This is a genomic window from Paenibacillus sp. J22P15 (assembly GCF_056269345.1).
The window spans coordinates 57,672-246,044 of sequence record NZ_JBWDNT010000007.1 but is presented as its reverse complement, the minus strand read 5'-3'; the positions used below and the strand labels follow the sequence as shown (position 1 = coordinate 246,044).

The window sequence follows — 188,373 nt, the reverse complement described above, 5'->3', positions numbered from 1 at the left end:
TTACTGCAAGATTGCTTTAGCTGTGATTGCAAGGTCTACAATATCCACCTTGCCGTCTTTATTTACATCCGCTTTCGCATTCCAGCCCGCCTGATCTTGTTGTTTGCCGTAAAGCGCTGCAACAATAGCCATGTCGCCAATAGAAATTTTTCCATCCCCATTGACATCCGCATTGATTTTCTTGGTGTCAAACACTTGGATTGCCGCTTCCAATGCAGCTTTCGCGCTATCCACCTGCTGCTGATCGGCGTTTGGATCGTTTACTGTCACAACTGCCGTATCGATAGCCGATTGCAATTGCGCTTTGGATCCATTCACGTACTGACCGTGCCCATTTCCTTCCACTGCTGCATCGTACTTAGCCTGAGCGCTTGCGATCAAAGCGGTCAAAAGTGACTTATCTACAGGTATACTAGGTACAGTTATTTGTAACTCGCGGGAGGCTCCGCCGACCTGCAGCTCATTCCCCTTTGCATTAGCTATTACAACATTGTCGACAGTTATTGCCGTTGTCTCAATTGCAGATTTGGCAGTAAAATTGAAAGTCAACAAATCGCCTTCGGCAAGTACTCCTTGGTTTGCTTCCACGCTGGCAGCAATAATTCGAATTTGACCCGGCGCTGTCTCCTTTTGTTCAATGACTTGGAATCCATCTTTCAGCGATGTAACCGAATCGAATTGCAAATTCGCTGGATTATAATGTAGCGTCAAATCTTGGGCATACATTTGCTGGTATACACTTTGCGTTACGCCGGTCAATCCCATCTTAAGATTGAAGGCTTCACCAGCGTTCACCTGCTGTAAACCTGTCAATGTAGACTGAGGATTTGGATTTGTTGAATTCAATAGTTTGAACCAGTTGATATTAAATCCGTCTGTATCTGCATGAAGCCTTATTGTATGCTTCCCGGCCGCCAGTGTAACCTCATCGGACACTGTTGACCAATTCGCCCACCCTCCTGTATTCGGTAATTTCGTTGTCTTCTGCGAAACTCCATCTACGATTAATGTGATGTCGGATCCTACCGACTTATTGACAGCCACCCTGTATTGCAGGGTATAAGTTCCTGACGTCGGAATATCGATGTTACTATATTCCATCCAAGAACCCGCACCAATATATCCAAGATGCTGTCCGCCGCCAATGTCACCCGAATCCTCTTTCTTTACATTATTCATAGAGGTATAGTTTTCCGCCTGAATAAAAGCTGCTGTATCAACAGTTACTCTAATACTTGTTGTCAAAGGTACGTTATTGGGGTTTGCCACACCAGTTGGCAAAGTTACCGTTCCTTTTACAGTGAAGGTCTGTGTAGTCTTTACAGCGGGATCATAGTTTGAAGCAACTATATCCCATGTCACATTGGCATTTCCCCAGCCTGCATCGGTAACCAAAGATACTGTCTCTGGCAATCCAAGGGCGTTCGCTGTCTTCGCCGTTCCGATTGTTAACCCTGTCATGTCAGCAGGCGCAGTGATGCTTTTTAAATTACCAGTATTAACATCAAGGTCAATGTCCATCGACGAACGGTTATACATGGAATCGTCGGCGAATACCCTGAGTATATATGGAGTAGTCGACGACAAACCAGTAAACTTATAATGTCTGTATTCATCGAATGGTTTGTCTAGCGGCAGTGAAAGGCTATTAAACGATTTGTCCACTTTCCCCGTGAGCTTGTTAATAAGCTGAATATTATATTCCAAGACGCGAACATTGTCATTTGCTTGTTTTATTGTAAAAGCAACTTCGTTGTTATTGTAGGAATCGACCTTAATTCCCTCTTCAAACTGCGGAGCTATAAGTTCTCTTATATCGCTCCTGCTATAGGTAAAGGCCTCTTTGCCTTCACCTACGACTTTTACAGAAGGTATGCCTACATATTCATCTGTAGCTAAATTATACTGTTTGATGATCATTTTTGAACCGTAAACCTCTATGAAATTCACGATGCGAGGTGTGGTTTTGTAGTTGATATACGAGCCTTCTATATATCCGCCGTACGGACCGCCATCAATATAACTGGAATATGAACTTGCACCGCTGTCGAGAAACGTTGCCGAACCTTGATAGTGAGAACGTTCGTCGGTCGGGTCGTATTGCGTATGACCTGACATATATACCACCTGCGAGAAGTTATTTTCGGCAATATATTTACCTACAGCATTACTTCCCGCGCTGCTCCATTGCCCTGACCACACGGTCCCGCTTATAGGGTAGTGAGAAGATACAAATATGGGTTTGGTTGGATCGTAATCCTCTTCATTTTTAATTTGGTTGAGGAAATTGGTCGCTTTTCCCACCGTTTTGTCGTTGTTATAATTTCCGTCAAAACCTACAAAATTATATCCTTTTACATTTACCCTATAAGAATCGTTAAAGAAATTGTTATCGTATGAATTCGTTGACTCGTTCCACGCGCCTGCCGAACCGATAGGTATAAATTGTTCGGCGCCGCCCATATCATGGTTGCCTCTTACCATATAAAACTTCGTATTTTTTAACAAACCCTCATTTGTAAGTTTAGTGTGTATGGCTGTCAGATTTTTCATCCACACATATTCATTGGCATTGTTACCGCCGGTAACATCGCCAGGAATAAAGAGTACGTCAGCCTGTGGGAATAGTCTCAGTTCTGTTCTGTAGCCTTTTTCAATTTGCGCTATTTTTGCAGGATCGCTACTAACTTCCGGGTCACTGTCCACAATCATATTTAAATCGGCGGGAGTTAATGTTTTATTGCTTTTCTGATAGATGAATAGGGCGCTGTTTAGTTCACGTTCGTAATAATTGATAGTTTCCTGTGTATATAATTTTACTTTTTGCGTTGTTGCAACCGCAGTTGCCGTATTCAAAACCTTTTTCAAAGACTCAAAATCGGTTTCGCTGAAGCCGTCGCCGAGACCGCCTTCTATTATTGTATTTGCTTCTGCTATTGTGTCGTTAAGTGCTTTCATATCTACTTTATTTACGCCGTAACTATTATAATTCGCTTGAACCATATCACTACTTAATGCGCCTTTCCAAACATTCAGATCAGCGATATCGAATGAATTACCGCCATTTTTGCCCAATCCGTCGCTGCCTATATTTAATGGGTTCGGTGTATCTAAAGTTCCTACCCCCAGCGAAGTTTCAGTCATTTTGTATCCATCGATATACAACGATCCGAGCATTTTATCTCTGTCTACAACAAATGTCACGTAACGCCAATTCGAAGCATCAAACGTGTCGCGCCCAAATTTTACTGATGCGGTCGGGAATCCTAAATTCATATTGACCGAATTGCCTGATGTATAAATCGCCCAGCCTTCGTTAGAGCTCTTAGTAAAATCCTTGTTGGATAATATGACCTGATCATTTTTAGTGTCGCCCTTATACCAGAAGGATGTGGTAAAACTGTCACTACCAAACTTCAAGCTATCCTTCGTTCCAACATAATTGTCATCTCCGCTTTCTAAGTGCAGAGCTTTGGTCCCGGGTAATACACCGTCTACATAACTATGATTTCCATTAGCTTTCAAATCTTTTTGATTTGCATCGTCTTTTAAATTATTATCGAATTTCATCGATGCAATAAGGGGGTTGGCATTGTCGATTTTGAATACGTCATTATCTGATGATACCGCGCTGACCGTATTCGATAACATACCGAATATCATCGTTAATAAGAGGGTAAAGGATAACATTCTTTTCACTACAGAAAACCTCCATATTTTAAGTATTTTCAGGTGCCGACTCACAACTCTCTGAGCAACTTCCACGCTTAGATTCCAAACCTTGTTATTTGTACAACTAGATTATACTAATCACTCATCAAACCAATGATTTAACGTCATTTACTCAGAGACAAGGCCATTTCAATCCGCAAGCACCACCCCCAAAAAATTCTCATCCCTACGGGAAAACAATTGCATATCGAAATCGATAGACTCTTCTAACGATTTGGATATGCCTTGCATTAGAGAAAACAGCGATTTCCGCATTAAATGGTCCTTCATCTGTGTTCAATATTTTTTTTATAAAATCTATTTTTCTAGTTCAATGACTAATTTTATACATCTATACAAAAATTATTGTACATTTAATCATTTATTAATAGGTTAATTACGTGTAAAACTCTAATGAAGATTTTGTAAAGACAGAACATCCCTGATTCAACCAAAACTAAGGAATGCCCTTGAATTTTTGCGATTTTCCTGTACTAAAAAAGCCATTGACCCCATTTAAAATGGAATCAATGGCTTCTTTAAACTGATTATTGCAAAATCGCTTTAGCTACGATCGCAAGATCTTCAATACTAATCTTACCGTCTTTATTGACATCCGCTTTCTCATTCCACCCCTCTTGACCTTGTTGTTTGCCGTAAGCCGCTGCAACAAATGCCAAGTCTCCAATCGTGATGCCGTCTCTTCCATTAACATCTGCGCTAATCTTCTTATTATCAAATGATTGAACTGCCGCTTCTAATGCAGATTTCGCACTATCCACCTGCTTCTGAGAAGCATTCGAATCGTTTGCAATAGCGCTGGCTGCATCAATCGCCGATTGCAATTGCGCTTTGGATCCATTCACGTACTGGCCGTGCCCATTGCCTTCTACTGCTGCATCGTACTTGGCCTGAGCGCTTGTTATCGTTGCGTTTAAGAGCGATTTATCTACAGGTATACTAATTTGAATTTCATGGGAAGCTCCGCCGACCTGCAGTTCATTCCCCTCTGCATTGGCAATCACAACATTGTCGACAGTAATTTTCGTTGCCTCCGTTGCAGATTTGGCTGTAAATTTGAAATTCAACAAATCGCCTTGGGCAAGTACCCCTTGGTTTGCTTCGACGCTGGAAGCAATAATCCGAATTTGACCCAGCGTTGTCTCCTCTTGGTCAATGACCTCGAATCCATCTTTCAGCGATGTAACTGAATCGAATTGCAAATTCGCTGGATTATAATGTAGAGTCAAATCTTGGGCATACATTTGCTGGTATACACTTTCTGTTACACTGGTCAGTCCCATCTTAAGATTGAAGGCTTCACCAGCGTTCACCTGCTGTACACCTGTCAATGTAGATTGAGGCGTTGCAGCCGGAAGCACCGGCGCGAAAATTGTCATTTCCGACAAACCGACATTTGGTCCGCTTCCACCGGATACCTGGAATTTGACCCATGTCACCGTCTTATCAGGGAAAGTTACAGAATAAGCGCTCCCGTCATTCGGGATTCCTGAAAACGTATAAGTGCTTCCGTCGCTAAAGGTAAGCGTTCCGCCGGGCGCCCAGTCCGATAAATTGGGGCGATCATTGAAGATAATCTTGTTGAACGTTTGATTCGTCGTCCAATTCAGCTGGATCCATGGATTCTGTTCTTCCTTGGAAGCCCATTCGCTACCCGCTTGCCCTATGATGCCATCGAACACTTTGTCGGGAGAATGAGCGCTATTGTAGTACGATGAAGCAGTAACTGTGGCGGTCCACGCTGGGATCTTATTAACAGTTACTCTAATGCTTGTTGTCAAAGGTACGTTATCGGGATTTGCCACCCCTGTTGGCAAAGCTACAGTTCCATTAACAGTGAATGTCTGTGCAGTCTTTACAGTGGGATCATAGTTTGATGCATCTACATTCCATGTCACCTTGGCATCCAGACTGTATTTATCGGTAACCATGGATACTGTCTTTGGCAATCCAAGGGCGTCCGCTGTCTTCGCCGTTCCGATTGGCATTCCTGTTATGTCAGCAGGCGCTTTGAAGCTCACGAGATTCAAAGGTACCCCAGCCGGAACAACCCACGAAAATTCCATTTCCGACAAACCCATATTCCCCTGACCGGATAACTGGAATTTGACCCAAGTCACCTTCCTGGTAGGGAAATGTACAGAATAACCGCTCCCGTCATTCGGGATTCCTGAAACCGTCTCAGTGCTTCCGTCGCTGAAGGTAAGTGTTCCGCCTTTCGTCCAGTCGGAGACGTTTGCCCGATCATAGAAGGTAATACTGTTGATCGTTTGATTCGTCGGCCAATTCACCTGGATCCATCGACCCTGATCTCCATCATTGCTCCCCGTCCATTCGCCAACACCCGGTTGCCCCCCTTTGATACCATCGATCACTTTTTTGGGATGATAATTCTCATTGTGATATGATGAAGCGGTAGCAGTAGCGGCAGCAGTCGACACTGATAACTTATTAACAAATACTCTAATACTTGTTGTCAGAGGCACGTTATTGAGATTTGTTACTATAGATGGAAGAATTACAGTTCCATTTACATTGAATGTCTGTGGAGTCGCTGCAGTGGGATCATAGTTTGAAGCATCTACATCCCATGTCACCTTGGCATCCACCATGATTGCTTCATCTGTAACCAAGGATACTGACTTTGGCAATCCAAGGGCGTCCGCTGTCTTCGCCGCTCCGAATGCGATATCTATTGCGTCAGCAGGCGCAGTGATGCTGTTTAAATTAATATTCTGAGCCAAAATGTCAATGTCCTGCGACGAACGGTTATACATGGAATCGTCGGCGAATACCCTGATTTTATATGGCGTATTCGCCGACAAACCTGTAACCTGATATTTCTTGGATACATCGTATGGTTTCTCCATCGGCATCGAAAGGCTGTTAAACGATTTGTCCACTTTCCCAGTGAGCTTGTTGATAAGCTCAATATTATATTCCAAAACACGCACGTTGTCTGTTGCTTGCTTTAATGTAAAACCAACTCCGTTGTTACTGAAGTCCAAGTAATCGACCTTAATAGAATCCTCATCAAGCTGCGGAGCTATGAGGTCTCTTGTATCGCTCCTGCTATAGGTAAAGGCATCTTTGCCTTCGCCAACGATTTTTACAGAAGGTACGCCTACATATTCATCTGTAGCTAAATTATACTGTTTGATGATCATTTTTGAACCGTAAACCTCTAAGAAATTCACGATCTTAGGTGTGGTAAGATAATTGATATACGAGCCTTCTAAATATCCGCCGTATGGACCGTCATCAATATAACTGGAATATGAACTCGCACCGCTGTCGAGATACGTAGCCGCACCTTGATAGTGAGAACGTTCGTCGGTAGGGTCGTATTGCGTATGACCTGACATATATACCACCTGCGAAAAGTTATTGTCGGCAATATATTTACCTACACTATTACTTGCCGCGCTGCTCCATCTCTCTGACCACACGGTTCCGCTTATAGGGAAGTGAGAAGATACAAATATCGGTTTTGTTGGATCGTAATCCTCTTCATTTTTAATTTGGTTGAGGAGATCGGTGGTTTTTCCCACCGTATTGCTGCTGTTAATATTTCCGTCAAAACCCACAAAATTATATCCTTTTACATTCACCCTATAAGCACTGTTATAGAAATGGTTTTCATATGAATTCGTTGACTCGTTCCACGCGCCCGCCGAACCGATAGGAATAAAATTTTGGGAACCGGCCCCATCATGGTTGCCTCTTACCATGTACCACTTCGTATTGTTTAACAAACCATCACTTTTAAGTTTATTTACTATTTTTGTCATACCTTTCATAGCCACGTCATTATCTTGGCCGGTAATGTCGCCAGGAATAAAGACTACGTCGGCCTGTGGGAACAAACTCAGTTCTTTTGTGTACATTTTTACTCTAGCATCAATTACTCCGGGATCATCACTAACTTCCGGGTCGCTGTCTATAATTACATTTAAACCAGCGGGAGTTAATGTTTTATTGCTTTTTTCATATATGAATATGGCGTTGCTTAGTTCACGTTTGTAATAATTGATGGTTTCCTGTGTATATAATTTTACATTTTGCGTTGTTGCCACCGTATTTGCCGTATTCATAACCTTCTGCAAATAATCAAAATCGGTTTGGCTGAAGCCGTTGCCAAGACCGCCTGCTATTAGTGTATTTGCTTTTGAAATTGTGTCGTTAAGTGCGTTCATGTCTACTTTGTTTACACCGTAACTAATAAAATTAGCTTTAACTACATCACCGCTTAATGCGCCTTTCCAAACCTTCAGTTCAGCGATATCGAATGAATTATTACCATTGCCGCCCACTCCGTCGCTGCCTATATTTAATGAGTTCGATGTATCTAAAGATCCGAGCCCCAGCGAAGTTTCAGCCATTTCGTAACCATCAATATACAACGATCCGAGCATCTTATCTCTGTCTACAACAAATGTCACGTGACGCCAAGTCGAAGCATTAAACGTGTCGCGCCCAAATTTTACTGATGTGGTCGGGAATCCTAAATTCATATTGACCGAATTGGCTGATGTATAAATCGCCCAGCCTTCGTTAGAGCTCTTAGTAAAATCCTTGTTGGATAATATGACCTGATCATTTCTAGTGTCGCCCTTATACCAGAAGGATACGGTGAAGCTATCCTCACCAAATTCCAAGCTGCTCTTGGTACCTACATAATTGCCGTTTCCGCTCTCTAAATGCAGAGCTTTGGTCCCGGGTAATACACCTTCTACATAACTATGATTTCCGTTCGATTCCAAATCCTCTTGATTGGTATCGTCCTTCAAATTATTATCGAATTTCATCGACGCCATAAGGGGGTTGGCATTGTCGATTTTGACTAAGTCATTATTTGATGTTACTGCGCTAACCGTATTCGATAACATAACGAACATCATCGTTAATACAAGGGTAAAGGATAACATTCTTTTCACTACAGAAAACCTCCATATTTTAAGTATTTTAAGATGCCGACTCACAACTCTCTGAGCAACTTCCGCGCTAAGATTCCAAACCTTGTTATTTGTACAACTAGATTATACTAATCACTCCTCAATCCGATGATCTGACGATACATGTGTATATGCTTTTTTTGTATATGACCATTAGTTCCCGATTAACGTCAATTACTCAGAAGCAAGGCCATTTCAATCCGTAAGCACCACCTCCAAAAAATTCTCATCCCTGCGGGAAAACAATTGCATATCGAAATCGATAGAATCTTCTAACGATTTGGGAATGTCGTGCTTAGACAAAAAAGCGATTTCCGCATTGAATTGGCCCTTCATTTGTGTTCAATTTTTTTTTTACAATATCAATAATTTTAGGATAATGGCTAATTTTCTATATACATACAAATTTCATTGTACACACCATCTTTTATTAATAGGTTAATTACGTGTAAAACTCTAATGAATATTTTGTAAAAACCGAACATCCTTGAAAGTAATTTACTTGAGTATTGCATATAAAAAGCCTTTGCTTAGCCGTAATATCATTCTAAAAGAGGTAAAGGAAATATGCTTTTTGGATTACAGGAAGAAAACTAAGAAATCGCAATTTCAGTTATTGCATCTTGATTGTTTTTTCTCTAAAAACATCAAAAAAACGCTCGGATGTCCGAGCGCTCGCTATTTATATATGGAATTATATATGGTGTAGCCTAGGAGAATCACCGAGAATCACCCTGACCTCATCGCTGCCAGAGATAGAGATGGTATCAACCAACGCTGTCAACTGAGTCTATAACGTCTCTGTACTGAGCGTAAATCCTTCGATTACGGCATCTTCGTCGATCTCAATCAGGATGCATCGTTTCCCTTGATAATTCACCTGTCTCACATACTTTAAATCCTGCGGGCTGACCGAAATCGAGGCTACCTTTGTATCGATCTTAATCGATTTTGAAGTGAATTTCGGCATAACGCTGCTTGCCTTCATTTCATAGTTCCTATCGTCGACGATCGTTTGAAACGCACGTTCCACTTCTTCCGTCGTCACGTTCTCTATGCCGCTTACTGTCAGCACACGTTCCACTTCTTTATAATCCAACTTCGGGGGTTCTTCCTCATCTTCGTTGGTTTCGATTACCTGGTGAATCTCCTCGTACACCTGTGCGAGAGTGGCTACGTCGAGTTGTTCGCCCACCACTTCCTTCACGATGTCTTCGAAAATAGCCCTCTCTTCCATTGCCGTCATGGATCTTTCGGCATTTAAGACCTGTCCGATGAAGTGCGGATCTGGATAATTTGATTTTGCCGTACAATACAGAATGCGGTTCACATCGGAATAGTTATCCGTCACGCTAGGGTAAAAGAACCCGTGCTCCGGCGAACTTAACTTGATAATCGGATCTACAATGACATTGTACTTAAATTCCCTCTCCACATAATCGAACAAGAGAGTTTTCTTTTGCTTCTCCGTGGAATTCACGCTACATAGAATGAACGGATGCGCGAACAGTTCGTCCTTCCCGCTCTCTTCGGCTTCTTCATTTCTGCCCTTGGTCGGCCGGAAATACTGTCCACGAACGAACGTGACTACTGTATCCTGTTCATACTTGGCATCCACCAACATTTTATCCACCAACAGCAGCATCAGGTCCTTCCATTCTTCAGGATCGCCTGTCGCCAAACCTTGGTGAAGTAGCACTCTCGTTGGATCCTCTGCTTCCTCCTGAAACTTCAACTCGAACAACTTCTGATCCAATTCTCCGGTCAGCAGTTTTTTGAAATTCCCCATATACAGCTCCTGCTTCTCTCTATCCACCAGAGCAAACGCCTGGCGCTCCCAATGATAGACCTCGTTGCTATCCTTCATAATATACACGTTGAGAATGTCGTTAATATTCATCATATCGTGATCCAGCTTAAATTGCTTGCGTATATGCGCGACTTCTTTCTTTATCATGATTCGCTAGACAACTCCTAAGAAGTAAATTGGTTTTATCAGTATAAACAATATAACAGCCCTTCGCTAGAAGGGCTGTTAATGTTACTTCTCTTCTCTTCAGTTCCGTTCCAAACCAACACCGCCACACACTCTACATGTGTGGGTTGTACATTTCGAAACAGACCACTTCAATGTCTGTGCAAAATTTACACCCTAAGTGAGCCGCGGAACCCTCTTGCGGCATAGTAGGATTCTGCTCCATTGTGGTACAAGAAGACAGTGTCGTAGCGACGATCGCAAAAGAGGGCCCCGCCGAGTTTTCTAATATTAGCGGGTGTTTTCACCCAGCTCGAAGTTTTCAAATCGAAGTTTCCAAGTTTCTGCAGCTCCCGGTATTGTTCTTCTGTTAAAAGCTCAATGCCCATGGCAGCTGCCATTTCTATCGCATCATTTTGTGGTTTATGTTCCTTCCTAGACTCCAACGCTTCACGGTCGTAACAAATACTTCTGCGACCTTTAGGACTTTCCGCTGAACAATCGTAAAAAATGTATTCGCCCGTATTATTATCATAATCAACAACATCCGGCTCGCCGCCAGTTCCCTCCATCTCATGAAGCGACCACAGTTTTTCAGAGTGAGCTTCAAGCTTTGCTTGTACGTTAGCCCACTCAAGGCCTTGATGGCGGTTCATATTTTTCTCAAAACGGGCTTTCAATGTTTTGAGTAGTCCCTCACGTTGTTCCGGCGATAACTCCTTATTATTACTGGTTTCACTGTTTGTCATGTTAATTTCTCCCTTCAAACATGCTACTTTCTAGTGAGCAACGCCACACTCTCCACATGAACTGTCCAAGGGAACATATCCACCGGCACCACCTCAACCGTCCGATACCCGCCGTCTTCGAGAACACGTAAATCCCTTGCCAATGTGGACGGATTGCAGCTGACATAAACAACTTTCTCCGGCTGCATCGCCAGAATGGTCTCCAGCAGTGCAGGATCGCAGCCTTTGCGCGGCGGATCAACGACGATTACATCTGCCGTTATCCCTTCCTGGCGCCAGCGTGGAATTACGACCTCCGCAGGTCCCGCCTCAAACGATGCATTGGCGATGCCGTTTAACGCCGCATTTCTAGCCGCATCCTCGATAGCTTCCGGAACGATCTCAACACCGTAAACGCGTCCTGCCTGACGAGCAAGGAACAGCGATATCGTACCGATGCCGCAGTAAGCGTCAATCACGGTTTCCGAGCCCGTTAATCCGGCATACTCAACCGCTTTGCGGTAAAGTGCTACCGTCTGCATCGGATTCACCTGATAGAATGATCTCGCCGAAATCGCGAAGCGAATGCCGTCGAGCTCATCATAGATGACCTCGCTGCCCCATAGTACCCGAGTCTCGTCGCCAAAAATAACATTCGTGTTTCGCTCGTTCACATTCTGAACGATGCTCTTCACGCCCGAAATCTCCTCACGAATACGCTCTACCCAGCGATCTGCTTGCGGCAGTCTCTTGCCATTCGTCACGAGTACGACCATAATCTCGCCAGTTACAACACCTGTCCGTACCATGACATGACGCAGTACGCCGCGCCCCGATTGTTCATCGTAAGGTGTCGCGCCGAGTTCCCGTCCGATGCGCTTCACGACACGAATGACCTCATCATTGTGCTCATGTTCAATCAGACAATCATCCATATCGATTATCCGGTGGCTTCCGCGAGCATAGAAACCAGCGATTAGTTGTCCATTATTAGAACTAACCCCGATAGGCACCGATGCCTTATTGCGATAACGCCAAGGCTCTTCCATACCAACCGTCTTGTGTACAACAATCCCCTTAGATGCACTCTCTCCATCCGAAGTTATACCTTCTCCAGCGACACTCAGCTTGCCGATCCGCATCAAGTTATCCACAACATGCTGCCGTTTCCACTCCAGCTGCGCCGGATAATCGAAATGCTGCAATTGGCAGCCGCCGCATTCCTTATAAATATCACAAGGCGGCTCGATGCGCGATGGACTCTTAAGCAGCAGCTCTTCAAGCCTCGCATAGCCGTACTGTTTCTTAACTTTCATGACCTTCGCACGAACACGTTCACCGGGAAGCGCACCTTGTATAAAAAGGGTATAACCGTCAGCACGGCCTACCCCTTCTCCATCATGTGTCAGACCGATAATATCGACGGTGACTTCTTCATTTTTTTGAAAAGGAGCATCTACTGGAGCCGCCGCTGCACCTGAATGAGCTGCACCGCGCGATCTCCCTTTGCCGCCTCTGCTTCTACCTTTATTCATAAACTCTCTCCGCTCTATCTTCAATGCTGTTACATTTTTGTTCCTATCTATCATTCCCTGATTCCTATATTCATCCGAGCTTACCGGTAAGTCGATTCCCCAGTTTCATCTGCAAAAATATGCAAATGCGACGGCAGCACCGAGAACGTACACGGCAGCACGCCGCCATATTCACCATCTAGGTTAATTTGTACATAATCCGGTGTCGTTACCTTCAACTCGTTCGTCCGAAAATGAATCACATGCGGATCATTTAAATGCTCGCCGCGCAGCGCAAGCGTCACCAGCTTAATAAACTCCGGCAAGTTGCACTTGCGGATAAGAAGAACATCCAAAAGTCCATCATCCAGCTTGGAGTCTGGAGCAAGCCGCTCGAAACCGCCGACCGAGTTGCTGTTACAAATAAGGAACATCATAAACTCATCATGAAACATACCTACACCTTCAGCCTGAAAAGTGAGTTCTGTTGGCCGAAGCCGGGTCATTTTCTCCATGCCCTTCATATAATAAGCCAGCTGCCCAATCATCGTCTTCAGCTTGCTCGGCACGTCATAGGTCAGTTCCGTTAAGGACCCGCCACCAGCAATGTTGATAAAATAACGATCATTCGCCTTACCGACATCAATCGGCCGGCTATATTGCTGAATAATGAGATCAACTGCGTATTCCCAGTGCTTCGGTATACCCATCGCCCGTGCAAAATCATTGGTCGTACCCACAGGCAATATGCCAAGTGGAGGTCGATTTTGCTTATTCGCTAGGCCATTTATAACTTCATAAAGCGTGCCATCACCACCAGCAGCTATGATCATATCGTAGCCGCGATCCGCGGCTTCGGCAGCTGCCAGCGTAGCATCTCCTTCACCAATCGTCGCATGACAGCTCGTTTCGATGCCGCCCTGCTCGAGCCGCTGAAGAATATCTGGCAACCGTTTCTTCATTTCTTCTCTTCCCGATGTCGGGTTATATATAAGTCTTGCACGTTTGATTGCCATCTCGGTTCACCCCTAACAATCATTCAACCTAACATTTATAGATTAAGCTTAGAATGCTGCTCATCATGCAAACGCTGCAGCCCGCCGAACATCTGAATCTCCAACCACTGTTCAATCGCTGCATGTGGGAGCATTGCTTTGCCGTTATACCGATACGTAAGACCGTTAAGACGAGTCGGAATGACATGGTTCGTAAAATAACCCTGGCTCAGGAACAGCGGCACTACAATGACCGCTTCGTCTGGATTCGCCGCTTGCATCGCTTTAAGTTTCTCTGCCGCTTGATCTGGCAGCAGCATAGCATACTCTGCTCGCTTATAGCCGCCGAGTGCTCGAAGCCGCTCGCCAAGCTTCAGCAGCCCTTCCTGCCAGCGCTCATGGAATACCTTTTCTTTGCTTCCATGACCAATGAGCAGCAAAGCTTCCTTCTGCGGATCTGTGGATAATGCTGCGATATTTGAATCGAGCAGTTCCGCAATTTGGGGATCATCGTCGATCGGGAGTCCATAAAGGACATTAACCTCGACACGGAACCTGCCGAGGTCACCTTCCAAATCCGTAACCGATGGTAAACCGAATGCTTGACCGATTTCATCCACATGTGTACTGCCAGAGGAAATGAACAGCGGCACTACGTACATGTCCGTTACACCCTGTCGCTCCAGCTCATCAATACCATCCTGAATAAGCCGTCCCTCCACAATCTCAAGAAAGGACGACACGATTGGAACACCTGATAAACGGGGCGAAGCCGCTGCTGCTGAAATAGCTTGATCGACTAACTGTACCCATGCAGCTTCTCTGGAGCCGTGGCTAATAACGAGAACGCCTGGCTTCATCGAATCATTCCTACCTTCCAAGACGTTCTAAAGCCATTTTATAACCATCATTTCCATAGTTCAAACAACGCTTCACTCGCGATATCGTTGCCGTGCTAGCACCTGTCTCAGCCTCGATTGCGTTGTAAGTGCTGCCTTTGCCAAGCATACGCGCTACTTCAAGTCTTTGCGATAATGACTGGATTTCATTCACCGTACACAAGTCATCAAAGAAAACATAACATTCCTCAACCGACTTCAATGTAAGTACCGCTTCGAATAATTGATCTATTGCTTTATCGTTCAGCTTTTTAAGCTGCATGCGTATTCACTCCTATTAAAACTAATGTTACTATTGTAACTTTTTTGCCCGTTTTTTTCAAACATTACCGTATTCACGCTTTACAGAATGGAAGGAACTCGGCGAGCATATTTGAAGCCTATAGACATACAAGCAACAGGCATTTAACTATAAAAAATTCAGGCAATCAGGGCATCCGTCCAATCCTTATGTTCGCCTACCCCATAAACTGTTATAAAAGAAGGGTTGTGATCCGTGTGAATTATCGCAATACCCCCGGCAGCAGCAGCCAGCAGTACGATTGGCATGGCGGTCAGCGTCTCGCGCAGGACCCGTCAAGCAAATCGTCGGGTGCAAAGTCGAGCGGCTTCAACTTTGGCGGAAATCTGCCAACGATGCCACCTGCAACACCACAAACGCAGGATATCCTGCCCACCGTTGTACCAGAGACAGCAGCTGAATTAATCGAAACGACCACCAGCACCAAAGCAAGCGGCTTCTCTCTTGCCAATCTAGGCGAAATCAAAGGATATATAGACCGTCTGGGCGGCATTGACGGTATTCTAACGACAGTTACAAAGGTCCAGAAGGTTATGTCGAGCGTTTCTCAAATGGCCCCGCTTGTCAAAGTTCTTATGGGTTCCTTCAGCAAGAAGTCATCTGACGATTCTGATGATGATGATAAAGAATGGAAGCCAAAACGCCGCAAACGTCGTAAGCCTAGTTCTGGTTCTGGTACCGGAAGCGGAGCAGCTCGCCCCCGCCGCAAGCCTAAGAAACGTTGATCCTTGGATTCAAGGTTCATTCTACACATATTTAAACATTATCGTTAAAAGTGAAGCACCCCAAATTGCCGCGACATGCGCAGCGATTGGGGTGTATTTATTATTAATTTATGCACATAATCACACACATAACAAACGGATTGTTCGACTGTGGATAACGCATTTCCTCCATATATCCACAGGATTTCCTGTTTATCAAGCCAAAACACTTCAGACATCTGTGTACAAGTTCAACCTTCGACAGGTTTCGTCAGCTTCCATCTCATTATCCATACACAGCTGTTATTACAATGTGTATATCTGCACTATTTAAAGCGAGGACAGATCAATTACACAAATAAATATTCACGAACAAAGCCGCAATAATTGAAGGATGTGTACAGATTTTCTGATAAGAAAACGAAAAGATGAACTCATACACAGCTGTTACTAACTATGTGCATAGATGCAATTTTCGCGAATATTCGATAAAGGTTGTCCACAGTCATTAATCATACTCATAAGCAGAGAACACAAAAAATAGTGAAGATAATCTCATCGCCCAAGAACCTAAGCTCATGGCGAGTGAGGTTTTCCTCACTATCTCATATCATTACTAATATCATTATACTCAAAGGTCATTCACTTATCATCATTTCTTATAGGAAAAAGAAATGAATAATCCAATAGAAGACCATAGCCATTACGATAGAGATCGGAATCGTAATAACCCATGCAATAACAATACGACCTGCAACTCCCCATTTTACAGCAGAAAAACGTTTTGCACTGCCAACACCAAGGATTGACGATGTAATAACATGTGTCGTGCTGACTGGAAGGTGAAGCATCGTTGCCGTTAGAATAACAGCTGCAGAACCCATATCGGCTGCAAAACCGTTAATCGGCTCGATTTTGAAAATTTTTGTTCCCATGGTCTTAATGATTTTCCATCCGCCGACTGAAGTACCGAGCGCCATTGCTGTTGCTGCGGATAGCTTAACCCATAGCGGAACGTCCATCGTATCTTGAATATCAGCAGCAACGAGTGCAAATACGATAATACCCATTGCCTTTTGAGCGTCATTTGTACCGTGTGAGAACGATTGGAATGCGGCAGTCAATATTTGACCAAATCGGAACCCTTTATTAACTTGATGAGGGCTTGACTTTGCAAATATTAGTTTGAGAATCCACATAATGATAAAACCAGCAGTGAATGCAAGTAAAGGTGAGATTAGCAACGCTTGTACGATTTTGATTACGCCGTCTGAGTTAATCGCGCCTGTGCCTGCTCCCGCGATAACTGCTCCTATGAGTGAGCCAATCAAAGCGTGTGAGGATGAGGACGGGATACCAAACCACCAAGTAACCAAATTCCATACAATAGCCGATATGAGAGCAGCAATGACAATTGGAACGCCATACTCCAGCTGTGCTGGGTCTGCAACTCCTTTACCAATTGTTGCTGCAACGCCTGTAAAAGTAACCGCACCGACAAAGTTCATAACTGCAGCTAATATTATTGCAACCCTAGGTTTTAACGCCCGAGTGGAAACAGCAGTTGCAATAGCATTGGCCGTGTCATGAAATCCATTTATAAAATCAAACGAAAGCGCTAGAAATACGACAATCCATAGAACGATTAAATCCATTGTGAAAGACTCCTACTCTCCAGATTAGCTATTACGCATAATAATTGATTCCAGCGTATTGGCAACGTCCTCACAGTAGTCGGTCGTTTGCTCCAGCATCTCATAAATCTCTTTGCGCTTCATTAGCTCAATTGGATCATTGACGTTCATGAACAAGCTCTTGATGCATACACGAAGCAGGTCGTCAGCTTGATTCTCCAGCTCGTTAAGAGCAATATTCGGCTCACGAATGGCAAGCAGCTTACGCTCTGTCAACAGGTAGATCGCTTTTTTGATTTGGTGCGATGAGCGAACGAGAATATCACCAAATAGAGTTATGTACTCGTCCTTTTCAAGAATGTTGTACATTTCGAATCGAGATGCACATGCTTCTATGCCATCAAGCACATCATCAAGTGAAGATGTAAGGGCCATAATATCTTCACGTTCAATCGGAGTAATGAACGTTTTGTTTAGCTCCTTCAAAATCGTGTGAACATGCTTGTCGCATTTGCTTTCGTATTCCTTCATTGTCTTAGCGAAAGCTGATACGTCCGATAGGTCTGACAGGCCTTTTGCAAAGTACTCAACAGCCTCGACAATTGCGTCAGCCATCTCTTCGAACGTCTTAAAGAAAATATCCTTTTTCTTGAACATCGTAATCCCCTTTACTCGACTTGATGTTTAGGCGTACTGCTATGAGCCCACAATATCTTAACATAGTTTACACTTAAATTGTTAAGAGAATGTAAAGGTTTCATGAAAAATTTTAGTTTTTCATAATAAAATTAAAAAAGACGCAATCCTGTAACAAGATTGCGTCCTCTTTATCCTCGGGAGCTCATCCGTTAACGTCTGTTAACAGTGTCTCCAACATGCTATTTTTATACCCAAATTATATGCCCTTCGAACGTCGGCTTGTTCGGTACGATGTGAAAGAAAGTTTTGCCAGGAACAAATGGCAGCTCTGTTCCGTTCTTTATGATTCTAATCATCCCGTCAGGAGCTCTTACCCATTCCGCTTCGATTACTTTTCCCTTCTGGAATAGCATTGCGGAGCCTCCTTTAGTCAAATCGACAGCCAGTCGGCCCTCATTATCCATCGTCTTGTGATCCGCTCCCAGCACAACAAGGTTCGTGCCGGAAAGCTGCTCATTATTGTTTAGATCAATATGAGGTTTGTCCCCAATTGACCGTTTATATAAGCCTGATACCGCATCATACTTGTATCCCACATTATAATTTTTGAGCATAAAATTGATCGTAATATCCACAGCTTGAATACCTGCTTCTGAAGAGCCCGCTTCCGCAAATGTGTACGGAGGAACCTGTTTGGCCATACTATATTTCTTCTTCTCAGCGCCCTCGCGCAGTTTCTCTAAGCTTGAATATAAATTATGCGGCGCCTTACGTTCCTTGCTTCTCCAGAAATAGCTGCCCGCATTCGAAATCTCATCTAAATAGGGCTTGCCTTGTCGTTGCAGCACCGCGTACCCATCATTACTTGCGCCTGCATGAGCTAGCACTGCTCCGTAGCTGTCGCCAATATCAATAAGGTAAGGCCTAATGCTGCGTATCGGTCCAATCGTATCCGTTAATGCAGTCGTGCTTTGAAAAACAGCGATTAAACGCGTAATGCCGCCTTCAGCTAAAACTTCCCATATGACATCAGCGTTTGTTAGCCCTGATTGTGGACGAGCCGCAGCGAAATTATTAATCATGACAACAATCGGTCTTGCTTCAGCAGCCTTCTCCAGCTTGATTCCGCTAAGAGGCGCATCAAATGGCAGCGGGGTCGGCTCCGCCGATGGCTCGTCCGTTCCATTAGTATCGCTGATATCACTTGTTTGCTGAGGTACTTCATTGCTGCTGTTCCCGCCGCTGCATGCTGTAATGAAAAGTATGAATGATAATAAGAGCAAAGCCGCCGATAATCGGATTCTTTTTCCCATACGTTAACCTGCCTTTTCCCGCTAAAACATAGCTTGTATTCGTTTTCACTTCACTTCCATTTAAACACAATTCATGACGGTTGTCTTGACAAAATAGTTGCTTTCTCGGTTAAAAAATTTATATATTGCACATAGTAATCCTATCTCCTGCCAGAAAGAGGGTATAGACATGAGCAGAAGGAGCGGTCTAATCAGCATATGGTTATCCTTTTCCATTCTCTTATTAAGCGTAGGCTTAGTGTCACATGTAATGTCTATTCCCTTGATCCTTGGAGTAGCTAAACGTGATTCCTGGCTGTCCGTCATTGTTGCGGCTCCATTTTTTTTACTATGGATTCTAATTTTGTTCAGCATATTGAAACGGTTGCACGGAGAACGTTTACCTGATTGGATAGAAAGAGAGTTTGGTATAGTTCCAGCTTGGCTGTTCCGATCATCAGCAATTGTTCTTCTATTCACATCTGGCTGCTATACACTATTCGACACATCGATGTGGACTACAGCTACCTATATGCGGCAGACGCCAATGGCTGTCATCATCGTCTTATCTCTCATCGTGTCTTTGCTTGCGGCTTACGGAGGGATTACTGTGATCGCTATGACATCGAGTATTTTGCTTCCTATTGTCATCTTACTTGGTTATTTTGTATCCATTGCAAACTCGAAATACAAAGATTACAGCCTGCTTTTTCCAGTACTGGAGAATGGTTGGCATCCTGTAATTAACGGCTCGTTTTATACGCTGGCCGGCCTAATGGAGTTGTGGGTCCTTCTGCTCTTTCAGCATAAGCTGCGGAGCAAGCTTCGCTGGTGGCATTTTATATTACTCGCCTTTTTTTTACTCGGTATGGCCATTGGACCCACAATCGGTGCTATATCCGAATTTGGAGCTTTCGAAGCAGCCAAGCAGCGTCATACTGCTTTCGAGCAATGGAAAATTGTCAGTATCGGCAAACTGCTGCAGCATATTGATTTTTTATCGATCTATCAATGGCTTTCCGGCTCCTTCGCCCGAATTACGCTCTCGCTTTATTTGATAACAGATTTACTAAATGTCCGAAAACCACATAAACGAATGATGACCTTAATCATTTGCGCTAGCGTGATGCTTATTGTCGTACTTCAGCCTTGGCGAGACGATCTGACATTGAACTACTTAGCTACAATTCATTTCCCGGTATCAGCCATCTATGTAACAAGCCTTACCATCTTTCTTGCATTCGCTGTGTTACTGCGCAGCAAACGAAAGGAGCCTGCATCCAATGAATGAATCAAATGCTGATCATGTGGATAAACCCATTTATTTAAATGAGCATACACTTCGCAATTGGTTTGCGTCTGCCAATGACGTTATTGTATTCACTCATATGTTCGGCGAGACATCAGCATCCGTTCAAGGCGTTTTCATTTATTGCACGGGCATGGCGAAGTCAGAAATGATTAATGAAATTATCATGCCTGAACTAAGTCATGTATTTGAAAATACACGTTTCCTCAGACGAGAGGACATCGAGCGCAGCGCTAGTCTGCAATGGCTTGTTCATGATCTATCTAATCAAACTATGAACCGCAAATTACTTGCCTCTTATATATATGATGGGCATCTTGCCTTTTGTCTTCCGTCGCTTCAGCTGTTATGGACGGTCGATATCGCTAACTTCCCTAACCGCGAACCCAGTGAATCATCTACTGAGGTATCCATTCGCGGACCAAAAGATGGATTTGTGGAGCAGTTAGGTGTTAACGTCGCACTCGTACGAAGACGCCTTCGCACAGATATGTTGGTCTGTCAATATTTCGTGATAGGCTCTCGGACGCTTACAAATACGGCCCTGCTATACATTGAGGACATCGCCGATCCGGAGACTATCGAGCAGATTGGACAGAAGTTATCCAGCATCGATGTGGAGAAGCTCGTTTCGATCGGCCAGCTTGAAGAGATACTCGATCATAAAGCGATTACATTATTTCCGTTTAATGATTACACGGGTCGGCCCGACTTTGCTGTGGAATGCTTGCTTAATGGTCGTTTTATCATTTTTGTAGATGGTAATCCAACCTGTATCATCGCTCCAGTTAATTTATTCCTGTTAATGAAATCGCCTGAGGATGGTTATTTCCCTCCTGTAGCTGTCAATATGGGACGTGTTCTCCGGCTTTTCGGACTACTGATGACCATCTTTCTACCAGGATTATATATCGCGCTTACAACCTTTCATACAGATCAAGTACCTTTCGCGCTTCTCGCTACCATATCCTCCGGAAGACATGGACTCCCGATGGAAGCACAGCTGGAAATGTTTTTTATTATGTGTCTAATGGAGTTGTTTCGTGAGGCAGGCGTTCGTCTGCCAAGCTCAATAGGACAAACCTTAACTGTCGTTGGCGGTTTAATTATTGGTGATGCTGCGATACGGGCAGGGATGATCTCTCCGCTCATGATCGTTGTTACGGCGATTACGGTTGTATCCGGCTCCACTCTCGTCAATCAAACGCTGATAAGCACGACCATTTTGCTGCGCTTCTTCTCTTTCTTTATGGCAGCCACGCTCGGTATGTACGGGTTTATTTTGTCGTTCATTTTATTTGTCATCTATTTAACATCCATAGAATCATACGGCATTCCGTATTTAGCCCCTGTGACTCCGCTGAATTTGAAGGAGCTTGCCATTTCACTGATCAAACTCCCATTTCTATGGAGCAAGCGCAGGCCGGAATATCTTCATACGCAGAAGTCGAGAAAGGATGGAAAAAAACCGTGAGCCGGATGTTTCGTGCCTTATCATTTTTGTGCGTATTAAGCGCCTGCTTAATACTTTCCGGCTGCTGGAGCGCATCGGAGGTACAGGATGTAAGCTATGTGAAAGCACTTGGTATCGACTATGAGGACAAACAATTCCTGGTCTACGTCCAGCTCCTTGATTTCTCTAATATCGCGAAGTCCGAGGCAGGAGGAAAGGCCAATCAGCGAGCAGTCGTATGGATTGGAAAAGGCAGGGGAGCTACATTAATAGCGGCCATATCCGATTTGTTGAAAACAGCACAATTCCAGCTCTCCTGGGATCACGTCTCATCCATTATCCTCTCGGAGCGTGTTCTCATCGAACATGGAAACAACATCATTGAAATGATTAACCGTTTTCCTGATATTCGGTATAACTGTTGGATTTATGGTACTCGCTCGCCTCTAGACAAGCTGCTGGCTACAACACCATTTTTCAAACTTTCACAGCTGGCTACCATCATGCATGATCCGCTGCGTAATTATAAGCAGTATTCTGTTTATCCACCTATCTTACTTTTCCAATATATTGCCAAATTGAACGAGTCTTCCGCAACGGCTTACTTGCCTTTTCTAGGTTTAAATGAAGCCCAGTGGGAGGAATCGTCTGTCAACATGCCTATGCTGATGATCAATGGGGCTTTTTTCAAATATGGTGAGCACGCAAAGGGTTTCATTCCCCGTACCAAGCTGGAAGGGTATCATTGGCTGCTTCCCAGTATGAAATCCTCGCCGCTTACGATCGAAAAAGACGGCAAACAATACGGACAGCTTACGATCATGCGCCCAAAAATCAAAATCAAGCCTATTATTCGAGGCTCAGAGGTACTATTTCACATAAAAGCCAGCTATGTGTGCGGGATGTATGAATATTTATCCCCTGTCTCCTATGAAGAAATGATCAAAATGACTGAGGAAACAATTATGAAGCAAATTATGGACACGTATAACGAAGGATTAAAAATCGGGGTCGATCCGTTTAATCTCGGATATGAGCTGCATCGCAAGAACCCTGAACTGTGGAAAAAGCTTTCGAATAACGGCAAGGAGCTTGTCATTCATTCGAAATCCATTGAAAAGCTCGATATTAAAGTAACCATTCCGTATAACGGCAAGTATAAGCGTCAGACCAAATAGAAGGAGCCCGCTCTTGATAAACAAGAACTGGCTCCTTCTTACCTCTGCTATTCAATTAATCAATTTAAATACTCCAGTGATGCCAATCCTCTTGCTGTTTATCAAGTCTGTTGAGCCAATCCGAGGTTACACGAATCGCATCCTCTTGATAACTGCGTGCGGAATACGTATGATTCGCTTGAAAAATAATTTCCTTGTCGCAAAGGCCTTCGCTGCGAGTCCAGAACACCTTCTGATAGAGGAAGCTGTAGTCAACAGGAATAAGCTCATCGCTTGTACCGTGAACCAAGAGCACTTCGCCTCCAAATTTAGTAGCTGCTTGGAAAGGCTGATGCTGGAGCAGCGAATCGAAAAAAACAGGCTGAAGTGTGTAGCCTAAATAATCGGAGCTGCCTCCTGTGACGGCATTGTCATAGCTGCTGCGTCCCACGATCCGTACAATATCATTGAAGGGATACGCAACCGGCGACCATAGCACAAGTCGTTTGGCACGCTTGTCTTTAACCGCTGTCATAATGGCAACCGCTCCGCCGAGACTATGCCCGAGTAATACTATTCTGAGTGGATCAACACATTCCATGCTTGCTAAGTAATCAATTGCGGTTCTTGTCTGATCAACCATCGAATCAAAGCCGAGCGCACCGTAATCTCCGCTGCTCTCGCCACAGCCTCCGTAATCAAAGCGAAGAACATAAGAGCCTTGCGCTGCCAGCGCACGAGCCGTCTTAACGAACAACCGATCAACGCCAACACGAGAGCCGATGAATCCATGGCATATTATGATTGCTTGTCGTTTGTCTGAATCACTCTTATTTCCATCTGCGGGGTAATGCAGCGTTGCCGCAAGCTCAAGCTCATTATGTCGCAGCGTCAAGTGCTTTTCCATCCCGAAAACCTCCTGATTGCCTATATGTAATAATTCCTACCCGTATACTATGAATTAATATTAAAACCATAATATCATCTCTGATCTGTACCTGTCAATCACACTTGAAAAAAATAAATACATTCCACTGTACGCCGCTGCAAGTCGGGACATACTATCCCTAAGTATAATTGATTCACATTTTTGGGAGGTGCATAAGCATGCCTTTATGGATTGCATGGATTAAGGACAATTGGCTATCCTTGCTGCTTATTTTAGGAATCGTAGTTGCTGTGTTATATGTAATTCGCAACCGTAAACTTCTATTTTACAAAGAATGACGATTGAAGCACCGCGATACGCAGAGGCAGCTTTCTATTCCTCCTGCATAATCGGCACTTTAATCGTCACAATTGTACCAGCTCCACGCTCACTGTCAATGATCAACTGACCGTCGTGGAGCTCAATAATCTCTTTGCAAATCGCGAGTCCTAGACCAGAACCGCCTTTCCCCGTTCTTGCCTTATAAAACTTTTCGGTGACATGCGGCAAATCCTCCGTTTCGATACCACATCCCGAATCCGATACGGTGAGCATTGCACTGTCCTGCTCGATGGTTGTAACAACACGTATCGTACCTCCGGCCGGCGTAAATTTGAGCGCATTGTCAATTAAATTGATGATCACCTGCTTAAGACGATTGGCATCCCCGCGAACGACAATAGGGCTTTTTCCATAGGCAGCTAGTATCCTTACCTGCGTATGCTCTTCTCGTACCGCCAGCTGATTGACTGTTTCTTTAACTGGACCATTGAAATCAAGCATTTCTCTGTGCAGCTCCATCGTTCGTGCCGACAGCTTTGAGAAGTCGAGCAGATCCTCAACAAGCCCCGATAAGCGCTCCGTTTCCTTGCTAATAATGGATAAACCGAGCTTTACTTCTTCACTGTCCTCCGTAGGTTCACTTTCCTTCAGAGTCTCACTCCAGCCCTTAATTGATGTAAGAGGCGTGCGAAGCTCATGCGATATAGACGAGATGAAATCGTCCTTGAGCTTCTCGCGATTGCTGAGCTCTAATACCATCGCATTAAACGTTTCTGCCAATTGTCCAATCTCATCGTCATTACGTTGAATCGCACGGTGCGTCCAATCACCATCAGCCATATAACGCGCCGCACGTGTAAGCTCACGAATTGGCTTCACTATACGCTGTGCGAGAAATAAGCTTAAGCCAAGAAACAGAAGCACAACGCCGATACCTACCGCAATGGCCATCCGTATAAGCAAGCTAACCATTGCATCCACTTGATTAAGCGAAGCAGAATACCGAAGCATGGACACGACGCGGGTTTCATTCCAAAGCGGAATAGTCACCGACATCACACGTTCGCCATAATAGGGGTCAACGCCCCTCCAGCTTCCTGTTGACCCTGCAATAGCTGACTTCACGTCAGTTGTCGTGTAACGAATATCCGGGGCAAACCCGTCGGAATCAATTCGAATTTGGCCGGTAGTATCGAGAAGCTGCAGGCGAATTCCGCTCTCCACCATATATTGCAAAATATAATCGCCCTGTTCTTTTACTGTAAGCGAAGAGAGGGAACGACTATGCAGTGTTAACGCTGATTCTGCTCGCTGCTTTACCGAGCTTTGCGCGCTTCCGTAATAGTAGTTCCACATTAATGCTGCAAACACGCCGCCAAGTACGCTGACGACAAGCACGATGAGCAGCAAATAGCTCCACACCATTCTCGTTTGGACGCTTTTCATACGTCGCCGCCCCGCTTCCACCGATAACCGTAGCCCCAGACCGTTTCAATAAAGTCTGGGTCAGAGGGGGTTTTCTCGATTTTTTGGCGGATTCTGCGAATGTTCACATCTACCACCTTAAGATCGCCGACGTAATATCTTCCCCATACCTCTGTCAAAATATGATCACGGCTGACACTCTCTCCTACCCGCTCCATCAGCAGCCTTACTAACGTCCATTCCGTTGGCGTCAAAATAATTTCCTTCTCCTGCTTCCACAGCTTCCGTTCTGCAACGGAAAGCCTAAACGGCTTCACCTGAAGCTCTTTATGGAAGCTGCCATATTGTACAGGCGGTTGTACATAAATTGCAGCTGCTAATTCCGCCACAGGTGCTGTCTCAAGCCTAAGAGCCTCTTCACTTGCGGCTGCCGCGTGCAGCTCTTGCGCTTGTTCAGGTGCCTCAGGTTTCATTCGACGATAGAGTGATTTAATCCGTGCAATAAGCTCGCCTGGGCTGAAGGGCTTCTGAACATAATCGTCCGCTCCAAGCTCCAGCCCGTGTATTTTATCCTCTTCCTGTGATTTCGCTGTGAGCATAATAATACCCATGCGCGGAAAACGGGATCTCAGCTGCTCACACACTTCAAAACCGCTGATTGTAGGCAGCATAACGTCCAGCAGCGCAATATCGATAGGCCCTTCCGTTTCTGCAAGAGCTAACGCCGCTTCTCCCGTTTCCGCTTCAATTACTTCCATATCGTTGCGCTTCAGGTTAATGCGGACGAAGCCCCGGATAGACTCCTCATCCTCCAACAATAATATACGCATAGCTTAAAGCACCCGCTTTTCTATCTTAATCGTTACGAATGGTCAGAGAAGTTGCTAACTCTGCTTCCACTTCCGCCATCTCGCTAAACGCCTGCCGATCCGCTGTGGGCCACTCTGCAGGAGCTTCCTCTACGAATGATACTGCAAATATATTTCCACTGTCGGTCATAAGCTGCCGATAATGCTTAGACTGCTGCTTCCAATCCGCCTCGACACTCGCCCACTGCTTTTGGGGCACGGCATATAAAGTTGCGAGCTTCGCTGTTAGATTCGACTTCGCATTCCAATAATCGATCGATACAACAGCATACGGCTCGTCCAAGCTATGCAGTGTATAACGCCCTATCCATTGCTCAGGGATACGAAGCTGAATGCCGTAGCTATAGTCAGAAAATTCCTCTGTAATTTTCACAAAATCAGACTTGCCATCCCACTGCATCCATTCATTCAACCATTTAGAATTGACGTATGCAATATCTTTATAACCCGGGGCTTCCTTCGCCCATGGCAGCTCCAAGATACCGTCGCCGTTAATATCCTTGCTCATCGTAGGCGTTCCGCTTATTCCTTCTTGTCCAATCGAGCTATTCGGATAAACCAGACGCAGCCTGTTTCTGTCCCACACGTACATCGTGGTGTAGGTGCTATGTGCTCCGGTGGACGCCTCCAAAATAATGCCTCGATGTCTCGGTGAAATTCGTCCAATTAGTAGACGATCATAATTATTCACTTCTTTATACAGGTTCTGTGTATAGAGCTCCCGCAAGCTGCCGTTCGTCCAATTGAAAATCGTCAAATGAAATTCGGGCAATGCCATCTCCTGTTTTGCACCGATTTCCGAGATAATCGCAAGTTCAAGCCGTCCGTCCTCATTAAGATCTCCCGTATCTCCGTAAGAATAGGGCAGCGTCTCCACAGGCTTTAGCATCAGCTTTCCATCCTCGTTGCGTATAGGCTTAGTTTTAAACGAATAAATCTCAAGCACATTGGGACTATCGAAAGCCCCGATCCAACCGATCATAATTTCCATTTGACCGTCGCTATCGAGATCCTCAATTTTCAGCCAATCGATTAATCTAGCCAGCGGCTGCTGAATAAGCACCCACGGTTTCCATAAAGAATTTGTATATGTAAACACCATTAATTCGGGTGAGCTATATTCATTGTAATAAGAAACAACGGCCTCTTCCGTGCCGTCTCCATCGACATCTATTAGGCGAATCGCTTCCATATGATCCTCTCTAAGAGGCAGCGTGAGCTTGCTGTAATCTGGCAAGTTTTTTTCTATCGCATGTACGATGGCCTGTTTCTCTGGCGATATGGCAGGCTTCTGCAGAAGATCTGCTGGTGCGGCTGTATAACGACAGCCTGTTGCCAAGAATAGGAGTGAAATGACACTAGCGAGCACTAGACTCGCTCTCATGATTTGCCCACGCCTATGCTTGGCATTCGAATCACTTACGTTACCCAACTTTACAGCCTCCTCATGCGTGTACTGCAGTTAAGCGACTTGATCGGCAGTTACTAATGTATAACCCATCTCTTCTAAAATATCAATAATTGCAGGTAAAGCTTGTACCGTGTTCTTAATATGCTTGCTTCCAAAAGAGTGCATTAATATCATACCATTTGGCCTTGCCTCATTCTTAATCATTTTGATCATATCAGCAACCGATGTCCCAGCCCAGTCCCGTGTGTCGATATTCCAACCGATTAATTCACGATCATTGTCTTTCACTACTTCCTTAACCTTATCCGACAGAGCCCCATATGGTGCACGTACCATAACAGGCGTAATGCCTATAGCTTCTTTAATTGCTGTATCCGCGGTCATAAATTGCTCAATAATTTGTCGTTTATCTAACTTGGATAAATCTTTATGATTGTTTGTATGATTGCCAATTGCATGTCCTTCATCTACGATACGCTGCAATACTTCAGGGTATTTACTTACTTGTTGTCCAACTACAAAAAAAGTAGCCTTTACTCCCTTTTCCTTCAGGATATCCAAAATAGCTGTCGTGTAACGCTTATCCGGACCATCATCGAAAGTAAGAGCGATAAGCTTCTCTTCTTTATTAGGCTTCTCTTCCGATACACTTTGATCTGGCTTATCCAGAATGTCGTCCGTTTCAGGAACTGTAGGCTTATCCTTGCCCTCGGCATCGCCATGGACGATATTACCATCTTCACTACCGGGGGTTCCGATTATAATGACATCTCCATCGCCATCTGTTCCACTCTCAGTTCCTGGCTCCTTCTCAGTGCTTCCTCCACTCACGACGGAGTCTTTCCCGCCTGACAAGGGGTTGGATACGTTTAATGACTCTTTTGCCCCACAACCGCTGAGCACCAACAATATCGCAGTCAAAATAACCGCAATAAGCAACTGATAACGCTGTTTTTCATTTTTCAAAGCTCTCACCTTCTATTCCTCGCTGATAGATTTATTGTAACGCTGTCATAGATACATAGAGTTACAAATTAGTAACACCATTCGAGTGTTTTTGACACATTTGACAGCATATTAGGCAAAACAAAAAAAGCCAACCAGAAATCTCCGGTTGGCCCATTACAAGGAATTGTACATATACGAGGCAGAACTAGACTAGATCAGCGCTTTAGCAGCAATATCTGTGCGATTTTGTTTGCCTTCGAAATCAATAACACTAACTGCTTCGTATGCACGAGCACGAGCTTCAGCAATGTCGCGACCGCGGCCAACGATACCAAGTACGCGGCCTCCGTTAGTTACGAATTGTCCATCCTTCTCAGCCGTCCCCGCGTGGAACACGAGTGCGCCTTGTGCTTCTGCTTCTGCAAGACCGCTAATTACGCGTCCTTTTGGATACGAAGCTGGATAACCCTCAGAAGCAACAACAACACAAACTGCAGCTTCATCGCTCCATTGAATATCGAGTTGATCTAGATTGCCATTTAGTGACGCAAGCACGATGTCAATCAGATCCGTTTGCAAACGCGGCAATACTACCTGAGTTTCCGGATCGCCCATGCGCGCATTAAATTCAATCGTTTTTGGACCGTCATTAGTAATCATAAGGCCGGCAAACAGAACACCGCGGAATGGGCGGCCTTCGCTGACCATTGCCTTTGCAGTAGGAATAATAATGTTCTGGATCGATTCCTCAATGATTGCTGGATCGATGTGAGGCAGCGGTGTATAAGTTCCCATACCGCCCGTATTCGGACCTTTGTCACCATCAAAGATCGGCTTATGATCCTGTGCAGGAACCATAGCGCGAACCGTCTCGCCGTCAACGAATGCAAGAATGGACATCTCTTGCCCAACAAGACATTCTTCAATTACGATTTGGCTGCCCGCTTGACCGAACACCTTATCCACCATCATGTCACGCAGCGCCTGCTCCGCCTCTTCAAGCGTAGCCGCAACTGTAACTCCTTTACCCGCTGCCAAACCGTCAGCTTTAATGACGATTGGAGCAGATTGCTCGCGGAGGTATGCAGAAGCTGACTCATAATCAGTGAAGGTTTCATATTTTGCTGTTGGAATATCGTATTTTTTCAGCAAATTTTTCATAAAAATTTTGCTTCCTTCGATCTCTGCTGCGTTTTTGCGTGGACCGTATGCTGCGATACCAGCTGCTTCGAACGCATCTACGATGCCATCCGCAAGAGGATCATCTGGACCTACAAAAACAAGATCAATTCCAGCATCCTTTGCGAATTGAATGAGCTCATCGAATTGGTTGACCGCAATCGGCACAATTTCTGCAAGCTGCGCGATACCCGCGTTGCCTGGCGCGCAAAAAATTTCTTTTACCTTCTCGCTTTTCTTAAGCGCCCAGACGATTGCATGCTCTCGTCCACCGCCGCCAACTACCAAAATACGCATAATCATTAACCTCCCAAATGACTAGTTGAAACAGATGCAGCCGCCGCCAGCGCCAGCTCTCTGTCGTTAACGTGCGGCTGCCTATTTGAATTGCTTCGTTCGATGTTAGTGTTTAAAGTGACGTACGCTTGTGAATACCATCGCGATGTTGTTCGCATTAGCTACAGCAATGGACTCAGCGTCCTTGATCGAGCCGCCTGGTTGAATGATAGCCGTGATGCCTGCTTTCGCAGCAAGCTCCACCGTGTCGCCCATCGGGAAGAATGCATCGGAAGCAAGAGCTGCTCCTTTTGCCGCTTCGCCAGCTTGCTCAATTGCAATACGAGCTGCGCCAACGCGGTTCATTTGACCTGCGCCTACGCCGATCGTCATATCGTCTTTCGCAAGCAAAATCGCATTGGATTTCACATGTTTAACAACTTTCCAACCGAATAGAAGCTGTTTAAGCTCCTCCGCAGTTGGCTTACGATCTGTTACGAACTGAAGATCGGCTTCAGTAACCGAGTGAACGTCGCTCTCTTGTACGAGCATGCCGCCGTCAACCGAAGTCACAAGCCATTCCGGTTTGCGCTCGATAGCTGCGGATAGCTCGCCTAGCTTCATCAAACGGATGTTTTTCTTTTTCGTCAAAATCTCTAGCGCTTCTGGCGTGAAGTCAGGCGCGATGATGATTTCTAGGAAAATGCCGCCAAGCAGCTCAGCTGTATCAGCGCCAATCGTGCGGTTAGCAGCTACGATACCGCCGAAGATCGAAGTTGGATCAGCCGCATAAGCTTTTTGATAAGCCTCATGAATAGTAGCGCCGATTCCTACGCCGCAAGGATTCATATGTTTTACAGCAACTACAGCTGGCTCGTCGAATTCTTTAAGAATCGCAAGAGAAGCGTTAGCGTCGCTGATGTTATTGTAGGATAACTCTTTGCCATGCAGCTGCTCAGCTGTTGTAATATTGCCAGCTGCTGCAAGCGGCTTGCTGTAGAAAGCAGCCTTCTGGTGCGGGTTCTCGCCGTAACGAAGATCCTGTACCTTCTCGTAAGTTACTGTGTAAGTCTCAGGAAGCGGCTCTCCCATTTGTTTGGAGAGGTAGTCCGAGATTAGAGAATCGTAAGCCGCTGTATGACGGAATACTTTTGCAGCTAGACGTTTACGCGTTTCAAGTGTCGTGTCGCCTTGCGCTTTCACTTCTTCAAGAATCGTGCCATAGTCGCCAGCATCAACAACAACCGTTACGAATGCGTGGTTTTTGGCAGCTGAACGAAGCATCGTTGGTCCGCCGATATCAATGTTTTCAATCGCGTCCTCATACGATACATCTGGTTTTGCGATTGTTTCTTTGAACGGATACAAGTTAACGATAACGAGGTCAATATAGTCAAGGCCAAGCTCTGTCATCGCCTTTTGATGCTCTTCGTCATCACGAACCGCTAGAAGCCCGCTATGTACCGCAGGGTGAAGCGTTTTTACACGTCCATCCAAAATTTCCGGAAAGCCCGTCACATCGGAAATACCGATTACCGGAACGCCTTCCTTTTGCAGCAGGTTGAACGTACCGCCCGTTGATATGATTTGCACACCTTGGCTTGCCAATTCTCTCGAAAACTCCACAATTCCCGACTTGTCGGAAACACTAATTAACGCTCTACGAATAGCCATGCAAATACCTCCTCATCTATTTGACCAAACCTTTGCTTATCCCAAAATAGAAACTTTTATCCGTCAGCCAACCCGCGTTTGAGCTTATTTCCGCCGCTTCCGCGAGCAATAGGTCTATTTTCTAGACCTATTTCACTAAAACGAGCCTTAGTTTGTGGAATAGATCTACTATGTAGATCTATTCCGTCAGCTAACCCGCGTTTGAGCTCATTTCCGCCGCTTCCGCGAGCAATAGGTCTATTTTCTAGACCTATTTCACTGAAACGAGCCTTAGTTTGTGGAATAGATCTACTATGTAGATCTATTCCGTCAGCCAACCCGCGCCTACCCACGTTGGAGCTCATTTCCGCCGCTTCCGCGAGTAATAGGTCTACTTTCTAGACCTATTTCACTGAAACGAGCCTTAGTTTGTGGAATAGATCTACTATGTAGATCTATTCCGTCAGCCAACCCGCGCCTACCCACGTTGGAGCTCATTTCCGCCGCTTCCGCGAGTAATAGGTCTACTTTCTAGACCTATTTCACTGAAACGAGCCTTAGTTTGTGGAATAGATCTACTATGTAGATCTATTCCGTCAGCCAACCCGCGCCTACCCACGTTGGAGCTCATTTCCGCCGTTTCCGCGAGCAATAGGTCTACTTTCTAGACCTATTTCACTGAAACAAGCCTTAGTTTGTGGAATAGATCTACTTTCTAGATCTATTCCATCAGCTAACCCACGTTGGAGCTCAATTCCGCCGTTTCCGAGAGCAATAGGTCTATTTTCTAGACCTATTTCACTGAAACGAGCCTTAGTTAGTGGAATAGATCTACTTTCTAGATCTATTCCGTCCACCAACCCACGTTTGAGCTCATTTCCGCCGCAGCAGCTTAGCTGCTCACTGTCACATGTCGGCCATCCAGCGATACGCGGCCTTGTGCAATTTGCTGAATGACTGCAGGCAGCAGCAATTGCTCAGCTGCATGTATACGCTCCGCAAGCGAGTCTTCCGTATCACCGTCAACCACTTCAACAGCATGCTGCGCGATAATCGGTCCGCTGTCCATGCCGCCGTCCACATAATGAACAGTAACACCGGTCAGCTTAACGCCGTACGCCAGTGCCTGTCCGATACCGTTAACACCTGGGAATGCCGGCAGCAGCGCCGGATGGATGTTAATCATTTTGCCGTAGAAAGGCTCAACGAGCACCGACGTAATAATGCGCATGTAGCCTGCGAGCACAATCAGCTCAACACCGCGGCGCGCCAGCTCGGCAATAATTTCAGTCTCATAAGCTTCGCGAGACGGATACTCCTTCGGCGTAAACAGGAACGTGTCCACGCCAGCCTTACGCGCACGCTCCACAACGGGAGCGGCAGGCTTATCACAAACAAGAAGCTCGATGGTTACATCGAGCTTCCCCTCCTGCACCGCATCCACAATCGCTTGGAAATTCGTACCTTGTCCAGAAGCGAAAACAGCGATGCGAAGTGATCCCATTATACATCCGCTCCCGTAAACGTTACGATGCGGCTTCCTTCCGTAACCGTTCCGATACGGTAAGCCTGCTCACCAAGCTCAGAAGCAATACGAAGAGCTTCATTTGCTTGATCAGCTGGAACAACAATAACTAGACCAATACCCATATTGAAAGTCGTGAACATATCACGATTCGTAATGCCGCCTTTATTTTGCATCAAATCGAAGATTGGCAAAATCGGCCAAGAGCCATATTCCACGTCAACATTCACGCCTTCCGGCAGTACCCGCGGAATGTTCTCGATAAAGCCGCCGCCTGTAATGTGCGCCATGCCTTTCACTTCTACTTGCTCAACCAGCTTAAGCGCTGATTTCACGTAGATACGAGTTGGCTCGATCAACACATCGCCTAGCTTAGCGCCGCCAAGCTCTTCAAGCTCTTGATCAAGCGAATAGCCCGCATCCTCAAGAAGCAAACGACGAACGAGTGAGAAACCGTTGCTGTGGATACCGCTCGAAGCAAAGCCGATAACTGCATCGCCAGCAGCGATTGTTGATCCGTCGATCATTTTTTTCTTATCCACAATACCTACTGTAAAACCAGCGATATCATATTCTCCGCCTTGATACATGCCCGGCATTTCAGCCGTTTCCCCGCCGATGAGCGAACAGCCAGCTTGAACGCAGCCTTCAGCGATCCCTTTTACGATTGCTTCGATTTTCTCAGGCACAACCTTGTCGCATGCCAAGTAATCAAGGAAGAATAACGGCTCCGCGCCTTGTACGATAATATCGTTCACGCACATCGCAACGGCATCAATGCCGATCGTGTCATGCTTGTCCATTGCAAAAGCAAGCTTCAGCTTCGTTCCAACGCCATCCGTTCCAGACACGAGCACAGGCTCATCATACTTGTCCTTGTTAAGGCTGAACAGACCGCCAAAGCCGCCAAGCTCTGCCAGTACCTCTGGACGGTAAGTCCGCTTTACGTGCTTCTTCATCCGTTCAACCGCTTCGTTGCCTGCCGCGATATCGACACCGGCTTTTTTGTACGCTTCTGACACTCTCGGTCAACTCCTTCACTCATATAGGAAAAGCAATCATTATATTTAAAAACTCATTATTTCTGCTATTAACAGCTGCAGCTTTTATCTGATTCTTCGTTAACTGGTGTAGGGTAGTCATTATCGAAGCAAGCTAGACACATGCCGCGATTATACGCTCCATCATTGCCGCCAACGGATTCAACAAAGCCTTCATTGCTTATAAAAGCTAAAGAATCTGCATTGATTTGCTTACGGATTTCCTCCACTGTCCTAGAAGCAGCAATAAGCTCTTTGCGGTCAGGAGTATCAATTCCGTAGTAGCATGGGTTTTTGAAAGGCGGCGATGTAATTCGCACATGCACCTCAGTCGCTCCCGCCTCACGAAGCAGGTTAACGATCCGCAGTGATGTTGTACCCCGCACGATTGAATCATCAATCATGACGACGCGTTTGCCTTCAACCACTTTACGAACTGCGGACAGCTTCATTTTTACACCCTTCTCGCGAAGCTCTTGAGAAGGCTGGATGAACGTCCGGCCAGTATATTTATTTTTGATCAGACCTAGCTCGTAAGGAATACCGGTTTGCTCTGCATAACCAATCGCTGCTGAAATACTCGAATCGGGAACTCCCGTTACGATATCCGCATCAACGAACGACTCCGAAGCAAGCTGACGTCCCATACGTTTGCGCGACATATGAATATTAATCCCATTAATATCACTATCCGGACGAGCAAAATAAATGTACTCCATCGCACAAGTTGCGCGGCGATCAACCTCCGCGTAACGTTCCTCGCGCATGCCGTCAGCATCCAAAATAAGCAATTCGCCTGGCTGTACATCACGCTCATAAACAGCACCGATCGTCTCGAACGCACATGATTCTGACGAGAATACATAACCCTCGCCAATACGACCCATAACGAGCGGACGAAGAGCATGCGGATCAGCTGCAACGAGCAGTTTGTCATTCGTCATAATCAAGAAAGCAAAACCGCCAACAATACGTTGCAATGCTTCCTTAGCAGCCGTCTCGAAATCCTTCGACGAGCGTGCGATAAGATGAGCGATAACTTCCGTGTCGCTGGATGTTTGGAAGATGGAACCCGACATCTCCAGCTCACGACGAATTTCTGGAGCATTCACGATATTACCGTTCGTAGCAACCGCAAGGTCACCATCGCGATAGCGGAAAATAAGAGGCTGTGCATTCGCAAGCTTACTTTCTCCCGCTGTCGAATAACGAACGTGACCGATGGAACGATCCCCTGCAAGCGTATCGAGATTATCCTTATTGAATACTTCCTTTACGAGACCCATACCGCGGTGATACGCAAACTTGTTTCCATTTTTCGTATCAACCGTACAGATTCCCGCACTTTCCTCACCGCGATGCTGAAGTGCATGAAGTCCATAATAAGATAGGTTGGACGCTTCGGGGAGGTTAAATACCCCGAAAACGCCGCATTCCTCACGCAATTTGTCAAACATATCGTCACGGCCAATGCCTTCGTTATAATGGTCTCCCGTCCATAACAAAGGCTCCTGCCTTATTTGCTCATCAGACATGGAATCGCATCCTTCCAGACCTTCTCCAGTTGTGTTACCGGCGCACTAATACCGGATTTTCCGTTTACGCTAATGGTCAGGCTGTTGCCTTTAACTGTACCAACTTGTGCATGAACAACGCCTTGCTCTGAAAGTAGAGCTTGCAATGCCGCTGCTTGCTCCGGCTTAGCCGAAAGCAGGATACGAGATTGCGATTCACTGAACAACAGGTGATCAGCGCGTAGTTCAGATGACAATGCAACTTCTGCGCCAAGACGACCGCTAATGCAAGATTCTGCAACCGCAACAGCGATACCGCCTTCGGACAAGTCATGCGCCGATGCAACAAGACCTTTTTGAATAGCGCCAAGCACAGCATCTAGAACCTTCTTCTCTGTTGCAAGATCAATTTCAGGAGGACGGCCAGCAGCAGCACCTTGCATAACGTACTGCAATTCACTTCCGCCTAGCTCCGCTTTTGTCTCGCCCACGAGAATAATAACGTCGCCTTCAGCTTTAAAACCTTGTGTCATAATGTGATCGATATCGTGTACAAGACCCACCATACCGATAACCGGTGTCGGGTAAATAGCACCCTTAGCGTTCTCATTGTACAAGCTTACGTTACCGCCGATTACCGGCGTGTTAAGCACGACGCAAGCTTCCGACATACCGTCTGCCGATTTCTCAAGCTGCCAGAACACTTCTGGCTTCTCTGGGTTACCGAAGTTAAGGTTGTCCGTTACAGCAAGCGGCTCAGCGCCTGAGCACACGATGTTGCGAGCTGCTTCTGCAACCGCAATGCGTCCGCCTACTTCTGGATCTAGATATACGTAACGTCCGTTACAATCCGTTGTCATCGCAAGCGCCTTACGTGTGCCGCGAATCGTCACGACTGCCGCATCAGAGCCTGGTTGAACAGCTGTCGATGTACGAACCATGTAGTCATATTGATTGTAAACCCACTCTTTGCTAGCAACAGTTGGGGAAGCAAGAACCTTCTCCAGTGCGCCAGTCAAATCAGTGATTTCTTCAAAAGCCGCTGTGTCTACTGCTGCATTTTCGCTGAAGTAAGCAGGCTCTTTCGATGGCTTGTCATATACAGGGCACTCGTCAACGAGCGCTTTAACCGGCATATCGGCAACCTCTTGGCCTTGGTGGAACAAACGGAGACGTCCATCGTCTGTTACTTTACCTACTTTGGCGCAAATAATGCCCCAACGATCAAAAATTTCCATAGCTTGCGCTTCATGCTGAGGCTCTACGACGAAGAGCATACGCTCTTGCGACTCGGAAAGCATCATTTCATAAGGTGTCATGCCTGTCTCACGCTGTGGAACCTCATCAAGGTAAAGCTCTAGACCGTTACCTGCTTTGGAAGCCATCTCAGCGCTGGAGCAAGTAAGACCCGCTGCGCCCATATCTTGAATACCAAGTACGATACCGGAATTAATTAGCTCAAGAGTTGCTTCCATAACCAGCTTCTCCATGAATGGATCGCCAACTTGAACAGCTGTACGATTCTCTTCTGATTCCTCAGAAAGCTCAACAGAAGCAAATGTAGCTCCGTGAATTCCATCGCGGCCAGTAGCAGGACCTACGTAAAATACCGGGTTGCCTACCCCTTTTGCGACACCGCGTTGAATTTTATCATGATCGATTAGACCAACGCACATTGCGTTAACGAGCGGATTACCCTCATAGCTCTCGTCGAACATAACTTCGCCCGCAACCGTCGGAATACCGATACAGTTACCGTAGCCAGCAATACCGCTAACAACATGCTCAAACAAATATTTTACGCGTTCATTTTCAAGACGGCCGAAACGCAAGCTGTTCAGCAATGCGATAGGACGTGCGCCCATGGAGAAAATGTCGCGGATAATGCCGCCTACACCCGTAGCAGCGCCTTGGTAAGGCTCAACCGCAGAGGGATGGTTATGCGATTCGATTTTGAATACAACCGCTTGATTGTCGCCGATATCAACGATACCCGCGCCTTCACCCGGTCCCATAAGAACGCGAGGTCCAGTGATCGGGAATTTTTTCAAAATAGGCTTGGAGTTTTTGTAAGAGCAGTGCTCTGACCACATGACGCTGAATACGCCGATCTCAGTGTAGTTAGGTTTACGGCCTAGAAAACCGCAAATCAATTCAAACTCATAATCGGATACGCCAAACTGGCTGTAAATCTTTTGCTCGGCAATTTGCTCCGCTGTCGGTTCCTTAGCTGTTAACTGCTGCGCCATGTTGTTCCCTCCATGCATTCAAAATCGATGTAAACATCCGTTTGCCGTCTTCCGAGCCGAGCACTTGATCAATCGCACGCTCTGGATGAGGCATCATACCTACAACGTTACCTGCTTTATTACTAACACCCGCAATGTTATCAACAGAACCGTTCGGGTTCGTATCGCCAGCATAGCGGAAAATAATTTGATCGTTCGCTTTAAGCTCAGCAAGCGTTGCGTCGTCGCAATAGTAGTTGCCTTCGCCGTGTGCGATTGGAATATTTATAATTTCACCTTGCGAATATTGGTTTGTAAAAGCTGTGCTGTTGTTTACCACTTCAAGCGGCGTTTGATGGCAGCGGAACTTCAGTCCGTTGTTGCGAATCAACGCGCCTGGCAGAAGGCCAGCTTCCGTCAAAATTTGGAAGCCATTGCAAATACCTAGAATATACTTGCCTGCTTCGGCTGCTTTTTGCACTTCACCCATAACAGCAGCGAATTGCGCGATTGCGCCGCAGCGCAGGTAGTCACCATAGGAGAAACCTCCAGGCACTAGTATTGCATCATAAGAAGACAAGTCTGTAGCCGTATGCCATACGTAGTCAACGGACTGGCCGATAGCATCCTCTACAGCTTTATAGCAGTCGATGTCACAGTTGGAGCCTGGAAATACGAGTACTGCAAACTTCATCGCCCTATCCCTCCAGCTCAAAACGGAAATCTTCTACAACCGTGTTCGCGAACAGCTTCTCGCACATTGCTTTAATGCGTACTTCCGCTTCTGCGCGGTCAGTCGTATCAAGCTCAAGCTCCAAATATTTGCCGATGCGTACTTTTTCAACTTCAGAGAAACCAAGTGTGTGAAGCGCTCCTTGTACAGCAGTTCCTTGTGGATCCAAAACGTTTTGCTTGATGGTGACGTAGACGGTTGCCTTCATAATAGCCTCCTGAAAATGTGGGTTTTTCTCGAAAGGGAGATTGTGTGTGCTGAGCGCGGGCGTGTGGGTTATTGTCTACGTCGCTTTCGAAGTCTGGAAATTTGATTACACCGCCTAGCGGTAATTTCCTGACTTCAAGAAGCGATCGCTGTCGCTCTACGACAACAACTCCCCACGCTTCGCGTGAGCACATGTCAATCAAACCTTTGCGAGTTTGGACGGTGAAGCGTTTGTTCTGCGGCCGCGCTGTCGCTGGCCGCTGATTTCTGTTTGACTGGCCTGTGCTTATGCTGCCTGTCAGTAATGCATTTGCAACCCTGCGCTTCCGCGCTCAGGCTAAAGTTTATGGGGTGCAGCAGCGCTCTCGCTGACTGCCTGCCTAAGCGGCATGCGCTTCAGCGCCCCTATGTCAGCGTCATTGCTCGCGCTCGACGTGTTTTTAATCTTTTTCTGCCGGGACTATCGGGCGTTAAATGCGTCTAATTCGGCGTCCTAGCTCGATTTGCTGCATTTAACGCCCGTGTCTCCCGTTAGTTCATTCAGCTAACTAGCTGCTAGCGACACTCTCCTACAACTCTACGCCAGTAAGACGGCGGTAGATGTCGCGGTAGCGCGACGTTGTTTCAGCTACTACAGAATCCGGCAGCGGTGCTGGCTTGCTGTCGCGGTCCCAATCGGAGCCTAGCAGATAGGTGCGAACCGGCTCCTTGTCCATGCTGTCGATTTCGATGTCTAGGGCATAGTTGCCTTCCGCCCAGAAACGGGAGGAGTCAGGCGTAAAGATTTCATCGATCAAGATGACTTTGCCGTCGATCAGTCCGAATTCGAATTTGCAATCAGCAAGGATGATACCATGCTCAGCACAATAGCTGTGCGCATATTCGTAAAGCTTGATGCTGCGGTCACGCAGCTCCTCAGCAAGCTCAGCTCCGACCATTTCAGCCATTTTTTCAAATGGGATGTCCTCGTCGTGACCAACGTCGTTTTTCGCTGCGGGTGTGAAGATAGGTGCAGCGAAACGTTCGTTTTTGCGCAAGCCAGCAGGAAGCTCAATGCCGTTGATCGCTGAAGTTTGCTGATACTGTCTCCAGCCGCCGCCTGTAATGTAGCCGCGAACGACACATTCAATATCAATGCGCTCCGCTTTACGGGTTACCATAATGCGGTTTTTGAGCAGCTCCGGCTCGGTTACAAGATCGCCAAGCTTCTCAACATCGGTATGAACGACATGGTTTACTTGAATATCAGCTGTTTGCTCGAACCAGTAGGCGGAAAGGCGGTTAAGCACATTGCCCTTATCCGGCACAGCTGGATCAAGCACGTAGTCGAACGCAGAGATGCGATCGGTTACGACAATGAGGAAATGCTCGCCCAAATCATAGAGCTCGCGAACCTTTCCTTTGTAAATAAGCGGAGCTTTAATATAATCGACAGCTGTCGATAGAGCTTGCGATGGTGCAGTCATCAGGCCAGCCTCCCTTAAATCAATCCCAAACGTGTAAAGATTGTATCAACATGCTTCAAATGCCAAGCCGGGTTGAAGCAATCATCGATTTCTTCCGTCGTCAGCACGCTTGTAATTTCCTCAGTTTCGCCAATGAGCTCGCGGAATTGACGTTTTGTTTCCCAAGCCTGCATCGCACGCGGTTGAACCGTGTCATAAGCTTTCTCACGGCTGAAGCCTTTGTCGATCAGCTTCGTCAACACGCGGCCAGAGAATGGCACGCCGTATGTCGCTTGCATGTTGCGCTGCATGTTTTCCGGGAACACGGTCAGGTTGTTGATGATGTTACCCAGACGGTTCAGCATGTAGTTAAGCAGCATCGTTGCATCCGGCAAAATAATACGTTCTACCGATGAGTGGCTGATATCGCGTTCGTGCCAAAGTGCAATGTTCTCGTAAGCTGTAACCATATGTCCGCGAATAACGCGGGACAAGCCGGAAATGTTCTCACAGCCGATAGGGTTGCGTTTGTGCGGCATTGCAGATGAGCCTTTTTGACCCTTAGCAAACGCCTCTTCAACTTCACGGAATTCACTCTTCTGCAACGCGCGAATTTCAGTTGCAAACTTATCAAGCGAAGATGCTACAAGAGCAAGAGTCGCCATATATTCAGCGTGACGGTCACGCTGCAATGTTTGTGTTGAGATTGGAGCTGCAGTAATGCCTAGCTTCTTACATACGAATTCTTCAACAAACGGATCGATATCTGCGAAAGTACCTACAGCACCGGACATTTTGCCGAATTGTACGTTGTTTGCCGCATGGTGGAAACGCTCCAAGTTACGCTTCATTTCCTCGTACCAAAGCGCCATTTTCAGACCAAATGTTGTTGGCTGTGCGTGTACGCCATGCGTACGGCCCATCATCGGTGTATCCTTGTATGCCAGCGCTTTGTTCTTAAGAATTTCAATAAAGCGTTCAATATCTTTAACTAGAATAGCATTTGCTTGAAGCAGCAGGTAACCAATCGCTGTATCTACAACGTCTGTAGATGTCAGTCCATAATGTACCCATTTGCCTTCAGGGCCTGCTTTCTCCGATACTGCGCGAGTGAACGCAATAACGTCATGGCGAGTTTCCTGCTCAATTTCATAAATCCGGTCGATATCAAAGTCAGCGGAAGCACGGAGCGCGACTACGTCTTCTTTCGGAATAATACCTAGCTCGGACCAAGCCTCGCATGCGCAAAGCTCAACCTCCAGCCATGCTCTAAATTTATTTTCTTCTGTCCAAATTTCTCTCATTTCAGGTCTGCTGTAACGAGTTAGCATAATTTCTTCACACCTTCCAAATAGTTGTTTCTTCAATCCAATCAAGCGCAGCGTCCGTGGTCTCAGCTAATACGTTGACATGACCCATCTTCCGCTGGTGAACAGCTTCCTTCTTCCCGTACAAATGAAGCTTCGGGCTCACCTTCAAACGCACAGCCGCTTCATCCGGTCTAGCTGTCAACTCCAATAGCGGCTCAACATGCTGACCAAGTACATTGACCATTACGACTGGACTCATAAGCGTCGTGTCTCCAAGCGGCAGGTTGCACACAGCGCGCACATGCTGCTCGAACTGCGACGTTCGGCAAGCCTCCATCGTGTAGTGACCGCTGTTGTGCGGACGAGGTGCAAGCTCGTTTACGAACAGCTCGCCTTCTGCCGTTACGAACAGCTCCACTGCGATAAGGCCTACGACGCTAAGTCCTTCAGCAATTCGTACCGCAAGCCGTTCAGCTTCCTGCTGCAATTCCTCGCTGATTCTTGCAGGTACGATAGACAAATGCAATATATTATCGACGTGTATGTTTTCCGCGACAGGGAAAGTTTTGATTTCGCCCTGCGGACTTCTCGCCGCTATAACCGATATTTCCTTCTCGAAACGAATGAACTGCTCAAGCACAAGTTGAACGCGCGCACGCGAGAGCGTCTCATATGCTTCCTCAATTTCATCCGCGCTGCGAATGACCCATTGCCCCTTGCCGTCATAACCGCCCATCGCGGTCTTCAATACACAAGGCGTTCCAAAAGCGGTCACTGCCTCGCGAAGCTCATCGACACTACTTATTTCACGATAAGGTGCAACTCGCACACCAGCCGCTTCAATCGCTCTCTTCTCACGGAGGCGATGCTGCGTCGTATACAGCAGTTCACTGCCCTGCGGCACATAAGACTCCGCCATCAGCATGGCTGCTACGTCTGCGTCAACATTCTCGAATTCGTAAGTGATAACATCCGAACGTTTAGCGAGCTCTCTTGCTGCCTCATGATTGTCATAAGCAGCAACAATTTGCTCGGCTACCTGACCAGTCGGCGCATCCGCTGTCGGATCAAGGGCAATGAAGCGATAACCCATCGCGCTGCCTGCATTCGCCATCATCCGTCCAAGCTGCCCGCCGCCAAGAATGCCGATCGTGCTGCCCGGCAGCAGCGTCTGTATAGGCTGCTTGTCCACTTCATGACTCATAGCGTCTCACTGCTTTCCAGCACTTCCTGCTTCACACGCTCGCGACGCGCTTCGACGCGTGCCTGCACCTCGGGGTCGAACGCTCCGAGCATTTGTGCAGCGAGTAGTCCTGCGTTCGTTCCGCCCGCATTACCAATGGCAACCGTAGCTACCGGAATACCGCCAGGCATTTGGACGATGGAGAGCAAAGAATCAAGTCCGCTCAAATTCGAGGATTTCACAGGAACGCCAATAACCGGCAAAATCGTCTTTGCAGCGACCATGCCGGGCAAATGCGCAGCTCCGCCGGCCCCAGCAATAATTACCTTAAGCCCGCGTTCTACAGCAGTTTCCGCATATTCGAACATTAAATCCGGCGTCCGATGCGCTGAAACAACTTTTTTCTCATAAGGAATTTGCAATTCTTCCAGTACGTCGCAAGCTAACTTCATTGTGTCCCAATCCGATTTGCTGCCCATGATGACGCCTACCTTCGCAGACATGCGATCAAACCCACTTTCATCTATAAGATTATAAATCATCAAACATTAATGACTCAAAGCAACAAAAAACAGAAAAAGCCCGTCAGCAACCATTTTGAATGGGGATGCCGCAGGACCGGAGCGGAAGCAAAGACCGGTATTCATGCGAATCCGTGGCCAATCAAGCTTCACTTCAATGAAGACGATACAAGTCGCACTGCAAGGCCCTGATAGACGACAGAAGGCTGCCCCGTTAGAGAGGCAACCAATGTCTTAATAAAGAGGCACCTGCATGCTGCGAATTTGCTATATGGCGATCCGAAACACACGTTTCGTTTCTCGCTTATCGTCTCATCTTGCTCGTAGTCCGAAAATTAAGGTTTCCGGGTAGAAACATTCAGGCCTTATCCCAAATATATACGAGTTGACTTTAAATGAAATAGTATGAAAACATTTGTAATCATCCTAAAATTTCAGTTCTAATTTTTCAAGTATGATTTTGTATCCTTAAACCAGAGAACAGACTGCATTTACACTTCAGCGGACAGCTCCGCCTCAAACCTATTCTAGTTTATCTAATCCCCAAACCACTGTCAATGAAATACGAACATTAAAAGAGAATGTTTTATAAAGGTTCGTTTTTTTGAATAAATTATTCGGAAAATGAGTGTAAAATACCCATATTTAGGTGTTTCACACTGCGTCTTTCGTTAATCATCGCTCATTTACACTTCTCTATAACGATCATTTGCTATGGCGGCGATCATCACTTTGTCCCCTTGCTTTTATAGCATTCCCCTAACTCGCCATTCATTAAGCCTTGCCGATGCGATTTTCCAATTCGAATGCAAGCTGTTTCGGTTGAATACATTTTATAGAAGAGACATTTCTTGGCTTATGTACGGACAGGCGGCGCAGCTGAGACGACAATCGCTTTTTCATTTGACAAAGGAGGTACATCGAAGGTGCAAATTCATGTCGTGCAAAAGGGAGATTCGATCTATAAGTTAGCTCAAGCCTACGATTTATCGATCAGCGACATTACGGACGCCAACGGACTTAGCAACCCTAATATACTCGTCATTGGTCAAGCTATAATCATTCCGACTGAAGCAAGCACGCATAAAGTGCAAGCAGGCGAGTCCTTGTGGCTCATTGCTAGGCGATACGGGGTAACACTTCAAGAGCTCGCAAACCTAAACAAAATCGCTAATCCCGCTCTCATTTACCCTGGTCATACCCTTGTTATACCGCAGACTGTACGGCCCGTAATTGAGGTTAGCGCCTATACGCAAAAATTAGACGAAGCCGGTATCCGCATTATTGAAGAGATTGGTCAATACTTAACTTACTTAAATCCGTTTAGCTACCGCGTTCAAACCGACGGGACATTTACGCTCTTGGATGATTCAGCCATTATTAAAGCGGCCTACAAGACACATACCGCCCCGATGATGGTGCTTACAAATTTTGAGAATGGCACCTTCAGCCCGGAAACTGCCCATGCTGTATTAGCTAATCCAATAATCCAAGAGAAACTAATTACAAACATTCTCGCAATGATGAAGTATAAAGGCTATCTAGCTCTTAATGTCGATTTCGAATACGTTCCTCCGGCTGACCGTGAGCTTTTTCAAGCATTTTTACAAAAGCTCGTCGACCATCTGCATCCGCATAACTATCTTGTATCCGTCTGTCTCGCACCCAAGCTGAGCGCCAATCAAGCAGGCACATTATATGAAGCTCATGATTACCGCGCTCTTGGACAAATCACGGATTTCGTTATTCTGATGACCTACGAATGGGGTTGGTCGGGCGGTCCCCCTCGTGCCGTAGCGCCGCTGAATGAGGTCAATAAAGTACTGCGATATGCCCTTAGTGTCATTCCTTCACAGAAAATCGTCATGGGCATGCCGCTTTATGGCTATGATTGGACGCTCCCTTATGTCCAAGGAGGCAAATGGGCACCAACCGTCAGCCCGCATGAAGCGGTAAATCAAGCTAATACTTATGGAGCAACCATTCAATACGACGACGAATCCCAATCGCCCTACTATAACTATTATGATAAGGACGGCCGCGAGCATGTCGTATGGTATGAGGATGCACGCAGCGTGCAAGCCAAATTCAATCTTGTCAAAGCATACAAACTTCGCGGAGTAGGCTACTGGGTGCTTGGCGTCCCATTTCCGCAAAACTGGTATATGCTGCAGGCAAACTTCATTACCAAAAAGCTTGTATAACATAGTCTGCCGTCCAGAAATAAAAAAAGGGGCTTCCCAAAAGTCATCAAAGATGACGATAGGATAGCCAGAAAAAATGTGGTTCCCAAATTCACTACGCAGTCGAATGTTCTTCCGATCGCTGTTGTTCGCGGATTCCTAGAATGAATTGGCCGAGGAAGGAATCCGCGAACAAAGGCGACCGCTGGCGCTTCTCCAGAATCATTCGACCTGCTCCGTTTGGTTGAACCTTGAAAATTTTAAAGGCAAAAGAAACCTGCCCTTGTTAGAATGGAAGTACCATCAACCATTTCTAAATAAAGAGAGGTTTCTTATGTACATAGAATAAAAAGTTTACCCTTTTTGAGTCTGCCTCTAGCTAATGCTTCTGCGACTAAACCAACCAAACCGTCTTTGCAGTAGCAGGTACACGCTGCGGCTCCGGAGCAATCATATCCGGGTAGCCCAAGTATATAAAACCAACGATTTGGTCTTTCTCATCAAGTCCGAACGTTTCTCTCATAAGCGGGTGATACATCGGTTCACCTGAACGCCAGATCGCTCCGAGTCCGTTCGCATGCGCTGCGAGAAGCAAGTTTTGCACTGCTGCTTGAGCGGCAGCCAGCTCTTCTGCCATAACCGCTCTTGGATCATCCGACGGTGAGCATACTGCCGCGATGACGACAGGCGCGCGGTAAGCTTTGGTGCGTTCCTTCGCCAAACGATCCTCAAGCGGCTGTCCGCTTAGCTCTGGAACCGCAGCTGCGGATACTCGCGCATAACCTTCAGCAAGCCGTCCTCTGCCTTCGCCTGTCATCACAATAAATGACCACGGTTGTGTATTATGATGGCTTGGTGCCCATACAGCAGCGTCGAGAAGTCGCTCAATTAGTGAGCGGTCTACAGCGTCCTTCTTCAATCTTCCTATCGTTCTTCTTGTGCGAATAGCCTCTTCTACGTTCATCCCGCTTCTCCTCCACCTATACGACTATTTTGAATTGCCTGAAGTTATACTACTCAAACAAATGTATATATTCGCCGTACCCTTCCTGCTCCAGCTCATCCTTGCCAATAAAACGCAGCGAGGCGGAATTAATGCAATACCGAAGTCCCGTCGGCTGCGGGCCATCGTCGAACACATGACCGAGATGAGAATCGCCCTCTTTGCTGCGAACCTCAATCCTCACCATATAATGTGAAGAGTCTGTATGCTCGGAAACGGCTGCAGCCTGCAGCGGCTTCGTGAAGCTCGGCCAGCCGCAGCCCGCATCGTATTTGTCGCGGGAGCTGAATAATGGCTCTCCTGAAACGATATCTACATAAATACCGTCTTCGGTGTTGTCCCAGTATTCGCCAGTGAATGGACGTTCCGTTCCGCTGTTTTGCGTCACTTCGTATTGGATCGGTGTCAAACGCTGCTTAAGGTCTGCCTTGTCCTTCTTAACCGTCCAATTCTGTGAAATAAATGCGTCGCGTCCTGAGCCTTTACGGTACATTTTGTATCGATAAGGATTAGTTTTGTGATAGCCCTGATGATAGTCCTCTGCTGGATAAAAAGTTTGTGCAGGCTCGATCTCCGTTACGATTGGACGATCAAAGCGACCGCTCGCTGCGAGCTCCTGCTTAGAACGCTCAGCCTGCTCCCGCTGCTCTTCATCATAATAATAAATCCCTGTCCGGTACGACTCGCCCCGATCATGGAACTGGCCGCCCGCATCCGTAGGATCGATTTGCTTCCAGAAAATATCCAGCAGCTTCTCATAAGGGAATATGCTCGGATCGTACGTTATTTGCACGGCCTCCGCGTGGCCCGTCGTTTCCGAACAAACCTCTTGATACGTTGGATTTACCGTATGTCCACCCGTATAACCCGATACGACCGAAATAATGCCGGGCATTTCCTCGAAGGGCGAGACCATACACCAGAAGCAGCCTCCTGCAAACATCGCTTTGGCTTCTTTTCGGCTTGCGCCGTTATTTGTAATTGGTTGATCCATGCTGATCATCCTCCTAGTTGGTTCAAATGATAATGAGTATCTCTATTATACATGACAAGGCGGGCTATCCACAAAAAAAGGAGGATACGCGCTCGTAGGCGACGTACCCTCCAACTATTAGTTATTTAAAATCTGATCCTGGAAAAAAAATAAATAATACCGGTAGTGAGCTTGCTCCCGGTGAGGAGTATTGAATCGTTACTTCCGGCGCAGGTTGCATACCAGCAGCTCCAGCCGGTTGATTTGGTTGCGTATAGATCAACGCCCCTTCGCCTACCTTAACATGTCCGCCAGAAGGGACGGATACCACTTTCCCATTCACCTTAACCGCACCTTGGAATATCCCAGCTCGCGGGTTGAGAACGATGCGAGTTCCCCAAGCGACTTTTTTGAGCTTCACGGTCGTTACAGCGCCATATTCTCCGCCGTTAAGCGTCATTCCGCCTGTCAAAGCATCTACTCCTGCCATAGCGGGACCACGTTGACCTAAGCGCAGTTTACTCTCCGTAACGCCAATTTTCTCATTTACTTCAATTACTTGATCCGTATCAAAAAATTTCCCGCGGTTGCCGACCTTCTCTAGCTCGGGAACCATGAACACTGCACTAAGCGGGTCTGTATACTCTTTTAGTGCTAAAGTGGAAAAAGTCAGTTCTCCGTCCATATCCACATCAAGCAAACCAGAAAAACCTTCATCCGGATTCATAACCATTTTCTCAAGCTCCGGCAGCAGCAGCGCGGATGTACCAGGCTCGATAATCAACTCGCGCGGCTGCGACTCCGCGAAATATCTAGTCACAGCAGCTGATCCGAATTGCATCGCACTTACGCTTGGTCCAGCAAGACCGCGATTGCCAATCTTCAGCTTCACGCTTTCACTTTCATTATTCGTAACTACTACAGCTAGCTTTAAGCGTTCTTCAGTACCGTTTCGGTGATGAAGGAATAAACGGCTCGGATCATTTAAAGTATCCTCATACAGCAAGCCTTCGCCTAAAAAACGCTCCGGTGCATTTGACATATACAAGGTACGTCCGCCTTTGGATTCAAAGGTGTCTACCTCTTTGAAGCTGTTCATCAGCTTCCCATCAACCACAAATTTGTCGCCGGGATTACCATAACGCATGTAGTACTCATAGGGTGTATACATCACCTCGTCCGTAACACGAATGTCTTGAGACACTACCTCGCTCGTTGCGCCATCGTTATCATAAACACTTTGAGTTACCGTATAGACGCCCGGCTCAAAATAGGTGCTTTTGCGGCCCGTCCAGTTCGTCTTTACGATTTTGCCATCTGGATCATAGCTTGTATCCTTATATTCGATAGGTTCCCCAAGCTTAACCTCAAATGGAGCTTGAAAGCCCGCTACTGGCGCCACGTTAGGCTCCGGTTGAATCGTAATGCTAATTTTCTTCAACTGTGCATTATACACATAACCAGCATTCCACAGCAGCTTGATTCCGGATAACGGTACGTGCATCGTGCCATTAATCAGCAATGCCTGATTAGGCATTACGATGTATTTGCCATTGCGATTTGCTCCGCGCATATTTAGATTTAATGTCACCTTATTGAAATAAGTATCGATATGAGTACCTTTGCTATCGTTATATACGCTGGCATTAACTGAAGTCGCTATCGTTCGAATGGGAATCATCGTAACTCCCTTTACAACCGGAAGCGGTGTCTTCATCTGCTGCTCCTTGCCGTTTACCGTCATTTTTTTGGAACCATGTACAAACTCTAGCTTTATCGGCTGACGCTCTGCTGCATCAACCTCTTCCTTCACTCCAAAACCTGTACTTACCAGTGAAACCAGTAAGCAGGCTACAATAACTCGCTTGGTCATACGCTTAATCCAATTATCTGTTTTCATCCTGTTCTCCTTCCAAATTACGGCATTGGCTGCCGCATCCCTTATGGTTAGACGTTGAAAGGGGGGAGAATGTTCCGGTCTGTTTTGAATTTGACATATAATTACCAAAATACGGTAATGAAATCTCTACTTCTGTTTGTTACAATAAGATGACATACGCAACTATTTCGCATCAATTGAAGTCTAAGCTATGTACCCCTGCTTGCAGTTCGTTCATCCGATCTTTCGTGCAAGTGAATAACAAGAGAGGTGAATGAATAGAATGAGTGATTTGATTTTGGAACAACGCACTGCCAGCCAATACGACAAAAAAACACGCAAAAAGAAAGGAAATCGTACTTTCCTCCTTTTCGTCTGTATATGGGTCATTATTACATGCTCCGGCATATTAGGCGGCAAATGGTATACCGATCGGATTCAACAGACGTTATCCGCTGATCTGGAGAGGCAAACTGCCGGCCAAATCGCAGCGATGCAGAACGCCTACGAGGATCGCATGCTGAAGCTTGAAACCGACTATACGGCGGATTTAGCTGAGTTGAAGACAAAGGTCGATGCACTGAATGAGCTGCTTACGTTTACGAAGGATAACGCCGCTTCCAAAACCGACAACAGCAACAAGCTGTATACACAATTGAACGAAGTAAAGAAACAGCTTAATGAGCTGCAAAAGAGCTTGGACGTGCTTAAATGAATATTACCGTCAAAACCTTGAATCGTACTGCACTGCTTGCCTGTGCGCCTTTTCTAGGCATTATGATTTGGCTGCTATTATCCGATATCGTTATTCAATTATCAACTGAAGCTTTCCCGAAGCCCATTACCGAGAAAGCTAGGCTTCCTGAAACAGACATTAAGCCAGCTGCTGCTGGTCTTGACCTCGCTCAAGAGACAGCATCGCAAACTCGAGAATCCATCCAAAGACAGCTGAAGATTTATAAACAAACGAACGCTGATATGGCTAAGATCTCATCTATGGCTGCATCACAAGCGATGAGACCTTTGGAAATTTACGACCGCAACATCACGAAGAAGCTCGGTAACGTATCCAGCACGATTGAGTCCGACAAGCTGAGAGCACAGCTCTTCTACATAAAAGCACAAAACTTCTCAGCCTATGCGCTGAAGGTGAAGCTGAAGAGTCCAAACGCGATGACGATGACACTCGGCGGCGACGAGCTCGGACAAGCCGAAACAACACTCGCGGCTGTCAACCGACATGGAGCGATTGCAGGTATCAATGGGGGCGGCTTTGCTGATGGGCGCGGCAAAAGATATCCGCTAAGTACAACGATCGTAGACGGAGATTATGTGACAAGCTTTGAACCGCCTCGTGCAGATTTGTTTTTTGTCGGCTTAAACGAGCATAACAAGCTGATCGGCGGGAAATTCGCCAGCAAGCAGCAGCTCGATGCCAAAAAACCGAAATTCGGCGCATCGTTTGTCCCTGTTCTGCTTCGTAACGGCGCTCCGCAGCCGATTCCAGCCAAATGGCAAACGAGTCCTAAGCGTGCTCCTCGAACCGTTATCGCCAACTACAAGGACGACCAATTGCTGTTTCTTGTCGCAGATGGTTACAACGAAGCTGGGAGTTCAGGGGCTACACTTGGCGAAATGCAGTTATTGCTGCAGCGCTATGGAGCCGTTGACGGCTACAACCTTGATGGCGGCGGCTCTTCCTCGCTTATTTTTAATGGACGAGTCATTAATAAACCGTCGGATGGGCAGCTGCGTAAGCTGCCTACGCACTTCTTGTTTTTTAAATAAATAGGCTCGCATAGCGCGATGATGATGATGATTCCTGAATATACTATTATCGAACTCCCCAATTCAGACTCCTACTACTTTTTCTCGGAAAGGAGCAGCACGAATGGGCATTGGATCGAAATGGTATCGCAAATCATTATTGACGATTACAGGCATGCCGCTAGTAGAGAAGCTCTCAACAAGCTATGGGAGAAAGCTCGCCAGTCGGTTTATTGCAGGCGAGACGCTTGAAGAAGCGTTGAAAGAGCTTGAGGAATTAGGCAAGCTGGGCATTATGGCAACGCTCGACCATCTTGGTGAAGGTATTCAGGACTTAAGTGAGGCGACCGCGTACAAAGAGCAATATTTGAGGCTAATCGAAGGCATTGCGGATCGAAAAGCAAACTCTCATGTCTCGTTAAAGCCGACCCAAATGGGACTCGCTCTAGATCAAGCGGCATGTTATGCGAATATCCGAGATATCGTGAAGCATGCAAGGCGCCATCGAAACTTCGTTCGCATTGACATGGAGAACACACCTTATACGCAGGCCACAATTGATATGGTTAAACGGCTTCATAAAGAAGGGCTAACCAATGTCGGAACCGTGCTGCAGGCCTACTTATTCCGAACGGAGCAGGATCTCTTAGATATGCTGCAAGCACGAATAAGTCTGCGCCTCGTTAAAGGTGCCTATAAAGAATCGGATGAGGTCGCTTTTCAGAATAAAACTGAGATCATGAATAGCTTCAAGAACATGATTAAGCTTCATTTGGACAAAGGCATTTATACTTCAATCGCCTCCCATGACGATGAAATCATCAGCTGGGTGAAAGCCTATGCGCGTACGCATCGCATTTCGAAAGGCGCCTTCGAGTTTCAAATGCTGTACGGTCTCCGAATGAATGAGCAAGCAAAGCTCGCCAAGGAGGGATACCGTATAAGGTGCTATGTTCCTTATGGCGCGATGTGGTATCCGTACTTTACCCGCCGGCTCGCTGAGAAGCCCGCTAATCTTATGCTTGTGCTCAGACACATGTCCTCTCTCAAACGCTGAAGCCGCCTTAGCGCGGCTTCAGCGTTTTTTTTCATAAACATTGTAACGAATCGTCCTTTGACAAGTCTTATAGGTGGAGGAGGTGAGAATGTGACGGGTTTTGAGAATATATACAATCAATACTTCAAGGATGTCTACAGGTTTGTCTTATCGCTTAGCAGAGATGCAACAATCGCTGAAGAGGTAACACAAGAAACTTTTTTTAAAGCATTGAACAGTATTGATAAATTTAAAGGCCAGTGTAAAATCAATGTCTGGCTTTGCCAAATTGCCAAAAATACATACTTCTCCTATTCAGAAAAGCAGAAGCGATTTACATCTCATGATAAAACTGAAGCAGCTAGTGAGCACAGTATCGAACAACTACTGCTAGACAAGGAAGAGGCTTTCCGAATTCATAAAGCTTTGCATGGTTTAGAGGAGCCTTATAAAGAAGTATTTACTTTAAGAGTGTTTGGAGAACTGTCATTCGCTCAGATTAGCCAAATATTTGAGAAAACAGAAAGCTGGTCAAGGGTTACATTCCACCGAGCCAAGCGAAAGGTACAAGACTTGCTGAAGGAGGATTAATGTGATGGGAAAAATATCGTGTGAGATTATTAAAGATTTGCTGCCATTATATTACGACGAGGTATGCAGCATTGAAAGCGTCAGCCTCGTAGAAGAGCATCTTGCAGAATGCCCGAGCTGCCGATTGGAGCTGGACAAAATCAAGGCGACGATCAGCTTGCCTAACGAGGTAGTCGCAAAAAATTATAGCGAAGGAGATGCAATAAAAGGGGTGGCTGCTCTATGGAAACGTTCCAAAGCAAAAGCGTTCGTCATAGGACTGCTCGGTGCCGCGCTACTATTTGGGGGTTATGTGGGATTATTTCAGTGGCAGATTGTGAAAATATCCGCTGATGCTGTTGAAATATCCGATTTGAGTAAATTATCGAATGGCATCATTGTTTACCAATCAAAAATAACAGATGGCTATGACTTAAATCGAATAAAATATGATATGGACGAGTACGGGAATTTCTATTTAACTCCTCTTCGGCCAATCATCAAAACAAAGACAAAACTCGAACATAGATTGCAAAATTCATATCAAACGTTTAGTCATGAAAGGCTGGTCTATAAAGGGAAATACGGCGATGATGCGGAGATCCAAGCGTTATATTTGAGAACGTCAGGAGAAGATATTTTAATTTGGAAAAAAGGAATGGAAGTGCCGGCTGCAATCGATGAAGTAGAAGCTAAATTTCGTAAAGAATAATGTTGAAGACCACTGGAGGATACCATATGAGAAGAATTGGCTGCTTTCACGCACATCATTCTAATATTGAACACGTTGACAACGCTCTGAATAATTTTGATGTCGAACTCATTCATTTTGTAGACCCAGGACTCGATCGTATTAAAATGGATGCTGATTTCTCCAACGGCATTGTTGAGAAAAAAGTAATCGAAATACTTGATTGGATTACAAACTGTCATGTTGACGCAATATTAATTACATGTACTTTTTTCACTTCAATATTTAATGAAGCGGTGCATCGTTATCCCATTCCGATTATAAAAATTGACGAGCCTTTGTTCGAAGCTATTTGCACTATGAATCCAATAAATCAGCCCATAGTCGTTACCTTTACCAATCCGAACACAGTTGCTGGAACGATGAATCAATTATTATCTTATTCCAGAAAGATGGGTAAAGAGCTCGATGTGGAGTCTTTCCTGCTCGAGAACACTTTTGATTTAATTATGCAAGGGAAGAAAAACGAGTACATACAATCTGTTTCCGATGGGTTGATCGCGATTATTGAACAAAATCCAAACAAAATGGTAGCAGCTGCCCAGCTCTCTATGGTACCAGCAGCACAGTTAGCCGAAAAACAAATCAACGCTTCGGTTCAGAATCATCTAGGGTCTCTATCGACTTATATGAAGAAAGCGTTAAACCTTGAGCCCAAGAAACATAGTTTGTAGAGCTAACGTGGATGATATTTGAAAAATAGCAGCGGCTTGGACTTTATTCTCACAGTCCAAGCCGCTGCTACTTTTAGTTGGCGCTATTGCGCATAGAACTTGAGCGTAATAGCCTCTTTGAGCACTCTCATATCTCGCTCACTCTCGAAATAAAGCTGCTCTGCTTCCTGCAGGCTTATCCGTTCAAATCGAAAGCGATCACCAGGCTTCAACTGGGCAAAAACAGAAATATCGACCGATGCGACCTGCGCCATTCGGGGATAACCGCCCGTTGTCTGTCGATCGGCTAGCAATACGATGGGGTTTCCGTCAGCAGGTACTTGAACGGTTCCATTCGCAACGGCCTCCGAAAGAAGCTCAAGCGGTGCAGCTAGCTTTAGTTTATGTTCGCCTGCAAGCCGATACCCCATTCGATCAGATTGGGCTGAGATTTGATACGTTTGGCCAAACAGTTCTGCCTGGCTTTCTAACGTAAACAGCTCAAAATGAGTACCAGCCATCGCACGAATTATGGGGTTCACTAAATTGCCAGCGACAGCGAAATGACTCGCGTGCCAAGTAGGCAATGCAAAGCTGTCGTACAATAGGCTTTGCAAATGCTGCTGAATCCTCTTCGACAGCAAGCTCTGAGCACTAGCGGATAGCCGATCCCCACTCCTTAATGTCCTTCCCTCAAAACCCCCGACACCCCCGCGCAAGTAGGTGCTTCTGCTGCCCATGACCTCTGGCACATCAAATCCGCCTGCCACAGCCAAATACGAGCGGCAGCCTGATCGACAGGCGCCGAATTTGATGTTAACTCCCGCGCGAAGGAGGACCGGTCTCCAAAGCGGGAGGAACTTGCCCGCTGCGGTAACAGACATATCTGCGCCGCATACCGCGAAAAGCATATCCTTTTCAATAAGCAGCTCCATTCCTGAAAGTGTGATTTCCAAAACGGCTTCATGCCCCTCATTGCCGACCAACATATTGGCAACTCTCGCTGCTCCAGTATCCATGGCCCCTCCAGGCATGACGCCAAACTTTTGAAATTGATGTCTGCCAAGGTCTTGAATAGCAGCGAGTAAGCCGGGCCGAACGACGGTTATACTCATAACTCACCTTCTATATAATGCAAATATTGCTGCTTCGTAATCGATTTGAACCGTACACGATCACCCGGTCTGAGCAAGCTTGGAATCTCATCCTGCGGGCGAAAGAGGGCAAGCGGCGTTCTGCCTATCAGCTGCCAGCCGCCCGGCGTTGCAATCGAATAAATGCCTGTCTGATTGCCTGCTATTCCGACACTACCTTCTGGTGTGATTGTCCTTGGCGTATGGTGTCTTGGCGCAGCTATGGTCTCAGACATCCCTCCCATATAAGGAAAACCCGGCGCAAAGCCCAGCATATACACCAAATAAGATCCCGCAGTATGAACCGCTATAACCTCATCCTCTGCAAGTCCATTATGCTTCGCTACAAAGCTTAAATCTGGACCGTATTCTCCGCCATAGCATACAGGGATTTCTATCGTTCTTGTTTGCTGATCTGCATCGCTCATCTGCTCCATACAAAGGTAAGGTTCCACCCGTGAGCACACAGTTTCAAAGAGCGTAACATGCTGATGCTCATTTAGGCTTCGACTATTTCTGACCTGCATTGGATCATAATGAACAGCCACCGATGCGAATGCCGGTACACATTCGATAAAACCGACAAATGGATGGCTCTCTATATAATCGCTAATGCTCCTTACGATTTGATTAGTCACTTCACTTATCATATTGCCCAAACGAATAATGATGGCGCTATCGCCAAGCGGAATCAACTCATACGGAATGCTCGTGTTTGTTACCTTATTTTGCATCCTCATTCCCCCGCTTTCATCACGGCGATGCCTTCTGCCTCCAGCACCTCTCGCAGCTGCTTCACATGTTCTAAAGCGCCTTGTGTATCTCCATGCACACATACCGAATCCGCTTTTAAACTAAATATATTTTGCTGCCTTGTACGTACCTCGCCGTCTCTTATCATCTTTATCGCTTGCTCTGCGGCACGAGCTGAGTCCACGATGACAGCACCTTCTGCCCCTCGCGGCGTAAGTGTTCCATCTAGCTCATAGGATCGATCTGCGAACACTTCATTAATTGTACGCAGCCCTGCAGCATCGCCAGCACGAATGAGCTCACTGCCCGCAAGGCCAAACAGCAGGAGACTGGGATCAACCTTATAAACGGCCTCCGCTATCGCTCTTGCTAGAGACGTGCTCTTGGCAGCCATATTATACAGTGCGCCATGCGGCTTCACATGTGCGACACTGCCTCCTTCTGATTTCGCAAAAGCATAGACCGCCCCAAGCTGATATACGGTCAGCTCATAGGCCTCCTCTGGCGTAATTTCCATCACCCGTCTGCCAAAGCCAGCCAAGTCAGGCAGCCCCGGATGCGCGCCAATCGCCACATTATTCTCAAGCGCCAGCTTCACTGTGCGCCGTATAGTCGCTGCGTCACCCGCATGAAATCCGCAGGCAATATTCGCTGAAGTAATATATTTCATAAGCTCACTGTCTGAGCTCTGTCTGTATACACCAAAACCTTCTCCCATATCGCAATTCAAATCTACGCGAAGCATTTGCTTTTCCTCCCATCTATTTAAGCTTCGATTCCAAAATTATATCAAATTCCAGCTTGAAAATGCGGTAGATGAAGTGAGTATGACGATGAAATAAATAATAAGTATAAAAAAAAGAAGCAGCGCCGGTCCAGCGCTGCTTCTTCAATAATAACAATATTCGTTTATTCCCCGCCCATGAACACGTAACGGCCGATGATGAGCACCGCTAGAATCCACATAAGCCAGTGAATCTTGTATTTGCCTTTGCCAGACACGTTAGCAACCGTTGCAAGCAAGACGTACGATACGATACCGAACGAAATACCGTTTGCAATGTTGTAAGTAAGCGGCATTAACGCGAGCGTCAAGAAGGATGGAATCGCATAAACCATATCTGTGAAGTCGATATCTTTCACGGATTGCATCATCAGTACGCCTACAATGATAAGTGCAGCTGCTGTAGCAGCACCTGGTACAAGTGCAACGATTGGGGACAAGAAGATCGCAAGCAGGAAGCAAATACCTGTCGTAACTGCTGTTAGCCCTGTACGTCCGCCTTGCGCAATACCTGCAGAGCTTTCAACGAAAGCAGTAACCGTACTCGTACCGAGCACCGCGCCGCCGCTGACGCCAATCGCATCTACGAACATCGCTTTACCAACGCGTTTCTTGCCCGTTTCTGGATCTTTCATATAACCCGCACGGTTAGCCGTACCTACGAGTGTGCCAAACGTATCAAACATCTCTACGAAGGTAAACGTTAGAATAACCGTAATTAGACCTACTTCAAACAGACCTGCAAAATCAAAATGCCAGAAGTTCATTTTGGAGAAATCAGGAACCCATGTTTGACCAGAGAATGTTGCTTTCACATCCACATGACCCATTAGAATAGCGATTACCGTTGTACCTAGAATACCGAACAATAGCGCTCCCGGTACACGCAGTACCATCAGCACGCCAATAAGAAGCAAAGCGATGACTGTTAGTACTACCGTTTCATTATGAAAGCTTCCCAGTTGAATAACGGTTTCGGAGCCGCTAACTGGTGTGAATTTTCCTGCTTCAATGTCTGTAAAGCTTGATATAGCGATCGTCATTATACCGCTGTTTTTCAAACCGATAATGGTAATGAACAAACCGATACCGACTGTAATCGCATGCTTCAAGCTGTCTGGTACAGCCGTTATGAGCATTTGACGAATTTGAGTCAGCGTTAGAATAATAAAGATAATACCCGAAATAAAGACCGCGGTCAGTCCCATTGCCGGTGAAATCGGAGTATCCGTAGATGCTGACGCAATAACGACGGATGCAAAATACGCATTTAAACCCATACCCGGAGCTAGTGCAACAGGGAAGTTAACGAACAAGCCCATCGCGATTGTGAAAATACCTGCTGCAAGTGCCGTTGCTAGAAATACGGCAGTCCAATCCAGGCCAGCTGGCGTAAGTATGATTGGATTGACGGCTAATATATAAGCCATCGTCATGAAAGTCGTCAGCCCCGCCATAATCTCAGTTCTGACATTTGTTCCGTGTTCCTTTAATCGAAAGAAACGTTCCATTTTGATTACAAACCTCCCAAAAATGTGGTGGAACAAACAAAGAAGCCTAGAAAAATGCAATAAATCACATTTCTCCTAGGCTCTGCAAAAAGGGGAAAAGTATACCCGCTGGACCGCTGCGAGCTTTTCCGCCAATTTCGTAGCCTGATCATTTACGGTGACCGAGTAGAGACTCTCAAGCCGATTCTTGAGATTATACGAAAAAATATGCTGTTGTTGTTTTCCGTTATCAATTTTAAAGAGAAATTGTCTATTTTGTCAATAACTTTTACGAACATTAATATAATTAATTAACTTTATCATTCGTTTCTAGCGAGAACAGCAATTTTACACCTTTTTCACGAGTGAACGATACATTAGAAACAGGAAGTAAGGTGCGCCAATCAGCATAATGATAAGCCCGGATGGAATTTCCTTAGGAGCCATAACTGTTCTTCCCAACGTATCTGCTGCTACAAGCAATAGCCCGCCTAAGAGCCCCGATAAAATGATCGAGCGCCTAGTATGATGTCCTACCATCATTCGAACGGCGTGCGGTGCCATTAATCCGAGAAAACCAATTGTACCGACACTTGCAACCGCGCCAGCTGCAAGCAATACGCCTATGATCATTGCCCAAAGCCGCGTTCCTCTTACCGGTAAGCCGAAGCCGGTCGAGCTATCATCACCGAATGCGAGCAAATCGAATTTTCTGCCCAAATAATAAGCAATAGGTACAAGAATAATAAGGAAGATAAAAATGCTGTAAAATTGATTCCACCCTCGGCCATAGGTTGTGCCGGTTAGCCATACGAATGCCGTACTGCTCCATAAGCTCGCTTTAACGATCATTGCTTGTATGCCTGCCGAACCGATAGCAGAAACCGCGATCCCAAGCAAAATAAGCACCGAGGGATTAAGCGATTTACGCCAAGCTAACGAAAACACGAATGCTGCAGCAATCACACCGCCTGCAATCGCTGCAATTGGAAGAGCAAAGATCGGCAGCGTAGGCCAAGCTACTAACACTACCAATGCTCCAAAACCAGCACCTGAGGTTACACCGATAATAGATGCATCCGCAAGCGGATTTCGAACTGCGCTTTGAATAAGTACACCACTAATGGCAAGAGCAATTCCTCCTCCTGCAGCAACCAGCGTACGAGGAAGTCGTAAATTTAGAAGCACGGAGTAAGAGGAATCTCCTGCCCCGAAGAGGCTTCCTATCAAATCAACGATTGGAATTTTGGTTCCGCCAAGCGATAAGCTGACAAGGATGATTGCGACTAATAATACAGTCATAAAAATAGCAGTCGGTGCAAATCGCATCCGCAGTGCTACTCCCCCAACGCTCATGGAGGACTGTCCCGAACCTGTGCCTGAAATATGCTTCATTTTTTTTAATACCAGCCAAATGAGCCAAGGTGCTCCGATGATTGCCATGACCGCGCCTACCGGCATTTCACCGAGACTGCTGCGAACCATACGCGCGAGTAAATCCGCTGCCGTAATAAGCAGCGCACCCCAAAGCGCACTCGCTGGAATAAGCAACCGATGCTTGCGAATACCGGCGAGCCTCACAAGATGTGGAGCTACAAGACCGACGAAGCCAATAGGTCCGACAACGCTTACTACGACAGCAGCCATAAATACGGACAAAGCAAGTCCGGCTGCGCGTGTTAATCCAACCCGCTGTCCGAGAGAGCGAGCGGTGGATTCATCTAGCTCAAGCGCATCGAATTGCCGCCCCGCGAATACGGCTATAGCCAGTAATACGGCTACGAAAGGCCAAGCATACTCAACTCCGCTCCAATCGAGTTGGATCAGTGTGCCAGCGCCCCACAAAAACAGTGACTGTGTCTCCGTTTCCTTAAAAATATGGATCGCCGATGTAAATGCGCCGAGCACCATAGAGACGATCATCCCAGACAAGGCGAGCCTTACTGGGGTTGCAGTCCGACCGCCGCCAAGAAAATAAGCGGCCAAGGCTGCGAGGAAACCTCCTGCTGCCGCCAATAAGAAAGGGAACTGATTTTGCAGCGCTGGAAATGCGACCATACCCAGTACGACCATAAAGTACGCACCGGCATTAATGCCCAGTGTGTCTGACGCTGCAAGCGGATTTCTCGTTATCGTTTGCAATAATGCGCCAGCTGCCGCGAGCGCTGCACCCGCGATAATACCAATTACAGTTCTCGGCATGCGGATGTCCCACAGCAAATTATGCTCCATCACGTCTTGGCGATGCCACAAGCCGTTAAATACAGTTGCTGCGGGAATGTTAGCCTCGCCAAAGCACAGGCTCAGTACAGAAAGAACGAAAAGGGCGGCAAGGCCGCCCCCGAATATACCGATCAATCGCCAAGTGATGAGCGAAGAGCCTTCTTTATTATTGTTTGTCATCAAGTTGCTCATTTCGTTAATGCATTTACGACTTGGTCAACAATCACTTTAGAGGAGATCGGACCGCCGAACACCCAAGTTGTGCCGTCTAACCCGAAGTAACGTTTTTCCTTCACAAAGCTTAGCCCGTTCCAAATGGAGTTATCCTTTAGAGTATTTGAAAAAATATCATCATTGCTTTGGACGATGTAGATGAGATTTGTATCCTGTACCGCTGGCAATGCTTCAACTGTCGAGGTTGTAAATCCGTAAAGCTCAAATTTTTCTGGTTTCCAATCGTTTTTCAATCCGATGCGATCCAAGGTTTGAACCGCCAAAGAATTGTCAGTGAACAAACGTAACGATGCTGCATTCTGATAACTGAATGCTTGCGTCAGTACATAGTTCAAGTCTTCCTTACCTGCCGCTGCCAGCTTCGCCTTCGCATCCGCATAGTGCTGATCCAAATCGGCAAGTACCTTCTCTGCTTCCGTCGTTTTACCTACGGCTGCTGCAATCGTGTTAAACATGTCTGTCATTTGGTTGTATTGCTCGCCTTGACCTTCGAGTGGATATAGATTAAATATGAGTGTTGGCGCAATGCCTTTCAACTGATCATAAATTGCTTCGTGGCTATCTGTATTGGCAATAATCAGATCCGGCTTCAGTGCTGCGATTGTCTCTAGATTCGGTTCATGACGGAAACCAACGTCCGTCACATCTGCGTCCAGAGGAGCCTCGGAGCTCACCCAAAGCTTATAGTTTTCATTGTCCGCGTTACCGATAGGCTGCATGCCGAGTGCAATAATATCCTCCGTAAATGTCCATTCCAGTACGACAACCTTTTGTGCTGGCTTATCCAGCTTCACTTCCCCTTTAGCATCCTTTAGCACGATTGGAGCGCTTGGCGCTTCTGTGCTTGCATTTGCCTCATTCTTATTGCTGTTTTTCTCGTTTCCTGCTGCTGAGTTTGTTGTACTATTTCCTCCGCATCCCGCCACTACCAACATTACCGCTATAATCACCAACATACTCATTACACGTTTATTCATTTCCTCATACCCCCTATTTTTATAGAACCTATGTATCTTTAAAATAAATGATAATCCTTCTCTGTTTATTGATAATGATTATCATAGTCAAGAACAAGGATTATCTTATATTCGTTTTGGGATATTGTCAATCTGTTTTTTTTAGAAAAGCTTTGTTCGATATGTGATGTGCATTTTTTATACAACAAAAATAGGACGGGCATATTGCTCCCGTCCTTCCTATTGGCTGCTATATATGCAGCGTGCTTTTATTCGTTTTTGAAGAAATGAGGTAAATAAGCTTTGTTCGCCTCAAGCATTTCTTCAAGCAGAGCTTTAGCAACAGCTACACTCGGAACGAGTGGATGATGCACAAGTGCTTGCAGCGCTATGCCTTTATCTCCGCTAATTGCAGCCTCGATTGTAAGCGACTCATAGGTTTTCACTGCATGCATAAGACCTTTAATCTGCTCTGGAACGCGTTGAAGAGGCAGCGGAATTGGGCCTTGAGCCGTAACGACACAGTTAACCTCGATGCTAGCATCCTTAGGCAGAAAATCAATGATGTTGCCGTTTCTAACGTTCAACGTCTGAATATCACGCTTGTCAGTATAAAGAGCATGCATCAAGTTAACGGCTGCTTCAGAATAATAAGCGCCGCCGCGCTGCTCAAGCTGCTTTGGCTTCTCGTTCAAGTTAACATCCTTGTACAGTTGGAATAATTCCGTTTCGACCCGGCTTACAACTTCCGCGCGCGTCCCGTTTTTCTCAAGTGAGTCCTTCATGTCTGCAAACATGGAATCCGTCATATAGAAATATCGAAGATAATACGTCGGGATCGCACCAAGCGAGCGAAGGAAATCCGCATCCCAGTCAAGAGCTGTTACATTCGTAGCCGCATAATCACGGCCGCTGCCGATCATCTCATGCAGCTTATCCTCACCATTTACGTAAGCAGCTGTAACCCAGTGAAGGTGATTGATGCCTACGAATTCAGGCATTACTTCCTGCTCGCTTACGCCGTATTCTTTCGCGAGAAACTTCTGAAAGTTAATCGGTGAATTACAAAGGCCAACCGTCTTTACTTTGCTGTATTTTTGAACCGCTTCAGTTACAATACCCGCTGGATTCGTGAAATTAAGCATCCATGCGTCCGGAGCCAGCTCCTCGATGTCTTTACAAATATCAAGAATGACAGGCACTGTACGCAATGCTTTAAACATACCGCCTGGTCCAGTCGTCTCTTGTCCGATTACACCGTGGGAAATCGGGATATGCTCATCGCGACGTCTAGCTTCCAGCAAACCTACCCGCATTTGTGTCGTTACAAAATCAGCACCTGCAATCGCCTCACGGCGATCAAGTGTTAATTTCACTTCGATTGGCAGGCCAGCCTTCTCGACCATCCGCTTTGCAAGCTCACCAACGATCGCCAGCTTATGGCGTCCTTCTTCAATATCAACGAGCCAAAGCTCACGAATGGGCATTTCATTGTATTTTTTAATAAAGCCTTCTACGATTTCGGGCGTGTATGAGGAACCGCCGCCAATGACGGCGACCTTTAGTGGTTTTTTGGACATGTGGAAGAGCCTCCCTTAAATGATCGCGATTTTTTTAAAATGTAATCTTTCTCAATGCTGCATCAACCGTATCGTCAATGGTAATGCCACTGTTATCCATAGCGCTCATCACGGCTCCAATAACCGGATCAACCGTAAGCCTTACTGTCCGAGCTTGCGGAGAAACCGCAGCAACGGCTTCATTGATTGCATCAACCATATGAGTAGAGCCGCCGCGAGATAAAACACTGCCCGTTAGTACAACATCGAACTTTTCCTGTTCCATACCCAAACGTTTGATAAGTGCATTAACCGAGTTCGCATGCTCACGACCAGCTTCCCGCAAAAGACGGATCGCCACAGCGTCGCCGAGTGCAGCAGCTTCAAACATCACTTTAGCAAGCTCATGCGATGGTCGTTTGCCGTTATCCAGTGCATCATCGTACATTTCTTGTATCGTATTATATCCAAGCCGCTGCGGGACAAGATCGCTAAGCAGAGTCGCTTGCTCTCTGCCCTCCCACGAACGAATGGCGCTGCGGAAGGCATGAATCGCTAAATCGGTACCCGAACCATGTCCGTCGCCGAATAAATAACCGAAGCCGCCATACTGAAGCTCATCACCTTGCGGGTTTCGAGCGGCTGCATTAAAACCAGTACCGCTAATAATGACCGCTCCGTATGATTTGTTGGTACCAGCACGCATACCAATCATTGTATCGCATGCAATCGCATGATTTTTATATTCAAGCGAAGCAATCATCGGCCGCAAAATCGCATAGTCAGGCTCACGATCTGCTCCAGCGAGTCCAAAATAGGCGAAAGTCACCTGCTCCTTCGTCACTCCTGCTTCCTGCAACGCCTGTTGACACGCATTATTAATGCTGTTCTTTGCTCCTTCGAATGCCGTTTGGTGATTTCCATTACCGCCGAGCCCTCTGCCAAGTACACGCCCCGTCTCATCGACGAGGAGAGCATGTGTCTTGGTGCCTCCTGCATCAATACCTAGGAAAATAATATTGCTCACGCTCCTTATTTGTACTTTCTTCTATTTTAAAATAAAAAACACCGCTCTTCTAATGAAAAAGAACGATGTTGTAATACTATCTTACTATCTTTTATGATCGCAGATCGGAGGGCAGCTTACCCACATGCTGCTTAAATAAACGGTTGAAATTAGATAAATTGCGAAATCCGCATTCGGCCGCTACTTGGATAATCTTTTTGTCTGTTGATTCCAGAAGATAGGCTGCCTGTGACAATCTCAGTTGAATTAAATAATCCATAGGCGAGGTTCCAACGACTTGGACGAATAGTGTACTGAAACGCGAGGGGCTTAAGTGCGCGGCCTCAGCCAGCTCACTAAGCGTCCACGGATAGGAGATATCGGCCTCGATATTATGAAGTACACCTCGTATCGTTTCCATTCCTCTTATATGCTGCGCTCCGTTAGCATTATTTTTCGCAAAATAACGATTGACGAATGCTAGCAGCTGAATCAGCTTAGCCCTTACCACCACTTCAAAATGCGGCTCCTTCAGCTCATACTCTGCTGACATGTCCTTAATTATGCTGCCGAGCTCACCGAGCTTTGGATGCTCTCGATCTAGCACATGGTCAAATCGCAGTCCAATATCCCGAAATGGAATAAGCAGCTCCGCATCGTAGCGCTGCTCCAAAGCGAGGTACGCTGAATCAAACATAATAACGCTCATGACCAGCTCCTCAGACTCAAACGCACGGTGCAAATCATTGGAGTGTATAAGGACAATATCACCTTGTTGGAAGTCATAGCGGCTCCCGTTGATTAGATAATAGCCATATCCCTGTTGAATATAGTTGATTTCGAGCGCCTTATGCCAATGCAGTCTTTGAAAGGTCGGAGAAACCCCCACAGATTGCGAAATAGTAATTGGAAAAGCTTGCGGCAGCTCAATACGATCTTCTCGGATGGAAGAGTGTAGGTTCATTTTATTCTCCTTCAAGTTTTGCGAATGCAAAACTACTTCGTAAGCATGGGCTTAGGTTTTCGTAGAAAACCTACTTCGTAAGCACAATCCTGAATATACCATTGTTGTTATCAAAGATTATAGCAGAAAGCAGTGTCTTGATAGCATATGTAAGTATCCAGTCAGGCATCTCATTTTAAGATCTTTTTTGTGTTGACAAAGTATTCCATAAAAGTTACATTAAATGTATCAAACGGATATATCAACTTGATACATTGAGGAGATCATTTATGATTGAGCTAGTTACTTTAGGAATGCTGATGCAAGGAAAAATGAGCGGCTATGATATCAAAAAAATAACGGAGCAATCGATCGGAATCTTTTACAAAATGAGCTATGGCAGCCTATACCCCGCACTCAAACGTCTTGTGGATCAAGCGTATGTAACCGAAGAAGAAACCAATGACAGCAAGAACAAAAAAATGTACAGTATTACGACTAAAGGACAGCAGCACTTTATGCAATGGCTGCGTGAGCACCTTCAAGCGAATAAACGCGAGTATCTTATCAAAATCTTTTTTTATGATTACTTGGATGAATCGACGAAAAAACAAAACTTAATCGCTTATCAGCAAACCGTCGCACGTAACATTTCACAGATGGAGGCTGTACAGTCCATTGTCTCCAAGGAGCTAGAGCAGCTCGAAGATAAAGACGCTTATTACTACCGCGTTTCCGTCATGCATCACGGTTTACATTTTTTTAAGATGGAAAATGAATGGCTAAACAAAATAATCGAAAAAGAGGAGTTCTAAATGAAAACATCGGACAGCTTTTCAGTGAAGAGACCTATCGTTGCCCTAATTCTTATTGAGTTGATGCTTATGATTTTTGTAGCCGGCGGCAGCGCCTACGTATCGATCGCTGAACTGACGCATCCTCTCGCTCCATTCTTTGGTTTTATTCCGATCGCTTTATTTCTGGTCATTTATATGACTGCCAATAAACGTTGGGGCACCTATTACTTCAGCAGTCTTTCCAAGCTAACAAAACAGCAATGGCTCGAATACCTTCCTCTGCTGCTCGTCCTAATCGTATTATTGATCGCCAATAAGGGCTTTCAAGCCGAATCGTTCTCATTTTTTGCTTATATGCTGCTGTCTCAATTGTTTTTAGTCGGATTTGTTGAGGAAACATTATTCCGGGGGATGATGCTGCGGATTCTTATGCCAAAAGGAAAAGCGATTGCGATCATTGTCTCCAGTGCATTGTTTGGCGTCACGCATGCTTTACAGGCGCTTAGCGGTCAATCGCTTGAGGATACTCTTTTACAAATTGTGTATGCGTTTATTCTAGGCTTTGTACTTACGATGCTGGTCGTGAGAAACCGTGCCATTCTGCTAACGATCCTCTTTCATGGCTTGCATAACTTCCTCAACTTTACTGGCAATGATCCTGGTACAAATCTATACAGCTATCTCGTTATCGGTATTCTTGTTATTCAATCGCTTTGGCTGATCTCTTCGTCCAAAAAAACGGCTGCTCCAACAAACAGTGTCTACTCCTAAAATAAAAAAAGACTGGGCCATTCCAAGAAGCTGTCATAACTTTTTCCTAATCTTTCTTGATGAAGGTCAATGGTAAGATAATCTCCATTGTTGTTCATGTTCCAATGTACCTCACTTTTTTGAAACACATTGTTCATTTATTTAGATGTCACAATTTTATCAAAACGACTAGATATTCCAATATATTCATTGCCCCAACCACTACTTATGGATATTTCTTGTAATGAGAGCCTGTTGGGGCAAAAGAAGCTCTAATTCAGAAACGACTAATTTTTCACGCTGATTAAGTCTTTTAATGTATGTATCCAATGCTGACAATACTTCTTCTACAGTTCTGTATTCTGACCAAGTAACATCAGTATTGGCCGAATCTATCCGTTTCCTAACTTCCCATAATAGGTCAACCAGCAGAGTATTGCTTGCCAAGTTATTCTGCTCCTTACCTTGTTCCATAAAACACTTTATATCAATTCCATATTTATCTTTCCACTGTGTCATCATATCCATAATAGAACGTCATTTCCCATAGGCAATGGGCAATAAAGCTTTCATTTGACATAGTATCTAATGACTTCTTGTCAATGTAGTAGCCTAGCCATTCATTAAATTTGCTTGATACTATAGAGTATCTAGTCCATTCGTCGTCCTTACCACTAACGTCAAAAAAGTGTCAATTTCAGTTTTTCATATAGCAGACTAAACTTTTCAAGTCTGTCCTTTTTATTTGAATAATGGACAATAAATTTTTGCCATACCTTTGAGAATTCTGTGTTGGCGATCAACTCCTTGAATGTCTTCATACTTCCTCCATCATCTAAAGGTTTCCAATCGAGTACGTACGTCCTCAAACAAGAAGCCACCCTTTATGAGTGGCTAATCTTTAAATATTCAATCTACTGCTATCTGCTTTACATCAACTTATAATTACAAAGCCACTCCTGAAAAATGAAGTTTTTCATGTTAACTACTCTTTATTTGCAATTAATCTTAACGATTACTTAACGTTCACAAGCAATCAAGTCTTCGTCCCTGTCGCTTTTTTTATTGGCGTCATAGAGTTCCTTAGAAACAAATGGCTTGAATTTCGTTTTCCCACCTTTATTTTTGACTGAGGAAGAACGAGCGACGCCACCTTTATACACCTTATTCAACTCCGTGCAGTTTTTATATGTAACTATCTTTGCTTTTGCTTCTGCTACGCCAGTTAAATTTGAAGTAACACTAAGAATAAGACCTAAAGATAATAAAATCACGAATACCTTTTTAATACTAACACTTCCTTTCATCCCTAATTATTGTAAATGTCACTATAACCTCTATATACTTTTTTTTCAAGGTTTAAAATCATCAATCAGTTCATTAATTTTGGTCATAAAAAAACTCCCTTCTATTTGCTAAACAACGCAGATAAAAGAGAGTAATTTTTTGCACTCTATTGTTGCAGGTGTACGTGGATTCAATGATGTCAACGCCGCAAACCCTTATGTATCAAGGGTTCCGAGCGATTGACGACATTAATTATTTCCAGCCTATTCCCACTCAATTGTAGCAGGCGGTTTCGAAGTTACGTCATAAACTATACGGTTTACGTTGTCTACTTCGTTTACGATACGAACTGAGATTTTTTCGAGCACATCCCAAGGAATACGTGCCCAGTCAGCTGTCATACCGTCGATTGATGTTACTGCGCGGATTCAGACGGCGTACTTTGGCCTCCATTACTTCCCTTTAAGCGTATTCGTAATTTTCGCCTTGGACTTTAGTTCCTCCAGCAATGCCGGGGTAAGTTCGGCAACCTTCTGGCTGATGAGTTGTTCCCGGATTTCAAATTTCTTCTCATCCAGCGTCGCTGCCTTCGATTCCTTATGGTCTGTTACTTTGATGATGTGATAACCATACTCCGACATGATCGGTCCACCCAGCTCGCCAACCTTAAGCGAGAACGCTGCCGCCTCAAACTCAGGGACCATTTCCCCCCTGCCGAAGAAACCAAGATCACCTCCTGCAACCTTACTGCCTAAGTCAGAAGATTTTTCTTTCGCCAGCTTCGCAAAATCCGCGCCACCTTTCAGCTGCTTCATAATTTCGTCAGCTTCTGCTTTCGTTGCGACCAAAATATGCGATGCTTTCACCTGCTCAGGCTGTTCGAACATGGCTCTATTTTCCTCAAAATATTGTTTCACTTGTTCGTCAGTCAATTTCACACGCGACTCTACGAGCTTGCGAATGCGAAGCTGCATCGGTGTTTGCTTCTTCAAATCTTCCAGCGTCATGCCCGCTTGCTGCAGAGCAGTTTGAAAATCAGATTCAGACGGGAACTGCTTCTTAATTTTCGCAATTTCCACTTCCACATCCTTGTCACTAATTACGATACCTTTCTTCTTCGCCTCTTGCTTAACAAGCTCTTCTTGAATCAGGTTGTCCAGCATTTGCTCTCCGCCAACTGCAGTCATCTTATCGTACAGCTGGTTCTTCGTAATAGATACGCCATTAACTGAACCGATTGCTTCATTACCACCATCGCCTAATGGAAACTTTTCGGGCTTGCTAGCAATAGTGACTGAATTCGAAGAGGCATTGTAGTTGACATTCGCACCGAGCATCTCAGCCGCGGCGCGGAGTGGGACGTAAGTAACACCCTTAATTGATACTGGTTCAACAGTTGATTTCTGACCATTTACAATCAAGGTCATTTTCGTTGCGGCATATGCTCCTGCACCTGCCGCGAGCGTAATACCCGCTACTACCAGTGCAGTTACTCCCACTCTACGAAATAGGATGCTGCCTTTGCTTTTACTCACAATATAACCTCCCGCTAGAATCATTTCCGAAGACACTTAATGGATTGCATAATAGGATTCTATCTCATTACTTTGGATAAATAAACCATTTTTATTCTTTCTTTAATTTGGGCATAAAAAAAATACTCCCTTCTATTCGCTAAATAACGCAAATAGAAGAGAGTATTTTTTAGTGCAGCTATTCCCACTCAATTGTAGCAGGCGGTTTCGAAGTTACGTCATAAACGATACGGTTTACGTTGTCTACTTCGTTTACGATACGAACAGAGATTTTTTCGAGCACATCCCAAGGAATACGTGCCCAGTCAGCTGTCATACCGTCGATTGATGTTACTGCGCGGATGCCGACAGTGTACGAGTACGTACGAGCATCGCCCATTACGCCTACGCTCTTCATGTTCGGAAGCGCAGTGAAGTATTGCCAAATTTCACGGTCAAGACCGGCTTTTGCAATTTCATCACGAAGGATCGCATCTGATTCACGAACGATCATAAGCTTGTCCTCTGTTACTTCGCCTAGGACACGAATCGCAAGACCCGGGCCTGGGAATGGCTGACGCCAAACGATAGCTTCAGGAAGACCGCACTCTTCGCCGACTTTACGAACCTCATCCTTGAATAGCGCTTTAAGAGGCTCAATAAGCTTGAACTTAATGTCCTCAGGTAAACCGCCAACGTTGTGGTGAGACTTGATCGTTTGAGCTGTAGCCGTACCGCTTTCCACGATGTCTGTGTAAAGTGTTCCTTGTGCCAAAAATTCAAAGTCATCCAGTTTGTCTGACTCTTCTTGGAATACATAGATAAACTCGTTACCGATGATTTTACGTTTTTGCTCTGGATCTTCTACGCCCTTCAGCTTGCCAAGGAAACGCTCTTGCGCATCGATTTTGAGTACTTTCATATCGAACTTGCCTACGAAAGTATCCATAACACCTTCTGCTTCGCCTTTGCGGAGCATACCGTGGTCGATAAACATACAAGTAAGCTGATCGCCGATCGCTTTATGAAGAAGAATAGCTACAACAGAGGAATCTACGCCGCCGGAAAGCGCACATAGTACCTTTTTGTCGCCAACTTCATTACGGATATCACGAATTGCATCTTCAATGAACGATTCCATCGTCCAAGTTCCGTCACAATCACAAACATTGTATAGAAAGTTGCGAATCATTTCATTACCAAATTCAGAGTGGCGTACTTCTGGGTGGAATTGAACCGCAAAGAATCCACGATCCGCATTGCTCATAGCCGCAACTGGAGCATGATCCGTGCTTGCGTCTACTTTAAAGCCTTCAGGCAGCTCGACAACATGGTCGCCGTGGCTCATCCATACCGTTTGAACCTTATCTAAACCAAAGCCGATTTGTGAACCTTCCACAAAATCTACCTCTGCTTTACCGTATTCACGTTTGCCCGCGCGCTCTACCTTACCTTTGAGCTGATGCGACATAAGCTGCATACCGTAGCAAATACCGAAAATTGGAATGTTCAAATCGTAAATTGCAGGATCAACCATTGGAGAATTTTCTTCATAAACGCTAGCCGGTCCTCCCGAGAATACGATACCCTTCGGTTGTAATTCACGGATCCGTTCTACCGACGTGTTATACGGCAATAGCTCGCTGTATACGCCCAAATCACGAATACGGCGTGCAATTAGTTGGTTATACTGTCCTCCAAAATCAAGAACAACGATGATTTCATTATGCTTAGTCATTACCGAGCCTCCCTCAAATTATGTAGTAATTATATATAAGGCAGTTTGAACGAGTCAAGGCACAGCAACGTGACAATTCGTAGAAGAAGGAACAAAGGTCCGTCTGCGCGTCGTTAAAACCGTTGAAATTGATCATTTTTTTGGGAATAGAAACCTTCCGTATCGTTCTAAATAAGAAGACTATTTGCGAGATTGAAGCTCGCGGGATGCGGCTCTGGCGGTGAGATTTGGGACAAAAGCCATTCAGAATAGACGATTAATTGATATGCGTCTGGAAGAGTCGAATAGATTTGAGACCGCAGCAATTTCTCCATATAAACTTTATCTTCTTTTTTGTTGTTTCCAATGGAATGATTAAGGTTTTTGATACATTTACAGGAAAAACTCAGCCTATGGAGTAATCAACAGCATTAGCTATAAGGTGGGTGGATCGCTTGCATTTTATACATGACAGAGTAAAATTTGACCTTATTGGTTTACTCGTACTGGCTTCAATGTATCTGTTCGAATGCAAAAGCAGCTGCTTCCAATCCCCTACTTTCGAGGATCGAAGCAACTGCAAAATGCGGCCCAAAAAACTTATTCTAGTATTAAAGGGTGTTAAGGAGATATCGCTTTGCCGAAGGTGTATTTGGGATAGTTACTCATCAATCATTCCCGAGTTTCTTGGGAGCTTTTTTGTTGCAACATCTCGTCTCTTCTGCTTCTCGGCGGAAGGCCCTTTCAATTTCTGAATGGGCTGCTTGTCCAGCACGCGCAAAACGGTTCGCAGCGCAGCAGGAGTAGGAGCGCCAGCCCAAGTCCCCGGTGCAGCAAAATGTGCTTCCTCAAGCCAGCTTGTGAGCTGGCGGAGTGCATCCTGCTGCTCCGCTGCGAGCACAGGCCCGGCTGCGCTTGCGTATTCACGCGCCGTTTGTCCAGGCGCGTGTGCGCCGAAACGGCGCTGAAGCAGCGGCGCTAACGCGCTGCTCACAGCAATGAAGCTCGCGCGGACTCGTTCCTCGGTGCCGCGCGGTGCTTTCATGCTGCGCGGCGCCATTTCGGCCGCGCCAGCATCGCTGTGGCGCAAGCGAGCTATCGCCGCTTGCGCTGCCCCCCTGTCCGTCACAGGTTCATGTGACGGATAGGGCGCGGCTGCGCCGGCGAGCTTCGCGACGCCGTCGGCGTAAGCCGCGCCATAACGGCGCAGCGCCAGCGAGAGGCGGAGCCGCTGGCGCTGTGCCGCAGCAATGGCCGCGACCGCAAGCGCTAGCGCGGCCGCGCCTGCGGCAGCTGCAGCGGCAGGCGATGCCGCCGCTGCGCCCTTGGCGGCGCTTTGCGCCGCATGCACGAGGGCGTCTGCCGCCGCCTCGACTGAAGCAGCGAGGCGCGCTAGGCTTCCCTCGCCGAGCCCTGAAGCTTCGCTGCCGACATTGCTCGCCTGATCAGCTCTCGCTGCACCCATCGCGGGAGCACCCTGCTCGCCAACCGTAGAACTGGCGGCTGCAACATTTTGTACGCCGCTGAATCCCGGCGTTGGATCGAAGGGCACCCAGCCTGCGCCTGGGAAATAAACCTCAACCCAAGCATGCGCATCAGAGCCTCTAACCTCATAATCAACAAGTGTGAGACTATTATTGGTTCCCTGCTTTAATTCCATCGTACTTCCAGCGCCTAGCGCATTGTTCTTCATACTTTCCGAACTAGTATTCACAGCACCCTGCGCACTGTTCTTCATACTTCCCGAACTAGTATTCACAGCACCCTGCGCACTGCTCTTCATACTTTCCGAACTAGTATTCACAGCACCCTGCGCACTGCTCTTCATACTTTCCGAGCTAGTATTAACAGCGTCCTGTGCACTGCTCTTCATTTCCGAACTAGTATTCACAGCACCCTGCGCACTGCTCTTCATACTTTCCGAGCTAGTATTAACAGAGCTCTCCTCCCCAGCTGTACTTTCCCCGACCGGGGTTCCAGGAGTAAAGCCTTTCACCCACCTAGCAGGTATCCCCTGTGTACGAAGCAGGATGACCATTGCCGTGGAGAAATGCACACAATAGCCTTGACGCTGCTCGAAGAGAAAGTGATCGACGAAGTCACTACCTTCCGGAGGAACGGCGCTGTCTTCCAACGTGTAGGTATAGCTTTTTTTCAAAAAATCCTCAATCGCCTTTACCTGATCATAACGACTCGTAACACCGCCGCCTGCCACCTCGGCAGCTAGTGCTGTCACTCGGCTTGGCAGACTTGAAGGCAATTGCAAATAAGGCTCTAACTGCGCTTCGCTTACTTTCTCAACCGCAGCTCCGCCGCTTCCGTTACCTGAAGCTTCAGCGCTCTCCGACTCGCTGCTCAGCGCCCGTAATTGCGATTCATCTGTCACTGTCAGGACACTCTCTACCGTATATTTCTCAATCTTTGCCGTATCCGTCTGTGCATATAACGAGCTTTTATCAGCGTTGTATACATAGCTTCCAAGCTTACGACGCGGATCAGCTGCAACAAGATCTGTCACTTGACCAAAGTGACCTGATGAGAACAGAGGCATCCCTGCAGTAGGCTCTGTCCAAACGACAGTTTGCCGTATAAGCGGACCCAGCTGCGTGTTCCCCTCTTCCATTGCTGCCTTACTTGAGGCCGCAACATCCGATCCCCGTACCGGCAGCAAAACAGAGCTGCCAGCTGTATCAATCCAGCCGCGCCCATCATACACTTGCTTTGATTCACCTCGCCAATATGCTTCAGCGGTAGAACTCCCCGTAAATATAACGGTATTGTCCTGCTTCAGAGAAGAACCGAGCTGACTATCATCAAAGCCATACCCAGTAAACGCGCTTCCAAATCGATCAAATCCCGGTTGACCCATGACTTGTACAGAGCTATGCTGGTTTCCCAGCGATTGAATCGTCTGCTCCAATCTGTCATTCAAAGAAGCTGTCCAGCTCGCGGGCGGCATCGTTGTTCCTCGTCCTCCAGCGAACAACATTCCGCAGCCAAGTATCGTCAGCACAACAAAAACTGAACTTGTAAGCCATCTTATATCAAGTCCCTTAAATTTGCCAACACCTGTATTAATCATTCGTTGAACACGCGGAACGGTGACGACTGCACCAAGCAGCAGCCCTTCTACAACGGTTCGCATCAAGCCTCCCATTACATCAAGACCCAGCCATACGTGAAGCACAATTAAATAGCCCGATGTAATGCAAGCTATACCAAGCGCTGTCTGACGCATCCATAATAAAGCTTGTAAAGCAGGAGCAAGCATCGCCCAGCCTATAAACAATAGGAGCGTTCGAAGCTCTCCCGACATCGCCCACAAACCATCTTCAATGATCAATACGATATGATCTTTCAACATAACAGGGAACGAAAACAGCCATTGCAGACTGCTCTGATCAGCACCCTTATAAATCCACATGAGCGTGACTACACACAGCAAGGAATTTATTGGCAAGGAAATAGAAATTGGTAAACGAAACAGTCCTGCCAGTAAAACCAATCCGATGACAAGAAGGAGCGGCTCTGGATTATAAATAACAGACCACTCGCCAGCATTCACCCAAGGCAGCAGCCATTCCGTAAGCAGCCCAAACAGCAGCAGAGTCGTAATAAACCGGTATCCTAATGATTCCTCCACAGCTTCTCCGTGCAATAGATTCCGGTCAACTTGCGGCTCTTTCACCGTTCTCCCAGCAATATCACTTTTATGCGAGCTCATAATCTTCGCCTCCTTCCTCAGCGTATGGGAGCGTACTCATACTTGCTGGGACGGGCAGCCACGTCACTTTAACGCCTCCGCTTTCCAGCCATTTCTGCTGCTCTCGCATAGCGAAGGTAGGCATATTATTGCGTGTAACGATAAATAACTCTAGCCTGCAGCCTTGCTCGCCCGCAAATCCAGCAAGCTCGCCCCAGCTCCGCCCGCCTCTCCAGTCAGCAGTAAACACAAGCATTGTACTGCCGTGTGAATGTTGATTTGACTCCTGAGCAAGAGTGCCCGCGAGAGAACCCTTTCCGTCCGCACGAAGCACAGCCATTTCATAAAGCATGCCAGACAAACCGGTCTGCGGCCTTCCATCAGTGGGCGACGACTGCAGCACTGTACCGCCTTGTCCAAGCAGCAGCGTCACAGCACTGCCTAGTGAAGACGCCTGTGTCAAAGCGAGTGCTGCCCAAGCAACGCAAGCATCGAACAACCGATCGTCCTGCTCGTAGGCCGATGCGAGGGTATCAAGGGCAATAAACGTTTTTGTTGGCTGCTCCAGCGGATAGATCTTGGTCTGCAAGCCTCGTCCCTTGGCTGCGCTTCGCCAATCCAAATGCCTTAATGAATCTCCCTCCCGATAAGGTCGACTATCCGGTCCAAGTCCCGCAGCTCTCACCGCTGCTTTGATTTCTTCACGAGCGGCATCACCGCGGTAGTCCTGAGCTCCATCAGCGACTAGGGAAGGTGCAGCATAAATTGCTGCCCCTCGCGCGATTTCCGCTTTATTTAAAGGCAATGCATGCGGCAACCCCGGCAGCACAACAAACTCCGCCTTTGCAGCTATTCGTTTATGAATAGCCGTAAGACCAAGCCAGTCCCCTATTGAAACCGATATATGCTCGTAGGAATGTCGTCCGCGCCGCAGCTTATGAAGTGTATAGCAGTAAGTCATCTCTTGATTAAACATCGGTGTCAATACTGCCCGAACCAATATTCTATGATCAGCAGGAGAACTGGCATTAATGGTTTCATCATAAACGGCTATCCATACGAAGGGAATGAGAATAGAGCGTTTAAACGTCAATTGAATCTCAATCTTCCCGCCTTCTCGTGTCTCTTCATGCGACAGCACCCGTACGGCACTTATGCCGCCTGCCGCCAGAATAGGCGCAAGCCCACTGACAACCATGATCATGCCTAGCACTGCTGTCATGAACCACTCAACCGCACCGCCTCTCAACAGTACAGCTGCCACACTGCTTGCAAAGCCCGCCATGATAATACACCAAACCATCCATCTCGTACGATAGCCTTGCGAAAGCTCCATTTGTTCTTCGTTCACTGGTTTAACTTCTTTTAAATGTCCCGGAGAAGCTTTTTGACCGCTGCTATCATGCTGCTCAGAACTAAGCTCGTCTTGAGCATAGATCTTCTCGGCAGCTTCTCCCTCCTCCGTTCTTCCTTTCAACAAACCATCCTGAAAAGGTGCATTCATCGGCGCTTCCCGCTTCCCACAGCCGCAGGCATAGGACATTCACGAATCGTTCGTTTAATGACAACAGCGGCATCCGCACCAGCAGCGACCGCATTAAATCGCAGCGATAGACGATGTGGAAGCACAGCGTCCGCCGTCGCCAGCAAGTCGTCAGGGATCGCAAAGCCACGTCCTTCCATGTATGCATTCGCCTGAGATGCCCGCAGCCAGTCACGAAGTGCGCGAGGACTTAAGCCAAGCACTACCTCTGGCGCACGGCGAGTGGCGTCAGCTACCTGCACCATATACTCAAGAAGGGCAGGATGCATATGGGTCTGCCTTGCCTCAGCCTGCATCTGCAGCCATTCCTCTGTTGCAATAACGGGGCGCAGCCGCTCGGGCTCAATTCGATTGCCATTTGCGTATTGCTCCAGCATCCGTTTCTCTTCAGCTGAGCCGGGATAACCAATCGTCAGCCGCATCATAAAACGATCCAATTGCGCTTCCGGCAGCGTATTTGTCCCCTCGAAGCTAAGCGGGTTTTGTGTCGCTATTAACATAAAAGGCACCGGCAGCTTGCGCGTTTTCCCTTCAACTGTGACCCGCCTCTCCTCCATAGCCTCAAGAAGTGCAGACTGTGTTCGCGGCGACGTCCGATTAATCTCATCAGCAAGCACTACGTTGCCCATAATTGGTCCTGGCCGGTATACAAGCTCATTCGAGCGAGCATCTAGCACTACTCCGCCAACGATATCAGCTGGTAGCATATCGGATGTAAACTGAATTCTTTTAAAATCTCCGCCCACCGCTCTCGCGAATGCTTGTGCCAGCAGCGTCTTGCCAACGCCTGGCACATCTTCTAGCAAGACGTGTCCGCCTGCTAGCAGCGCAGTCAATGTATTTCGAATCACCTGCTGCTTGCCTAGCAATACACTCTCTACCTTTACTAGCAATCGATGCAGCAGCACCTGTGGCGCTTCCGGCCAGTGACTATAACGATCCTCTTTGACATCATCAGAAAATTGGGGAGAAATCATCTTATAAATCGCCTCCTGAAAAATAAATCTATCTATTTTTCAGTGTCCCCAGCTTTTACTCTCTTTAGACCTGCTAGAAACCATTCTATTATTCCGTAATCCAGATTTCCCGCTGCGTTTCGTTATAAACATATTTAGTTATCAGAATTTCAAATTGCAGCAGCGTCGCACGCACTGGAACTAGGATTGGATCCTTATTCACTTCCAAATTCACGCTGCCGTCTAACCACTCTGTCAGCTTATGCAATGACACTTCAATAGCACCGTTGCTTATTCCGTATTCGCTTGATTCAAGCACCAGTTTTTCTTCACCGCGATGCAGAATAAGGCTCGGCACCTTTTTCTCCGCTTCGGTGAGCGTACTCTTCATACCAAGCTGCTCCGAGAATTTGGTAAGCTTAGCCACATCCTTCTGCGCGACCTGCTTTCTAGTCCACTTTAGCTTACTGGCGACTTTAAATTGTATAGGTTCGATTTGATCTGTCAGCTTCGCAAATGTGTAACCTTTACTTTTATAATATTTAATAATGTCGGGCAATGCCTTAACCGACTCTGCATGCCCTGCACTGTCATGAAGGAGTACATTCAGCTTATCCCCCATTTTGGAACCTTTAATTGTCTTCAAAATTTCAGCAGCAGGTACGCCCAGCCGCTTAGAATCTCCGCTGTCTACATTCCAGTCGTGCACCTGATAGCCTGCCGCAGCCAAGGCATCGAAATAGCCTTGATCGAAGTTGGTGTACGTTCCGCCTGGCGCTCGTACTAGCGTTGTTCTTACACCGCTAGCAGCATATATAACCTCATCGGTTTTCATTACCTGATCAGCAAACTCAGTGAAACTGCCGTATAGCTTCTCATATCTATGATCAAACGTATGATTGCCAAGCGCATGACCTTCTTTTACGATTCGCTTAATCATTTCCGGCTGTTTCAGTACATGCTCCCCTAATACAAAAAAAGTCGCCGAAATCCCTTCCCGTTTCAATATATCAAGCACCTGCCCAGTATTTTTACTAGGGCCATCGTCAAATGTTAAATACAATTGTTTCTGATCAGGTTCAATTGCCGACTTCCCTTGCTCCACCCGTTTCTCCGTATCGTAAGACGCCGGCACCGTTAGAAGCGGCATCGCATTATAATTAGGAACCGCAGCAGCACTTGCTAGGATGATCTCCCGATCACCTGTAGCCTCTCCCTGATACGTCCCATAACCATCAATTTCAAATAAGCCAAAACAAACGAATAGTATACAAATCGCCACCCGCCAAAAACGCTGCATTCACGCTGCCACCCTTCTCTACCTATGAATAAAAATCCTCAATCATTCTGATAGATTATATGAGTTCGCTCTCTCGTAAATGACTAAGCGATATAAATAAGAGACTGCGAGATGAATAATAGGCTGCGTTTAAAAAAGCAGTTAACAAAAAAAACAGCTGAGCGGCGATTACTCGCATGCTCAGCTGTTTTTGTAATATTAGATAACGATTCGCTTAAAACGCAGCAACAATCGCGCCTTTGTACTTTTCTTCAATAAATTTCTTAACCTCAGGTGAATGAAGTGCCGTCACAAGCTTCTGAATCGCTTCGGAATCCTTATTGTCCGGACGTGCAACAAGAATGTTTACGTAAGGCGAATCGGTTCCTTCAATGAACAGCGCGTCATCCGTTGGTACAAGGCCGGCTACTAGCGCATAATTCGTGTTGATCAAAGCTAAATCCACTTCACCTAAGATGCGTGGCAGCGTTGCCGCCTCTACTTCCTTGATATCTAGTTTTTTCGGGTTAGCTGTAATATCGGAGACCGTCCCGTTGACACCAACGCCTTCCTTCAGCGTCAGCAGACCGTTTGCAGCCATAAGAGCAAGCGCGCGTCCGCCATTCGATGGATCATTCGGAATAACGACTTTCGCGCCTTCCTTCAGCTCCTCGATTTTCTTGATTTTTTTGGAATACGCACCAAATGGCTCGATATGAACGCCAGCTACATTAACGAGATCGTAGCCCTTATCTTTGTTGAACTGATCTAAGTAAGGAGTATGCTGAAAGAAATTAGCATCAATTTGTTTTTCATTAAGCTGCGTATTCGGTTGAATATAATCATTGAACTCGATGACTTCAAGGTTTACCCCTTGCTTTTCAAGCATCGGCTTGACGAATGCTAGCAGCTCTGCATGCGGTACAGGAGACGCTCCGACCTTCAGCTTAACCATTGTTCCTTGACCTGCATTGGAGTCGTTCGAGCTTTCTTCTGCATTTTTGTTTTGACCACAAGCCGCTAATGTAAATACTAGCAGCAACGCTGCGATTAATAAGCTAATCTTTTTCATGTTCATTCCTCCATCGTTGTCATTTCATTCTATGTTGTAAGACCAATAGCTTATTTATTTTCTGCTGTAACGCCGTACTAAGGCATCTCCGACCGTTTGCAGTACTTGTACGAGCACAATGAGCAATGCAACTGTCACAAGCATCACGTCGGTTTGAAACCGCTGATAACCGTAGCGCAATGCGAGGTCACCGAGTCCGCCGCCGCCGATTACGCCTGACATCGCCGTATACGAAACAAGGGTAACTGCTGTTATCGTAACTGCAGCTATTAGGCTAGGGCTGGATTCTCGCAGCAGGACGCGGCGCACAATATCCCATTTTGATGCACCCATCGCCTGCGCCGCTTCAATGACGCCGCGATCCACCTCGCGCAGTGAAGTTTCTACAAGTCTTGCAAAGAAAGGTGTTGCAGCTACAACGAGCGGAGGAATGGATCCCTCCACGCCCAGCGTCGTTCCCGTAATTAGCTTCGTAATCGGCATAATTAGAATCATAAGAATAACGAATGGAACGGAACGCAGCACGTTTACGATAAAGGAAAGCACACCATAAACGACTGGTTGATGCAGCAGCTGCCTCTTAGAAGTTAGAAACAAGATGATACCTATTATTAATCCGAAAATAATCGTAAATACAAGAGAAGCCGTCATCATATAGAGCGTATCTCTCGTAGCATCCCATATTTCAGGTAAGCGAACGTTTTCGAAGCTCATCATATGGCATCCACCTCCAACCCTTCCTTACGCAAAACGCCAATCACCTGATCAATTTCCGTTTCGCTGCCGATCAACTCCACAATAAGCTGACCATATGGGGTATGCTTCATGCGCGATACGGTCCCTTGCAAAATCGCAAATTGTACAGACGTCGGCTTCACCGCATTGTACAAAATAGGCTCATATGTCAATTCTCCAATATAGGTCATGCGTAATAGACGACCCGTTCGTCCACGCAGCAACTGCCCGCCACCAGCACTATCCGCCACTTGATCAACAAAGTCGCGGGTAACCGGATGCTCCGGCTTTAGAAAGACATGCAGGACGTCACCCATCTCGACGATCTCGCCATTATCGATGACAGCTACACGATCACAAATCGAACGAATGACATTCATTTCATGTGTAATCAATAAAATGGTAATCCCCAGCTTCTCGTTAATATCCAGCAATAATGATAATATCGAATTCGTTGTTTGCGGGTCCAGCGCCGATGTTGCTTCGTCGCACAGCAATACGTCAGGATTATTCGCAAGTGCTCTCGCTATCCCTACACGCTGCTTCTGGCCGCCCGAGAGCTGAGAAGGATACTTATCCGCATGTCCTTCGAGCTGCACGAGCTTAAGCAGCTCGTCCACGCGCTTATTCACCTCAGCCTTTGAAAGCTTGGTCAGCACAAGCGGAAATGCGATATTATCTCTAACCGTGGACATCGACAAAAGATTGAAATGCTGAAAAATCATTCCTATTCGTCTGCGATGCGCCTGCAGCTGCCTCTCAGGCAAGCCGGTAAGCTCCACGTCGCCTACGTTTACCGTACCCGATGTTGGCTTCTCCAGCAGATTGACGCAGCGCAGCAGCGTACTCTTCCCTGCCCCGGAGTGACCGATAATACCGAAGATCTCACCTTTTTCGACTGTCAAACTAACGTCCCGAACCGCTTCAACCGAAATCGCCCCTACTCGGTACGATTTTTTGATGTTGTTTAGTCTAATCAGTTGCATAACCCCCCTATCAAACAAGCAAGATCATATTGTATAAATGTGACAGCAACTCGTCAACAGACAATATATCCCATATCCTATTTTCCCCTCAACTACAAACAAAATATGGATCATTGATTAGCTCCTTCTATTGTCTCCCCTGCCTCATTTTTTACTCTAGCGAGCTTGCTATGAACGAAAGAAACAGCATGTCCAGTTCATAATCCTGGAGACGCCGTTTTTTCTGTTCAAAGTCTAATTCACACGATCTGCCGCGGTGTACAGCTGCTTAACCGCTTCAAGCACCTGCTCCGCATGCCCCTTTACTTTCACTTTGCGCCATTCTTGGACAAGCCTGCCTGCTGCATCGATTAGAAATGTCGATCTTACGAGCCCCATATACTCTCTGCCGTAAAGCTTCTTTAATTGCCACACACCGTACAGTTTACATACTTCATGCTCCGTATCGGCTAGCAATAGAAAAGGAAGCTCCTTCTTCTCAATAAAACGTTGATGGGATTTAACCGTATCAAGACTGATTCCCAAAATAACCGTGTTCAACTCCAGCATTTCTGCATTTGCATCACGAAAATCACAGGATTCCTGTATACAAGCGGTCGTCATATCCTTTGGATAAAAATAGATGATTACATTTTGCCCGCGGTATTGGTTAAGTGATACGCTCTCTCCGTTTGACGCCGGCAATACGAAATCCGGCGCCATCTCTCCTGCTTGAAGCTGTGTCATCCTTTGTCCTCCGTTAACATTTCATCATTTTCACGTACTTCTAGAATGGAGTATCTATGAGCCTGCTCCACGATATCGCTTTACCCCATGGTTCCACAGTAATAGCCCTAACGTGAATACGATTATTCCCATAACAGGCGTCAGAAGCGCAAGTTGTGAGAGATCATCCGCTTTCTTTTCAAGAAAATAAGAAGCAGGAATGACGCCTACAAATGCAAAAGGCAGCAGCCATGTTAATACGAAACGAATCATTTTATTATAGATATTAACCGGATACCGGCCATAGTTTTGAATATTGTACATCAGCGGCACAATTCCTGTCGGTGCGTCCGAATAGAAGGAAATTGCACTGAGAGCTGTGTACAGTCCTGCATAAATCAGTACTGCTCCTAGTATGAAAAGCAACAGGACAAGTATATCAAGCACTTGGAAAGGTAAACCGAGTTGTGTCCAGCAGAGTGCCATAATAATGGCACCTACAAAGGAACCGATCAGTGAAGGCGGATCTACATTTTCGAGAAGCACCTGAAAAAGACTATGCGCTGGACGCGTAAGAACGCGGTCCATCTCGCCTTTCACAATGTAACGCTCACTGAAATTCCAAATGCTGAAGAAAGTGCTGAACACGCCGTAAGGGATCATGAAGAAACCATAAACGAATACAACCTCTGCCTCTGACCAGCCGCCTAGCGATGGCGTATGTTGGAACACAATTAGTATAAATATCAGATTCATCACTTGGAACAATAAGTCGGACAGCACCTCAACCCAGAAGTCTGCCCGGTAGGTAAGCCTTGTTTTTGCGTAATTTTTAATGTATTCCCAGAACAATGATGCGTATAACATGTTTTTTATCCCCCTTGCACGAACAGCCGCTTGCGAGCAGCGCGCCACGTCAGCCAAATTGGCAACAACAACCCAACAAACCATAACACTTGAATACCAAACACCTGCAGTACTTCACTGCTCGGCGTCCTCCCTGTAAATACGGAGCTTGGCAAATAAGTAATGGCTTGGAACGGCAGCCACTGCATAATAGCAGACAGCCATCCTGGGAAAAACGCAATCGGCACGACTACGCCTGAGAACAAATCAACCATTACTCGTTTCATCCGCATCATGCCTTCATTATTCTCAACGAAGAAGGCGAATAAGCCGGTCAAAATGTTAATTTGTGAATTGATAAGAAAACTAAAGAAGAGCATGACTAAATAGATAAGCCACGTCATTGGATCTGTCGGCAGTTGAACCGGGAATATAAGACATACGATGATCATACCTGGCACCATGAACAGCAGCATTCGGAAGAGACCCTCGCCGAAGCCCTGCATCATTTTTACGAGTAAATAGGAATAGGGTCTAATAAGCTGCACTGCTACGCTGCCATCCCTTATTTCATTCGCAATCTCGCGATCCAGATTGTTAAAGTAGAAGGCGCGCGCCATCCACGATACAGCAACGTAGGTTGTCATTTGAGTTACCGTAAAACCAGCCAACGTCTCCTGGTCTCCATAAATCGCTTGCCATAGAAAATAATAAGCACCAATGTTAATGGCATAAATAATGATACCGCTATAATAATTAACACGGTACGCAAGCATCATAATAAATCGGATTCGAATAAAATCGATATAAGCGCTCATCATGACTGAACCGTCTCCTTGGAGGTTGAAGCTGAGCCGGAAGAGTAGATGCTGCGAACGATATCATCAGTGTTTGTTTCGATGATTTTGATATCGCGAATTTCCACACCGCCAACAACACAGGATAGCGCATCCGAGACATTAACCGCATGAGGCAGCCACATTTTTGCGTTCAATTCATTTTCCATCGTCCACGATACATCAAGAGTGCTCGTTAACTGCTGCAGCTTGGCAAGCGGAGTATGGCCTGCAAATTGAAACTGAATTTCACGTCCTTTGCTCCAGCGGCTCTTCAAATCCTCCAATCCGCCATCGTAAATAATGCGTCCATCATCAAGCATAATTACGCGTGAGCATAACGCTTCTATATCTTGCAAGTCATGTGTCGTCAACAGGATTGTCGTCCCCTGCTCCTTGTTCATTTGCATGAGAAAATCACGAATTTCTGTCTTCACGACGATATCCAGACCAATCGTCGGCTCATCAAGAAATAGAATGGATGGATTGTGAAGCAGCGAAGCCACCAGCTCACAGCGCATCCGCTGTCCAAGGCTCAACTTCCGAACAGGACGATTAAGCAAATCGCCAAGCTGAAGCCGTTCAACAAGCTCATTTAGTCGTTTACGGAAATCCGTCTCCGATACCCGGTATACTTTGCGCAGCAGCTGAAATGACTCGATTACACCAATATCCCACCACAGCTGAGAGCGCTGTCCGAAGACCACGCCAATACCATTCACAAACTTTTCTCGATCCTTAAACGGAACATATCCGTTCACCTTGAGCTCACCTGAGGTAGGTACCAAAATACCCGTAAGCATTTTGATCGTTGTCGACTTTCCTGCCCCGTTCTCGCCGATATATCCGCATATTTCTCCTTGCGGAATTTGAAAGGAAATATCTTTAACCGCTGTTACCTCGTTGTACTCGCGTTTGAACAAGTCCTTGAGGGCGCCGGATAATCCTTCACGATTTTTTTGCACGCTAAATTGCTTTCGTAAATCCTTGACATCGATTGCTAACATCTAGTTGTTATAACCCCTTCCACTTCGACATTTCCTAGGAAATACCGATTTTTATTTACTTAAAACGATAAAACTTGCTTCTGCATGTCGTTCAGCTTTATAATTTTATGATATGTAATCATACATTAGTTCACGCCTAGCGTAAACGACTGTACCTGCCTCGTGCAGCGCAGGTTTTGTTCGATTATTATATATAAGGTGTAATTAAAGCTGATACGCAAACGTTCTTATGTTACTAATGTACAACGCTCCGCTAACCTTCATTATGGAAGCGGACCATTCGCCGTGCCTTCTTTACCATGCTTACATTGAAATTTACCCTCATTAATCCAAAACGATTCCGCAACATCTGAAAGGAGCTCGTCTAACGAAATGCCTAGAGAGACGAACAAAGAGACGAATAAAGAGATAAATAATGAGATGGATAAAGTGAGAATTAAGAAGAAAAGATGGAAGTGGATATATATAAGCCTCTCTGTCATTCTTGGTACAGCAGCAGCGTTTATCATTTATTGGAGCGTTGGCGTATACAGTGCGCTTGATAAATTCAGTGATCCAGAAGCAACAAAAACGCCTGTCGAGGGTGTTGAAGCAACACCGGTTCCTATTCCAGAATGGGAAGGCAAGGAACGTGTTAATATTTTGCTGCTTGGCGGTGACGCTCGCGGTGTAGATGAAGGTCAGATGGCTCGTTCAGACTCCATACTAGTCGCTTCCTTTGATCCCGTTACTAAGAAGGCGCATCTGTTCTCCGTACTTCGTGACACTTACGTTAAGATAGAGGGACATGGCAAAGGCAGAATTAATACAGCAATAACTTTAGGGGAATATCCGCTTGCTATGAAAACCGTTGGAGATCTGCTTGGTCTCGACATTCAATATTATGTATATACCGACTTTGAAGGCTTTAAGAGTCTGATTGATGCGATGGGCGGCATAAACTTTGAAGTCGAGAAAGATATGCACTACACCGATAATGCAGACGGCAATCGCTACGATATCGATCTGAAGAAGGGCTACCAGCTGCTTGACGGCGATAAAGCTCTTCAATACGTTCGTTTCCGTCACGATGCGATGAGCGATTTCACAAGAACTGAACGTCAGAGAAATTTCCTGCAGGCGGTATCCAAAGAGCTTCAGTCGACTTGGAACATTGTCCAAATGAAAAAAATTCTTGAGAGCGTTCAACCGTATGTGAAAACGAACATTAGCGTGCCGGATATGCTGAAGCTCGGTCAACTTGGCGTAAAAAGCCACGTAGCGAGCACAACGCAAGTGCCTCCGATGGATCTCATCGCAGAAGATCGCGTTGGCGGCGCATCCGTTATTGGAATTCGCGATGAAGACGAGCTGCGCTCCTTCGTGCAAACGACGCTGCAGGAAGACAACACGGTGCCAGAGCCTACTGAATCGCCAAGCAATGCGCCTAGCAGCAATACACCGTAGTAACTTACATGTACACGCAACGGCGCTTCAAGTTGCGTGTATTTTGTTTCTATTTCATTACAACTACGATTCCAATTGGAGGACGCTTACTATGACAAATCAACGACCAAATTCCGAAAGACTTTATGAAGAAGCGCTGCAGCATATTGTCGGCGGCGTCAACAGCCCCTCAAGATCCTACAAAGGAGTAGGCGGCGGTGCACCGGTGTTCATGAAACGCGGTGAAGGCGCTTATTTCTGGGATGTTGACGATAACCGCTACATCGACTACTTGGCTGCTTACGGTCCTATTATAACCGGACATGCTCATCCGCATATTACTGAAGCTATCATTCGCGCAGCACAAAACGGTGTGCTTTACGGAGCGCCTACGGAGCTTGAAATTAAGCTTGCTCGCATGCTCAAAGAAGCCATTCCTTCACTCGACAAGGTGCGCTTCGTCAATTCCGGCACCGAGGCAGTCATGACTACTATTCGTGTGGCACGCGCCTATACTAAGAAAACTAAGATCATTAAATTCGCTGGCTGCTATCATGGACATTCGGATCTTGTGCTCGTTGCAGCCGGCTCAGGACCATCCACGCTCGGCATTCCAGACAGCGCTGGCGTTCCTTCCAGTATCGCAAGCGAAGTCATTACCGTTCCATTTAACGATCTGCCTGCACTGAAAGAGGCCTTGGATCGCTGGGGCCACGAGACTGCCGCGGTTATGGTTGAGCCCATTGTCGGCAACTTTGGTATGGTTATGCCGCATGAAGGCTTCCTAGAAGGTCTCTGCAAGCTTACTCGCGACGCTGGGGCGCTTGTTATATACGATGAGGTTATCAGCGCTTTCCGCTTCCACTACGGAGCAGCTCAGACGTATGCTGCGTTCCCTGATCACCAAGCGATTGAACCAGACTTAACGGCGCTCGGCAAAATCATCGGCGGCGGCATGCCGATCGGCGCTTACGGCGGACGCCGCGAAATTATGGAGCAAGTTGCACCACTCGGACCTGCTTATCAAGCGGGTACGATGGCAGGCAATCCTGCCTCCATCTCAGCCGGCATCGCATGCCTCGAGCTGCTGCAGGAGCCAGGCATCTACGATCGAATGAACGCTCTTGCTACGAAGCTGGCAACAGGCTTGTATGCTGCTGCTAAGCAAAATGGCATCCCGCTCACGATCAACCAAATTCGCGGCTCGTTCTCTGCGCATTTCTGCGATCATAAGGTTACGAACTACGATGAAGCACAAGATACAGACGGCGAGCTGTTCGGCAGATTCTTCAAGCTTATGCTCGAGCAAGGCATCAACCTTGCACCATCCAAATATGAAGCTTGGTTCTTCACAACAGCTCATACAGAGGCTGACATTGATGAGACAATTAAAGCCATTAATAACGCATTCGCTAAGTTGTAAAGCGGAAGAATTCAACTCCTTTTAATAAAGAATGAGGGTGTCCTAGGTTGCCATTTGGCGATAGGGATACCCTCATTCTTTTGATTTAAATATATTTATATTTTCTATTTTCTTCAGCATTTTATTTTTGTTTTTTCAACAACAGCAAGCGGTCGTCAGTTTGTGACGGAGTACCGCGACCATCCGTATTGTTCGTGATAACATAAATACGTCCATCCTTTATTTTCACATCACGAAGCCGACCTTCGCCTTCAAATATGACAACCATCTCTTTCGTTGCTGGATCAAAACGATACAGCGCCCCGCCCATCAAGGTGGCAATCAGCATTCGATTGTGCTCATCAATCGTCGCTCCAGAGGGAGCGATGACTGCTTCTCCTGTATGATAAATAGGCGTTATCATACCATCGCTTTTTGCATCCCCATAGATTTTGGTCCAGCCGTAATTGCCGCCCGCTTCAATTCGATTAATCTCATCGTGTCCACCAGGGCTTCCGGATGGTCCATGCTCCGTATTGAACATCTGGCCTTCACTGTTCCATACAAGACCTTGCGGATTGCGATGTCCATACGAGTAAACATAGGAGCCGGGAAAAGGATTATCCTTAGGCACTTCGCCATCTAGCGTCATTCGTAATATTTTACCTGCTAAACTGTTAAGATCCTGAGCCAGCTCCCGCTGCTGAGCGTCGCCTGTTGTCACATAAAGCAGCTTGTCAGGCCCAAATGCCATCCGTCCGCCATCGTGGTTGGCAGCACCCGGAATGCCTTCGAGTAATACTCTCACCTCGTCCCATCTCTCGCCAGTTTGCTTAATAACAACCACCCTATTCATGGTGCTGCCGTTATCTTCGTAGGTATGATAAACATAAGCCTCTCTAGACTGAGCAAAATCTGGTGCTAACAAGAAGCCTAAGAAGCCTCCCTCTCCACGATCGTGTACACTTTTGAGCAGATGAACCGATTGACGAGTCATCGTACCGCCATCAACCTTCACTACATTTCCTTCGCGTTCACTAATATAAACAATATCTTCATCAAACGTAATAACCCATGGTACACGAAGCTCTTGTGCAAGAACCGTGTAGGCTTCATCGTCAACTTCTGGCGTCTCCGTAATTGTATCGCTCGTCTCTGTTTGTTTCGGTCTATCGGTCGATCTATCGGTCGCTGCATCAGTCGATGCCGGTCGCTCGGATGTTTCACTTGGCTCACATGCAGCCAGCATGCCTACGCATACTAGCGTCATAACCATTGCACTCATTCTCTTCCTTGCTAGCATTAGTCATTCACTCCTTCAAATGATTACGAGTGATTCGTTGTCATATCAAAAGAAAAGGACAGCCGGCATGCGAGCGTCGCAGTAAGCTGTCCTTCGAGTTTATTCGTTTGCTTCCGCTTCGGCAAGCGCCGCGATTAGCTCATCCTGAATGTATCCGTTCGACGCAACGACGTTGCGAACGCCCAGACTGTAAGGCTTGCCAAATGTATCACTTACAACACCGCCCGACTCCTGCACAAGCAGTGAGCCTGCCGCCAAATCCCAGCTGCTAAGCCCGATCTCCCAAAATCCGCTTAAGCGTCCGGCAGCGACATAAGCCATATGCATGGCAGCGGAGCCTGCAATACGCAGGTTGCGAACCTGCGGGGCTACAGCCTGAATGCCTTTCAGATTCAATGGAAGCGCATAATGATGATCCGCAGGAAGTCCCGTGGCAACCAAGCTGCCACGCAGAGTATCGTCCTTTGATACTTGCATCCGTTTACCATGGACGTAAGCTCCCTTGCCTTTTTCCGCGACAAACAGCTCATCCTTCATCGGATCATACACAACACCAACGATGACCTCGCCGTTATGTGCCAGTGCAATGGATACGCAGAAAAACGGAAACCCGTGTACGAAGTTTGTCGTTCCATCAATTGGATCAACGATCCATAAATATTCTGCATCACGAATGTTCTCAAGCGCGCGGGTTGAAGCTTCCGGCCCTGGCTCTACGCCCTCCTCACCCAAAAACGAATGATGAGGAAAATGTGTCATCACTAAATTTTTTATTAAACGCTCTGAGCCTTTATCTATTTCTGTAACAAGATCATGCGAGGAATACTTTATATCAAGGCTTGCGTAATTACCAAGCTTCGTCTTAATCCATTCTCCTGCTTTCGACGCACAGTTGATTGCGACTGCAGTAAAGCTTTTACCGCCAACGACGGAAGCATTGTTCTGATCACTCACGATTCATCACTCTTCCCTCTATGTAAATTCGCGTCCAATAAACCCATGTTATGGATTAATACGTATAAAACCATAATCAGGTTTCACATATGACTACTCCAACCATATCAAAATGAACGCAAGCCTTCAATGATTAATTGTCCCGCAAGCAGAAGTAAAGTTACTCTAAGCAGCCATAACAAGCCCTTGCCGCTCATTTTCACAGCAATCGCCGCCCCCGCCTTTCCGCCAATCCAGGCGCCAGGCACTAGAGCAAGCACCAGCAGCCAGTCTGTTTCACCCAAATAGACATGCATACCGCTTCCCAGTATCGAAGATAAAAATATTACGAACATAGAAGTTGCTGTCGCCATATGCGGAGGAAAACGAAATAACAGTACCATTAGCGGTACAAAAAGCGAACCGCCTCCGATTCCGAACAAACCCGACATTAGACCAACACCAAAACCGATTGCTAACGCCGGAACAATTCCATAGCTATATGTATGTACTTCACCTGATGAGTCAGTTAATGTCCTGACAATTGGCCATTGTTTAGTAAACGGTTTCATATGGTCTCGTGCAATCAATAACGCTGCCATCAGAAGCATGAAAATACCAAAAACAAGCTGGAACACACCCGCAGGAAGTTTGCCCGTCAGAGCGGAGCCAATCATAGCGGCAGGACCGCTCGTCACAAAAAATATCCAGCCGCTGCGAAAATCGACGATTTTGCGTTTGGCATAGCTAAGTGTGGAAGCAAGTGCCGTAACTACTAACACCGTTAACGATATGCCAACTGCTGTTGCATGTTCAATTGCTTCACCCGATAGTGTAGGACCTAAGAGCATGAGCATAGGTACGATAATAATTCCGCCGCCAAGCCCTACAATACTGCCGAACATCGCTGCAACAACACCAAGCAGTACAAGAAGTATCCATTCCATCACGAATCACCTTTTCAGTAAGCTATTGATGCGACTATATGAATGCCTCCAGCATATAATAACACCGCCAAGGCAAGCCTTGACGGTGTTATTATACTGCTACACAGGTTCAGCAGTTATTTCTATGCGGCCGCCATCTAACACCTTGACGCCTTCAACGCTTGTTTCCATATGCCTCAAGTCTTCAATAAGTTTCATTAAAGCCTCATCCTTGCTCTTAGCTTCGAGCATACAATCCAAGTACTCGGTGCATCTAGCGGCTTTGCGAAAAAACTGTACAAGCGGCTCCGCCTCCACAAAATCTGCATGACCACGCGGATCAGATTGACTTTTGGGGCTGGAAGCATGAATTTTGGGAGGAAGCTGGCTAGTATTAGGTAAACTCAGCCGCTCACGCTCCTTGTCCCAGGTTCGCACAATTCGCGGCCATAAGCTGTTATACAATTCATTATCATCAATATCACCAGTATTAACGGCATGATGATGGATATCAAGCACCATGGGTACCTCTACTTGCTCGGCTGCCTCGAGAGTCTCCCTAACATTAAACGTTTTATCGTCATTTTCGAGCGTAACTCGATGTTTTAAACGAGGAGACAAGGCGCCAAACTGGCGAACAAACCGTTCACCAGCTACGACCTTGTCACCGTATGCCCCGCCGATATGTATATTGCACTTCGCCGCCTCATCCAGCCCCATTGCCTCTAACATTCGGACATGATTAAGCAAATCCAGCTCAGATTTCGCGAGCACCTCAGGCCTTGGCGTACTGAATACACAGAAATGATCCGGATGAAAGGACACCCTTATCCCATGCTTCTGAACAAACTCGCCAACTTCTTGAAAGGCAGGAGCTAATGCTGAGAAGGGATCCCAATCTGAAAACTCCTCATGTGTAGCCAGTGGAATGAGCTTCGATGAGAATCGATACATTTGAATGTCGCTAGCTTTGCTATGCTTCAAAATACGCAGTGAGTTCTTCAGATTTTCTTCCGCTAATCTTTCCAGCTTCCGAATTCCCGCCTCACGATCACCCAGCTTCGAGAAATTCGCGAACGTCATCGTTTTCGAAGGTGATGCATTTGTTAGCTGCAAGCTCATTGCGACAAAGCCTAATCTAACGATCATCGACTAGGCCCTTTCTCCAAAAAACATTTCAAAAGCAAGCGCCGTTTGAACTCTAGATTCTTCCTCAGTTAGCTTTCTCACGAGCTCCATCTCCACTTGTGTCACTTCCTCGCCTTGAAAATTAATTTCAGCGATGGAAGCTAAGATGCGAACAATCGCAATCGCTTCATTGGCAGGAGTATATGCAATCACCTTCTGGCCAGTCGGAAATACGCGAAAGCCGCTCTTGACCATTTTGCCCCGACCATACTCCAACAATTCATAAAGCTCTTGTTCAGACTTAAATTTGCAGACAGAATTAAACTCAGTTGCAAAACCCATATTGTTTCCCTCCTTTCAGTGAAATTTCTACCTGGCCTTCAAAGGGATTTAATACCAAACCTTAAAGGAGTTTACTACCAAACCTTCAAAGGCTTTTAACACCAACCTTTAAGGCTTTTCGAACCCACCCAAACCCTCCCTTCCAAGGGAGGGCCCCAAGGGTTGCACCCTCTGGACTCCCGCAACTGGACTAACTTGGGAGATAATACGTTGTCTGCATGCTGCGTCTGCGGTGGATCGCTTTCGTCCCTGCGGGACACGCTTTACTTTTCAGACTTACTTACTTACTTACTTACTTACTTACTTACTTACTTAAACACTTTCGAACCCACCCAAACCCTCCCTTCCAAGGGAGGGCCCCAAGGGTTGCACCCTCTGGACTCCCGCAACTGGACTAACTTGAGAGATAATACGTTGTCTGCATGCTGCGTTTGCGGTGGATCGCTTTCGTCCCTGCGGGACACGCTTTACTTCTTAAGTGGGACTAGGGACTAGTTAGACTAGTTGCTTTAAGCTTGTCCAATAAAAGAAGGAAAAAAGATCTCTTATCAGCTTACTTTGGAAAAAACCAAAATAACTAATAAAAGAGCTTTTTCCCACGATTCATTTTATTTAAGTAGGTTGATTAGTTCGATTATGATGCGTCGCCAGTAAAGTCGATCCGTTGTTTCTCAGCGTGGCGCGAAAGAGCTAATGCGATTAATGTGTCTAATAATTCTTTATATGGAATGCCTGTTTCCTTCCACATCAGCGGATACATACTGAACGGTGTGAAACCAGGCAATGTGTTGACTTCGTTAATAAATAGCTGGTTATCGCTTTTGCGAAGGAAAAAATCTACGCGAGACAGACCCGATCCATCAATGGATTGGAATGCTCGAACCGCCATCTCACGAACGGACTCTGTGATTTCTGGCGACAAATGTGCGGGAATTTGCATCGTCGATTTTCCGTCAATGTACTTGGCTTTGTAGTCGTAGAACTCGTTAGACGGTGCGATTTCACCAGGTAAGGATGCTTTGGCATCATCATTGCCAAGTACGCTCACTTCGATCTCGCGTGCATCTACGAACTCTTCTACGATGACCTTACGGTCAAAACGGAATGCATAATTAACGGCAGCAATAAGCTCTTCACGATTTTTGGCTTTGGACACGCCTACACTGGAACCAAGGTTGGCTGGCTTGATAAAGCAAGGATAGCCGAGCGCGACCTCGCACTCCATAATGAAGTAGGATGCATCTCTCTCCCATTGCGTCCGGTTGAAGTAGCGGAATACGCATTGCGGCAAGCCTTCTTGGGCAAACACTTTTTTCATAAGAATCTTGTCCATCCCAACGGCAGAAGCGAGAACGCCCGCTCCAACGTAAGGAATGTTCGCCATTTCGAACAGCCCTTGAATGGTACCGTCCTCACCGAATGTTCCATGGAGCAAAGGAAAGATAACGTCAACACGCGACTCTTCGTCAGCATTATCCTCTCCTGCGTTCAAGCCTGCGAACAACGGAGCCAGTGCGAAGCCGGTTTGCTCAGCCCCGCCTGTTGCATGGCGCAGCTCTTCCACGCTGCTTGGACGACCATGCAGTACAGCTCCTGTTTTCCATTCGCCTTGTTTCGTAATATAGAAAGGTTTGATTTCATATTTGTTGTAGTCAAACTCCCCCATTACTGCGTAAGCGGTTTGCAGAGAGACCTCATGCTCTCCCGATTTCCCCCCGTATACTAAACCTACTTTAACCTTGCTCCCCATGGCATATCCTCCGGTACAATAATTTATAATTGATCTGCAATATGAAAAAAACGATATTTCGTTTGTTCCGTCCATGCATAGGAATCACGATAATCCCAATAACGATGCCTGCTGGAAACGGTATTCGCATTCACTAACGGCATACCGAACGAGTCAAAGGCAGTTACGATGGTGCTGTGTTGAAAACGATGATCACCATTCCAATCATACGTAATGACATCGCCAAGCTGCAGCTCTTCGGCAGATTGTACAATCTCTGCGCGCAAGCCCGAAGACTTGGAGCTGGTCAAATAATTGGTGATTGCATTGGATACCGCCCAGCTGTAGCTCCACCACTCGCTGCCCTTATTTCGGCCTTTATACCACCAGCCCGTTTCTCTCTTACCAGTATAGTTCATCGGGGCATTGCCTGCAAAGATGCACTGCGACACATAGTTGGTACAATTCACCTCAAATAGTTCATACGCTGGATTCCCTTCATTCCACCAACGATCCGCATATGCAGCAACCAAATCTCTCCTGTAACGAATACCCGATGGTCGGTGTTTGAATTGCTGTAATAGGTCATAATTTAAGTATGGTGTTGATGGCGACGATTGTCCGCCAAATGGCTCCGAATAGTCATCAACGGTCATCCAGTTGTCTACAGCTGTACCAAAGCGCGGTCTGCGCTCCGAAATAATCGGTTCGACTCGCATGACATTCCATGAATGGCCTGACAGACCTAGCCAAAGTCGCTCAAACTCTGATCTTTCTTCCATGTAAAATCGTCCCGACTGCTCCATCCTTCTTTTGATGTGGAGCCGTATAAGTACAGAAACTTCACTTGTCGACTCATTAACACGTATCAGCTCTGCTTTCGTTTCGCTCCCTGCTGGAAGCGCGCCTCTAAGCAAATCTCGCTCGCGAAGACGCTCCAGCCTGCACCTGAGACGGTCGCAATGATCGAGATCCGTTACGTAATCAGTCAACACGGAAGCATGCTGATTCGCTTCAGCTTGATTGTACAAGCTGATATAGCGATGAACTGCAGCTTTCCACCCTTGCAGCTTCTCTTGCTGCATATACGGATCGTAGTCAGAGGAACGGAGAAGTGAATTTAATTTTGAAGGCTGCTGTTTAACAGATTTCACTTCTACACTAGCCCTTTCCGTAGGATTCAGCATTTGATCGCCCGTCTCAGCATATCGCTCCGCTTGCAAACCGGAAGGCGACGGCTGCTTCTGGATAACATGTGTCGATGCTTTCTGTTGCGGCTTGCGCTGAGAAGCTATCGGTTTGGACGATGCTTGGTTACGCTTTTGACCCTGAGCGACCGGTCCCCGGTTACCTGTTCGCGGCATAGCAATCCCTCCTTGACCTTATCGTGAATGCAAGCTCTTTGCGAGATGAAATATAAGCCTATTGATAAGATTCATTCTTATCCGTACTTGTATTTCAAGCTAAACAGCCTTAACCTGCCGTAACGGCATGAGAACACCGCCAAGCTTTATCGATTTAAGATTAACGTTGATTAACTGCTTCATTATATGAGGCGATCTGCCGTTTCATGTAACATTCGTCGAGTTGGTTTTCAATGCCATTTACAAGCGTGTTCAGACATAATTGGACTTTACGTAAGGACTATTTTAACGATATACTATAGATATAGTAATTATGAAATTGTGTTTCATAGAATGAAACTCAGAGACTACAGTTAAAAGGAGAATGACGATGTCTACACAAAATCATTATTCAGTTCGTACAACGCTCGACGCTGGCGGCAAATCTTACGCTTATTACCGTCTAGGCGGACTTGAAGAGCAAGGTCTGGGCGATATTTCCAAGCTGCCTTTCTCCATCAAAGTATTGCTTGAGGCTGCTATTCGTCAATTTGACGGCCGCGCTATTACAACAGAACATGTAAAGCAGCTCGCTACATGGGCTGACGGACGCGAAGATAAAGAAATTCCTTTCATTCCTGCTCGTATCGTATTGCAGGATTTCACAGGCGTACCGGTTGTCGTTGACCTAGCTGCAATGCGCGACACTGTGAAAAAAGCAGGCGGAGACCCGAAAAAAATCAACCCGCTCGTACCAGTCGATCTTGTAATTGACCACTCGGTCATGGTTGACGCATTCGGTTCACCTGAAGCACTTGAATACAATACTAAAGTTGAATTTGAGCGTAACGAAGAGCGTTACCGTTTCCTTCGCTGGGCACAAACAGCATTCGATAACTTCCGCGCGGTTCCACCGGGTACAGGTATCGTTCACCAAGTTAACTTGGAGTACTTGGCATCCGTTGCAGCTACAAAAACAGTTGATGGCGAAACCGTCGTATTCCCTGATTCCCTCGTAGGTACGGATTCTCATACTACGATGATCAATGGTCTCGGCGTAGTTGGCTGGGGCGTTGGCGGTATCGAGGCTGAAGCGGGTATGCTTGGCCAACCGCTATACTTCGTAATGCCTGAAGTTATCGGCTTTAAATTGACAGGCAAGCTGGCAGAAGGCTCTACAGCGACTGACCTTGCGCTTACTGTTACTCAAATTTTGCGTAAAAAAGGCGTAGTTGGTAAGTTTGTTGAGTTCTTCGGCCCAGGCTTGTCGAACATCAGTCTTGCTGACCGTGCAACTGTTGCCAACATGGCACCGGAATACGGCGCAACAATCGGCTTCTTCCCTGTTGATACAGAAACACTTAGCTACCTTCGTCAAACTGGCCGCTCTGAAGACCTTATTGATCTTGTTGGCTCTTATTACAAAGCACAAGACATGTTCCGTACAGATGAGACTCCGGATCCTGTATTCACCGACGTAGTTGAGCTTGACCTTTCGACAATCGTTCCATCCCTTGCAGGTCCGAAGCGTCCACAGGATCGCGTAGAACTTACTGCAATGAAGGAATCCTTCAATAACATCATCCGTACGCCGATCGACAAAGGCGGTTACGGCCTGACCGATGAGAAGATCGAGCAATTCGTTACTGTTAATCACAATGACGGTCAAGTAAGCCAAATGGGCACTGGTGCAGTCGTGATTGCAGCTATTACTAGCTGTACGAACACTTCTAACCCAAGCGTAATGGTTGGCGCTGGACTTGTTGCTAAGAAAGCAGTAGCACTTGGACTTAAGAAGCCTGCTTACGTAAAAAGCTCCCTAACGCCGGGCTCGCTCGTCGTAACAGAATATTTGACAAAAGCAAACCTAATCGAGCCGCTTGAAGCGCTTGGCTTCCACGTTGCTGGTTATGGCTGCGCGACTTGTATCGGTAACTCCGGTCCGCTTCCAGAAGAAGTTAGCAAAGCAATCAGCGACAATGACATGACTGTTTCTGCAGTACTTTCTGGTAACCGTAACTTTGAAGGCCGTGTTCACGCACAAGTAAAAGCGAACTACTTGGCTTCACCGCCGCTTGTTATCGCTTATGCGCTTGCTGGAACGACTAACATCGATTTGACAACTGATCCAATTGGTTTCACTGAAGACAACAAGCCTGTATATCTGAAAGATATCTGGCCAACGTCGCAAGAAATCAACGACGCGATGACAGCTGCGCTTAACCCGCAAATGTTCCGTGACAAATACGAGAACGTATTTACACAAAATGAGCGTTGGAATGCGATTTCGGTACCTAAGGGCGAAAGCTACGAGTGGGATGCAAAATCAACTTACATCCAAAACCCGCCGTTCTTCGAAAACCTAAGCTCCGAGCTTTCCGATATTAAAGATATCCCTGCTGCAAGCGTACTAGCGCTTATGGGCGATTCCGTAACAACGGATCATATCTCTCCAGCTGGTAATATCACTGTTAACAGCCCAGGCGGTCAATACTTGATCGAAAACGGCGTAAAACGCGAAGACTTCAACTCATACGGCTCACGTCGTGGTAACCATGAAGTAATGATGCGCGGTACGTTTGCGAACATTCGTATTCGTAACCAAGTCGCTCCTGGCACAGAAGGCGGCGTAACGACTTACCTTCCAACAGACGAAGTAATGTCGATCTACGATGCATCGATGAAATATCAAAACGAAGGCAAAAACCTTGTTGTTCTTGCTGGTAAAGAATACGGTACTGGTAGCTCGCGTGACTGGGCTGCAAAAGGTACATTCCTACTAGGTGTTAAAGCAGTTATCGCTGAAAGCTTCGAGCGTATTCATCGCTCCAATCTGGTTGGTATGGGTGTATTGCCACTCCAATTCCCAGAAGGTCAAGGCTGGAAGACACTTAACATCACAGGCCGTGAAACATTTGACATCGTTGGCTTGTCTAACGACGTTACACCAGGTGCTCAAGTTACTGTTACAGCTACTCGCGAAGACGGTACGACATTTGATTTCCCTGCAATTGTGCGTCTTGACTCGGTAGTTGATGTTGATTACTATCGCAATGGCGGTATCCTTCAAACGGTACTTCGTCAAATGATCGCTAACATGTAATAAATGCGCTTCTTGCGCAGCATCAAAAAAGAGCTTTGCCGATCCGTCGGCAAAGCTCTTTTTTCATTTTTTGGTTAATGAACGAACCTACGGCTAATAGTGTGGAGACACGCCCCTCTCTGGAGAAGCAACCATGGATACCACATTCTATACAATCATCGTACCCATCCGTTTGGCCGACTCCATCATAACGGGTGCGTAATCCCTCATCGTTTCCATCGTCAACCTGCTCGCAGGGCCAGATACGGATAATGCAGCTGTCAGCTTCCCCGTCCTGTTAAAAATAGGCGCAGACAAAGCTGCCGCTCCCGTCTCTCGTTCCTCAAAGCTGGTTGCATATCCCTGCAAGCAGATCTCTTCCAGCTGCTGCTTGTATTGATCCAAGTCAACGGAATACAGCCATGCCGGATCTCCAAAAATGCTTTCCTGTACAATCGGATCTGAATAAGCAATAAGTACCTTGCTCGATGCTCCTGCATAAAGCGGCAGCCTAACGCCGACAGGCGCTACACGCCTAACCGGCTGATTGCTCTGCACAGCTTGCATCCGAATCCGCTCAGAGCCGTCTCTTACGTATATGCTAACGGTCTCGCCTAGCTGGTCGCGTAAACGCTCCATCTCAGGCAGCCATATTGTTGCTTGATCATCTGAACGTGATAAATTGGCCGACAGCTCCCACATTTTGAGTCCCAAGTGGTATCGGTCTGTCGAGCGGTCACGCTCAATGAAGCCTTTCTCTTCGAGTGTGGCGAGCATCCGGTGTACCGTGCTTTTGTGCAGACCAACCTGCTCGGCAATTTCTGTCATCGCCAAGTCCGTTTTTGAAATAAAGCAAAGCAATATATCAAGCGCTCGGTCCACTGCCCGAACCGTTGATTTCCCATCTTCCATGCAGCCACAGCTCCCTCTCAAAAAGTTTCATGCAATGAAACTAATTCTCATCTAGTATAACTCATCACTTCCATTAACGTAAAGAAAGTTTGATTACATTACAGTAATATTACAACTAATTAACATTACCTCGACATCAATTGACAGGCTTATAGGACCGGACTACGATGAAAGTACTATAAAATAAAAAGCGCTTACATCATCCGGATATATGAGTCTAATGGACGGTTACTAACAGAGGGAGGACAACGACATGAGCACGACTATAATGACACCATTGCCACTTGAAGGAAGATTTCCGCAAAACCTTCATCCCTTCCCACTGGGAGATTCTGATCAGCTTTCGCAGCAGCGCAAAACAAAAAGCCGCAGCAAGCATTTGCTTGTCGCTTCCATTGCTTCTCTTACAGCAATGTGCCTCATTGCTGTCATTATATTTCATGGCTATGTCGCTTGGATGCTGGCTTATCCTTATGTGGCTCCACTATCATCCAATCCGCAAGCGGCTATCGGCCTTGACTACGAGGATGTCATTTTCCCGAGTAAAAGCGGAAATACGACGGTTAGCGGCTGGTTCATCCCCGCAAATACCGATAAGAGCGAGCTGGCTCCTTCCACAAGAACTGTTGTTTTCAGCCATGGATATGGCGCTAATCGCGAGGAATCCTGGGTACCGATGTACGAGCTCTCCAAGCTGCTGCACGGTTTAAACTATAATATATTGTTGTTTGACTACGGCTATGCATCGAAGGAATATAAAGCTCCGGCCACAGGCGGCCTTGAGGAGTCGCAGCAGCTGCTTGCTGCAGTTGATTATGCTAAATCACGCGGGGCTGAGGATATCGTCGTCTGGGGCTTCTCAATGGGTGCAGGAACGGCACTACAAGCAGGACTTCAAACCGATGAAATTGATGCGATGATACTCGACAGCTTATTCATCCCAAGTCCTGAGGCGCTATTTGATAATTTAAATCAATTCGTTACATTGCCGCAATTCTCTTTGCCGCTTATTGAATCCATGATTCCACTTTGGACAGGCACAAGCTTCGGTTCTATTCCGGCAAGTGAGGTAATATCGAACGGTTACGATATCCCATTATTTATTATTCACGGTACTAACGACGTGAAAGCACCGCACCAGACAGCCGAAGCCATTGCTGAGCGGCAAGGAAATGTTCTCTCTCGTTCATGGATTGTTCAAGAGGGCAAGCATGAGCTGCTGTTTCAAGTCCATCCGAGTGAATATATTCAGAGAGCTGCTCTTTTCCTGAGCCAAGTCGATCAACAGCTCCAAGCAGAACGAGCATAATAAATAAGCACGACATAAGCCCGCATAGCAACGAATACATCTAACATAGATGCACTTGTTGCGGCAAAAGGAGGCGATGGTCGTGCTTTTTGTTTATGGAACGCTCATGCCCGTTCGCGTCATGGAATTAGTTAGACACTGGAAGCTGCAGGAGAAAGAGCATGCGGCTGTTATTTTGCAGGCAGCTCCTGAGATGGAACGCCAGTATGTTCAGCTTCTCCAAGCTTGGGAACCGGTTTTTTCAAATACCGCACAATATACGAATCAATGGCTGGATGAATGGCTTCCCTATCCGTCGCGTATACCTGCATACATGGAACAAACGATTGAAGCGGTTGTCGAGGCTTCACTCGTGCAATCGCGCACGTATGTTGATCAGCTCACACAGCTGATTGAGCGTACAGCTTCGATTTCTTCCGATGTGACCAAATCCGTCATTTCACATGCGATTCGTGAATCAAACTATTATATCGGCTTAATAAGCTCATATCGCCAATCCATGCCCAGTTCAGGCATTAGTCAGTATCGAGCGATAGTCCCGCAAGTACACCAAGTGCCAATCGGTGGACATACACTGCCTCCCCTGCCATATCCGTATGATGCTCTTGAACCCTATATCGATGAACAAACGATGCGAATCCACCATGATTTTCATCACCAATCCTACGTAGATGGTTTAAATAAAGCTGAAATGCAGTTAAAGAGCGCGCGCGAAACCAACCATTTCGATCTCGTTAAGCATTGGGAGCGAGAGCTCGCTTATAACGGTGCCGGCCACTATTTACATACACTGTTCTGGAGCATCATGTCGCCTTACGGAGGGGGGGAGGCGATCGGCTTCCTTAGCCATCAAATCCGAAGTGATTTTGGCAGCTTCACAGCGTTTATGAACCAATTCAGTGAAGCCGCCGCGAAGGTCGAGGGGAGCGGTTGGACGATTCTAGTTTGGAGTCCGCGCAGCCGTCGACTTGAAATATTAACTGCCGAGAAACATCAGAATCTATCGCAATGGGATGTTATTCCTCTACTTGTACTCGACGTATGGGAGCATGCCTATTATTTAAAGCACCAAAACAGGCGGCCTGAGTACGTTAAGGGGTGGTGGAATGTAGTCAATTGGCCCTTCGTTAATAAACGGTTCGAGGAAGCTCGTAAGCTCGTATGGGTGCCTTTCTAAAATAAGTATAAAAAAAGCCCGATAGGAGCTCTGCTCCAGTCGGACTTTCAATATACATCAACTATAATTTCAACAAAGTCAGAAACTCTGAGCGAAGTGCTGCATTGCTGCGGAAATCGCCTCTCACGGCAGAGGTAACTGTCATGCTGCCAGGCTTCTTCACGCCGCGTGAGCACATACACAAGTGCTCGCCTTCCACGACGACCATAACGCCATGCGGCTGCAGCTCTTCCGTAAGAATATCGGCAATTTGCGATGTAATTCGCTCCTGCACTTGCAGGCGGCGGGTAACTGCCTCTACGAGCCTAGCAAGCTTGCTGAGCCCTGCGATTTTGCCGCTAGGAATGTAGCCAATATGCGCTTTCCCGAAAAACGGAGCCATATGATGCTCACACTGACTGTAATAGACAATATCTTTTACGATGACAAGCTCTTCATGCTGCTCATCGAACGTAACACCCAATACTTCACGAGGATCAACCTCGTAACCGGCAAATATCTCTTCATACATCCGAGTTACACGAGCAGGCGTTTCTAGTAAACCTTCACGATCTACATCTTCACCAACAAGCTTCAATATTTCTCTTACGTGATGTTCAATTTGCTCCCGGTTGCTCGAAACACTCGAATTGACGTAATCTTTCTTTCCCGCCATTTCTGAACTCTCCTTCCGGTCCCCTCGCGCATTTGTTTATCTGCGAGGCATCTTTTGATTTTTCATCATGTGCTGCGCTTTTTGCATTTGTTGTTTATTCAGATTGTAGCCCATTTGCTTAGCCATCTTCTGAATCATTTCAGGATCATTTTGCATTTTTTCAAGCTGCTTCCGCAGATAGAATACGCCGACAAAAAAGCCCCCTACAGCTCCTGCTATTAAAGTAACGATTGGTACTACAATGTTAACCCAAGACATACCTTTCACCTGACCCTTTCTAAATCTCCAGCTGTGTATAATGTTCCCATGATAGCATGTTCACCTCGTGTTCGCAATGAACATACTAGCGCTCTGCAAAACCTTTTTGTTACATTTTTTCGTGCTGCTATTGGTGTCTCTTTTCTATGTCAAGCAGCGCTATTTTGATTGGCAGACCTCCGCCATAACCAACCATTTGACCATTCGCTCCAATAACGCGGTGACAAGGCACAATAATCGAGACTGGATTGCGATTGTTCGCTCCACCTACGGCACGCATGGCGCCAGGCTGATCCAGCATTACTGCGATATCCTTATAGGTACGTGTCTCTCCATAAGGTATTTGCTGTAACGCTGCCCATACTTTCTGCTGAAACGGTGTACCGTACATCTGAACTGGCAGATCGAATTGCTGAAGCTGTCCGGCAAAATAAAGCTCCAGCTGTCTGGCCGCTTCTTTTAGCTGCGGCTCGGAAGCCGCATCGACCTGCGTAATGTCCGCTCCATCTTGTCCAAAGTGGCGCACCGCCCATTTCTCTAGTCCCTCAGAAGCCAAATCATATTGTACAAAATCCAAGTGACAAATCCCTTTATCCGAAGCCGTTATTGTCAGCTTCCCAATAGGTGAATTGATTTCAGCTGCATAAAGACGTTCACTCACCTGCTCCACCTGCTTCCGAGTTCACTTCGGTTATAGCGTCTAATTGAGCTAGCGCATTCGCGATGGCTTGCAGCGCTTCCTCATCCGTTTCTTTCATGGATGCTCCAAGCAAAGCGGACTTTGCTTGTTCTCCGCCGATTCTAGCAAGCGACCATGCTGCCGTACCGCGCAGCACCGGCCTTGTATCTTGCTCCAGCACTCGAATCAAGTCCGGCACAGCGCTTGCCTCTTTGAAGTTGCCAAGTGCGATTACGGCATTACGCTGGATCGGTTTTTTGCCCCTCCAAGCGGAGGAGGTACGTCCATATCTCGCTTGAAATTCTTTGTTCCCTATCGTAAGAAGCGGCACTAGTAGCGGCTTTACTAATTCCATATCTGGCTGCAGCTCTATTTGGTGGGTCCAGTTTTTCCCGCGGTTAATCGGGCAAACGGTTTGGCAAGTGTCGCATCCATATAGGCGATTGCCGATTTTTCGCATGAATTCGTCTGTTAGCATTCCCTTAGTTTGTGTTACGAAGGATATACAACGGCTTGAATTCAATTGGCCCGGACCAACCAACGCATCCGTAGGGCAAGCATCAATACATTTGGTACAGCTGCCGCAGCTTTCCGTAATGGGTTCATCTGGTTCGAACGGTATATTAGTAATCATCTCTCCGAGGTACATCCATGAGCCAAGCTCCGGTGAAATAATGGAGCAGTTTTTTGCGCTCCAACCAATGCCTGCACGCTCAGCGACCGCTCGATCTGACAATGCCCCGGTATCAACCATACTTTCTACACGCAGATCGGGAATACGCTCCCTCAGCCATGCCTCCAGCTTAGCTAGTCGATCCCGTAAAACCCGGTGATAATCCTCACCCCACGCCGAGCGTGACATAATGCCGCGCCTTGCTCCCGGTTCCGATTTAGGAGGATCCTTCAGCTTGGAAGGATACGCAACTGCAATGGCTATAATCGACTGCGGATTCTCAAATAACAATGCTGGATTCGTTCTCTTCTCAATATCCGGCTCTTCAAAGCCAGATTCTCTTCCGAGCTCGCGATGCCTCAGTAAAATTTGCTTCAATGAAACGAACGGATCCGCTGACGCGATTCCTATCTTGTCGATGCCTAGGGTTGGTGCCGCTGCAAGCATCTCTTCTTTCAGCTTTGTCCATCTATCTTTCATCATCTATAACCTTCTAATTGCTGCACGAGCTAGCTCGTCACAGCGATTATTCCATTCGTTATCGCTATGGCCTTTTACCTTTACGTATTCTACTTTATGCCGCAGCATTAGCTCCCAAAGCATTTTCCACAGCTCTTGGTTCTCAACAGGCTCCTTCTTGCTGTTCTTCCACCCGTTACGCAGCCAGCCGTTGATCCAGCCCTTCTGGAAGCAATTCACCACGTAGGCAGAATCACTATATACCTTCACCTGACAGGGCTCCTTTAACAGCTTCAAGCCCTCGATCACCGCTTGAATTTCCATACGATTATTCGTTGTATGCTTCTCGCCGCCCGAAATCTCCTTCTGATGAACGCCAAAAAACAGCACCGCTCCCCAGCCGCCCGGACCCGGGTTGCCAGAGCATGCACCGTCTGTATAGATCATAACGTCCTTCATAAGAATCCCTCCTAAAAGTTTGCGTTAGCAAACTTACTTCGTAAGCATCTACCTAAGGTTTGCGTTAGCAAACCTTATTCGTAAGCATGAACCGTTTGATATGAGCAGCGATTAAAGTGCTCTCATCTCCTTGTAAGGCCATAAAATAAAATCAGCTCTGCCACGAATCAGCTCTTCCGGCACAGCCTGAAACGAACGGCTGTCGAGACTCGCCCTAGCGTGACGATTATCACCCATGACAAAATACTTTCCTTCACTAATGACTACAGGTCCGTAGCTCATATCTTCTATTACTGTGTCAGTATATGGCTCGTCCACCAGATTGCCGTTGCGGTACAGATGCTGATTGTGTATCTCGATGCGGTCGCCGGCAACGCCTACTATTCTTTTGACGAGAAACTTCTCATCAGCTTGACCCAGATCAGGCTCCTTCAAAATAACGACATCCCCAACCTTAGGCTTGCTGACCAGATAAACAAATTTATTTACAAATAACCACTCATGCTCGGTTAATGTCGGTTCCATGGAATGACCCTCTACCTTAGAGAGGTTAAATACGAAGAAATGCAGAAGTAACACAACCGCAAATGCAAATACTAATGTTTTTGACCAATCTAACAGCTCCGCGAGCCACCCGGAACCCTTACTTGCAGCAGTATGGGCAGATAAATCAGTCTCTACACTGGTTTCCGTCATTTCCTTGCCTTGCTTGAGATTATGCTCCTCGAGGCTCATCGCTCCACCTCTTCATTTCTATTCAGCCAATCCTCATAATACTTCATTACAAGCTCATCCTGAAAAGGCGACTGTCCTTGATCCAATCGCAGCATAAGCGCTTTGAGCCCCTCTTCTACCTTGTCATCGACCATTTTCGGATAATGATAAGCTGCTTTATGCATCTCATATTCATCTTGATCAACAATAGACCGCTCACCGGCTACTGTACGGATAACATCCAAATCATAATCGATATAAGTAAGCACATCACCTCGAAGATATGGCGGCGAGGCGATATTACAATAATAGCGGATGCCTCCATCCTCTAACAGAGCAACGACATTGAACCATTGTCCTGGTATAAAAAAGGAGACTGCTGGAACTCGGCTGATCCATATCTTACCGTCAGATTCTTGAATTGGCGTCTGTCGGTTAATGAGTACCTTAATAGATTCCTCTTTGTGCCAATCGGCAAGCAGTTCATCAGGCACAAGCCAATTCTGTTGCCATACACGGTGTATGTGGCCGTTATGTTTAAAGCTTTTGATGACACAGTGCCGATAAGGTTCCATCCCGTTCTCCTCATAAATGTATATAGTAATAAGAAAAGCATATCTGACCGCCAAAAGCAATGGCGATGCAGATATGCCCTGCGTACAACTTACATGCAGTAAAGTTCGCGTTAACCGGCTACGATGCTCAGTTTCTGAAATGATCTGATGAAATCATTGGCTACGTACCCCATAGACTCATACAGCGGCAAAACTGGCTCGTTATGCTCGTCCGCGGTAATTAGTATCTTTGTAACATGGCGCTGTTCGAAACGCTGGCGCAATGCCTTGATGAGCGTTTTACCGATTCCTTTCCGTTGATGGAGAGTAGATACAGCAATTCGATAGTAATAACCTTTGTTATTATCAATCGTACCGATAATCATGCCCACAATCTCGGAATTTTCGACAGCGACTAAAACTAAATCACTATCCCATGACAATTGGCGGGCAAAAGCTTCCATCGTTTGTTCGTAGCACTCTTCTGTTAGAACATCTTCAAGCAGTGCTGTAATTGGTCGGTAATCGGACAACTGGAAGGAACGAACATTCATTAAATTACACCTTCTATACCATGTCATATTATTGCATTTTAAATATATTACGACAAATTTTAACGAAATCCTGCTTCTATCTTTTATATTACATAAAAAAATTAAAGAAATCATCATTTTTCTCGTGAAAACGCTTAATATCAAGCGCTTACATCAATTATTTTCATTTATGATTACTCGTCAACAGTTCTCTCTTCCTATTTTGTATAAATTATCTAGTCACGTGTTATCCTATTTCAGGTTAAGTTTGATCAAATCCTCCACTCGACTTTTGAAACAATAATGTTGATTTATTCAATCGGATAAGGGATAATGGACTTGGATAACTACATATAATTAGGAGGCTGTAAAAAATGGCACATCAACTACCAGCTTTGCCTTACGCGCACAACGCACTTGAGCCGCATATCGATGCGACTACTATGGAAATTCACCACGGCCGTCACCATAACGCTTACGTGACTAACCTTAATGCTGCATTGGAGTCCGCTCCAGAATTGCAAAGCAAATCAATCGAAGAATTGATCTCCGATCTTGCTAGCGTTCCTGAAGCAATCCGTACTGCTGTTCGCAACAACGGCGGCGGACACGCTAACCACAGCTTGTTCTGGGAAACAATCGCTCCAAACGCTGGTGGAGCACCAACTGGCGCTCTTGCAGCAGCAATTGAAAGCGAGCTAGGCGGCTTTGAAGCTTTCAAAGCTGACTTCGCTAAAGCAGCAACAACTCGTTTCGGCAGCGGCTGGGCTTTCCTAGCAGTTGCAAACGGCAAATTGAAAGTATACAGCTTGCCTAACCAAGACAGCCCGATCATGGAAGGTGAAACGCCAGTCCTTGGTCTTGATGTATGGGAGCACGCTTACTACCTGAACTACCAAAACAAACGTCCTGATTACATCGCGGCGTTCTGGAACGTAGTTAACTGGGATGAAGTTAGCAAACGTTACGAAGCAGCTGTAAAATAGTATCTTTTCTACAAAACGGCGCTCGTCTCAATAATGAGGCGGCGCCGTTTTTTGTTGTGCTTTACGTCTAATGCAGCTTAGAGCTTTTATGCTGGATCCTACAATTGACCCTTCTCCAACTGGTCTTCCGTAAAAATTAATTCTCCATACGTCCAAAAGCCTCTTTGTACGCTCCCGTCCGCATAGGTTCTGGTGCCGAATCCGTGCTCCATATTGTCCTCCCATTTCCCATCAAACCTTGTGCCATCATACCATTTATAAACTCCGTCCCCGTGGAATAGTCCATCTTTCCATCCACCTTCATAACGGTCTCCATTCGCATACTCCTTTATCCCGAATCCATTTTCCGTATCCAGATGCCATTGACCTGTATATTTGGTTCCATCCGACCAACGGTATACACCATTACCCGACTTAGCCCCGCTGCTCATTTGCCCTTGATAACTCTCATTACCTTCTAACTCAATATGCTGCTCCCCCTCAATTCCGTCTTCCCAGATTGCTGTCACCATTTTATTATCAATATGAATATTGGATTTTCTTTCAGCGGCGCGGTTTTCGTCATTAAGTATGATCTTTAAAGCTGTGTCCTCGGGTTTAAGAAGCATTGGAGGCGGGATGAATCGATCATTAATGTAGGTTTTAAAATACCATGCAGTTAAATCATATATGCTAAAAAAAAGCTTCTGTATCGCATCTGACTTTATTAGCATGTCGCTCTCTCTTGTATCCAAATACTCGAGCTGTTTCAATGCAGTCTCAAATTGATCAGGTAGAATTTCAATTTTCATTAATTGTTCCAACTGAATTAACGGCTCGGTATGCTTATCGTTTAGCTGCTCATTCATGAGAATTTTATTAACCAGCAGCCGTCCAATTTCCTGCAAATGTCCTAAAGCAATGACATGGTCAAAATTCATGGCTCGTTCTGCATGAGCAGCTAAGTTGTAGACATCCGGCAGATCATTTTTAAAAGGTCTAAAGCTTATTTCGTTCTCCCCCTTCGGACTACCATAAATTCCAAAATATGATCATTATTTATATTCGCAACAAGTATGGTTTACCCTTTATTACGAACACACCTCCTAGGCGTTTGCCGCATACGATACAGAAGGATATAAGCCTAAACTGTTTCGAAAAGGAGACTGTGTGCTCGTATGGAATATACTTACGCTACTTTCGAGAATCCGCGGCAATCCGCTCCGGCAGCAAGAAACTGCGGCTGCGGCGGACCGCGCATGATCACACCTATGCCTCAGCCAGGCGGATTTGGTCCCGGCGGTCCCGGTGAGCCAGGCGGGTTTGGCCCCGGCGGTCCCGGCGGGTTTGGCCCCGGTGGTCCCGGCGGGTTTGGCCCCGGTGGTCCCGGCGGGTTTGGCCCCGGTGGTCCCGGCGGGTTTGGCCCCGGTGGTCCCGGCGGGTTTGGCCCCGGTGGGCCCGGCGGGTTTGGCCCCGGTGGTCCCGGCGGGTTTGGCCCCGGTGGTCCCGGCGGGTTTGGCCCCGGTGGGCCCGGCGGGTTTGGTCCCGGTGGTCCCGGCGGGTTTGGTCCCGGTGGTCCCGGCGGGTTTGGTCCCGGTGGTCCCGGCGGGTTTGGTCCCGGTGGTCCCGGCGGGTTTGGCCCCGGTGGTCCCGGCGGGTTTGGCCCCGGTGGTCCCGGCGGATTTGGCCCCGGTGGTCCCGGCGGATTTGGCCCCGGTGGTCCCGGCGGATTTGGCCCCGGTGGTCCCGGCGGATTTGGCCCCGGTGGTCCCGGCGGGTTTGGCCCCGGTGGTTTTTGGATCGGCGGACCATGGCTGTTCCCTATCGGTCCTCAAGCATCGGTAACCGTTGTTATAAATGGGGGAAGAGCGTTCCCGAATATTACTCAAGCGTATCGTGTGCCTTTCCGGCCAGGCATGACCATTTATCAAGCACTTGCGGAAACCGGTGTTGTACGCTTCAACTTTAATGGTCAAATTGTTTCCGTTAGCGGAGTTCCGATTGGCGGTAACATTAACTATCGGCTTCTGCTGAACGGACGTGTCATTCCCGCTTCGCTGCTCAGCTTCCCCGTTCAGCGTAATGATTCTGTAGCGCTAGAGCTCTTTTTCACTCCGATCTTACGTGAAGAAGAATTCGAAGCTGCAAATGTAGAAAGCTAACCTGCCCCATCCGCGACAAAAAAGCTAGAAAGAGTCGTCTCCCTGGACGACTTTTTCTAGCTTTTTCAACACATTTTCTCCTTAGGATGCTCGCTACTTAATCGCCTTCCCTTTGCCGCTCAGAAGCTTTAATTGATCATTCTCGTAGCCTACCTCATAGGTTACCTGATATTTCTTCAATACATATTTCCCGTCAACACGTTCATCTACCGAGATAACGGCGATAACAGTTGCTTTATTTTCCTTCTTCTCATTGACATGCATATTATCAATGACCACATTGAGCGTTCCCAAGTAACCTGCTCTAAATTCTTCGTAACTTGTGCCTTCCTTCCAATTGCCGCCAAGCAGTGAATAGGCATAGACGTAATCGGCGTTGTTTAGACTATCGTAAAAATGAGTAACAAGATAATCCGCGAATTCCTCTATCTTTTCGTCTTCCTCCAACGTTAGCTCCTTATCCGAAAGCTCTTGCTCGGGAAGCTCAGTCATCGGCTCTTTGGACCAGCCTTCTACGATATCAATTACGTTCGCAATCGGGATACTAAAGCCTATTGAGGCTTGCTCGTAGCCGGCAGAGTTAATCCCAAGCACTGCTCCCGTTTTCTGGTCAACGAGTGGTCCGCCGCTGTTGCCAGGAGCAATAGGCGCAGAGATTTGGTAGAGATCCGAATACAAGTACGGCTCGATTTTAAAGCTTCTTTCTAATCCGCTTATAATCCCCGTTGTGACCGTATTTTGAAAGCCCAGCGGACTGCCTACAGCCAGAACTTCATCACCTACCTCCGCTCTTTCCTCCCGTTCAACCTGCAGCGGCTCAGTTCCGGCGAGTTCCTTCACTCGCACAACAGCGATATCCGTCTCCGTGCTGATGCCGATCACTTCTCCGTCCAGCTCACGCGCATCCGCCGTTTTTATTTTTACTGAGTGAGAGCCTGCTACGACATGTGCATTCGTAATAAGATCCCCCTCTAAATTATAAAGGAAGCCTGATCCCTGATCTCCGTTTTCATTTTCTATCATGACGACCAGCTTTTGTGTTTCAAAAATAATATCTTTAAGAGACTTCTGCTTTGCCTCTTCAGCTATTGCCAGCAGCGGCTTTCCTGTCAGCCTGCTGGGCACCTCTGAATGAACCGCTAATGCAGCAGCGAAACCTCCACATACAATGAGAGTAGAAGCGATGATGCTAACCCAAGCTCGTTTTCTCATCTCATCTCCCCCTTAATCCAAATACCAAGTCGCATGATCAACGACTACGGTTGTATCCTCAACATAAACGCCGTACACCGTGCTGGTAAAGGTTATTTTCTCACCTGGCTCCACATAATCCGGCGTTGCCTCAGCCATACCTTTGCCTACCTCTTTGCCGGCAGAATCATAGACGATAAATTGAACACTAATCGTATAGATTGGCCGAGTAGCGGCATTTTTCAACTCGCCTGCAATACTTAAGTCGCCGAACTCATCGAGCGTTGATTCAATATGAACAACCTCAACAGCTGCTGTCTGGTTCTTGAGATCCTCTGCCGCCGCTTGCTGCATCGCTTGTTCTAAACGGCGCTGCTCCCGCTTCTCATAATCTGCCTGCGCTTTATTAATTCGCTCCGCCAGCTCCACCATTTTCTCATTATCCTTGGTCAAAACCAATGCTCGTTCCGTCAACTTCAAAGCATCCGAATAATTTTTTTTCTTAAGCAGCGCTTCCGCTTCCTTGAAGCTAATATCTATAATTTTGGCCACGATTTGCTCTCGTAATGCCAGTGCTTCTTCACCGTCTAATTGATTCGCCTCATTCAGCTTGGATTCAAGCTCATCCACTGTCTCCAAATCAGCCAATTCTCCCGTTAGCTTCATGACTCCGAGCTTCAAGTTGTAATCCGCCAGCTGCTGCTTAACCCTTATGTAGATCGGCTCCTTATGCCCCTTCAGTTCGTTGCTCAGCCGCTCAAGTGATAGTTCTGCTTCTTCTAGCTTCTGCTCTTCTAGTTGCTTGCCTGCAGCAGCAACCCCTTTCGCCAGCTCTGCGACGAGCGAAACGATCTCGATATCCTTCTGCAGTGCGTCAAAGCCTGGACGGCAATCAGAGGCCTGCTGCAGCAGTTCCTGCGCTTTATCATACTTCCCAGCTAAAGCCTCCGCCCTCGCGTCGACCTGCAGCTTAATAACTCTATCATTTATATTAGATTGATATATATAGTAACTAAATACAGAACCAGCCGTAACGAGAGCAACAACGACAGGCAGCAGCCATGTCCAAACAGGGCTCTTCGTTCTACGATGCCGCTTAGGTTTAGGTTTGCTTGACTGATGACTTTCTAAGTCTAGCTCTTCTGAAGCCACCCTCTCCGATAAATCGATAGTCCGCTCAGCACTTATAGTCGCTGCAGCCTCCTCGTCATCTGCAAGCAATCTGCCGCACTGGCTGCAATAGATAGCATCATCTGATTGCTTCTTCACACAATGATGGCAATACACTTCCCGTTCATCCCCCAGCCCATGATTCTCTCTAAACACACCTATCTATTCTATATCAAAAAGTAAATGATCTCCATTTTTTATTAGTGGGAAATGGAACCAGACAAAAAAAAGCAGCCTACCCTGCTCACATCGTGCTGTAAGCAAGGCAGACTGCTTCTATTTATATTCATTATTTCACATTATCATTAATGCTTTCGAGCCATCGATCTCTATGAAATTATATATAATTGCAGCCTATGCTTTCTCTTCTTTAATCGCCTTAAGACGCTTCATCACATCGTTTGCTCCGCGTCCATAATAGTCATGCAGCAAATTATATTCAGCATATAGCTTCTCGTAAACCGCTACATTGGCCGGAATAGGCTTGAACGTTTCTTCACGTACACGAGCCATCTTCTGAGCTGCATCAACAATACTATCGTAGCCGCCCTTAGCAGCACCAGCTGCTACCGCTCCAAACATTGCTGCACCGAGCGCCATCGTCTGATTGGATGCTGCAACCCTGATCTCACGATTCGTTACATCTGCATAGATCTGCATAAGCAGTGCGTTTTTCTGCGGCAACCCACCGCATGCGTACAACTCATTTACTTCTACACCATTGTTATGGAACGCATCGACGATTTTGCGAGTGCCAAATGCCGTTGCTTCTAGAAGCGCACGATAAATTTCCCAAGGCTTCGTGAGCAATGTCATCCCTAAAATCGTACCTGTCAAATCCGTATCAACCAGTACCGAACGGTTTCCGTTCCACCAATCTAATGCCAGTACGCCGGATTCACCAGCCTTCAGCTCACTTGCTTTACGAGTCAAATAAACATGTACATTCTCGCCCGCCTGCTCTGCTTCTTGCAGCACGTAAGCAGGAACCGATTCCTCTACGAACCATTCGAAAATATCGCCCACCGCTGATTGACCCGCTTCATAACCAAAGTAGCCCGGAATGATGCCATCTTCGACGACACCGCACATTCCTTCAACTTCCTTCTCCTCCGTTCCAAGCAGCATATGACAAATCGAAGTTCCCATTGCCATAACAAGCTTGCCTGGCGATACGACACCAACACCCGGCACAGCGGCGTGCGCGTCCACATTACCGACAGCGATTGCCGTTCCTGGCGCAAGTCCAATGCGAGCTGCAATATTAGGAAGCAATTCGCCAGCTTTCGAGCCCAGCGGCAAAACCTCGCCGCGCAGCTTCGTTTCTGTCAGGTTCTCTAGGCGCGGATCAAGCGCTTTGAAAAATTCCTTGCTTGGATAGCCGTCCTGTTTATGCCACATGCCTTTGTATCCCGCAGTACAGCTGTTGCGAACGATATTACCTGTCAATTGACCAACAACCCAGTCCGTTGCTTCAACAAATTTATCTGCTGTTTCATAGATCTCTGGCGCTTCGTCCAGGATCTGCCAAGCTTTCGCCATCATCCACTCCGACGATATTTTACCGCCGTAACGCGGCACCCATGTCTCACCGCGCTGCGCAGCCATTTCATTAATAAGGTTAGCCTCATCTTGGGCTGCATGATGCTTCCAAAGCTTCACCCAGCTATGCGGATTATCCTTGTAAGCATCTTTTACGCATAGCGGCTCTCCCTCTTGGTCGATAGGAAGCATCGTACATGCCGTAAAATCGATGCCTAGTCCAATAACATCAGCTGGATCGATACCTGATTCCTTCATTACAGCAGGGACAGACAACTCGAGCACTTCAATATAATCAAGCGGATGCTGAAGCGCCCAGTCAAGCTCAAGCTTAATTCCGGATACAGGGAGCAACTCATCGATAACATGGTGAGTATACGGCGTGACATGCTCCGCTACCTCGGCACCGTTAGATAGATCAACAAGAACCGCACGACCTGATTGCGTGCCGTAGTCTACACCAATTGCATATTTTTTGCTCATTTATCCGAATCCTCCTTATTTTTGGCCGTAGTAGGCGTTTGCTCCATGCTTGCGTAAATAATGACGGTCGAGTAAAGCTTGATCCATCGGCTGAACTTTCGGATTTAACTGGTACGTATGAAGCGCCATCTTGGCTACTTCCTCAAGAACAACTGCATTATGAACTGCATTGTGCGGGTCCTTGCCCCAGCAGAAAGGAGCATGGCTGTTCACCAGCACAGAAGGAACTTGGTTCGGATCAATATCGTATTTAGTAAAGGTTTCAACAATAACATTGCCTGTCTCCAGTTCGTAAGCGCCATTAATTTCTGCCTCAGTCATCGCGCGCGTGCAAGGAACCTCACCGTAGAAGTAATCACCATGCGTTGTGCCAAGCTCAGGAATCGAACGTCCCGCTTGTGCCCAGCTGGTCGCCCATGGTGAATGTGTATGGACAATACCGCCGATGTTAGGAAATGCTTTATACAGCAACACATGTGTTGCTGTGTCCGAAGATGGACGAATATTTCCTTCTATAACGTTGCCTTCCAAGTCCACGACAACCATTTGCTCTGCCTTCAATTCCTCGTAAGGAACGCCGCTCGGCTTAATGACTGCGTAACCAGAATCCCTATCCATGCCGCTTACATTACCCCATGTAAATGTAACTAATCCGTATTTCGGCAAATCCATGTTGGCTTCCCAAACTGCATGCTTCAACGCTTCTAACATGAGAATCTTTGCTCCCTTCCAGCTCGAATTTCCACGCTTGACCGTATTCACTTATACGGACCTATTCATAGATTTCCTTTGCTTTTATTATAAGTTGTACGTACAAGTGTGTCACGCGTTTTTTTCTCTCTCTCTATTCCTTAAGCCACACTCGATCTGAAGCCGCTTTAGCTTCTGGGAGGTTTCGTGGAATCGCGTATCACGAGTTCTGGATCATATACCTTGTCCATTGTTTGACGACGCTGCTGCTTCTCCACCATACTAAGCAGCATTTCTACAGCATCGGCTCCCATTTCGGATTTCGGATGCGCAACGGTGGTGAGCTTCACTTCTGTCGCCGTTGCCAAGTTCGCATCATCAAAGCCTACAATTGAAAGATCCTCCGGTACCGTTAAGCCAGCTTCCCTCACGATATCGAGCATTTTGACCGCAAGCTCATCGTTATAACAAATAATCGCTGTCGGCCGCTGTTCTGGCTCGCGCTGCAGCATCGCAAATAGCGCTTGCATCGGTTTTTCATGCTTCTCCTCTGTAGAGTAGCGCAGCAAGTAATCCGGTAGAACCGTAATCCCCTGCTCACGGTGTGCCCTTAGAAAGCCTCTCATCCGGTGTACGCCTTGAAAGTCATCTGTTTTGAAAAAACCTGCGATTCGCTTATGTCCCAGCGTAATTAAATGTTCTGCAGCACGATAGCCACCAAGCTCGTCGTCTACGCGCAAGCAAGGGGCATCCACATCACTGTAACGCTCATTCAGCAATATATATGGGATTTTGAGCGCATCAAGCGCCAAAAAATAATTAAAGTTCGGATTGCCCTCGGCGCTTTTCGTCGGCTCGATGATGAGACCGGTCAGAGGCTCGCGGAGCATTGATTCCAAGCTGTCCTTTTCTTTATTCTTTTCATTATCAGTACTAGCCAGCAGCAATCGCGCCCCTACCGCGCGCAAGCTGGATTCAACACCTCTGACGATGGTTGGAAAAATATAATCCGATATATGGGTCGTAATCATACCGATAGTCATCCCTTGCGATGAGCTTCTCCGCTCTGGCGCAGACTGGTCAGATACGAACGTTCCTTTCCCTTGGACGCGATACAGCCATCCCTCTTGCTCCAAATCACCCAGTGCCTGACGCACTGTTTGACGGCTCATTTCGAACTGCTTCCCGATCTCGTTCTCCGACGGCAGCTTCTCGTGGGGCTTGAACTGCGCCGTGACGATCCAGGATATGATTTGCTGCTTCAATTGCATATATTTTGGCGTTTGCTGTTCCTTCACTTCACACCTCAGCTCTGTTAGTTGTATGCCTGTAGTATAGCATATGCAAAACTTGTACGTACATGAACTTGTCCACGAACTCGCTATACTACAAAGAAAAGGATCGCCCATTGGCGACCCTCTCCAGCATATATCTTCTGACCTCATCGCTACGCACCAGAGTAAGCAACGGGAATACGAATGATGAAGCATGCGCCAGTAAGCTGATCCACACTTGGATCTAGCGTAATGCTCCCGCCGTGAATATGAATAATGGTTTGTGCAATCGATAGTCCTAGCCCGCTTCCCCCTTGGCTCCGATCTCTTGATGTATCCCCCTTATAAAATCGTTCAAAAATACGTTCCCGATCCTCCTCGTTGATACCAATTCCAGTATCGGAAATTCGAACGACAACGAAGCCCTCCTGCTCAGACAGTGAGAAAAATATTTGTCCATGCTCCGGCGTAAATTTTATGCTGTTCGCAAACAGATTCATCCACACCTGATTAAGCTGATCACGATCAGCGGTAATCATAGCTTCCTCCATCCGCAGCTCCACCGTTTGCTTTTTGGTCATCCACTGCGGTTCACAAGCAAGCACCACATCTCGCAGTTGACGATCCAATCGGTAAGGCTGCGGGTTAAAAGGATGCTGCTGGGAGTCAAGCGATGCCAAATTAAGCAGGTTTTCGCTCAAACGAGACAGCCGCAAGCTCTCTTGCTTAATGATGCTAATGTAACGCTCCCTTTCAGTTTCCGTAACCTCCTCGCTGCGCAGCGCTTCTGCAAAACCGCCAATTGAGGTAAGCGGTGACTGCATTTCGTGCGAAACGTTCGATACGAAATCCTGTCTCATCATTTCAAGCTGTGATAGACTAAGCGCCATTTTGTTCATGCTTTGAGCTAGTTCGCCAAGCTCATCGCCGCGCCTGGTCGGCAGGCGCACGCTAAAATCTCCCTGCGACATTTGCGTCGCTGCGTTCGTCATCATTTTTAAAGGCCTGACTAAGTAACGGGCTACGATTAGAATAAGTACGCTTCCGACGAGCAGCAGTGTTACGAGCAGCGTTACGGCCGTCCAGATAAAGTTGCTATTTTGCGGAAAACGATTCGGCTGAACGAACAGCGCCCACCTCTCATTACCGAACTGTACCTGTTTTCCCAGAGCAGGAGGTAATGGGGAGCCCCCTTCTTCCCTATTAAACACATCTACTCTGACCGTGATACCGCTGAATACTCTATTGAGCTGCTCAAAAGAAAGTCGTTCCATAATTAGCTCACTTCGCTCACCCGCCATCACAAAGCGGTTGGAGCTATGAATGGCGACGATCGATTGCCCTTGCAGCGTGGCAACTTCATCTAAGAATGCTTGCATTGAACTTGGCTTCGAAACGGCGTATAGCTGCTCTATTCGATTAATCGCCTTCTCCAATTGAATAGGAAGTTGTCCTCTAGCATCCCTCTTGAACATTTGGCTGGTGAACAAAAAAGCAACCCCGATACTAATAAGGACTATCACGAGAAAAGCAGCCGTTATTCGAAAATAGAGACTCCGAATCATGACCATTCCTCCAGTCGATAACCGAGCCCTCGTATCGTGACGATGCGGAAATGATATTGTTCTTCGGGAAAACGATCACGCAGCCTTTTGATATGAACATCAACGGTTCGCTCATCTCCCTCATAATCCATTCCCCATATTTGTTCGATAAGCTGCTCCCGTGCAAAGGTTTTGCCTGGGTAGCTCGCCAGCTTGAATAGCAGCTCAAACTCCTTTGGCGGTAACGTGAATTTCTCTCCGCTCGCAGACATGTGGAAATCAGTGCGATTCATCAACACATTACCGAATTCAACCGTTTGGGAGGCTGTAATTCGGTATCTTTTCAGCAGAGCCTTGACCCGTACTACTAGCTCTGGCGGATCAAACGGCTTAACCATATAATCATCTGCTCCAAGCTCAAAGCCCTTCACCTTCTGTGAGGTTTCTCCCTTTGCAGTCAGCATGAGCAGCGGAATATCATAGCTTGCCCTCAGCTCGGCGCAAAGCGCCCATCCGTCCATTCGAGGCATCATGACATCCATAATCGCAAGATCAGGGCGCACCGCTTCCAGCTTCTCTAATGCATCTATTCCATCTATTGCTTCAATAACCTGGCAGCCTTCTCTTTTTAAGAAAAGGGCAACCAGTTCACGGATGTTCGGATCGTCGTCCGCAACTACGATTTTTGGCATATTGTTCGTCCTCCACTAGGCTTAAGTAGTCATTGATTCAGCATACATGACCAACATGAACGTTACATGAACGATATTGACTTTATTGCTAGATTATAATAATTTTAAAGTAGGATTTATTATTTCACGGGAATATTGAATGGAGGATATCGATTATGTATAAAACGATAATTATTGGTACAGGTCCTGCTGGATTAACAGCTGCAATTTATTTGGCCCGCGCAAACATGGAGCCGCTCGTTATTGAAGGATGGCAGCCAGGCGGTCAGCTTACAACGACAACAGAAGTCGAGAACTTCCCTGGTTTCCCTGAAGGGATTTTGGGCAGCGAGCTAATGTCCAACATGCGTAAGCAAGCACAGCGCTTTGGAGCGAAATTTAAAACAGGCTCCGTAAAAAGCGTAGACTTCAGCAAACGCCCTTACACGCTCGACGTTGAAGGCATTGGCGAGCTGCAAGCCGAATCGATTATTATCTCTACAGGCGCTTCTGCCAAATACCTTGGCATACCGGGCGAGCAAGACAACATCGGACGCGGCGTAAGCACATGCGCGACTTGTGATGGCTTCTTTTTCCGCGGCAAAAAGATTATCGTAGTGGGCGGCGGCGACTCCGCAATGGAGGAAGCTGTGTTCCTTACTCGCTTTGCTTCCGAAGTAAGAGTAGTTAACCGTCGCAACGAACTTCGCGCTTCAAAAATTATGCAAGACCGCGCTCGCGCTAATGACAAAATCGTATGGAGCCTGAACCGCACACCGCTTGAAGTTGCTGCAACCGGCATGGGCTTGCAAGGGTTGAAGGTGCGCAATAATGAAACGGGTGAAGAAGAGCTGCTCGAAACAGACGGCGTATTTATTACGATTGGCCACACGCCTAATACCGGCTTCCTTGGCGGTCAGATCGATACCGATGAGCAAGGCTATATTATTGTGAAGCCAGGTACTTCGGAGACGAACATCCCAGGCGTATACGCTTGCGGCGACGTTCAAGACCGTAACTACCGTCAAGCGATTACCGCAGCTGGAAGCGGCTGTATGGCAGCTTTGGATTGCGAACGCTTCTTGGAATCACAAGCGCATGAAACCGTTAATGCATAATTTTTTTTTTCAAAATTGACTAGTACAATACATGCAAATTATGTATAATAAAACTGTTGAGATTTACAATAGAAAGGCAATGCTACCGCAACCATTTGTTCGCAATATGCTTCGCGTGAGCGGCGCCTGAACGTGTTATGGGAGAAGGTACAACCTCGGCTTATTTTGAGCAGAGGTTGTACCTTTTTCGCGTTTTCAGCCCCTTTTTCCCCATTATCCATAAGGAGTGATTATTATGTTATTAGAAGCTGTGTATCACAGACCGAAGCAAAACTGGGCTTATGCCTATGATGGAAAAACACTGCATCTCCGCCTCCGTACCAAAAAAGACGACGTTGCTGTAGTGGAAGCCATCGTCGGCGATAAGTACGCTTGGGACCAAACGATTACAACCGTCCCTATGCGTATTTTCACATCTGATGCACGATTCGATTATTGGGAGACGGCTGTTATTCCTCCTTTTCGCAGGCTGCGTTATGCTTTCCGCTTAAACAGCTGCGATGAAACCATTATTTTCTCGGATAAAGGCGTCGAGTTTACGCTGCCCGACAACTCAAATTCATTTTTCGACTTCCCATACATTAATCCCATTGACGTATTCGAGCCGCCAGCTTGGGTGAAGGATGCTGTCTTTTATCAAATATTTCCTGAGCGATTCGCCAAAGGCGATCCCTCTATTGATCCTGAAAACGTGCTGCCTTGGGGCGGCGAGCCGACACCAAACAACTTTTTTGGCGGTGACCTGCAGGGTGTAATTGATCACTTAGATCATATCTCTGCACTTGGTATTAATGCGGTATACTTCACGCCGCTGTTCGAAGCAACAACTAATCATAAATATGATACACAGGATTATATGAAGGTTGATCCGCATTTTGGGACAAATGAGAAGTTGAAGGAATTGGTTGATGCCTGCCATGCCCGCGGCATTCGTGTGTTGCTTGATGCAGTATTTAATCATTCCGGCAAAACGTTCCCTCCTTTCGTCGATGCTCAGAAGCATGGTCAGCAGTCGAAGTATGCGGATTGGTTCTATGTTCGGGAATGGCCGCTGCAGGTGGTGGACGGCCTTCCTACCTACGAGACATTTGGTTTTGAGCCGCTTATGCCGAAGTTGAACACGGAGCATCCAGAGGTAAAGGCGTATTTGTTCGAGGTCGCTCGTTACTGGATTGAAGAGATTGGGATCGATGGCTGGCGACTGGACGTTGCCAATGAGGTTGACCATCAATTTTGGCGCGAATTCCGGCAGACGGTAAAGGCGATTAATAAGGACGCCTATATTTTGGGCGAGATTTGGCATGATTCGATGATGTGGCTGCAGGGTGATCAATTCGATGCGGTTATGAACTATCCATTTACAAATGCGGTTCTTGATTTCTTCGCCTATCAAACGATGGATGCTGCTGATTTCTCAAATGCGATTGGCGCTCAGCTCGCGGCTTACCCGCAGCAGGTAACTGAAACAGGCTTCAACTTGCTCGATAGCCACGATACGCCGAGACTGCTTACGATCTGCGAAGATAATATCGATTCGATGAAGCTCTCATCGTTGTTCCAGCTAACCTTCCCCGGAACCCCATGTATTTATTATGGAGATGAGGTAGGCATAAATGGTGCTGGTGATCCTGGCTGCCGCAAATGTATGGTGTGGGATCCGACTGAGCAAAATCAGGAGCTGCTCAGGTTCTATACCGATGCGATTGGACTGCGCCACAGCTACAGTGCGCTTCGCAGCGCGGATATTCGCTTTGTGCATGTCGGTGAAGCTGACGGCACCTTGGTCTATGAACGCCGCGACGGCGACCAGCGGCTGCTTATCGCGATGAATGCGCGCGGCGAAGCTGCGGATCTCCGCTTTGTCATTGAGGCTGCTCCTGCAGAGAATGGCATGGTGCCGCATGCTGTTGCGTTTAGAGGGTTTACGAGCACTGCTGCAGCAAATAGCAGCGAAATAGACGCGGCAGCTAGCTTAGTTGATGCTGCTATTGCAAGCACTGATGCTGACGCTGAGGGTAGTGCGGTTGCAACAGCTGTTCTAACAAGCAGCGGTATCTCTGCTTGGTCAGTCTTACTGTCCAGCACTAGCAAATTTGCAGCAGGCGCAACGGTTACAAGCAGCATCGACGGTGAGCTTCAGCTCACGTTACCGGCTTACGGCTTCGTCATTTTGGTGCAGGAAGCTAACTAAACAGCACATTTTGTTAGGGCAGTCCAAACGGACTGCCCTATTTCCACATCTCTTTCACGCCGAATTTACTCTATAAGCACGTATGCGTGCTTACAGACCAGTAACTATGGTTACTTTGCTACTGTAAGAGCACATGCGTGCTTACAGCTACTTTTCTACTCGCCGCATACGCCGAATTTACTCAATAAGCACGCATGCGTGCTTACAGACCAGTAACTATGGTTACTTTTCTGCTGTAAGAGCACATGTGTGCTTACAGCTACTTTTCTACTCGCCGCATACGCCGAATTTACTCAATAAGCACGCATGCGTGCTTACAGACCAGTAACCATGGCTACTTTGCTGCTGTAAGAGCACATGTGTGCTTACAGACCAGTAATCATGGTTACTTTGCTGCTGTAAGAGCACATGTGTGCTTACAGCTACTTTTCCACTCGCCACACACGCCGAATTCACTCTATAAGCACGTATGCGCGCTTACAGACCAGTAACTATGGCTACTTTGCTGCTGTAAGAGCACATGTGTGCTTACAGGCACTTTTCCACTCGCCACACACGCCGAATTTACTCATTAAGCACGCATGCGTGCTTACAGACCAGTAACTATGGCTACTTTTCTGCTGTAAGAGCACATGTGCGCTTACAGCTACTTTTCTACTCGTCTCATACGCCGAATTTACTCTATAAGCACGCATGCGTGCTTACAGACCAGTAACCATGGCTACTTTGCTGCTGTAAGAGCACAGGTGTGCTTACAGCTACTTTTCTACTCGCCGCACACGCCGAATTTACTCTATAAGCACGCATGCGTGCTTACAGACCAGTAACCATGGTTACTTTGCTGCTGTAAGAACACTGGCGTGCTTACAGCTACTTTTCTACTCGCCTCATACGCCGAACTTACTCTATAAGCACGCATGCGTGCTTACAGACCAGTAACCATGGCTACTTTGCTGCTGTAAGAACACTGGCGTGCCTACAGCTACTTTTCCACTCGCCGCATACGCCGAATTTACTCTGTAAGCACGCATGCGTGCTTACAGACCAGTAACCATGGTTACTTTGCTGCTGTAAGAACACTGAGGTGCTTACAGCTACTTTTCTACTCGCCGCATACGCCGAATTTACTCAATAAGCACGCATGCGTGCTTACAGACCAGTAACCATGGTTACTTTGCTACTGTAAGAGCACAGGTGTGCTTACAGCTACTTTTCTACTCGCCGCATACGCCGAATTTACTCTGTAAGCACGCATGCGTGCTTACAGACCAGTAACCATGGCTACTTTGCTGCTGTAAGAGCACATGTGTGCTTACAGCTACTTTTCTACTCGCCGCACACGCCGAATTTACTCTATAAGAACGCATGCGTGCTTACAGACCAGTAACCATGGCTACTTTGCTGCTGTAAGAACACAGAGGTGCTTACAGCTACTTTTCTACTCCCCGCACACGCCGAACTTACTCTATAAGCACGCATGCGTGCTTACAGACCAGTAACTATGGTTACTTTGCTACTGTAAGAGCACAGATGTGCTTACAGCTACTTTTCTACTCGCCTCATACGCCGAATTTACTCAATAAGCACGCATGCGTGCTTACAGACCAGTAACTATGGTGACTTTGTTACTGTAAGAACACTGGCGTGCTTACAGCTACTTTTCCACTCGCCTCATACGCCGAATTCACTCTATAAGCACATATGCGTGCTTACAGACCAGTAACCATGGCTACTTTGCTGCTGTAAGAACACAGAGGTGCTTACAGCTACTTTTCTACTCCCCGCATACGCCGAATTTACTCAATAAGCACGCATGCGTGCTTACAGGCCAGTAACCTTGGTTATTTTGCTGCTGTAAAAGCACATGTGCGCTTACATATATTCATTAACCCAACATAAGTAGCTACAGCATCATTCGAGGAGAATGTTGGATAATTATCTCTAGACAACAGATTAAACTTCATGCAATAATTACTTAAACGATTAAGTTGTTGAGTTTGTCACTTGGCTGGCTAGCAATTATGCAACAATCGAAAAAGGAGCTGCATCCCCATTAAGAAAGCTACGCTTAAAGACATTGCTAAGGTTGCAGAGGTTTCCGTTGCTACGGTGAGCTATGTGCTTAACAATGTAGCTAATCAGTCGATACCTGAAGAAACAAAATGCCGTGTTCTTGATGCCGCCAAGCAATTGAATTACGTTCCAAATCTGGCCGCAAGATCGCTGGTAAAGCAAAAGTCAGGCTTAATTGGCATCCTGATCAATCGTGCGGAAACCGAAGGTTTTTGGAAGCAGCTCTGTTATGCTCAGTTTATCAATCGACTTGAGCGACTTCTATCGGATCACGGTTACCACGTCGTTCTATTTAGCTTGGATGCGTCGAATCCGAATCTTGATATTATTTCGGAGCGCAAGCTAGACGGTGTATTTGTTGTCGACGTTAAGGAAGAAAATTTCCATCTGATTTCAAGCCATTTTTCAGCCGGAGTTCCGCTAATCGTGGTGGATAGTATTATTGAGGATCAACTATTTTATAAGGTTAATTACGATTATAAGGATGCTTTCTCTAAAGCATTCGAAATTTCACAGCTTGAGCCACGCTACATGATTATCGACAGCTTCAACAACTCAAACCTCGTTAACCATATTTTCAACAGCTCCAGTATGAAGCGCGATCGAATCCATATCATGGAGGATGAGCATAAGTTAAAGAGCTTTCTTGAAAAGAACAAAGACAATAAAGGCATTATACTTAACGAGTTTGTTGCCATCTCAGCAGCAAAATATGTTGATCCCACACATTTAACCGTCATTTGTACAGCTGGCTGTCCAGAAATCCTTCCTCCTTCCACTACTCAGATAACTTTTGGTGATCGCAAACCGGAAGAAGCTTTCCAGCTCATGATGCATCTGTTAAAAAATGCGACAACCGGTCCCGAAAATAAATACATTAAAGTTCAAGCTATTAATAATTAACAGGATCAATTCAAACAGCAGAGTAGTCTCTGCCTTTTTTTACACTAACTTAAACGATTAAGTAATAGTGGTTGACACTAAGGTTGACACTACGTTTTATTCAACTTCAGCTTAGTTGATGTAACAACGTCTGAGCAGCAACTACTCGGCTGCAAGTGCTGCACGAGCCACATCAGCTCAGAAGACCTACTTCAGCTATATCAGTTTCAGTCAGCTACATCAGCTAGCTGCACTATATACATTCATCCGCTTACAGGAGGTAACAACCATGCTTGGATTAGCTAAAGAATCAAATGGTCATACACATGCGCTTCAACAGCAGGATCGTCAACTCACATCCATATGGAAAAACCGCAATTTCCTGGCTGTATTCGCAAGCTACAGCATGTCACTTCTCGGCAATACCTTTCACAGCATCGCCATAAATTTGTGGGTGCTTCAGACGACTGGAAGCGCTAAGCTCATGTCCGTCGTACTCATCACTCATCTCGTCATCAGTATGCTGTTCGGCTCCTTCGCAGGAACGCTCGCAGATCGCACCGACCGTCGCACTTTAATGTGGCTAACAGATATTATCCGTTTTGTACTCGTTGCCGCCATCGCTATCCTCGTCTATTTGCCGAATGTTCCGTTTATTTTCATTGTTATATTAACTGGCTTAGTCGCATTTGCTGGTGTGATTCGATCACCTGCCCTCCAAGCTTCACTCGTCGAAATTATCGATAAGGAACAGATAACCCAAGCCGTAGGAGCCGTCAATATTTCCGATAATATCATAAGGATATCCGGCTTTGCGCTTGGAGGTATTGCAGTCGCGGCATTCGGCGGAGCGTTTGCTATTGCAATCGACGCGGTCACCTTCCTGTTGTCAGCTATTTTGCTCCTATTGGCTGGCAAATTCCCTAATGCAGCGGTTCGGGACTCTGAAAAACCTAAAACCTCCTTTAAAGATGATCTTATGGCAGGCTTTCGTTATGTGTGGACTGATTCATTCGCGAGAGCTGCAGTTATTTTGCTGCCAATTGTCATGTTCTTCTTTCTCTCCACATTCATGCTCATTCAAGTAATGGCTGTAAAAGTATGGCTGGCCAAACCTTTCGTATTCGGGCTCATGGAAGCTTGTATTCCGTTAGGTTACGTAGTAGGTTCCATTCTAATTATGAGACTTGATAAACGGTTAAAAGGCAGAGGAAAATGGACCATTGGGAGTGTGATCCTCATTGGCCCATTATTCATCGCAATTTCGCAAATGCAATCGGCATTCGCAGCGCTTCCGTTTATCCTGCTTGTCGGCTTCCTCTTTTCATTCAGCTCGACGATCATCTTTATCGCACTGCGAGTAGCCATTGACCCTTCGATGCAGGGCAGAGTGTTTGGTCTCATCGGTGCTCTAACAAGTATTGCGCCGCCTATCGGGCTAGCCGTTTTTTCAACTCTATCCGATATTCACGGTCCTGCTATCATCATTGCTATAAGCGGCGCAGCTATGCTCATTATCGGGTGTTTCTCCTATATTAATATGAAGGAGATGCGCAATTTCAACTAAAAATGCTGCCTTAGCCAAAAAGACACGGTCTTAAACGGTCTTAAGATTGAATGACTGGAAACTCGGCAATCCGCAGCCGTGCACAGCCGTAAGGGATCAGCTTAATTTCTTCTTCCGGTTCCTTACTCACAACAGGACCCATCGGCGGCGTGCCAGCTGAGTTAAGCTCCATGGTCCACTGCGGCAGTCGACGACCAATCATTTTCAAGCGTATCGGAGCATTCTCTGCCGCAAAAGGCTGTCTGACAATAGGTTCTGTTTCGACCTGTATGGATTCCCCAGCATAATGCTCATTAAGTCTAACACCATAATTCCACGGCGATTCCGGGTAAAGCTCCCAGTCGTGGTAAGGCTCATAGGTGCGATGCTTCTGCCAGCGTTCTTTGACCGGGATGACGAACATAAGCGCACCGCGCTGCAGACCTACTGCGCTGTTAGCCCTGTTGATTGTACGCACCTCCATCGGAAGCTGTAGGGTAAGCACATCGCCATCGTTCCAAACCTGCTGCAGTATGGCAAACCCTTTTTCTATCTGTATCGCAGACTTTATTCCGTTAATTAATAACACAGGCGAAGTACACCATTCCGGTATTCGTAATTTGATTGGGAATTCCGAAGTTTGATTCAAATTTATGGTCATCGATATCGTATCTCTAAACGGATATTCAGTAGCGATGCGAATAGAAACATCGGTATCGGAGTCGATTGCAGTCCTCACTCTACAAGGAGCATATGCAATCGCCGCCAAACCGCCATCATCTGTAGCCATCCACAATCTCGCAGCATATTTTGGCCATCCCTGATGCATGTTAGCTGTGCAGCAGCCAAAATGCGGTTCAATACCGAATAAATTGGCTTCATTGTTGTTTTCAGTCCAATTACGTTTTGCATGTGTACACATAATTTGATTAGCCTGTTGATCATACTGATGCACTGACCAATCTGGACTGATCGCGGCCGGCAGCGCATTATAAGCTACTTTCTCCAATATATCGCCAAAGGAGCCATCACCGGTAATCCGGATAAGATGCTCCAAGGAATGCATATATTCCACCACCGAACAAAGCTCGGTCCCTTGGCTCGGATGAGTCCCTGCAAGCCATTCGTCACCGGAAAACATGCCGTTAACTTGTCCATGATAAGTCATAACACTTGAGATGCCTTTATAAACAGCTTCAAGTTGTTTCTTGTCCAAAGACTGAACATAACGAAGCGCTGGCTCTTTGAAAGACATCGCTACGTTAACGACATGAACCCGGTGATCGAATGCCTTCTGTAAGTTCCAATACGGATAATTGTCATATAGACCCGTCCAATCGATGGTTTGCTCCTGAATCAGTCGAGACAGCTCAAGTAGAAACGTCTCTCCGGTGCGGTTGTATAACCAATAAATGCTGATTAGATTTTCTCCGCCCCTAGCAGCAGCCCATTCCTTCAGTGGACGATTAGGCAGTTCAGCCAGCTGATACCTGAAATAGTTCGCGAGAAATGGCTCGACCCGCTCGTCACCGGTATACTCTGCGTGTTGAATCAGTACCTTTAGCATAATCATCCGGCTCCACCAATCGTCGTTCGCGGCAGGACCAAATTGCCCATCCTCGCGAGCGCTCGATAGCGTCCATTCGATCCACGGCTTCACCTTCGCTATCAATTTTTCGTCATTGAGAAGGTAAGCTAGCGGAAGCAGGCCGTCCAAGTAATAGGGTCCTCTTTCCCAGCTGTCACCGGTACCTCCCAGCCAGCCATTATTCGAATCGACATAGCTCCAGAATTCATCTAGATGTCCAGTCATCCCTTCTCCCTGAATTTCCAACTGGTCTCTTAACCAACCCTCAGGCTTGATCGCACCAAGCGGAAGCTCTTGAAACGGTGTCGAAGCAAGTGGAGCGCGATTTAAAAATATACCATTCAATTTATTTTCTCCCCCTAGCTTTAATGTTGTCGCCCCCCCCCCAGAAAGAGGGCGGGGCGTCCTATTTGCCATCCAACAACTCGAAACAAAAGAATAAGTTATTCTCCCTAAAGGAATACTAATTTGGAAAAAAAACGATTTTAAACTGGAGGGAATATGAATGAACAATGCATCTGATCAGAACCTTGAAACCTCAGCTCATCTCCGAGTAAAGGATAAAGTTGCGGTCATCACAGGAGCTGGTTCTGGCATTGGGCGTGCTGCTGCGATAAGACTGGCACAGCAAGGCGCAAAAATATGTCTTCTCGACCTCATCCACAACCGTACCGAAGAAGCAGAACAAGAGATACAAAAACTGGGTGGCGAAACGCTCTTCCTCGATACGGACGTATCCGATCCGAAACGAATGCAAGAAGCTATCGTAGCTGCTGCCAAACATTTTGGCCAAATCGATATCGTGTTTGCAAACGCTGGAATTAACGGGACGCTCGCACCTATTGAAGACCTATCGCCGGAGTCATGGGATGAAACGCTGACAACCAATCTAAAGGGCACCTTTCTCACCGTCAAATATGCAATCCCCCATATGAAAAAATCTGGCGGGAGCATTATTATAACGAGCTCCATTAACGGCAATCGGGATTTTTCCGGCGCTGGTATGGCTGCTTACAGCTCTTCTAAATCAGGTCAGGTCGCCTTTGCCAAGATGGCTGCACTGGAACTGGCCCGTTATAAAATCCGTGTAAACGTCATTTGCCCTGGCGCAATCCAAACGAATATTGGAGAAAACACGCACAGAACTAAGCAGGTAGATAAAATTACAATCCCAGTGAACTATCCCGAAGGCAGCCAGCCGCTCGAACATGGGCCTGGGCAGCCTGAGCAGGTCGCGGATTTAGTATTGTTTCTGGCATCACAGGAATCCAGCCATATCTCAGGAACCGAAATCTACATTGATGGTGCAGAAACATTATTATAGAAAAAGAGCATCTCTGCTCTTTTTCTCCTCTTCGCTGGGTACCCTAGGGGTTATCCTAAGGCGCCGCCTAAAAAACTAGTTATTTAATCTTTCTTTTTCTTATCCACAGCAAGATGTGCGTTGATTGTAACAAAGGCCGCTTGTTCTAATAGCTCGGTAGAGCGTCTAGGGTCAATTTCCAGCACATCCGTCTCCGGGTTGCGCAGCGTCTTCCACACCTCATCCGCATAGTCCTGTACATAATCCTTATACTTCGGTTTTTTGTTCATGTCATCCAGCATAAGCAAATTTTCGAAGAAGATTGAATTAAACACAATGGGCTGGGTATAAATGCGAGAGCTTCCATAGTATTTAACAGCAGCGTCAGCGATGCTCTCTGCCTTGTTCAAATAAGTCTTTTCACCTGTTGCCTTGTACAACAGCACACTAGCACCGATCATCGTACCTTGATTGTATGACCATTGTGTTTTATCAATATTTCCGTTTAAGTCAATGTGGTCCCAATAAAGACCATTAGGTGCCAGCATACAATCATTCACCCAGTTGTACATTTTCTTCGCCCAGTCTAAGTAATACGCATCCTTGGTAATTTCATATAAATACAACCCAATTTGAGCGGCTGGTGCATTCGATACTGTGTTTCGGTCTTTACTCCATGATGCCTGCGTCCAAAATACGCCGCCAGGGCAAGCATGGGAAGGATCAGTATCCCAACCGTATACTTGAAGCTCAAATAACTCCTTAGCTCTATCTAAAGCGCTTACAACACCTGTGATATGATAGATCTTAATAAGTTCAATTGCGATCCAATCATTATCATCGTAAAACTTGTCTCCCCCGCCGCCTAACGGTGCGCGCACGTAGGAGTCATAACCAAAAGGTGCTTTCGTGTCATTCCAATAAGCAGCAAGGCCGTCTAGACGATCTTGAATATCTGTTTTGTATTTTTCACCGATCTCAGGCATTTTCGCAAGAGCTACTGTGGACTGCATAGCAGCCCCATAAGGCCACACATATGAATACTTATTGTTGCCTGAATGAGGACTGCTTTCTTTGTAGAGTTTAGTATCCGGCTGGTAGAAGTATGTTTGCAGTGCCTGATAAGCCGCTTCAGCCCGCTCTGCATTTTGATTTTTATTCGGTTTTGCCCAGACACTTTGACTAGACGTAAATAATAAAATGGCAATCAACAATGCAACAAAACGGGTCGTCCTTAAGGATTTCGGTTTATTCATACTTATACCTCCCAAAGATATAATTAAGTTACTCTACAATAACCCTGACTTCTCCAAAGCCGCTGCCGTTTCGAGCAGAATAACACCGCTGAGCTGTGTGCTTAGCTCTATATCTGCTTCATTCGATTCATCCCATCGTCTGCTGAACAAGATCTCGCCGCGATTAGATGCGCTGTTCCATAAAGAGGATGCATTGGAGTACAATACATCAATCACTTCACGCCCATTGTCCATCACCTCAGCCAGCTCACCTGCATATCGAACAAAAATTCCTTTGAACAATCCTGCGTCGCCGCCGCCTTCTGCTGGAAGCAATGTTGTGAACTCAGCAATGGAAGCATTCCATGTCCGGATTGCGTCTTCGAGGTAACCGTTGTCACCTGTAATCCGGTAAAGTTCAACTGCCGCTCCGATGAACACGCCCTGACAGTATGTAAATTTCCAATCCTTGTCGATTGCCCCGTCGCTAAGACGGTTAGCACCATCCCAAACGAAGCCTGTTTCTGGATCGACGAGCACAGCTTTCAGCCAATTATAAATTTTCAGCGCCCACTCTAAATCTTCTTTTTTCCCAAACACCTGATATAGACGTGCTGCCAAGATAGCAGCAGGAGCATTCGCTGGCGTGTTTTTATAATCAAGCTGTGTTTTCTGCCAGGCAATTCCGCCGCCTACGTGATCATTCCATCCCGTCTTGATATCTTCCCACAGCAATTTCGCAGTCTCTGCGTATGTTTCATCCTTATCGATCATATAAGCGCGCAGCCAACCAATCGCCATCCATTCCATATCGTCGTATAGATTGTTCGGCCATTGTCCGCCGTTTCTCTCCAGAAGACCTTGGTGAAGCATAGCAAGCCGTTGCTTATAGATGGAATCACCCGTGCGGTTCCATCCATCTACCAGCGTTTCAACAGCATGGGCCATCCACCAATAATGGAAAATGGTGTTGCATGCCCCGTCAGGACAAGGAGTCTTGATGTCGTACATATTGATACTTGAGTTCCAAAACCGTGAGTCAAGCGTTCGTTGAGCCTGCTCCGCTCTCATTTCCCAGTTCGCAGTTTTCACTTCATTCGTCATCGTTATAATCCTCCATTTCAAAATCATTAAAAGAATACGCTTTCACATAATATACTATATTTAGCATATTAATATGTCAATATGTCATGTTAAACATTTCATAATATATTTATAACAAAAAAAGGCCCTCCCAACAGCCATCGTGATGGCTGAGGAATAGACCCTTTTTCATATTCTAATGTTAAATAGCAGGTGTTGAATTTCCTTGAACAATCTCGTGCTCCACAATATTATTTAATTCCGTAACCTCATTATTCCAAACCTTCAATAGTATTTCCACTGCTCTTCTACCTGTCTCCCGCTCATTCTGACGAACATGGGTAAACAAGTAATCACCAAACGGCTGGCTAGGAGAGTCAAAGCAGACAATCTGATAATCCTCTGGAATCCTTTTCTCCATCGACAAAAGCACTTCCCGCAAAATAAGCGCAAGGTTGTATTCAGAAACGACATACGCATTAAGATCCTTGTTCATATCTACAAAACGACGTACGGTTTCAATATCATACTGTACTTTAATCGTTTCAAATGACTGTGGCAAAGAGCTGTAAAGGTTCGTCATAATATGATCAGGTTTCGGTGAAATTCCTTCCTTCATGCATGCATCGTTAAACCCCATTAGCCGATCTTCAATCGTCGTCGTACTATCAGCAGGTGTAGATAAGAAGCCGACATTCCGCCTCTTTTGCTCGAGCAGCAAAGTGGTCAGGTCGTACGCCGCCTTCCTATTGTCTGTATATACTGCGCTTGCGGCAATCCCCTTCAAATATCTGTCTACCAGAACAATCGGGAAACCGTCTAATACAAGCCTAAGCACTTCAGAGTTGTAATGCTCGCCATGACCAGGGAATACGATAATCCCATCTACTCCGAGCTTTACAAATTCACGAATGGCCGACTCCTCTACCTCACGATTATCGTACGTCAGCTTCATCATCATGACACAGCCGCTTATCGAGCATTGTTCCTCTATCCCTCGTATAAGATCAGCACCGAAAGAATCGCCAAAATCGGGCAGTACGACACCAACAATGCGTACTTCCTCATTTTCCGGCTTCACTTCCACGTCTTCTGTCTGCTTCTGCAGCTTCGTTTCGTGCAAGTCCGGCAAGACCTCCGCAACAAAGGAGCCTTTCCCTTGTATTCGCTCAATTAGTTTATATTGCGATAGCATCTCTAACGCTTTTTTGGATGTAATACGGCTTACATTAAAGTGAGCAGCGAGTTCTTTCTCCGATGGAACACGTTCTCCCTTCTTCAACTCACCATCATTAATCTTTTGAAAAATGTAATTGAAAATTTGTTCATATAGAGGATTTTCCATCGGCTGACCTACCTTGTCATAGTATCTTGATATATCAACTATACATCTTTATTATCACGACATCAATATGTGAAAATACGAAAAGGAGCAACTGCGTTGCCGTCGCTCCTCTTCATTTATATCATTTATTTCGCATCTAATCTTTCTATTTTTGCAGCAGCCTCTATTAAGAACACTCCGCTTAATTGCACGGATATGTCCAGGGGCTCTTGATGAGGTTTATCCCAAGCCGTTCCAAACAAACCTACTTCCTTGGTACTGCCTTTCGAAAGCAAAGTATCCGCATTAAAATAGATCATTTCTTTAATGGCACTACTCTCGTTCACCTCATACAACTCGGTCAAATAGCGAATAAGTATGCCTTTGAATAAGCCTCCATCACCTGTGCCCTCATCTTTCATTATACCTGTTCCAGCATTCACATGGTATTTCATAGCCGCGGCAGCCGTCTTCTCCGCATCTGCCAAGTAGGTTTTGTCCTTTGTAATCTTATAAAGTTCCACTGCTGCCCCGATATAAGTGCCTTGATTGTAGGTGAAAATCCAATCTTTATTGACGTTAAGATCACCGTTATCCTCTAGCTTAAGACCATCATAAACAAGCCCGCTTTCGGGATCAACCAAATGTTCTTTTTGCCAATCATATATCTTTTTAGCCCACTCTAGATCCTCTTCATCGCCAAAGTGCTGATACAATCTTGCAGCCAAGATGGCTGCCGGCGCGTTGGAGCATGCATTTCGGCTGTATCGTTGGTCCTTTTTCCACGCTAGGCCGCCGAGCTCATCCGTCCACCACGCTGTCTTAATATCTTTCCACAGCTTCAACACATAGTTTTTGACCGTTTCATTTCCAGTTGCATCATAAAGCCTCAATGCTGATAGAGCAAGCCACTCCATATCATCGTAAAACTCATTAAACAATGATCCGTTTTTCTTGATGATGCTCTTCACAATATTTTCCGCCATATCCGTGTACGCAATATCGCCCGTTCGATCATATCCGTCCATCATGGCATCTACTGCGTGAGCCTTCCACCAATAGTTGAGGTTTCCCTCTCGCTCTTGATCATACGGATAAGCATTGTTCATGAGCTTTCCATTCTCATTCCAATAATGTTTGATGAACATTTCCTCTGCCCATTCAGCCTGGTTGTTGTAAATTTCCATACGCTCATCATTCCCGCTGCAGCCTGTCAAAAAAAAGCTTCCTACGAGCAGTATGCATATACTTTTGATGAATCCCACCTCATCCTTCCCTTCTGCTTGCCCCATTCAAATGGATTAACCGACAATTCCGCTATGCTCGATACCTTCAACGAGATACTTTTGTGCAAACAAATACAAAATAATTAACGGAATAATAATTAACAACGACATCGTGTTCGTCAAAGTAGAAGTCAACGGCTGCCCTGGTTTCAACCCTATGGTTGCCCCATCAAGCATTAAGCCTTGGAACCCTACAAGCAGAGAGTTCGATAACAGCTTGATTTGGCTAAAGAACATGGAGGAATAAAAGCTATCCGTCCACTGCCACGAAAAGGAGAATACGAAAACAGTAATCATCATGGATATCGAAAGCGGAAGGATAATCATGCTGTACGTCCGAAATAGGCCCGAACCGTCCACATAGGCTGCTTCCTCCAGCTCTTTCGGTATGTTCTTGAAATATTGCCGCATAATCAAAATATAAAGTCCATTTTTAAATCCAAAACCGATAATGGATAGAATCGCCATCGGCCACACTGAATCCATTAGCCTAACGGTCCCGCCTGTAACAGAAGACAATAAACCGAAAATATCAAAAAAGCTGAATTTCATATACAGCGAAATCATATAGGTTTGTGGCGGAATGAGAATGGTCAGCACCACCAAAGCAAATACGATGCCTCTGCCTTTAAAATTAAACCGCGCGAGCCCATACCCAACCATCGTACAAACAAGCATCTGAAGAACACCGCTCAGCAGGGAAATACCAAACGTATTCCACAACCCTTTAAAAAATGACGTATACTCAATTACCGTTTGGTAATTAAACCATGTAAACTGTCTGGGAATAAAACGTACCGTACCATCTATTAGATCCTGCGGGCTCATAAAGCTATTAGAAAGCTTTACGAGCAGCGGATACAGGATAAGGAACGCAAGCCCAATGAGAAGCAAATAGCGAATAACCGACCAGAACAAGCCATTTACTACATGCAGATTCAAGTATTTAGTCCGCATATCCATCACTCCCTATTCTGATAAAAAACAAATCTGCTGACGACAAAGCCTATGACAACAAGGAATAACGCTGCCACCAGGAAATAGATCCAAGCCATTGCTGAGGCTGTCCCATATTGACCAACCCTCATCGCATTTGTAATACTGCCCATGATCTGGTTCTTGCTCCCCGTAAAGGAATCAATAATCGAATAAATGATATTGACCAATATCAAGGGGCTAATCAAAGGGAATGTTATTTTCCAAAAGCACTCCCAAGCAGAACAACCCTCGATCTTTGCCGATTCATAAATGGAGGACGAGATCGCCTGCAAACCCGCTAAGAAAATGAGAATTTGAACACCTGAACTATTAATGACAGCAAATATATTTTCCGCAGCGCCCACCGTTATATTAACGAGTGCAGGGCTGAAATCGAGCATTTGGAACATATACTTTTTCAGTTCTAGATTGCTGAACATCCCGCCTGCCGATTCACTAACGATCGATGCGCCGGTATCGAGGCCTGGAATGCTCTGATACGCGTTCATAATGGAGTTGCTCAAATCTGCTTTATCAATAATACCTGTGGACAAAATAACGGGTACGAAGAAAATCGCTCTAAAGATTGCTCTACCCTTCATCTTCATATTTAACAAAACAGCAATAAATAAGCTGTACATCACGACAATCGGAATATCGAATAACATGTTCTGTACGGCATCATAAAGCTGCTTGTTGAAGACAGGATCCACTCTTAAAATTTTGTGATAATTATCCAAACCGATGAATTTCTCAGAATACCCGCCTTGCGTTAAGATATTCACTTCCATAAAGCTGAATCGGAAGGAATCAATGAATATACCGAGAAACAGCAGGAGAAATCCGAGTACGAAAGGACTGACAAAAACCCAGCCCATCAAGTCCCGCTTCTGCGTCACGTTTAGCCTAAACCTTTCTTTTTTGTTTATGGCTGCAGACACTTTGTTCATTGCCGGTGCTCCTCCTCGCTTGGTTTAAGGATTAATGACCGCGTAACCTAATCCGTCAACTGCGGTTCCCTCAACCTGAATCCCTTTATCGCTGTAGTTAACAATAATGGCCATACCATTTTCGTAAGTCGTTTTGTATACATCCTCTGCAAGCTGCTGATGGTTAACGATGGCCTGATCCTGAACACCCTTCAGCACTTCGTTTATTTCTGCATAGATGTTAACAACGCTTTCCTTCCAATCTTCATACTGTGAAGCGTACAAATCATCGAATAAGTAAGCATCTTTTAGCAGGCTGTTATCACCATAATTCAGCTTGAAATATACGCCGCTGCCGTATTCCAGAGCTCTCAGAATTGCCGGACGCAGATCACCTGACAAATTCAAAGCCTCACTCGCATACCCAATATAACCATGCAGCGCAATCTGTATAAAAGGTACCTGGTGGTCTGATATAGAGAAGGAGCTGTCTTGATCTGACAAGTTCAAAATATGAGTGACATAAGGAAAGGTGTACGCATTGCCTTTGTCTGTAATAATATCTTCATATTGTTCTTCCGCTTTCGCCATAACATTTGCCGTTATCGCTCTAGAGTCTTGGCGATTCATTTGATCGCGGTTTTTAAAGTTGGAATTTAAGCTTTCTCCCATAGTCGATAAGGATAGGGCGTTAATACCAAGCGAGTTATAATCCTTCGCAAACTTGTTGTAGTATCCCGTGATCTTCTCAGGATTAATTCCCCACACACTGCTCTCATACTCCAGCGTAGCTACATTAAATAGACCTTTGTAGCTTGTTTTCTGAAACAAGGAACGAATGCTATCCTTCTGAGGCTTAAATCCATCAAACGCTTTATTAGAAGAAACGTAGACCATATCTACATTCGGGATCACCCTAGCTCCCATCTTCTCTGCTTTATCCGAAAGTTTACGAAGACCCTTCGCACCGCCGAGTACGGACTCTACCTTCATTTTTGTAGGCGCGGTATAATTCATGCCCCCGTTATACCAGCCGGTGTAACGAAGCTTAATATTTTCGATCCCGCTTTGCGAGAGTTCATCCAGCATCAACCCCGCCTGATCAAAGGACGTAACGGCAACTTGGCTGAGAACAGGAATCCCTAGTTTTCTGACCATCTTATCGACAGCCCCCATCGTATCCAAGTAGAACGGTATATTTTCAGCCGCGCTAACCTTGTTCAAAATTCCTTTATCAATGAGATGCTGTTGATATGCCTTTGCCATTCCCACATAATTCGCATCATCACCCGTAAGGAAGAAGTATTTCATGACGATGTTGCCGCTGTAGGCGTTTTTCTCATAAATAATCCAAGGAGCCTGTTCGAAAGCGTCTTTGGCAATGAAGCTATCTTTGTTTCGGATCGTAAAGTTGGCATAGGCCGTATTCCATGAATGATTGATATTTCCCATGACCCCATTAATTTCCGCTACCGCATCTCCCTCTTCAATAACAGAGAACAATGCAGCTCCATCCTTCTTGATCCCAAACACAGGCGTCCGAAACTCTTGTTTGTAGCTGCCTCTTGGCGATTGGGTTAATGCATGATCAGGACCGTACATTTTACCAGTCGTTAATAACGTGTTCTTGCTGGCATCATTATTAAAGTTGATGAGCGTTCCCGAACCGTCAGGAAGGAATAAGTAGCCCTCCTCACCGGTTTGCCCGGCACCGAAATAATTCAGTACAGAAAGCTTAACAAGGTTGAACCGTGATTCATCGTATTCAATGTCCTTATTATAAAGAGTGACCTTTAGTCCTTGATCCTCAAGCACATAATCAAGACTCATCTTAAAATAAGGAAATACGGAATCATCTCCGTCGTATCCAACCTCCAAGTAGTCCTCTTCTTGCTTCTCGTAGGTGTAGCCTGCGTCTTGAACGTATTTCTCTAACACCCGTTTATCGCGCTCCTTGACGGAGCTTTTCAATATATAAATATCTTCCTTCTCCAAAACAGGATATTTACTAAGAAGCTCTTTCCCCTTACTTCCTTCCACATCCGTACGACCGTAGAGGATATAGTAGGCCAATAGCTTCTTCTTATCTCGATCCGCTTCGATATGGTCAAGCACGTTCCGCTCAAAGGTTGACTTTGTAATTTGACGAGGCAGCAGCATCCGTTGCTCCTCGCGGCCTACGACCATGTCTACTCGCAATCCATTTTCAAGTTTCCCCCAGCTCACTTGGTCCAGCTTCATGGCGTGGGTATAGCTATCCATCTCCAAGTCGCCTTCCTTGCCCTTGATATTGTAGACAAGCTTAACCTGCGACATCAGCTCATTCTTCATCACATCGCTAGCTTTCGCGTCTTCCAAAGCACCTGGAGGGTTCGAATAAAATTTGCTGCCGGAAGCTTTATCTTCAACAACCACTCCTCCCGAGAGATTATCGAAGTACAGCAGCAGTCGATCATTCTCTGCAGCAGCGACCAAGCCGCCATCCTTTACCGTTTTCATCTTCGGCGGGCTCGCTTCTGCTGTTTTTGTTGCTTCAACCGCTTCCGCTGGTATCCCATTTGTCGGCACCCATAGCGTAAGGGCAACCACTAAGACCAATAGCCTAGAGACAATCCCCTTGGCATTCATATAGCTGACCTCCTATCCAACATCTTGTTCTACAAACGAAAGGAAATTTCATTAATGATCGTTGTAAAAAAGGTATTCATATTTTGCAAAATATTAATGAACAGCACGGTAAGAAAAGCAATGAATCCCATTCCCACTATAGATATAGCAGAGGTATATAGATTCTTGAAAGGACTGTAATCATTGGTTACCAATACGCCAATAAATATGAGTCCCAGAGCCCAACCTAACGCTAGCGTTGTAAGGAAGGTAATAAACTGCTGCTCTTCGAGCACCACTACGTTACTAAATATCGTGACCGGAATTGAAATCAATACAATAGGTACGAGCGAGTAAGCAGATGCGATAAAAATATCTTTGAGGCTGCCTTCCCCATCCATCAACGTAGTAAGTCCCCAGTTCGCACAGCACCATAATCCAAAAGGAATGAGAATGCCAAGCAGCGTATCATAAAGCTCAATTGCCCGCCAGTCGGAAGGGTACAAAATATAGCCGCCCGCCAGCTGCTTAAAGATATCTACTGCCATAACAGCTGCAACGATGATGACAGCAGCACGAACACTGCCTCGTTTCTCATGCTTCAAATCCCAGAACCCGTCAAAAGGATGGAGCATCACATGGAAAGAATACAATAGCTCCTCCCACAGCGTTCGCTTACCCTTCTTTTTCCAGCCCGAAGCATTGACCTTCTTGGCATATTTGAAAAATCTGTACAACAGCCATATGATGGCTACTACAGCTATTGGAATGAGAAGAATAAATTTACTTACTAGTTCCTTGCGATATTCCGCAAATGCTTTGAAGTACTGATCCCAATCGTTTGCCAACTTGTAATTGTGCATAGCTTCCTTGTATTCTTCTTTGCGCATATTCGACTGCGCAACGCCGGAATACGCCATCTCAAACGTTGGATTCATCTTCAAAACCTTTTGCCATGCCGCGATCGATTCATCGTAATGGCGATTCTTTCTGTGATGGATCGCCGCTGCGATGTTATCGCCATATTCCGTTCGTTTGAAGATGGACAGCTTGCTTGAATCCTTGTCTAGCACGAGCAAATTATCGTTTTGGTAAGCGAGTGCAGAAGCACTTTGGAATACCCCATTCTGACTGCCGTAACCTCCAAATACATAAAGCAAATTACCATTATCATCATAGGTAAATATTTTATTTTGCGAAGAATCGAGCGTACTGTATGACCCGTCCTCTGCCAAAGCGACATCGATAAAGCGCGATACTTTATCCGTTGTTTGAATATCCCCTGCTGGAGGGAATGCTCCATTTCGTTTCAAAACATCGATACCTGTATTATTGAGTCGTTTAATCGGTGCATACTTGCTTGATTTATCTCTGTTCACGAGCGCGCTATATTGGTTTCTTGCATGAATCGCGCTGCTAGTGACATAGGCAAAACCCAGCTCATCGATCGTAATATTGTTATACTCCGTCGGTACGCTTTTGGCCGTCCGACTCTTTTGTGCATCGGTTGTTACCAGCTTCCAGAATAAATCCGACACTTTGGGCACGACCTTCTCAGCCCCTACAAAACCTTCAAATCCACCATCGGCATTCAACGAAATAACACCCATGTTCGTACTCTTCGAAATAACATAGACGAGACCCGAAGGGTCTACGCCAAGCGCGGACGGCTCGTAGATAAAGCCGGCTGGGAACACATCCGAGTCCGGAGCGTTCAATATCTTCTCTAAGCTTCCATCCTGATGAAGCACTACAATTCTAGCGTTTTTGGAGTCAGCAACGTATAGCAGCCCTTCCTCCGAGACGAATATGCCCATCGGAGTATTGAACTGATCCTTCGTCACGCCATCCTCATGGACAAATTCCTTGATTTCGCGCTTCATCCGATATTGTTCATCCAAAATCAGTATCCGGTTTGATCCAGTATCCGATATGTAAACTGAGTTATTATCGTCTACAAATAAATCCAACGGTTGATTCAACCCCGCATTCTCAATTCCCATATCCTTGGCGCTTAGCACCTGGTCAGGCACATAGGCGTCAGGAGAAACGAGATACTCCCCATCATAATCATAAAAATAGGTTTTATATGGAACCATGGCGGAAGCTGATTCAATTCCATTGCTGCACAACAATAATAGTGCGGCAAAAAACAAGATCCACTCTTTTCTAACCACCGCATTCTTCCCCTTCCATGCCTATTCTTTCATGCCTGATGCAGACATGGTCTCTATTATCTTCGACTGTGAAATGATAAATACGATGATAGGCACAATCATCATTAGCACCGCCGCAGCCGATCCCGTACCTGTACGGGCAATACCGCCAGCAAGAATTTGGGACAAAGCGTAATTCAACGTTTTTAGTTCTTCGCTTTGAATAAAGTGGTTCGCCCCAATTCCCCATAGACCTTGCATTGAAAAAATGATGAGAGTCAGCCAAGCAGGCTTGACCATCGGCATGACGATTGACCAGAAAATCTTCCATTCGCTGGACCCATCAATACGAGCCGACTCCAAGATCGCATCTGGAATCATCTGATCCATAAATTGTTTCATTAAATAGAGTCCGAGCGAGGATGCAAAGGCCGGAATAATAATCGCCTTGTACGAATCAATCCATCCTAAGGAAGAGATGATGATAAAGTTCGGTATTTGAGTTACAACACCACTAAACATAAGCGAGAGCACAACCGTGCTGAACATAATTCCTTTACCTGGAAACTTATGCTTGGATAGAACATAGGCACAGAGGGAAGCGATTACTACGTGGCCTGCCGTACCGACTGCCGTTATAAATACGGTATTAAATATATACCTGCTGAAAGGCACCCACGAGTCGCTCATTACTGCCATTAAATCTCTGAAGTTCTCTAATGTAGGGTTGTTAACTAAAAACCGAGGAGGAAAAAACCAAATTTCCTCCAGTGGTTTGATCGAGTTGGAAATCGCATAGACCAAAGGCAGCATCATAAAAATGCCAAACAATAGTAAGAACAAGTAAATACCGAAATCCGCAAAAATAGAACGTTTAATGCCGCTCTTACTTCTATGAAGCTTGATTTGAATCAACTCATTCACCTACCTTTGCCAGAAGCATTTGAACAATCTTATTCGCCCCTATCATGATGATAAACAATATGGTAGCTATAGCAGAGGCATAGCCCATCTCATAACGAATTGCACCATAATCCTCTAAATGGTTAACGACCGTATGCACTGCATAGCTGTTACTCGGCATGCCACACAATGCGGTGACAATCGCACCGACGCCGAAAGCTCCGGTAATACTCATGACTGCGCCGAACATAAGCTGCGGCTTCATCGACGGCAAGGTTACATACCATAGTTCCTGCCAACGATTTCTAACTCCATCCATAGCTGCTGCCTCATACAGCGTTCTGTCAATTCCCTGCAATCCGGCGATAAATGATAGGAAGCTGGTACCAACGCTGGTCCATAATGCAACGATAACCACGAGCGTCATCATATATTTCGGATTCTCGAACCAGAGAATTGGTGTAGAAATGATGTTATAGCGCATCAGAATAGCGTTCGCGTATCCATAAGCATCCTTGTTAAAGAAGATGCCCCATACTAAATAGATGTTTCCCGATATGGACGGCGCGTAAAAGATCAAGGTTAAGACCGTTCTCAGTGACTTTGGCAGCTCATTAATAAGCCATGCGAACACTAGGCACATGATATAGCCGATAGGTCCTACCATGACAGCGAGCAGGAACGTATTACCGATTGCCTTTATGAAAATATCGTCACCTAGAAACAGCCTTATATAATTATCCATGCCAACAAATATAGGCGCTTCCAACAGGTTAAAAGAGAAAAAACCTAAAAATAAAGAAATAATAACGGGTAGAGCTGTAAAGGCAAAAAACAAAATCATATACGGAGCAGCAAAAAGGTAGGAGACCTTGTTCTTTTTAATCGATTTCCAGAACTCCTCTAATTTTCGCCCGATATTGCTGCCTTGCCTCTTGGGATCAACAGTTCCTGTTATCACCAAATCTCTATTCATGAATGGGGTCCTCCTGAATCAGTAAAGTCGCAAGGCATGATCATTCCAACTTGAACTCCCGCCTCTTTCGCGTTATTTCAGTATTCGTTTCTTTCACATAATCCAGAAGCGACTCAGGATCCCCATTGTTATAAGCCGTCGCGGCGGCGAATCCAATACTCCGGGTCACATAATAACCTCCTGGCACCTCCGGTGTACCTGTAGAATAAGACCACTGCGTCATCAAATTGTCATACTCGTTTTTTGTCCAAGGCATGTTAACAAGGGCTTCCATGTTTGCTGTCGCTTGTTTGGCTGCCTTTCCGAGAATAGCTTCCATTTCCATTCCGAATCTGGACTGCGTCTCGGCACTTGTCCACCACTCCATAAAGCGCCATGCGTCATCCTTATTCTCAACACCCTTAAGCATCATGATCGCTGTACCCGTAGAAGGTGTCGCACGATTTAATCGTCCATCTTCCATGACCGTCCCTGGAAGCGGAGCAAACTCCCACAACCCTTTTATTTCAGGAGCAAACGCGATCAACTGGTTATAGGTCGTATAATCCGCGATGCCTATTGGCATTTCCCCTGTACGAAAACGGTTGCTGAAATCGTAATCCCTTGGAAACTTGTAGGTAGTAAACAATTCCGTCTGCTTCTGGAAAGCATCGATCGTCAAATCATCTTCGAGTGTTGAACGGCTTCGCTCCTTGTTGTAAAGCTCCCCGTTTTTTTGATACAAAAAGATTTGCAATCCCGTAATATCCGCAGGAAAACCGATTTGCATATTTTGTTTCTGAATTTCTGGGATCAACTTATAAAATTCATCCCATGTCTCAGGAGCCTTCAGCCCCATATCAAACAAAATATCTTTGCGGTAAAACATCATAGGGAATGATTGTGTTTCTGGCAAAGCGTATACTTTACTGTCTAACTCAAAAGGCACTAATGCACTAGGATGGAATCTAGAGACAATCTCATCATAGTTCGGCATCCCTTCAATGTTCTCTACCGCATTTCGGAGTGCATATTGGATCGGGTCAGCTGCAAGATTGCCCATCGCTACATCGGGGCCGGTTCCTGCCAGAACTGACGGCAAAAGCGTACCTTCCGGTACTAGCTTAAGCTTCACGTTAATGCCCGATTCCGGTGTAAACGTATCGTTTATCATCTCCCTGATGATTTGCGATTGATCTCGCCCGGACGTCAGCCATACTTCCAGCGTCTCTCCATTCGCATCCTCTTCTGAATTCAATGCGTTGTAATCCACAAAGAAGGACATCGTGAATGACTTCATTTCGAAAGCTAGCTTTTTGAAGAATGAGGCTTCTGCTTTCGGAAGCTTCGTGGATACAGGCATAACACTAAAGTAATCCATCGTTAACGGCTGTTCGCTCACCGTCAAAATCCAAGTTCCAAGAGCGCCTACATTTTCCTTAAACGGTGTAAATGTTTTGGCAATATTGGCCTCTGGATCTTTAACCATTTGCTCCAGCTGAAAGGCTACTTTGTCGAGCAGCACCATATTCTCGCCTTTTTGCCCGACCAGCAGCTCCATATCAGCGGATACCTGCCTAAGTATTGCGGCATGTTCCTTCATAACCTCTATCGCTTCAGGAATTAATTTCTTAAAGCCGTAATCACGATATAAATCCGGCTCAGCGCCGGTTATCATAAGAATTTGCCGGTATACGGCATTCAGTTGAAATAAACTGTCATCCACCCTGTTAAGCACATTTGCCAAATCTCCAAGGGTGACCTCCATCGTCAGTTCATGTTCGCCCGGTTCAAGGTAAAAAGAAAACGCCTCTTTGCCATCCCCTAACGCTTGTACCTGCCAATTGTTCCCAAACTTGAATTTCACAGCTTTGGCTTCTTCAAAGGGGACAACGCCATCGAGCAAAATTTTACGGTTAACATACATGCCGGCTAATTTATTTTGCTTAAACCTTGTCGCTATCTTGTATAAACCAGCTTCCTCCACCGTGAATCGGTAGCTAATCCATTGACCAGGCATCTTCCATTTGTCGCCGCCAATACTGTTTAAGCGAAGCTTGGATGGATCCTGCGGTTCGGTAATCGATGATGATCGATCTGATACGGGATATAAGGTATTGTCGGACTTTTCATAGCTATTTTGCGATTGAACCTTAATGGTCTTCGCATCTGCCTCCTTATAGCCTTGCGCTTCATAACCTGCTTTTACCTCTTCGTACGTTGGGAGTTTCTCCGCTTTATAAATACGAACCGTATTTAAAACCACCGATTCCCTCACCGATTCGAATCCAATGGTATGCTGACCTTTTTCTAAATAAAACATTAATGGATCATTATAATAACCAAGTAAATCATGTAAAAGCACCGTTCTCCATCTAGGCGCTTCCGTTTGCTTCGGTCTAATGTCATTTCCTTTACGGTCCTGACTTATTTCATTCATGTCCTTCCAAACACGGGATAAATTTATGTATTTTGCTTCGTTATACGGAACTTCGCCATCAATTGATATCATTCTTTCAATAGAATTGCCTTTTCCATCTATGGGATAGTAAAGCACTTCGATATTATACATACCGCTTTCTGGGACGTTAATTTCCCATTCGATCTTTCCGCTTTCGCCGGTTAGAACGGATTTGCCTTCCATCCCTTCAAAATCATCAAAGGTTTCCAAATCCCCCTCGACCTTCGTATACGAATCTGCCTTGATCGTAATTTCTGCACTGCCGGCATCCTTATCACCATGCTGTTCAAGGTATGTGCGGTAACTTTGCAGCTTCATTAAACCACTGTCGTTGCTCGCCAATGCTGCGTGCGGCCAGATCACTGCCAACAAACAAAACCCTATGGCTGCCACTAAAAACTTCGCTATTTTACTGTTCATAAGCGTTCAACTCGCACCGTCATATTTGTATCCTCCATATGGACAGAGATTCATTGTCTTCAGTGAAATAAAAGGCTCGCAGCTGTTTCTTTTTCAACAAAAAAAGACGGAAAAGGGGCTGTCATGCTAGTCGAAATAATCATTTGTCTAACAGCCCCTTATCCATTATGAGAAAGCTACTATTCTGCCTTTTTCTCTTCTTCAGGCTTTGGTTCAGGCTCTACGAATTCACCTTTCAGTCTAAGCGCAAGCTCTTCCAGACCAACATTTACAGCATCCTCAATTTCAGCCACCTTCGATGCAGGCTCTAGGTTCTGATCGTAGAAACCAACATCCGGGATCAATGCTAATCCGCTGTGTACGTTGCCTTGCATTTGCTGACCGATGAATGCAAGGTCAGAAACACCGTAGTTTTTCAGCTCCAAAAGCGTTTCAAGTGATTGCTCATCACGCAATTGCGTTAAAGCAACCTCATCTGTCCAAATCTTCTCTTCGCCTTGAGACTTCCAAGCTAACGCTTCCAAAATCAATCCTGTTTTATCAAGCTCTTTATTCGTAACCGGTACAGCGATTGATGGTGCATCATGGCTTACCCAAGTACGATAATTATCAGTATTGTTGCCCATCGGCAATGGGATAAAGCCGAAGTCACTTTCCATTTCATAAATTGGATCGATAACGCCTCTACCTCTAGAGTAAGCAAGGAACAACGACTTGCCTTCAGTGAAAGCCTTTACATAAGCGTCCATATCCTCGCCATCGTTTTTAGGGAAGAACGTATCTCCTTTTTTCGCCAGCTTTTTGATCATTTCAAGCGTCTCGTATGCTTTCGGCGTATTCACGGCATACGACATTTTGCCATCAGCAGCTGTTTCGATAATTTTATTGCCGGATGCTAGATATAGCGCGACAGAGATATCCCAGTCATGTCCTGTTGCAAGTCCATAACGGTCATTGCTGTCCATTACACCGTCACCATTTAAATCTCTTTTTGCCGCTTGCTCCATTTCGAGCATTTTTTCGAACGTCCATTGTTTGTTTTTAACTAACTCATATGGATCTTCGAGACCTAGCTCTTCAATAATGCTTTTATTGAATGCTAGAACCCATACTTCGTCACCTTGGTTAGCGAAAGGAGCCGCAGTTCCAAAAGTTCTATTGTCATAAGTAAGCAATGAGGACGTGTTGAATTCCGTCCAGTAAGCGGCTTTCATGTTAAGGTTAGGAATCGTATTCATGTCTACAATACGCTTGCCGTTAATATGTCTTCCCAGTTCCCAAGTAGGAGCAACGATGACATCAGCATATTTGTCGCCTGCTAATACCGCAGCGCCAAACTCTTCTTCCGAGTGTTTTCTCAGCTCGATTTTCACGTTATACGTTTCTTCAACCCACTTGATGCGATCAATAATAGCGTTGGCGTGATCAGAGCTTCCTTCTGCTGGAAACCATCTGTTTGCATTGTTATCAGCTACGATAAACTTATAGCCGCCTAGATCTTGTACAGGAGGGGCTCCATTATCTGCTGGAGCTTCTGGGCTCGGCGATGTTGTGTTTCCTGTGTTTTCTGACTTGTTTGTAGGCTCGGTAGTTTCTTTGTTTGTTCCTCCGCCATTATTACTTGAGCATGCACTCGCGATGATGGAAATAATGAGGACACATACTGCCAGCAAATACAATCTTTTTTGTTTCATTTTTTCTGCCCCTTTCAAATCTTATATTTGTCATGCGTGTCTAGCCAGCAATGAAGCTAGACCCGCTCTAACACAAAGGAATGAAAAACCGATTAAAAGAGATGCTGCTTCTTTTCTTCTACGAGCTTATAAATAAGTTCACCGAGTAAACTATTGGCCCATGCAAACCACGGTCGTGTGAATTCGTTAGGATTATCTACATTGAAGCCCTCATGCATAAAACCGGTTCCGCCATCGGATGTAATGATCATTCTAAGCAGTTCTTGTATTTCTGCATCGTTGTCTGAAGTTAATGCCTGCATGACCAGGCTGATATGCCATATATAATTCGGAGGTGTATGCGGACTGCCAATTCCTCTAGCAGCTGTACCTGAGTAATAGTAGGGATTTTGTTCACTCAAAATAAATCTTCTCGTATTTTGATAGATAGGATCTTCCTTGGCGGTATAACCAAGATAAGGAATCGACAATAAGCTAGGAACATTCGCGTCATCCATCAAGTTGTAATTTCCAAGTCCATCTGTTTCATAGGCGTATATTTCCCCGAATGTTTCGTGCTTGTATATACCGTAGGCTTTTATGCCCGCATCGATCTCGCCGCCTAGTTTTCTGGCAGCCAGTTCAAGCGCTTCATCCTTGTATATGTTCTGGGCGATCTCTTCTACGTACCGCAGAACAACGACAGCAAACATGTTGGCTGGAATTAAATAATGGTATTTGCAGGAGTCATCACTAGGCCTGAAGCCCGACCACGTCATGCCTGTAAACGCCGTCGGACTGCCTTGTCCCTCATAGCTTAACGTATCTGATTCTGGACAATTAAATCTTTGGAAGCTATAGCTTGATTGCTCCGTATGCTTCTGTTCCAACGTCCAGAGCTCGATGATTTTATTAACTGCTTTTTTAAAGGAGTCATCAAACATTTCCGTTCTTTGTGTTGCCTTCCAGTACAGATATGCCAGCTGGATCGGGTAACAAAGGGAGTCGATCTCATACTTCCTTTCCCATACCCACGGATTGCCTTCTGTTACATCTCCAGTGTGTCCGCTGCTATCCGGCGCTTTATTGAATGCGTTTGCATAAGGATCAACTTGGATATAATTCATTTGCCTTTTGATAAGACCTTCTATCATGTTCTGATAGTGGTTATCGGAAACCGCCAGCGGAATGTAATGCCGCACTTGAGCCGATGAATCCCGCAGCCACATGGCTGGTATATCACCTGTAAATACAAAAGTAGTTCCATCCTCAATCCATTCCGTTGTCGTCTCCAGCGTATTGTAAAAACAGTTTCTATAAAACTTAGCTATTTCAGGCCACTCTTCCAGAGAGGAAATCAATGCGTCGCTCTTCTTTTTATCCGTAATAGACAGATTCATTCGGAAACTTTCCCTCCTAAGTAGTGATGCTTCATCAACTCTATAGCGAATCGTGATAAGCGCTTACAAATAGTATATTATAAACAATATGTTAACATGTCAATATACCAACTAGAAATTACCTTAATTTTTTAGAAAAAAATAACACAAAAAAAGCTGAAATCGCATTGAAACGAAATAAAAAAAGAGGGAGCAGCGCCTAAGGCGCAATTCCCTCTTACGTATTATTTTAATATAACCGTGCTGTAAGCCGGCAGTGTGAGTTTACCATTAGCAAGCTTAGTATCAATGCCGAACGCGTGAACAATCTCCTTAAACTGCCCAAAGGTTTTGGATGACAGAAGGTCAGTTGTTTGCGGCTCACTGGATAGATTGTGTATAACAAGTACCCTCTCGTCAGTGAGCGCTCGAACATATGCACTTAACTTCTGATTAGCAGGCTCTAGCTTAAACTCAGCAATTCCTCCGTCACGCAGTGCAGGCAGCTCGTTCCGCCACTTGATCAGTTCGCGGTAATGATTCAACATCGACTGCTCATCTGCCAGCTGTGACTCAACAGAAATCTCATCTGCCTTATCATTATGGCGCGATTTCTCCCATGTGGTTTGCCCTTCGCCTCCATTTGCAGCGCTATACCAGAGCATAGGCTCACGAATATACTCATCCGGCTTAGCTCCCTTCATGCCAAGCTCTTCACCATAATAAAGGTAAGGTGTGCCCGGAAGCGTAAGCAGCATAGCGGCAGCCATCTTGGCGTGGTCGACATTTCCATTTAAGACCGTCATTACACGATTTTGATCATGATTGCTAAGGAATGGCGCGTCAACAAACGTGCCGCCGGAGGACTTCTCATAGACACCGTATGCGCGTCCTAGGGAAAAAGCTAGGTCTGCATCTTTCTCTGTATCCGCAGCGCTAAGCAAGTGACCGGCTAGATCAAAGTGGAACGCGGAGTTTAGTGCCTGATCAAAGTAAGGCGCAATGACTGTGAGTGAATCCCATACCTCGCCAACCAAATAAGCATCAGGCTTCACCTTGTTCATGCCAGCGCGAAACTCCTGCCACCACAACTTATTTTTCGCTTGAATCTCTGGCGTATTGGCTGTTGAAGCGAAATCTCCATAAATGTGCTTGGCCGCATCAAGGCGGAAGCCATCGAGCCCTTGTTCCAGCCAATACTGCCCGATCTTAATCATTTCCTCGCGAACCTTTGGCTCCTCGAAATTCAAATCCGGCATACCTTCCCAGAAAATACCTAAGTATTTAAGGCTGCCATAACTGTGCCATGGATCACCACCAACCGCGCCATCTGCTCTGACAGGCTCATCAGACTTAGAGAAGCTGTACCAGCTGCGGTATGGGCTGTTCTCATCTTTCAGCGCCTCCTTAAACCAAGGATGCTCCTTACTCGAATGATTAACTACGAGATCCATAATGACTTTAATATCACGTTTGTGCGCTTCTTGAAGCAGATTCTTGAGATCCTCCAGCGTACCGTACTCTGGATTAATCGCATAATAATCGGTTGTATCATAGCCATGGTAGCTAGGGGAGGCATTAATAGGCATAAGCCATATTCCTCCAATACCAAGCTCCTCTAAATAATCAAGCTTAGCGGTGACACCATTCAAATCCCCGATTCCATCACCATTCGTATCGTAGAAGGAACGGACGAATATTTCATAGTACACCTCGCCCGGCTGTTCATCTACCGTATAGGACGCAGCGGCGGTCTCTGTGTCAGCACCTTGCTCCTCTTCTCCCGCGGTAGGTGAAACCACAGCATTCTCGTTATTTGCCCCTTCATCTGAAGAACAAGCGGCGAACATGACAAGTATAAGCGAGTATAACAGAATCACTCCTGCAAAGCGCAAACGTTTGTGTATCATTCTATTATCCTTTCGAAGCGCCAGACATTAGTCCTTGCACAAGGAAACGCTGCAAGAAGACGAACAACAGCGTAATCGGAATGGAGATCAACACAGCGCCGGCAGCGAACAACGTAAAGTTACTGTTCTGATAATTGCTGACCAAATCCCACATACCGACAGCCAGCGTCCAGTTGTCTTTGCTGCGAAGCACCAATCTTGCAAAGATGAAGTCTACCCACGAGCCCGCGAAGGTAGTCAGCGCCACATAGGTCAACATCGGACGCGACAATGGGAGCATAATTTTCACAAACACCTGCATATGAGAGGCTCCGTCGATTCGAGCCGCCTCATCCAAACTCCGTGGAATCGTATCGTAAAAGCCTTTAACAACAAAACCGCCAAGCACTGCCCCCGCAGAATATACAATAATAAGAGCTGCGTGTGTATCAAGCAGGTTAAGCTGTAGCAAAAAGATAAAGATAGCGATCATGCTCATAAATCCAGGGAACATACCGAGTACAAGCATAATGGTTAATGTCGTTTGACGACCGCGGAAGCGGAAGCGCGATAATGCATACATGCTAAGCGTGACGAGAATGGTCGAGAAGATCATCGTCAACGTTGCAATTTTCAACGTGTTCAGGTACCAAATGCCATATCGAAAGCTCTGATTCGTAAACAGTTCCTTATAATGAGCGATCGTGAACTTATCCGGTATAAGACTATCGCTAAATAAAGCAGTCCCCGGGCGGAGCGAAGATAGCAGCACCCAAAGAGCAGGATAGATAGCACACACAGCAATCACGATTAGAACGATATAGCTGAGCGTTAGACGCACCATATTAGAGGTTTTTTGGCCCATTTTCATTGAATCATATCCTCCTCTTTAAATGACCGTGAACGGCGATAGTTATAAATAGAGAACGACGCTACGATCAAGAAAATGATGATGCCGATTGCCGATGCCATATTGAATTGACTGTTGTTAAGCGTCAGCTTATAAAGCCAAGTTACAAGCAAGTCCGTGCTGCCTGCATATTGGTAATCACCTTTAACCGGATCACCGTTCGTAAGCAGGTAAATAACGTTAAAGTTATTCATGTTGCCTGCGAACTGTGTAATAAGTATTGGCGCAGTCGAGAATAAAACAAACGGCATCGTAATAATACGGAATTTCTGAATGCCTGTTGCTCCGTCAACATCAGCCGCTTCGTACAGATCCTTAGGGATAGCTGTCAATACGCCTAGAATGAGTACCATCGATACGGGAATACCAATCCACATATTAACGATAATAACGGTAACCTTTGCCCAAAAAGGATCTGTCAGCCAAGGCAGCTTGCCCATGCCGAAATACTTTAAATATTGATTAATTGGACCAAACTGACCATTAAATAAGTTTCTCATAACGAGCAAGGAGATAAGTTGTGGAATGGCATAAGGAATGATGAACAATGTCCGCCATAGCTTCTTAAAGCGAATGCCCTTCTGCTCAATCAGCAGCGCTACAAACAAGCCACCGAAATAAGTCGTTACCGTTGCCGTAATTGCCCATATAATTGTCCAAGTAAATACGCCTACAAATGTGTGGCTCCATGTTTTCAACGTCAGCAGGTTGGCGAACGTTTGGAAACCTACCCAGTCAACCAGCTTAGCTGGCGGAATATGATCAGGCGACGCATAGTTAGTGAAAGCAAGCATGACCATGAAGATAATCGGCATGATCGTTAGAAACAATACGCCGAGCGCCGGCAGTGTCAGCAACAAGTGCGGAAAATTGCGATCCGTCACATGAGCTAATGTTTTCCGGAAGCTTGCAGGCACTACCCCTGCATCTCTTTGCTTGCCGTTCAGATAAGCATCGCGGATATTCATAACATAGATAAAGACAAAAAGCAGAAATAAAATGATTGTAATTAATCCGCCAATTAATAGAAAGATCGAATGATCTCCTTCTACTCGAACACTGATTTTGCCAATTTTCTCAAGACCTTGCGTCTTCTCTCCGAGCGTTACAACTCCCCAAATCGCTCTTCCTAAATTCGGTATAAAATACATGAGTGCTGCTGCTTCAACCACCAACATAATGAAGCCTTTAATAAATTGGCGGTTATACAATTGGCCAAGACCCATTACGAGTAACGACAATATAGCCGCGGTGCTGCGATGACGATTCATACCGCCTGGCTCCCTTCCTCTCATCTAAAAAAACATCAAGCTTATTCCAGCTTGGCATGTAATGACTTACAAACGTCGGTTCACCCGCCGAAGCCATTCGGCGGGTGACTCCAATTAAACGATATTATTTCGCTGCCGCTGCGCCATTGTTAGCATCTTTGATTTGTTGCACGGCATTGTCGAGTGCTTCTTTTGCATCCTTGCCCGAGTTCCATACGTCAGAGAACGCTGCTCCGATCGGAGTCCATACGTTACCCATCTCAGGGATCGAAGGCATTGGCGTTGATTGGTTGAATTGCTCTAGGAAACCTTTAACAATTTCATTTCCTTGCACAGTAGGGTCAGCCGCTGCATCATTATTCGCAGGGATAGCGCCTGTCAGTTCGAAGTTTTGCAGCTGCGCTTCTTTTGTTGATGCGTAGTACGAGAATAAACGTGCTGCATTCGGGTATTTCGAGAATGAGTTAACATACCAAGCTTTAATACCAGAGAAGGAAGAAGCCGGTTGACCGTTAATGCTTGGCAATGGAGCTACGCCGAAATCAATTCCTGCGTTTCTGTAATCGCCAATTGCCCATGGCCCGTTAATATCCATTGCCAGTGTGCCGCCAATGAACAAACCTTTTTTAATATCGTAGTTGATATCGCCGGAATTGAGTGGCAAGATGCTGTCTTTCAATGAACCGTAGTATTTCAAACCAGCGATTGCGCCTTCCGTGTTGAGACCGATATCATCTTTGTTTTGACCGTTCTCACCGTACACATAACCGCCAGTTGAGATAAACGGATAGCTGAAGTAGAAGTTACCCACATCCCACATTAGACCGTATTTATTGTTTTTCGTGTCGTTGAACGTTTTGGAGAAAGCAACTACCTCATCGAACGTTTTTGGAATTTCAGTGATAAGTGCTTTGTTATAAAACAGTGCGTAGGTTTCTACTGAACGCGGGTATCCGTAAAGTACCCCGTCATAGGAAACTGCATTTACTGCAAGCTCAGCATTTGCACTTCTCGATTGCTCTTCATAGTAATCGTTTGGCAAAATCAAACCAGCTGTAACTGCTTTACCAAGGTTATCATGCGGGAATAGTACAACATCTGCGCCGAGACCAGCAGGGCCGTCTGTCATCAGCTTATTCACTTGATCGCCTGCACCGATTTCCTCAAATTTAATCTCTATGCCGTATTTGGCAGTAAATTCCTTCGCAATTGCTTCAACGAATGGACGCTCCTCTTTACTTTCCCAAACAAGCAGTGTTGCGCCTTCTTCCGGAACAATCTCTTCTGATGCCTCTTCATTGTTGTTGGCTGGTGCATTATTCGTTGGTGCATTCGTTGCATTAGCAGGTTTTTCTGTGTTCGCTTCTTTATTTCCCCCACCACATGCGGAAACAATAAACAAAGCTGTGATTAATGACATTACAAACCACTTTTTCATGCTAGGTAATCCCCCTTCATAATGTGTTTCATGCCTTTTTTTGAATTACCGACATCCTAACAATTACTCATGCGCCTTCTGTTGGAAAGCTGCCTTTGCACAATGGCTATAACCAAGATTTTGAGTTGTTTATTCACGTTATGTGTCTATAGGCTTGGTTATGCGCAAACGTTTGTACAAATTACATTAAAAAATGCTTTGCGAGCGGAAATACTGCCTTTTCGCACCTTTTAATCTAATGAGATTGTTGTGAAAGCGTTCTATTCGTGGATTCATCATACAACAGAGCTTATAGTTTGTTAAAACGTTTGCACAGTTCAATTTCCCGATCAAATATTAGGTTATCTTCTATTTCCGTCATTTATCTCTTTCTGTTTCAGTTTTTCAATATTTGTGAAACGCTTACTTTAGATATATATTTACATTTAGGCAACAGTTGCATTAGGATGAAGCATATAAAGCAAGCACGTTTGCGCGGGTGGAGGTTCAACATAATATGATAACCATTAAAGATATTGCAAAAGCTGCGGGAGTCTCTCCTTCCACGGTATCCAGGGTCGTCTCTAATCACCCTAGAATTAGTAAGGCTACCTCGCTGAAGGTTAAACGGTATATGGAAGAAATGGGCTACCATCCAAATGTAATGGCCAAAAGTTTAGTCTCCAAAACAACCCAGACGTTAGCCATTATGCTGCCTCGACCAGCTGAAGAGCTGTTTCAGGACTTCTTCTTTGGCGAATTACTTCGCGGGATACTGACGCAATCCACACGAGCGGGATATGATATGCTGCTTACAGCAGCTACCTCGCCGAGTGATGAAACAGAAACGGTATCCAGGCTTGTGTTCGGACGCAGGGTTGACGGCGTAATTCTATTATCTTCACGGGTAAATGACCCCTTAATCGATCTATTAAACAAGCAAAAATTTCCTACTGTATTAATAGGTCGGACTGAGGATAGGCCAAACATTTTGTCCGTCGACAATAACAACGAGCTTGCAGCTTATGATGCTACTCAGCATTTAATCGTCCAAGGTCATGAGAGAATCGGCTTCGTTAGCGGCCCGCCTTCACTGACGGTTGCACATGACCGGATGCAAGGCTACCGCAGAGCTATGTCTGAGGCAGGCTTGCCCGTAAGATCCGAGTGGATCGTTGAAGGCGAGTTTCTTCAACAAAGCGGCTATCGTGCAATGTCATTCATGATGAGCCTGCCCGAGAGACCAAGCGGCTTAGTCGTTATTGACGATGTCGTCGGATTCGGCGTATTGCGCGGCTTAACTGAGCTTGGCTATAAAGTGCCGGATGACCTCAGTATCGTAAGCTTTAACAACATCGCGTTATCGGAGCTTGCCACACCGCCAATCAGCTCTATTGATATCGGAACCTATCAGCTCGGATATACTGCCTCACAAATGCTGATTCGTCTCATTCAAGAAGAAAGTGTGCACCAGAACAGAATGATTATTCCGCACAGGTTGATCGTACGCGAATCATCTATTCAAACCGTATCCAAAAGGAGTTGACAGCGTGTCAAATAAAAAGCCATTTTTAGTAGATGCTATCATCGGGAATTCCAAGTTTCTCGCATCACTTGGCCGCACAGGCAAAATGTATCGCCTGTGGTGGCCCAATATCGATCTGCCACAGCATGTAGACGCTATCCGCACAGGTATTCAATGGGAAAATCGTTCCGTTTCATGGTTTGATGAAGAAGCCGACGGCTTCTTTCATGAGGCGGAGTACATCCCAAAAACGAACATTTTACGAGTAAACGCTCACTCCACGCAGCAGCCTGTCCAAGTAAACAGCTTACATTTCGCTGTACCTGGACAGGATATTATCGTTCGAGAATATACTTTCACGAATAATAGCGATCAAGCTGTATCCTTCTCCTTTATCGTTCATTCTTCTTTCCTGGTAAGTGAGAATAAGCTATATAATACAACGATGTTTAATGCCGCTGAAGACTCCTTGGTTCATTTTCGCCATAAGTATTATTTTGCGCTTTCGAGTGCAAACGTATGCACTGGTTACCAATCAGGACTCGCTTGGGATATGGTTCAACAAGGCAAGCTAAATGGCAACAATATCGATATGCGACCAGACGGTGCTTTAAACTGGCGTATCGATCAGCTTGCAGCTGGTGAATCCGTGACGATTCCCGTCTATCTGACGGCAGGTCATGATGAAGAAAGCGTACTGCAACAAATGCGGACTGCAAAAAGCAAATCAAGCGCTGAATGGGTCGCAGAAACGACTGCTTATTGGCATCACTTTTTGGAAGCTGCAGCGCCATGCCCTATTCATGATGCTGAAATATCAGATCTATACGACCGCTCTTTGCTTATGTTTAAGCTTATGTCGGATGAGGAAACCGGAAGTATTATTGCAGCTCCCGAATTCGATGAAAATTTCTCACGCTGCGGCGGTTATTCATTCTGTTGGGGCCGGGATGCCGCATTCATTACGACCGCGCTTGATAAAGCAGGTCTCGGCTCGCTCTCTGACAGCTTCTACGCTTGGACGCTAACCGCACAATCACCCGATGGCTCATGGCAGCAGCGCCATTATCATGATGGCAGCCTAGCTCCATCATGGGGCCTGCAAATTGATGAAGGCTCGTCCATTCTGTGGGGAATGTGGCAGCATTATTTGGAGAACAAAAACATCGAGTTTGCGAAGCAGGTATGGCCTGCTGTCGAGAAAGGCGCATCCTTCTTGATGAGCTTCATCAACGCAGAAACCGGTTTGCCTAAACCGAGCATTGATCTATGGGAAGAGCGTGAAGCGTCGCATACGTACTCCTCTGCCGCTGTCTACGGCGGTTTGACAGCGGCTGCGAGCTTTGCGGATCTAGCTGGCAAGCAAGAGCTTGCAGCTGAATGGACAGCTGCTGCTGAGCGTATTTCAATAGCCATACAAGAGTTATGCTGGAATGAAGAAGGCGGTAGATTTTACCGCGGCGTTGATCTTACTGTGCATGCAGGCAAATATGAGCAAGCAGTCACTTCGGGCGCGACTGGTTATGTAACCGAAAGCAATAAAGGCTACAAAAAGCACGTCCTCAATCACGATGACATTATTGATATCAGCTTGCTCGGCATCGCCGTTCCGTTTGGCGCTGTAGCGGCTGATCACGAACACATGCGTCTCACTGCCGATGCTGTTGAAGCTGCATTGACCGTACCAGGCGTTGGCGGTATTAAGCGTTATGAGGATGACAACTATATCGGAGGGAATCCTTGGATTCTAACTACGTTATGGCTCGCACACTACCGTATCCAAACGGGCTGCATAGATGAAGCGAAGCAATTACTGAAGTGGGCTATGGATCACCGTACTGAGACAGGCCTCCTGCCTGAGCAAGTAGACAAAAATACCGGTGAAACCGCTTGGGTTGTTCCGCTAACCTGGTCGCATGCCATGTTTATATTAACGATCTTCATGCTCGCGGAAGCAGAGAACAAGTAAGCTGAAGCCTGCTGAGTACAACGAATAAATCTCATGATCAAAATCAAAAAAAAACCGACGGCAGATTTGAACCGTCGGTTTGTTTTGATTTGCACTCATGACCGCTTCAATTTTCTCAGTAGTTATTTAACTGCTTTGATGGACATGTTTCATTTCTCGCAAATTGGTGTATATCTATTGACGGACCTCTTTTAGTTTGTAATAATTATAAACAAGGAGTTAGTCTAAATTTTAAAAAAGTATGAATACCCAGCATTTACGTATTCAAAGACTGCAAATAGCGCAAACTACCATCAGAAAGGATGATTAATATGACAACACCAACAACTGTACAACAACACTTAAACCGCCAAATAGCCAACTGGAGCGTGCTTTACATTAAGCTTCACAATTATCATTGGTATGTGAAGGGCTCACAGTTTTTCACTTTGCATGAAAAGTTCCAAGAGTTTTATGAAGAAGCAGCTCTTCATGTTGATGAAATTGCAGAGCGTCTGCTTGCTGTGAAAGGAACGCCTATCGCCACAATGCAAGACTATTTGAAAACCTCAAGTATTGAAGAAGCTTCGAATAAAGAGGATGCTACGCAGATGGTTGAGCAGTTGATTAAAGATTTCACAACGATTAACGGTGAATTGAAAGAAGGTATGGAAGCAGCACAGAAGGCAGACGACGAAACGACGGCCGACATGCTTCTTGCTATTCATACGACACTTGAGAAGCATGTATGGATGCTCACCGCTTTTAATGGAAAATAATATGAAGAAGGAGCCACGACAGTTTAAACGCTGCTGAGGCTCCTTTACTTAGCCGCTCATCCTCGATCCATACGATTTTCATCAACTACTCACTCTCCCATGAGTAAATTGTTACATAAAAAGACAGTTCTTCCAAGTAGGGAAGAACTGTCTTTGCTTATACCTATTAACGAATATTCACTAAACGAGCTTAATGCTGCAATGACCTACGGACTTGTCAGCCCATAATGCTTGCAGCTGATCACCATCATGCAGAGCAGCTACACCAGCCGGCGTTCCAGTATAAATAATGTCTCCGGCTCCAAGGCCGTAATGCTCGCCAACGTATTGAATCAACTGCGATACGCTAAACATCATATCACTTGTTTTGCCGCGCTGCGCCTCTTCACCATTTCGCATGAGCACGAATTCGCTCTCTGTGAATGCCGCTGCGCCCGGATATGGCAGCCATTCACCGAGAGGTGCCGAGTTTTTAAATCCTTTAGCTGCAAGCCAAGGCTGGCCCTTTGCCTTCAGCTTCGACTGCACGTCGCGCAGTGTTAAATCGAGACCAAGCGCCATACCATCAATACATTGCTCTGGATCGATGCCCGGATCATAGGTACGACCGATGCGAAGCACGATTTCCAGTTCAAAATGCACCTCGCCCACATTCCCTGGAAGCTTTACAATATTTCCGGACATTGGAACGATGGCGTGAGACGGCTTCGTAAACACGAGCGGCTCCTCAGGCACCTCATTGCCAAGCTCCAAGGCGTGAAGTCTATAGTTTCGACCGATACAATAAATATTACGAATCTCATTGCTGCTCATGAATATTGCCGCCTTTCTATACATCTATTTCAATGGGGTCTAGTTATTTCTGAGCTGCGATTTGCTCTGCCAATTCGTTTAACTCTGCCCAGCGGTCCATCAGCTTCTCCAGCTTCTCTTCCAGCTGCTGCTGCTCTGCTGCCAGCTCCAGCAGTCGTGAAGAATCACTGCTTGCTGCTTCCATCTGTAAAGCAATATCACTAATTTCAGCTTCCGCAGCTGCAATCCAGCCATCTATTTGTTCAAAGTCCTTCTGATCCTTGTAGGACATTTTGAGTGGACTCGCTTTGCTTGGCGCTTTCGTCGTTGCTGCCGCGGTGCTCTTCTGAGCGGCTGCGATCGGTTTGGCAGCTGTTTCAGATGCTGATGCCGTTGCTGCTATGCCATACTTCTCGACATACTCCTGATAATCCGAGTAGTTGCCAGTATGATGCGTAATTACGCCGTTGCCCTCGAATGCAACAATTTTGTCTACTGTACGATCTAGGAAATAACGATCATGAGAGACGACGAACACGACACCCGGGAATTCATCGAGATAATCCTCAAGCACTGTAAGCGTGGAAATATCCAAATCATTCGTCGGCTCATCCAGCAGCAGCACATTTGGTGCGTTCATTAACACACGCAAAAGCTGCAAGCGACGCTTCTCACCGCCGGACAGCTTCGAAATAGGCGTCCACTGCATCGTAGGCGAGAATAGGAAACGCTCCAGCATTTGACCCGCCGATATCGTCGAGCCGTCTGCCGTCTTCACCTGCTCGGCTCCCTCGCGAATATATTCGATTACACGCAGCGATTGATCCATTTCCTCATGCTCTTGTGAGAACCAGCCCAGCTTAACGGTAGCACCGAGCTCAACTGTCCCTTCATCAGGCGTTAGTTGTCCCGTGATAAGCTTGAGCAGCGTGGACTTCCCGCTTCCGTTGCGTCCTACAATACCTACCCGATCCCCGGGAACCCCAATATAGCTAAAATCACGAATGAGCGTCCGGTCGCCGAAACCTTTCGTTACCTCTTCGATTTCAATGATTTTACGTCCCAGTCTAGTGGATGCAACCGATACTTCCATCTTCCCGCTCGCTTGCTTCGGAGCATCCTCCTTCAATGCTTCGAAGCGATCGATACGCGCCTTTTGCTTCGTCGATCTCGCCTTTGCACCGCGTCTAATCCAAGCGAGTTCATTGCGAAGCAGGTTCTTACGCTTCGCTTCTGTTGAAGCTTCTCTCTCCTCACGTTCCAGCTTCAGCTCAAGGAACCGGCTATAATTCGCTTGGTAGAAGTGTGCTTGACCTTTATCCAGCTCGATTACACGGTTACTCACACGGTCAAGGAAATAGCGATCATGCGTAATCATGAGCAGTGCGCCTCTGCGTTTTTGCAGCATGCCTTCAAGCCAAGCGACTGAATCATTATCAATATGGTTCGTAGGCTCATCCAGAATGAGCACATCAGAAGGAAGCAGAAGCGCAGCAGCCATAGCGACACGTTTGCGCTGACCACCCGACAGCGTCTCTACCTTCGCCTCAAAATCACTAATACCGAGCTTAGACAACGCCATCTTCGCATCGCTCTCAAGTGTCCACGCATCATACTCATCCATGAGCTGATTCGCCTGAATCAGCTTCTCCTGCATCGCTTCATTGTTAGGATTGAGCTCAATCGCTTCCATCGCAGCGGCAAAAGCTTGAACCGCTCTTAGCTGCGGTGAATCTCCGCCAAGGACGTGCTCCAGCGTCGTTTCGTTCTCGGCAAACACTGGGTCCTGTGCCAGCATCCTTACCGTTACTCGGTTGCCAATCGATACCGTACCTGAGTCGGCCTGTTCCAAACCGGCAATGACCTTAAGAAAGGTCGATTTACCCGTGCCGTTTACACCAATGATGCCGACTTTATCGCCATCCTCGATGCCGAACGTGACATCATCGAACAAAACCTTCTCGCCATAGCTTTTCGTTATATGTTCTACAGATAATAAATGCATAAGTTAAACCTACTTTTTTTGGAATAGTATTGCTGCAATTGCAGCCACTCGTATCATACCATAAAAAACCTGCATCTTCACTTTAAGGAAAATAACAAAAAGGACCAACCCCTATCTTCATCAGACAGGTGCTGGTCCTTTCTACTTTAGCTGTTAATTAGCGCTTTCCGATCATGTTCTCAGGACGAACAAACTCATCGAACTGCTCGGAAGTAAGCAAGCCGCTCGCGATAGCCGACTCCTTCAACGTAAGTCCTTTTTTGTGTGCATTTTTTGCAATAGCAGCTGCATTCTCATAACCAATATGCGGGTTAAGCGCTGTTACGAGCATAAGCGACTGATCCAAATTACGTTTAATTGCTTCTTCATTCGGCTCGATGCCAACCGCACAGTTGTCGTTGAATGAAACCATACCATCAGCTAGAAGAGCTACTGATTGCAGGAAGTTATAAATGATAACTGGTTTGAACACGTTAAGCTCGAAGTTACCTTGGCTCGCCGCCATCGAAATTGCTGTATCATTACCGATAACTTGGCATACCGCCATTGTCAAAGCTTCGCTTTGCGTCGGGTTAACTTTACCTGGCATGATTGAGCTGCCCGGCTCATTCTCAGGAATGGAGATTTCACCGATGCCGCAGCGAGGACCGCTTGCAAGCCATCTTACATCGTTCGCAATTTTCATCAAATCAGCTGCTAGTGCTTTTACTGCACCATGCGTGTACACGATTTGGTCGTGGCTTGTAAGCGAGTGGAATTTGTTCTCGGCTGTAATAAACGTTTTGCCAGTAAGTGTCGTTACTTCTTGTGCAACTGCAACGGCAAAGTCAGGGTGAGCGTTAAGCCCCGTGCCTACTGCTGTACCGCCAAGCGCTAGATCGCGCATCGTTTCTACACTTTGAACAAGCATTGCGCGCGTTCTATCCAGCATAGAGTACCAGCCGCTAATTTCTTGTCCAAGCGTAATTGGCGTAGCATCTTGAAGATGCGTGCGTCCGATTTTTACAATATCGTTAAACTTCTCCGCTTTCGCGCGAAGCGTGTCATTGAGCAAATCAAGTGATGGAAGCAAACGATCCTCCAGCGCGATTACGCCAGCGATGTGCATTGCTGCAGGGAATGTATCATTAGAGCTCTGTGAACGGTTAACGTCATCATTCGGGTGAATACGCAATTCGCTTCCACGCTCAGCAAGCAAGCCATTCGCACGATTAGCAATAACTTCATTCACGTTCATATTCGTTTGTGTGCCGCTGCCTGTTTGCCATACAACGAGCGGGAAGTGCTCATCCCATTTGCCAGCAACAATCTCGTCTACCGCCTCGCCGATAATTGCAGATTTAGCCGCATCTAGAACGCCAAGCTTTTCATTTGCTTGCGCTGCTGCTTTTTTGATATAAGCCATCGCGTAAACAACTTCGATCGGCATGCGCTCACCGCTAATTTTGAAGTTTTGCAAGCTTCGTTGCGTTTGTGCACCCCATAGCTTGTCCGCAGGAACCTGAATCTCGCCCATTGTGTCCTTCTCAATCCGATAATCCATTAATTGAACGACTCCTTTAATCAATTGTTTGTTCTCTTTATGACCCTGTTTCTGTTATAACGCTATTCCCGCCTAGAATCAAGCAAGGACACATAAATAGAGTAGTAGAAATTGTGTCTTGCTTTATATTTTTCTTTGCAGCGTCCCATTTTTCTCTTCTATTTCAATAAATACAGCTCTTTCATCCGGCTCATTATTTGACGAATGCATAGCTAACATCAGTTTACCTTCCAATGAGCGGAAAAGCATCCCATGTCCGCCATCCTGATCGAACAGCGTCTCCGCATCCTGCGTCCATGGACCTTCCATTTTCCCGCTGACTGATCGCGCGATGCCGATAGCATAACCATTTTTCGAACCGCTTGACCAAAGCATGAGCAACTCCCCAGCTTCGTTTCTATAGAGGTACGGTCCATCCGTAATATAGTTATTGTTATTATCTCCGAATGGAATAGCCCAAGGCGCTTCCGATGCTGAGAAGAGTGTGATCGGCTCACCAGCTGCTTCATTAAGATCCGGGGTCATCGGTACGGCGCACATTTTCCCATCGTTCACTTGAACCCACTCTTGGCAAAATACCATCCAAGGCGTTCCATCCTCACCGATATGCAGCGTACCATCAAGGCATTCCCAATCAGCTGGCGTAATCGGCTCGCTCGTAAGCGGATTAAACGGTCCTGCAGCGCTTTCGGATATTAAAATCTGCGTTGCACGCCGTTTATCAGTTGACTTAAAGGAAGCGAACATATAATAGCTATTGTTGTAGAAATAGACTTCAGGTGCCCAAAAATGATGGTCCGCCCAAAAGCCTGGCGCTGGTCTGAATGCTGGATAAGGCCCGTCCCAATTTTCTAGGTCAGTGCTTCTATAAGTATCAAAGCCCGTTCCGGGAGCTGACCATACATTCTCATCCGTCGTGCCGTAAAGATAATAACAATTCTCTTGCTCATTCACGAGTATGTATGGGTCACGAATTCGAATTTGATCACGGTTAACCATTTCTCCATTCCCCCTTTATTATCAATTTTCACACAAAAAAACCTGACAGAGGAAACCTTCTCTATCAGGCTATTAAACTACAAACCTTTCGCTTCGCGGTATGCGGCGATATAGGCAGCTGCTTTCTGCTCAATGAGCGAGAAGTCGCCTGTTTTTACAGCATCCTTCGTTAGATCCGATCCAATACCGACCGCTACCGCGCCCGCTTTGATCCAATCCTTCAGATTGTCGAGTGACACGCCGCCAGTAGGCATCACGTTAGCCTGCGGCAAAGGTCCTTTTATAGAAGGAATGACGCTCGGCGAGTACAGGTTTCCTGGAAAAAGCTTAACGATATCTACACCTAGCTCCAGCGCAGTTTGAATTTCATGAATCGTCATCGTGCCCGGCAAAATCGGAATCGCATAGCGATTGCAAAGCTTGATTGTATCCGGGTTAAGCGCAGGCGAAACCACATATTCTGCTCCTGCTAATATTGCAGCGCGTGCTGTTTCTGGATCTAGCACGGTGCCTACACCGATAATTGCAAAGTTGTCCGCATCTGGTGATACGTCACTTGAATATTCTTTCGATAATTGCTCGATCGCACGCAGCGCGAATGGTACCGTCATCGTTATCTCAATCGCTTTAATTCCGCCTTTAATTGCGCGGCGCGACATTTCCACAACTTCCTCTGGCGAATCTGCGCGCAATACAGCCACCACGCCTGCATCCGTCAACTGCTGGAGCACTCTAAGCTTCTTCATCCGTTAATCCCTCTTCCTATAATGTTCGTATTTGTTCGAAATTGTGTTATCTATCGCTCATTATATGTCGTTTTCGTCAAATCTTCAATCTCTATCCTATTTCGCGTAATCGATTTCAAGAAACTTTTCAACTTCCAGCACCCAACGCTCGTTTACAAATTGCACGTGAAGCGGATGCTCGTTATACGCATCATAATCCGCCTGGTTGGCAAACTCCATCGCGAAGCCATGACGGTAGTCATTTTTAGCGCTTACTTGCTTATAAACTTGAAAGTTCGTAACGGTCGGAATTGAAGTAAGAATCCGTTTGCCATCCTCTAGAAACTGCTGCTCCTCAACAGAGCCCTGCTCGTGCTTTAAATTGAAAATAACGGAGTGCAAAATCCATGCTTTTGTTTGCGCTGTCATACAAATCACACCTTTTTCTATATGAAATGGTATCAATCCTATAAAAATAACATAAACAAGTCTCCATTTGGAACGTTAGTTTTTGTTTACAACTAAAAGAGAGCACGGTTATGACGTGTTTACGGTTCCAGTAAGGAGCTTATTATACGGAGTAAATTCTAGGGAATACATACTCACTTTATACGAGCACCTGGTATTTTATAGAGGTACTTGGACCATACGACATTACATGCTATACTCTCAGCAGACGAAGAACGTCCTAAAGCCAATCCTTGGCTATAGGGCGTTTTTTTTATTTTCAGAAGGAGGCTTGTTAGGATGAGTGAATTTGAACAATGCTACTCCGCATTTCTTGAGGATCATGAACGAAGGCGGTCTGGAGAGCGCCGAGGACGGCTGTTAAGAGGACATGGCTTTGCTGAGAAGCTGCTGCTTCAAAATGTTTGGTGGCCCCTCTTCGGAACGTTCCGGAACCTGCACCCTGAATACGAAATCTATGACTGGAACCGAAAATCTCAATTTTTAGATTTCGCTTATTTGACCGATTTTGGCCGCTTCGGACTGGAGTGTGATGGTTTCCAAAGCCATATTAAAGATATGGATAGAGAGAAGCACAGCTACGCCGTAAATCGTGAAAACTTCTTAACAGGAATGGGCTGGAAAATGCTTCACTTCACGTTCGACGATGTGCAGCGGCGTCCTGAAATTTGTCGTATGCTGCTGCAGCTGGCCCTCGCTCCCCATCTTATCCGTAACGAATCCGAGCAAGCCATCAATCTTAAAGAACGGGAAGTTCTCCAGCTAGCTTGGTCATTAGGACGTAAAATACGCCCAAAAGATGTTCAGGACCATTTGCAAATTAATTTTCGCACAGCGCGCACCAGACTGCATACACTCGTAGAAAAGAGGCTGCTCCGGCCTATATCTAACGGTAAAGATATTCGGAACTATGAGCTAGTTGAAGGAGCATTAGAGAGGCTGCTATAAATTTATAGTTAAAGGTTCATCCACGTCCGCCTACGTTGCAGTTAGTACAATGTAGCTGCCTCTCACACTGCTACTCTCGAGCTACATTGTACATTCTACAGTAGAATCATCCTTTTTCGACCCATTTGCCGTGTTGAGAGCTAATTCTATTGTATTTCTGCAATGTACCTCCTTGCTCAGAGCTTCATGTGAGGTTTCTATTGTATAAAGTGCAATAGAAACCTCGTCATTCAATTTCAACTAACTTAAAATTAACTGGTACTTTGTTTCACACGCTTACTCACCTCTTCCGCCTACGCTGCAATTAGTACAATGTAGCTACCTCTCACACTGCTACTCTCGAGCTACATTGTACTTTCTACAATAGAATCATCCTTTTTCGACCCATTTGCTGCGTTGAGAGCTAATTCTATTGTATTTCTGCAGCGTAGCTCCTTGCTCAGAGCTTCATGTGAGGTTTCTATTGTATAAAGTACAATAGAAACCTCGTCATTCAATTTCAACTAACTTAAAATCACCTGGTGCTTTGTTTCACCCGCTTGCTCTCTACCACGTCCGCCTACGTTGCAGTTAGTACAATGTAGCTACCTCTCACACTGCTACTCTCGAGCTACATTGCACTTTCTACAGTAGAATCATCCTTTTTCGACCCATTTGCCGTGTTGAGAGCTAATTCTATTGCATTTCTGCAACGAAGCTCCTTGCTCAGAGCTTCATGTGAGGTTTCTATTGTATAAAGTGCAATAGAAACCTCATCATCCAATTTCAACTAACTTAAAATTAACTGGTGCTATGTTTCACCCGCTTGCTCTCTACCTCGTCCGCCTACGTTGCAGTTAGTACAATGTAGCTACCTCTCACACTGCTACTCTCGAGCTACATTGCACTTTCTACAGTAGAATCATCCTTTTTCGACCCATTTGCCGCGTTGAGAGCTAATTCTATTGCATTTCTGCAACGTAGCTCCTTGCTCAGAGCTTCATGTGAGGTTTCTATTGTATAAAGTGCAATAGAAACCTCATCATCCAATTTCAACTAACTTAAAATCACCTGGTGCTATGTACAACCGCTTGCCCTACCACGCCACGTCCGCCTACGTTGCAATTAGTACAATGTAGCTGCCTCTCACACTGCTACTCTCGAGCTACATTGTACTTTCTACAGTAGAATCATCCTTTTTCGACCCATTTGCCGCGTTGAGAGCTAATTCTATTGCATTTCTGCAACGTAGCTCCTTGCTCAGAGCCACATGTGAGGTTTCTATTGTATAAAGTGCAATAGAGAGACCTCGTCATACAATTTCAACTAACTTAAAAAGCACCTGGTGCTTTTTCCCATCCGATTGACCTACCACGTCCGCCTACGTTGCAGTTAGTACAATGTAGCTGCCTCTCTTGTCAGCGTTTATACGCTATGATAACGTCTATAATGAAGAAAAAAATGGAATATAATCATTTGCGGTAGGGGGAACGTGGGTATGGGTATGGGTATGAGTACGGGTATGAGTACAGCTAAGCCAGTTAAGAGTGGTTCGGGGCCTATTTTAGATAAACGCACACTTAATCGAGCTTTGCTTGAGCGGCAAATGCTTCTGCAACGCTCTAATGTTTCCGTTATAGAGGCGATTGAACGGTTGGTTGCAATTCAAGCTCAAGCACCCAATCCGCCTTACTTTGCCCTTTGGACACGCCTTGAGGACTTCCGACATGAGCAGCTATCCGAGCTTATAAGAGAAAGGCAAGTCGTTCGTATTGCACTCATGCGTTCTACGATTCATCTGGTCAGCGCGCGTGATTGCTTAGAACTACGCCCCCTGCTTCAATCAGTTTCGGATAAGGGGCTGCAAAGCACCTACAAAAAGACCCTTCAAGGTTTAGATGTAGAAGCGATTAGTGAGGCTGGAAGAGCATTAGTGGAGGAGCAGCCTCGCACTTTCAATGAGCTTGGCAAGCTGCTCGCTGTACAATGGCCTCATGCAGATCAATCTACACTCAGCAGCATCATTCGAACGCTTGTCCCACTGGTCCAAGTACCTCCCCGGGGTATTTGGGGCTGCAGCGGTCAGGCCGCACACACCTCTGCCGAAGCTTGGCTCGGTGAGCCTCTTGCAGATTCTCCTTCATTGGATAATATGCTGCTGCGATACCTTGCTGCTTTTGGCCCCGCCACCGTTAAAGATATGCAAGTATGGTCGGGATTAACCAAGCTCCGCGAAACCGTCGAACAATTGCGGCCAAGGCTGCGTACCTTCTCTGACGAGAAGGGAAATGATTTGTTTGATCTACCCGATGCACCATTGCCAGCAGCAGATACGATAGCTCCACCACGTTTTCTATCCGAGTATGATAATATGCTGCTATCCTACTTTGACCGCAGTCGCATCATTGACGAAAAGCATAAACCACTTGTGTTCACGATAAACGGCATCATCCGTTCTACATTTCTCATTGATGGATTTGTACGAGGAACTTGGAAAATTGAACAGGAAAACAAATCAGCAGCTCTTATCATCCAACCGTTCGAGGAGCTAAATCCAGCCGATCGCGTTGCTCTGGAAGAAGAAGGAGTCAAGCTTCTCAAATTTGCAGCCGACTCCTCTTTCTCCTATAATATTCAGTTCATCACCTCAGAGTAAGCGAAACAAGAAAAGGAGCAGTCTATGACAGCTGCTCCTTCGTAGCTTAGTTACTAGCTCACAAGCCAGCCCCGACCGCTTTCTCTTCAGTAATTTTTCGTGAAACGCGTGCTTTTCCGCTAAACGACCAATACGTTCCTATCCGCATCAGCAGCTCCAATGGACCATTTTTGAACCAGAATAATAAGCAGGTGGACATGATTGCCTGAACAGCGTATATAACAAATCCCAGCAGTACGCCGTTAAATACTCCGATTTCTCCGAACAATCCGAAAGCATATCCATAAAATAAAGTGGTGCAAATGACCGTCTGCATCAAATAATTTGTCATCGACATTCGTCCGACCGATTCAAAAGCTGTGATTATAAAGGACTGTTTAGACAAAAAGGACAATACGAGCGCAAGCCCAAAAATATACCCGAATGCAAGCAGCTGCGCTCCCAGAGCCATTAATACGCCGCTCCCCTCCCACTTGGGCAGAAATACAGCTAAGCTTTTCAACAACAGCCCCAGTGGCAGCAAAATGCCGCTCATCCATGCGAACCTTCGTCTCTCTCGCTTAGGATTATGGAACCACTGCTTATTAGCAGCCGCTATGCCGAATAGAAACATTGGAAGCAAAAACAACGGCATCAAAACCACAAGCGCTGCTTTAGCAGCCGGAGGTATCATAAGCGGATCTTCCTCATTGCGAAACTTCTTAATTTCCTTATAGGTTCCCTCGCCATATATGGTTATAGATTGTTCCACATACTCCTGCATGCGAGCTTTCTCTGTCGGTGTCTCCTTCTGCATGCCAAAGTTTATACCCGCCATTAACAAGCTCAAAATAGTTCCCCATATTAGTAGCGTTTTGACCTTCCGCTTTACAAACAACAATAAACAAAAGCCCGTAAGTCCATATGCAGTTAGAATATCCCCCTCCCAAAGGAGCAAACTATGCATGAGTCCCAGCGAAAGCAGTAAAATAAAGCGTCGAACCAAATACCTAGCTGGTTTAAGCCCCTTCGCTACCAGCCCTTCCCGAAGCTTAAACAAGCTGTAGCCGAACAAAAACATAAAGATAGGTATAAAGCTGCCTTCCACTACGATTTTCACCACTTGATGTGTTACCTCATCGAACGGAGTAGGATTAAAATACTGCATTTCTTCTTTCCCATACATCCCATATTGGAAAATAAGCATATTCGCAAGCAATATGCCGAGCAAGGAGAAACCTCTAATCGCATCAATAACGCGAACTCGGTTTCCAGTTTCCATTTGATTCATCATTCCGATCACCTCTTTTACAATCATAAGGACTCCAGTTGAACAGCGAATCAACGGAATCATAACAACAGCTTAATTTTTTTCTATTTTGTTCAACTGATGTTAAGCTTTGTATGCTAGCATGGAACGGGGTGATATTCATGAATAAAATTGTTATCGTGGAAGATGAGCCATCTATTGTGAAAATGCTGCAGCTCGTCCTTCATAAGGAAGGCTTCCAAAATGTATATACGGCAGGAACCTGCCAAGAAGCACTCGATACGATTGCTCGCTTCGGAGCGGATATCGTGCTGCTTGATGTGATGCTGCCGGACGGCAGCGGATTTGAACTTTGCTCAAAAATTAGACAGCTGGGCAATCCGCATATTTTATTCCTAACCGCCAAAGCATCCGACCTCGATATTCTGACCGGATTCGCAATGGGCGGCGATGACTATATAACAAAGCCATTTAATCCGCTCGAAATTGCAGCGCGCATTAAAGCGCGTCTGCGCCGTATGGAGGATGGGGATTCTCCTTCACCTAGCTCAGCCTTCGCTTCTTCCTTGGCGTCAGCTTCTAGCGCACAGCAGATATACCGTTTCGGCCGATTTCAATTAAACGAAGCTGCCGGGGAGCTATTGGTAGAGAACCAGCAGGTGTCCTGTCCTGCGCAGGTTTTTCAGCTGCTGCTGCATTTCTGCAAAAATCCCGGCATCGTTTTCTCCAAAGGCCAGCTGTATGAAGCGGTATGGGGCATTGACGGACTCGGCGATGACAATACGGTCATGGTCCATATCAGGCGAATACGAGAGAGAATCGAATATGATCCCAGCATGCCTACGCATCTCCTCACCGTTCGGGGACTCGGGTATAAATTAGTCAAGGAGCCTGTAAGCCTATGAAGGTTCAACAGCGAATGGCATTTCATTTTACGTACCAGCTCATTATCTATTCGATCCTTATTTTCGTTGCGATGCTGCTGCTTTTCCTTATCCTTTTAAACAGAATTACAAACGAGGAGCTTAAACGAAACTTCCCTGCTGGTGCACTTAGTTCCTTAGTATCGGAAACCAGTTATAGCGAGAAAAAAATCGATCTGTCCGCGCACTGGGAAAAACTGCTTGAAGAGCATGATATATGGCTGCAGGTCGTGGACTCTAAAGGCGATGTTATATTTTCAGCCAATTCACCCGCCTATCATCCCGTTTCTTATTCGGTCACGCAACTGTTAACTATTCAGCAAACCCGAAAATTCGGGGACTATATCGTCGACGGTGAGCTCGATCAATCCTACGATACTCCAATACTCTTCCTGCTCGGGTACAAAAATCCGAAGTTAGAGAAGCTGACCGCTTGGTATATTTCGTATGAGCAAAATGGTCTGGTCAACACTGCCTATCAGAATCAACTGCTCGCCGAGCTGCGTGAAACGGACAGCTACTTGCTAATATTAGATCAATCGGGAAAAAGTGTGCAGACGATCGGTGATCCTGCCTCGGCTATTAATGAATACGAGCCTTTGGAAGTACTGTCGATGCAGCAGAGACCTGGAGATTACGATACAAACATTGCCGTTTATCAGCCTACTAACAGCGACATGACTTGGATTTTGCACACGCCAAACGAACCAGGAACCTTCACCAACCAACCGATCTTATCCGAAGCTATACGCATCTTCATTTGGATTGGCAGCTCTATTCTTGTGTCGTCGCTTGCTATATCCATTTGGCATGGATATCGATACGGTCAACCGCTCATCCTCTTTGCAGGATGGTTCGAGCGGATGGGCAATGGACGATATGAAGAGGTGCTTACTCCGAAGGATCGTAAGAAAGTATTTCGCCGCAGCGGCAAGCTTCGCATTCGCTACCGCCTCTACCGAGAGGTGATTGCGGCCTTCTACCAAATGGCTGAGCAACTGGCGCAAACAGAGAAGGATCGACTCCAGCTTGATAAAACAAGAGAGGAATGGATGACCGGTATCTCGCATGACTTGCGGACACCTCTTTCCACTATTCAAGGCTACAGTTATATTTTGGAGAGCTCGCCCGCGGAATGGAGTACGGAGGAGCTTCAGGATATGGGCAAAATGATTCGTGAAAAAAGCGACTATATGCTGGCGCTCATGACTGACTTTTCACAAATTTATCAATTAAAGCATGGAGTCATGTTTATGGATAGGCATGAAATCGAGCTTGGTGAGCTTGTTAGACGAGCCGTATTAAAATGTGTAAATGATGCTACTCTCACAGAAGTAACCTTTCATTACGAGGGAGATGAGCTTCCCGTTAGCGTGTATGCCAATGAGAAATGGCTGCAGCGGCTGATGGACAACCTGTTGTTTAATGCCGTTAAGCATAACCCGCCTGGCATCACCGTTACAGTAGCATGCGGCATGCTGAACGATGATGCATACATCCGTGTCTCTGATAACGGAAGAGGTATGGATGAGGAAACCGTCCACAATCTATTCGAAAGATATTACCGAGGTACCAATACAGAACAATCAAGCGAAGGTTCAGGTCTCGGCATGAGTATCGCCAAAATGATTGTGGAGGCGCATCAGGGTCGAATTGAGGTACACTCGGCCATTGGAGCAGGCACCTCAATCGCAGTTTATTTTCCAAGTGAGTGATCCTATAGCTGCAGCAACGAGGGAGCCTTCGAGGGCTCCCTACTTTATTTGCCCGACATGCCGGAAGTCTTCAAATACCGATCCATACGCTCAAGCGCTTCAGTAAGCCTGGATACGGATGAGGCGTAGGAGCAGCGAATAAACCCTTCTCCTCCTAGACCGAATACATGACCGGGAACAGTCGCAACACCTGCGCCAAACAATAGCTTTTGCGCAAAATCATCTGAAGTAAGACCTGTGTGCGCAACAGAAGGAAAAGCATAAAACGCGCCGCGCGGCTCATGACAAGGCAGACCAATCTCCCTTAAACCCTTTACGAACATCCGTCTGCGCTGTGCATACGACTCCATCATCATATCCTTCTCCGCTAAGCCGTTTCGCAGCGATTCAATCGCCGCGACTTGCCCGATAATAGGTGCGCACATGACGGTGTACTGATGAATTTTGAGCATGGCAGCAATGAGATCCTGATGTCCGCATGCATATCCGATTCTCCAGCCTGTCATTGCAAAAGCTTTGGAGAAGCCGCTAATGAGCAATGTTCTGTCTCTCATGCCCGGCAGCGAGGCAAAGCTCACATGCTTCTCATCGTAGGTTAACTCCGCATAAATCTCATCCGATATGACGATTAAATTATTTTCCTCCACGACCTTAGCAATCGGCAGCCAGTCTTCATAAGTCATAATGGCTCCTGTCGGGTTGTTTGGGTAGTTTAAAATCAGCACCTTCGAATAAGGAGTCAGCACAGCCCTCAAAGCTTCGGCTTTCAGCTTAAATTCATCCTTTGCAGATGTTTCCACTTCGACGACCTTACCGCCATTCAACTGCGCGATCGGCGAGTATGCGATATAGCTGGGAACAGGTACGATGATTTCATCTTTAGGCGCAATTAATGCCCGCAGTGCAAGATCAATGGCTTCACTGCCGCCGACCGTTACGAGCACCTCATTAGCAGGCTCATATTTCAGTTGAAATTCATTGGACAAATAATTCGCGATCTCTTCTCTTAGCTCAACAAGTCCCGCGTTTGGCGTGTAGGAGGTTCTGCCAAGCTCAAGCGCTCGGACGCAAGCAGCTCTAACATGCTCAGGTGTAACGAAGTCAGGTTCCCCGACGCCAAGCGAAACAATGTCCTTATTGCCTTCCGCTAAGCTAAAAAACTTACGAATGCCCGAGGGCGGAATTTGCTGCACCATCGGCGAGATCATATTATTCATCGACCATGTTCCCATTACTATTCCTCCTAAAATATGGTTAATAAAACAAAAAAGAGACCCATCCCAATAAAGGGACGAGTCTCCACCCGTGTTACCACCCTAGTTTCACGCCGAAGCGCGACACTCTGCTCATGTATCTAGCAATACATGTTCCCGTTAACGCTGGAAATGCGGCAGAGCTTACTCTCGTTCAGCCTGCTTCTCGGAGATGGCTTTCCGCTAGTTCCTGAACGTTGGTTTTCAGCTGCCCCAACTCTCTGTTCGATCAGGCCCATAACGTACTCTTTCTCGTCATAGAATGTAAAAGCTATTCAGCTTGTCATATGAAATCATAATGAAATTCAAAATTTTTACCAATGATACCACCAAAAACTTGGTTACGCAATACCCATTTTCTAGCTATAAAAGTAAGAGCGATATATAGTCTTAACGCAAACAAAACAATCCGCTTGCAATCCCTTTAATTCCTAGTATAATACTAGGCATATAAACATTACAGCGATTGGAGCTGGCCAGCATGACCTATTCCGAGAAACAGATTGCTGCAAAATGGATTGATGATTATTTAGATCTCTATAACTTTGCCTTATCAACCAGAGATATAGAGTGGCAGCAACAAATCATTCAAACTTTGCATACCAAGGACAACCATATCCGTCTCGAAATCGATCATAGTATTCGCGTCGATCTGTGGCTCCGTTTCGATCAAATCAATCGCAAAATGCTTGAAATTTACGAACAGCTTCGGAATGTACAAAACTCAGAGCAGCAGATGCAGCTAAGAGAAAAGGTTTGGGAGTTTAAGCTTCAACGCGGCATGATTGCAAGCAAGTTGAAAGCCCACTATGCAATCTAGCGTGAAAGAGCGAGGCTGATCCTAAAATGGTTCACTTGGAAATATCGTGATGCTCGGACAAAAAATGATTATTTTCATCCTATAAAAAAACAGTTAATCAGGCTGTCAAAAGCCCCGATTAACTGTTTTTTTATGGTTGCATTTATCCTGCATGAGTACTGATATTACTGCTTAAAGCAGATTCCCTGCGCAGCCTCGCATACAACAAGAAGAAGCCAACGATTCCGACTGCTGCCATAACGCTGCATATCTGATACATCGCCTGCGGACCCGCTTCCTCGAATATCCAGCCTCCGGCAATACCTGCCGCAATGCCAGACAAACCGCCCCATGTAAGTGCATAAATCGCCTGTCCAGATGCTCTGAATTCAGCAGGCACGAGCAGGACCGCCAATTGAATCGGATTGGCGATGATGGAAACGATAGGACCGCCTGCCATCAGTGCACCGATCTCAATTGTAGACATCCCAATCGATTGCAAATAGACGACTAAAAATGTACTGTACACAGCGATCGCGCCATATACAAAAAAATTAAACGGGCACCTTTCATTTACAAAAGCAATACAATTTCTAAATATTGGGATAATATTCCGTTGATATGATCAGGTAGAAATGAACGATTGGTTACAAATTGATTTGATCTGGCGCTGCCTGGGAGGGATAAGCCAACTATACATAAAGAACAAGACTGCCTTGGATTACGTTTATAAAAAAAATCCCCATTTGAGAAAGGTGACCCTATTCCATGCAAATGAAAAAAGCAATGGTAATCTCGATGATCGCAGCAGCAATAAGCGCAACAGCAGTCACTCCGGTATTCGCACAAACAGCATCCGCGAAGTATGCCACACAAATCAACACGGCAAACTTTCTAGTTAATGCAAATCCGGTAAATGTTCGGACAATTGCAGATGGCGGCGTCACGCTTGCTTCCGTAAGGGACATGACCAATGCAATCGGAGCTACTCTACATATCAATAGCGATCATACTGTAGTTGTAAAGTTTGGCGATAAAACACTGAAGCTAAAAACTGCTGCAAAAACGATCACAATAAACGGTGTCGCAACTCCCCTTCAGCATCCGGCTGTAGAAGTCGCATACGCCACTTTCATCGATCCAGCAGTATTTATTCAGGCGCTTGGCGGTACATATGAGGACAACACGATAAACACCGTTCAACTCCTTGCAGGTGCAGAGCATGCGATTTGGGTAAACTCATCCCAGTTGCTAGTTTCTAACACAGCAGGCGAGGGACGCGAGGATTTCTTGGTTGAAGCAGCTACCGGAAAATACGAACTGCTGCTAGCATCCGCAGATACTTCTGAGCTAATTTTGTCACCTGATGGCAAAAGCGTTGCTTATTCCGATGCAAATGGCGCTGTCTTCACGATTGATCTGAGCACGAAGCAAGCGAAGCAAGTAAGTACGGATAGCTCGATCAAAAACGAACTGCAATGGTCGAAGGACGGCTCATCACTATTCTTCTTGCAAGGCGACAAAAGCTCTGTTATCGCCAAGCTCTCTCTTGCTGATGGCAAAGTTTCCAAAGTACTCGAAGACAAAGTGGACTACAAGGCAAACCTTGAAGTATCAGCAGACGGCACACAGCTTGCTTACTACGTCTTCAAACAACCGAAAGTAACAGCAGACAGCAGCAAGGACGTTGAGCTTGATGATGTAGCTATCGATGCAACAGGCACTGAGCCGCAAATCTACTTCTATAACACAGCTGTTGCCGATAACAAAGCTGTACAGCTTACAAAAGATACGACAGATAAAGTATTCCTAAAACTGGCCGCAGACGGTTCGAAAGTTAGCTACATCAGCGTAAGTGTAGATGAAGCAAGCGTCGGGCAGCTAGTAACCGTGGACAATACAGGCAAAACAAGCACGCCTCTATTCGCTGACAAAGACGTTTACCAGCTGACTCAAGGCGGAAGCAAGCTGTATCTGCTCACTGCAGATGGAAACAGCAGCAATGCGATTTATGAAATCGATAGTGCAACAGGTACAAGCAAACTTGTACAAACGGTTTCTGACCTTGCATCAGAGTTAGTCGTTTCAGGCAACTCAGAGCTCGCAGCTCTAATTGATGGTCAGCTATCCGTGTCCGTTCAAGGCAAATGGAAAAACATCACAAACTAATTAATGGAGGTCATTCCTAATGAAATGGTTCAAACAATTAACAATCGCAGCGCTAATCGCAGCTGTCGGCTTCAGTTCCGCTCCTGCATCTACAACTACTGTTGAGGCTGCCAGCAAGCTAAGTGGCAAAATCGTCATAAACGGCTCCTCTGCTTTGCTTCCTTTGACGCTTCAAGCGTCTAATGAATTCAAAAAATTGAATCCAAAAGTAAAAATCTCAGCTTCTGCAGCTGGATCGATCACTGGACCGCAAGCGGTGCGTAAAGGCATTGCTGACATCGGAGCTGTTGACTGGGATGCATCGAAAGACGTTCCAGGCTTCAAAAAATTCGAAGGTCAAGTTGCACATAAAGTAGCTATCATTCCTTTCGCAGCTGTAGTGAACAAAAACGTATCCGCGACGAACCTTACAACAAAGGACTTGCAAGGCATCTTCTCAGGGAAAATCAAAAACTGGAAAGAAGTCGGCGGCAAGGACGCTGATATCATCGTCGTAAACCGTACCTTCGGATCTGGAACTCGCGTTAACTTTCAAGACAAAGCGCTTGATGGTACTGATTTCATGTCCAAAGGCAATAACTACAAAGAAGTAAAAACGAGCGGTGACATGAAGTCTGCGATTGAAACGACACCTAATGCCATTGGTTATATGGACCTTGCGTATGTAACAGACAAAATGACAGCTGTAAAAATCAACGACATCGCCCCAACAGAGGCTAATGTGATTAACGGCAAATATAAAGTATGGGGCTACGGCTACTATATGACGAAAGGCGAACCGACTGGCGCTACGAAGGAATTTATTAAATACGTGCAAAGCACAAAATTCCAAAACGGTTCGCTTAAAAAGCTTAAATTCATTCCGATCTCAGCTATTAAATAGTTCAGACTCAAAAAGAGCGGTCGGCTAGCGCATAGGAGCGCTTAAGTCGGCCGTTCGTTCCTTTAATATCATAAATATTGTGTCCCATTAATATTTCACTGTGAAAGAAGCTTAGCTGCCCATAGTCAGCTATAGCCGCTTTCGCACAGAGGAGCCTATCCTATATGTTGGAATCCACCCATTCTGCAAGGCAGCCGCGACTATCTACTGAGCTCGGCAGTACGATCTTGTCCGGCAACAGCAAGCCGTTTGATCGCAGATCCCGCTTGTTTCTCACGAATCGTCTATTTCGTTATCTATGCATAGCAGCAGCTGGCTTTGTTTGCCTAATCCTCTTTCTCATTCTGCTGCTCATGTTCCGTACCGGGATTTTGACGTTTAGCCACATCTCACTGGCAGACTTCTTCTTTTCCGCGGAATGGAATCCCGAGAATGAACAATACGGCGCACTAATCTTCATATTCGGCACCTTTGCTTTAACAGCGTTGACGCTGCTGATCTGCGTCCCTATCTCCTTAATCATTGCCGTGTTTCTATCTGTCTTTGTCCCGTCATGGCTTAAAAACATGCTTCGTCCGGTTCTTGACCTGCTTGTTGGAATTCCTTCGGTCGTCTATGGTTATTTGGGCTTGACCGTACTCATTCCTCTGATTCGAAATGTTACCGGCAGCGGCATGGGTGACGGTCTACTCGCAGCAGCGCTAGTGCTTACAATCATGGTGCTGCCAACTGTCAGCCGCATTAGTGATGATGCAATTAGCGCAGTGCCCGCCAAATTTAGCGATGCATCCTATGCGCTTGGCGCTACACGCTTCCAAACCGTATGGAGAGTTCTGCTTCCATCAGCCAAAAGCGGAATCATGTATGCTGTTATTCTCGGAATGGCACGTGCGGTTGGTGAAACGATGGCCGTCGTTATGGTTATCGGCAATACGCCTCAGCTCGCCGACAGCTTGCTGAAGCCTACCTCCGTCCTAACGAGCAACATTGTTATGCAAATATCTAACGTTCCTTTTGACTCCACATGGAACTATGCACTCTACCTAATGGGCTTCCTGCTTCTCGTTATATCATTGCTTATGATCATTGCCATTCGCTGGCTTCAAAGAAAGGGGTCACAAGCATGAAGCAAACAATAGATATAAATCCATTACCAAACCCCTTTAGCAGCAAAAAAGGACTTAACCGAATGAAAGATCGTTTGTTTACAGGTATCGTTTGGTCGTTAGGCATTCTGATTATCGCATTCATCTTTGGCCTCCTCTATTTAATATTGCAAGATGGTTTGCCAAAAATAACGTGGGATTTCATCTTCGGTTTACCGAGTGAAATTGATGAAGGCGGCGGGATCGGCCCAACATTGCTAAACTCCTTCTATATTTTGTTCATTTCTTTGCTGATTTCTATCCCGCTCGGAATGGCAGCAGGTATCTATTTGGCGGAATTTGCGCCTGACAATAGGCTGATCGGCTTCATACGTATTTGTGTAGAAGGACTCGCTTCTGTGCCGTCTATCATTTTCGGCTTGTTCGGAATTGCCCTATTCGTCGAATATTTCGAGATTGGCTTGACCATTCTTGGCGGTGCGGTCAGCCTAGCTTTTCTCAATTTACCTGTTCTAACTCGTGTAACCGAGGAATCGATTCGCTCCGTACCGAAGGAGCTGAAGAGCGCCTCATTCGCACTTGGAGGTACACACTTGCAGACGATTACACGCACACTTATTCCTGCTGCACTTAATGGTATTATTACGGGAATTTGCCTAGTTGCCGGTCGCGCATTCGGTGAAAGTGCGGTAATCATTCTGACAGCAGGCGTGACGACATCCGGTGAGATGTGGGATTTTAGCCTATTCTCTCCCGGTGCCACTCTGGCTGTTCACCTCTGGTACGTGCAGTCCGAGGCCATTGTCGGCGACGCGCAGGAAATTGCGCAAAAAGCTGCTGCTGTGCTCGTATTTGTCGTACTGCTAATTAATTTAGTTTTCCGCATCCCATTATGGATGAATTCCCGCCGTACGAAACGGTCTTAGAACATGAAAAGCAGAACCAAATACCAGATAAAAATGCCTCCAGCTCCCCTCTTTCGATTGGGACTGGGGCTTCTTTACGTGGAAATACTGTAAAAAAGTTCCCAATTGCAAATCGCTTACGTTATACTTAATGGAATGGATGATGACTATAGTAAAGGCGGTGGGGTCACTATGCCCAATTTACCTAAGCTTACAATTCCAAGATCGAATCTTGAAAAATGGCATGATGGGATAGCAATTATACTCATTTGTTTATCCTGTAAATTTTTAATTGATGATTGGTCTGAGCTTCCACAAACGATTGCGATTCATTTCAATGGCAGAGGTGAAGCCGACGGCTGGGGAAGTAAAGCAGCACTGATCATTTTACCGATAATTACATTAATTATGTATATTGGACTTACTCTTTTACGCAAAATTCCTCATCAATTCAATTATATGACCACGATAACTGAAGAAAACGCACCTTACCAATATAAGACGTCCATTCAGATGCTGAGCTGGATCAAGTTTGAAATCGTTGTATTATTCACTTACGTGCAATGGGCTACCATCCAAAATGCATCCGGAGGTTCCTCTTCGCTTGGCGTATGGCTGCTTCCTGTTGCCTTGGTCATTATATTTGGTACAGTTGTCATTTCTGTGATCAAATTAAAAAAATAAACCTGCTGCGGCGTTCTACCATATAGTAGTTTCCATCTGGATAACTTTTTCTGATAGAATGAATAACACAGGCTATCTATCGGAGGTTAAGATTTTGGACTACATTATATTGGACATTGAATTTAACGGACGTAAATTTGCAAGTGATTTACCGATGGAGGTTATTGAAATTGGCGCGGTTCGTCTAAATAACTCGCTTGAGCAGGTAGATGAATTTTCCGCATTAATCAAACCGATTTATTTCTCCAAACTGAACAGCTTCATACGGAAAAAAACCGGCATTCCGCAAGAAGACATTGATGTAGCGAGCCGCTTTCCTAAGGTCATTGGAGATTTCACGGCATGGCTGAACAAAAGCGATTCCTTCCTGCTGTTCACTTGGGGCGGCGAGGATTTGAAGCGAATCGTCTACGATACGCGGATGCATAAGCTGGATGACAGCTTCTGGATGGCTGCCGATTATTTCGACTTATTAAAGGGCTACATTCGCTATAAGAAAGTAACGAACGATGTCAGCGTTGAAGCTGCGCTCATCGATCTCGAAATAACAGCTGAAGGCTCGGCGCATCGGGCACTTGACGATGCACGTATGACGGCTGAAGTGTTCCGCAAAATTTTTGGCGAGCTGGATTTCGAGCTCAAGCAGCAGTTCAAGGATATGTACACGAATGCGAAAGAACGCAGAATGGTGAAGAACGCGATTCGCTCGATGAACGCGCAGAAGATCGTTCCTCAGTGGGAAGTTTTCGCTGAACGTTACTTAGCTGGGAAAGCCTCGTTCGAGGACGTACGGAAGGTCACGGAGCTGCAGCAATATTTTGACGCAGAGCTAGAGAAATTGGTGAAACCTTCAGCTGGACAAGCTGGATAACCTCTTGAAATCTTCATATTATTACGTTATAGAATAAACATTATAGAGCCCCCTTAGCCTTCCATTGCAGTTGCTGCGAATGGGCTCGGGGGGTTTATAAGTATGGGAGAAATTACAACTATGAATCGCAGCACGAAGTCTTTTGCCACGTATGAATTGCTATACATTATCGGTATCATCGCTATATCTTTTTCTTCTATTTTCGTACGTTGGTCTGATGCTGACGTAGCGGTCATCGCGATGTACCGACTGTATTTGACGAATCTCATTATGCTGCCCCTCGTCTGGAAATACCGCGCCGAATTGTTCCATCTCAGCGCAAAACAGTGGAGACTATTAACCCTCTCCGGTGTGATGCTGGGGCTGCATTTCTTATTATGGATGGCATCTCTGCGGCTCACGACGGTCGCAAGCTCTACCGTAATTTTAACGCTGGAGCCTGTTATGGTTATGCTTGCCTCCTATTGGCTGTTCAGCATCAAAGCAAACCGCATGATGATATGGGGTATGGGGATCGCGCTTATTGGCTCCATCGTCATTGCATCCGGAGATTTTTCTCTATCTAGAGATGCGCTAATCGGCGATGTTCTGTCCTTTCTAGGCGCGGCAGCAGTAGCTGTTCATATGCTGATCGGCAAGCAGCTGCGTAAGGATATGAGTGCATTTACTTATAACTTCTGGGTATTTGCGCTTGCTGCCACTTCACTAGCTGTCTACAACATCGTTCGCGGCAATTCCTTCACTGGCTACAGTCCGAAGGAATGGGGCATTTTCTTGCTGCTCGCGATTGTTCCGACGCTGTTCGGCCATTATTTGTTCAACTGGCTGCTGAAACATATGAGCGCGGCAGCTGTATCGATGGCTGTTCTCGGCGAGCCAGTCATCGCCTCCTTGCTCGCTTGGGCATTATTAAAGGAAGCGTTGACCGCTTATCAGATGGCAGCAGGCGTGTTAATTTTGTTCGGTGTTTGGCTCTTCATTCGTCATGGCAAGGAGTAGAGGGTAGGGGCTGATCCGGATGAGCTAATTTCTAGATCTATTTCTGTGATGTTTGCGCTTTTGAGGCTGATTCGCGGCCAGCGTGACGTGTTAAGTCTAGATTCTAGATCTATTTGTGCGGATTAGGCTTGTTTGGCGGATTTAGATCTAGTTTGTAGATCTATTCCTGTGACGTATGCGCTTTTGAGGCGGATTCGTGGACATTGCGACTTGTTAAGTCTAGTTTCTAGATCTATTTGTGCAGATTAGGCTTGTTTGGCGGATTTAGATCTAGTTTCTAGATCTATTTCTGTGACATATGCGCTTTTGAGGCGGATTCGCGGATATCGTGACGTGTTAAGTCTAGATTCTAGATCTATTTGTGCGGATTATGTTTGTTTGGCGGATTTAGATCTAGTTACTAGATCTATTCCCATGACGTTTGCGCTTTTGAGGCGGATTCGCGGCCAGCGTGACGTGTTAAGTCTAGATTCTAGATCTATTTGTGCAGATTGAGCCCGTTTGGCGGATTTAGATCTAGTTTCTAGATCTATTCCTGTTACGTTTGCGCTTTTGAGGCGGATTCGCGGATATTGCGACTTGTTAAGTCTAGTTTCTAGATCTATTTGTGCAAATTTGGCATGTTTGGCGGATTTAGATCTAGTTACTAGATCTATTCCTGTGACTTTTGAGCTTTTGAGGCGGATTCGCGGCCAGCGTGACGTGTTAAGTCTAGTTTCTAGATCTATTTGTGCAGATTGAGCCCGTTTGGCGGATTTAGATCTAGTTTCTAGATCTATTCCTGTTACGTTTGCGCTTTTGAGGCGGATTCGCGGATAGTGCGACTTGTTAAGTCTAGTTTCTAGATCTATTTGTGCAAATTTGGCTTGTTTGGCGGATTTAGATCTAGTTTCTAGATCTATTCCCGTGACTTTTGCGCTTTTGAGGCGGATTCGTGGACATTGCGACTTGTTAAGTCAAGTTTCTAGATCTATTTGTGAAGATTAGGCTTGTTTGGAGTTGAGTCCATATAATTGTGTAAAATGAAAAACTTCATAAAAAGTAAGCCATGAAGTAAATACTCATCTAGAAGAAGTTTCCTAGACCATTCCAGAGGAGAGTATTTATTCATGGCTCAATATCAGGTTACACTAGATCATCAATTATTATACCAGTTGTTTATCGGAGATCATACTCCGAGCGGTAATCACCACTTTTGATAAGTTCTACTACTCTAGACATGTCATCCAGATCAGGCGCGTTGTAGTCTCTCCAAACCATACCCGACCAGCGCGATTCAATCTGAAGTCCGCCGTAATACTGGCTATTACGCGTTTTGATACCATTAGCAGCATATTTACGAACAATCTCATAGCCTTGTAAACTGCTGCGATACTCCTCTTCGCTATATTCAATGGTCGCAGTCACGATATATTTCCCGCCGCAAAAAATGATAGCGACAAAAAGCCGAGCCCTCACTAAGGAGAAGCTCGGCTTTCACATTTTCCATTAACAGTACCTTTATTTGCTTAATAGATTGTAAATAACTTTCGCACTTTCGGCACGTGTCATTTTGTCCTTCGGCACAAATGAATCGTTTTCTCTGCCTTGAATCAAACCTAGCTCTGCAGCAGACGCGACAGCAGCCTCGGCCCATTGGCTCATTTGGCTGCGATCTGTAAATGTCGCCCCCGCCTTCGCCGCAGCATCAACTGCTCCATTCCTTAGCTCATAAGCTCGCATAATCATGACAGCCATTTCCTCACGGCTTATCGTTTCGTTTGGCGCAAACTTATTGTCGCTGCGCCCTTTTACGATGCCGAGCTTACTTGCTGCTGCCACGTAAGCGGAGTACCATTTGTCCGCTCCAACATCGGTGAAACCAGACTTGCCTTCTACTTTCACGCCAAGTGCGCGAATAAGCATAGCAGCAAATTCAGCTCTCGTTACGTTCGATTGTGGTGCAAACTGTTTATTGTTGATACCCGACACAATATGCTTAGATGCCAACGATTTAATGGCTGTGGAAGCCCAGTGACTCGCTGGAACATCTATAAACGATTTATCGTATTCAAGAACAGCATACTTGCTGAAATGGAATACCTCCGCCGTAATTAGATCATCCTTCACTGTTCCTCCGACGTACTCAAGCTTGCCCTCATCACTTACATAATACACGCCAATGATGTCTTTGTTAGCATTTGCGTTGACCTTGAAGGTGAGTATGATTGGCTTATCGAATTTCTTAACCGTAATCACTTTACCATCCTTGGTCACGATGCTTAAACTGAATTCATAAACCAAGGAGCCCGCTTCCAAATTTACTTGAGCGTCCTCGATTAAGCCAATCAAATTGTTTGCATCGGCTGTCTTCATTGGTTTAGCTTCAAATAAAATACGTGAGCCTTCTGCATCACTTGCAGGTACGAGTCCTTGAATCGAAGCTAGCATTCCATGAGATAGCGTAATTTCCATTCCATTTGCATTCAGCTTTAAGTCATTTCCTGAAAGCAAAGCCGCTGCTGTGAGAGGCAATTGCACTTTGTTCTTCCCATCAGCAACTAGCACCGTTACCTGGCCATCTATGCCGCTGCGCAACGTGCTATCGCTAACCACTTGAACTTCAGTCACCTGAGGTGTGCTCACCGGCGTATTTGGCGTTGCTTCTGGCGTTGGCGATGCCGTTGCTGTTGGCGTCGGTGATGCCGTTGCTGTCGGCGTCGGCGATGCCGTTGCTGTTGGCGTCGGCGATGCCGTTGCTGTCGGCGTCGGCGATGCCGTTGCTGTTGGCGTCGGCGATGCCGTTGCTGTCGGCGTCGGCGATGCCGTTGCTGTTGGCGTCGGCGATGCCGTCGCTGTCGGCGTCGGCGATGCCGTTGCTGTCGGCGTCGGCGATGCCGTCGCTGTCGGCGTCGGCGATACCGTTGCTGTCGGCGTTGGCGATGCCGTTGCTGTCGGCGTTGGCGTTGGCGTTGGTTCCGTAGTTGGCGTCGGTGTCGGCACACTATCCGCAGCCTTGCTCAAAATAACCGTTCCGCCTTCGTTTCTGCCTGGCAACTCTATCGTCAGTTCACCGTCATTATTTACAGTATAAAGCGTTCCGCTATATTCATCTTTCACCGTAGAGCCAGCTGCGAAAGGAGCTTCAAGCGTAACGGACTTGCCTTCCGTGGCCGTGTTAATAACGGTCACGATGTTTACGCCGTCATACTGTTTGTCAAAAGCTAGATATCCTAATGCATCCGAGCCTGCAAGCTTGGTACGTGCGCCTTTCACGTACACCTTCGAGAACTTTGCCCGAATATTGAGCAGCTTCTCGTAATGATCATGCAGCGCTTGTTCTGCCGTTAACTGATCCCAAGGCATATCCGAACGATTCTCGCTGAACAATCCTGCGCTCATGTCCCGCGCATTTGCTCCCGACCGGCCAAGCTCCTCCCCATAATAAATAACAGGCTGACCTTTCGCCGTAATTTGTAGAGCTGCTGCGATTTTTAGTTTTCCTTTATCCCCATCTACGAAGTGAGTTAGGAAACCATCCTCGTCATGACTGCTTAGGAACTGCCCCATCGTAGTCGTGTTATCCAGCTTCGTCTCCCGTTCAGCTAAATAAGCATCAACTGCATCAATGCTCCCGTTCGCAAAATCTCTCGCTCTGTCATTAAAGCTGAAATCGAGTAAACTGTCCATTTGACCGCTGCGCAGCATGCCGCCGTCTCCGTCAATCGTACCGCCGAAATATTCTCCAATGAGCTTGAAGCCTGGATCGATTGTGGTCAGAGCATTTTTGAACGCTTTCCACGTCGTGCTTTCCACATGCTTAACGGTATCAACGCGGAAGAAATCGATTGTGTCGCCGCGGTCTGTTTTGGCACGCTCTAGCCAGCCCGCTTGCCATTCAATGATTTTCTCCCGTACTGCTGGGTCCTCCGTCTTGAAGTCTGGCAGATGATCTAGTTCTCCTTCAATCGGATTCGTGCTTGCTTGCACGCCATTCGTTCTCAGCATGCCCTCGAAGCGTGCTTTGTCCTCCGGTGTAATTCCTGGGCGGTTTTCATCCGCTTTTAAGCCGTAGCCGGTATGGTTGAGCACCACATCGACCATAATTTTGATGCCCTTGTCATGGGCTTTGTTAATCAATTCCTTAAACGTATCCATATCGCCAAGATGCTCGTCGAGCTTCGTGAAATCCTTCGCCCAGTAGCCATGGTAACCGTATTGCTTGCTGTTAAAATCTACGCCTTTGTTGAAATCGATATTATCCACTATCGGGGTAATCCAAAGTGTATTGATGCCAAGCTCCTGCAAATAATCCAGCTTGTCGATCATCCCTCTGAAATCGCCACCGTGATAAGCCTCCAGATGATCTCTATCCACATCTGCATTATTCTCCGGGTCGCCGTCCGCAAATCGATCAGTAAGCGCGAAGTAGATACGAGCCTCATCCCAATCAAAGTCCAGATCGCCAGCAAATGTTCTCGCCTTCACGGTAACCGAGCCCTTGTGCGTATGCTTGTTGCCATACTCGTCAATCAGTGTAATTGGGATCTCCTTTAAGCCCGCTGTAACCGTATCCTTCACAGCAATCGTTTGAGCGAACAGCTCGGTATCGAACGGAACCTTAGCTGAACCTCCTAATGCCGTTAAATCCATATACGCTTCAGCAAAAGCTACCTCTTCAGATGCCGATACCTGCAGCTTAAGTACAGCACTTTCATTGTACGAAATCGCTGATGGGCTAGTAGATGAAATCATCGTTATGACCGGCTTCCGATACGTAATGATAGACTTGTCATTAATCGTATTTTTCGGATCGGTGATTTCAACTTCCGCTTCATCCTTCTTCTTCACTAGGAAGGTATACTCGTACGTACCGCCTTCAACATTAGCAAGCGTATACGAAAACCACTCCTTAGACGCATCGTAGACCATTTCAAATTCCGTACCGTTCACCTTTACCTTAACTCCAGTTACATCACTAGAACGATCATTTTTAAATAAGTAGTCATCCCGATATAAGAATGTAATGCCTCCATCCTTTAGAACAGGTCCGTTAACGGCAGGCAAAATATCTGGTTTCATGACCATGCTTATAATATTTACCTTTGTAAAAGCTGCACCCGGCGCAATCGGAATTACCCGATCATCCGGAATATCCTGCTTCGCTGTATCCCAATTCGTTCCTTTGCGAAGCACGAAACCTACACTGGTCGCATCCTGCGAGATTTCCAGCATGACTGTAGCGATGCCATTTTCGACTTTATCAAAATTAATTTGGTCATTTTTCACTCCGGTGTTCCAGACCCACAAATTCCAATCTGTATAGTCCCGATCCGGACGAATGTAATTTAATTGGACATAACGCTTCGTCGATTCGGTCGTGACTTCAACCGCAGCACTCTCGGATTTTCCGCTATACGTAACCGTGATCGTTGCTTTACCCGCACGAACTGCCGTTACAAGGCCGCTCGATGTTACAGCAGCAGTTGCAGGCTTATCTGATGAATAAACCGCCCCGCTCGTTATTTTTCTCCTGCTGCCGTCACTATACTTGGCATAAACTTCCGTTTGATGTGTCGTTCCAACCTGCAGTGGATAGCTTGTGCGGTCCAGC

General features: G+C 46.1%; 150 protein-coding genes, 1 pseudogene, 2 riboswitches and 1 other annotated feature (1 of these 154 cut by a window edge). Of the genes and pseudogenes, 40 read left to right on the top strand and 111 right to left on the bottom strand.

What is annotated here, in order from left to right:
• From AC0YN6_RS17365 to AC0YN6_RS17330, 8 genes are all read right to left on the bottom strand, one after another.
• Positions 1–3,690, bottom strand: coding sequence for a carbohydrate-binding protein (locus AC0YN6_RS17365; protein ID WP_475748332.1), 3,690 nt, complete (start codon positions 3,688–3,690; stop codon positions 1–3).
• A gap of 569 nt (positions 3,691–4,259) precedes the next feature.
• Positions 4,260–8,660, bottom strand: a complete 4,401-nt coding sequence (locus tag AC0YN6_RS17360) for a DUF7402 domain-containing protein (RefSeq protein WP_475748331.1) — start codon at positions 8,658–8,660, stop codon at positions 4,260–4,262.
• An 817-nt stretch (positions 8,661–9,477) separates the two neighbouring features.
• Positions 9,478–10,644: a DUF4317 domain-containing protein gene (locus AC0YN6_RS17355; protein WP_475748313.1), complete on the bottom strand. Its 1,167-nt coding sequence runs from the start codon at positions 10,642–10,644 to the stop codon at positions 9,478–9,480.
• Positions 10,645–10,832: 188 nt separating this feature from the next.
• Positions 10,833–11,411 (bottom strand): DUF4256 domain-containing protein, encoded by a 579-nt coding sequence (locus AC0YN6_RS17350; RefSeq protein WP_475748311.1) that lies wholly within the window; start codon positions 11,409–11,411, stop codon positions 10,833–10,835.
• 23 nt (positions 11,412–11,434) lie between these two features.
• On the bottom strand, positions 11,435–12,925 hold the full coding sequence (gene rlmD, locus AC0YN6_RS17345; protein WP_475748309.1) for a 23S rRNA (uracil(1939)-C(5))-methyltransferase RlmD: 1,491 nt from the start codon (positions 12,923–12,925) through the stop codon (positions 11,435–11,437).
• An 80-nt stretch (positions 12,926–13,005) separates the two neighbouring features.
• Positions 13,006–13,920 carry a diacylglycerol kinase gene (locus tag AC0YN6_RS17340; RefSeq protein ID WP_475748307.1) on the bottom strand — a complete coding sequence of 305 codons (915 nt, stop codon included), beginning with the start codon at positions 13,918–13,920 and terminating at the stop codon, positions 13,006–13,008.
• A gap of 35 nt (positions 13,921–13,955) precedes the next feature.
• Positions 13,956–14,759, bottom strand: a complete 804-nt coding sequence (locus tag AC0YN6_RS17335) for a sirohydrochlorin chelatase (RefSeq protein ID WP_475748305.1) — start codon at positions 14,757–14,759, stop codon at positions 13,956–13,958.
• 10 nt (positions 14,760–14,769) lie between these two features.
• Positions 14,770–15,060, bottom strand: coding sequence for a YerC/YecD family TrpR-related protein (locus AC0YN6_RS17330; RefSeq protein ID WP_054026535.1), 291 nt, complete (start codon positions 15,058–15,060; stop codon positions 14,770–14,772).
• A 236-nt stretch (positions 15,061–15,296) separates the two neighbouring features.
• On the opposite strand from AC0YN6_RS17330, the gene AC0YN6_RS17325 reads away from it, so the two are divergent.
• Positions 15,297–15,824: a hypothetical protein gene (locus AC0YN6_RS17325; protein WP_475748303.1), complete on the top strand. Its 528-nt coding sequence runs from the start codon at positions 15,297–15,299 to the stop codon at positions 15,822–15,824.
• 638 nt (positions 15,825–16,462) lie between these two features.
• On the opposite strand, the gene AC0YN6_RS17320 is transcribed toward AC0YN6_RS17325, so the two are convergent.
• The 3 genes from AC0YN6_RS17320 to AC0YN6_RS17310 all read right to left on the bottom strand — a co-directional run bounded on the left by AC0YN6_RS17320 (position 16,463) and on the right by AC0YN6_RS17310 (position 19,389).
• A complete protein-coding gene (locus tag AC0YN6_RS17320) occupies positions 16,463–17,458 on the bottom strand; it encodes an inorganic phosphate transporter (protein WP_475748301.1) in 996 nt (331 codons plus the stop codon).
• Positions 17,459–17,482: 24 nt separating this feature from the next.
• Positions 17,483–18,094: a DUF47 domain-containing protein gene (locus AC0YN6_RS17315; protein WP_475748300.1), complete on the bottom strand. Its 612-nt coding sequence runs from the start codon at positions 18,092–18,094 to the stop codon at positions 17,483–17,485.
• 227 nt (positions 18,095–18,321) lie between these two features.
• Complete coding sequence (locus AC0YN6_RS17310; protein ID WP_475748299.1) at positions 18,322–19,389, bottom strand: DUF3048 domain-containing protein; 1,068 nt, start codon at positions 19,387–19,389, stop codon at positions 18,322–18,324.
• Between the two features lie 169 nt (positions 19,390–19,558).
• Here AC0YN6_RS17310 and AC0YN6_RS17305 point away from each other — a divergent pair, with 169 nt between their 5' ends.
• From AC0YN6_RS17305 to AC0YN6_RS17295, 3 genes are read left to right on the top strand one after another with little or no spacing between them, the layout of a single operon-like run.
• On the top strand, positions 19,559–20,659 hold the full coding sequence (locus AC0YN6_RS17305; RefSeq protein ID WP_475748298.1) for a GerAB/ArcD/ProY family transporter: 1,101 nt from the start codon (positions 19,559–19,561) through the stop codon (positions 20,657–20,659).
• Positions 20,652–22,151 (top strand): spore germination protein, encoded by a 1,500-nt coding sequence (locus AC0YN6_RS17300; protein WP_475748297.1) that lies wholly within the window; start codon positions 20,652–20,654, stop codon positions 22,149–22,151. The genes AC0YN6_RS17305 and AC0YN6_RS17300 overlap by 8 nt, the downstream gene beginning before the upstream one ends.
• Positions 22,152–22,156: 5 nt before the next feature.
• Positions 22,157–23,308 (top strand): Ger(x)C family spore germination protein, encoded by a 1,152-nt coding sequence (locus tag AC0YN6_RS17295; protein WP_475748330.1) that lies wholly within the window; start codon positions 22,157–22,159, stop codon positions 23,306–23,308.
• Between the two features lie 64 nt (positions 23,309–23,372).
• On the opposite strand, the gene AC0YN6_RS17290 is transcribed toward AC0YN6_RS17295, so the two are convergent.
• The 18 genes from AC0YN6_RS17290 to purE all read right to left on the bottom strand — a co-directional run bounded on the left by AC0YN6_RS17290 (position 23,373) and on the right by purE (position 43,946).
• Positions 23,373–24,194 carry an alpha/beta hydrolase gene (locus AC0YN6_RS17290; RefSeq protein ID WP_475748296.1) on the bottom strand — a complete coding sequence of 274 codons (822 nt, stop codon included), beginning with the start codon at positions 24,192–24,194 and terminating at the stop codon, positions 23,373–23,375.
• Between the two features lie 354 nt (positions 24,195–24,548).
• Positions 24,549–25,943: a sensor histidine kinase gene (locus AC0YN6_RS17285; RefSeq protein ID WP_475748295.1), complete on the bottom strand. Its 1,395-nt coding sequence runs from the start codon at positions 25,941–25,943 to the stop codon at positions 24,549–24,551.
• Positions 25,940–26,752 carry a response regulator transcription factor gene (locus tag AC0YN6_RS17280; RefSeq protein ID WP_475748294.1) on the bottom strand — a complete coding sequence of 271 codons (813 nt, stop codon included), beginning with the start codon at positions 26,750–26,752 and terminating at the stop codon, positions 25,940–25,942. Before AC0YN6_RS17280 ends, AC0YN6_RS17285 begins: the two co-directional genes overlap by 4 nt.
• Before the next feature lie 25 nt (positions 26,753–26,777).
• On the bottom strand, positions 26,778–28,223 hold the full coding sequence (locus AC0YN6_RS17275; protein ID WP_475748293.1) for a hypothetical protein: 1,446 nt from the start codon (positions 28,221–28,223) through the stop codon (positions 26,778–26,780).
• A 30-nt stretch (positions 28,224–28,253) separates the two neighbouring features.
• Complete coding sequence (locus tag AC0YN6_RS17270) at positions 28,254–29,168, bottom strand: polysaccharide deacetylase family protein (protein ID WP_475748292.1); 915 nt, start codon at positions 29,166–29,168, stop codon at positions 28,254–28,256.
• Between the two features lie 192 nt (positions 29,169–29,360).
• Complete coding sequence (purD, locus tag AC0YN6_RS17265) at positions 29,361–30,626, bottom strand: phosphoribosylamine--glycine ligase (RefSeq protein ID WP_475748291.1); 1,266 nt, start codon at positions 30,624–30,626, stop codon at positions 29,361–29,363.
• 105 nt (positions 30,627–30,731) lie between these two features.
• Positions 30,732–32,279, bottom strand: coding sequence for a bifunctional phosphoribosylaminoimidazolecarboxamide formyltransferase/IMP cyclohydrolase (gene purH / locus AC0YN6_RS17260; protein ID WP_475748290.1), 1,548 nt, complete (start codon positions 32,277–32,279; stop codon positions 30,732–30,734).
• A 56-nt stretch (positions 32,280–32,335) separates the two neighbouring features.
• Positions 32,336–32,623, bottom strand: coding sequence for a hypothetical protein (locus AC0YN6_RS17255; protein WP_475748289.1), 288 nt, complete (start codon positions 32,621–32,623; stop codon positions 32,336–32,338).
• Positions 32,624–33,150: 527 nt separating this feature from the next.
• Positions 33,151–33,762: a phosphoribosylglycinamide formyltransferase gene (gene purN, locus AC0YN6_RS17250; RefSeq protein WP_475748288.1), complete on the bottom strand. Its 612-nt coding sequence runs from the start codon at positions 33,760–33,762 to the stop codon at positions 33,151–33,153.
• Positions 33,762–34,805 (bottom strand): phosphoribosylformylglycinamidine cyclo-ligase, encoded by a 1,044-nt coding sequence (purM, locus tag AC0YN6_RS17245; RefSeq protein ID WP_475748287.1) that lies wholly within the window; start codon positions 34,803–34,805, stop codon positions 33,762–33,764. The genes purN and purM overlap by 1 nt, the downstream gene beginning before the upstream one ends.
• Before the next feature lie 68 nt (positions 34,806–34,873).
• Positions 34,874–36,358: an amidophosphoribosyltransferase gene (purF, locus tag AC0YN6_RS17240; protein ID WP_475748286.1), complete on the bottom strand. Its 1,485-nt coding sequence runs from the start codon at positions 36,356–36,358 to the stop codon at positions 34,874–34,876.
• Positions 36,340–38,586 (bottom strand): phosphoribosylformylglycinamidine synthase subunit PurL, encoded by a 2,247-nt coding sequence (gene purL, locus AC0YN6_RS17235; protein ID WP_475748285.1) that lies wholly within the window; start codon positions 38,584–38,586, stop codon positions 36,340–36,342. Before purL ends, purF begins: the two co-directional genes overlap by 19 nt.
• Entirely contained in the window at positions 38,564–39,259 is a 696-nt protein-coding gene (purQ, locus tag AC0YN6_RS17230; RefSeq protein ID WP_475748284.1) for a phosphoribosylformylglycinamidine synthase subunit PurQ, read from the bottom strand. Before purQ ends, purL begins: the two co-directional genes overlap by 23 nt.
• A 4-nt stretch (positions 39,260–39,263) precedes the next feature.
• Complete coding sequence (gene purS / locus AC0YN6_RS17225) at positions 39,264–39,509, bottom strand: phosphoribosylformylglycinamidine synthase subunit PurS (protein WP_175598164.1); 246 nt, start codon at positions 39,507–39,509, stop codon at positions 39,264–39,266.
• A gap of 565 nt (positions 39,510–40,074) precedes the next feature.
• Positions 40,075–40,971, bottom strand: coding sequence for a phosphoribosylaminoimidazolesuccinocarboxamide synthase (locus AC0YN6_RS17220; protein WP_475748283.1), 897 nt, complete (start codon positions 40,969–40,971; stop codon positions 40,075–40,077).
• Positions 40,972–40,985: 14 nt separating this feature from the next.
• Positions 40,986–42,281, bottom strand: a complete 1,296-nt coding sequence (purB, locus tag AC0YN6_RS17215; protein ID WP_475748282.1) for an adenylosuccinate lyase — start codon at positions 42,279–42,281, stop codon at positions 40,986–40,988.
• A 7-nt stretch (positions 42,282–42,288) separates the two neighbouring features.
• On the bottom strand, positions 42,289–43,464 hold the full coding sequence (gene purK, locus AC0YN6_RS17210) for a 5-(carboxyamino)imidazole ribonucleotide synthase (RefSeq protein WP_475748281.1): 1,176 nt from the start codon (positions 43,462–43,464) through the stop codon (positions 42,289–42,291).
• Entirely contained in the window at positions 43,461–43,946 is a 486-nt protein-coding gene (purE, locus tag AC0YN6_RS17205; protein WP_114378329.1) for a 5-(carboxyamino)imidazole ribonucleotide mutase, read from the bottom strand. Before purE ends, purK begins: the two co-directional genes overlap by 4 nt.
• Before the next feature lie 322 nt (positions 43,947–44,268).
• A riboswitch (purine riboswitch) is annotated at positions 44,269–44,368 on the bottom strand.
• Between the two features lie 447 nt (positions 44,369–44,815).
• Between purE and AC0YN6_RS17200 the strand changes: the two genes are divergently transcribed.
• On the top strand, positions 44,816–46,168 hold the full coding sequence (locus tag AC0YN6_RS17200; RefSeq protein WP_475748280.1) for a LysM peptidoglycan-binding domain-containing protein: 1,353 nt from the start codon (positions 44,816–44,818) through the stop codon (positions 46,166–46,168).
• A gap of 373 nt (positions 46,169–46,541) precedes the next feature.
• On the opposite strand, the gene AC0YN6_RS17195 is transcribed toward AC0YN6_RS17200, so the two are convergent.
• The 3 genes from AC0YN6_RS17195 to AC0YN6_RS17185 form a co-directional block, all read right to left on the bottom strand.
• Positions 46,542–47,111, bottom strand: coding sequence for a nitroreductase family protein (locus AC0YN6_RS17195; protein WP_475748279.1), 570 nt, complete (start codon positions 47,109–47,111; stop codon positions 46,542–46,544).
• Between the two features lie 49 nt (positions 47,112–47,160).
• A complete protein-coding gene (msrB, locus tag AC0YN6_RS17190; protein ID WP_475748278.1) occupies positions 47,161–48,144 on the bottom strand; it encodes a peptide-methionine (R)-S-oxide reductase MsrB in 984 nt (327 codons plus the stop codon).
• Positions 48,145–48,265: 121 nt separating this feature from the next.
• Positions 48,266–50,023, bottom strand: coding sequence for a stalk domain-containing protein (locus AC0YN6_RS17185; RefSeq protein WP_475748277.1), 1,758 nt, complete (start codon positions 50,021–50,023; stop codon positions 48,266–48,268).
• 262 nt (positions 50,024–50,285) lie between these two features.
• On the opposite strand from AC0YN6_RS17185, the gene AC0YN6_RS17180 reads away from it, so the two are divergent.
• From AC0YN6_RS17180 to AC0YN6_RS17155, 6 genes are all read left to right on the top strand, one after another.
• Complete coding sequence (locus tag AC0YN6_RS17180) at positions 50,286–50,717, top strand: hypothetical protein (protein WP_475748276.1); 432 nt, start codon at positions 50,286–50,288, stop codon at positions 50,715–50,717.
• Positions 50,714–51,790: a phosphodiester glycosidase family protein gene (locus AC0YN6_RS17175; protein ID WP_475748275.1), complete on the top strand. Its 1,077-nt coding sequence runs from the start codon at positions 50,714–50,716 to the stop codon at positions 51,788–51,790. Before AC0YN6_RS17180 ends, AC0YN6_RS17175 begins: the two co-directional genes overlap by 4 nt.
• A gap of 103 nt (positions 51,791–51,893) precedes the next feature.
• Entirely contained in the window at positions 51,894–52,826 is a 933-nt protein-coding gene (locus AC0YN6_RS17170) for a proline dehydrogenase family protein (protein WP_475748274.1), read from the top strand.
• A gap of 90 nt (positions 52,827–52,916) precedes the next feature.
• Positions 52,917–53,396 carry an RNA polymerase sigma factor gene (locus tag AC0YN6_RS17165; RefSeq protein ID WP_475748273.1) on the top strand — a complete coding sequence of 160 codons (480 nt, stop codon included), beginning with the start codon at positions 52,917–52,919 and terminating at the stop codon, positions 53,394–53,396.
• A gap of 4 nt (positions 53,397–53,400) precedes the next feature.
• A complete protein-coding gene (locus AC0YN6_RS17160) occupies positions 53,401–54,087 on the top strand; it encodes a zf-HC2 domain-containing protein (protein WP_475748272.1) in 687 nt (228 codons plus the stop codon).
• A 26-nt stretch (positions 54,088–54,113) separates the two neighbouring features.
• On the top strand, positions 54,114–54,800 hold the full coding sequence (locus AC0YN6_RS17155; RefSeq protein ID WP_475748271.1) for a hypothetical protein: 687 nt from the start codon (positions 54,114–54,116) through the stop codon (positions 54,798–54,800).
• A gap of 83 nt (positions 54,801–54,883) precedes the next feature.
• On the opposite strand, the gene AC0YN6_RS17150 is transcribed toward AC0YN6_RS17155, so the two are convergent.
• From AC0YN6_RS17150 to AC0YN6_RS17110, 9 genes are all read right to left on the bottom strand, one after another.
• On the bottom strand, positions 54,884–55,894 hold the full coding sequence (locus AC0YN6_RS17150; RefSeq protein ID WP_475748270.1) for a 5-oxoprolinase subunit C family protein: 1,011 nt from the start codon (positions 55,892–55,894) through the stop codon (positions 54,884–54,886).
• Positions 55,891–56,646 carry a 5-oxoprolinase subunit PxpB gene (pxpB, locus tag AC0YN6_RS17145; RefSeq protein WP_475748269.1) on the bottom strand — a complete coding sequence of 252 codons (756 nt, stop codon included), beginning with the start codon at positions 56,644–56,646 and terminating at the stop codon, positions 55,891–55,893. Before pxpB ends, AC0YN6_RS17150 begins: the two co-directional genes overlap by 4 nt.
• Positions 56,647–56,648: 2 nt before the next feature.
• A complete protein-coding gene (locus AC0YN6_RS17140) occupies positions 56,649–57,410 on the bottom strand; it encodes a 5-oxoprolinase subunit PxpA (RefSeq protein ID WP_475748268.1) in 762 nt (253 codons plus the stop codon).
• A 164-nt stretch (positions 57,411–57,574) separates the two neighbouring features.
• Positions 57,575–58,960 carry an NCS2 family permease gene (locus tag AC0YN6_RS17135; protein WP_475748267.1) on the bottom strand — a complete coding sequence of 462 codons (1,386 nt, stop codon included), beginning with the start codon at positions 58,958–58,960 and terminating at the stop codon, positions 57,575–57,577.
• Between the two features lie 120 nt (positions 58,961–59,080).
• Positions 59,081–59,181: riboswitch (purine riboswitch) on the bottom strand.
• 106 nt (positions 59,182–59,287) lie between these two features.
• Positions 59,288–61,342 (bottom strand): iron ABC transporter permease, encoded by a 2,055-nt coding sequence (locus tag AC0YN6_RS17130; protein WP_475748266.1) that lies wholly within the window; start codon positions 61,340–61,342, stop codon positions 59,288–59,290.
• 8 nt (positions 61,343–61,350) lie between these two features.
• Positions 61,351–62,373: an ABC transporter substrate-binding protein gene (locus AC0YN6_RS17125; RefSeq protein WP_475748265.1), complete on the bottom strand. Its 1,023-nt coding sequence runs from the start codon at positions 62,371–62,373 to the stop codon at positions 61,351–61,353.
• A gap of 248 nt (positions 62,374–62,621) precedes the next feature.
• The gene (locus AC0YN6_RS17120; RefSeq protein ID WP_475748264.1) at positions 62,622–63,932 is read right to left on the bottom strand and encodes a 6-phospho-beta-glucosidase; all 1,311 of its coding nucleotides are present in this window, start codon (positions 63,930–63,932) and stop codon (positions 62,622–62,624) included.
• Positions 63,933–63,966: 34 nt separating this feature from the next.
• Positions 63,967–64,938 carry an N-acetylglucosamine kinase gene (locus tag AC0YN6_RS17115; protein ID WP_475748263.1) on the bottom strand — a complete coding sequence of 324 codons (972 nt, stop codon included), beginning with the start codon at positions 64,936–64,938 and terminating at the stop codon, positions 63,967–63,969.
• 91 nt (positions 64,939–65,029) lie between these two features.
• Entirely contained in the window at positions 65,030–65,881 is an 852-nt protein-coding gene (locus AC0YN6_RS17110) for a helix-turn-helix transcriptional regulator (protein WP_475748262.1), read from the bottom strand.
• 269 nt (positions 65,882–66,150) lie between these two features.
• Here AC0YN6_RS17110 and AC0YN6_RS17105 point away from each other — a divergent pair, with 269 nt between their 5' ends.
• On the top strand, positions 66,151–66,675 hold the full coding sequence (locus AC0YN6_RS17105) for a PadR family transcriptional regulator (RefSeq protein WP_475748261.1): 525 nt from the start codon (positions 66,151–66,153) through the stop codon (positions 66,673–66,675).
• Positions 66,676–67,428, top strand: a complete 753-nt coding sequence (locus tag AC0YN6_RS17100) for a lysostaphin resistance A-like protein (RefSeq protein WP_475748260.1) — start codon at positions 66,676–66,678, stop codon at positions 67,426–67,428.
• A gap of 201 nt (positions 67,429–67,629) precedes the next feature.
• On the opposite strand, the gene AC0YN6_RS17095 is transcribed toward AC0YN6_RS17100, so the two are convergent.
• From AC0YN6_RS17095 to AC0YN6_RS17015, 17 genes and pseudogenes are all read right to left on the bottom strand, one after another.
• Positions 67,630–67,935, bottom strand: a complete 306-nt coding sequence (locus AC0YN6_RS17095) for a hypothetical protein (RefSeq protein ID WP_475748259.1) — start codon at positions 67,933–67,935, stop codon at positions 67,630–67,632.
• Positions 67,907–68,050 (bottom strand): DUF6557 family protein, encoded by a 144-nt coding sequence (locus AC0YN6_RS17090; protein ID WP_475748328.1) that lies wholly within the window; start codon positions 68,048–68,050, stop codon positions 67,907–67,909. Before AC0YN6_RS17090 ends, AC0YN6_RS17095 begins: the two co-directional genes overlap by 29 nt.
• Before the next feature lie 376 nt (positions 68,051–68,426).
• Complete coding sequence (locus AC0YN6_RS17085) at positions 68,427–68,696, bottom strand: excalibur calcium-binding domain-containing protein (RefSeq protein WP_475748327.1); 270 nt, start codon at positions 68,694–68,696, stop codon at positions 68,427–68,429.
• A gap of 261 nt (positions 68,697–68,957) precedes the next feature.
• Positions 68,958–69,122, bottom strand: a pseudogene (locus tag AC0YN6_RS17080) (GMP synthase (glutamine-hydrolyzing)); the annotation flags it as partial.
• A 24-nt stretch (positions 69,123–69,146) separates the two neighbouring features.
• Positions 69,147–70,229 (bottom strand): peptidylprolyl isomerase, encoded by a 1,083-nt coding sequence (locus AC0YN6_RS17075; protein WP_475748258.1) that lies wholly within the window; start codon positions 70,227–70,229, stop codon positions 69,147–69,149.
• A gap of 178 nt (positions 70,230–70,407) precedes the next feature.
• On the bottom strand, positions 70,408–71,946 hold the full coding sequence (gene guaA / locus AC0YN6_RS17070; protein WP_475748257.1) for a glutamine-hydrolyzing GMP synthase: 1,539 nt from the start codon (positions 71,944–71,946) through the stop codon (positions 70,408–70,410).
• 640 nt (positions 71,947–72,586) lie between these two features.
• Positions 72,587–75,649 (bottom strand): DUF4129 domain-containing transglutaminase family protein, encoded by a 3,063-nt coding sequence (locus AC0YN6_RS17065; protein ID WP_475748256.1) that lies wholly within the window; start codon positions 75,647–75,649, stop codon positions 72,587–72,589.
• Complete coding sequence (locus AC0YN6_RS17060; protein WP_475748255.1) at positions 75,636–77,132, bottom strand: DUF58 domain-containing protein; 1,497 nt, start codon at positions 77,130–77,132, stop codon at positions 75,636–75,638. Before AC0YN6_RS17060 ends, AC0YN6_RS17065 begins: the two co-directional genes overlap by 14 nt.
• Positions 77,129–78,148: an AAA family ATPase gene (locus AC0YN6_RS17055; protein ID WP_475748254.1), complete on the bottom strand. Its 1,020-nt coding sequence runs from the start codon at positions 78,146–78,148 to the stop codon at positions 77,129–77,131. Before AC0YN6_RS17055 ends, AC0YN6_RS17060 begins: the two co-directional genes overlap by 4 nt.
• Before the next feature lie 88 nt (positions 78,149–78,236).
• Positions 78,237–79,427 (bottom strand): polysaccharide deacetylase family protein, encoded by a 1,191-nt coding sequence (locus AC0YN6_RS17050; protein WP_475748253.1) that lies wholly within the window; start codon positions 79,425–79,427, stop codon positions 78,237–78,239.
• Positions 79,428–79,641: 214 nt separating this feature from the next.
• Positions 79,642–80,478 (bottom strand): MetQ/NlpA family ABC transporter substrate-binding protein, encoded by an 837-nt coding sequence (locus AC0YN6_RS17045; protein ID WP_475748252.1) that lies wholly within the window; start codon positions 80,476–80,478, stop codon positions 79,642–79,644.
• Positions 80,479–80,532: 54 nt separating this feature from the next.
• The gene (locus AC0YN6_RS17040; RefSeq protein ID WP_475748251.1) at positions 80,533–81,195 is read right to left on the bottom strand and encodes a methionine ABC transporter permease; all 663 of its coding nucleotides are present in this window, start codon (positions 81,193–81,195) and stop codon (positions 80,533–80,535) included.
• On the bottom strand, positions 81,192–82,193 hold the full coding sequence (locus AC0YN6_RS17035; protein ID WP_475748326.1) for a methionine ABC transporter ATP-binding protein: 1,002 nt from the start codon (positions 82,191–82,193) through the stop codon (positions 81,192–81,194). The genes AC0YN6_RS17040 and AC0YN6_RS17035 overlap by 4 nt, the downstream gene beginning before the upstream one ends.
• 240 nt (positions 82,194–82,433) lie before the next feature.
• Positions 82,434–82,925 (bottom strand): thioredoxin-dependent thiol peroxidase, encoded by a 492-nt coding sequence (bcp, locus tag AC0YN6_RS17030; RefSeq protein ID WP_475748250.1) that lies wholly within the window; start codon positions 82,923–82,925, stop codon positions 82,434–82,436.
• Positions 82,926–82,979: 54 nt separating this feature from the next.
• Positions 82,980–83,771, bottom strand: coding sequence for an ABC transporter permease (locus tag AC0YN6_RS17025; protein WP_475748249.1), 792 nt, complete (start codon positions 83,769–83,771; stop codon positions 82,980–82,982).
• 5 nt (positions 83,772–83,776) lie between these two features.
• Positions 83,777–84,571 carry an ABC transporter permease gene (locus tag AC0YN6_RS17020; protein WP_475748248.1) on the bottom strand — a complete coding sequence of 265 codons (795 nt, stop codon included), beginning with the start codon at positions 84,569–84,571 and terminating at the stop codon, positions 83,777–83,779.
• Positions 84,568–85,593, bottom strand: coding sequence for an ABC transporter ATP-binding protein (locus tag AC0YN6_RS17015; protein ID WP_475748247.1), 1,026 nt, complete (start codon positions 85,591–85,593; stop codon positions 84,568–84,570). Before AC0YN6_RS17015 ends, AC0YN6_RS17020 begins: the two co-directional genes overlap by 4 nt.
• A 372-nt stretch (positions 85,594–85,965) precedes the next feature.
• Between AC0YN6_RS17015 and AC0YN6_RS17010 the strand changes: the two genes are divergently transcribed.
• Together AC0YN6_RS17010 and AC0YN6_RS17005 are read left to right on the top strand one after the other, a co-directional pair.
• Positions 85,966–87,039 carry an LCP family protein gene (locus AC0YN6_RS17010; RefSeq protein WP_475748246.1) on the top strand — a complete coding sequence of 358 codons (1,074 nt, stop codon included), beginning with the start codon at positions 85,966–85,968 and terminating at the stop codon, positions 87,037–87,039.
• Positions 87,040–87,130: 91 nt separating this feature from the next.
• Positions 87,131–88,441 carry a glutamate-1-semialdehyde 2,1-aminomutase gene (locus AC0YN6_RS17005; protein WP_475748245.1) on the top strand — a complete coding sequence of 437 codons (1,311 nt, stop codon included), beginning with the start codon at positions 87,131–87,133 and terminating at the stop codon, positions 88,439–88,441.
• Between the two features lie 121 nt (positions 88,442–88,562).
• Here AC0YN6_RS17005 and AC0YN6_RS17000 read toward each other — a convergent pair whose 3' ends face one another.
• From AC0YN6_RS17000 to AC0YN6_RS16970, 7 genes are all read right to left on the bottom strand, one after another.
• A complete protein-coding gene (locus AC0YN6_RS17000; RefSeq protein WP_475748244.1) occupies positions 88,563–89,723 on the bottom strand; it encodes a PQQ-dependent sugar dehydrogenase in 1,161 nt (386 codons plus the stop codon).
• 99 nt (positions 89,724–89,822) lie between these two features.
• Positions 89,823–90,677: an inositol monophosphatase family protein gene (locus AC0YN6_RS16995; RefSeq protein ID WP_475748243.1), complete on the bottom strand. Its 855-nt coding sequence runs from the start codon at positions 90,675–90,677 to the stop codon at positions 89,823–89,825.
• A gap of 107 nt (positions 90,678–90,784) precedes the next feature.
• Entirely contained in the window at positions 90,785–91,603 is an 819-nt protein-coding gene (locus tag AC0YN6_RS16990) for a sulfite exporter TauE/SafE family protein (protein WP_475748242.1), read from the bottom strand.
• A gap of 99 nt (positions 91,604–91,702) precedes the next feature.
• Positions 91,703–92,731 carry a UV DNA damage repair endonuclease UvsE gene (uvsE, locus tag AC0YN6_RS16985; protein ID WP_475748241.1) on the bottom strand — a complete coding sequence of 343 codons (1,029 nt, stop codon included), beginning with the start codon at positions 92,729–92,731 and terminating at the stop codon, positions 91,703–91,705.
• 3 nt (positions 92,732–92,734) lie between these two features.
• Entirely contained in the window at positions 92,735–93,052 is a 318-nt protein-coding gene (locus tag AC0YN6_RS16980; RefSeq protein ID WP_475748240.1) for a hypothetical protein, read from the bottom strand.
• Positions 93,053–93,686: 634 nt separating this feature from the next.
• Entirely contained in the window at positions 93,687–94,802 is a 1,116-nt protein-coding gene (locus tag AC0YN6_RS16975; protein ID WP_475748239.1) for a D-alanine--D-alanine ligase, read from the bottom strand.
• Between the two features lie 23 nt (positions 94,803–94,825).
• Positions 94,826–96,145, bottom strand: a complete 1,320-nt coding sequence (locus tag AC0YN6_RS16970; RefSeq protein WP_475748238.1) for an amidase domain-containing protein — start codon at positions 96,143–96,145, stop codon at positions 94,826–94,828.
• 370 nt (positions 96,146–96,515) lie between these two features.
• On the opposite strand from AC0YN6_RS16970, the gene acnA reads away from it, so the two are divergent.
• Positions 96,516–99,227 carry an aconitate hydratase AcnA gene (gene acnA / locus AC0YN6_RS16965; RefSeq protein ID WP_475748237.1) on the top strand — a complete coding sequence of 904 codons (2,712 nt, stop codon included), beginning with the start codon at positions 96,516–96,518 and terminating at the stop codon, positions 99,225–99,227.
• Positions 99,228–99,374: 147 nt separating this feature from the next.
• Here the strand turns inward: acnA and AC0YN6_RS16960 are convergent, their stop codons facing one another.
• Positions 99,375–100,118 carry an IclR family transcriptional regulator gene (locus AC0YN6_RS16960; RefSeq protein ID WP_475748236.1) on the bottom strand — a complete coding sequence of 248 codons (744 nt, stop codon included), beginning with the start codon at positions 100,116–100,118 and terminating at the stop codon, positions 99,375–99,377.
• A gap of 253 nt (positions 100,119–100,371) precedes the next feature.
• On the opposite strand from AC0YN6_RS16960, the gene AC0YN6_RS16955 reads away from it, so the two are divergent.
• Both AC0YN6_RS16955 and AC0YN6_RS16950 read left to right on the top strand, forming a co-directional pair.
• Positions 100,372–101,427 carry an alpha/beta hydrolase gene (locus tag AC0YN6_RS16955; RefSeq protein ID WP_475748235.1) on the top strand — a complete coding sequence of 352 codons (1,056 nt, stop codon included), beginning with the start codon at positions 100,372–100,374 and terminating at the stop codon, positions 101,425–101,427.
• Between the two features lie 82 nt (positions 101,428–101,509).
• Entirely contained in the window at positions 101,510–102,604 is a 1,095-nt protein-coding gene (locus AC0YN6_RS16950) for a Fe-Mn family superoxide dismutase (protein ID WP_475748234.1), read from the top strand.
• Positions 102,605–102,665: 61 nt separating this feature from the next.
• Here the strand turns inward: AC0YN6_RS16950 and folE are convergent, their stop codons facing one another.
• The 8 genes from folE to AC0YN6_RS16910 form a co-directional block, all read right to left on the bottom strand.
• Positions 102,666–103,259: a GTP cyclohydrolase I FolE gene (gene folE / locus AC0YN6_RS16945; protein WP_475748233.1), complete on the bottom strand. Its 594-nt coding sequence runs from the start codon at positions 103,257–103,259 to the stop codon at positions 102,666–102,668.
• A 36-nt stretch (positions 103,260–103,295) separates the two neighbouring features.
• Positions 103,296–103,517, bottom strand: coding sequence for a YneF family protein (locus AC0YN6_RS16940; RefSeq protein ID WP_053372732.1), 222 nt, complete (start codon positions 103,515–103,517; stop codon positions 103,296–103,298).
• Positions 103,518–103,644: 127 nt separating this feature from the next.
• On the bottom strand, positions 103,645–104,178 hold the full coding sequence (locus tag AC0YN6_RS16935) for a methylated-DNA--[protein]-cysteine S-methyltransferase (protein WP_475748232.1): 534 nt from the start codon (positions 104,176–104,178) through the stop codon (positions 103,645–103,647).
• Positions 104,171–105,352, bottom strand: a complete 1,182-nt coding sequence (gene queG, locus AC0YN6_RS16930; protein WP_475748231.1) for a tRNA epoxyqueuosine(34) reductase QueG — start codon at positions 105,350–105,352, stop codon at positions 104,171–104,173. Before queG ends, AC0YN6_RS16935 begins: the two co-directional genes overlap by 8 nt.
• A complete protein-coding gene (gene rnhA, locus AC0YN6_RS16925) occupies positions 105,353–105,787 on the bottom strand; it encodes a ribonuclease HI (RefSeq protein WP_475748230.1) in 435 nt (144 codons plus the stop codon).
• A 111-nt stretch (positions 105,788–105,898) separates the two neighbouring features.
• Entirely contained in the window at positions 105,899–106,522 is a 624-nt protein-coding gene (lepB, locus tag AC0YN6_RS16920; protein WP_475748229.1) for a signal peptidase I, read from the bottom strand.
• Positions 106,519–107,076 carry a DUF402 domain-containing protein gene (locus AC0YN6_RS16915; protein WP_475748228.1) on the bottom strand — a complete coding sequence of 186 codons (558 nt, stop codon included), beginning with the start codon at positions 107,074–107,076 and terminating at the stop codon, positions 106,519–106,521. The genes lepB and AC0YN6_RS16915 overlap by 4 nt, the downstream gene beginning before the upstream one ends.
• 110 nt (positions 107,077–107,186) lie before the next feature.
• A complete protein-coding gene (locus AC0YN6_RS16910; protein ID WP_475748227.1) occupies positions 107,187–107,609 on the bottom strand; it encodes a GNAT family N-acetyltransferase in 423 nt (140 codons plus the stop codon).
• Between the two features lie 353 nt (positions 107,610–107,962).
• Between AC0YN6_RS16910 and AC0YN6_RS16905 the strand changes: the two genes are divergently transcribed.
• Positions 107,963–108,574, top strand: a complete 612-nt coding sequence (locus AC0YN6_RS16905) for a superoxide dismutase (RefSeq protein ID WP_475748226.1) — start codon at positions 107,963–107,965, stop codon at positions 108,572–108,574.
• Positions 108,575–108,672: 98 nt separating this feature from the next.
• On the opposite strand, the gene AC0YN6_RS16900 is transcribed toward AC0YN6_RS16905, so the two are convergent.
• Complete coding sequence (locus AC0YN6_RS16900) at positions 108,673–109,494, bottom strand: MORN repeat-containing protein (protein ID WP_475748225.1); 822 nt, start codon at positions 109,492–109,494, stop codon at positions 108,673–108,675.
• 975 nt (positions 109,495–110,469) lie between these two features.
• Here AC0YN6_RS16900 and AC0YN6_RS16895 point away from each other — a divergent pair.
• The gene (locus AC0YN6_RS16895; RefSeq protein ID WP_475748224.1) at positions 110,470–110,715 is read left to right on the top strand and encodes a hypothetical protein; all 246 of its coding nucleotides are present in this window, start codon (positions 110,470–110,472) and stop codon (positions 110,713–110,715) included.
• A gap of 93 nt (positions 110,716–110,808) precedes the next feature.
• On the opposite strand, the gene AC0YN6_RS16890 is transcribed toward AC0YN6_RS16895, so the two are convergent.
• From AC0YN6_RS16890 to AC0YN6_RS16860, 7 genes are all read right to left on the bottom strand, one after another.
• Positions 110,809–111,927, bottom strand: a complete 1,119-nt coding sequence (locus tag AC0YN6_RS16890; protein ID WP_475748223.1) for a S1C family serine protease — start codon at positions 111,925–111,927, stop codon at positions 110,809–110,811.
• Between the two features lie 12 nt (positions 111,928–111,939).
• A complete protein-coding gene (locus tag AC0YN6_RS16885) occupies positions 111,940–113,232 on the bottom strand; it encodes an FxLYD domain-containing protein (RefSeq protein ID WP_475748222.1) in 1,293 nt (430 codons plus the stop codon).
• Positions 113,233–113,430: 198 nt separating this feature from the next.
• Positions 113,431–115,101 (bottom strand): ribulokinase, encoded by a 1,671-nt coding sequence (locus AC0YN6_RS16880; protein WP_475748221.1) that lies wholly within the window; start codon positions 115,099–115,101, stop codon positions 113,431–113,433.
• 15 nt (positions 115,102–115,116) lie between these two features.
• Entirely contained in the window at positions 115,117–115,812 is a 696-nt protein-coding gene (araD, locus tag AC0YN6_RS16875; protein WP_475748220.1) for an L-ribulose-5-phosphate 4-epimerase, read from the bottom strand.
• Positions 115,813–115,979: 167 nt separating this feature from the next.
• A complete protein-coding gene (locus AC0YN6_RS16870; RefSeq protein WP_475748219.1) occupies positions 115,980–117,089 on the bottom strand; it encodes a substrate-binding domain-containing protein in 1,110 nt (369 codons plus the stop codon).
• Positions 117,090–117,238: 149 nt separating this feature from the next.
• On the bottom strand, positions 117,239–118,630 hold the full coding sequence (locus AC0YN6_RS16865) for an ATP-binding protein (RefSeq protein WP_475748218.1): 1,392 nt from the start codon (positions 118,628–118,630) through the stop codon (positions 117,239–117,241).
• Positions 118,627–119,301 carry a response regulator transcription factor gene (locus tag AC0YN6_RS16860; RefSeq protein ID WP_475748217.1) on the bottom strand — a complete coding sequence of 225 codons (675 nt, stop codon included), beginning with the start codon at positions 119,299–119,301 and terminating at the stop codon, positions 118,627–118,629. The genes AC0YN6_RS16865 and AC0YN6_RS16860 overlap by 4 nt, the downstream gene beginning before the upstream one ends.
• 155 nt (positions 119,302–119,456) lie before the next feature.
• Between AC0YN6_RS16860 and trxB the strand changes: the two genes are divergently transcribed.
• The 4 genes from trxB (at position 119,457) to AC0YN6_RS16840 (ending at position 127,111) form a co-directional block, all read left to right on the top strand.
• Entirely contained in the window at positions 119,457–120,398 is a 942-nt protein-coding gene (gene trxB / locus AC0YN6_RS16855) for a thioredoxin-disulfide reductase (RefSeq protein ID WP_475748216.1), read from the top strand.
• A 235-nt stretch (positions 120,399–120,633) separates the two neighbouring features.
• Complete coding sequence (locus AC0YN6_RS16850; protein WP_475748215.1) at positions 120,634–122,589, top strand: alpha amylase N-terminal ig-like domain-containing protein; 1,956 nt, start codon at positions 120,634–120,636, stop codon at positions 122,587–122,589.
• A 2,046-nt stretch (positions 122,590–124,635) separates the two neighbouring features.
• Complete coding sequence (locus AC0YN6_RS16845; protein WP_475748325.1) at positions 124,636–125,565, top strand: LacI family DNA-binding transcriptional regulator; 930 nt, start codon at positions 124,636–124,638, stop codon at positions 125,563–125,565.
• Between the two features lie 268 nt (positions 125,566–125,833).
• Positions 125,834–127,111: an MFS transporter gene (locus tag AC0YN6_RS16840; RefSeq protein ID WP_475748214.1), complete on the top strand. Its 1,278-nt coding sequence runs from the start codon at positions 125,834–125,836 to the stop codon at positions 127,109–127,111.
• Positions 127,112–127,151: 40 nt separating this feature from the next.
• Here the strand turns inward: AC0YN6_RS16840 and AC0YN6_RS16835 are convergent, their stop codons facing one another.
• Complete coding sequence (locus AC0YN6_RS16835; RefSeq protein WP_475748213.1) at positions 127,152–129,023, bottom strand: beta-L-arabinofuranosidase domain-containing protein; 1,872 nt, start codon at positions 129,021–129,023, stop codon at positions 127,152–127,154.
• Between the two features lie 160 nt (positions 129,024–129,183).
• Here AC0YN6_RS16835 and AC0YN6_RS16830 point away from each other — a divergent pair, with 160 nt between their 5' ends.
• Positions 129,184–130,002, top strand: coding sequence for an SDR family oxidoreductase (locus AC0YN6_RS16830; RefSeq protein ID WP_475748212.1), 819 nt, complete (start codon positions 129,184–129,186; stop codon positions 130,000–130,002).
• Between the two features lie 83 nt (positions 130,003–130,085).
• On the opposite strand, the gene AC0YN6_RS16825 is transcribed toward AC0YN6_RS16830, so the two are convergent.
• The 17 genes from AC0YN6_RS16825 to AC0YN6_RS16745 form a co-directional block, all read right to left on the bottom strand.
• A complete protein-coding gene (locus AC0YN6_RS16825) occupies positions 130,086–131,237 on the bottom strand; it encodes a glycoside hydrolase family 76 protein (protein WP_475748211.1) in 1,152 nt (383 codons plus the stop codon).
• 33 nt (positions 131,238–131,270) lie between these two features.
• The gene (locus AC0YN6_RS16820) at positions 131,271–132,320 is read right to left on the bottom strand and encodes a glycoside hydrolase family 76 protein (RefSeq protein ID WP_475748210.1); all 1,050 of its coding nucleotides are present in this window, start codon (positions 132,318–132,320) and stop codon (positions 131,271–131,273) included.
• A 181-nt stretch (positions 132,321–132,501) separates the two neighbouring features.
• Positions 132,502–133,644, bottom strand: coding sequence for a GntR family transcriptional regulator (locus AC0YN6_RS16815; RefSeq protein ID WP_475748209.1), 1,143 nt, complete (start codon positions 133,642–133,644; stop codon positions 132,502–132,504).
• A gap of 125 nt (positions 133,645–133,769) precedes the next feature.
• Entirely contained in the window at positions 133,770–134,888 is a 1,119-nt protein-coding gene (locus tag AC0YN6_RS16810; RefSeq protein ID WP_475748208.1) for a glycoside hydrolase family 76 protein, read from the bottom strand.
• Positions 134,889–134,924: 36 nt separating this feature from the next.
• Positions 134,925–135,866, bottom strand: a complete 942-nt coding sequence (locus tag AC0YN6_RS16805) for a carbohydrate ABC transporter permease (RefSeq protein WP_475748207.1) — start codon at positions 135,864–135,866, stop codon at positions 134,925–134,927.
• Between the two features lie 5 nt (positions 135,867–135,871).
• Positions 135,872–136,837, bottom strand: a complete 966-nt coding sequence (locus tag AC0YN6_RS16800) for a carbohydrate ABC transporter permease (protein ID WP_475748206.1) — start codon at positions 136,835–136,837, stop codon at positions 135,872–135,874.
• 24 nt (positions 136,838–136,861) lie between these two features.
• Positions 136,862–139,444, bottom strand: a complete 2,583-nt coding sequence (locus tag AC0YN6_RS16795) for a DUF5696 domain-containing protein (protein WP_475748205.1) — start codon at positions 139,442–139,444, stop codon at positions 136,862–136,864.
• 29 nt (positions 139,445–139,473) lie between these two features.
• Positions 139,474–141,600 carry a YIP1 family protein gene (locus tag AC0YN6_RS16790; RefSeq protein ID WP_475748204.1) on the bottom strand — a complete coding sequence of 709 codons (2,127 nt, stop codon included), beginning with the start codon at positions 141,598–141,600 and terminating at the stop codon, positions 139,474–139,476.
• Between the two features lie 21 nt (positions 141,601–141,621).
• Positions 141,622–142,485 (bottom strand): carbohydrate ABC transporter permease, encoded by an 864-nt coding sequence (locus AC0YN6_RS16785; protein ID WP_475748323.1) that lies wholly within the window; start codon positions 142,483–142,485, stop codon positions 141,622–141,624.
• A gap of 10 nt (positions 142,486–142,495) precedes the next feature.
• On the bottom strand, positions 142,496–143,458 hold the full coding sequence (locus AC0YN6_RS16780; protein WP_475748203.1) for a carbohydrate ABC transporter permease: 963 nt from the start codon (positions 143,456–143,458) through the stop codon (positions 142,496–142,498).
• A 40-nt stretch (positions 143,459–143,498) separates the two neighbouring features.
• Complete coding sequence (locus tag AC0YN6_RS16775) at positions 143,499–146,318, bottom strand: extracellular solute-binding protein (RefSeq protein ID WP_475748202.1); 2,820 nt, start codon at positions 146,316–146,318, stop codon at positions 143,499–143,501.
• A 179-nt stretch (positions 146,319–146,497) separates the two neighbouring features.
• Positions 146,498–148,012, bottom strand: coding sequence for an ABC transporter substrate-binding protein (locus AC0YN6_RS16770; protein ID WP_475748201.1), 1,515 nt, complete (start codon positions 148,010–148,012; stop codon positions 146,498–146,500).
• A 92-nt stretch (positions 148,013–148,104) separates the two neighbouring features.
• Complete coding sequence (locus AC0YN6_RS16765; protein ID WP_475748200.1) at positions 148,105–149,391, bottom strand: glycoside hydrolase family 125 protein; 1,287 nt, start codon at positions 149,389–149,391, stop codon at positions 148,105–148,107.
• A 224-nt stretch (positions 149,392–149,615) separates the two neighbouring features.
• Positions 149,616–151,280, bottom strand: a complete 1,665-nt coding sequence (locus AC0YN6_RS16760) for an alpha-amylase family glycosyl hydrolase (RefSeq protein ID WP_475748199.1) — start codon at positions 151,278–151,280, stop codon at positions 149,616–149,618.
• Positions 151,281–151,284: 4 nt separating this feature from the next.
• The gene (locus AC0YN6_RS16755) at positions 151,285–152,130 is read right to left on the bottom strand and encodes a sugar ABC transporter permease (RefSeq protein ID WP_475748198.1); all 846 of its coding nucleotides are present in this window, start codon (positions 152,128–152,130) and stop codon (positions 151,285–151,287) included.
• Complete coding sequence (locus AC0YN6_RS16750) at positions 152,127–153,440, bottom strand: carbohydrate ABC transporter permease (protein WP_475748197.1); 1,314 nt, start codon at positions 153,438–153,440, stop codon at positions 152,127–152,129. Before AC0YN6_RS16750 ends, AC0YN6_RS16755 begins: the two co-directional genes overlap by 4 nt.
• Before the next feature lie 124 nt (positions 153,441–153,564).
• Positions 153,565–154,878 (bottom strand): sugar ABC transporter substrate-binding protein, encoded by a 1,314-nt coding sequence (locus AC0YN6_RS16745; protein WP_475748196.1) that lies wholly within the window; start codon positions 154,876–154,878, stop codon positions 153,565–153,567.
• Between the two features lie 496 nt (positions 154,879–155,374).
• Here AC0YN6_RS16745 and AC0YN6_RS16740 point away from each other — a divergent pair, with 496 nt between their 5' ends.
• The 3 genes from AC0YN6_RS16740 (at position 155,375) to AC0YN6_RS16730 (ending at position 159,109) form a co-directional block, all read left to right on the top strand.
• Entirely contained in the window at positions 155,375–156,403 is a 1,029-nt protein-coding gene (locus AC0YN6_RS16740) for a LacI family DNA-binding transcriptional regulator (RefSeq protein ID WP_475748195.1), read from the top strand.
• Positions 156,404–156,407: 4 nt separating this feature from the next.
• Positions 156,408–158,351: a glycoside hydrolase family 15 protein gene (locus AC0YN6_RS16735; protein ID WP_475748194.1), complete on the top strand. Its 1,944-nt coding sequence runs from the start codon at positions 156,408–156,410 to the stop codon at positions 158,349–158,351.
• Between the two features lie 311 nt (positions 158,352–158,662).
• Positions 158,663–159,109, top strand: a complete 447-nt coding sequence (locus AC0YN6_RS16730; protein ID WP_475748193.1) for a Dps family protein — start codon at positions 158,663–158,665, stop codon at positions 159,107–159,109.
• A 180-nt stretch (positions 159,110–159,289) separates the two neighbouring features.
• Here AC0YN6_RS16730 and AC0YN6_RS16725 read toward each other — a convergent pair whose 3' ends face one another.
• From AC0YN6_RS16725 to AC0YN6_RS16700, 6 genes are all read right to left on the bottom strand, one after another.
• On the bottom strand, positions 159,290–159,922 hold the full coding sequence (locus tag AC0YN6_RS16725; RefSeq protein ID WP_475748192.1) for a fumarylacetoacetate hydrolase family protein: 633 nt from the start codon (positions 159,920–159,922) through the stop codon (positions 159,290–159,292).
• A gap of 43 nt (positions 159,923–159,965) precedes the next feature.
• Positions 159,966–161,906 (bottom strand): ABC-F family ATP-binding cassette domain-containing protein, encoded by a 1,941-nt coding sequence (locus tag AC0YN6_RS16720; RefSeq protein WP_475748191.1) that lies wholly within the window; start codon positions 161,904–161,906, stop codon positions 159,966–159,968.
• A 157-nt stretch (positions 161,907–162,063) separates the two neighbouring features.
• Positions 162,064–163,449: a class II fumarate hydratase gene (gene fumC, locus AC0YN6_RS16715; protein WP_475748190.1), complete on the bottom strand. Its 1,386-nt coding sequence runs from the start codon at positions 163,447–163,449 to the stop codon at positions 162,064–162,066.
• Between the two features lie 123 nt (positions 163,450–163,572).
• Complete coding sequence (locus AC0YN6_RS16710; protein ID WP_475748189.1) at positions 163,573–164,448, bottom strand: glycoside hydrolase family 43 protein; 876 nt, start codon at positions 164,446–164,448, stop codon at positions 163,573–163,575.
• A gap of 77 nt (positions 164,449–164,525) precedes the next feature.
• On the bottom strand, positions 164,526–165,194 hold the full coding sequence (locus AC0YN6_RS16705; protein WP_475748188.1) for a bifunctional 2-keto-4-hydroxyglutarate aldolase/2-keto-3-deoxy-6-phosphogluconate aldolase: 669 nt from the start codon (positions 165,192–165,194) through the stop codon (positions 164,526–164,528).
• A 96-nt stretch (positions 165,195–165,290) separates the two neighbouring features.
• Positions 165,291–165,602 carry a Dabb family protein gene (locus tag AC0YN6_RS16700; protein WP_475748187.1) on the bottom strand — a complete coding sequence of 104 codons (312 nt, stop codon included), beginning with the start codon at positions 165,600–165,602 and terminating at the stop codon, positions 165,291–165,293.
• A gap of 318 nt (positions 165,603–165,920) precedes the next feature.
• Here AC0YN6_RS16700 and AC0YN6_RS16695 point away from each other — a divergent pair, with 318 nt between their 5' ends.
• Positions 165,921–166,589 (top strand): hypothetical protein, encoded by a 669-nt coding sequence (locus AC0YN6_RS16695; protein ID WP_475748186.1) that lies wholly within the window; start codon positions 165,921–165,923, stop codon positions 166,587–166,589.
• A gap of 1,477 nt (positions 166,590–168,066) precedes the next feature.
• Positions 168,067–169,224: a winged helix DNA-binding domain-containing protein gene (locus AC0YN6_RS16690; protein ID WP_475748185.1), complete on the top strand. Its 1,158-nt coding sequence runs from the start codon at positions 168,067–168,069 to the stop codon at positions 169,222–169,224.
• A gap of 58 nt (positions 169,225–169,282) precedes the next feature.
• Here the strand turns inward: AC0YN6_RS16690 and AC0YN6_RS16685 are convergent, their stop codons facing one another.
• On the bottom strand, positions 169,283–170,497 hold the full coding sequence (locus tag AC0YN6_RS16685; RefSeq protein WP_475748184.1) for a DUF418 domain-containing protein: 1,215 nt from the start codon (positions 170,495–170,497) through the stop codon (positions 169,283–169,285).
• Positions 170,498–170,634: 137 nt separating this feature from the next.
• Here AC0YN6_RS16685 and AC0YN6_RS16680 point away from each other — a divergent pair, with 137 nt between their 5' ends.
• Positions 170,635–171,378, top strand: coding sequence for a response regulator transcription factor (locus tag AC0YN6_RS16680; protein WP_475748183.1), 744 nt, complete (start codon positions 170,635–170,637; stop codon positions 171,376–171,378).
• Entirely contained in the window at positions 171,375–173,111 is a 1,737-nt protein-coding gene (locus AC0YN6_RS16675; protein ID WP_475748182.1) for a HAMP domain-containing sensor histidine kinase, read from the top strand. The genes AC0YN6_RS16680 and AC0YN6_RS16675 overlap by 4 nt, the downstream gene beginning before the upstream one ends.
• A 44-nt stretch (positions 173,112–173,155) precedes the next feature.
• On the opposite strand, the gene AC0YN6_RS16670 is transcribed toward AC0YN6_RS16675, so the two are convergent.
• Positions 173,156–174,343 (bottom strand): aminotransferase class I/II-fold pyridoxal phosphate-dependent enzyme, encoded by a 1,188-nt coding sequence (locus AC0YN6_RS16670; RefSeq protein WP_475748181.1) that lies wholly within the window; start codon positions 174,341–174,343, stop codon positions 173,156–173,158.
• Between the two features lie 52 nt (positions 174,344–174,395).
• Positions 174,396–174,632 (bottom strand) — a binding site (T-box leader).
• A 213-nt stretch (positions 174,633–174,845) separates the two neighbouring features.
• On the opposite strand from AC0YN6_RS16670, the gene AC0YN6_RS16665 reads away from it, so the two are divergent.
• The gene (locus AC0YN6_RS16665; RefSeq protein WP_475748180.1) at positions 174,846–175,184 is read left to right on the top strand and encodes a hypothetical protein; all 339 of its coding nucleotides are present in this window, start codon (positions 174,846–174,848) and stop codon (positions 175,182–175,184) included.
• A gap of 142 nt (positions 175,185–175,326) precedes the next feature.
• Here the strand turns inward: AC0YN6_RS16665 and AC0YN6_RS16660 are convergent, their stop codons facing one another.
• Positions 175,327–175,692 (bottom strand): hypothetical protein, encoded by a 366-nt coding sequence (locus AC0YN6_RS16660; protein WP_475748179.1) that lies wholly within the window; start codon positions 175,690–175,692, stop codon positions 175,327–175,329.
• Between the two features lie 239 nt (positions 175,693–175,931).
• Between AC0YN6_RS16660 and AC0YN6_RS16655 the strand changes: the two genes are divergently transcribed.
• The 7 genes from AC0YN6_RS16655 (at position 175,932) to AC0YN6_RS16625 (ending at position 182,780) form a co-directional block, all read left to right on the top strand.
• The gene (locus tag AC0YN6_RS16655) at positions 175,932–177,332 is read left to right on the top strand and encodes a stalk domain-containing protein (RefSeq protein WP_475748178.1); all 1,401 of its coding nucleotides are present in this window, start codon (positions 175,932–175,934) and stop codon (positions 177,330–177,332) included.
• A gap of 19 nt (positions 177,333–177,351) precedes the next feature.
• A complete protein-coding gene (locus AC0YN6_RS16650; RefSeq protein ID WP_475748177.1) occupies positions 177,352–178,215 on the top strand; it encodes a phosphate ABC transporter substrate-binding protein in 864 nt (287 codons plus the stop codon).
• Between the two features lie 164 nt (positions 178,216–178,379).
• A complete protein-coding gene (gene pstC, locus AC0YN6_RS16645; RefSeq protein ID WP_475748176.1) occupies positions 178,380–179,342 on the top strand; it encodes a phosphate ABC transporter permease subunit PstC in 963 nt (320 codons plus the stop codon).
• Positions 179,339–180,247 (top strand): phosphate ABC transporter permease PstA, encoded by a 909-nt coding sequence (gene pstA, locus AC0YN6_RS16640; RefSeq protein ID WP_475748175.1) that lies wholly within the window; start codon positions 179,339–179,341, stop codon positions 180,245–180,247. Before pstC ends, pstA begins: the two co-directional genes overlap by 4 nt.
• Positions 180,248–180,418: 171 nt before the next feature.
• Positions 180,419–180,910 carry a DUF1648 domain-containing protein gene (locus tag AC0YN6_RS16635; protein ID WP_475748174.1) on the top strand — a complete coding sequence of 164 codons (492 nt, stop codon included), beginning with the start codon at positions 180,419–180,421 and terminating at the stop codon, positions 180,908–180,910.
• A 94-nt stretch (positions 180,911–181,004) separates the two neighbouring features.
• On the top strand, positions 181,005–181,781 hold the full coding sequence (locus AC0YN6_RS16630; RefSeq protein WP_475748173.1) for a 3'-5' exonuclease: 777 nt from the start codon (positions 181,005–181,007) through the stop codon (positions 181,779–181,781).
• A 120-nt stretch (positions 181,782–181,901) separates the two neighbouring features.
• Positions 181,902–182,780 carry a DMT family transporter gene (locus tag AC0YN6_RS16625; RefSeq protein WP_475748322.1) on the top strand — a complete coding sequence of 293 codons (879 nt, stop codon included), beginning with the start codon at positions 181,902–181,904 and terminating at the stop codon, positions 182,778–182,780.
• Between the two features lie 1,158 nt (positions 182,781–183,938).
• Here the strand turns inward: AC0YN6_RS16625 and AC0YN6_RS16620 are convergent.
• Positions 183,939–184,187: a hypothetical protein gene (locus AC0YN6_RS16620; protein ID WP_475748172.1), complete on the bottom strand. Its 249-nt coding sequence runs from the start codon at positions 184,185–184,187 to the stop codon at positions 183,939–183,941.
• A 93-nt stretch (positions 184,188–184,280) separates the two neighbouring features.
• Positions 184,281–188,373, bottom strand: the 3' portion of a protein-coding gene (locus AC0YN6_RS16615; RefSeq protein ID WP_475748171.1) for a pullulanase. Its footprint extends 3,791 nt past the window's final position; 4,093 of the gene's 7,884 nt are visible here — the last part of the coding sequence; its start codon lies off the right edge, out of view — the gene reads right to left on this strand; the stop codon is at positions 184,281–184,283.

What these genes read in the sequence shown, in the direction of transcription:
- AC0YN6_RS17150 (WP_475748270.1), bottom strand. Translation starts at nt 55,894, where the DNA reads ATGAGTATAACCGTCGTTCGGCCCGGCTTACTCGCTGCTATTCAAGAC.
- AC0YN6_RS17110 (WP_475748262.1), bottom strand. Translation starts at nt 65,881, where the DNA reads ATGAACCTACACTCTTCCATCCGAGAAGATCGTATTGAGCTGCCGCAA.
- pstA (WP_475748175.1), top strand. Translation starts at nt 179,339, where the DNA reads ATGAAGCAAACAATAGATATAAATCCATTACCAAACCCCTTTAGCAGC.
- AC0YN6_RS17290 (WP_475748296.1), bottom strand. Translation starts at nt 24,194, where the DNA reads ATGGAAAAGCACTTGACGCTGCGACATAATGAGCTTGAGCTTGCGGCA.
- AC0YN6_RS17005 (WP_475748245.1), top strand. Translation starts at nt 87,131, where the DNA reads ATGACAAATCAACGACCAAATTCCGAAAGACTTTATGAAGAAGCGCTG.
- AC0YN6_RS16960 (WP_475748236.1), bottom strand. Translation starts at nt 100,118, where the DNA reads ATGGAAGATGGGAAATCAACGGTTCGGGCAGTGGACCGAGCGCTTGAT.
- AC0YN6_RS16720 (WP_475748191.1), bottom strand. Translation starts at nt 161,906, where the DNA reads ATGCATTTATTATCTGTAGAACATATAACGAAAAGCTATGGCGAGAAG.
- AC0YN6_RS16880 (WP_475748221.1), bottom strand. Translation starts at nt 115,101, where the DNA reads ATGAGCAAAAAATATGCAATTGGTGTAGACTACGGCACGCAATCAGGT.
- AC0YN6_RS16700 (WP_475748187.1), bottom strand. Translation starts at nt 165,602, where the DNA reads ATGACAGCGCAAACAAAAGCATGGATTTTGCACTCCGTTATTTTCAAT.
- AC0YN6_RS17295 (WP_475748330.1), top strand. Translation starts at nt 22,157, where the DNA reads ATGTTTCGTGCCTTATCATTTTTGTGCGTATTAAGCGCCTGCTTAATA.
- AC0YN6_RS17195 (WP_475748279.1), bottom strand. Translation starts at nt 47,111, where the DNA reads ATGAACGTAGAAGAGGCTATTCGCACAAGAAGAACGATAGGAAGATTG.
- AC0YN6_RS17360 (WP_475748331.1), bottom strand. Translation starts at nt 8,660, where the DNA reads ATGTTATCCTTTACCCTTGTATTAACGATGATGTTCGTTATGTTATCG.
- AC0YN6_RS16895 (WP_475748224.1), top strand. Translation starts at nt 110,470, where the DNA reads ATGACCATTTATCAAGCACTTGCGGAAACCGGTGTTGTACGCTTCAAC.
- AC0YN6_RS17185 (WP_475748277.1), bottom strand. Translation starts at nt 50,023, where the DNA reads ATGAAAACAGATAATTGGATTAAGCGTATGACCAAGCGAGTTATTGTA.
- AC0YN6_RS17285 (WP_475748295.1), bottom strand. Translation starts at nt 25,943, where the DNA reads ATGAAAAGCGTCCAAACGAGAATGGTGTGGAGCTATTTGCTGCTCATC.
- purN (WP_475748288.1), bottom strand. Translation starts at nt 33,762, where the DNA reads ATGGGATCACTTCGCATCGCTGTTTTCGCTTCTGGACAAGGTACGAAT.
- AC0YN6_RS16795 (WP_475748205.1), bottom strand. Translation starts at nt 139,444, where the DNA reads ATGAATGCCAAGGGGATTGTCTCTAGGCTATTGGTCTTAGTGGTTGCC.
- AC0YN6_RS17000 (WP_475748244.1), bottom strand. Translation starts at nt 89,723, where the DNA reads ATGCTAGCAAGGAAGAGAATGAGTGCAATGGTTATGACGCTAGTATGC.
- AC0YN6_RS16915 (WP_475748228.1), bottom strand. Translation starts at nt 107,076, where the DNA reads ATGGAACCTTATCGGCACTGTGTCATCAAAAGCTTTAAACATAACGGC.
- AC0YN6_RS17305 (WP_475748298.1), top strand. Translation starts at nt 19,559, where the DNA reads ATGAGCAGAAGGAGCGGTCTAATCAGCATATGGTTATCCTTTTCCATT.
- purK (WP_475748281.1), bottom strand. Translation starts at nt 43,464, where the DNA reads ATGAGTCATGAAGTGGACAAGCAGCCTATACAGACGCTGCTGCCGGGC.
- AC0YN6_RS16680 (WP_475748183.1), top strand. Translation starts at nt 170,635, where the DNA reads ATGAATAAAATTGTTATCGTGGAAGATGAGCCATCTATTGTGAAAATG.
- AC0YN6_RS17130 (WP_475748266.1), bottom strand. Translation starts at nt 61,342, where the DNA reads ATGACAAACAATAATAAAGAAGGCTCTTCGCTCATCACTTGGCGATTG.
- AC0YN6_RS16890 (WP_475748223.1), bottom strand. Translation starts at nt 111,927, where the DNA reads ATGAGAAAACGAGCTTGGGTTAGCATCATCGCTTCTACTCTCATTGTA.
- purQ (WP_475748284.1), bottom strand. Translation starts at nt 39,259, where the DNA reads ATGAAGTTTGCAGTACTCGTATTTCCAGGCTCCAACTGTGACATCGAC.
- AC0YN6_RS17105 (WP_475748261.1), top strand. Translation starts at nt 66,151, where the DNA reads ATGATTGAGCTAGTTACTTTAGGAATGCTGATGCAAGGAAAAATGAGC.
- guaA (WP_475748257.1), bottom strand. Translation starts at nt 71,946, where the DNA reads ATGACTAAGCATAATGAAATCATCGTTGTTCTTGATTTTGGAGGACAG.
- AC0YN6_RS16980 (WP_475748240.1), bottom strand. Translation starts at nt 93,052, where the DNA reads ATGGGTTTTGCAACTGAGTTTAATTCTGTCTGCAAATTTAAGTCTGAA.
- AC0YN6_RS16725 (WP_475748192.1), bottom strand. Translation starts at nt 159,922, where the DNA reads ATGAGCAGCAATGAGATTCGTAATATTTATTGTATCGGTCGAAACTAT.
- AC0YN6_RS16765 (WP_475748200.1), bottom strand. Translation starts at nt 149,391, where the DNA reads ATGAATCTGTCTATTACGGATAAAAAGAAGAGCGACGCATTGATTTCC.
- AC0YN6_RS16750 (WP_475748197.1), bottom strand. Translation starts at nt 153,440, where the DNA reads ATGAATCGTCATCGCAGCACCGCGGCTATATTGTCGTTACTCGTAATG.
- fumC (WP_475748190.1), bottom strand. Translation starts at nt 163,449, where the DNA reads ATGGATTATCGGATTGAGAAGGACACAATGGGCGAGATTCAGGTTCCT.
- msrB (WP_475748278.1), bottom strand. Translation starts at nt 48,144, where the DNA reads ATGGATCAACCAATTACAAATAACGGCGCAAGCCGAAAAGAAGCCAAA.
- AC0YN6_RS16710 (WP_475748189.1), bottom strand. Translation starts at nt 164,448, where the DNA reads ATGGTTAACCGTGATCAAATTCGAATTCGTGACCCATACATACTCGTG.
- purB (WP_475748282.1), bottom strand. Translation starts at nt 42,281, where the DNA reads ATGCTAACTCGTTACAGCAGACCTGAAATGAGAGAAATTTGGACAGAA.
- AC0YN6_RS16865 (WP_475748218.1), bottom strand. Translation starts at nt 118,630, where the DNA reads ATGATTCGGAGTCTCTATTTTCGAATAACGGCTGCTTTTCTCGTGATA.
- AC0YN6_RS17365 (WP_475748332.1), bottom strand. Translation starts at nt 3,690, where the DNA reads ATGTTATCCTTTACCCTCTTATTAACGATGATATTCGGTATGTTATCG.
- purF (WP_475748286.1), bottom strand. Translation starts at nt 36,358, where the DNA reads ATGTCTGATGAGCAAATAAGGCAGGAGCCTTTGTTATGGACGGGAGAC.
- AC0YN6_RS16730 (WP_475748193.1), top strand. Translation starts at nt 158,663, where the DNA reads ATGACAACACCAACAACTGTACAACAACACTTAAACCGCCAAATAGCC.
- AC0YN6_RS17220 (WP_475748283.1), bottom strand. Translation starts at nt 40,971, where the DNA reads ATGACTGCACCATCGCAAGCTCTATCGACAGCTGTCGATTATATTAAA.
- purE (WP_114378329.1), bottom strand. Translation starts at nt 43,946, where the DNA reads ATGTCTGCGAAGGTAGGCGTCATCATGGGCAGCAAATCGGATTGGGAC.
- AC0YN6_RS17025 (WP_475748249.1), bottom strand. Translation starts at nt 83,771, where the DNA reads ATGTTATACGCATCATTGTTCTGGGAATACATTAAAAATTACGCAAAA.
- AC0YN6_RS16760 (WP_475748199.1), bottom strand. Translation starts at nt 151,280, where the DNA reads ATGATACACAAACGTTTGCGCTTTGCAGGAGTGATTCTGTTATACTCG.
- AC0YN6_RS16780 (WP_475748203.1), bottom strand. Translation starts at nt 143,458, where the DNA reads ATGAATAGAGATTTGGTGATAACAGGAACTGTTGATCCCAAGAGGCAA.
- AC0YN6_RS16860 (WP_475748217.1), bottom strand. Translation starts at nt 119,301, where the DNA reads ATGCCAAAAATCGTAGTTGCGGACGACGATCCGAACATCCGTGAACTG.
- AC0YN6_RS17180 (WP_475748276.1), top strand. Translation starts at nt 50,286, where the DNA reads ATGAGTGATTTGATTTTGGAACAACGCACTGCCAGCCAATACGACAAA.
- AC0YN6_RS17340 (WP_475748307.1), bottom strand. Translation starts at nt 13,920, where the DNA reads ATGGCAATCAAACGTGCAAGACTTATATATAACCCGACATCGGGAAGA.
- AC0YN6_RS16695 (WP_475748186.1), top strand. Translation starts at nt 165,921, where the DNA reads ATGAGTGAATTTGAACAATGCTACTCCGCATTTCTTGAGGATCATGAA.
- AC0YN6_RS16685 (WP_475748184.1), bottom strand. Translation starts at nt 170,497, where the DNA reads ATGATGAATCAAATGGAAACTGGAAACCGAGTTCGCGTTATTGATGCG.
- AC0YN6_RS17135 (WP_475748267.1), bottom strand. Translation starts at nt 58,960, where the DNA reads ATGGAACGTTTCTTTCGATTAAAGGAACACGGAACAAATGTCAGAACT.
- AC0YN6_RS16910 (WP_475748227.1), bottom strand. Translation starts at nt 107,609, where the DNA reads ATGAATGTTCGTTCCTTCCAGTTGTCCGATTACCGACCAATTACAGCA.
- AC0YN6_RS17095 (WP_475748259.1), bottom strand. Translation starts at nt 67,935, where the DNA reads ATGGATATGATGACACAGTGGAAAGATAAATATGGAATTGATATAAAG.
- AC0YN6_RS17355 (WP_475748313.1), bottom strand. Translation starts at nt 10,644, where the DNA reads ATGATAAAGAAAGAAGTCGCGCATATACGCAAGCAATTTAAGCTGGAT.
- AC0YN6_RS17100 (WP_475748260.1), top strand. Translation starts at nt 66,676, where the DNA reads ATGAAAACATCGGACAGCTTTTCAGTGAAGAGACCTATCGTTGCCCTA.
- AC0YN6_RS17060 (WP_475748255.1), bottom strand. Translation starts at nt 77,132, where the DNA reads ATGAATGCACCTTTTCAGGATGGTTTGTTGAAAGGAAGAACGGAGGAG.
- AC0YN6_RS16970 (WP_475748238.1), bottom strand. Translation starts at nt 96,145, where the DNA reads ATGCCGCGAACAGGTAACCGGGGACCGGTCGCTCAGGGTCAAAAGCGT.
- lepB (WP_475748229.1), bottom strand. Translation starts at nt 106,522, where the DNA reads ATGAGCCTCGAGGAGCATAATCTCAAGCAAGGCAAGGAAATGACGGAA.
- purL (WP_475748285.1), bottom strand. Translation starts at nt 38,586, where the DNA reads ATGGCGCAGCAGTTAACAGCTAAGGAACCGACAGCGGAGCAAATTGCC.
- AC0YN6_RS17015 (WP_475748247.1), bottom strand. Translation starts at nt 85,593, where the DNA reads ATGTTAGCAATCGATGTCAAGGATTTACGAAAGCAATTTAGCGTGCAA.
- AC0YN6_RS17170 (WP_475748274.1), top strand. Translation starts at nt 51,894, where the DNA reads ATGGGCATTGGATCGAAATGGTATCGCAAATCATTATTGACGATTACA.
- queG (WP_475748231.1), bottom strand. Translation starts at nt 105,352, where the DNA reads ATGATGAAAGATAGATGGACAAAGCTGAAAGAAGAGATGCTTGCAGCG.
- AC0YN6_RS16990 (WP_475748242.1), bottom strand. Translation starts at nt 91,603, where the DNA reads ATGGAATGGATACTTCTTGTACTGCTTGGTGTTGTTGCAGCGATGTTC.
- AC0YN6_RS17335 (WP_475748305.1), bottom strand. Translation starts at nt 14,759, where the DNA reads ATGAAGCCAGGCGTTCTCGTTATTAGCCACGGCTCCAGAGAAGCTGCA.
- folE (WP_475748233.1), bottom strand. Translation starts at nt 103,259, where the DNA reads ATGGCGGGAAAGAAAGATTACGTCAATTCGAGTGTTTCGAGCAACCGG.
- pxpB (WP_475748269.1), bottom strand. Translation starts at nt 56,646, where the DNA reads ATGCAAAATAAGGTAACAAACACGAGCATTCCGTATGAGTTGATTCCG.
- AC0YN6_RS17140 (WP_475748268.1), bottom strand. Translation starts at nt 57,410, where the DNA reads ATGCTTCGCGTAGATTTGAATTGCGATATGGGAGAAGGTTTTGGTGTA.
- araD (WP_475748220.1), bottom strand. Translation starts at nt 115,812, where the DNA reads ATGTTAGAAGCGTTGAAGCATGCAGTTTGGGAAGCCAACATGGATTTG.
- AC0YN6_RS17055 (WP_475748254.1), bottom strand. Translation starts at nt 78,148, where the DNA reads ATGATTTCTCCCCAATTTTCTGATGATGTCAAAGAGGATCGTTATAGT.
- AC0YN6_RS16675 (WP_475748182.1), top strand. Translation starts at nt 171,375, where the DNA reads ATGAAGGTTCAACAGCGAATGGCATTTCATTTTACGTACCAGCTCATT.
- AC0YN6_RS17045 (WP_475748252.1), bottom strand. Translation starts at nt 80,478, where the DNA reads ATGAAAAAGATTAGCTTATTAATCGCAGCGTTGCTGCTAGTATTTACA.
- pstC (WP_475748176.1), top strand. Translation starts at nt 178,380, where the DNA reads ATGTTGGAATCCACCCATTCTGCAAGGCAGCCGCGACTATCTACTGAG.
- AC0YN6_RS16670 (WP_475748181.1), bottom strand. Translation starts at nt 174,343, where the DNA reads ATGGGAACATGGTCGATGAATAATATGATCTCGCCGATGGTGCAGCAA.
- AC0YN6_RS16820 (WP_475748210.1), bottom strand. Translation starts at nt 132,320, where the DNA reads ATGACGAATGAAGTGAAAACTGCGAACTGGGAAATGAGAGCGGAGCAG.
- AC0YN6_RS17155 (WP_475748271.1), top strand. Translation starts at nt 54,114, where the DNA reads ATGAGAAGAATTGGCTGCTTTCACGCACATCATTCTAATATTGAACAC.
- AC0YN6_RS17280 (WP_475748294.1), bottom strand. Translation starts at nt 26,752, where the DNA reads ATGCGTATATTATTGTTGGAGGATGAGGAGTCTATCCGGGGCTTCGTC.
- AC0YN6_RS16830 (WP_475748212.1), top strand. Translation starts at nt 129,184, where the DNA reads ATGAACAATGCATCTGATCAGAACCTTGAAACCTCAGCTCATCTCCGA.
- AC0YN6_RS16955 (WP_475748235.1), top strand. Translation starts at nt 100,372, where the DNA reads ATGAGCACGACTATAATGACACCATTGCCACTTGAAGGAAGATTTCCG.
- AC0YN6_RS17175 (WP_475748275.1), top strand. Translation starts at nt 50,714, where the DNA reads ATGAATATTACCGTCAAAACCTTGAATCGTACTGCACTGCTTGCCTGT.
- AC0YN6_RS16825 (WP_475748211.1), bottom strand. Translation starts at nt 131,237, where the DNA reads ATGAATAAACCGAAATCCTTAAGGACGACCCGTTTTGTTGCATTGTTG.
- rlmD (WP_475748309.1), bottom strand. Translation starts at nt 12,925, where the DNA reads ATGAATAAAGGTAGAAGCAGAGGCGGCAAAGGGAGATCGCGCGGTGCA.
- AC0YN6_RS16655 (WP_475748178.1), top strand. Translation starts at nt 175,932, where the DNA reads ATGCAAATGAAAAAAGCAATGGTAATCTCGATGATCGCAGCAGCAATA.
- AC0YN6_RS17350 (WP_475748311.1), bottom strand. Translation starts at nt 11,411, where the DNA reads ATGACAAACAGTGAAACCAGTAATAATAAGGAGTTATCGCCGGAACAA.
- AC0YN6_RS16800 (WP_475748206.1), bottom strand. Translation starts at nt 136,837, where the DNA reads ATGAACAAAGTGTCTGCAGCCATAAACAAAAAAGAAAGGTTTAGGCTA.
- purD (WP_475748291.1), bottom strand. Translation starts at nt 30,626, where the DNA reads ATGCGTATTTTGGTAGTTGGCGGCGGTGGACGAGAGCATGCAATCGTC.
- AC0YN6_RS16665 (WP_475748180.1), top strand. Translation starts at nt 174,846, where the DNA reads ATGACCTATTCCGAGAAACAGATTGCTGCAAAATGGATTGATGATTAT.
- AC0YN6_RS17010 (WP_475748246.1), top strand. Translation starts at nt 85,966, where the DNA reads ATGCCTAGAGAGACGAACAAAGAGACGAATAAAGAGATAAATAATGAG.
- uvsE (WP_475748241.1), bottom strand. Translation starts at nt 92,731, where the DNA reads ATGATCGTTAGATTAGGCTTTGTCGCAATGAGCTTGCAGCTAACAAAT.
- AC0YN6_RS17040 (WP_475748251.1), bottom strand. Translation starts at nt 81,195, where the DNA reads ATGATGAGCTTCGAAAACGTTCGCTTACCTGAAATATGGGATGCTACG.
- AC0YN6_RS16975 (WP_475748239.1), bottom strand. Translation starts at nt 94,802, where the DNA reads ATGGGGAGCAAGGTTAAAGTAGGTTTAGTATACGGGGGGAAATCGGGA.
- AC0YN6_RS16755 (WP_475748198.1), bottom strand. Translation starts at nt 152,130, where the DNA reads ATGAAAATGGGCCAAAAAACCTCTAATATGGTGCGTCTAACGCTCAGC.
- AC0YN6_RS17050 (WP_475748253.1), bottom strand. Translation starts at nt 79,427, where the DNA reads ATGCAGCGTTTTTGGCGGGTGGCGATTTGTATACTATTCGTTTGTTTT.
- AC0YN6_RS17320 (WP_475748301.1), bottom strand. Translation starts at nt 17,458, where the DNA reads ATGGATTTAATCGTTCTATGGATTGTCGTATTTCTAGCGCTTTCGTTT.
- AC0YN6_RS17020 (WP_475748248.1), bottom strand. Translation starts at nt 84,571, where the DNA reads ATGATGAGCGCTTATATCGATTTTATTCGAATCCGATTTATTATGATG.
- AC0YN6_RS16905 (WP_475748226.1), top strand. Translation starts at nt 107,963, where the DNA reads ATGGCACATCAACTACCAGCTTTGCCTTACGCGCACAACGCACTTGAG.
- AC0YN6_RS16625 (WP_475748322.1), top strand. Translation starts at nt 181,902, where the DNA reads ATGAATCGCAGCACGAAGTCTTTTGCCACGTATGAATTGCTATACATT.
- AC0YN6_RS16740 (WP_475748195.1), top strand. Translation starts at nt 155,375, where the DNA reads ATGATAACCATTAAAGATATTGCAAAAGCTGCGGGAGTCTCTCCTTCC.
- AC0YN6_RS16705 (WP_475748188.1), bottom strand. Translation starts at nt 165,194, where the DNA reads ATGAAGAAGCTTAGAGTGCTCCAGCAGTTGACGGATGCAGGCGTGGTG.
- AC0YN6_RS17125 (WP_475748265.1), bottom strand. Translation starts at nt 62,373, where the DNA reads ATGAATAAACGTGTAATGAGTATGTTGGTGATTATAGCGGTAATGTTG.
- AC0YN6_RS17310 (WP_475748299.1), bottom strand. Translation starts at nt 19,389, where the DNA reads ATGGGAAAAAGAATCCGATTATCGGCGGCTTTGCTCTTATTATCATTC.
- AC0YN6_RS16690 (WP_475748185.1), top strand. Translation starts at nt 168,067, where the DNA reads ATGGGTATGGGTATGAGTACGGGTATGAGTACAGCTAAGCCAGTTAAG.
- AC0YN6_RS16900 (WP_475748225.1), bottom strand. Translation starts at nt 109,494, where the DNA reads ATGAATTTTGACCATGTCATTGCTTTAGGACATTTGCAGGAAATTGGA.
- AC0YN6_RS17120 (WP_475748264.1), bottom strand. Translation starts at nt 63,932, where the DNA reads ATGTCCAAAAAACCACTAAAGGTCGCCGTCATTGGCGGCGGTTCCTCA.
- AC0YN6_RS16650 (WP_475748177.1), top strand. Translation starts at nt 177,352, where the DNA reads ATGAAATGGTTCAAACAATTAACAATCGCAGCGCTAATCGCAGCTGTC.
- AC0YN6_RS16635 (WP_475748174.1), top strand. Translation starts at nt 180,419, where the DNA reads ATGCCCAATTTACCTAAGCTTACAATTCCAAGATCGAATCTTGAAAAA.
- acnA (WP_475748237.1), top strand. Translation starts at nt 96,516, where the DNA reads ATGTCTACACAAAATCATTATTCAGTTCGTACAACGCTCGACGCTGGC.
- AC0YN6_RS17065 (WP_475748256.1), bottom strand. Translation starts at nt 75,649, where the DNA reads ATGAGCTCGCATAAAAGTGATATTGCTGGGAGAACGGTGAAAGAGCCG.
- AC0YN6_RS17300 (WP_475748297.1), top strand. Translation starts at nt 20,652, where the DNA reads ATGAATGAATCAAATGCTGATCATGTGGATAAACCCATTTATTTAAAT.
- trxB (WP_475748216.1), top strand. Translation starts at nt 119,457, where the DNA reads ATGTATAAAACGATAATTATTGGTACAGGTCCTGCTGGATTAACAGCT.
- AC0YN6_RS17160 (WP_475748272.1), top strand. Translation starts at nt 53,401, where the DNA reads ATGGGAAAAATATCGTGTGAGATTATTAAAGATTTGCTGCCATTATAT.
- purH (WP_475748290.1), bottom strand. Translation starts at nt 32,279, where the DNA reads ATGGCTATTCGTAGAGCGTTAATTAGTGTTTCCGACAAGTCGGGAATT.
- AC0YN6_RS16940 (WP_053372732.1), bottom strand. Translation starts at nt 103,517, where the DNA reads ATGTCTTGGGTTAACATTGTAGTACCAATCGTTACTTTAATAGCAGGA.
- AC0YN6_RS16850 (WP_475748215.1), top strand. Translation starts at nt 120,634, where the DNA reads ATGTTATTAGAAGCTGTGTATCACAGACCGAAGCAAAACTGGGCTTAT.
- AC0YN6_RS17315 (WP_475748300.1), bottom strand. Translation starts at nt 18,094, where the DNA reads ATGTTCAAGAAAAAGGATATTTTCTTTAAGACGTTCGAAGAGATGGCT.
- AC0YN6_RS16805 (WP_475748207.1), bottom strand. Translation starts at nt 135,866, where the DNA reads ATGCGGACTAAATACTTGAATCTGCATGTAGTAAATGGCTTGTTCTGG.
- AC0YN6_RS16815 (WP_475748209.1), bottom strand. Translation starts at nt 133,644, where the DNA reads ATGGAAAATCCTCTATATGAACAAATTTTCAATTACATTTTTCAAAAG.
- AC0YN6_RS16775 (WP_475748202.1), bottom strand. Translation starts at nt 146,318, where the DNA reads ATGAACAGTAAAATAGCGAAGTTTTTAGTGGCAGCCATAGGGTTTTGT.
- AC0YN6_RS16770 (WP_475748201.1), bottom strand. Translation starts at nt 148,012, where the DNA reads ATGAAACAAAAAAGATTGTATTTGCTGGCAGTATGTGTCCTCATTATT.
- AC0YN6_RS16745 (WP_475748196.1), bottom strand. Translation starts at nt 154,878, where the DNA reads ATGAAAAAGTGGTTTGTAATGTCATTAATCACAGCTTTGTTTATTGTT.
- AC0YN6_RS16840 (WP_475748214.1), top strand. Translation starts at nt 125,834, where the DNA reads ATGCTTGGATTAGCTAAAGAATCAAATGGTCATACACATGCGCTTCAA.
- rnhA (WP_475748230.1), bottom strand. Translation starts at nt 105,787, where the DNA reads ATGAAGGACGTTATGATCTATACAGACGGTGCATGCTCTGGCAACCCG.
- bcp (WP_475748250.1), bottom strand. Translation starts at nt 82,925, where the DNA reads ATGACACAGCTTCAAGCAGGAGAGATGGCGCCGGATTTCGTATTGCCG.
- AC0YN6_RS17330 (WP_054026535.1), bottom strand. Translation starts at nt 15,060, where the DNA reads ATGCAGCTTAAAAAGCTGAACGATAAAGCAATAGATCAATTATTCGAA.
- AC0YN6_RS17255 (WP_475748289.1), bottom strand. Translation starts at nt 32,623, where the DNA reads ATGAGCTCCAACGTGGGTAGGCGCGGGTTGGCTGACGGAATAGATCTA.